This is a genomic window from Pseudomonas sp. 8209, assembly GCF_028682105.1.
GTDB classification, from domain to species: Bacteria; Pseudomonadota; Gammaproteobacteria; order Pseudomonadales; family Pseudomonadaceae; genus Aquipseudomonas; species Aquipseudomonas palmensis.
In genome coordinates this window covers 168,527-398,357 of the sequence record NZ_JANIAH010000003.1, presented here as the reverse complement: position 1 = coordinate 398,357, position 229,831 = coordinate 168,527, and the positions used below count along the sequence as shown (strand labels likewise).

At 65.0% G+C, this 229,831-nt stretch carries 202 protein-coding genes, 4 tRNA genes, 5 pseudogenes and 2 riboswitches (2 of these 213 cut by a window edge); of the genes and pseudogenes, 97 read left to right on the top strand and 114 right to left on the bottom strand.

The window, feature by feature from the left end:
• The 5 genes from NP552_RS08570 to rnr all read right to left on the bottom strand — a co-directional run.
• Positions 1-196, bottom strand: partial view of a hypothetical protein gene (locus NP552_RS08570; protein WP_043863523.1) — the start only. The gene continues 695 nt to the left of window position 1, outside the view; 196 of the gene's 891 nt are visible here — the first part of the coding sequence; its start codon is at positions 194-196; the stop codon falls past the left edge of the window.
• A gap of 36 nt (positions 197-232) precedes the next feature.
• On the bottom strand, positions 233-463 hold the full coding sequence (gene rpsR / locus NP552_RS08565) for a 30S ribosomal protein S18 (RefSeq protein WP_003171373.1): 231 nt from the start codon (positions 461-463) through the stop codon (positions 233-235).
• Positions 464-491: 28 nt separating this feature from the next.
• Positions 492-917, bottom strand: coding sequence for a 30S ribosomal protein S6 (gene rpsF, locus NP552_RS08560; protein ID WP_043863524.1), 426 nt, complete (start codon positions 915-917; stop codon positions 492-494).
• Between the two features lie 264 nt (positions 918-1,181).
• Positions 1,182-1,934, bottom strand: a complete 753-nt coding sequence (rlmB, locus tag NP552_RS08555) for a 23S rRNA (guanosine(2251)-2'-O)-methyltransferase RlmB (RefSeq protein WP_043863525.1) — start codon at positions 1,932-1,934, stop codon at positions 1,182-1,184.
• Positions 1,931-4,570, bottom strand: a complete 2,640-nt coding sequence (gene rnr / locus NP552_RS08550; protein ID WP_054916173.1) for a ribonuclease R — start codon at positions 4,568-4,570, stop codon at positions 1,931-1,933. The genes rlmB and rnr overlap by 4 nt, the downstream gene beginning before the upstream one ends.
• A gap of 264 nt (positions 4,571-4,834) precedes the next feature.
• Between rnr and NP552_RS08545 the strand changes: the two genes are divergently transcribed.
• The 4 genes from NP552_RS08545 to NP552_RS08530 all read left to right on the top strand — a co-directional run bounded on the left by NP552_RS08545 (position 4,835) and on the right by NP552_RS08530 (position 7,892).
• A tRNA-Leu gene (locus NP552_RS08545) sits at positions 4,835-4,921 on the top strand.
• A gap of 83 nt (positions 4,922-5,004) precedes the next feature.
• Positions 5,005-5,091 (top strand) — tRNA-Leu (locus NP552_RS08540).
• A gap of 222 nt (positions 5,092-5,313) precedes the next feature.
• The gene (locus NP552_RS08535) at positions 5,314-6,327 is read left to right on the top strand and encodes an extracellular solute-binding protein (protein ID WP_043863527.1); all 1,014 of its coding nucleotides are present in this window, start codon (positions 5,314-5,316) and stop codon (positions 6,325-6,327) included.
• Positions 6,327-7,892, top strand: a complete 1,566-nt coding sequence (locus tag NP552_RS08530; RefSeq protein ID WP_043863528.1) for an ABC transporter permease — start codon at positions 6,327-6,329, stop codon at positions 7,890-7,892. Before NP552_RS08535 ends, NP552_RS08530 begins: the two co-directional genes overlap by 1 nt.
• An 87-nt stretch (positions 7,893-7,979) precedes the next feature.
• Here the strand turns inward: NP552_RS08530 and NP552_RS08525 are convergent, their stop codons facing one another.
• The 12 genes from NP552_RS08525 to NP552_RS08470 form a co-directional block, all read right to left on the bottom strand.
• The gene (locus tag NP552_RS08525) at positions 7,980-9,914 is read right to left on the bottom strand and encodes a methyl-accepting chemotaxis protein (protein WP_274096634.1); all 1,935 of its coding nucleotides are present in this window, start codon (positions 9,912-9,914) and stop codon (positions 7,980-7,982) included.
• A gap of 199 nt (positions 9,915-10,113) precedes the next feature.
• Positions 10,114-11,403: an adenylosuccinate synthase gene (locus tag NP552_RS08520; RefSeq protein ID WP_043863530.1), complete on the bottom strand. Its 1,290-nt coding sequence runs from the start codon at positions 11,401-11,403 to the stop codon at positions 10,114-10,116.
• Positions 11,404-11,457: 54 nt separating this feature from the next.
• Positions 11,458-12,645 (bottom strand): ATP phosphoribosyltransferase regulatory subunit, encoded by a 1,188-nt coding sequence (locus NP552_RS08515; protein WP_043863531.1) that lies wholly within the window; start codon positions 12,643-12,645, stop codon positions 11,458-11,460.
• A gap of 278 nt (positions 12,646-12,923) precedes the next feature.
• Complete coding sequence (gene hflC, locus NP552_RS08510; protein ID WP_043863532.1) at positions 12,924-13,793, bottom strand: protease modulator HflC; 870 nt, start codon at positions 13,791-13,793, stop codon at positions 12,924-12,926.
• Positions 13,793-14,959, bottom strand: coding sequence for an FtsH protease activity modulator HflK (hflK, locus tag NP552_RS08505; protein ID WP_043863533.1), 1,167 nt, complete (start codon positions 14,957-14,959; stop codon positions 13,793-13,795). Before hflK ends, hflC begins: the two co-directional genes overlap by 1 nt.
• Before the next feature lie 66 nt (positions 14,960-15,025).
• The gene (hflX, locus tag NP552_RS08500; RefSeq protein ID WP_043863534.1) at positions 15,026-16,357 is read right to left on the bottom strand and encodes a ribosome rescue GTPase HflX; all 1,332 of its coding nucleotides are present in this window, start codon (positions 16,355-16,357) and stop codon (positions 15,026-15,028) included.
• Positions 16,358-16,369: 12 nt separating this feature from the next.
• The gene (gene hfq / locus NP552_RS08495) at positions 16,370-16,630 is read right to left on the bottom strand and encodes an RNA chaperone Hfq (RefSeq protein WP_043863535.1); all 261 of its coding nucleotides are present in this window, start codon (positions 16,628-16,630) and stop codon (positions 16,370-16,372) included.
• Positions 16,631-16,725: 95 nt separating this feature from the next.
• A complete protein-coding gene (gene miaA, locus NP552_RS08490; RefSeq protein WP_043863536.1) occupies positions 16,726-17,700 on the bottom strand; it encodes a tRNA (adenosine(37)-N6)-dimethylallyltransferase MiaA in 975 nt (324 codons plus the stop codon).
• 1 nt (position 17,701) lies between these two features.
• Positions 17,702-19,609 carry a DNA mismatch repair endonuclease MutL gene (gene mutL / locus NP552_RS08485; protein WP_043863537.1) on the bottom strand — a complete coding sequence of 636 codons (1,908 nt, stop codon included), beginning with the start codon at positions 19,607-19,609 and terminating at the stop codon, positions 17,702-17,704.
• Positions 19,606-21,030, bottom strand: coding sequence for an N-acetylmuramoyl-L-alanine amidase (locus NP552_RS08480; protein ID WP_274096633.1), 1,425 nt, complete (start codon positions 21,028-21,030; stop codon positions 19,606-19,608). Before NP552_RS08480 ends, mutL begins: the two co-directional genes overlap by 4 nt.
• A 3-nt stretch (positions 21,031-21,033) precedes the next feature.
• A complete protein-coding gene (gene tsaE, locus NP552_RS08475) occupies positions 21,034-21,504 on the bottom strand; it encodes a tRNA (adenosine(37)-N6)-threonylcarbamoyltransferase complex ATPase subunit type 1 TsaE (RefSeq protein ID WP_058541593.1) in 471 nt (156 codons plus the stop codon).
• Entirely contained in the window at positions 21,492-22,352 is an 861-nt protein-coding gene (locus tag NP552_RS08470) for an NAD(P)H-hydrate dehydratase (RefSeq protein WP_274096632.1), read from the bottom strand. Before NP552_RS08470 ends, tsaE begins: the two co-directional genes overlap by 13 nt.
• A gap of 64 nt (positions 22,353-22,416) precedes the next feature.
• On the opposite strand from NP552_RS08470, the gene queG reads away from it, so the two are divergent.
• Complete coding sequence (gene queG / locus NP552_RS08465) at positions 22,417-23,484, top strand: tRNA epoxyqueuosine(34) reductase QueG (RefSeq protein ID WP_043863541.1); 1,068 nt, start codon at positions 22,417-22,419, stop codon at positions 23,482-23,484.
• 87 nt (positions 23,485-23,571) lie between these two features.
• Here the strand turns inward: queG and NP552_RS08460 are convergent, their stop codons facing one another.
• Both NP552_RS08460 and orn read right to left on the bottom strand, forming a co-directional pair.
• On the bottom strand, positions 23,572-24,186 hold the full coding sequence (locus NP552_RS08460; protein ID WP_173925102.1) for a trimeric intracellular cation channel family protein: 615 nt from the start codon (positions 24,184-24,186) through the stop codon (positions 23,572-23,574).
• Between the two features lie 90 nt (positions 24,187-24,276).
• Positions 24,277-24,819: an oligoribonuclease gene (gene orn, locus NP552_RS08455; protein WP_043863543.1), complete on the bottom strand. Its 543-nt coding sequence runs from the start codon at positions 24,817-24,819 to the stop codon at positions 24,277-24,279.
• Between the two features lie 100 nt (positions 24,820-24,919).
• Here orn and rsgA point away from each other — a divergent pair, with 100 nt between their 5' ends.
• On the top strand, positions 24,920-25,951 hold the full coding sequence (gene rsgA / locus NP552_RS08450; protein WP_043863544.1) for a small ribosomal subunit biogenesis GTPase RsgA: 1,032 nt from the start codon (positions 24,920-24,922) through the stop codon (positions 25,949-25,951).
• Positions 25,952-25,954: 3 nt separating this feature from the next.
• Here the strand turns inward: rsgA and NP552_RS08445 are convergent, their stop codons facing one another.
• On the bottom strand, positions 25,955-26,242 hold the full coding sequence (locus tag NP552_RS08445) for a DUF3077 domain-containing protein (protein ID WP_043863545.1): 288 nt from the start codon (positions 26,240-26,242) through the stop codon (positions 25,955-25,957).
• Positions 26,243-26,923: 681 nt separating this feature from the next.
• Here NP552_RS08445 and NP552_RS08440 point away from each other — a divergent pair.
• Positions 26,924-27,403 carry a molecular chaperone Tir gene (locus NP552_RS08440; protein WP_274096631.1) on the top strand — a complete coding sequence of 160 codons (480 nt, stop codon included), beginning with the start codon at positions 26,924-26,926 and terminating at the stop codon, positions 27,401-27,403.
• Between the two features lie 67 nt (positions 27,404-27,470).
• On the opposite strand, the gene motB is transcribed toward NP552_RS08440, so the two are convergent.
• Both motB and motA read right to left on the bottom strand, forming a co-directional pair.
• Positions 27,471-28,487 carry a flagellar motor protein MotB gene (gene motB / locus NP552_RS08435; RefSeq protein ID WP_043863547.1) on the bottom strand — a complete coding sequence of 339 codons (1,017 nt, stop codon included), beginning with the start codon at positions 28,485-28,487 and terminating at the stop codon, positions 27,471-27,473.
• A 3-nt stretch (positions 28,488-28,490) separates the two neighbouring features.
• Positions 28,491-29,342, bottom strand: coding sequence for a flagellar motor stator protein MotA (gene motA / locus NP552_RS08430; RefSeq protein ID WP_043863548.1), 852 nt, complete (start codon positions 29,340-29,342; stop codon positions 28,491-28,493).
• 148 nt (positions 29,343-29,490) lie between these two features.
• Between motA and NP552_RS08425 the strand changes: the two genes are divergently transcribed.
• From NP552_RS08425 to asd, 3 genes are read left to right on the top strand one after another with little or no spacing between them, the layout of a single operon-like run.
• A complete protein-coding gene (locus NP552_RS08425; RefSeq protein WP_054916178.1) occupies positions 29,491-31,011 on the top strand; it encodes an HDOD domain-containing protein in 1,521 nt (506 codons plus the stop codon).
• Between the two features lie 46 nt (positions 31,012-31,057).
• Positions 31,058-31,864: a rhodanese-like domain-containing protein gene (locus tag NP552_RS08420; RefSeq protein ID WP_043863550.1), complete on the top strand. Its 807-nt coding sequence runs from the start codon at positions 31,058-31,060 to the stop codon at positions 31,862-31,864.
• A gap of 9 nt (positions 31,865-31,873) precedes the next feature.
• Positions 31,874-32,740 carry an archaetidylserine decarboxylase gene (gene asd / locus NP552_RS08415; RefSeq protein ID WP_274096630.1) on the top strand — a complete coding sequence of 289 codons (867 nt, stop codon included), beginning with the start codon at positions 31,874-31,876 and terminating at the stop codon, positions 32,738-32,740.
• 153 nt (positions 32,741-32,893) lie between these two features.
• Here the strand turns inward: asd and serB are convergent, their stop codons facing one another.
• Entirely contained in the window at positions 32,894-34,108 is a 1,215-nt protein-coding gene (serB, locus tag NP552_RS08410) for a phosphoserine phosphatase SerB (RefSeq protein ID WP_043863552.1), read from the bottom strand.
• Positions 34,109-34,243: 135 nt separating this feature from the next.
• On the opposite strand from serB, the gene NP552_RS08405 reads away from it, so the two are divergent.
• Complete coding sequence (locus NP552_RS08405; RefSeq protein WP_043863553.1) at positions 34,244-35,737, top strand: HAMP domain-containing protein; 1,494 nt, start codon at positions 34,244-34,246, stop codon at positions 35,735-35,737.
• Between the two features lie 69 nt (positions 35,738-35,806).
• Here the strand turns inward: NP552_RS08405 and NP552_RS08400 are convergent, their stop codons facing one another.
• From NP552_RS08400 to NP552_RS08360, 9 genes are all read right to left on the bottom strand, one after another.
• Positions 35,807-36,517, bottom strand: a complete 711-nt coding sequence (locus NP552_RS08400) for a PqiC family protein (RefSeq protein WP_043863554.1) — start codon at positions 36,515-36,517, stop codon at positions 35,807-35,809.
• A 172-nt stretch (positions 36,518-36,689) separates the two neighbouring features.
• Positions 36,690-38,954: a DNA topoisomerase IV subunit A gene (parC, locus tag NP552_RS08395; RefSeq protein ID WP_054915737.1), complete on the bottom strand. Its 2,265-nt coding sequence runs from the start codon at positions 38,952-38,954 to the stop codon at positions 36,690-36,692.
• Positions 38,955-38,964: 10 nt separating this feature from the next.
• Positions 38,965-39,483: a retropepsin-like aspartic protease family protein gene (locus tag NP552_RS08390; protein ID WP_078479871.1), complete on the bottom strand. Its 519-nt coding sequence runs from the start codon at positions 39,481-39,483 to the stop codon at positions 38,965-38,967.
• Positions 39,480-40,466 (bottom strand): esterase-like activity of phytase family protein, encoded by a 987-nt coding sequence (locus NP552_RS08385; protein ID WP_213606809.1) that lies wholly within the window; start codon positions 40,464-40,466, stop codon positions 39,480-39,482. Before NP552_RS08385 ends, NP552_RS08390 begins: the two co-directional genes overlap by 4 nt.
• Positions 40,463-42,367 (bottom strand): DNA topoisomerase IV subunit B, encoded by a 1,905-nt coding sequence (gene parE, locus NP552_RS08380; RefSeq protein WP_043863558.1) that lies wholly within the window; start codon positions 42,365-42,367, stop codon positions 40,463-40,465. The genes NP552_RS08385 and parE overlap by 4 nt, the downstream gene beginning before the upstream one ends.
• A gap of 36 nt (positions 42,368-42,403) precedes the next feature.
• Positions 42,404-43,012, bottom strand: a complete 609-nt coding sequence (locus tag NP552_RS08375) for a YqiA/YcfP family alpha/beta fold hydrolase (RefSeq protein ID WP_043863559.1) — start codon at positions 43,010-43,012, stop codon at positions 42,404-42,406.
• A gap of 147 nt (positions 43,013-43,159) precedes the next feature.
• The gene (gene cpdA / locus NP552_RS08370) at positions 43,160-43,975 is read right to left on the bottom strand and encodes a 3',5'-cyclic-AMP phosphodiesterase (protein WP_274096629.1); all 816 of its coding nucleotides are present in this window, start codon (positions 43,973-43,975) and stop codon (positions 43,160-43,162) included.
• A gap of 85 nt (positions 43,976-44,060) precedes the next feature.
• The gene (locus tag NP552_RS08365; RefSeq protein WP_043863561.1) at positions 44,061-44,513 is read right to left on the bottom strand and encodes a DUF1249 domain-containing protein; all 453 of its coding nucleotides are present in this window, start codon (positions 44,511-44,513) and stop codon (positions 44,061-44,063) included.
• Positions 44,504-45,121, bottom strand: a complete 618-nt coding sequence (locus NP552_RS08360; RefSeq protein ID WP_043863562.1) for an NUDIX domain-containing protein — start codon at positions 45,119-45,121, stop codon at positions 44,504-44,506. Before NP552_RS08360 ends, NP552_RS08365 begins: the two co-directional genes overlap by 10 nt.
• A gap of 182 nt (positions 45,122-45,303) precedes the next feature.
• Here NP552_RS08360 and NP552_RS08355 point away from each other — a divergent pair, with 182 nt between their 5' ends.
• Complete coding sequence (locus tag NP552_RS08355) at positions 45,304-46,050, top strand: RsiV family protein (protein ID WP_043863563.1); 747 nt, start codon at positions 45,304-45,306, stop codon at positions 46,048-46,050.
• Here NP552_RS08355 and cytX read toward each other — a convergent pair.
• Positions 46,019-47,302 (bottom strand): putative hydroxymethylpyrimidine transporter CytX, encoded by a 1,284-nt coding sequence (gene cytX, locus NP552_RS08350; protein WP_274096628.1) that lies wholly within the window; start codon positions 47,300-47,302, stop codon positions 46,019-46,021. The two genes, NP552_RS08355 and cytX, sit on opposite strands and share 32 nt — an antisense overlap.
• A 118-nt stretch (positions 47,303-47,420) precedes the next feature.
• Positions 47,421-49,301, bottom strand: a complete 1,881-nt coding sequence (gene thiC, locus NP552_RS08345) for a phosphomethylpyrimidine synthase ThiC (protein ID WP_054915742.1) — start codon at positions 49,299-49,301, stop codon at positions 47,421-47,423.
• 146 nt (positions 49,302-49,447) lie between these two features.
• A riboswitch (TPP riboswitch) is annotated at positions 49,448-49,553 on the bottom strand.
• A gap of 142 nt (positions 49,554-49,695) precedes the next feature.
• Here thiC and NP552_RS08340 point away from each other — a divergent pair.
• Positions 49,696-51,126, top strand: a complete 1,431-nt coding sequence (locus NP552_RS08340; protein ID WP_043863566.1) for a TolC family outer membrane protein — start codon at positions 49,696-49,698, stop codon at positions 51,124-51,126.
• Between the two features lie 78 nt (positions 51,127-51,204).
• On the opposite strand, the gene waaA is transcribed toward NP552_RS08340, so the two are convergent.
• Both waaA and NP552_RS08330 read right to left on the bottom strand, forming a co-directional pair.
• Positions 51,205-52,479 carry a lipid IV(A) 3-deoxy-D-manno-octulosonic acid transferase gene (gene waaA / locus NP552_RS08335; RefSeq protein WP_100632907.1) on the bottom strand — a complete coding sequence of 425 codons (1,275 nt, stop codon included), beginning with the start codon at positions 52,477-52,479 and terminating at the stop codon, positions 51,205-51,207.
• Positions 52,480-52,493: 14 nt separating this feature from the next.
• Positions 52,494-53,384, bottom strand: a complete 891-nt coding sequence (locus NP552_RS08330; RefSeq protein WP_043863568.1) for a LysR family transcriptional regulator — start codon at positions 53,382-53,384, stop codon at positions 52,494-52,496.
• Positions 53,385-53,469: 85 nt separating this feature from the next.
• Between NP552_RS08330 and NP552_RS08325 the strand changes: the two genes are divergently transcribed.
• The 4 genes from NP552_RS08325 (at position 53,470) to NP552_RS08310 (ending at position 56,849) form a co-directional block, all read left to right on the top strand.
• On the top strand, positions 53,470-53,802 hold the full coding sequence (locus NP552_RS08325) for a DMT family transporter (RefSeq protein WP_043863569.1): 333 nt from the start codon (positions 53,470-53,472) through the stop codon (positions 53,800-53,802).
• A 68-nt stretch (positions 53,803-53,870) separates the two neighbouring features.
• A complete protein-coding gene (locus NP552_RS08320) occupies positions 53,871-55,046 on the top strand; it encodes an NAD(P)/FAD-dependent oxidoreductase (protein ID WP_043863570.1) in 1,176 nt (391 codons plus the stop codon).
• Complete coding sequence (locus tag NP552_RS08315; protein ID WP_043863571.1) at positions 55,043-55,855, top strand: aldo/keto reductase; 813 nt, start codon at positions 55,043-55,045, stop codon at positions 55,853-55,855. The genes NP552_RS08320 and NP552_RS08315 overlap by 4 nt, the downstream gene beginning before the upstream one ends.
• Before the next feature lie 40 nt (positions 55,856-55,895).
• Positions 55,896-56,849: a hypothetical protein gene (locus NP552_RS08310; RefSeq protein ID WP_043863572.1), complete on the top strand. Its 954-nt coding sequence runs from the start codon at positions 55,896-55,898 to the stop codon at positions 56,847-56,849.
• 36 nt (positions 56,850-56,885) lie between these two features.
• Here the strand turns inward: NP552_RS08310 and hldE are convergent, their stop codons facing one another.
• Complete coding sequence (gene hldE, locus NP552_RS08305; RefSeq protein WP_043863573.1) at positions 56,886-58,307, bottom strand: bifunctional D-glycero-beta-D-manno-heptose-7-phosphate kinase/D-glycero-beta-D-manno-heptose 1-phosphate adenylyltransferase HldE; 1,422 nt, start codon at positions 58,305-58,307, stop codon at positions 56,886-56,888.
• A 122-nt stretch (positions 58,308-58,429) separates the two neighbouring features.
• On the bottom strand, positions 58,430-60,232 hold the full coding sequence (gene msbA / locus NP552_RS08300; RefSeq protein ID WP_043863574.1) for a lipid A export permease/ATP-binding protein MsbA: 1,803 nt from the start codon (positions 60,230-60,232) through the stop codon (positions 58,430-58,432).
• Between the two features lie 115 nt (positions 60,233-60,347).
• On the opposite strand from msbA, the gene NP552_RS08295 reads away from it, so the two are divergent.
• Positions 60,348-60,986 carry a phosphotransferase gene (locus NP552_RS08295; protein ID WP_043863575.1) on the top strand — a complete coding sequence of 213 codons (639 nt, stop codon included), beginning with the start codon at positions 60,348-60,350 and terminating at the stop codon, positions 60,984-60,986.
• A gap of 33 nt (positions 60,987-61,019) precedes the next feature.
• Here the strand turns inward: NP552_RS08295 and NP552_RS08290 are convergent, their stop codons facing one another.
• The 9 genes from NP552_RS08290 to putP form a co-directional block, all read right to left on the bottom strand.
• Positions 61,020-62,186, bottom strand: coding sequence for a hypothetical protein (locus NP552_RS08290; RefSeq protein ID WP_054915746.1), 1,167 nt, complete (start codon positions 62,184-62,186; stop codon positions 61,020-61,022).
• Entirely contained in the window at positions 62,176-62,943 is a 768-nt protein-coding gene (locus NP552_RS08285; RefSeq protein ID WP_043863577.1) for a glycosyltransferase family 2 protein, read from the bottom strand. Before NP552_RS08285 ends, NP552_RS08290 begins: the two co-directional genes overlap by 11 nt.
• Positions 62,944-62,976: 33 nt before the next feature.
• Positions 62,977-63,933, bottom strand: a complete 957-nt coding sequence (locus tag NP552_RS08280; RefSeq protein ID WP_043863578.1) for a glycosyltransferase family protein — start codon at positions 63,931-63,933, stop codon at positions 62,977-62,979.
• Entirely contained in the window at positions 63,930-65,351 is a 1,422-nt protein-coding gene (locus NP552_RS08275; RefSeq protein WP_274096658.1) for a PIG-L deacetylase family protein, read from the bottom strand. The genes NP552_RS08280 and NP552_RS08275 overlap by 4 nt, the downstream gene beginning before the upstream one ends.
• Positions 65,348-66,244, bottom strand: coding sequence for an antimicrobial resistance protein Mig-14 (locus NP552_RS08270; RefSeq protein WP_100632913.1), 897 nt, complete (start codon positions 66,242-66,244; stop codon positions 65,348-65,350). The genes NP552_RS08275 and NP552_RS08270 overlap by 4 nt, the downstream gene beginning before the upstream one ends.
• Complete coding sequence (locus NP552_RS08265; RefSeq protein WP_054915750.1) at positions 66,244-67,374, bottom strand: glycosyltransferase; 1,131 nt, start codon at positions 67,372-67,374, stop codon at positions 66,244-66,246. The genes NP552_RS08270 and NP552_RS08265 overlap by 1 nt, the downstream gene beginning before the upstream one ends.
• Complete coding sequence (locus NP552_RS08260) at positions 67,358-69,115, bottom strand: carbamoyltransferase family protein (RefSeq protein WP_043863582.1); 1,758 nt, start codon at positions 69,113-69,115, stop codon at positions 67,358-67,360. The genes NP552_RS08265 and NP552_RS08260 overlap by 17 nt, the downstream gene beginning before the upstream one ends.
• A gap of 211 nt (positions 69,116-69,326) precedes the next feature.
• Positions 69,327-70,163: a 23S rRNA (adenine(2030)-N(6))-methyltransferase RlmJ gene (locus NP552_RS08255; protein WP_196933006.1), complete on the bottom strand. Its 837-nt coding sequence runs from the start codon at positions 70,161-70,163 to the stop codon at positions 69,327-69,329.
• Positions 70,164-70,291: 128 nt separating this feature from the next.
• Positions 70,292-71,776: a sodium/proline symporter PutP gene (gene putP / locus NP552_RS08250; protein WP_043863584.1), complete on the bottom strand. Its 1,485-nt coding sequence runs from the start codon at positions 71,774-71,776 to the stop codon at positions 70,292-70,294.
• A gap of 351 nt (positions 71,777-72,127) precedes the next feature.
• Here putP and putA point away from each other — a divergent pair, with 351 nt between their 5' ends.
• From putA to yccS, 8 genes are all read left to right on the top strand, one after another.
• Complete coding sequence (gene putA, locus NP552_RS08245) at positions 72,128-76,081, top strand: trifunctional transcriptional regulator/proline dehydrogenase/L-glutamate gamma-semialdehyde dehydrogenase (protein ID WP_054915752.1); 3,954 nt, start codon at positions 72,128-72,130, stop codon at positions 76,079-76,081.
• A 203-nt stretch (positions 76,082-76,284) separates the two neighbouring features.
• Positions 76,285-78,087: an acyl-CoA dehydrogenase gene (locus NP552_RS08240; RefSeq protein WP_229589727.1), complete on the top strand. Its 1,803-nt coding sequence runs from the start codon at positions 76,285-76,287 to the stop codon at positions 78,085-78,087.
• 31 nt (positions 78,088-78,118) lie between these two features.
• Positions 78,119-79,561 (top strand): TldD/PmbA family protein, encoded by a 1,443-nt coding sequence (locus tag NP552_RS08235; protein ID WP_196933008.1) that lies wholly within the window; start codon positions 78,119-78,121, stop codon positions 79,559-79,561.
• A complete protein-coding gene (locus NP552_RS08230; RefSeq protein WP_104573006.1) occupies positions 79,561-80,892 on the top strand; it encodes a TldD/PmbA family protein in 1,332 nt (443 codons plus the stop codon). The genes NP552_RS08235 and NP552_RS08230 overlap by 1 nt, the downstream gene beginning before the upstream one ends.
• A 110-nt stretch (positions 80,893-81,002) precedes the next feature.
• Positions 81,003-82,430 (top strand): multidrug transporter subunit MdtD, encoded by a 1,428-nt coding sequence (gene mdtD / locus NP552_RS08225; protein WP_043863589.1) that lies wholly within the window; start codon positions 81,003-81,005, stop codon positions 82,428-82,430.
• A gap of 105 nt (positions 82,431-82,535) precedes the next feature.
• A complete protein-coding gene (dbpA, locus tag NP552_RS08220; RefSeq protein ID WP_274096657.1) occupies positions 82,536-83,873 on the top strand; it encodes an ATP-dependent RNA helicase DbpA in 1,338 nt (445 codons plus the stop codon).
• Between the two features lie 111 nt (positions 83,874-83,984).
• Complete coding sequence (locus NP552_RS08215) at positions 83,985-85,166, top strand: NAD(P)/FAD-dependent oxidoreductase (protein WP_043863590.1); 1,182 nt, start codon at positions 83,985-83,987, stop codon at positions 85,164-85,166.
• Positions 85,167-85,287: 121 nt separating this feature from the next.
• Positions 85,288-87,468 carry a YccS family putative transporter gene (yccS, locus tag NP552_RS08210; RefSeq protein WP_104573209.1) on the top strand — a complete coding sequence of 727 codons (2,181 nt, stop codon included), beginning with the start codon at positions 85,288-85,290 and terminating at the stop codon, positions 87,466-87,468.
• On the opposite strand, the pseudogene NP552_RS08205 reads toward yccS, so the two are convergent.
• Positions 87,469-88,204: pseudogene (locus tag NP552_RS08205) on the bottom strand (substrate-binding periplasmic protein).
• A gap of 242 nt (positions 88,205-88,446) precedes the next feature.
• On the opposite strand from NP552_RS08205, the gene NP552_RS08200 reads away from it, so the two are divergent.
• Entirely contained in the window at positions 88,447-88,899 is a 453-nt protein-coding gene (locus NP552_RS08200) for a GNAT family N-acetyltransferase (protein WP_274096627.1), read from the top strand.
• Positions 88,900-88,967: 68 nt separating this feature from the next.
• Here NP552_RS08200 and NP552_RS08195 read toward each other — a convergent pair whose 3' ends face one another.
• The 9 genes and pseudogenes from NP552_RS08195 to tkt form a co-directional block, all read right to left on the bottom strand.
• Positions 88,968-89,264, bottom strand: a complete 297-nt coding sequence (locus tag NP552_RS08195; protein ID WP_043863593.1) for a winged helix-turn-helix domain-containing protein — start codon at positions 89,262-89,264, stop codon at positions 88,968-88,970.
• Positions 89,265-89,281: 17 nt separating this feature from the next.
• On the bottom strand, positions 89,282-89,782 hold the full coding sequence (locus NP552_RS08190) for a YgjP-like metallopeptidase domain-containing protein (RefSeq protein ID WP_043863594.1): 501 nt from the start codon (positions 89,780-89,782) through the stop codon (positions 89,282-89,284).
• Positions 89,783-89,843: 61 nt separating this feature from the next.
• Positions 89,844-91,952 (bottom strand): annotated as a pseudogene (locus tag NP552_RS08185) (putative bifunctional diguanylate cyclase/phosphodiesterase); the annotation flags it as partial.
• A 263-nt stretch (positions 91,953-92,215) separates the two neighbouring features.
• Positions 92,216-93,280 (bottom strand): class II fructose-bisphosphate aldolase, encoded by a 1,065-nt coding sequence (fba, locus tag NP552_RS08180; RefSeq protein ID WP_043863595.1) that lies wholly within the window; start codon positions 93,278-93,280, stop codon positions 92,216-92,218.
• A 100-nt stretch (positions 93,281-93,380) separates the two neighbouring features.
• On the bottom strand, positions 93,381-93,707 hold the full coding sequence (locus NP552_RS08175) for an MliC family protein (RefSeq protein WP_043863596.1): 327 nt from the start codon (positions 93,705-93,707) through the stop codon (positions 93,381-93,383).
• A gap of 51 nt (positions 93,708-93,758) precedes the next feature.
• On the bottom strand, positions 93,759-93,977 hold the full coding sequence (locus NP552_RS08170; protein WP_043863597.1) for a hypothetical protein: 219 nt from the start codon (positions 93,975-93,977) through the stop codon (positions 93,759-93,761).
• Between the two features lie 32 nt (positions 93,978-94,009).
• The gene (locus NP552_RS08165) at positions 94,010-95,173 is read right to left on the bottom strand and encodes a phosphoglycerate kinase (protein WP_274096626.1); all 1,164 of its coding nucleotides are present in this window, start codon (positions 95,171-95,173) and stop codon (positions 94,010-94,012) included.
• A gap of 12 nt (positions 95,174-95,185) precedes the next feature.
• Positions 95,186-96,253: an erythrose-4-phosphate dehydrogenase gene (epd, locus tag NP552_RS08160; RefSeq protein WP_043863599.1), complete on the bottom strand. Its 1,068-nt coding sequence runs from the start codon at positions 96,251-96,253 to the stop codon at positions 95,186-95,188.
• A gap of 150 nt (positions 96,254-96,403) precedes the next feature.
• Positions 96,404-98,401 carry a transketolase gene (tkt, locus tag NP552_RS08155; RefSeq protein WP_274096625.1) on the bottom strand — a complete coding sequence of 666 codons (1,998 nt, stop codon included), beginning with the start codon at positions 98,399-98,401 and terminating at the stop codon, positions 96,404-96,406.
• Between the two features lie 257 nt (positions 98,402-98,658).
• Here tkt and NP552_RS08150 point away from each other — a divergent pair, with 257 nt between their 5' ends.
• The 4 genes from NP552_RS08150 to NP552_RS08135 all read left to right on the top strand — a co-directional run bounded on the left by NP552_RS08150 (position 98,659) and on the right by NP552_RS08135 (position 103,084).
• The gene (locus NP552_RS08150; RefSeq protein ID WP_043863601.1) at positions 98,659-99,654 is read left to right on the top strand and encodes an ArsR/SmtB family transcription factor; all 996 of its coding nucleotides are present in this window, start codon (positions 98,659-98,661) and stop codon (positions 99,652-99,654) included.
• Between the two features lie 19 nt (positions 99,655-99,673).
• Positions 99,674-100,864 carry a methionine adenosyltransferase gene (gene metK / locus NP552_RS08145; protein ID WP_043863602.1) on the top strand — a complete coding sequence of 397 codons (1,191 nt, stop codon included), beginning with the start codon at positions 99,674-99,676 and terminating at the stop codon, positions 100,862-100,864.
• A gap of 112 nt (positions 100,865-100,976) precedes the next feature.
• Positions 100,977-102,629 carry an NAD-dependent DNA ligase LigB gene (ligB, locus tag NP552_RS08140; protein WP_274096624.1) on the top strand — a complete coding sequence of 551 codons (1,653 nt, stop codon included), beginning with the start codon at positions 100,977-100,979 and terminating at the stop codon, positions 102,627-102,629.
• A 59-nt stretch (positions 102,630-102,688) separates the two neighbouring features.
• Positions 102,689-103,084 (top strand): DUF1090 domain-containing protein, encoded by a 396-nt coding sequence (locus tag NP552_RS08135; protein WP_043863604.1) that lies wholly within the window; start codon positions 102,689-102,691, stop codon positions 103,082-103,084.
• A 98-nt stretch (positions 103,085-103,182) separates the two neighbouring features.
• On the opposite strand, the gene NP552_RS08130 is transcribed toward NP552_RS08135, so the two are convergent.
• Entirely contained in the window at positions 103,183-103,626 is a 444-nt protein-coding gene (locus NP552_RS08130; protein ID WP_173925103.1) for a c-type cytochrome, read from the bottom strand.
• 131 nt (positions 103,627-103,757) lie between these two features.
• On the opposite strand from NP552_RS08130, the gene mltA reads away from it, so the two are divergent.
• Positions 103,758-104,915 carry a murein transglycosylase A gene (gene mltA / locus NP552_RS08125; RefSeq protein WP_054915759.1) on the top strand — a complete coding sequence of 386 codons (1,158 nt, stop codon included), beginning with the start codon at positions 103,758-103,760 and terminating at the stop codon, positions 104,913-104,915.
• A gap of 1 nt (position 104,916) precedes the next feature.
• On the opposite strand, the gene NP552_RS08120 is transcribed toward mltA, so the two are convergent.
• Positions 104,917-105,303: an MAPEG family protein gene (locus tag NP552_RS08120; protein ID WP_054915760.1), complete on the bottom strand. Its 387-nt coding sequence runs from the start codon at positions 105,301-105,303 to the stop codon at positions 104,917-104,919.
• 23 nt (positions 105,304-105,326) lie between these two features.
• Positions 105,327-106,160, bottom strand: coding sequence for a DMT family transporter (locus NP552_RS08115; RefSeq protein WP_043863608.1), 834 nt, complete (start codon positions 106,158-106,160; stop codon positions 105,327-105,329).
• 170 nt (positions 106,161-106,330) lie between these two features.
• On the opposite strand from NP552_RS08115, the gene NP552_RS08110 reads away from it, so the two are divergent.
• The gene (locus NP552_RS08110; protein WP_043863609.1) at positions 106,331-107,566 is read left to right on the top strand and encodes a cation:proton antiporter; all 1,236 of its coding nucleotides are present in this window, start codon (positions 106,331-106,333) and stop codon (positions 107,564-107,566) included.
• On the opposite strand, the gene NP552_RS08105 is transcribed toward NP552_RS08110, so the two are convergent.
• Positions 107,550-108,431, bottom strand: a complete 882-nt coding sequence (locus NP552_RS08105) for a LysR family transcriptional regulator (protein WP_043863610.1) — start codon at positions 108,429-108,431, stop codon at positions 107,550-107,552. The two genes, NP552_RS08110 and NP552_RS08105, sit on opposite strands and share 17 nt — an antisense overlap.
• A 92-nt stretch (positions 108,432-108,523) precedes the next feature.
• Between NP552_RS08105 and NP552_RS08100 the strand changes: the two genes are divergently transcribed.
• Both NP552_RS08100 and NP552_RS08095 read left to right on the top strand, forming a co-directional pair.
• A complete protein-coding gene (locus tag NP552_RS08100) occupies positions 108,524-108,937 on the top strand; it encodes a VOC family protein (RefSeq protein WP_043863611.1) in 414 nt (137 codons plus the stop codon).
• Between the two features lie 45 nt (positions 108,938-108,982).
• Complete coding sequence (locus NP552_RS08095; protein WP_235593722.1) at positions 108,983-110,278, top strand: cation:dicarboxylate symporter family transporter; 1,296 nt, start codon at positions 108,983-108,985, stop codon at positions 110,276-110,278.
• 18 nt (positions 110,279-110,296) lie between these two features.
• On the opposite strand, the gene NP552_RS08090 is transcribed toward NP552_RS08095, so the two are convergent.
• Complete coding sequence (locus NP552_RS08090) at positions 110,297-110,695, bottom strand: acyl-CoA thioesterase (RefSeq protein ID WP_043863612.1); 399 nt, start codon at positions 110,693-110,695, stop codon at positions 110,297-110,299.
• A 183-nt stretch (positions 110,696-110,878) separates the two neighbouring features.
• A riboswitch (S-adenosyl-L-homocysteine riboswitch) is annotated at positions 110,879-110,984 on the top strand.
• Between the two features lie 21 nt (positions 110,985-111,005).
• On the opposite strand from NP552_RS08090, the gene ahcY reads away from it, so the two are divergent.
• The 4 genes from ahcY to NP552_RS08070 all read left to right on the top strand — a co-directional run bounded on the left by ahcY (position 111,006) and on the right by NP552_RS08070 (position 116,396).
• Positions 111,006-112,415 carry an adenosylhomocysteinase gene (ahcY, locus tag NP552_RS08085; RefSeq protein WP_054915763.1) on the top strand — a complete coding sequence of 470 codons (1,410 nt, stop codon included), beginning with the start codon at positions 111,006-111,008 and terminating at the stop codon, positions 112,413-112,415.
• Positions 112,416-112,511: 96 nt separating this feature from the next.
• Positions 112,512-113,357 (top strand): methylenetetrahydrofolate reductase [NAD(P)H], encoded by an 846-nt coding sequence (metF, locus tag NP552_RS08080; protein WP_043863614.1) that lies wholly within the window; start codon positions 112,512-112,514, stop codon positions 113,355-113,357.
• A 138-nt stretch (positions 113,358-113,495) separates the two neighbouring features.
• Positions 113,496-114,281: a substrate-binding periplasmic protein gene (locus tag NP552_RS08075; RefSeq protein ID WP_043863615.1), complete on the top strand. Its 786-nt coding sequence runs from the start codon at positions 113,496-113,498 to the stop codon at positions 114,279-114,281.
• 222 nt (positions 114,282-114,503) lie between these two features.
• Positions 114,504-116,396 (top strand): DEAD/DEAH box helicase, encoded by a 1,893-nt coding sequence (locus NP552_RS08070; protein ID WP_043863616.1) that lies wholly within the window; start codon positions 114,504-114,506, stop codon positions 116,394-116,396.
• Between the two features lie 65 nt (positions 116,397-116,461).
• On the opposite strand, the gene NP552_RS08065 is transcribed toward NP552_RS08070, so the two are convergent.
• The 3 genes from NP552_RS08065 to NP552_RS08055 form a co-directional block, all read right to left on the bottom strand.
• Complete coding sequence (locus tag NP552_RS08065) at positions 116,462-117,040, bottom strand: YceI family protein (protein WP_043863617.1); 579 nt, start codon at positions 117,038-117,040, stop codon at positions 116,462-116,464.
• Between the two features lie 32 nt (positions 117,041-117,072).
• Positions 117,073-117,624 carry a cytochrome b gene (locus tag NP552_RS08060; protein WP_043863618.1) on the bottom strand — a complete coding sequence of 184 codons (552 nt, stop codon included), beginning with the start codon at positions 117,622-117,624 and terminating at the stop codon, positions 117,073-117,075.
• A gap of 245 nt (positions 117,625-117,869) precedes the next feature.
• The gene (locus tag NP552_RS08055; protein WP_274096623.1) at positions 117,870-119,609 is read right to left on the bottom strand and encodes a flavin monoamine oxidase family protein; all 1,740 of its coding nucleotides are present in this window, start codon (positions 119,607-119,609) and stop codon (positions 117,870-117,872) included.
• A 190-nt stretch (positions 119,610-119,799) separates the two neighbouring features.
• Between NP552_RS08055 and NP552_RS08050 the strand changes: the two genes are divergently transcribed.
• Both NP552_RS08050 and NP552_RS08045 read left to right on the top strand, forming a co-directional pair.
• Positions 119,800-121,206, top strand: a complete 1,407-nt coding sequence (locus NP552_RS08050; protein ID WP_058541630.1) for an adenosylmethionine--8-amino-7-oxononanoate transaminase — start codon at positions 119,800-119,802, stop codon at positions 121,204-121,206.
• Positions 121,207-121,313: 107 nt separating this feature from the next.
• Positions 121,314-122,033, top strand: a complete 720-nt coding sequence (locus NP552_RS08045) for a 16S rRNA (uracil(1498)-N(3))-methyltransferase (protein ID WP_274096622.1) — start codon at positions 121,314-121,316, stop codon at positions 122,031-122,033.
• Positions 122,034-122,102: 69 nt separating this feature from the next.
• On the opposite strand, the gene trhA is transcribed toward NP552_RS08045, so the two are convergent.
• The 7 genes from trhA to pilG form a co-directional block, all read right to left on the bottom strand.
• A complete protein-coding gene (gene trhA, locus NP552_RS08040) occupies positions 122,103-122,720 on the bottom strand; it encodes a PAQR family membrane homeostasis protein TrhA (protein WP_043862136.1) in 618 nt (205 codons plus the stop codon).
• Between the two features lie 77 nt (positions 122,721-122,797).
• Positions 122,798-123,262 carry a chemotaxis protein CheW gene (locus tag NP552_RS08035; protein WP_043862137.1) on the bottom strand — a complete coding sequence of 155 codons (465 nt, stop codon included), beginning with the start codon at positions 123,260-123,262 and terminating at the stop codon, positions 122,798-122,800.
• The gene (locus NP552_RS08030) at positions 123,255-128,591 is read right to left on the bottom strand and encodes an Hpt domain-containing protein (RefSeq protein ID WP_443201031.1); all 5,337 of its coding nucleotides are present in this window, start codon (positions 128,589-128,591) and stop codon (positions 123,255-123,257) included. The genes NP552_RS08035 and NP552_RS08030 overlap by 8 nt, the downstream gene beginning before the upstream one ends.
• A 17-nt stretch (positions 128,592-128,608) precedes the next feature.
• Complete coding sequence (locus NP552_RS08025; RefSeq protein WP_043862138.1) at positions 128,609-130,657, bottom strand: methyl-accepting chemotaxis protein; 2,049 nt, start codon at positions 130,655-130,657, stop codon at positions 128,609-128,611.
• 15 nt (positions 130,658-130,672) lie between these two features.
• Complete coding sequence (locus NP552_RS08020) at positions 130,673-131,227, bottom strand: chemotaxis protein CheW (protein ID WP_078479846.1); 555 nt, start codon at positions 131,225-131,227, stop codon at positions 130,673-130,675.
• The gene (pilH, locus tag NP552_RS08015; protein WP_043862140.1) at positions 131,224-131,589 is read right to left on the bottom strand and encodes a twitching motility response regulator PilH; all 366 of its coding nucleotides are present in this window, start codon (positions 131,587-131,589) and stop codon (positions 131,224-131,226) included. The genes NP552_RS08020 and pilH overlap by 4 nt, the downstream gene beginning before the upstream one ends.
• Positions 131,590-131,637: 48 nt before the next feature.
• Positions 131,638-132,048: a twitching motility response regulator PilG gene (pilG, locus tag NP552_RS08010; RefSeq protein WP_043862141.1), complete on the bottom strand. Its 411-nt coding sequence runs from the start codon at positions 132,046-132,048 to the stop codon at positions 131,638-131,640.
• A 210-nt stretch (positions 132,049-132,258) separates the two neighbouring features.
• Between pilG and gshB the strand changes: the two genes are divergently transcribed.
• From gshB to NP552_RS07940, 14 genes are all read left to right on the top strand, one after another.
• The gene (gshB, locus tag NP552_RS08005) at positions 132,259-133,212 is read left to right on the top strand and encodes a glutathione synthase (protein WP_043862142.1); all 954 of its coding nucleotides are present in this window, start codon (positions 132,259-132,261) and stop codon (positions 133,210-133,212) included.
• Between the two features lie 99 nt (positions 133,213-133,311).
• On the top strand, positions 133,312-134,217 hold the full coding sequence (locus tag NP552_RS08000) for an energy transducer TonB (protein WP_058541632.1): 906 nt from the start codon (positions 133,312-133,314) through the stop codon (positions 134,215-134,217).
• A gap of 781 nt (positions 134,218-134,998) precedes the next feature.
• A complete protein-coding gene (locus tag NP552_RS07995) occupies positions 134,999-135,568 on the top strand; it encodes a YqgE/AlgH family protein (protein WP_043862144.1) in 570 nt (189 codons plus the stop codon).
• Positions 135,568-136,002 carry a Holliday junction resolvase RuvX gene (gene ruvX / locus NP552_RS07990; RefSeq protein ID WP_043862145.1) on the top strand — a complete coding sequence of 145 codons (435 nt, stop codon included), beginning with the start codon at positions 135,568-135,570 and terminating at the stop codon, positions 136,000-136,002. The genes NP552_RS07995 and ruvX overlap by 1 nt, the downstream gene beginning before the upstream one ends.
• Positions 136,003-136,061: 59 nt before the next feature.
• Positions 136,062-136,580, top strand: coding sequence for a bifunctional pyr operon transcriptional regulator/uracil phosphoribosyltransferase PyrR (pyrR, locus tag NP552_RS07985; protein ID WP_054915766.1), 519 nt, complete (start codon positions 136,062-136,064; stop codon positions 136,578-136,580).
• Positions 136,581-136,592: 12 nt separating this feature from the next.
• Positions 136,593-137,597, top strand: coding sequence for an aspartate carbamoyltransferase catalytic subunit (locus NP552_RS07980; RefSeq protein ID WP_043862147.1), 1,005 nt, complete (start codon positions 136,593-136,595; stop codon positions 137,595-137,597).
• A complete protein-coding gene (locus NP552_RS07975; protein WP_043862148.1) occupies positions 137,594-138,865 on the top strand; it encodes a dihydroorotase in 1,272 nt (423 codons plus the stop codon). The genes NP552_RS07980 and NP552_RS07975 overlap by 4 nt, the downstream gene beginning before the upstream one ends.
• A gap of 144 nt (positions 138,866-139,009) precedes the next feature.
• On the top strand, positions 139,010-139,540 hold the full coding sequence (hslV, locus tag NP552_RS07970; protein WP_028945572.1) for an ATP-dependent protease subunit HslV: 531 nt from the start codon (positions 139,010-139,012) through the stop codon (positions 139,538-139,540).
• 77 nt (positions 139,541-139,617) lie between these two features.
• Positions 139,618-140,955 carry an ATP-dependent protease ATPase subunit HslU gene (gene hslU, locus NP552_RS07965; RefSeq protein ID WP_054915767.1) on the top strand — a complete coding sequence of 446 codons (1,338 nt, stop codon included), beginning with the start codon at positions 139,618-139,620 and terminating at the stop codon, positions 140,953-140,955.
• 94 nt (positions 140,956-141,049) lie between these two features.
• Positions 141,050-141,427, top strand: coding sequence for a gamma-butyrobetaine hydroxylase-like domain-containing protein (locus NP552_RS07960; RefSeq protein WP_043862150.1), 378 nt, complete (start codon positions 141,050-141,052; stop codon positions 141,425-141,427).
• A 350-nt stretch (positions 141,428-141,777) separates the two neighbouring features.
• Positions 141,778-143,457 carry a class II poly(R)-hydroxyalkanoic acid synthase gene (gene phaC / locus NP552_RS07955; protein ID WP_043862151.1) on the top strand — a complete coding sequence of 560 codons (1,680 nt, stop codon included), beginning with the start codon at positions 141,778-141,780 and terminating at the stop codon, positions 143,455-143,457.
• Positions 143,458-143,514: 57 nt separating this feature from the next.
• Entirely contained in the window at positions 143,515-144,366 is an 852-nt protein-coding gene (gene phaZ / locus NP552_RS07950) for a poly(3-hydroxyalkanoate) depolymerase (RefSeq protein ID WP_043862152.1), read from the top strand.
• A 118-nt stretch (positions 144,367-144,484) separates the two neighbouring features.
• Entirely contained in the window at positions 144,485-146,167 is a 1,683-nt protein-coding gene (gene phaC, locus NP552_RS07945; protein WP_078479839.1) for a class II poly(R)-hydroxyalkanoic acid synthase, read from the top strand.
• Positions 146,168-146,180: 13 nt separating this feature from the next.
• Positions 146,181-146,795 carry a TetR/AcrR family transcriptional regulator gene (locus NP552_RS07940; protein WP_274096621.1) on the top strand — a complete coding sequence of 205 codons (615 nt, stop codon included), beginning with the start codon at positions 146,181-146,183 and terminating at the stop codon, positions 146,793-146,795.
• Positions 146,796-146,937: 142 nt separating this feature from the next.
• Here the strand turns inward: NP552_RS07940 and NP552_RS07935 are convergent, their stop codons facing one another.
• The 3 genes from NP552_RS07935 to NP552_RS07925 all read right to left on the bottom strand — a co-directional run bounded on the left by NP552_RS07935 (position 146,938) and on the right by NP552_RS07925 (position 148,632).
• On the bottom strand, positions 146,938-147,723 hold the full coding sequence (locus NP552_RS07935; protein ID WP_210013900.1) for a phasin family protein: 786 nt from the start codon (positions 147,721-147,723) through the stop codon (positions 146,938-146,940).
• A 10-nt stretch (positions 147,724-147,733) separates the two neighbouring features.
• Positions 147,734-148,156: a phasin family protein gene (locus tag NP552_RS07930; protein WP_043862156.1), complete on the bottom strand. Its 423-nt coding sequence runs from the start codon at positions 148,154-148,156 to the stop codon at positions 147,734-147,736.
• A 200-nt stretch (positions 148,157-148,356) separates the two neighbouring features.
• Complete coding sequence (locus tag NP552_RS07925; protein ID WP_043862157.1) at positions 148,357-148,632, bottom strand: polyhydroxyalkanoic acid system family protein; 276 nt, start codon at positions 148,630-148,632, stop codon at positions 148,357-148,359.
• A 125-nt stretch (positions 148,633-148,757) separates the two neighbouring features.
• Here NP552_RS07925 and ubiE point away from each other — a divergent pair, with 125 nt between their 5' ends.
• The 13 genes and pseudogenes from ubiE to NP552_RS07865 all read left to right on the top strand — a co-directional run bounded on the left by ubiE (position 148,758) and on the right by NP552_RS07865 (position 160,974).
• A complete protein-coding gene (gene ubiE, locus NP552_RS07920; protein WP_043862158.1) occupies positions 148,758-149,528 on the top strand; it encodes a bifunctional demethylmenaquinone methyltransferase/2-methoxy-6-polyprenyl-1,4-benzoquinol methylase UbiE in 771 nt (256 codons plus the stop codon).
• Positions 149,528-150,151, top strand: coding sequence for a ubiquinone biosynthesis accessory factor UbiJ (locus NP552_RS07915; protein ID WP_123753317.1), 624 nt, complete (start codon positions 149,528-149,530; stop codon positions 150,149-150,151). Before ubiE ends, NP552_RS07915 begins: the two co-directional genes overlap by 1 nt.
• Positions 150,148-151,752, top strand: coding sequence for a ubiquinone biosynthesis regulatory protein kinase UbiB (gene ubiB / locus NP552_RS07910; protein WP_043862160.1), 1,605 nt, complete (start codon positions 150,148-150,150; stop codon positions 151,750-151,752). Before NP552_RS07915 ends, ubiB begins: the two co-directional genes overlap by 4 nt.
• A gap of 72 nt (positions 151,753-151,824) precedes the next feature.
• A complete protein-coding gene (hisI, locus tag NP552_RS07905; RefSeq protein WP_043862161.1) occupies positions 151,825-152,217 on the top strand; it encodes a phosphoribosyl-AMP cyclohydrolase in 393 nt (130 codons plus the stop codon).
• Between the two features lies 1 nt (position 152,218).
• Complete coding sequence (locus NP552_RS07900; RefSeq protein WP_043862162.1) at positions 152,219-152,554, top strand: phosphoribosyl-ATP diphosphatase; 336 nt, start codon at positions 152,219-152,221, stop codon at positions 152,552-152,554.
• Positions 152,555-152,577: 23 nt separating this feature from the next.
• On the top strand, positions 152,578-152,847 hold the full coding sequence (locus NP552_RS07895; protein WP_043862163.1) for a twin-arginine translocase TatA/TatE family subunit: 270 nt from the start codon (positions 152,578-152,580) through the stop codon (positions 152,845-152,847).
• Positions 152,848-152,851: 4 nt separating this feature from the next.
• Entirely contained in the window at positions 152,852-153,268 is a 417-nt protein-coding gene (tatB, locus tag NP552_RS07890; RefSeq protein WP_043862164.1) for a Sec-independent protein translocase protein TatB, read from the top strand.
• Complete coding sequence (tatC, locus tag NP552_RS07885) at positions 153,265-154,050, top strand: twin-arginine translocase subunit TatC (protein WP_043862165.1); 786 nt, start codon at positions 153,265-153,267, stop codon at positions 154,048-154,050. Before tatB ends, tatC begins: the two co-directional genes overlap by 4 nt.
• Positions 154,047-154,754: a 16S rRNA (uracil(1498)-N(3))-methyltransferase gene (locus NP552_RS07880; protein ID WP_043862166.1), complete on the top strand. Its 708-nt coding sequence runs from the start codon at positions 154,047-154,049 to the stop codon at positions 154,752-154,754. The genes tatC and NP552_RS07880 overlap by 4 nt, the downstream gene beginning before the upstream one ends.
• Before the next feature lie 139 nt (positions 154,755-154,893).
• Positions 154,894-155,955 (top strand): annotated as a pseudogene (locus NP552_RS26045) (methyl-accepting chemotaxis protein); the annotation flags it as partial.
• Positions 155,938-156,810 (top strand): methyl-accepting chemotaxis protein, encoded by an 873-nt coding sequence (locus NP552_RS26040; protein ID WP_411269358.1) that lies wholly within the window; start codon positions 155,938-155,940, stop codon positions 156,808-156,810. The pseudogene NP552_RS26045 and the gene NP552_RS26040, both read left to right, overlap by 18 nt.
• Before the next feature lie 176 nt (positions 156,811-156,986).
• The gene (locus tag NP552_RS07870; RefSeq protein ID WP_274096619.1) at positions 156,987-158,903 is read left to right on the top strand and encodes a methyl-accepting chemotaxis protein; all 1,917 of its coding nucleotides are present in this window, start codon (positions 156,987-156,989) and stop codon (positions 158,901-158,903) included.
• Positions 158,904-159,042: 139 nt separating this feature from the next.
• Positions 159,043-160,974: a methyl-accepting chemotaxis protein gene (locus tag NP552_RS07865; protein ID WP_274096618.1), complete on the top strand. Its 1,932-nt coding sequence runs from the start codon at positions 159,043-159,045 to the stop codon at positions 160,972-160,974.
• A gap of 85 nt (positions 160,975-161,059) precedes the next feature.
• On the opposite strand, the gene NP552_RS07860 is transcribed toward NP552_RS07865, so the two are convergent.
• From NP552_RS07860 to hutC, 14 genes are all read right to left on the bottom strand, one after another.
• A complete protein-coding gene (locus NP552_RS07860) occupies positions 161,060-161,794 on the bottom strand; it encodes an amino acid ABC transporter ATP-binding protein (RefSeq protein WP_043862229.1) in 735 nt (244 codons plus the stop codon).
• Complete coding sequence (locus tag NP552_RS07855; protein ID WP_043862170.1) at positions 161,787-162,749, bottom strand: amino acid ABC transporter permease; 963 nt, start codon at positions 162,747-162,749, stop codon at positions 161,787-161,789. The genes NP552_RS07860 and NP552_RS07855 overlap by 8 nt, the downstream gene beginning before the upstream one ends.
• Positions 162,750-162,825: 76 nt before the next feature.
• Entirely contained in the window at positions 162,826-163,626 is an 801-nt protein-coding gene (locus NP552_RS07850) for a transporter substrate-binding domain-containing protein (RefSeq protein WP_043862230.1), read from the bottom strand.
• 175 nt (positions 163,627-163,801) lie between these two features.
• Positions 163,802-166,375, bottom strand: a complete 2,574-nt coding sequence (gene mdoH / locus NP552_RS07845) for a glucans biosynthesis glucosyltransferase MdoH (protein WP_043862171.1) — start codon at positions 166,373-166,375, stop codon at positions 163,802-163,804.
• The gene (locus NP552_RS07840) at positions 166,368-168,083 is read right to left on the bottom strand and encodes a glucan biosynthesis protein G (RefSeq protein ID WP_078479895.1); all 1,716 of its coding nucleotides are present in this window, start codon (positions 168,081-168,083) and stop codon (positions 166,368-166,370) included. Before NP552_RS07840 ends, mdoH begins: the two co-directional genes overlap by 8 nt.
• Before the next feature lie 262 nt (positions 168,084-168,345).
• On the bottom strand, positions 168,346-168,783 hold the full coding sequence (dtd, locus tag NP552_RS07835; RefSeq protein WP_088514678.1) for a D-aminoacyl-tRNA deacylase: 438 nt from the start codon (positions 168,781-168,783) through the stop codon (positions 168,346-168,348).
• Entirely contained in the window at positions 168,780-169,751 is a 972-nt protein-coding gene (gene pip / locus NP552_RS07830; protein ID WP_058541644.1) for a prolyl aminopeptidase, read from the bottom strand. Before pip ends, dtd begins: the two co-directional genes overlap by 4 nt.
• 171 nt (positions 169,752-169,922) lie before the next feature.
• Positions 169,923-170,726: an N-formylglutamate deformylase gene (hutG, locus tag NP552_RS07825; RefSeq protein ID WP_274096617.1), complete on the bottom strand. Its 804-nt coding sequence runs from the start codon at positions 170,724-170,726 to the stop codon at positions 169,923-169,925.
• A complete protein-coding gene (hutI, locus tag NP552_RS07820) occupies positions 170,711-171,943 on the bottom strand; it encodes an imidazolonepropionase (RefSeq protein ID WP_058541645.1) in 1,233 nt (410 codons plus the stop codon). The genes hutG and hutI overlap by 16 nt, the downstream gene beginning before the upstream one ends.
• A 15-nt stretch (positions 171,944-171,958) precedes the next feature.
• The gene (locus NP552_RS07815) at positions 171,959-173,353 is read right to left on the bottom strand and encodes an amino acid permease (protein WP_274096616.1); all 1,395 of its coding nucleotides are present in this window, start codon (positions 173,351-173,353) and stop codon (positions 171,959-171,961) included.
• Positions 173,354-173,446: 93 nt separating this feature from the next.
• Positions 173,447-174,979 (bottom strand): histidine ammonia-lyase, encoded by a 1,533-nt coding sequence (gene hutH, locus NP552_RS07810; protein ID WP_116052516.1) that lies wholly within the window; start codon positions 174,977-174,979, stop codon positions 173,447-173,449.
• A gap of 64 nt (positions 174,980-175,043) precedes the next feature.
• Positions 175,044-176,720: a urocanate hydratase gene (gene hutU / locus NP552_RS07805; RefSeq protein WP_043862179.1), complete on the bottom strand. Its 1,677-nt coding sequence runs from the start codon at positions 176,718-176,720 to the stop codon at positions 175,044-175,046.
• A 188-nt stretch (positions 176,721-176,908) separates the two neighbouring features.
• On the bottom strand, positions 176,909-177,481 hold the full coding sequence (locus NP552_RS07800; protein ID WP_116052515.1) for a HutD/Ves family protein: 573 nt from the start codon (positions 177,479-177,481) through the stop codon (positions 176,909-176,911).
• The gene (gene hutC, locus NP552_RS07795) at positions 177,478-178,188 is read right to left on the bottom strand and encodes a histidine utilization repressor (RefSeq protein WP_162484873.1); all 711 of its coding nucleotides are present in this window, start codon (positions 178,186-178,188) and stop codon (positions 177,478-177,480) included. Before hutC ends, NP552_RS07800 begins: the two co-directional genes overlap by 4 nt.
• 143 nt (positions 178,189-178,331) lie before the next feature.
• Here hutC and NP552_RS07790 point away from each other — a divergent pair, with 143 nt between their 5' ends.
• Entirely contained in the window at positions 178,332-179,696 is a 1,365-nt protein-coding gene (locus NP552_RS07790) for a formimidoylglutamate deiminase (protein WP_274096615.1), read from the top strand.
• 93 nt (positions 179,697-179,789) lie between these two features.
• On the opposite strand, the gene NP552_RS07785 is transcribed toward NP552_RS07790, so the two are convergent.
• Both NP552_RS07785 and bamE read right to left on the bottom strand, forming a co-directional pair.
• Entirely contained in the window at positions 179,790-180,365 is a 576-nt protein-coding gene (locus NP552_RS07785; RefSeq protein ID WP_043862183.1) for a lipocalin family protein, read from the bottom strand.
• Positions 180,362-180,616, bottom strand: coding sequence for an outer membrane protein assembly factor BamE domain-containing protein (gene bamE, locus NP552_RS07780; RefSeq protein WP_043862184.1), 255 nt, complete (start codon positions 180,614-180,616; stop codon positions 180,362-180,364). Before bamE ends, NP552_RS07785 begins: the two co-directional genes overlap by 4 nt.
• A gap of 229 nt (positions 180,617-180,845) precedes the next feature.
• Here bamE and NP552_RS26035 point away from each other — a divergent pair.
• Both NP552_RS26035 and NP552_RS26030 read left to right on the top strand, forming a co-directional pair.
• Positions 180,846-181,880, top strand: a pseudogene (locus NP552_RS26035) (HAMP domain-containing protein); the annotation flags it as partial.
• Entirely contained in the window at positions 181,878-182,738 is an 861-nt protein-coding gene (locus tag NP552_RS26030; protein WP_443201033.1) for a methyl-accepting chemotaxis protein, read from the top strand. The pseudogene NP552_RS26035 and the gene NP552_RS26030, both read left to right, overlap by 3 nt.
• 86 nt (positions 182,739-182,824) lie before the next feature.
• On the opposite strand, the gene NP552_RS07770 is transcribed toward NP552_RS26030, so the two are convergent.
• The 3 genes from NP552_RS07770 to NP552_RS07760 form a co-directional block, all read right to left on the bottom strand.
• On the bottom strand, positions 182,825-183,421 hold the full coding sequence (locus NP552_RS07770) for a DUF924 family protein (protein WP_043862186.1): 597 nt from the start codon (positions 183,419-183,421) through the stop codon (positions 182,825-182,827).
• Positions 183,422-183,424: 3 nt separating this feature from the next.
• Positions 183,425-184,435, bottom strand: coding sequence for a class 1 fructose-bisphosphatase (locus NP552_RS07765; RefSeq protein ID WP_043862187.1), 1,011 nt, complete (start codon positions 184,433-184,435; stop codon positions 183,425-183,427).
• Between the two features lie 141 nt (positions 184,436-184,576).
• A complete protein-coding gene (locus tag NP552_RS07760) occupies positions 184,577-187,027 on the bottom strand; it encodes a glycogen/starch/alpha-glucan phosphorylase (RefSeq protein WP_058541651.1) in 2,451 nt (816 codons plus the stop codon).
• Between the two features lie 200 nt (positions 187,028-187,227).
• On the opposite strand from NP552_RS07760, the gene NP552_RS07755 reads away from it, so the two are divergent.
• Positions 187,228-187,632 carry a YkgJ family cysteine cluster protein gene (locus NP552_RS07755; RefSeq protein ID WP_043862189.1) on the top strand — a complete coding sequence of 135 codons (405 nt, stop codon included), beginning with the start codon at positions 187,228-187,230 and terminating at the stop codon, positions 187,630-187,632.
• A gap of 157 nt (positions 187,633-187,789) precedes the next feature.
• Here the strand turns inward: NP552_RS07755 and typA are convergent, their stop codons facing one another.
• Both typA and thiI read right to left on the bottom strand, forming a co-directional pair.
• Positions 187,790-189,610, bottom strand: a complete 1,821-nt coding sequence (typA, locus tag NP552_RS07750; protein ID WP_210013908.1) for a translational GTPase TypA — start codon at positions 189,608-189,610, stop codon at positions 187,790-187,792.
• A gap of 128 nt (positions 189,611-189,738) precedes the next feature.
• Positions 189,739-191,193: a tRNA uracil 4-sulfurtransferase ThiI gene (gene thiI / locus NP552_RS07745; protein ID WP_043862191.1), complete on the bottom strand. Its 1,455-nt coding sequence runs from the start codon at positions 191,191-191,193 to the stop codon at positions 189,739-189,741.
• 331 nt (positions 191,194-191,524) lie between these two features.
• On the opposite strand from thiI, the gene glnA reads away from it, so the two are divergent.
• The 3 genes from glnA (at position 191,525) to ntrC (ending at position 195,834) form a co-directional block, all read left to right on the top strand.
• Complete coding sequence (glnA, locus tag NP552_RS07740; RefSeq protein WP_274096613.1) at positions 191,525-192,931, top strand: glutamate--ammonia ligase; 1,407 nt, start codon at positions 191,525-191,527, stop codon at positions 192,929-192,931.
• 384 nt (positions 192,932-193,315) lie between these two features.
• A complete protein-coding gene (gene glnL, locus NP552_RS07735; protein WP_043862193.1) occupies positions 193,316-194,401 on the top strand; it encodes a nitrogen regulation protein NR(II) in 1,086 nt (361 codons plus the stop codon).
• Positions 194,398-195,834 (top strand): nitrogen regulation protein NR(I), encoded by a 1,437-nt coding sequence (ntrC, locus tag NP552_RS07730; protein WP_043862194.1) that lies wholly within the window; start codon positions 194,398-194,400, stop codon positions 195,832-195,834. Before glnL ends, ntrC begins: the two co-directional genes overlap by 4 nt.
• Positions 195,835-196,105: 271 nt before the next feature.
• On the opposite strand, the gene NP552_RS07725 is transcribed toward ntrC, so the two are convergent.
• Positions 196,106-196,543, bottom strand: coding sequence for a hypothetical protein (locus NP552_RS07725; RefSeq protein ID WP_058541653.1), 438 nt, complete (start codon positions 196,541-196,543; stop codon positions 196,106-196,108).
• Between NP552_RS07725 and NP552_RS07720 the strand changes: the two genes are divergently transcribed.
• Positions 196,542-196,997, top strand: coding sequence for a tRNA (cytidine(34)-2'-O)-methyltransferase (locus NP552_RS07720; protein WP_043862196.1), 456 nt, complete (start codon positions 196,542-196,544; stop codon positions 196,995-196,997). The genes NP552_RS07725 and NP552_RS07720 overlap by 2 nt on opposite strands.
• 49 nt (positions 196,998-197,046) lie before the next feature.
• Here NP552_RS07720 and secB read toward each other — a convergent pair whose 3' ends face one another.
• Genes secB through NP552_RS07705 form a run of 3 tightly spaced genes read right to left on the bottom strand, consistent with a single transcriptional unit; the run spans position 197,047 to position 198,242 of the window.
• Complete coding sequence (gene secB / locus NP552_RS07715; RefSeq protein ID WP_043862197.1) at positions 197,047-197,535, bottom strand: protein-export chaperone SecB; 489 nt, start codon at positions 197,533-197,535, stop codon at positions 197,047-197,049.
• Between the two features lie 34 nt (positions 197,536-197,569).
• The gene (gene grxC / locus NP552_RS07710; protein ID WP_043862198.1) at positions 197,570-197,824 is read right to left on the bottom strand and encodes a glutaredoxin 3; all 255 of its coding nucleotides are present in this window, start codon (positions 197,822-197,824) and stop codon (positions 197,570-197,572) included.
• A gap of 1 nt (position 197,825) precedes the next feature.
• Positions 197,826-198,242 carry a rhodanese-like domain-containing protein gene (locus NP552_RS07705; RefSeq protein WP_043862199.1) on the bottom strand — a complete coding sequence of 139 codons (417 nt, stop codon included), beginning with the start codon at positions 198,240-198,242 and terminating at the stop codon, positions 197,826-197,828.
• 214 nt (positions 198,243-198,456) lie between these two features.
• Between NP552_RS07705 and gpmI the strand changes: the two genes are divergently transcribed.
• The 4 genes from gpmI (at position 198,457) to NP552_RS07685 (ending at position 203,638) form a co-directional block, all read left to right on the top strand.
• A complete protein-coding gene (gpmI, locus tag NP552_RS07700; RefSeq protein ID WP_043862200.1) occupies positions 198,457-199,992 on the top strand; it encodes a 2,3-bisphosphoglycerate-independent phosphoglycerate mutase in 1,536 nt (511 codons plus the stop codon).
• A 177-nt stretch (positions 199,993-200,169) separates the two neighbouring features.
• Positions 200,170-201,456, top strand: a complete 1,287-nt coding sequence (locus tag NP552_RS07695) for a murein hydrolase activator EnvC family protein (RefSeq protein ID WP_043862201.1) — start codon at positions 200,170-200,172, stop codon at positions 201,454-201,456.
• 89 nt (positions 201,457-201,545) lie between these two features.
• Entirely contained in the window at positions 201,546-202,865 is a 1,320-nt protein-coding gene (locus tag NP552_RS07690; RefSeq protein WP_043862202.1) for a S41 family peptidase, read from the top strand.
• Positions 202,865-203,638, top strand: a complete 774-nt coding sequence (locus NP552_RS07685) for a divergent polysaccharide deacetylase family protein (RefSeq protein ID WP_236177264.1) — start codon at positions 202,865-202,867, stop codon at positions 203,636-203,638. The genes NP552_RS07690 and NP552_RS07685 overlap by 1 nt, the downstream gene beginning before the upstream one ends.
• 5 nt (positions 203,639-203,643) lie before the next feature.
• On the opposite strand, the gene NP552_RS07680 is transcribed toward NP552_RS07685, so the two are convergent.
• The 8 genes from NP552_RS07680 to NP552_RS07645 form a co-directional block, all read right to left on the bottom strand.
• Positions 203,644-208,284 carry a hypothetical protein gene (locus tag NP552_RS07680; protein ID WP_274096612.1) on the bottom strand — a complete coding sequence of 1,547 codons (4,641 nt, stop codon included), beginning with the start codon at positions 208,282-208,284 and terminating at the stop codon, positions 203,644-203,646.
• A gap of 95 nt (positions 208,285-208,379) precedes the next feature.
• The gene (locus tag NP552_RS07675; protein ID WP_054915786.1) at positions 208,380-209,120 is read right to left on the bottom strand and encodes a substrate-binding periplasmic protein; all 741 of its coding nucleotides are present in this window, start codon (positions 209,118-209,120) and stop codon (positions 208,380-208,382) included.
• Positions 209,121-209,244: 124 nt separating this feature from the next.
• Positions 209,245-210,015, bottom strand: coding sequence for an imidazole glycerol phosphate synthase subunit HisF (gene hisF, locus NP552_RS07670; RefSeq protein WP_043862206.1), 771 nt, complete (start codon positions 210,013-210,015; stop codon positions 209,245-209,247).
• A gap of 10 nt (positions 210,016-210,025) precedes the next feature.
• Entirely contained in the window at positions 210,026-210,763 is a 738-nt protein-coding gene (gene hisA, locus NP552_RS07665) for a 1-(5-phosphoribosyl)-5-[(5-phosphoribosylamino)methylideneamino]imidazole-4-carboxamide isomerase (RefSeq protein WP_043862207.1), read from the bottom strand.
• A 41-nt stretch (positions 210,764-210,804) separates the two neighbouring features.
• Positions 210,805-211,065, bottom strand: coding sequence for a DUF2164 domain-containing protein (locus NP552_RS07660; protein ID WP_043862208.1), 261 nt, complete (start codon positions 211,063-211,065; stop codon positions 210,805-210,807).
• Entirely contained in the window at positions 211,065-211,703 is a 639-nt protein-coding gene (gene hisH, locus NP552_RS07655; protein WP_043862209.1) for an imidazole glycerol phosphate synthase subunit HisH, read from the bottom strand. The genes NP552_RS07660 and hisH overlap by 1 nt, the downstream gene beginning before the upstream one ends.
• Positions 211,703-212,296, bottom strand: a complete 594-nt coding sequence (gene hisB / locus NP552_RS07650) for an imidazoleglycerol-phosphate dehydratase HisB (RefSeq protein ID WP_043862210.1) — start codon at positions 212,294-212,296, stop codon at positions 211,703-211,705. Before hisB ends, hisH begins: the two co-directional genes overlap by 1 nt.
• Before the next feature lie 185 nt (positions 212,297-212,481).
• On the bottom strand, positions 212,482-214,140 hold the full coding sequence (locus NP552_RS07645; protein WP_274096611.1) for an OFA family MFS transporter: 1,659 nt from the start codon (positions 214,138-214,140) through the stop codon (positions 212,482-212,484).
• A 326-nt stretch (positions 214,141-214,466) separates the two neighbouring features.
• Here NP552_RS07645 and NP552_RS07640 point away from each other — a divergent pair, with 326 nt between their 5' ends.
• From NP552_RS07640 to NP552_RS07590, 11 genes are all read left to right on the top strand, one after another.
• Positions 214,467-216,701, top strand: a complete 2,235-nt coding sequence (locus tag NP552_RS07640; RefSeq protein WP_054915789.1) for an AsmA family protein — start codon at positions 214,467-214,469, stop codon at positions 216,699-216,701.
• Positions 216,698-217,765, top strand: a complete 1,068-nt coding sequence (mutY, locus tag NP552_RS07635) for an A/G-specific adenine glycosylase (protein ID WP_274096610.1) — start codon at positions 216,698-216,700, stop codon at positions 217,763-217,765. The genes NP552_RS07640 and mutY overlap by 4 nt, the downstream gene beginning before the upstream one ends.
• Positions 217,762-218,034, top strand: a complete 273-nt coding sequence (locus NP552_RS07630) for an oxidative damage protection protein (protein ID WP_043862214.1) — start codon at positions 217,762-217,764, stop codon at positions 218,032-218,034. Before mutY ends, NP552_RS07630 begins: the two co-directional genes overlap by 4 nt.
• Positions 218,035-218,125: 91 nt before the next feature.
• Positions 218,126-218,201, top strand: a tRNA-Phe gene (locus NP552_RS07625).
• A gap of 116 nt (positions 218,202-218,317) precedes the next feature.
• Positions 218,318-218,728, top strand: a complete 411-nt coding sequence (locus tag NP552_RS07620) for a hypothetical protein (protein ID WP_054915790.1) — start codon at positions 218,318-218,320, stop codon at positions 218,726-218,728.
• 99 nt (positions 218,729-218,827) lie between these two features.
• Entirely contained in the window at positions 218,828-219,262 is a 435-nt protein-coding gene (locus NP552_RS07615) for a hypothetical protein (protein WP_043862216.1), read from the top strand.
• 313 nt (positions 219,263-219,575) lie between these two features.
• Positions 219,576-220,349: an ABC transporter ATP-binding protein gene (locus NP552_RS07610; RefSeq protein ID WP_054915791.1), complete on the top strand. Its 774-nt coding sequence runs from the start codon at positions 219,576-219,578 to the stop codon at positions 220,347-220,349.
• A gap of 13 nt (positions 220,350-220,362) precedes the next feature.
• Complete coding sequence (locus tag NP552_RS07605; protein ID WP_043862218.1) at positions 220,363-221,124, top strand: ABC transporter substrate-binding protein; 762 nt, start codon at positions 220,363-220,365, stop codon at positions 221,122-221,124.
• A gap of 55 nt (positions 221,125-221,179) precedes the next feature.
• A complete protein-coding gene (locus NP552_RS07600; protein WP_043862219.1) occupies positions 221,180-221,875 on the top strand; it encodes an ABC transporter permease in 696 nt (231 codons plus the stop codon).
• On the top strand, positions 221,872-222,561 hold the full coding sequence (locus NP552_RS07595) for an ABC transporter permease (RefSeq protein WP_043862220.1): 690 nt from the start codon (positions 221,872-221,874) through the stop codon (positions 222,559-222,561). The genes NP552_RS07600 and NP552_RS07595 overlap by 4 nt, the downstream gene beginning before the upstream one ends.
• The gene (locus NP552_RS07590) at positions 222,542-223,750 is read left to right on the top strand and encodes a methyltransferase (protein WP_274096609.1); all 1,209 of its coding nucleotides are present in this window, start codon (positions 222,542-222,544) and stop codon (positions 223,748-223,750) included. Before NP552_RS07595 ends, NP552_RS07590 begins: the two co-directional genes overlap by 20 nt.
• Before the next feature lie 227 nt (positions 223,751-223,977).
• On the opposite strand, the gene mdtI is transcribed toward NP552_RS07590, so the two are convergent.
• Together mdtI and NP552_RS07580 are read right to left on the bottom strand one after the other, a co-directional pair.
• Entirely contained in the window at positions 223,978-224,307 is a 330-nt protein-coding gene (mdtI, locus tag NP552_RS07585; RefSeq protein ID WP_043862222.1) for a multidrug/spermidine efflux SMR transporter subunit MdtI, read from the bottom strand.
• Positions 224,301-224,660: a multidrug/spermidine efflux SMR transporter subunit MdtJ gene (locus tag NP552_RS07580; RefSeq protein ID WP_043862223.1), complete on the bottom strand. Its 360-nt coding sequence runs from the start codon at positions 224,658-224,660 to the stop codon at positions 224,301-224,303. The genes mdtI and NP552_RS07580 overlap by 7 nt, the downstream gene beginning before the upstream one ends.
• 520 nt (positions 224,661-225,180) lie before the next feature.
• Here NP552_RS07580 and NP552_RS07575 point away from each other — a divergent pair.
• The 5 genes from NP552_RS07575 to NP552_RS07555 all read left to right on the top strand — a co-directional run bounded on the left by NP552_RS07575 (position 225,181) and on the right by NP552_RS07555 (position 226,846).
• A complete protein-coding gene (locus NP552_RS07575; RefSeq protein ID WP_043862224.1) occupies positions 225,181-225,759 on the top strand; it encodes a hypothetical protein in 579 nt (192 codons plus the stop codon).
• Positions 225,760-225,768: 9 nt separating this feature from the next.
• Complete coding sequence (locus NP552_RS07570) at positions 225,769-225,975, top strand: helix-turn-helix domain-containing protein (protein ID WP_043862225.1); 207 nt, start codon at positions 225,769-225,771, stop codon at positions 225,973-225,975.
• Positions 225,976-225,992: 17 nt separating this feature from the next.
• A complete protein-coding gene (locus tag NP552_RS07565; protein ID WP_043862226.1) occupies positions 225,993-226,373 on the top strand; it encodes a hypothetical protein in 381 nt (126 codons plus the stop codon).
• Positions 226,374-226,411: 38 nt separating this feature from the next.
• Positions 226,412-226,675 carry a hypothetical protein gene (locus NP552_RS07560; protein ID WP_258660821.1) on the top strand — a complete coding sequence of 88 codons (264 nt, stop codon included), beginning with the start codon at positions 226,412-226,414 and terminating at the stop codon, positions 226,673-226,675.
• Positions 226,676-226,770: 95 nt separating this feature from the next.
• Positions 226,771-226,846: transfer RNA gene (locus NP552_RS07555), tRNA-Thr, on the top strand.
• A gap of 105 nt (positions 226,847-226,951) precedes the next feature.
• Here NP552_RS07555 and NP552_RS07550 read toward each other — a convergent pair.
• Entirely contained in the window at positions 226,952-227,377 is a 426-nt protein-coding gene (locus tag NP552_RS07550) for a type II toxin-antitoxin system HicB family antitoxin (RefSeq protein WP_196932869.1), read from the bottom strand.
• A 29-nt stretch (positions 227,378-227,406) separates the two neighbouring features.
• Positions 227,407-227,589: a type II toxin-antitoxin system HicA family toxin gene (locus tag NP552_RS07545; protein WP_196932870.1), complete on the bottom strand. Its 183-nt coding sequence runs from the start codon at positions 227,587-227,589 to the stop codon at positions 227,407-227,409.
• Positions 227,590-227,691: 102 nt separating this feature from the next.
• Between NP552_RS07545 and NP552_RS07540 the strand changes: the two are divergent.
• Positions 227,692-228,312: pseudogene (locus NP552_RS07540) on the top strand (hypothetical protein); the annotation flags it as partial.
• Here the strand turns inward: NP552_RS07540 and NP552_RS07535 are convergent.
• Both NP552_RS07535 and NP552_RS07530 read right to left on the bottom strand, forming a co-directional pair.
• Positions 228,291-228,995 carry a hypothetical protein gene (locus tag NP552_RS07535; protein WP_196932871.1) on the bottom strand — a complete coding sequence of 235 codons (705 nt, stop codon included), beginning with the start codon at positions 228,993-228,995 and terminating at the stop codon, positions 228,291-228,293. The pseudogene NP552_RS07540 and the gene NP552_RS07535 sit on opposite strands and share 22 nt — an antisense overlap.
• A 22-nt stretch (positions 228,996-229,017) precedes the next feature.
• A protein-coding gene (locus NP552_RS07530; RefSeq protein ID WP_196932872.1) for a hypothetical protein crosses the window boundary here: on the bottom strand, positions 229,018-229,831 show its 3' portion. The gene runs 773 nt beyond the window's last position; the window shows 814 of its 1,587 coding nt (coding positions 774-1,587); the start codon falls outside the window, past its right edge; it ends in the stop codon at positions 229,018-229,020.

Here is a 229,831-nt window from a genome sequence, read left to right as displayed (position 1 = left end):
CGAAGAACCACCAGACCAGCGCGGGCAGCAATGCCCAGGCGAGGATCCCGGAGGCGTCCTTGAAACCGCGCCGCAGGAACACCAGGCTCCCGGCGGCGGCACTCAACCAGAACAACAGCGGCAATGCCGCACAACCGACCACTACCAGAGTGGCCTGCACGCGACCGCGCATGATGAAATCAGCTAACGCTCGCATGCACTTTATCCCTTGCTACCTGTCGACGACCCGGTCTCAGCGGCCGTGGCTGTCGGTGTAGGCCAGCAGGGCCAGGAAGCGGGCGCGCTTGATAGCGGTAGCCAGCTGACGCTGATAACGAGCTTTGGTACCGGTGATACGGCTTGGAACGATCTTGCCGGTTTCGGATACATAAGCTTTCAGGGTGTTGAGATCTTTGTAATCGATCTCTTTCACTTCTTCAGCAGTGAAGCGGCAGAATTTACGACGACGGAAGAAACGTGCCATGTAATAGGCTCCTCAAAAGGTCCGTGGATTACTCGTCAGCGTTATCGCTGTTGTCGCTGTTGTCGCTGTCATCGCCTTCGGCGTTGTCAGCGTGCTCAGGACGGTCGCGACGCTCACGGCGCTCACTGCGGTTTTCTTCAGCCTTGAGCATCTCGGACTGGCCGGTAACGGCTTCGTCGCGACGGATGACCAGGTTACGGATCACGGCATCGTTGTAGCGGAAGTTGTCTTCCAGCTCGGCCAGGGCCTTGCCGGTGCACTCAACGTTCAGCATCACGTAGTGAGCCTTGTGAACATTGTTGATTGCGTAGGCCAGTTGACGACGGCCCCAGTCTTCCAGACGGTGGATCTTGCCGCCGTCTTCTTCGATCAGCTTGGTGTAACGCTCAACCATGCCGCCGACTTGCTCGCTCTGGTCAGGGTGGACCAGAAAGATGATTTCGTAATGACGCATGAATGCTCCTTACGGGTTGTAGTCTGCCACCAGGGTGGTCAGACAAGGAGTGAATGACACTGTTTGTCTTGCCTTGTGCGGTGGGCGCATGCGCGCCTGCCAGCGGGGCAAGGGGCGCAATTGTAGAGAAGCGCCGGGGCGCACGCAAGGCAATTGGTGATTATTTGAACAGCCTTGAAAGCATCGCGGGCCAGGCCCGCCCCCACACAGGCCACCGAAAGCCCTGTGGGAGCGGGCTTGACCCGCGAAAGTGGCAACGCCTTATCAGGCCTTGCGCTTGGCCTGACGCTGACGCACCGCCTCGAACAGGCACACGCCCGTGGCCACCGACACGTTCAGGCTGCTGACGCTGCCGGCCATCGGCAGCTTCACCAGAAAATCGCAGTGCTCGCGGGTCAGGCGGCGCATGCCCTTGCCCTCGGCGCCCATGATCAGGATGGTCGGGCCGGTCAGGTCCTGCTGATACAGTTCCTGTTCGGCCTCCCCCGCCGTGCCCACCACCCACAGGCCGCGCTGCTGGAGCTTCTCCAGAGTACGCGCCAGGTTGGTCACGGCCACCAGCGGAATCACCTCGGCAGCGCCACACGCCACCTTGCGTACCGCCGGGGTCAGGGTCGCCGACTTGTCCTTGGGCACCACCACCGCCAGCGCACCGGCCGCATCGGCGGTGCGCAGGCAGGCGCCCAGGTTGTGCGGGTCGGTCACACCGTCCAGCACCAGAATCAGCGGCGCGCCTTCGGTGCGGTCCAGCAGCTCTTCGAGCATCGCCTCGCCCCACACCTGGCTCGGGCTGACCTCGGCGACCACGCCCTGGTGCACGCCCTCGACCCAGGCGTCCATCTCGCGGCGTTCAGCCTGGCCGACCGTCACTCGGTTCTGTGCGGCCAGCTCCAGCAGGGCCTGCACCCGCGGTTCACTGCGGCTGTCGGCCAGCCAGATCTGCTTGACCCGCTTGGGGTGGTGGCGCAACAGGGCCTCCACCGCATGCACACCGTAGATCTTTTCCAGCTGACTCATGACTTGCCCTTGGGTTTACGTGAAGCGGAACCGGCTTTTGGCGGCCCCTTGCGGTGCTTGCTCGGTTTCTCCGAAGACGTCTTCGAGCCCTTGGCCGCAGGCTTGCCCACGGCGTTCTTGGCATCGGACAGCAACGCCTTCTTCATTTCCCGGCTCTTGCGCACTTCGGCGTTCTTGGCTGCGGCATCGGCCGGGAAATAGGCTTCGGAGGTTTCGTTCTTGCGGCTGCGGCGCGGCGGCTCGGCCGGCGCCGCTTCGACCTTGGCGGCCTTGGCCGGCGCGCTGTAGGGCTTGGCGGCACCATTGGACTTGGCCGAGGCAGCGCCCGTCTTGCCCTTGGCGGCAGGCTCGGCACCACGCTGCTTGCGACCGATCGGCGCATTCAGGGTGTTTTCGGCCATCTCGAAATCGATCTTGCGCTGTTCGAGGTCCACGCGCATCACGCGCACTTCGACCGTGTCGCCCAGGCGGAAGCTGCGACCGGTGCGCTCGCCCGCCAGGCGGTGGTGTACCGGGTCGAAGTGGTAGTAGTCACCCGGCAAGGCACTGACGTGCACCATGCCTTCGACGTAGATGTCGGTCAGTTCGATGAACAGGCCGAAACCGGTCACCGCGGTGATCACACCCGGGAAGCTTTCGCCCACGCGATCCTTCATGTACTCGCACTTGAGCCAGTTGGTCACGTCGCGGGTGGCTTCGTCGGCGCGTCGCTCGCTCATCGAGCACTGCTCGCCCAGCTGCTCCAGGGCCGCCTCGTCGTACGGGTAGATGCGCGCCTTGGGAATGCTCATCGCGCCGGCCCGCTTGACGTGCGGGGTTTCCTGGCGCGAACGGATCACGCTGCGGATGGCACGGTGGGTCAGCAGGTCGGGGTAACGCCGGATCGGCGAGGTGAAGTGGGTGTACGCCTCGTAGTTCAGGCCGAAGTGGCCGTTGTTGTCGGCGCTGTACACCGCCTGGCTCAGCGAGCGCAGCATCACGGTCTGGATCAGGTGGAAGTCAGGGCGACCGGCGATCTGCGACAGCAGCGCCTGGTAGTCCTTGGGCGACGGACCATCCTTGCCCTTGTGCAGCGAAAGCCCCAGCTCGCCGAGGAAGGCGCGCAATTTTTCCAGGCGCTCCGGCGGCGGACCGTCGTGCACGCGGTACAACGCAGGGATCTCGTGCTTCTTGAGGAACTCGGCCGTCGCCACGTTGGCCGCGAGCATGCATTCTTCGATCAACTTGTGCGCATCGTTGCGCACGGTCGGGCGAATTTCCGCGATCTTGCGCTCGGCACCGAAGATGATGCGGGTTTCCTGGGTTTCGAAGTCGATCGCGCCACGGGTGTGACGGGCCGCCAGCAACACCTTGTACAGCGCATACAGCTGCTTGAGGTCCGGCACCACGTGGCTGTACTGCTCGCGCAGCGCCTTGCCTTCACGGGTACGGGCATGTTCGAGCATGCTGCTGACCTTGTTGTAGGTCAGGCGCGCGTGGGAGTGGATGACCGCTTCGTAGAACTGGTAATCGACCATCTGGCCGGACTTGTTGATGGTCATTTCACAGACCATCGCCAGCCGGTCGACGTTCGGGTTCAGCGAGCACAGGCCGTTGGAAAGTTCCTCGGGCAGCATCGGGATCACCCGCTCGGGGAAGTACACCGAGTTGCCGCGCACCTGGGCTTCGTTGTCCAGGGCAGAGCCCAGGCGCACGTAGCTGGACACGTCGGCAATCGCCACGAACAGGCGCCAGCCACCGGAGAACAGGCGCAGCTTGCCCAGGCTTTCGCAGTACACGGCATCGTCGAAGTCCCGTGCGTCTTCGCCGTCGATGGTGACGAACGGCAGGTGACGCAGGTCGATGCGGTGTTCCTTGTCCTTCTCTTCGACTTCAGGCTTGAGCTTGCGCGCTTCCTTGATGACCGCCTCGGGCCATACATGGGGAATGTCGTAGCTGCGCAGCGCCACGTCGATTTCCATGCCCGGCGCCATGTAGTTGCCGATCACTTCGACGATATCGCCCTGCGGCTGGAAGCGCTGGGTCGGCCAGTGGGTGATCTTCACCTCGACGAACTGGCCGACCTTGGCGCCGGCATTGCGGCCCGGGGTTACCAGCACTTCCTGCTGGACCTTGGGGTTGTCGGGGGTCACGAAGCCCACCCCGCCTTCCTCGAAGTAGCGCCCCACGATGCTTTCGTGGGCACGGGAGATCACTTCGACCACCACGCCTTCACGCCGGCCGCGCCGGTCAAGCCCGGACACGCGCGCCAGCGCTCGGTCGCCATCGAACACCAGGCGCATCTGCGCCGGGCTCAGGAACAGGTCGTCGCTGCCATCGTCGGGGACGAGAAAACCGAAACCGTCGCGGTGGCCCGAGATGCGACCCAGGATCAGGTCCAGCTTGTCTACCGGGGCATAGGTGCCGCGCCGGGTGTAGATCAGCTGGCCGTCGCGCTCCATGGCGCGCAGGCGGCGACGCAAGGCCTCGATCTGGTCCTCGGTCTGCAGGCCGAACTCTTCCACCAGTTGCTCGCGGGCGGCGGGAGAGCCGCGCTCGTCAAGGCGCTGGAGGATCAGCTCACGGCTAGGAATGGGGTTTTCGTATTTTTCCGCTTCACGAGCGGCCTCGGGATCGAGGGTCTGCCAATCGGCCATTAGTAGGGGTTCACCTTGTCTATATAGGGTTAGTTTGGCATAGCCGTATTGAAACCGGAAATCCGAGGCTTTGACAGCCCCGTCAGGGCCCTTGAGTGATGCCAAAACAGCCCAAGGAACAACGACTTGAAATTTTTGAGATTTTTTCTGAACGGGGCTTTACAGCCTTCGAGGGCATCCGTATAGTGCGCACCACAACGACGGACAGCGTCGTTATAGTTGAGAAGCGGCGCGATGTGAAGCATCATGAAGCCTCGACGATATGCCCAGATGGTGAAATTGGTAGACACGCCAGCTTCAGGTGCTGGTGACCTTACGGTCGTGGAAGTTCGAGTCTTCTTCTGGGCACCAATTTTCAAGTTTCAGATTAGCTTGCCTGTCTGGAATTTACGCAACACACGCTACACCGTTTCATGTTTCAATGCTTCAACTTTGCCCAGATGGTGAAATTGGTAGACACGCCAGCTTCAGGTGCTGGTGACCTTACGGTCGTGGAAGTTCGAGTCTTCTTCTGGGCACCATATTCTAGAGAAACCCGCGAAAGCGGGTTTTTTTATGCCTGCGATTCGAGCTCACCCCACTGCCGCCCATTCGGACGCTGCGTTGCCACCCCGCCCCGCCCAACAAATCAAGTGAGTTAACCGATAGTCAGCTCATGAATTTTTCCTCACGGGCGTACTTGAGAAACTATATCGTTTATCATTGTTTCAAGATTTGTAGCCCGCAAGCGAGGAACCACCCGCATGACGATCCGCATCAACCCGATTTTGCGCGGCCTGGCCGTTTCCGTGTTCAGCCTGGTGCTCGCAGCACCCGCCGCCATGGCCGCCGACCCTGTGACGCTGACCCTGTACAACGGCCAGCACAAGGAAATCGGCGAAGCCATCGCCAAGGCCTACGAGGCCAAGACCGGCATTCACATCAATATCCGCAAGGGCAGCAGCAACCAGCTGGCCAGCCAGATCGAGGAAGAAGGCGCACGCTCCCCGGCCGACGTCATCTATACCGAAGAATCGCCGCCGCTGAACAACCTGGGCGAGAAGGGCCTGCTGGCCAAGATCGACGATTCGACCCTGCAAGTGCTGCCCAAGGAATACGTGGCCAGCAACGGCACCTGGATGGGCGTGACCGCACGCACCCGCGTGGTGGCCTTCAACCCCAAGGTGATCGACGAAAAAGACCTGCCCCAATCGGTGATGGACTTCGCCGACCCCGAGTGGGACGGCAAGGTCGGCTTCGTGCCCACCAGCGGCGCGTTCCAGGAACAGGCCGTGGCCATCCTCAAGCTGCACGGGCGTGAAGCGGCCGAAGAATGGCTGACCGGCCTCAAGGCCTTCGGCAAGACCTACACCAACAACATGGTTGCCCTCAAGGCCGTGGAAAACGGCGAAGTGGCTGCCGTACTGGTGAACAACTACTACTGGTACGCCCTCAAGAAAGAGCGCGGCCAACTGGACTCCAAGCTCTACTACCTGGCCGACGGCGACGTCGGTGGCCTGGTGACCATCTCCAGCGCCGCGGCGGTCAAGGCCAGCAAGCACCCCAAGGAAGCCCAGGCCCTGCTCGCCTGGATGGCCAGCGAAGAAGGCCAGCGCGTGATCACCCAGACCACCGCCGAGTATCCGCTGCACAAGGGCATGGTCTCGGACCAGGGCCTGAAGCCGTTCGAAGACCTGCGCCCGCCGAAGATCACCCCGGCCGACCTGGGCAATGCCGAGGAAGCCCTGGAACTTGAGCGCGAGGTCGGCCTGCTCTGATGGAAGCCGTGCTGCCTGCGCCGTCTGTGGCGCGTTATGTTCCGCGCCGCAAGCGCCCCTCGATCTGGGTGGTGCTGCCGGTGCTGCTGCTGGTGGGCCTGAGCCTGCTGCCGTTGCTGTACGTGGGCCTCAAGGCCTGGCAGGCCGGCTGGCGCGAGGCGTTGTACCTGCTGTGGCGGCCCTTCGTCTGGGGCCTGATGAAGAACACCCTGCTGCTGATGGCCGGGGTGACCGTGGCCTGCGCCGTGGTCGGCCTGGCCCTGGCCTGGCTGCTGGAGCGCAGCGACCTGCGCGGGCGGCGCTTGTGGGGCGTGATCCTGTGCCTGCCGTTTGCCGTGCCGGCGTTCGTCAGCGGCTTCACCTGGGTCTCGCTGAGCCCGCGCTTCGAGGGGCTGGGCGGGGCGATCCTGGTGATGGCGCTGTCCAAGTATCCACTGGTGTTCCTGCCGGTGGCCGCGACCCTGCGCAACCTCGACACCTCGCTTGAAGAATCGGCCCGCACCCTGGGCTACAACCGCTGGGGTGTGTTCCGCCGGGTCACCCTGCCGCTGCTGTGGCCGTCGATCCTGGGCGGCAGCCTGCTGATTGCCTTGCACATGCTGGTGGAATTCGGCGCGCTGTCGATCCTGGGCCTGCAGACCTTCACCACCGCGATCTACCAGCAGTTCGAGCTGGAGTTCAGCAACGCCAATGCGGCGATGCTCTCGGCGGTGCTGCTGTTCATGTGCCTGTTGCTGCTGTGGTTCGAGCTGCGGGTACGCGGCAAGGCGCGGCACGTGCGCATCGGCCAGGGCGTGGCACGCCGCGCCAAGCCGATCCGCCTGGGTGGCTGGAGCGTACTGGGGCAGTTGAGCTGCCTGCTGCTGGCAGTGCTGGGCAGCGGCATCCCGCTGGGCATGCTGGGCTACTGGCTGAGCGTGGGATCGTCGGCGGCCTTCCCGGTGGCCGACATCAGCCGGGCGCTGTTCTCGTCGCTGTCGCTGGCACTGGGTGGCGCGGGGGTGAGCCTGCTGCTGGCGTTACCGGTGAGCTTTCTGGTGGTGCGCTACAAGGGCCGCCTGGCGATCTGGGCCGAGCGCCTGCCCTACTTGCTGCACGCGCTGCCGGGGCTGGTGATTGCGCTGACCCTGGTGTATTTCGCCCTGCACTATGTGCCGGCGCTGTACCAGACCACCGGCCTGCTGTTGCTGGCCTATGCGCTGCTGTTCTTGCCGCTGGCGCAGGCGCCGGTGCGTACCGCGCTGACCAAGGCCGCACCACAGCTGGAAGAGGCGGCGCGCACCCTGGGCGCGACGCCGTTCAAGGCGTTCTGCAAGGTGACCCTGCCGATCATCTTCCCGGCCCTGGCGGCAGCGTTCGCGCTGGTGTTCCTGGATGCGATGAAGGAGCTGACCGCCACCCTGCTGCTCAGCCCCACCGGCATGACCACGCTGGCGACCGAAGTGTGGGCACATACCGCCAACGTCGAATTCGCGGCGGCGGCGCCCTATGCGGCGCTGTTGATTGTGGTGTCGGGGTTGCCGGTGTACCTGCTGACGACGCGGATGTACCTGAACCGCGCCTGAAAGGCATCGCGGGTCAAGCCCGCTCCCACAAGGATCGATGAGGCCCTTGTGGGAGCGGGCTTGACCCGCGATACAAACGACACTATCTCAGGCCCTGAACTGCCCCAGGCTGGCCTTCAACTGCGCCGCCAGGTCATCCAGCACCTTGCTGCTGGCCGTGGTCTGCATCACCACCTGCGCTGCACGCTCGGCCTGGGCATGAATCGTCTCGACCCGCCCACGCACCGCCTGCGCCCCCTGCGCCTGCTGCTCGGCCGCCCGGGTGGCCAGGCCGATCGCCGCATGCACCTGCTCCACCGACACCTGCACCGACTGCTGCAGGCGCGCGTTGTCCTTGAGCACGGTCAAGCCTTCGCTGGCCTGACGCCCGGCCTGGCTGATGGCTGCCACCGCCTCCCGCGCGCCCTGCTGCAAGGCACCGATGTGCGCCTGGATATCGCCGGTCGAGCTCTGGGTCTTGCTCGCCAGCGCCCGCACTTCGTCGGCCACCACGGCAAACCCGCGCCCGGTCTCGCCAGCCCGCGCCGCCTCGATGGCGGCATTGAGCGCCAGCAGGTTGGTCTGCTCGGCAATCCCGTGGATCACCTCCAGCACCACCTCGATCTGCTGGCTCTGCTCGGCCAGCCGCTCGATCACCTTGGAGCCCGCCCCCACCTGCCCGGCCAACGCTTCGATCAGCTTGGCCACCTGGGCCGAGGTACGGCTGTTCTCGTCGGTGGCCTGGCGAATGTCCACCACCTGCTGCAACGCTGCCTGCATGGCCTGGCTTTCGGCCTGGGCCTCATCGGCCATGCTCGACAGGGCACGCAGGCTCTCGGCCACTTCATCGCGCTGCGAAGCGGCCGCCGCATCGGCGCCCGCGTTGTTCTGCGCCATGGTGCCGATCTCGACCCCGGTGCGCTGCGCCACCTCGCCCGCTTCGCGCACGATGGGCTGCAGCTTGTCGACGAACTGGTTGACCGCTGCAGCCATGTCGCCGATCTCGTCTCGGCTGTCGATCGGCACGCGCTTGGTCAGGTCGCCGTCGCCGGCCGCCAGGTCGTTGAGCGCGGCAATCAGCAGGCGCAGCTTGCTCAGCACGCGCCGGCCGAGTACAACGGCCACCACCAGCAATACGCCGAAGCCCACCGCCACCAGCCCCAGGCCGATGTTCCAGCGCAGGGTCGCCGCTGCTTGCTGCACGGTCTGCGAGGTGTTGGCCTGCATCGCCGCGGCACTGGCCTGGGCCGCCTGCAGGCGGGCGCTCAGGGCCTTGTTGCTGTCGGCCGCAGCGCCCACCAGGCTGTCGCCGACCAACTGGTCGCCGCTGGCGATCAGCGCCGAGAAGCGCGCGTCCAGCGCCTTGAGCTCGTTGTCGACCGACGCCGTGGAGACGCCCATCACCACCTTGCCGATCTCGGTGCCGTTGGGGTTGATCGAGGCTTCGATCATGTACACCGCCGGGTCGTTGCGCGCCGCATCCAGCACCTTGTCGAGCGCCCGTTCGCCCTGGCCCTTTTCCATCAGGGCCTGGTTGATCAGGTTCTGCCGGTTCAGGTAGCGGGTCAGGTGCTGGCCCTGGGCATCGTCGTAGACCACGAAGAGCACGTTGGCATTGCGCTGGGCGCGCCGGGAAAACTCCGACAGTGCCGGTATGTCGTCATCCCAGATGGCCCGTGGCGCAACCGATGCCAGCAGTTCGGCCATGTGATTGGCCGACTCCTTGAGGCTTTTTTCGAGGGTGACGCGCAGTTGCGCCTGCTCCTCCTGAAGGCGTGCGGATAGCCCGGCGGACAAACGCTGGCGGGTACTGGCCGAAAGGCTGTCCAGGCCCGAGCTGAGCTCACGCCCGGCCTGTTCCAGTTCACCCGACAGTTTCTGGCTGTCTGCACCCAGGCGATTACCCAGATCGGCCTCCAGCGCAGTCACCGTGCTCCGCGTCAGCGCGACCGCAACCAGCACCTGCACCAAAAGAGCGATACCCAACGCAACAAAGACAGGCCGCAACAGGCGGCTTCGTAACAATGAGAGAACGGCCGACACACAAGAACCCTCCGTATCGCGGGGCCATTATAGTGATGGCACCTTATAGGACGATTCTTACAGCAAAGGCCGTGCCGGGCAGCAGGCATACCGGTCAAATTCATAGTCAGGGCTGACCTTTATGACCCTTTCACCAAATGGCCAAAAAAAACGCCGCTGACCCGAAGGGACAGCGGCGTTCTTTACTGCCTACAGCGAATCAGGCAAACGGATGGCGCAGCACGATGGTCTCGTTGCGGTCCGGGCCGGTGGAGACGATGTCGATCGGCGCACCGATCAGCTCTTCCACACGCTTGATGTAGGCACGGGCGTTGGCCGGCAGTTCTTCCAGGGTCTTGGCGCCCACGGTCGACTCGCTCCAGCCCGGCACTTCTTCGTACACAGGCTGCAGGCCCACGTAGCTGTCGGCGTCGGTAGGGGCAACGTCCTTGCCCGCTGCGTCCTTGTAGCCGACGCAGATGTTGATGGTTTCCAGGCCATCGAGCACGTCCAGCTTGGTCAGGCAGATGCCCGAGATGCTGTTCACGTCGATGGCGCGACGCAGGATGACGGCGTCGAACCAGCCGCAACGACGGGCACGGCCGGTGGTTGCGCCAAATTCGTGGCCCTGCTTGGCCAGGTGCGCACCAACGTCGTCAAACAGCTCGGTCGGGAACGGGCCCGAACCCACGCGGGTGGTGTAGGCCTTGGTGATGCCCAGGATGTAGTCCAGGAACATCGGACCAACGCCCGAACCGGTCGCAACGCCACCGGCGGTGGTGTTGGAGCTGGTCACGTAGGGGTAGGTACCGTGGTCGATGTCCAGCAGCGAACCCTGGGCACCTTCGAACATGATGTCCTTGCCGGCGCGACGCAGGTCGTGCAGCTCGGCAGTCACGTCCAGCATCAGCGGCTTGAGCAGTTCGGCGTATTCCTTGCACTCGGCCAGGGTCTTTTCGAACTCGATGGCCGGCTCCTTGTAGTAACCCACCAGCATGAAGTTGTGGTAGTCCACCAGCTCGCGCAGCTTGTCTTCGAAGCGTGGCATGTTGAGCAGGTCGCCCACACGCAGGCCACGACGCGCAACCTTGTCTTCGTAGGCCGGGCCGATGCCGCGACCGGTGGTGCCGATCTTCAGCTCGCCACGGGCCTTTTCGCGGGCCTGGTCCAGGGCCACGTGGAAGGACAGGATCAGCGGGCAGGACGGGCTGATGCGCAGGCGCTCGCGCACCGGTACGCCCTTCTCTTCCAGCTTGGTGATCTCGCGCAGCAGGGCGTCGGGAGCAACCACCACACCGTTGCCGATCAGGCACTGCACGCCTTCGCGCAGCACGCCCGAAGGGATCAGGTGCAGCACGGTCTTCTCACCGTCGATCACCAGGGTGTGGCCGGCGTTGTGGCCACCCTGGTAGCGCACTACGGCGGCAGCATGTTCGGTCAGCAGATCGACGATCTTGCCTTTGCCCTCATCACCCCACTGGGTGCCCAGGACTACGACATTCTTACCCATAACACTTGTCCTCATTCGCGCAAACTTGGCGCCGGCTCGTGCCGGCGTGGAATCTCAAATGGCCAGCGGCAGAACCTGCCAAAGCCCGTTTTGCTGAATCAATTGCCGATCGCAATCCGCCTCGACGGCGGCGGTCAGCGGCTGCCCAGGCAAGGCCTGAACCACCCGCTGGCCCTCACTGCGCAATTGGCAGACCAACTGCCAAAGTGCTGCATCGCTGCTGTCGGGCATCCAGATCCCGCCAGACGGCAACACCACCTCGGCTCGCCCCAGTGTGACCAGGGTCTTCAAATCCGTGGAGAAACCGGTAGCCGGACGTGCCCGGCCAAAGTCCGCTCCGATGTCGTCATAGCGACCGCCCTGGGCGATCGACTGGCCGACGCCTGGCACGAAGGCGGCAAACACCACACCGGTGTGGTAGTGGTAGCCGCGCAACTCGCCCAGGTCGAAATACAGCGGCAGCTCGGGGTAACGCGTGGCGAGGCGCTCGGCGATCGCCATCAGGTCATCCAGCGCCGCCAGCACTGCGGCCGGGGCACGGCCCAGGCGCACACGTGCCTGCTCGAGCACTTCGCGCCCACCGCACAGCTCGGTCAGCGAACGCAGCATGCCGGCCAGGTCAGCCGGCAGCGTGGCGGTCAGCTCGATCACTTCGTCGATGGCCTTGCGCTGCAGGGCGTCGAACAACTGCTGCTCGACCGCGCCCGACAGGCCGGCCGCCCGGGCCAGGCCGCGGTAGATACCGACATGCCCGAGGTCCATGTGCACATCCGGCACGTCGGCCAGTTGCAGCATGGCCAGCATCAGGCTGATGACCTCGACGTCGCTGACCGGGCTGGCATCGCCGTACAGCTCGGCGCCCAGCTGAATCGGGCTGCGCGAGGTCGACAGGGCACGTGGCAAGGCGTGCAGCACGCTGCCGGCATAGCACAGGCGGCTCGGCCCTTCACGGCGCAGGGTGTGCGCGTCGATGCGCGCCACCTGTGGCGTGATGTCGGCCCGAAAGCCCATCTGCCGCCCGGATTGCGGGTCGATGACCTTGAAGGTGCGCAGATCCAGGTCCTGGCCGGCACCGGTGAGCAGCGATTCCAGGTACTCGATATGCGGGGTCACGACAAACTCGTAACCCCAGCTCTGGAACAGGTCCAACACCTGACGACGCGCGATCTCGATACGCGCCGCCTCAGGTGGCAGTACTTCTTCGATGCCATCTGGCAGCAGCCAGCGGTCTACCGTTGCCATTACGCCATTTCCCCTATGGTCCGGGCGGCCTGCCCGCGGGCGAGCCTTGAGTGAAGCAGCTATCGGCACACAATGACGGGCAGCGCTGATTCCAGCGAAACCGCAGTACCGATACCCTCGTAAAACCTGAAGTGCGCCACAAGCCCGGGCCCGATAAAGGCCAATCGATCTTGCAGACGCAAAAAAGCCGGGAATTTCCCGGCTGCCGCATCATACACCCGTTTTCTCGCGGGAGGCACCCCGCCCGACGTTTTAGCCGCCGGGCGGGGTGTGCATGCTTACGGTTTGGTCTTGCCCATGAAGCGGAAGAACTCGCTGCTCGGGTCCAGCACCAGCACGTCGCTCTTGTCGGCGAAGCTCTCGCGGTAGGCCTTCAGGCTGCGATAGAACGCGTAGAACTCCTGGTCCTGGCCATAGGCCTTGGCGTAGATGGCTGCTGCCTGGGCATCACCATCACCACGGGTTTCTTCCGACTCGCGATAGGCTTCGGCCAGCAACACGCGGCGTTGACGATCGGCGTCGGCACGGATGCCTTCGGCCAGCTCGTTACCCTTGGCGCGGTGCTCGCGAGCTTCACGCTCACGCTCGGTGCTCATGCGTTCGAACACGCTGCGGTTCACTTCCTTGGGCAGGTCGATGGCCTTGACGCGAACGTCGACCACTTCGATGCCCAGCTCCTTGCTGGCCATGCGGTTCAGCGAAGCGGTGATGTCAGCCATCAGCGCGTCACGTTCACCGGATACCACCTCATGCAGGGTGCGCTTGCCGAACTGGTCGCGCAGGCCGCTTTCCAGACGGCGCGACAGACGTTCGTCGGCGATCTGCTTGAGGCCCGAAGTCGCGGTGTAGAAACGCTCGGCGTCCTGCACGCGCCACTTGGCGTAGGCATCGACCATCACCGCTTTCTTCTCCAGGGTCAGGAACCGCTGGGTCGGTGCGTCAAGGGTCATCAGCCGCGCGTCGAACTTGCGCACCTGGTTGACGTAGGGAACCTTCACATGCAGGCCAGGCTGCACATCGGCCTGTACCACACGGCCGAATTGCAGCAGCACGGCGCGTTCGGTCTGGGCCACGATGTAGAAGCTGTTCCAGGCGACGATCGCCAGCACCACGGCGACGATCACGGCGATCAGGGATTTATTGCTCATCAGCGGCTCTCCCTGGAGCGCGTCTCGCGCTGTTGCTGTTGCAGGTCTGCGGCGGCACGGTTGGCGGCGTCATTGGCCGACGGCGTGACGCTGGTGACCGGGGTGCTGCCACTGCGGCGGCTGTCGATCATCTTGTCCAGCGGCAGGTAGAGCAGGTTGCTCTGACCGTCCTTGCCGGATACCAGGACCTTGCTGGTGTTGCTATACACTTCCTGCATGGTGTCCAGGTACAGACGCTGACGGGTCACCTCTGGAGCCTTGCGGTACTCGGCCACCAGCTTGGTGAAGCGGTCGGCCTCACCCTTGGCACGCGAGACCACTTCATCGCGGTAGCCGTTGGCATCCTCGATGATGCGCTGTGCCTGACCACGGGCTTCCGGCACCACGCCGTTGGCGTAGGACTCGGCCTGGTTGCGCGCACGCTGCTCGTCTTCACGGGCACGGATCACGTCGTCGAAGGCTTCCTGCACTTCACGCGGGGCTGCCGCGCTCTGCACGTTGACCTGGGTCACGGTGATGCCGGTGCGATAGGTGTCGAGGAAGCGTTGCAGACGCTCCTTGATTTCCACGGCCATCTGCTCACGACCTTCGGTCAGCACCTTGTCCATCGAGGTGGAACCCACCACGTGGCGCAGGGCACTGTCGGTCGCGTGCTGCAGGCTGACTTCAGGCTGATCGACGTTCAGCACGAAATCCTGCAGGTTGGTGATCTTGTACTGCACGGTCAGCGGCACTTCGACGATGTTCTCGTCTTCGGTCAGCATCTGGCCCTGCTTGGTATAAGCACGCTCGCGGGTGACGTTCTCCATGTACTTGCGATCGATCGGCGGGAAGTAGATGTTCAGGCCCGGCCCTACGGTTTCGTAGTATTTGCCGAAGCGCAGCACCACGGCCTGCTCCTGTTCGTCCACCACGTACACGGCGCTGTACAGCCATATGGCCGCCAGTACGGCCAGGCCGATACCCAGCAGACCGAAACCGGCACCCTTGCCGGAGCCGCTGTCGCCGCCCCGTTTCTTGCCACTGCCGAACATGCCGTTCAGGCTATCCTGCAGCTTGCGGAAGGCCTCGTCGAGATCCGGTGGTCCCTTCTTGTCGCCGCCACCACGGCGCCCACCCCAAGGATCCTGATTGTTCGAGTTGCCACCCGGCTCATTCCAAGCCATAGCGCTCTCCATCTGATAAAGCAAAGACGCGCCCACGGCGCGCCGTCCAATGCTACAGAATGCCTGTCACGGCTGCCCGACCGCGAGGTCGGGCTTGTATTGCAAAGTGTGTTGCTCGATGAACTCCAGCGGTTTCATCCCCTCGCGGCTTACCAGGCGATTGAACTCGACCCGGGACAAGCGTACCGCCAGCAGGGTGTTGCCGTCTTCGTCATGGTCTTCGCTCTGCACCGCCCCCAGGTCGAAGAACAGCGCGCGCAACCGCGCGAAACGCTGTTCCAGGCGCAGGGTACCGATGAACAGGTCATCCCCCAGCAGTTCTGCAATCGCCTGCCCCACCAGCTCCAGGCCACGACCGTCACGGGCCGATACCCATACCCGCTGCGGCTTGCCGTCGGCATCGCGCTGGATCTGCGGCTCGACCCCTTCGAGCAGGTCGAGTTTGTTATACACCTCGAGGATCGGCAAGCCTTCGGCACCGATCTCGCCGAGCACCGCCATGACCTGCTCGATCTGCTCCATGCGCTCCGGCTCATGGGCGTCGATCACGTGCAGCAGCAGGTCGGAGTTGCTCGACTCTTCGAGCGTAGCCCGAAATGCCTCGACCAGCTTGTGCGGCAGGTGACGGATGAAGCCCACGGTGTCGGCCAGCACCACCGGCCCGACGTCATCCAGCTCGAGCCGACGCAGGGTCGGGTCGAGGGTGGCGAACAGCTGGTCGGCCGCATACACCTCGGACTGGGTCAGCGCATTGAACAGGGTGGACTTGCCGGCGTTGGTGTACCCCACCAGCGACACCGAGGGGATATCCGCGCGCTTGCGCCCGCGCCGTGCCTGCTCGCGCTGGCTGCGCACCTTCTCCAGGCGGCCCTTGATCTGGCGCAGGCGTATGCGCAGCAGGCGCCGGTCGGTTTCGAGCTGGGTTTCACCCGGCCCGCGCAGACCAATACCGCCCTTCTGCCGCTCGAGGTGAGTCCAACCGCGCACCAGGCGCGTGCTCATGTGCTCGAGCTGGGCCAGTTCGACCTGCAGCTTGCCTTCGTGGGTACGTGCCCGCTGGGCGAAGATGTCGAGAATCAGACCCGTGCGGTCAAGCACGCGACACTCGAAGACACGTTCGAGGTTACGTTCCTGACTGGGCGTGAGGGTGTGATTGAAAATGACCAAATCGGCCTGTTCGGCTTTGACCAGGTCGCGAAATTCCTCGACCTTGCCGCTGCCAATCAGGAACTTGGCGGTAGGCTGGTGTCGCGCCACATTGGCGAACGCGACAATATCGGCACCGGCCGACAGGGCCAGCTCGCGGAACTCCTGCGGGTCTTCGCGCGCCTCAGGGCTCTGACCTTCCAAGTGAACGAGGATTGCCCGTTCACCACCACCGTGGCGCTCAAAGAACAAAGCAGACTCCTATCAGGCGTTACCTGGCTCAGCGTCGCCCTGTTCGGCGTCGGCTGCGCTTGGCAGACGAATCGGACGAACCGGCACCACTGTCGAGATCGCGTGCTTGTAGACCATCTGGCTGACGGTGTTCTTCAGCAGAATCACGAACTGGTCGAACGACTCGATCGTGCCCTGCAGCTTGATGCCGTTGACCAGATAGATCGAAACGCCGACCTTCTCTTTTCTCAAAGTATTCAAGTAAGGGTCTTGTAGCGAATGCCCTTTTGACATATGCCGCACTCCTGTAAGGATCAATAGTAAAAAATCAAAGAAATATGATGGCTCAGGCCGCCCCACCCCCAAGAGTAGACGGCAATTGCAGGGACTCAGCCCAATATGGAGACCGATCCCAGGTATTTCAAGGTGCGTGGCAGATTGTCGCAAGCCAGGCTGTCCAACCAGTGCAGATCGGCCCAACTGCGTAACCAGGTAAACTGCCGCTTCGCCAATTGGCGAGTGGCAATGATGCCGCGCTCCTGCATTTCAGCTGCACTCAACTTGCCATCAAGGTGATCCCAGACCTGGCGATAACCGACTGCCCGTATAGACGGCAGCCCTGCATGCAAGTCACTTCTGGCACGCAGTGATCGGACCTCGTCGACGAAGCCCTGTTCCAGCATTTGCCCAAATCGTAGCGCAATTCGCTCGTGCAGCACCTTTCGATCCTGCGGGGCGATTGCCAGGCTGGCGACAGTATAGGGCAATTGTTCCTGGCCCGAAGCGCCTGCGACGCTACTTTGCGCCGATTGACGCTCGCGATGTGACGTCATCGTCATGCCGCTGACCCGGTACACCTCCAGCGCCCGTACCAACCGCTGCGGATCGTTGGGGTGAATGCGCGCCGCCGATTCGGGGTCGACCGCCGCCAGCTGGGCGTGCAAGGCCTGCCAGCCCAGCTGTGCAGCCTCGGCTTCAAGCTCGGCACGCACCTGCGCATCGGCCGCAGGCATATCGGCCAGGCCTTCGAGCAGCGCCTTGAAATACAGCATGGTGCCGCCCACCAGCAGCGGGATATTGCCGCGCGCGGTGATCTCGGCCATGGCCTGCAGCGCATCGCGGCGAAAATCGGCTGCCGAATAGCTCTGGGCCGGGTCGAGGATGTCGATCAGCCGGTGCGGGTGCTCGGCCAGCAACGCCTTGGACGGCTTGGCGGTGCCGATGTCCATGCCGCGGTAGACCAGCGCCGAATCGACACTGATCAGCTCGCACGGCAGCACCTTGGTCAGCTCGATGGCAAGGTCGGTCTTGCCGGCGGCGGTGGGGCCCATCAGGAAGATGGCCGGGGGATTGCGAACTGCCATATCAGCGACCGCGCAGGAACAGTTTGTCCAGATCGTCCAGGCCCATCTGGGTCCAGGTCGGTCGGCCATGGTTGCATTGACCGCTGCGCTCGGTGTTTTCCATGTCGCGCAGCAGGCCGTTCATTTCCGGCAGGGCCAGGCGCCGGTTGGCGCGAATCGCGCCATGACAGGCCATGGTGCCGAGCAGCTCGTTCAGGTGTGCCTGGATACGGTCGCTGGTGCCGTATTCCATCAGGTCGGCCAGCACGTCCTGCACCAGGCGATTGGCCTCGGCCTGCTTGAGCAACGCAGGGATCTGCCGGATCGCCAGGCTTTCCGGGCCCAGGCGCTGCAGTTCGAAGCCCAGGCGCTGGAACCACGCCGCGTGTTCTTCGGCGCAATCGGCCTCGCGCTGGCTCAGGGCCAGAGACTCGGGCACCAGCAGCGGCTGGCCGCTCAGGCCCTCGCTGGCCATGGCCACCTTGAGCCGCTCGTACATGATCCGCTCGTGGGCCGCATGCATGTCCACCAGCACCAGGCCCTGGGCGTTCTCGGCAAGAATATAGATGCCCTTGAGCTGCGCCAGCGCATAGCCCAGCGGCGGAATATCGCCCTGGCCCTGAGGCAGGTTGGCCGGCTCGCTGCCGGGCAGCGGGGCGAAGAATTCGCGATACACCCCCTGGGCCTCGGCCGCGGGCAATGCCTGGGCCGGACGCGGGGTGTACTGGTACTGGTAGCCGGCGCCCGAGCCACTGCCCGCGGCGCTACCCGCCGTGTTCAGCATCGGCTGCGCCGGGGGCTGTTCGAGCAGATTGGCGGCCAGGCGCATCTCGCCCTGGGGGCCGAACTCGCCGGCCTGCAGGCCACTGGGGCGCTCCACCTCGGGGGCAGCGGCTGCACCCGGCTGGTGATCCTGCGGGCGCACATCGGCCAGCGCCCGGTGCAGGGTGCCGTACAGGAAGTCGTGCACCATGCGCCCGTCACGAAAGCGCACCTCGTGCTTGGTGGGGTGCACGTTCACGTCCACGCCGGTGGGGTCGACCTCCAGAAACAGCACGAAGGTCGGGTGCCGGCCATTGAACAGCACGTCGCGGTAGGCCTGGCGCACCGCGTGGGCGACCAGCTTGTCGCGCACGGCACGGCCGTTGACGAAGAAGTATTGCAGGTCGGCCTGGCTGCGCGAGAAGGTCGGCAGGCCGACCCAACCCCACAGATGCAGGCCGTTGCGCTCCACCTCGATCGGCAGCGCCTGCTCCAGAAAGCCCGGGCCGCAGATCGAGGCCACGCGCCGTGCGCGGGCCGTGTCGTCATGGGCTTCATGCAGGCTGAGGACGCTCTTGCCGTTGTGGCGCAAATGAAAGGCCACGTCGAAGCGCGCCAGCGCCAGGCGCCGGATGACTTCCTGCAGATGGTCGAATTCGGTTTTTTCGGTCTTGAGGAACTTGCGCCGGGCCGGGGTATTGAAGAACAGGTCGCGCACCTCGACCGAGGTACCCACCGGATGCGCTGCCGGCTGCACCCGCGGGGACATGTCGCGGCCTTCGGTTTCAACCTGCCAGGCCTGGTCGGCGTCGCGGGTGCGCGAGGTCAGGGTCAGGCGCGCGACCGAGCTGATCGACGCCAGTGCCTCGCCGCGAAAGCCCAGGCTCATTACCCGCTCGAGGTCTTCCAGGTCGCGGATCTTGCTGGTGGCGTGCCGCGCCAGGGACAACGGCAGGTCGTCGGCAGCGATACCGCTGCCATCATCGCGCACCCGCAGCAGCTTGACCCCGCCCTGCTCCACCTCGACGTCGATGCGCCGGGCACCGGAGTCGAGGCTGTTTTCCAGCAGCTCCTTGATCACCGAGGCCGGGCGTTCGACCACCTCGCCTGCGGCGATCTGGTTGGCAAGCCGCGGGCTGAGCAGCTCGATGCGAGCGCCGCTGCTCATGGCTGGCCAGCCAGCGTGGTGGCCGGTACGTCGAGGTTCTGGCCAACCTTCAGCTCATCGGTTTTCAGACCGTTGGTGCTGCGCAGGCTGGCCACGCTGACCTGGTAGCGCACGGCGATCATGGCCAGGGTCTCGCCCGGACGCACGGTGTGCTCGCGCGGGCCCTGGGCGATCTTGCCGCTGTCACGCAGGAAGGCGATGTAGGTGCCCGGCGGCGGGTTCTGCTGGAAGAACTGGCGCACGCCACTGTGGATCGAGCGCGCCAGGGCCTGCTGATGGCTGGCAGTGGCCAGCTTGGAGGCCTCGTTGGCGTTGGAGATGAACCCGGTTTCCACCAGGATCGACGGGATGTCCGGCGACTTGAGCACCATGAACCCGGCCTGTTCCACGCGGCGCTTGTGCAGCGGGGTGACCCGGCCGATATTGCCCAGCACCTTCTGCCCCACGTTGAGGCTGGAGCTGAGCGAGGCGGTCATCGACAGGTCGAGCAGCACGCCCGCAAGCATGCGGTCCTTGTCGTCGAGGCTGACGTTGCCGGCACCCCCGATCAGGTCGGAGCGGTTTTCGCTGTCGGCCAGCCAGCGCGCCGTCTCGGACGTGGCGCCACGGTCGGACAGGGCGAACACCGAGGCACCGAAGGCCGCCTTGGACGGCGCGGCGTCGGCGTGGATCGAGATGAACAGGTCGGCGCCCTTCTTGCGCGCAATCTCGGTACGCTTGCGCAGCGGGATGAAGTAGTCGCCGGTACGCGTCAGCTCGGCGCGAAAGCCCTTCTCGCTGTTGATCTGGCGCTGCAGTTCCTTGGCGATGGCCAGCACGATGTCTTTCTCATGCTGGCCGCGCGAGCCGGACGCACCCGGGTCTTCGCCGCCGTGACCGGCGTCGATGGCGATCACGATGTCACGCTTGCCGCTGGGCACCGGGGTCAGCTTGATCGCCGGCTGCGTCGGGGTCACCGGCACGGCCGGCGTGGTGGCCACCGACGGGGTCGGGGTGTGTGGCGTGGCGTCGGATTCCTGATCGAACAGGTCGACCACCAGACGGTTGCCGTACTGGGCGTTGGGCGCCAGGGTGAAGCTCTTGGGCGTCACCGACTTTTTCAGGTCGATGACCACGCGAAGGTCGGTAGGGGTGCGCTGCGCCGAGCGCACGCTGGTGATCGGGGTATTGGAGGTGGACACGTTCAAAGGCGCACCCAGGGTTGCGCCATTGATGTCGATCACCAGGCGATCCGGGGCCGTCAGGGTGAACACACTGTGCTGCACCGGGCCGGACAGGTCGAACACCAGGCGTGTGTTGTCCGGCGCACGCCATAAACGGACACTCTTTACTTGCGTGATCGCGAAGGCATCGACGGTTACTGCCGCCAGCAGCAGTCCTACAACGCCAAACAGTGCGCGAAAGCGCATACCTATCCCCATTTTCTAATTGATATCCAAGGCCAGAGCGGCACACCAGGCTTCACCGCGAGAGCCCTGCGGCAACAGGTTCAGCGAACGCCCGTCCGCCTGGGGGCTTATGGTAATGGTCAGGTCGGGCTTTGGCAAAATGCCCGCCCCCTTCTGGGGCCACTCGAACAGGCACAGGGCGTCGTCTTCGAAGTAGTCGCGAATGCCCATGAACTCCAGCTCCTCCGGATCGACCAGGCGATACAGGTCGAAATGGAAGGCACGAATGTCGCCAATCTCGTAGGGCTCAACCACGGTGAAGGTAGGACTTTTCACCGCGCCGGTGTGTCCCAGACCACGGATGATGCCCCGTGACAGGGTGGTCTTGCCGGCCCCCAGGTCACCCTCGAGGAAAATCACGCCGTGACCCTTGGTCACCTGGGCGATACGGGCACCGAACTCACACATGGCCGCTTCGTCGGCCATAAACAGGGTTACACCTGACACGCTGAATGCTCCTCCAGAACTTGACGAATGACCGGTATCAGGTCGCTGGCCGCCAGCCCGCGACCTTGTACGCCCAAGCGCTCGCCGGCACAGGCGTGCAGCCACACCCCCAGGCAGGCGGCGTCCCAGGCCGGCATGCCCTGGGCCAGCAGCGCACCCAGCACGCCGCTGAGCACATCGCCCAGGCCGGCACCGGCCATGGCCGGGTGACCGCGCTGGCACAGTGCCAATTGCCCGGCCGGGTCGGCCACCAGCGTGCCGGCGCCTTTAAGCACACACACCGCCGCGTACTTGCGCGCCAGCTTGAGCGCCGCCCAGGAGCGATCGGCCTGCACCGCTTCGGTGGAAATCCCCAGCAGGCGCGCCGCCTCCCCCGGATGCGGGGTAATGATGCTGCCCGCCGCCAGCGGCAAGGGTGCTTGCGCCAGCAGGTTCAGCGCATCGGCATCCCACACCTGGGCGTGCCTGGCCGGCACCACCGCCGAGAGCAGGCTGCGCCCCCAGGCGGCCTGCCCCAGTCCGGGTCCGACCACCAGTACGGTGGCGCGTTCAATCGGCGCCATCAACTGGTTGGCCGAATACACGCCCAGGCTCATCACCTCGGGCAGGCGGGCCAGCGCGGCGGGCAGTTGCTCGCTGCGGGTGGCCAGTGACACCAGGCCGGCGCCGCAGCGCAGCGCCGCCTCGGCACTGAGCAGCACCGCACCGCCCGTGCCACGGTCGCCACCGACCACCAGCACATGGCCGAAGTCGCCCTTGTGTGCGGCATTCGAGCGCGGCGCGAGGCTCGCCAGGGTGACGCTGGTGAGCACCAATGGCTGATTTGCAGGGTGTTTGGTCTGAGGCATGCGTCGTTCGGCTCCGATGTCTGGCAGAATTATACGCACCTGAGTCATCGTTGCCCTATTTCGCATGTCTGCTTCCCCCCTCGATCTACCCGCCCTCGCCCAATCGATCAAGGATTGGGGCCGTGAACTGGGCTTTGCGCACGTCGGCATTGCCGGTGTGGAGCTGGGCGAACACGAAAAACACCTGGAACGCTGGCTGGCCGAGGGCTATCACGGCGAGATGGAGTACATGGGCGCCCATGGCAGCAAACGCTCGCACCCCGACGAGCTGGTGCCGGGCACCTTGCGCGTGGTGTCGCTGCGCATGGACTACCTGCCGGGCGACACGCAGATGGCGCAGATGCTCGCCCAGCCCGAAAAGGCCTACATCTCGCGCTATGCGCTGGGGCGCGACTACCACAAGCTGGTCCGCAAGCGCGTACAGCACCTGGCCGAGCGCATCCAGAAAGACATCGGGCCGTTCGGCTTCCGCGCCTTCGTCGACAGCGCGCCGGTGCTGGAAAAGGCCATCGCCGAACAGGCCGGGCTGGGCTGGATCGGCAAGAACACCTTGTTGCTCAACCGCAAGGCGGGCAGCTACTTCTTCCTCAGCGAACTGTTCGTCGACCTGCCGCTACCGGTGGACGAGGCGCAGGCCACCGAGCATTGCGGACGTTGCAGTGCATGCCTGGACATCTGCCCCACCCAGGCCTTCGTGGGGCCGTATGTGCTGGATGCGCGGCGCTGCATTTCGTACCTGACCATCGAACTGAAGAGCGCGATCCCCGAAGAGCTGCGGCCGCTGATCGGCAACCGGGTGTTCGGCTGTGACGATTGCCAGATCGTGTGCCCGTGGAACCGCTTTGCCCGGCCCACCGGCGAAGCGGATTTCAAGCCGCGCCACGGGCTGGACAATGCCGGGCTGGCGGAGCTGTTCATGTGGGATGAAGAGACGTTTCTGGCCAGCACCGAAGGCTCGCCGCTGCGCCGGGCGGGGTATGAGCGCTGGTTGCGCAACCTGGCGGTGGGGCTGGGCAATGCGCCCTCGACCATCCCGGTGCTGGAGGCGCTCCAGGCGCGGCGGGAGTATCCGTCGGAGCTGGTGAGGGAGCATGTGGAGTGGGCGCTGCGTCAGCATCAGGCACGCCTCTAGGCAGGCGGTGCGGCCTTCGCCGGCAAGGCCGGCTCCTACACAGGCCGGTACCGTCTGTAGGAGCCAGCCTTGCTGGCGAACAGGCCCTCAATGCTCGTCGTTGTACTGGAACTTCGGCATTTCCCAGCGAAACCGTATCGCCAGCAGCCTGAGCAGCAACCCGCCAAACAGCGTCAGCAGAATCGCCTGCTCCCCCGGCACCTTGAAGTACACGCACCCCAGGTAGAACCACGCCGCCAGAAACGACACGCTGGCATACAGCTCACGCCGGAAGATCAGCGGAATGTCGTTGCAGAAGATATCCCGCAGGATGCCGCCAAACACGCCGGTGATCACCCCGCTGATCGACGCCACCAGCATGCCCTGGCCCATTTCCAGCGCGGTCATGCAGCCAATCAGGGTGAACGCCACCAGCCCCAGCGCATCGAGCACCAGAAACAGCGAACGCAGGTGGCGCATCAGCGGCGCGATAAAAATGGTGATCAAGGCCGCCACGCTGGTCAGCACCAGGTACTCCGGGTGCTTCACCCAGGTCAGCGGGTAGTGGCCCAGCAGCACGTCGCGCACCGAGCCTCCGCCCAGGGCCGTGACGCAGGCGATCAGCACCACGCCGAACCAGTCCATGCCGCGCCGCCCGGCCGACAGCGCCCCGGTCATGGCTTCGGCGGTAATGGCGATCAAATAGAGCATCAACAGCATGATGGCGCAGGTCCGTGCAAAGAGGCGCGCAGTCTACCCAGTTGCCCCAGGCACCAAAAGGGGGCGCGCCAACGATTGTTGGCGCAGTGCGGGTCAGAACTTGATGAAGTGCTCGCGGTAGTGGCGCAGCTCGGCGATGGATTCGCGAATATCGTCCAGCGCCAGGTGCGTGCCACCCTTCTTGAAGCTGTCGCGCACCTCGGGAGCCCAGCGTGCGGCCAGCTCCTTGAGGGTGGACACGTCCAGGTTGCGGTAGTGGAAGAAATTCTCCAGCTCGCGCATGTGGCGGTACAGGAAGCGACGGTCCTGGCAGATGCTGTTGCCGCAGATCGGCGACTTGCCCTTGGGCACCCACTGCTCCAGGAAGCGGATCGTCTCGGCCTCGGCCTCGGCCATGCTCACCTTGCTCTCGCGCACGCGCTGGGTCAGGCCGGAGTTGCCGTGGGTACGGGTGTTCCACTCGTCCATGCGCGCCAGCACCTCGTCACTGTGGTGGATGGCGATCACCGGGCCTTCGGCCAGGGTGTTCAGGTCACTGTCGGTGACGATGGTGGCCATCTCGATGATGACGTCGCTGTCCGGATCCAGGCCGGTCATTTCCAGATCGATCCAGATCAGGTTCTGTGGGTTCTGCATGATTCTGCTCCTCGGTAGGCGCGCAGTTTAGCCTAGTGGAGCGTGCTAGACTCGACGCCGTTGCACCCTCACATGCTTTGCTTGACGAAACGAGACCTACATGGCCAAACGCCAGCTCAATCGCCGCCAGAACTGGCGCATCGAAAAAATCCAGGGTGAGCGCGCCGCCCGCGCTGCCAAACGCGAACAGCACACGCTGGACACCCTCGAAGGCGGCGACCTGGGGCCTGAACAACTGGGCCTGGTGATTGCACACTTCGGCGTGCAGGTGGAAGTCGAAGCACAGGACGGCGACGTGGCCGGCCAGGTGTTCCGTTGCCACCTGCGTGCCAACCTCCCGGCGCTGGTCACTGGTGACAAGGTGGTATGGCGCGCCGGCAACCAGGGTATCGGCGTGATCGTGGCGCAGATGCCGCGCAGCACCGAGCTGTGCCGCCCCGACAGCCGTGGCCAGCTCAAGCCGGTGGCGGCCAACGTCGACCTGATCGTGATCGTGTTCGCCCCGGCCCCCGAGCCGCATGCCAACCTGATCGACCGTTACCTGGTGGCCGCCGAGCATGCCGGTATCCGCCCGCTGCTGCTGCTGAACAAGGCCGACCTGATCGACGAGCAGAACGCCCCGGCGCTGAATGCGCTGCTGGCGGTGTACCGTCAGCTGGGCTACCCGCTGCTGGAAGTGTCGGCGCACCATGGCGACGGCATGCAGCAGCTGCAGACCTTGCTCGATGGGCACATCAGCGTGTTCGTCGGCCAGTCCGGTGTGGGCAAGTCGTCGCTGGTCAACAGCCTGCTGCCCGATGTCGACACCCGCGTGGGCGAGCTGTCGGAGTGGTCGGGCCAGGGCCAGCACACCACCACCACCGCGCGGCTGTACCACTTCCCGGGTGGCGGTGAGCTGATCGACTCGCCGGGCATTCGCGAGTTCGGCCTGGGGCACGTGAGCCGGGCGGACGTAGAGGCCGGCTTCATCGAGTTCAACGACCTGATCGGCACCTGCCGCTTCCGCGACTGCAAGCACGACCGCGAGCCGGGCTGTGCGCTGCTCAAGGCGCTGGAAGACGGGCGCGTGCAGCAGCAGCGCATGAACAGCTATCGCTCGATCATTGCCAGCCTGCCGCAGGACAGCTACTGACGGTCATGGCGCAGGCGTTTGTTCGATGAACATCGCATGCGCCACATCCTCGACCAGGGCCTTGGACATGCCGCTCAGGTAATGTGCCGCCCAGACAAGCGTGCCATCCGGCTCGATGCCGGCTTGCAAGGTGAGCTTGTAGGCGCAACTGAGCAGCAGGGCTGATTGTTCCAGGGCGAAGTCGGCGTTGTGGCCGGCTTGCACGCGAAACAGGCGCTCGGCGGTGGGGCCGCCTTCGCCTTCGCCGAAAGTGCCGACGCCTAGTGTCTTGAAGACTGAGCTGTTTTCCATCTGTTATCTCCCGACGACTTTCTTAATTGGCTCTACGGGCGTCTTCGCCGGCAAGGCCGGCTCCTACAGGTACTGCGAGCCTTTGTAGGAGCCGGCCTTGCCGGCGAACGAGCGCGCAGCGCTCGCGATCAGTGCACGAGAGGATGTCTTCGAGGGGCAGATTGGCGTATTGGGGTGGATCGGGGACGATTTTCAACATGACCAACTCCAGTATCAGTGGAGCTACCACGCTTTGCTGTCAAACAAATAGGTGGCAGCTGTACGCGGGTTGACAGACCGAGGATACCGGAACTCGGCGCACACGAAGTGCCCCACGCACAGCCGCCATAAAGCGATGCACATGTGGTCCGAAATCAGTAACGGCCTGTCAAAACCGGTCGTTGAACACCAACGACGCAACGCAGACTAGAGCGCTACCGTGACCACCGCAATGGCGGGAAAGCGGCAAAAGTATGATTGGGAAGGGGCCTACAGGGAATAGGGAAATTCCGAAGGTTCGCCTTACGCGGACACCTGTAGGAGCCGGCCTTGCCGGCGAAGGCGTCAGTTGTTGCAACACATTTGTAGGCCTTTTCACCCAGGCATGTAGTCCACCTCCTGATTCAATCCCACGCCTTGCACCACGCGTCGTAATCATCAAAGGTATCCCGCACCAGATTTGCGCCCACCAGGGACCTCCGGATGCCAGTCTCACTCCTCTACTGCCGCAACGACCTGGCCGCCGCCATGGCCATCGGCGAGCACCTGCGCCTCGAGGGCCTCGCCACCTGCCTGGAGGCCATCGACCCCCAGGCCGACGATGCCTGCACCCTCACCACCCTCATCAGCCGCAGCCTGCACGGCTGCACCCACCTGATCGTGCTGGTGTCGGGCAACACCTGCGGCGCCTGGTGGGTGCCCTTCGCCCTGGGCGCCGCAGCGCTGGCCGACCGACGGGTCGCCACGTTCCAGCTGGGCGAGCCGGCCAGCCCCACCTACCTGGGCGAACTGCCGGCCATGGCGCAAGCCACCGACCTGGACCTGTTCGTCAGCGCGTACCGCCTGGAACACACCCTTGGCCGTGCCCTCAACCTGCCCACGCAGGCCGCACCTGGCGACAATCGCTGCAATGCCCAGCACTTCCAGGCCGAGCTCAAGGCCAGCATCGGTCGCGGCTACTGAAATGCCGAACCCCACACAGCACAACGCCCGCACGGATCACTCCATGCGGGCGTTGTCGGCTGCCGGCTCACTGCGGCTTGTTGGGCTCGTCCATCTTCAACACGCCATCCTCGAAGATGTTCAGCTTCTCGCGCAGTTCACGCGGCTGCATCGGCTCGGGCTCGGGCGTCGGTGCCGCAGCGCCCGGCGCAGGTGCCGCGCCCGGCTGGGCTGCGTCCGGCGGCGTCGGCGAGGTCTGTTCGCCCTCGATGGTGCGCTGGGCCTTCTTGGTCAGCACGATGATGTCGATACGACGGTTCACCGGGTTGAGCGGGTTCTCGCGGTCGAACAGCGACGACGATGCATACCCCACCACCCGCGCCACCTGGGCATCCGGATAGCCACCGGCCACCAGCGCCCGACGCGCCGCGTTGGCACGGTTGGCCGACAGCTCCCAGTTGCCGTAATCACCGGTGCCGGCGTAGGGCTTGGCATCGGTGTGGCCGCTGATGCTGATCTTGTTCGGCACCGCCTTGATGGTGTCGGCCATGGCCAGCAGGATGTCCTCGAAGTACGGCTGCAGGCGCGCACTGCCCAGGTCGAACATCGGCCGGTTCTCGGCGTCCATGATCTGGATGCGCAGGCCGTCCTGGGTGATCTCGAACAGGATCTGGTCCTTGAACTTCTGCAGTTGCGGGTTCTCTTCGACCTTGTTCTGCAGCTCCTGCAGCACCAGGTTCAAGCGGTCTTTCTCGACCTGCTCGGCCATGCTCTCGACCGCGTCCTTGTCCAGCTGGATGCTGGTGTCAGGCGTCGGCTCGGACTGCACTTCAGGGTTGATGGTCTTTTCCGGGGCCAGCTCCGGCGAGCCGCCCAGGTCGATGATGTACGGGGTGCCACTCTCGGAGAACCCGATGGGGTCCTTGAAGTAGCCGGCAATCGCGATCTTCTGCTCGGGCGTGGCGGTGGACAGCAGCCACAGCACAAGGAAGAACGCCATCATCGCCGTGGCGAAGTCGGCGAACGCGATTTTCCAGGCGCCGCCGTGATGGCCGCCGCCGAAGCGCTTTACGCGCTTGATGATGATCGGCTGATTGTTTTCCATGGATCAGCGACCGCGAACTGCTTGTTCCAGCTCGGCAAAGCTTGGACGGTGCTTGGGGAACAGCACCTTGCGACCGAACTCCACCGCCAGCGATGGCGGCATGCCGGAGGCCGACGCCACCAGTGCGGCCTTGATCGCCTCGTACACGTTGACCTCTTCCTTGGCGTCGTGGGCCAGGGAGGTGGCCAGCGGGCCGAAGAAGCCGTAGGCCGCCAGAATACCGAAGAAGGTACCCACCAGCGCCGCACCCACGTGCAGGCCGATGGACTTCTGGTCGCCCTCGCCCAGCGAGGCCATGGTCACCACGATACCCAGTACCGCCGCCACGATACCGAAGCCGGGCATGCCGTCGGCGATGCCGGTCACGGCATGGGACGGGTGGTCGAGCTCTTCCTTCATGCTCAGCAGTTCCATGTCGAACAGGCCTTCGAGCTCGTGCGGGGCCATGTTGCCGGTGGACATGATGCGCAGGTAGTCGCAGATGTACGCGGTCATGCGCTCATCCTTGAGTACCGCCGGGTACTTGGCGAAGATCGGGCTGGCCGCGGCGTCTTCGATATCGCCCTCGATCGCCATCATGCCTTCGCGCCGGCTCTTGTTGAGGATCTCGTAGATCAGGCCCAGCACTTCTATATAGAAGGTGTGCGAGAAGCGCGAGCCGAACATGCTCAGCGACTTCTTGATCACGTGCATGGTCATGTAGCCGGGGTTGGCCTGCAGGAACGCACCAAAGGCGGCACCGCCGATGATCAGCACCTCGAAAGGCTGAATCAGGGCCGCGATCTTGCCGTGAGAAAGAACGTATCCGCCAAGCACGCTCGCGAATACGACAATGATGCCGATAATTTTAGCCATAGATTGGAAGCACTTACTGTCGTGGTCAGGGTCGGGGGCGGAAGTTCGTAAAACTCTTCTTCTACTTATCGGCAGTTCTGCGCCAGACTATAGCCAGTCAAGGCGAAAAGCCAGTTCGGCCACCTCCCAGCATGCCTAGTGAACTCACGTGCCAACTCAAATTCCAAAGACCCTAGACGCCTGGATCAAACTGCTCGACAGCGTGCAACTGCCGGTGCCGCTGGACAGTCACGAGCGGGTAAAAGCCGCCATCGGCGACAGCCGCCGCTCGCTGCGTGACATCGCCGATCTGATGCAGGACAGCCCCGCGCTGGTGCTCAGCGTGATGCGCGAAGCCAACCGGCATACCCACGCCAGCATGGCCGAGCCGGCCGAAAGCCTGGAAATCGCCCTCAACCGGCTTGGCCTCAAGCGCGCCGAAGAACTGCTGCTGCGCCTGCCCACCGCGCCGCCGGCGCAGATCCCCAAGGCCCTGCGCCACCTGCAGATGATCAGCCTGCATGCCAGCCAGCAGGCCAGCGGCCTGTTCGCCAGCCAACTGGCGCGGCTGTGGCAGGAGATCCACTGGGGCAGCCTGCTGTTCCTCTCGCCGTTGTGGACCCTGGCCCTGGCGCACCCCAAGCTGATCGAGGAATGGGAAGTGCGCGTGGTGCACCGCGGCGAGCCGGCCCTGCGCGTGGAGCGCGAACTGTTCGGTGTGCCCCTGCTGGCGCTGTGCCGCGCCCTGGCCGACTACTGGCGCTTGCCCAACTGGGTCACCCAGGGCTATCACGTGCTCAGCGAAGAACGCCGCCTGCTGGTCAAGGTCATGCACATCGCCCGCCTGCACGACAACCCGCTGCGCCAGCAACAGCTGCTGGACGCCGACCCGGCCCTGCGCCGCTGGCTCAACCAGCCGGCCAATACCGTGCTGCTGGCCAACGGCCTGGCCCTGGCGGCGCAGCACGCCTGGGACTGCCCGCACAGCCAGCGCTGGCAACGCCTGACCAGCCTGTACCTGCAGGTGCCGCTGAGCGACGTGCAGCAACAGGTGCACCAGCAGGCCGCCAACAGTGCGCGCCTGCACGCCGACGACGACCTCTACCACCCCGCCGAATCGCTGATCTGGCCGACCGGCTCGCACTACGTGCACCGCCGCCTGCGGCCTGCCGACGTGCCCTCGACCGAATCGCTGGGGGCCTGGCGCAAGTACTGCGCCGACCTGCTGGTGGAGCCCAGTGCATTCACCAACGCCATGCACCTGACCACCTACGCCCGCGATGCCCTGGTGGCCTGCGGCATGCAGCGGGTGATGATGCTGATGGCCGACAAGGGCATGACCCACCTGCGCGTGCACCAGATCGCCGGGCTGCCCGCCGAGGCCGGCGGCCTGGTGGTGCCGCTCGCCCAGAGCAAGCTGCTGCAACGCCTGCTGACCCAGTCGGCACAACTGCGCCTGACCCCTGACAACTATGCCCAGTTCGGTGCCCTGCTGCCCGGCACCCTGCGCGTGCTGTTCCGTGGCCAGCACCTGCTGCTGCGCTCGCTGTCGAGCAACGGCAAGGTGGTGATGGTGGTGCTGGCCGACCAGGGCGGCGGCCCGTTCTCGGAGATCAGCGTGCAGGCGTTCGGCAAGACCGCCCAGTGCATCGAGCGCGCCCTCACCGCCTTCAGCAACCGCAGCACCTGACCCATGCGCTACAATCGCCCACTCTGTTCCGATCTGGAGACTCTGGATGACTGACTTTTCCGGCTTGCCCCTGGTGATTGAACCCGCCGACCTGCAAGCCCGCCTGGATGCGCCGGGGCTGATCCTGGTCGACCTGACCAGCACGAAACGCTATGGCAGCGGGCACATTCCCGGTGCGCGCTTCGTCGACCCCAAGCGCACCCAGCTGGGCCAGCCACCGGCGCCCGGGCTGCTGCCGAGCCAAGGCGACCTGGAAAAGCTGTTCGGCGAGCTGGGGCACAACCCGGACGCCGTGTATGTGGTGTATGACGACGAAGGCGGCGGCTGGGCCGGGCGCTTCATCTGGTTGCTGGATGTGATCGGCCATACCCGCTACCACTACCTCGACGGTGGCGCGCTGGGCTGGACCGGCGAGCTCTCGACCGATGTGCCCGCGCCCGCTGCCGGCAGCGTCAGCCTGACCCTGCACGAAGCCCCCACCGCCACCCGCGAATACCTGCAAAGCCGCCTGGGCGCTGCCGACCTGGCGGTCTGGGATGCGCGCAGCCCGCAGGAATACCGGGGTGAGAAAGTGCTGGCCGCCAAGGGCGGACACGTCCCGGGCGCGGTCAACTTCGAGTGGACGGCCGGCATGGACCAGAACGATCACCTGCGCATCCGCAAGGACATGCCCCAGATCCTCGAGCAGCTGGGCATCACCCGCGACAAGGAAGTGATCACCCACTGCCAGACCCACCACCGCTCCGGCTTCACCTATCTTGTGGCCAAACACCTGGGCTACCCACGGGTCAAGGCCTATGCCGGCTCATGGGGCGAATGGGGCAACCACCCCGACACGCCTGTAGAAGTTTAAGGAAATTCAATGAAATCCCGCTTGTTCATCATCAGCCAGTACCTGCTGCCCCACCACCTGCTGTCGCGCCTGGCCGGCTGCGTGGCCGAATGCCGCGTGAAATGGTTCAAGAATGCCTTCACCGCCTGGTTCGCCAAGCGCTACCAGGTCGACATGTCCCAGGCCCAGGTCGAAGACCTGACCGCCTACGAGCACTTCAACGCATTCTTCACCCGCGCGCTCAAGCCGGATGCCCGCCCGCTGGACCAGACCCCGGGGGCGATCCTGTGCCCGGCCGACGGCGCTGTCAGCCAGCTGGGCCCGATCGAGCATGGCCGCATCTTCCAGGCCAAGGGCCACAGCTTCAGCGCCCTTGAGCTGCTGGGCGGCGACCCGGCCAATGCCGCGCCGTTCATGGGTGGCGAATTCGCCACCATCTACCTGTCGCCCAAGGACTACCACCGCGTGCACATGCCGCTGGCCGGTACCCTGCGCGAGATGATCTACGTGCCGGGCCGGCTGTTCTCGGTCAACCAGACCACCGCCGAAAACGTGCCGGAGCTGTTTGCGCGCAACGAGCGCGTGGTGTGCCTGTTCGATACCGAGCGCGGGCCGATGGCCGTGGTGCTGGTGGGCGCGATGATCGTGGCGTCGGTCGAGACGGTATGGGCCGGGCTGGTCACGCCGCCCAAGCGCGAGCTGAAGACCTTCCGCTACGACGAGGCAGCGCGTGCACCGATCTACCTGGAAAAAGGCGCCGAGCTGGGCCGCTTCAAGCTGGGTTCGACGGCTGTCGTGCTGTTCGGGCCAGAGCAGGTGAAGTGGGCCGAATCGCTGGGTGCGGGGTCGGTGGTGAACATGGGCCAATGCCTGGGGTTGCCGGCGCAGCACGCCTGACCCAACAAAAAGCCCGCAGCGATGCGGGCTTTTTTGTGCCTGGCTGTCGGGCCTCATCGCGGGTCAAGCCCGCTCCCACAGGGGCTGCACGGCCTTCTGGAGCGATGGCAAACCTGTGGGAGCGGGCTTGACCCGCGCAGCGGCCCCGCTTTCTCAGTCGCGACCGTCGCGATCCCTGAAGCCCAGCAGATACAGCACCCCATCCAGCCCCAGCGTCGAGATCGCCTGCTTGGCCGACTGCTTGACCAGCGGCTTGGCCCGGAACGCCACGCCCAGGCCGGCAATCGCCAGCATCGGCAGGTCGTTCGCACCGTCGCCCACGGCAATCGTCTGCTCCATCTGCAAGCCTTCCTTGCGTGCAAGCTCGGTCAACAGGTCAGCCTTGCGCTGCGCGTCGACAATCGGCTCCACGGCCACGCCGGTCACCTTGCCGTCCACCACTTCCAGCTCGTTGGCGAACACATAGTCGATACCCAGCTTGGCCTGCAGCTGCTTGGCAAAGTAGGTGAAGCCACCCGACAGGATCGCGGTCTTGTAGCCCAGGCGCTTGAGCTCGGCGAACAGCACCTCGGCGCCCTCGGTCAGGCGCAGCGAAGCACCGATCTCGTCCAGCACGTTGACGTCCAGGCCCTTGAGCAGCGCCAGGCGCTCCTTGAAGCTGGCACGAAAATCCAGCTCGCCACGCATGGCACGCTCGGTGATTTCCGACACCTGCTCGCCCACGCCTGCCGCCTTGGCCAGCTCGTCGATGACCTCGGCCTCGATCAGGGTGGAGTCCATGTCGAACACCGCCAGGCGACGGTTGCGGCGGAACAGCGAGTCCTGCTGGAAGGCGATGTCGACGTTCAGCTCCTGCGCCACGCTGAGGAACTCGGCACGCAGGGCCTGCGGGTCGGCCGGCTCGCCACGCACGGAGAACTCGATGCAGCCCTTGCCCTGGTCGGCCGGGGTGTCCAACGCGATACGACCCGACAGACGGTCGATATGGTCGATGTTCAACCCGTACTGGGCGGTGATGGAGCTCACCCGCTGCAACTGCTCGGCAGTGACCTTGCGCGTCAGCAGGGTCACGATATGGCGGGCCTTGCCCTGGCCGTCGACCCACTGCTGGTAGTCCTGCTCGGAAACCGGGGTGAAGCGCACCTGCTGGTCCAGCTTGTACCCGGTGAAGAGGATGTCCTTGAGCACGGCGCTGGCCTGCTCGGTGCTGGGGATTTCCACCAGGATGCCGAACGACAGCGTGTCGTGGATGACCGCCTGGCCGATGTCGAGGATGTTCACCCCGCCCTGGGCGAGCACGCCGGTAATGGCCGCGGTGAGACCCGGACGGTCCTCGCCGGTGATGTTAATCAGAACGATTTCGCGCAAAACGGGCTCCGACACAGTGACAAAACGCGCATTCTACCCACTTTCGCAGACCATCGGGCGCAGTCGATACTTTGCCGGCCCATGCCCTGTCGCTATACTGCGCAGCACCTTCTCCGACATAAAGAGCCGCACTCTGTGAACCGGCCCACGCCAGTTAAAACCGACAATTTCTTCCTGCTGATCTTCCGTGCCCTGCGCCAGCGCCGTGTGCCGTTGGCCTTGCGGATCGCCTGCCACAACGTGTTTCTGGTAGCGCTGGCGCTGGTCATCTACGCCGGGGTCATGGGCCTGCAGTTCAAGCAGGCCATGCACGAGCAGGCCGACGCCCTGGGTCAGAGCCTGACCACGCAGACCGCCACGTCTGCCACCGAACTGCTGGTGTCCAACGACATCCTCAGCCTCAACGTGCTGCTCGGCAACCTGGTGAAGAACCCGCTGGTGGCCCATGCCGCCATCTACAGCGTCGACAACCGGATCCTCGCCGAAGCCGGCCAGCGCCCGAAAAACGGCCTGCTGGGCGAGGTCGAGGGCCTGTATCAGACCAAGATCACCTTCCAGGACGTGACGGCCGGGCAACTGCGCATCAGCCTGGACATGAGCCAGTTCCAGCAGCCGCTGACCATCAGCCTGCAGAGCATGGGCATTCTGGCGGCGATCCTGCTGGCCCTGGCCCTGGCCTTGAGCCTGCGCCTGGGGCGCTTCATTTCGACGCCGCTGCTGCAACTGCGGGTGTGGCTGCGCGACCTGGATGCCTACACCCCGGCCACCGACCGCCAGGACGAGATCGGCGACCTGGCGCGCCAGCTGCATTCGCGCTTTGCCCCGCCACCGCCGGAGCCTGAAGCAGAGCCCGAGGAAGAAGACGACTACGACGAACATGAAGCGCAGCCGGCCTTGCAGGTGCGCAACCTGCGCGAGCCGGCGCTGGAGCCCAAGCCGGCGCTGCCCAGGCCAGTAGCGCATGATGAAGACGACGACGAGGCGTTTGCCGACCTGCGCGACGACAGCGATGCCGCGCCGCAGGCTGTAGTACCCGCTGCGCCACGCGAGCCGCAGGCCAGTGCGGTGCTGGCGGTGCAACTGGGCTCGCAGGAGCAACTGCGCCGCCTGCCTCGGGCACGTCTGACCGAACTGCTGGACCGCTACCGCGACTGCCTCGACCAGGCCGCGTCGCTGTATGAAAGCGAAGTGCACACACTCAACGATGGCAGCACGCTGCTGTTGTTCCACAGCTCGGAAAGCGGCGAGGACTACCTGACCAACGCCATCTGCTGTGGCGAACTGCTGCGCGCCCTGGGGCATGCGTTGCAGGTGGAAGTGGCCGACAGCGGGATTACCCTGCAATTGCAGCTGGGCCTGGCGCTGGGTGAAGACCTGCACGGCCTGAGCCAGATCGACCTGCTGCTGACCGACAAGGCCCAGGATGCCCTGGCGTTGTCGCAACACAGCCGCAACCTGCTGCTGGTGGAGCGCAAGGTCAGTGATGATGCGCTGATTCGCCAGCGTGCCCGCATCCGCCCGATTGCCAGCCCTGAAGGGGCATGCTGTGTGGAGCGCCTGATGGAGCCGTATCCGTCGATGCTGGAGCGCCAGCTGGCACGCATGCACGAGCGCCAGATCAAGACCTGAGGCCCCGTAGGAGCCGGTTTCAACCGGCCACAAAAAAGCCCGCATCGCTGCGGGCTTTTTTGTGGCCGGTTAAAACCGGAACACTTCCATCTCGGTACGAATCGGTGTCGCCATCGGAATCTTCGGTTTCTCCGGTTCCTTGCGCACCTGCTGTACCGGCGTGGCCTTCTTCGGCTGTTCCTGCACGATCGGCGGCTGATTGGCCAACGGCTTCAACGCCACGCTCAACTGCTCGGCCAGACGCTGCAGCAGTTGCCCCTGCGCCTGTACCTGCGCCGCCGAGCTGCCTTCATGGGGCTGCTCGAAATGCACGATGCGGTTGTCACGCACCTGGCCACGACGATCAAGCAAGCGCCACTGGGCATCGAGGATCGCCGGCTGGCCAACGCCCGAGTCCAGGCGCGTGATCGACAGCAGCACCTGCACATCCGGGTTGAACCCGGTACTGGCCGGTGCCAGCACCACACGCTGGCTGTCCAGGCGCCAGGCCAGCTGGCGCACCAGCAACTGGTCGATGTCGGCCGACAGGCTGCCCGCCCAGCGACCATCGGTCGCTGCCGTCAGGCTGCCGTCACGCTGGCGTTGCAGCAGGGTTTCGCGTTGCAGGTAGTCGGCCACCGAGACCGGCCCCAGCACCACGGCCATGCCGTTGCTCTGGCCAGGTTGCCCCGGCTCGCCACTGTCGAGCTGATACAGCGCTACCGGCTGGTGCATGCTGCACCCGGCCAAGCCCAGCACGCCACTGAGCAGTAGAACAAATGGAAGGCGCAGAAAAGTCATCATCCCATCCAGGCGGCCGCCACACGGCTTGCCGCAGTGATACTCATGAATACGTCGGGCACACAGCTACGCTGGCACCACAAGGGGCCTATCATCCGCGAAAGTTCCGTGCGACTCCAGTGTTTAAGCCGCAAACGGTCACTAAAATACCCGTTTGCGGCCACCAGGTCGCTTATTCGACGTTTTCCACCAGCAGCGCATCGACCCGCTGGAAGCCGCGCGGCAGCTTGTTGCCACGCCGCCCACGCTCGCCCTTGTAGTGCTCCAGGTCATCGCCCTTGAGCGACAGGGTACGCTTGCCGGCCTGCAATACAAGGGTCGAACCCTCGGGAATCACTGCCAGGTCGGTGACAAATTCTTCACGACTGGCCACGCGGTCGCCCGGAATGCCGATGATCTTGTTGCCCTTGCCCTTGCCCAGCTGTGGCAGGTCGCTGATTTTGAACACCAGCAGGCGCCCTTCGGTGGTCACCGCCGCCAGCCAGTCCTGCTCGCGGTTGCCCACCGGGCGCGGCAGGATCACCTTGGCGTTGTTCGGCAGGCTCAACAGGGCCTTGCCGGCCTTGTTCTTGGCCTGCAGGTCTTCGCCCTTGACCACGAAGCCGTAGCCGGCATCGGAGGCAATCACGTACAGGCCGTCATCCTCGGGCATCAGCACGCACTCGAACGAAGCACCGGGCGGCGGGGTCAGGCGACCGGTCAGCGGCTCACCCTGGCCCCGTGCCGACGGCAGGGTATGCGCCGGCACCGAGTAGCTGCGGCCGGTGGAGTCGATGAACACCGCGTACTGGTTCGAGCGCCCCGCAGCTGCGGTCTTGAAGCCGTCGCCGGCCTTGTACGAGAGCCCGGTGGCATCGATGTCGTGGCCCTTGGCCGAACGTACCCAGCCCTTCTCGGACAGCACCACCGTGACCTTTTCGTTGGGCAGCAGGTCGTGCTCGGTCATCGCACGGGCTTCGGCGCGCTCGACGATCGGCGAGCGACGGTCGTCGCCATAAGTTTCGGCGTCCTGCAGCAGTTCGGTGCGCACCAGTTTCTTGAGCTTGGCTTCGCTGCCCAGCAGCGCCAGCAGCTTGGCCTGTTCCTTGAGCAGTTCGTCCTGCTCGTTGCGCAGCTTCATCTCTTCCAGACGGGCCAACTGGCGCAGGCGCGTGTCGAGAATGTAGTCGGCCTGGATCTCGCTCAATGCAAAGCGCTCGATCAACCTGGCCCGTGGGTGCTCCTCGGTACGGATGATGTGGATCACTTCATCCAGGTTGAGGTAGGCGATCAGCAAGCCGTCCAACAGGTGCAGGCGACGCTCCACCTTGTCCAGGCGGAACTGCAGGCGACGGCGCACGGTCTGCACACGGAACTGCAGCCACTCGACCAGCAGCGTGCGCAGGTTCTTCAACTGCGGCTTGCCGTCCAGGCCGATGATGTTGATGTTGACCCGGTAGCTGGACTCAAGGTCGGTACTGGCGAACAGGTGCTGCATCAGCGCTTCGTGGTCGACGCGGCTGTGCACCGGGATGATCACGATGCGGCACGGGTTCTCGTGGTCCGATTCGTCACGCAGGTCGGCCACCTGCGGCGCCTTGGACGGCTTGGCCTGCATCATCGCGGCGATCTGTTCCAGCACCTTGGCGCCCGACACCTGGTGCGGCAGCGCGGTGACCACGATGTCGCCGTCCTCGATGTGGTACACGGCGCGCATGCGCACCGAGCCACGGCCGGTTTCGTAGATTTTCAGCAGGTCGGCGCGCGGGGTGATGATCTCTGCTTCGGTCGGGTAGTCCGGGCCCTGGATGTGCTCGCACAGCTGTTCGACCGTGGCCTTGGGCTCGTCGAGCAGGCGCACGCAGGCTGTGGCCACTTCGCGCAGGTTGTGCGGCGGCACGTCGGTGGCCATGCCCACGGCGATACCGGTGGTGCCATTGAGCAGGATGTTCGGCAAACGTGCCGGCAACACCAGGGGCTCGTCGAGGGTACCGTCGAAGTTCGGGCCCCAGTCCGCAGTGCCCTGGCCCAGCTCGCTGAGCAGCACCTCGGAATAGCGCGACAGGCGCGCTTCGGTGTAGCGCATGGCCGCGAAGGATTTGGGATCGTCCGGCGCCCCCCAGTTGCCCTGGCCGTCGACCAGGGTGTAGCGATAGCTGAAGGGCTGCGCCATCAGCACCATGGCTTCATAGCAGGCCGAATCGCCATGCGGGTGGAACTTGCCGAGCACGTCACCGACGGTACGCGCCGATTTCTTGTGCTTGGAATCGGCGTCCAGGCCCAGTTCGCTCATGGCGTAGACGATGCGTCGCTGCACCGGCTTCAAACCGTCGCCGATATGCGGCAGCGCACGGTCCATGATCACGTACATGGAGTAGTTGAGGTAGGCCTGTTCGGTGAAGTCAGCCAGTGACCGGCGCTCTACGCCATCGAGGCTGAGATCAAGGGAGTCGCTCATGCGGGCCTCATCATTTCAAGGTCTGGCGCAGCAGCAAGGTGCCGCCGCGCTGGGTAAATTCGAGTTGTTTCAGGGCACTCATGCCCAGCAGTACCTGCTCGCCGTCCAGCCCCGGCACCACCAGGGCGCGTACGTCGCGCAGCAGAATATCGCCCAGTTGCAGGCTGTCGAGGCGGGTGCGATAGCCCTCGGTACGACCATTGGCGGTACTCAGGGTCACGGGCGCACCACGCTCCAGGCTGAACTGCCGGGCCAGGCTCTCGGGGATCGCCACGTCGGTGGCGCCAGTATCCAGCAGAAAATGCACGGCCTGGCCGTTGATCAGACCGTCGGCCACAAAATGCCCCTGGCCATTGCCCAGCAGCCGCACCTCGACATAGCCATCGCCGTGCTGCGAGCTGATCTGGCTGTTGGGGTTAGCCTGGCGCTGTTCCCAGTCGCCGAAAAAGCGCGTGGCCAGGAACAGGCCGGCCGCCCACGCCAGCACCAGCATCACCCGGCCGGCACGCTTGCCCGGTGCCTGGCTCACGGTTTGGCGCTCCAGCCGCCATGGGGCGCTGCAAAGCGCCACACGATCGGGCGGTTTTCACCATCGGCGCGGCGACCGCCGTTGTTGTCCAGGCCTATCCAGGCGCCTTTGGCATCGATCACCAGGGCCTCGGCCAGGCCGAACGGCTGCGAGTACTGCCGCGATTCGATCAGGGCATCGGCAGCGAACGACCAGCAGCGCTCCACGCTTCCAGTGTCGGCATCACGCCGGCAGATACGGTAGGCGTTGCGCTCCAGGGTGAACAGCTTGCCTTCGAACAGCGCCAGGTCGGCAAAATCCCGGGGCCGCTCGCGGGCGTTGGGCATCTGCGCAGGCTGCATCTCGGTGCCGGCCTCGCTGAGCAGCACGCAGCCATCACCGCAGTGCCAGGTGGTCTGCTGGCGATTGATCGAAATCAGCCCGCGGCGCTCGCGCTCGGCGGCCAGCCACAGGCGATCGCCGGCCGGGTTCACGGCGATGCCTTCGAACAATGCATTGAAGTGCAGCAGCATGCCGCTGGCGCGCGCCTGGCGGACCATGCTCGGGTCGATCTTCAGCCAGCTGGGGTCGCCTGCGACTGGTACCTTGAGCACCGCCACATGGGTTTCGCTGACCAGGTAGTGATTGCCTGCGGCATCGCAACTGATGCCTTCGAAATCCAGCTCGCCGCCGCGCACGTAGGACATTGCCCAGTTGCTCGAGCGCAGGCCCCAGGGCAGGCCGCTGTCCGGCACCGGCGGCACCTCCAGGCGAATACCTTCGGCCTGCCACACCGTCTGGGTGGTGTCCAGGCGGTACAGCAGGTCGTCGTCGCGGTCCGAGACGGTCCAGAGCTCGCCGTTGCACAGGGCCAGCCCCGACAGGTTGCCGCCACGCATGCCCTCTACCGGATGCTCGCTCTGCATCGCCAGCTCCGGCCAGGTTTCGGCCAGCGCCGGCACGCCCAGCAGTGACAACAGCGCTGCCAGGCACCGAGCGATCAAGCCAGTACCTCGGCCAGGTTGCCTTTGGACTCCAGCCAGCTCTTGCGGTCGCCCGCACGTTTCTTGGCCAGCAGCATGTCCATGATCTCGCGGGTGCCTTCGAGGTCTTCCAGGGTCAACTGCACCAGGCGCCGGGTGTTCGGGTCCATGGTGGTTTCACGCAGCTGCGGCGGGTTCATCTCGCCCAGGCCCTTGAATCGGGTGACCTGCGGCTTGCCGCGCTTCTTCTCGGCCACCAGGCGGTCGAGGATGCCGTCGCGTTCGGCCTCGTCCAGGGCGTAGTAGATCTCCTTGCCCAGGTCGATGCGGTACAGCGGCGGCATCGCCACGTACACGTGGCCGGCCTCCACCAGCGGGCGGAAGTGCTGCACGAACAGGGCGCAGAGCAAGGTGGCGATGTGCAGGCCGTCGGAGTCGGCGTCGGCCAGGATGCAGATCTTGCCGTAGCGCAGCTGGCTCATGTCGGTGGCACCGGGGTCGACGCCGATGGCCACCGCGATGTTGTGCACTTCCTGACTGGCCAGCACTTCGCCGCCGTCGACTTCCCAGGTGTTGAGGATCTTGCCGCGCAGCGGCAGGATGGCCTGGAACTCCTTGTCGCGCGCCTGCTTGGCCGAACCACCGGCCGAGTCACCCTCGACCAGGAACAGCTCGGCGCGCATCGGGTCCTGCCCGGCGCAGTCGGCCAGCTTGCCCGGCAGTGCCGGGCCCTGGGTCACGCGCTTGCGCTCGACCTTCTTGCTGGCCTTGAGCCGGCGCCCGGCGTTGTTGATCGCCAGTTCCGCCAGTTGCATGCCCACTTCGGGGTGGGCATTGAGCCACAGGCTGAAGGCATCCTTGACCACGCCGGAAACGAATGCGGCGGCCTCGCGAGACGACAGGCGCTCCTTGGTCTGGCCGGAGAACTGCGGCTCCTGCATCTTCATCGAGAGCACGAAGCTGATGCGCTCCCACACGTCCTCGGGGGCCAGCTTGACCCCGCGCGGCAGCAGGTTGCGGAACTCGCAGAACTCGCGCATGGCATCGAGCAGGCCCTGGCGCAGGCCGTTGACGTGGGTGCCGCCCTGGGCGGTGGGGATCAGGTTGACGTAGCTTTCCTGCACGCTGTCGCCGCCTTCGGGCAGCCACAGCAAGGCCCAGTCCACGGCCTCCTTGTTGCCCGCCAGGCTGCCGCAGAACGGCGCGTCGGGCAGGCGCAGGAACTCGCTTACCGAGTCTTCGAGGTACGAGCGCAGGCCGTCCTCGTAATGCCACTCGACCTTCTCGCCGGTGCCTTTGTCCTCGAAGCTGACCAGCAGCCCCGGGCACAGTACAGCCTTGGCCTTGAGCACATGCTTGAGGCGGCTGATGGAAAACTTGGGCGAGTCGAAATACTTGGGATCGGGCGCGAAGTACACGCTGGTACCGGTGTTGCGCTTGCCGACGGTACCGATCACTTCGAGCTCGGTGGCCTTGAAGCCGTCGGCGAAGGTCATCTGGTACTCGTTGCCGTCGCGCTTGACCCGTACCCGTACCTGGTTGGACAGGGCGTTGACCACCGAAATGCCCACCCCGTGCAGGCCGCCGGAGAACTGGTAGTTCTTGTTGGAAAACTTGCCGCCGGCGTGCAGCTTGGTGAGGATCAGCTCGACGCCCGACACGCCCTCTTCGGGGTGGATGTCCACGGGCATGCCGCGACCGTCGTCGGACACTTCCAGCGAATGGTCTGCATGCAGGATGACCTGCACGGTGCGAGCGTGGCCGGCCAGCGCTTCGTCGACGCTGTTGTCGATGACTTCCTGGGCCAGGTGATTGGGCCGGCTGGTGTCGGTGTACATGCCCGGGCGCTTGCGCACCGGGTCAAGGCCGGAGAGGACTTCGATGGCGTCTGCGTTATAGGCGCTAGCGCTGGGATTGGCCATGGGTTCTCGTCGTCAGTCGTAGGTGAAAATAATCAGTCAAAGTACAGAAAAATCGAATGCCTGGTACACCTGCGGTGCAATGCCGGCAAAGCTCAGCATGGCCGGCAGGTGCTGCGCGAAGCCCTGGAAGCTGTGGTCGCCACCGGCCTCGATGCGTAGCGCACAGGCCCGATAGAAGGCCTGGGCACGGCGGTAGTCCAGGGTTTCATCGCCCGTCTGCAGCCATACCTGAAAGCGCTCGGGGTCGCTCGGTGCGGGCACTTCCAGCTCGGCCAGGGCCTGCACGTGGTCCAGTGTCAGCTCCCAGGTTTCCCCGGTGTAGAAATTCTGCTGCGGGCCCAGGTAGCCGTCGAACAGCTGGTGCGGATTGACGGCCGGGTTGATCAGCAGGGCCTTGAGCCCGTGGCGCTGGGCCAGGTGGGTGGCATAGTAGCCCCCGAGCGAGCTGCCGACCAGCAATGGCGAACCCAGCTCGGCGATGGCACGTTCAAGCTGCGCCACGGCCTGGCGCGGATGGTTGTCCAGCAGGGGCACGCGCAGCTGCCCGGCCAGCCCCAGCTGCTGCATCACACTGCTCAGCTGGCTGGCCTTGGTCGAACTGGGCGCACTGTTGAACCCGTGGATATAAAGAATCGAACCCGACATGATCGCCCCCGATGCCCATGCAACGCCCGTCGCAACGAGCACAAAAGACGCGCAGTTTAGCCTGTTCGAGAAGCCTTGAGCGGCAACTTTCAAACATCAGGTTACAACCGGGCGGTGATATTCGCGTTCACTTGCAGCTTGCAGCGCTCAGTACCCACTGCTGCCGTAATCGACGGTGAAGGCAAAGTCGGTCACGCGCGAGACCCCGGTCTCGAGCCTGCCGTCGTCATGCAGGCGCAGCCAGCGATACCCCGGGGCCTGGTCGCCCACCTTGAAGTCTTCACTGCCCGGCTCGAACTGAATGCAGGTGGACGGCGAGGCGAGCAGACGCACACCGTCACGCAGCTGGTCCCACTCCTGGTGGATATGCCCCCAGAGCAGCGCGCGCACCTGTGGATAACCCTTGAGCAGGTCGAACAGCACATCGGCGTTGCGCAGCCCGATGGGCGCCATCCAGGCGCAATCGATGGAAACCGGCTGGTGATGGAAGCAGATCAGGCAATGGCGCTGCGGTGCGGCCTCCAGGGCCTGCCTGAGCAGTTGCAGCTGATCGTCTGCCAGCAGCCCCGGCACCGAGCCGCACACGGCCGAGTTGAGCATGATCACCCGCCAGGCGCCGGCATCCACTACCGGCTCGAGCAGCGCGCTGCCGCGTGCCACCTGCGCCATGGGGAACGGCTCGTCGTGATTGCCGGCCAGCCAGCGGGCCGGGGCCGGGATCCTGCCGCTGAGGGCCAGAAACTGCAGATAGGATTCGACGCTGCCATCCTGCGACAGGTCGCCGGTGGCCAGCACCAGGTCGACCACCGGCTGTTCGTCGAGTACCCGCTCGACCACCCGGCGCAGGCTGTCGCGGGTGTTCATGCCCAGCAGCGTGCCTTCGGCTTCGGCGAACAGATGACTGTCGGAGAGCTGCACCAGCAGCACCGAGGTGTCACGGGAAGGGATGATCGAGTGCGGCAAGGCCGTCTCCTTGGGCGGATTCTGCACGATTATGGTGGGAATGCAGGCAACGGCAAACCCCGCGCCCACGACACCGGTCACATTTTCAGCGAACCGCTTCCAGTTCGTGGCCGCAGGCCAGGCAATGGCTCAGCCACTCGCCCAGGAACAGGTTGAGCTGGGCCTTTTCGTCCGGCTGGTGCATGGCCGCATTGGGGTACGGGTAGACACTGCGAAAGCGCCGCGCATGCTCGGCACTGACCACCTCGGCCATGCGCGCGTCGTGGTACACCTGCACCTCCAGCTGCGGCACCGGCAGCCACGGCAGGCTGTGCTCCTGGCGCACGCGCAGGGTGGTGGTGTAAGGGCAGGCCAGCACCACGTCGAGCACCAGCACGCCGAGCATCTGGTCACCCTGGGTCATGCCGATGCGGCGCGAGCTCTGGGTGGTGCGCATGTCGGGCAACAGGCGCATCAGGCGCGCATAGTTGGCCTCGCAGGCAGCCTGCAAGCCGACCAGATCGACCCGGTAGCGCTCGCGCAACAGATTCACGACCACAGCCCCCTGACTTCATCACGGTTCAACGCCAGCCATTGCAGGGCAATGATGCTCGCGGCATTGGCAATGCGCCCATCGCGCACGGCCTGCAACGCATCCTCGAACGCCCAGGCCTTCACGCGAATGTCTTCGCCCTCTTCTTCCAGCCCGTGCAGGCCGCCTGCGCCGTCGCTGTGGCAACGCCCCAGGTACAGGTGCACGAATTCATCGCTGCCGCCGGGCGACGGAAAGTACTTGGTCATCGGCCACAGCGCACTGAATGTCAGCCCAGCTTCCTCCTGCGCCTCGCGGTGCGCAACCTCCTCGGGCTGTTCGTCCTTGTCGATCAGACCGGCGACCAGTTCCACCAGCCAGGGGTTGTCGACCTTGCCCATGGCGCCGACGCGAAACTGCTCGATCAGCACCACTTCGTCACGCTGCGGATCATAGGGCAGCACGCACACTGCGTCGTGGCGCACGAACAGCTCACGGCTGATCTCGCGGCCCATGCCGCCGGCAAACAGCTCGTGGCGCAGGTGCAGCCGGTCGAGCCGGTAAAAGCCCTTGAAGCAGTTTTCGCGCCGCACGATCTGTACGTCGGTCGGCATGGCCTTTGGCTTGTCTGTCATGGATACCTCGTTACCCCATTACCACGTCGCGCCATCCTAACCTGCACACTGCGCGGTTTCACCCCTTTAAAACAATCGTGCGGGCTGCGAGGATAGGCGCAGCCTTTCTTGTCAGCTTAGTGGCGAACCGACGGCATTGCCGACGGTCCAAGCCCGATTACCGTTGCACTACAAGGATCATCATGTCACTTGCGAAATTAGCCTGCGTGACCGCCCTGGCCTTGACTCTGGGCGCCTGCCAGAGCCTGTTCCAGCCCAACATGCGCGTGCCGCTCGAGGTCAAGCGCGACAGGTGGGAGCACATCAAGCCGGGCTGCACCGCAGCCGACTGCCCGCTGGTGAACATCGACACGGTGCACTTCCCCACCAACCCCAAGCTCGATGCGATCGTCGAGCGCAGCCTGCTCAAGCTCACCAGCGATGGCGAGGGCGCACCGTTGCCGGCCTCGCTCAAGTCCTACGAGGACAGCTACCTGCAATCGGCCCAGAGCCGCAACAGCAGCTACCTGCAGGCCAAGGTACGCGAGCAGCATGACGGCTTGGTGATCATCGAGTTGTCCAGCTACCTGGACACCGGCGGCGCGCACGGCATGCCGGGGCGCGGCTTCATCAACTATTCGCGCCAGCAGGACAAGGTGCTGACCCTGCAGGACATGCTGGTGCCGGGCCAGGAGGCAACCTTCTGGAAGACCGTCGAAGAGGCCCACAAGGGCTGGCTGATCAGCACCGGCATGGACAAAGACGCCGAGTTCGTGAAGAACTGGCCATTCCAGAAGTCACCGCACGTCGCCCTGACCTACGGCGCGGTGGTGGTGAAGTACGAGGTGTATGCCATCGCCCCGTACTCCATGGGCCACATCGAGCTCAAGATCCCCTACCCGCGCCTGAACGGCGTGATCAGGCCCGAGCTGTTTCCCGGCCGCGGTTGAAGCCCAGCAACAGATGCAGCGCCCCTGCCAGCAGCAAGGCTGGCAGGGTGGCGCCAACGTCTGCGGCGTAATGCGCCAGCACATGGTAGGTCGCCACGCCACAGGCCCACGCCACCAGCGCCCCGTAGTGCAGGCCGTCGACCACACTGGGCAGGCGACGCCGGCGCAGCACGTAGTGGTCGCTCAGCACCACACCGAACAGCGGCGCGAACACCGAGCCGATCAGCAGCAGGAAGTTCTCGTACTGGCCCAGCGGCGCGAAGCAGGCGATCAGGGTGCACACCACGCCGATCACCAGTGCCAGGTGCTCGACCTTCACGCCTGACAGCAGGCTGCTGGACACCGCCGCCGAGTGGATGTCGGCAAAGGCCTTTTCCGACTCGTCGAGCAGCACCAGCAACAGCGGGATGCCAAAGCCTGCGCCGGCCAGCGCCAGCAGCAGGGTGCTGGCTTCGCCATCGGTGGCGAAGGCCAGGATGTAGGCCACGCCCAGGCTCATCATCCACAGGTTGCCGATGAAGTAGCCCAGTGCGGTACCCACGAACACCTGCCCCGAATGCCTGCCGAAGCGCGAGTAGTCGGCAATCAGCGGCAGCCACGACAGCGGCATGGCGATGGCGATGTCAAAGCCCACCCCCAGCGACATCGAGCCGTCCCCGGCGCGCGCCCACAGGGCAGCCAGGTCGGCCTTGGCGAACAGGCTCCAGGTCAGCCACAGGCAGGCGCCCAGCAGCAGCCAGATGCCCCATTTGCGCAAAATGCGGCGCACGAAGGTCAGCGGGCCGGCCACCGCCAGCGCGGTGGCCAGGGCGCCGAAGCACAGTGCCCACAGCAGCGGGCTGACCCACAGGCTATCGGCGCCGAAGGCCCGCGCACCGAGCAGACTGGCGGCGTCGCGCATCACGATGATTTCGAACGCGCCCCAGCCAACCAGTTGCAGCAGGTTGAGAATGGCCGGCAGCGCCACGCCGTGGCGGCCCAGGCTCAGGCGCAGGGTGCCCATGGCCGACAGGCCGGTGTCGCTGCCGATGACGCCGGCGGCGGCCAGCAGCAGAACGCCGACCAGCGTGCCGAGGGTGATGGCCAGCAACGCGCCGGGCAGGCCCAGGCCGGGGCCGAGCAAGGCGCCGGTCTGCAGCACCATCAGGCCGATGCCGAGGGAGAACCACAGGGAGAACAGGTCACGCGCGCCGAAGACGCGCTGGCTGTCGGGAATGGGGGAATCGGGGGAGTAGTGGCTGGGTGTGCTCACGATCAGGGCTCGGCAGGAGAGTGGGGGTTGGATTGCAGGACGCTTTCGCCGGCAAGGCCGGCTCCTACAGGGTTTCGTGTCGCCTGTAGGAGCCGGCCTTGCCGGCGAAGGGATCGCCTCAGACCTTCTGGTACAACTGGCTGCCTTCCTGGCGGAACCGCTCGGCCTGCTCGCGCATGCCCTCTTCTACCGCCACCTCGACCGGCTGGTTGGCGGCGTATTCACGCACTTCCTGGGTGATCTTCATCGAGCAGAACTTCGGCCCGCACATCGAGCAGAAGTGCGCGACCTTGGCCGAATCCTTGGGCAGGGTCTCGTCGTGGAACGAGCGTGCGGTGTCCGGGTCCAGGCCCAGGTTGAACTGGTCTTCCCAGCGAAACTCGAACCGCGCCTTGCTCAAGGCGTTGTCGCGGATCTGCGCGCCCGGGTGTCCCTTGGCCAGGTCCGCCGCGTGCGCGGCGATCTTGTAGGTGATGATGCCGGTCTTGACGTCGTCCTTGTTCGGCAGCCCCAGGTGCTCCTTGGGCGTCACGTAGCAGAGCATCGCGCAACCGAACCAGCCGATCATCGCCGCACCGATGCCCGAGGTGATGTGGTCGTACCCCGGCGCGATGTCGGTGGTCAGCGGGCCCAGGGTGTAGAACGGCGCCTCGTCGCAGCACTCGAGCTGCTTGTCCATGTTCTCCTTGATCAACTGCATCGGCACGTGGCCGGGGCCTTCGATCATGCACTGCACGTCATGCTTCCAGGCGATCTTGGTCAGCTCGCCCAGGGTCTCCAGCTCGCCGAACTGCGCCGCATCGTTGGCGTCGGCGATCGAGCCCGGACGCAGGCCGTCGCCCAGCGAGAAGCTGACGTCGTAGGCCTTCATGATTTCGCAGATTTCGTCGAAATGGGTGTAGAGGAAGTTTTCCTTGTGATGCGCCAGGCACCACTTGGCCATGATCGAGCCGCCGCGGCTGACGATGCCGGTCACGCGCTTGGCGGTCAGCGGCACGTAGCGCAGCAGCACGCCGGCATGGATGGTGAAGTAGTCCACGCCCTGCTCCGCCTGTTCGATCAGGGTGTCGCGAAACAGCTCCCAGGTCAGGTCCTCGGCCACGCCGTTGACCTTCTCCAGTGCCTGGTAGATCGGCACCGTACCGATCGGCACTGGCGAGTTGCGGATGATCCACTCGCGGGTTTCATGGATGTGCTTGCCGGTGGACAGGTCCATTACCGTGTCCGAGCCCCAGCGGATGCCCCAGGTCAGCTTGGCCACTTCTTCCTCGATGGAGGAGCCCAGCGCGCTGTTGCCGATGTTGCCGTTGACCTTCACCAGGAAATTGCGGCCGATGATCATCGGCTCCAGCTCCACATGGTTGATGTTGGCCGGAATGATCGCGCGGCCGCGAGCGACTTCTTCGCGTACGAATTCGGCGGTGATCTCCTTGGGGATGCTTGCGCCGAAGCTGTGCCCGGCGTGCTGCTGGTCGAGCAGGCCGGCGGCGCGGGCCTCCTGCAGCTTCATGTTCTCGCGGATGGCCACGTACTCCATCTCGGCGGTGATGATGCCCTGGCGCGCGTAGTGCATCTGGCTGACGTTGGCGCCGGCCTTGGCCCGGCGCGGGTTGCGCACGTGGGCAAAGCGCAGCTTGGTCAGTTCCACGTCGTTCAGGCGCATCTGGCCGAAACTGGAGGACAGCCCGGCCAGGCGCTCGGTGTCGCCGCGCGCGTCGATCCAGGCCGAGCGCACATCGCCCAGGCCCTTGCGCACGTCGATCTGCACGGTGGGGTCGGTGTAGGGGCCGGAGGTGTCGTACACCAGCACCGGCGCGTTGGCTTCGCCGCCGAAATCGGTGGGGGTGTCGTCCAGGCTGATTTCGCGCATCGGCACCTGGATATCGGGGCGCGAGCCCTGCACGTAGATCTTGCGCGAACGGGTGAACGGCTGCACGGACTGCTCGTCGACCTTGGCCGATTCACTCAGGTGCGCGGGGTATTTTTGTTTTTGGCTCATCACAGGCTCTCCAGACGGGTTGGCAGTCGGAGTGAACCTGAAAGGCACGGGCGCACCAGGGCTGGTGCTGTGCCGAAAACGGAAGATGCCACACCAGCCAAAAAGCTGAAATGACAATCCCGCAGCCGACACAAGAGGGCTCGCGGGAGACGAGCAATCTTGTTCCCTACGCAGGCGCTAACCTGATCAGGTTCAACGGGATCCGGAATTATCCGATCTCAGCCTCAACGCAAGGCACCCCGACAAGAACGCGCCCAGCATAGACCGGTGCGACGCGAAACGCCAACAGTCCAAGCACAAGCATGATAAAAGGCGCAAATAGCGGATTGTTGCAAAATGCCTGCGCAACTACACTCATCGGTTCAGAAATACTCAACCGTTCAAGGACTGCCCTATGCTGCGCAAACTTTCACTGGCCCTCGCCGTGTCGTGTGCTACCAACGGAATGGCCTGGGCAGCAGAACCGCCCCTGTCGGTACGCACCGATCTGGTCAGCGTGTATCAGGAAGCGGTGAACAACAACGCCGACCTGGCCGCTGCCCGCGCCGACTACGGCGCCCGCAAGGAAGTGGTGCCCCAGGCCCGTGCCGGCCTGCTGCCCAACCTCTCGGCCGGCGCCGAGATGATGAACAGCCGTACGAAGATCGACCACCCCTCGATCACCGCCAACCGCAGCGGCAACTCCTGGCAGGCCACCCTGGCCCAGCCGATCTTCCGCGCCGACCGCTGGTTCCAGTTGCAGGCAGCCGAAGCGGTGAACGAACAGGCGGCGCTGGAGCTGTCGGCCACCGAACAGAACCTGATTCTGCAAAGTGCCGAGAACTACTTCGCCGTGCTGCGCGCCCAGGACACCCTGGCTTCGACCAAGGCCGAAGAAGCAGCGTTCAAGCGCCAGCTCGACCAGAGCAACGAGCGCTTCGATGTAGGCCTGTCGGACAAGACCGACGTGCTGCAGTCCCAGGCCAGCTACGACACCGCACGCGCCAACCGCATCGTCGCGCAGCGCCAGGTGGACGACGCCTTCGAGGCACTGGTGACCCTGACCAACCGCGACTACAACTCGGTGCAGGGCATCGTGCACACCCTGCCGGTGCAGGTACCCACGCCCAATGACGCCAAGGCCTGGGTAGAAACCGCCGCAAAGCAGAACCTGAACCTGCAGGCCACCAACTACGCGGTCAACGCGGCCGAGGAAACCCTGCGCCAGCGCAAGGCCGGGCACGCGCCGACGGTGGACGCGGTGGCGCGCTACCAGAAGGGTGACAACGACAGCCTGGGCTTCAGCAACCCCAACCTGACGGGCCAGAACTACCGCGGCGACGTGGAGCAGACCAGCATCGGCCTGCAGCTGAACATCCCGATCTACAGTGGCGGGCTGACCAGCTCGCAGGTGCGCGAGGCGTACCAGCGCCTGAGCCAGAGCGAACAGCAGCGCGAGAGCCTGCGTCGCCAGGTGGTGGAAAACACCCGCAACCTGCACCGCGCGGTGAACACCGACGTGGAGCAGGTGCAGGCGCGCAAGCAGTCGATCATTTCCAACCAGAGTGCGCTGGAAGCGACCGAAATCGGTTACCAGGTGGGTACGCGCAACATCGTCGACGTGCTGGATGCACAGCGCCAGCTGTACACCTCGGTGCGCGACTACAACAACACCCGGTATGACTACATCCTCGACAACCTGCGCCTGAAGCAGGCCGCCGGGACCTTGAGCCCGCAAGACCTGAATGACCTGGGTCGCTACCTCAAGCCCGACTACAACCCGGACAAGGACTTCCTGCCGCCGGACCTGGCCAAGGCGGCGCAAGCCAATTTCGAAAGGCCCTGAAACAGCTTCGCCGGCAAGGCCGGCTCCTACAGGTGTTGCGCACCCCGTGTAGGAGCCGACCTTGCCGGCGAACAGGCCTCACGCCTTGAGCAGATTCCCCAGCCCATCCAGCAGGCGCTTCAACGCCCCCTGATTGGCCCGCATCACCCCGACCCCCGCCTCGCCCATCTTCAGTGCATCGCTGGGCAGCTCGATCAGGCGCCGCACCTCGGCCGCCAGCCCCTGGGCATCATCCACTTCGCACAACGCCCCCGCCTCGCGCAGCATTGCCGCGATCTCGAGAAAGTTGAACAGATGCGGCCCACTCAGCACTGGCCTGGCCAGTGCAGCCGGCTCCAGCAGATTGTGCCCGCCGTTGGGCACCAGGCTGCCGCCGACGAACGCGATGTCCGCCAGCGCATACAGAAACAGTAGCTCGCCCATGGTATCGCCCAGCAGTACCTGGCAATCCGCCGTCACCGGCGCACCGCCAGAGCGGCGCACCGTGGAAAACTGCGCTGCGCACAACCCATGCACCGCGTTGAAGCGCTCCGGATGGCGCGGTACCAGCATCAGCAGCGCGTCCGAATGGTGCGCCAGCAACTGCCGATGCGCTGCCAGGATCACCTCGTCCTCGCCCTCATGGGTGCTTGCGGCAATCCACACCGGCCGTTGCAGCGCCTGCCACTCTTCACGCAGCGCCCTGGCGCGCACCGGCAGCTGCGCATCGATGGTCAGGTCGAACTTGATCGAGCCGGTCACCTGCACGCACTCGGGCCGCGCACCGAGCTGGCGAAAACGCTCGGCCTCGGTTTCGGTCTGCACCGCGATCAGGCTCATCTCGGCCAGCATCGGCCGGGTCAGCCCGGCAAAACGCGCATAGCCCTTGGCCGAACGCGCCGACAACCGCGCATTGGCCAGCGCCACCGGTATGCCACGTCGGGCGCACTGGTGGATATGGTTGGGCCACAGCTCGGTCTCCATGATCACCGCCAGTTGCGGGCGAGCACGCTCCAGAAACCGCGCCGCCGCCCACGGCAGGTCGTACGGCAGGTAGCAGTGCTGGATGCGTGGCTCGTTTGCGAACAGCGCCTGGATGCGCTCGGAACCGGTGGGCGTCATGCAGGTGATGGTGATCGGCAACTGTGGATAACGTTGCAGCAGGGCACGCACCATCGGCGCGGCGGCGATGCTCTCGCCCACCGACACCGCATGCACCCAGATGCCCCCCGGCTGCAGGGGCGGCAGCTTCAGGCCGAAGCGCTCGGCGATGCGCCGGGCATAGGCCGGCGCCTTGCGCGAGCGCAGGTACAGGCGCAGCGCGACCAGCGGCAGGCCCAGGTGAAACAGCAGGGTATATAGGGTTCTGTTCATGGCGCCGAAGTGTACTAGCCAATGGCGCACAAATGCACTGCGAAGCGCTCGGCCAGCCAGCGCGCGGCCGGCCCCAGCGGCTCGTCGCGGCGCCACGCCAACTCCACCACCAGCGCCGGCGGGCGCCACTCGCTGGCAAGCTCCACCATCTGCTGCTGGTAGGCCGGGTACTGCACCACATGGCGCGGCAGCCAGGCCCAGCCCAGCCCGCGCATGAGCATCTCGGCCATCACGTAGAAGCTGTCGGCGCGCCAGATCTGTGGGCTGATCGGTTCGCCGCCAGGGTAGCCGCTCTGCTGGGGCGTGATCAGCAACTGACGGTGCTGCGCCAGCTGCTGGCGATTGACGCTGGCCAGTTGCGCCAGCGGGTGATGCACCGCGCACACGGTGACCATCTCCACGCTGCCCAGCGCCTGGCGCTCCAGCGCTGCAGGCATGTGCTCGTGGTGAAACATCAGGCCCAGGTCGGCACGGCGCTCCAGCAGCTTGCGCGCCACATCGCCCTGGGCCCCGCTGGCCACCTGGATTTCCAGCAGCGGGTACTGCACGGCCAGCTCGTCGAGGCTGTCGAGCACCGGCTGGAAGGGCATGGCCTCGTCCTGCGCCAGGCGCAGTTGCGCCTCCTGCCCGCGCATCAGCGCCTGCGCCCGGCCGTCCAGGCGCTCGCACTGGCGCAGCAGCTCGCGTGCCTCCTCGAGCAACGCCTGGCCGGCATCGGTCAGGCGCGGCTGACGCCCGCTGCTACGCTCGAACAGCGTGACCCCAAGGTCGGCCTCGAACAACGCGATGGCGTTGCTGACCGCCGACTGGGCCTTGCGCTGCTCACGCGCCACCGCCGAGAACGAGCGCAGTTCGGCGACCCGCACGAAGGTGCGCAGCTGTTCGAGGTTCCATTGACCGTGCATGCCAGCCTATCTCCAGAATAGATAGGTAATGACTTTACCCCATTGCGCCATCCTCTAGAATGCGCGACCAGAACAGAGGACTACCATGAACGCCTATACCTACCTGGCCATCGCCATCTGCGCCGAAGTCATTGCCACCGCCTCGATGAAGGCGGTCAAGGGCCTGAGTACGCCGCTGCCCCTGCTTCTGATGGTGTGCGGCTACATCGTGGCGTTCTGGATGCTGACCCTGGTGGTTCGCAGCATTCCGGTAGGCATTGCCTACGCCATCTGGTCGGGCCTGGGCATCGTGCTGATCAGCATCGCGGCGCTGGTGATCTACGGGCAGAAACTGGATGTGCCGGCCATGCTCGGCATGGCCATGATCGTCGGCGGCGTGGTGGTGATCCAGGTGTTCTCCAAAACCACCGGGCATTGATGAGCGACAGGGTACGAAACCTCACAGGCTGTATACTGCGCTCCTGTCTTTGCTTGTGAGGTGCGTGCATGTCATCCGTTATTTCCACCGACGTGCTGATCGTCGGCGCAGGGGTCGCAGGCCTCTGGCTCAATGCCCGCCTGCGCCGCCTGGGCTACTCGACGGTGCTGGTGGAACGCGCCAGCCTCGGTGGCGAGCAGACCCTCAAGTCCCAGGGGATCATCCACGGCGGTGCCAAGTACGCCCTGCACGGTGCGCTCACCGGCGCCTCCGAGGCCATTGCCGACATGCCGCGGCGCTGGCGCGAGGCCCTAGCCGGCAACGGCGAACTGGACCTGAGCGGCGTGCGCCTGCTGTCCGAGGCGCACTACCTGTGGTCGCCCGGCACCCTGGCCGGCAACCTCACCAGCTTCTTCGCCAGCAAGGCGGTACGCGGCCGGGTCGACCAGGTCAAGGGCGACCAGTTGCCCCCTGCCCTGCAGGACCGTGCCTTCAAGGGCAAGGTGTACCGCCTGGCCGAACTGGTGGTGGACGTGCCGAGCCTGCTCGCGCGCCTGGCAGAGCTGGCCGGCGACAGCCTGCTGGCCGGTGAACACATCGAACCACTGCATGAAGGTGACGAACTGGTCGGCTTGCGTGTCGATGGCCGCGATATCCGCGCCCAGCGCGTGGTGCTCAGCGCCGGTGCCGGCAATGCCGGGCTGCTGCAAAGCCTGGGCCTGAGCCAGCCGGCCATGCAGCGCCGACCGCTGCACATGGTCATGGCCAAGGGCCCGAGCCTCAAGCCCCTGTACGCCCACTGCCTGGGCGGCGGGCCCAAGCCGCGCATCACCGTGACCACCCACCCGGCCGCCGACGGCCAGTGGGTGTGGTACCTGGGCGGCGACCTGGCCGAAGCCGAGGGCGTTGCCCGCGAACCCGAAGCGCAGATCGCTGCCGCCCGCAAGGAGGTCGCGGGGCTGCTGCCCTGGGTCGACCTCAGCCAGGTGCAGTGGGCCACCGTGCGTGTCGACCGCGCCGAACCCGCGCAATCGGGCCTGGTGCGCCCCGACAACGCCTTCCTCGCCGACCAGCAGCGCCTGCTGGTGGGCTGGCCGACCAAGCTGGCCCTGGCACCGGACTTCGCTGACCGCGTGCTGAACAGCCTGGAACGTGACGGTATCAAGCCAGGCAATCTGCCTGCCCTGCCGCCCCTGCCAAAACCGCCCCTGGCACAACCGGTATGGGAGCAACTGCTGCCATGAGCCTGCCGACCCTGCACCCCTATCACCGCCCGCTGGGCAGCACCGGCCTGAGCGTTTCCCCGCTGGGGCTGGGCACGGTCAAGCTGGGCCGCGACCAGGGCGTCAAATACCCCAACGGCTTCACCATCCCCGACGACGACGAGGCCCGCCTGCTGCTGCGCCAGGCCCGTGAGCTGGGCATCAACCTGATCGACACCGCACCGGCCTATGGCCGCAGCGAAGAGCGGCTGGGCCCATTGCTGCGCGGCCAGCGCCACGACTGGGTGATCGTCAGCAAGGTCGGCGAAGAGTTCGACGACGGCCACTCGCACTTCGACTTCAGCGCCGCCCACACGCGCCGCTCGGTGGAACGCAGCCTCCAACGCCTTGAAACAGATTGTATCGATCTTGTACTGGTGCATTCCGACGGCAACGATCTGCGCATTCTGCAGCAGGAAGCGGTGTACGAAACCCTGGCCCGACTCAAGCAGGAAGGCAAGATTCGCGGCTTCGGGCTGTCCGGCAAAACCGTCGAAGGGGGGCTGCAGGCCCTGCAAACAGGCGATTGCGCGATGGTTACCTACAACCTCGACGAGCAGGGCGAACGCCCGGTGCTGGACTATGCTGCCGAACACGGCAAGGCCATCCTGGTGAAAAAGGCCCTGGCCAGCGGTCATGCCTGCCTGGCCCCGGGCGTCGACCCGGTCCGGGCCAGCTTCGAGCTGCTGTTTGCCCACCCCGGGGTGAGCAGTGCTATTGTCGGCACCATCAATCCCGTGCACCTGGCCCACAACGTGGGCGTGGTCGCCAAGATCCTGAGCCAGCGCTGAGCCGCCGTCGCGGCCGACCCCAACGCAAGAAGGAGCCGAGATGCCGCGCACGCTGATCCGCAAGAACCCCAGCAACTTCAAGACCCTGCCCCTGCATGTGGAAGCCGGCCCCGAGGGCCTGAGCTACCAGAGCATCGGCATGCCGCTGAACTTTGCCCAGACCCTGCAGCGGCGCAAGGCAATCCAGGTGGCCGACCCCGAGCGTTTCGCCGTGGAGCTGGCCAACCTGGGCGTTTCGGTGCGCCTCACCCTGCAGTGGCAGAACCGCGACTACTGGGTACTGGTGCGCCAGCGCCGCCAGGACCGCGGTGATGTGGTGCTCAAGCTGATCTCCGGTTACGTGCCCGCTCAGGAGCTGAACCTGCCCTTGCACACGGCCGTGCAGGAAGTGGCCGAGGAATGCCTGCTGGAGACCCCGGAAGGCTGGCTTGGCGGGCGTTTCAACGACACCTGGTTGCCGGCGCCGTACGCCGACGCGCTGCATTACCGTGAAGCGATGCCCTTCGTGCTGACCCCTCACTCGGGGGCCGCGCGACCGGTGCGCTGTGGCAACCAGCCGCTGATCGAGCGACCGCGAGCCTATGTCCACCTGCCCACGGCGTCACTGCAACTGATTTATGACCTGCGCCTGCAAGTGCCCAGGGAAGCCAAATCATTGAGCCTGTTCCATGTGGACGAGCGCCTTGAGGGCGACCAACTGGTGGCACGCCTCAACCGCAGCCGGCCAGACTTGTACCTGATGCCGCTGGAAGACGGACAGCCGCAGGCCGAGCTGTACACCCTGAAGAAGGACCGATTGGTGCCGGCGAGTACACGTGGTATCTACCTGGCCGAAAGCTTTGCCCGCCAGGATGGCTGGCTGGTGCGTGAAGAGCGGATTCGCTGGAAGGACTGGCTGAGGCAGCAGGGGCTGGTGGCGCCCAGGCCGGACTCGAAACTTAAAAGGCTGACGGGCAAGGCCCGCCAGCTGTTGGGGCTGGCTTTGCAGAAGTAGGACGTTTTTGCAGGCCCTAATCGCGGGTCAAACCACTCAGTTCTTGCGGATTTTCTCCACGATCGCCGTGGTCGAGCTGTTTTCCACCAGCCCCAGCACCTTCACCGTACCGCCATAGGCCTTGACGATATCGGCGCCCACCACCTGATCGATGCCGTAGTCGCCACCCTTGACCAGCACGTCGGGCTTGACCTCGGCAAGCAGGTTTTCCGGGGTGCCTTCGGAGAAGCTGATGACCCAGTCCACTGCCCCCAGCCCCGCCAGCACCGCCATGCGCCGGTCGACACTGTTGATCGGCCGACCCGGCCCCTTCAGGCGACTGACCGAAGCATCGTCATTGACCGCCACGATCAACCTGTCGCCCTGCGCACGCGCCTGCTCCAGGTAGGTCACGTGCCCGGCATGCAGAATGTCGAAGCAGCCATTGGTGAACACGATCTTCTCGTTGTGCGCCCGCGCATCGTCGATGGCCAGCAGCAACTGCTCAAGGCTCAGCACCCCGCGCTCGGAGCCTTCTTCGCGCTGGATGGCGCGGCGCAGTTCCGGCGCGCTGATGGCCGCCGTACCCAGCTTGCCGACCACGATGCCGGCGGCCAGGTTGGCCAGACCGACCGCATGGGGCAGCTCCTCACCGGCGGCGATCGCCGCCGCCAGGGTGGAGATCACGGTATCGCCGGCACCGGTCACATCGAACACTTCACGCGCCCGTGCCGGAAGGTGCATGGCCGGATGGCCCGGGCGCAGCAAGGTCATGCCGTGCTCGCCTCGGGTCACCAGCAAGGCGCCCAGTTCCAGCTCGCGCATCAGCTCGCCGCCCTTGCTGACCAGTTCGGTCTCGTCGGCGCAATGCCCGACGATGGCCTCGAACTCGCCCAGATTCGGCGTGATGACGCTGGCGCCGCGGTAGATCGAGAAATCCTTGCCCTTGGGGTCGGCCAGCACCGGAATGCCCTTGGCTCGCGCGGCCTGAATCAGGCTCTGGTGGTTCTTCAATGCGCCTTTGCCGTAGTCGGACAGCACCAGCACCTTCACCCCTTCGAGCAGGGCGTCGACTTCGGCGCCCAGCGACAGCGGGTCGGTGGCAAAGGGTTCTTCGAAATCGATGCGCAGCAATTGCTGGTGACGGCTCATGACCCGCAGCTTGACGATGGTCGGCTGATGGGCGATGCGCTGGAAGATCGAACGAACCCCCGCTGCCTGCAGGCTGTTGGCCAGACTGTCGGCGGCCTCGTCCTGGCCGGTGACGCCCACCAGCGAGGCCGGCGCACCCAGCGCGGCAATGTTCAGCGCAACGTTGGCCGCACCACCCGGACGGTCCTCGATCTGCTCGACCTTGACCACCGGTACCGGGGCTTCAGGTGAAATGCGAGAGGTACCGCCATGCCAGTAGCGGTCGAGCATGACATCCCCGACCACCAGTACCGGAGCTTGATCGAAACGCGGCATGGACAACTTCATGGGCAACCCATATAGACAAAATGAACAGGGGCGGGATATTAGCACAGCCCTGGCACCGGCCTGTTCGGCGCCGGTAACCTGCTGTGACAACCAGGGCGCAGAACGCGCCCTGGCAGGGTGACTCAGGTGATGTCGGCCTTGGCCGGCTCATCCAGGCCCATGGCGTGCAGGCGCGCGTAATAGCCGTTTTCGGCCAGCAACTGGCCATGCGTGCCACGCTCGACGATGCGCCCCTGATCCATCACCAGGATCAGGTCGGCCTTCTCGATGGTCGACAGGCGGTGCGCGATCACCAGGGTGGTACGGCCTTTCATCACCTGGTCCAGGGCGGCCTGGATGTGCCGCTCCGACTCGGTGTCGAGGGCCGAGGTGGCCTCGTCCAGAATCAGCAGCGGTGCATTCTTGAGCAGGGCCCTGGCGATCGCCAGACGCTGGCGCTGGCCGCCGGACAGCAGCACGCCGTTCTCGCCGACCTCGGTGTCCAGCCCTTGAGGCAACTGATCGATGAACTCCTTGGCATACGCGTCGGCTGCCGCAGCCTCGATCTGCTCGCGCGGCGCACCAGCCAGGTCACCGTAGGCGATGTTGTTGGCCACGGTGTCGTTGAACAGGGTCACATGCTGGGTCACCTGGGCAATGTGCCGACGCAGGTTACGCAGGCGGTACTGCTCCACCTCCACGCCATCGAGCAGGATCTCGCCCTCGGCATGCGGATAGAAACGCGGTATCAGGCTGGCCAGGGTCGACTTGCCGCTGCCCGAACGCCCAACCAGCGCCACCATCTGACCCGGCTCGGCGGTGAAGCTGATGTCATCGAGCACGCGGCGCTCGCTACCCGGGTAGGTGAAGCTCAGGTGGCGGACATCCAGGCGCCCGGTAACCCGGTCGCGCTCGACGGTACCGTGGTCGACTTCCGGCTCCACATCCAGCTGCTCGAAGATGCTCTCGGCCCCCGACACACCCTTCTGGATGGTCGAGCTGACTTCCGACAGCTGGCGGATCGGCTTGGGCAGCAGACCGGCCGCGGTGATGTAGGCCACCAGGTCGCCGGCGGTGGAGTCGCCGCGCAGGTACAGCACCAGGAACATCAGCACGGCCATGGCCGAGTAGATCACCAATTGCAGCATCGGTGTGTATACCGCGCTGGTCTTGGTCATGCGCAGCTGCTTCTCGGTGTTGCTCTGGCTGGCGTTGTTGAAGCGCTGCTCTTCGTAGTTCTCGCCCCCGAAGCTGCGCACCACGCGATAGCCCTGGATGGTTTCGGACGCGACATGCGTCACGTCACCCATGGCCACCTGGATCTTCTTGCTCTGCTTGCGGAATTTCTTGCTCGAACTGCTGACCATGAAGGCGATCAGCGGCAGAATCGCCAGCATCACGATGGTCAGCTTCCAGTTCATCCACAGTAGATAGCCGAACAGGAACACCACGGTCAGGCCTTCGCGGATCACCACCTTGATTGCATCGGTGGCGGCGCCGGTGACCATGGTCACATTGAAGGTGATGCGCGAAATCAGGTGTCCGGAGTTGTGGCTGTCGAAATAGCGGTTGGGCAGTACCAGCAGCTTGTTGAACAACTCGACCCGCAGGTCGTGCACCAGACCCAGGGAAACCTTGGCCAGGAAATAGTTGCCCAGAAACGAGCCCAGGCCCTGCCACGCGGCGATCAGCACGATCAGCAGCGGCACAGCCTGCAACAATTGGAGGTCGCGCAAGTAAGGCACGGTGGGGAACAGCACCGCTTCGGGGTTGCTCAGGCCATCGACGAAATACTTGAGGATGCCTGCCAGCATGGGCTGGGTCGAGGCGAATATCACGAAGCCGAGGATACTCACCAGGAACATGCCCACGTAGGGCTTCACGTAACCGAGCAGTCGAAAATAGATTTTCAAGCTCGAAGGCGCGGACGATTCAGGGGCGGTCATGAGAATCCGTCGTATCAAAAAGAAGCGGGATTGTATCACAAGCGGTTTTCGCCACTCGGTGCTGGGGTAATATAGCCGGCCAAACAAGCCTCAGGCCCCAGACACCGGAGTATCGATGCAAGCCCTTGAACATGCCCGTTACCTTGCCCTGCGCGAAGGCGCCCAAGTCCTGGAGGCTGACGGTACGGGAGACAAGGTGCTGCGTCTGGGCGACGGCTCGATGCTGAAGCTGTTCCGCCGCAAGCGCCTGATCACGTCCGCGGCGTGGTACCCCTACGCCAAGCGTTTTGCCGATAACTGCCGCACCCTGGCCGAACGTGGCATCCCCTGCCCGCGTGTGCGCCAGGTGTATCGAATAGCCGAAATCGCCCGGGATGCCGTGCATTACGACCCCCTGCCGGGGCAAACCCTGCGCCAGTTGCTCGAGGACCCGCTCAGTGATGACCGACGGCGCGCGCAATTGGGTGCATTCATCGCGCAACTGCACGAGAAAGGCGTCTACTTCCGTTCTGCGCACCTGGGCAACGTGGTGCTCACACCGGAAGGCGAACTGGGCCTGATCGATATTGCCGACCTGCGCATCTACCGCCAGGCGCTGACCAAGCGTCTACGCCTGCGCAACTTCAAGCACATGCTGCGCTACCCGCAGGACCGGGCCTGGTTGCTGGACAACGGTGGCGATGCCTTCAGCAGCGCCTACCTTGCCCACCAGCACACCTGCAGCGCCGCCGAACTGAGCGCCGCACTGGCCTGAAACAAATCGACCACCCGAAGGTGGTCGACTGGATCACAGACGCACGCGCCTCGGACGCTGCGCCACGCGCCCCAGCACCAGCGCCGCAGGCAGCAGCACGAGTGGCCAGAGTTCGTCAGGGTTGCCTATCAGCTTGCTGCCGTCGAAGTTGAGCATAACCAGCGCGCACGCCAGGTACATGCCCCATGGATCCCGGTTGCGCCAGGCCTGCCACAGGGTCGCGCCCATCACCGCCAGCAGCAACACCAGCGAGACACCGCCGGTATACAGCCCCATCGCCACGAAGACGTTGTGCGGGTGCTGGATAGGCAGGCCGTCCTGAAGGGTCTTGGCGGTCTTGAAGTCGACCCCGCACCCTAGCGCCCAACCACAATTGCGCCATTCCCCGACCATGATATGGAACAGTTCGACACGGTACGAATCGCCACGCTCGAACAGCGACAGGAACCAATGCTGCTCATGCACCAGCCACAAGACCAGAAGCATGGCTGCAGCGGCCGCCGACACGCAGATCAAACCAATCCTGGGGAACCGCAGGATGCCGTACAGCGCCCAGACGCCCAGCAGAAAGGCAGCGCCAACCAGCGCGGTACGTGTTTGCAACACAAACGCCACCGCAAACAGCGACAGCGCCACTGCAGCAATCGCCTCGATCCAGCGCCGCTCCCTGACCCATGCAGGCAGGGCCAGCGCCAAGGCGCAGAGCAACCAGATGCTGGCATAGATAATGTTCTCCATGCGCGAAGGCAACAAGCGTACACGCTCGCCAAAGGGGAAGATGCCTGTGGCGTAGGCATAGGTAGCGTAGCCAAAGATGTAGGCGAAAATGATCCAGAACTGCGCGCGGGTGAACGCGGACGAGCGGAAAAATTGCGGACTCGTCAGCCCGGCAACCACAAACACAAACACGCAGACATACAGGATGTGCTTGTAGAACTGCCCATTGCCGGCAATGGCGGCAGGCACGAGGAACCACAGCATGAACGCCAGCCAGGCCCAGGTCAGGCCGTGCTGAAACAGCCCGACGCCCCGTTCCTTGAGCAGAAACACCAACCCGGGCAAAGCAATAAACGCGTAGAAGATGTTGTTCGTCCACTTGGACGAGTCCATCAGGATGAAGCTGAGCAGAAACAGAATGATGGCCGCGCCAAAGTAGCGACGGCTGTTGCTGTTTTCCAAATGGACCTCACTAAATAACATTCAACATCCAGCCTATTACCATTCCAACTACCAGCGCTCCAATCAGCTTGAAGCGATCCCTTTGTTTACGGCGCAACTTGTTCTGTTTCTCCTGGGGCAACTCGACATGTCCGCCGAAACCCGTGTGCAGCACGGCATCATTTTCCAGTATCAATGCATAGCGGTTTTCGCTGGCATACAGACGCGAAAGGCTCTTTTCACCGCTGTGCCCGGCATACGGCGCGTGCTGCTGATAGTCGGCCAGGCGGCGCAACCCGGGGTTAAAGGAAAAACCCTGCCAATCCGGCTTGTGCGAGCCCAACTGGTAGAACGCGATGCCCTGAAGCACCTGGCGCTCGTTGAGGAATACGTAAGGGCTGTGCACCTGCAGGTCGTGGTTGAAGCTGCGCAACCACACCTGCAAGGCCTGCGGGTCGGCCTCCAGCAGCACCTGGGAGTCTTCGATGAAGCCTGGGCGATAGAAGTCCCAGTCGTCCTCGCAATGGAACACCCAGCGTGTCTTGATCTGCGCGTAGGCAGCATCGATCGAGCGCAACTGGCCCAGCTTGGGGTTGTTGACAATGCAGGTGGTGTGCTCGCGCCAGTGCACAGGGACGCAATCGCGTACTGCCTCGTCACCGGAGTCTTCGGTGATGAAAACTTCCCGGATGGGCGCCGTATTGAATCGGTCGAAGCTTTCCAGCGTGCGCTTGAGTAGATCGAACCGGCCGCAACTGGTCACCATCAGGGTGATTTCGCTGCTTTCGCTGAAGAGCATGTTGCTTCCTCGATAAGTGACAGATGAACGGCCTTAACGGCCTACCGCGTTGCGCAGCCGTGCCCACCAGCCAGGCTGGGCATGCGCACGCAGCGGCGCACGCATGGTCTCGACAATGGTCTTGCCCAAGGCGTGAAACGTATAACGCGTCTCGGCCAACTGCTGCCCGCGACGGGAGATCTCGTCGGCCAGCTCGGGCTGCTCACGCAGCTGTTTCAATTTGGCTCGCAGCTCTGCCAAGTCGCGATACAGCACGATGTTGTGCATATCGACAAAACCCAGAGCCTGGTTTTCCTCGTCGCCCTGGTCATAGGCAAACAAGACGCAGCCACAGGCCATCGCTTCGAAATTCTTGATCATGTACTCGCCCATGCCGACATCGGCACTGACGAAAAAGCGGATGCGGCTGAGGGTCTGGCTGTACTCCTCACCCGATTTGGTGCGCGTGACGACAAGGTTCTCGACACTCGCGAGCGAGTCGAGCATTGCCTTGCGCCCGGAGTAGGCCACGCTGCGAAGGCTGCCGACGAAGGCCAGTTCGATGTCGCGCTCGCGCCCTTCATTGCGCAGCAGCGCCTGATCGTAGCCTTTGGGCACGAACACCGCGTCGAAGCCCTCGTCACGCAGGCGCCGGCTTACCACCGCCCCCGAGGTGATCACCCGCGCCCAAGGTATCTGCTGGTAGTGCTTGCTGAACTTGCCCGTGTACTTGCACGGGATGTAGTTCTGATAAGCGTCGTGCTCGAGAATGACCAGATTGGGCACGGTGCGGATAAAGCCGACCTGACGTATCTCTTTCTTGAAGCGCAGGAAAAACACGATCCGGTCGTACTGTTCGACATTGACGTGCTGCTTGAAATAAGCGCGCAGATTGTCCTGCTCGGCGTCGGTCAGCCAACGGATATCACAGTCGCAGGCTGCACCTACGCCTTCATACAAGCGATCCAGAATGGCCCGTTGCTCTTTCTGAACCAGAAATAGGACTTTCACTGTTGCTCTCTCTTGTCGGTTTCGGCACCGACCCAGAACAGCTCGTGCCGGCGCACGGCCTTGCGGAAAAACTCGTTTTCACCAGTGGTCGGCCAACGCCGCCCTGCCAGGACGCGCTGCAAAAAGCGGCGCAGGCGACGCTTGAAGGGGGTTCCGGGCTGCAGGTCGTGCATCATGCCCAAAGACATAGCCTTGTGCCATTGCTTTTCCTCGCTCAACGCCAGCACCCAGGGGCGCATCGCCACCTGCCCCTGGAAGTGGGGCGGCAGCGCCACTCCGCTGCCCGCATCCCCCATTGGCCAACGGTCGTTGTCATGCAGGTGATTGGCGTAGTGCAGCAGCGTCCGCGGCTGATGGTGCGTCAGCGCAAGGGCCTCTAGCACTGCGTTGCGGGCGCACACATGATCGGGGTGGGGATCGAGCAACGGCTCAGGCAGCACGATGGTCTGCGGGCGAATACGCTCGATCAGTTCACACAGGTCCTGCACCAGGTTGCGCCAGGAGGGGACGCCATCGACGTCGCTGGCCAGGCCGACACGGTTGAAACGCCGGAACAGGCGCGTGTCGAGCATGTCCGCCTCGCGCGACCCCTGCGCCATCAGTGGCTCAGCCTGCATGGCCGCCAGTTGCATGCAGAAATAGCCAAGCTGCACGCAGCGCTCGGCCGGTACACCGGCCCACAGCGGCACGGCGATGCTGTCCCAGCTGCGCAACTGGCCTTTGAGGCGAGCTGCGGCGACTGCATCCAGGCCCATGGCCCGGTAGTGTTCGGTTTCGATTTCACCGGCCGTGAGTGTGACGATCCAGCTTTCCCGGGCCTGGGCATAAGCGCCGAAGGCTGCCAGCTCGGCATCATCGGCATGCGGGGCGATCACCAGCAACGGCCCGGCGAGGTAATCCGGATGTCGGCACACCAACAGCTCGACCTGTTCATCCAGCCGACAGTACTGGCCGCGCAGACGTAGTCGCCCCTCCACAAGGGCGGTGTGCTGCCCGGTCAGGTTCAGGTAACGCACCCCCTTCACACCGCGCTCGAACACCTGTGTATCGGATGTGCCGCCTTCGATCCTCACCGCCGGGTCAAACAGCCGCCCGAACAGCGAAGCGCGCAGACAGACCTTGAGCAGCAGCGTGTCACCCTCCTCGAGGCTGCACCCGGCCGGCACACCCAATCGACCTTGCGTCAGGCGCAGGGGGTAGGATTGGTCGCTGTCGATGAGATAGTCGTAATCACTGGCCGGCGCATAGAACAGATGGTCGCTGAACCAGGCCTCGTGAGCGGACCAGGCCAGTACGCCGAGCACCAGCGGCAGCCACCAGGCGAGCCAGGCACTGGCCAGCAGAATGACCAGCAAAATGACCAGCGTCATGCGCTTGCGCTGCCGATGGCGCCTGAGCAACTGCTGCTTGCGGCTCACACCTGAAACACCGGCACGGGGTTGCACCATCGGTCCTTGTACTCGCGATCGGCGCGGCCGAAGGAGAACCGCAGCGGCTTGTTCAGCGCACGCGCGGCTTCCCAGGCGCTCTGGGTGTTGAGAAAGCTCAGCACGCTGCCCGGGCTGAACGCACGCGTCTCGGGGTCGACGCCGCCGTTGACGTACTCGACGCTGACCCACTCGGGAGCCTCGACGCGGTACACCAGCTGGATCGCGATCGGCTTGTCTTCCAGAAACAGCACCGAGCCGATCAGCAACGCGCGCAGGCGTTCGACCATCTCGGCCATGCGCTCGGCACCGGTGGCCGCAAAGCCCCAGCGGCGCTGGAACAGGTCGCAATACATCGACGCGATCTCGGTACTGGTGAACTCGGTGATGGCCCGCACCTGCCCGCCCGCTTCTTCCAGCAAGCGCAGTTCGCGGCGCTGGTTGTAGCGAAACTTCTTCGACAGTTCTTCGGGCTGGCGTGCCATGGCCAGGGCTTCGGGCTGCGCCTTGAGGCCGCTGAAACGGCCCTGGTTGAGCTCGGACAGGTAGCGCCCGGCATGGCGCAGCGGCGCCTGTGCATCGGCAGCGGCCGGCAGAATCAGCTCGGCATTGCCCAGGTCGAACAGGCCCTTCTTGCCCCGGCGCTTGAGCACGTCCTTGGACAGTGCCAGGTAGCGGTCCCAGGTGGGGATGGCCGCCTTCAGTTGGTCGCCCTGGTACCAGCCCAGGTAACGCACCGGAATATCGGCCATCTCGGCCAGTTGCGCGAGCACCAGCGGGTGGGTCGCCACACTGCCGCCAAAGCGCTGCCAGGCGTCGGCGTAGGCCGGCGCATCGATCACGCGCCAGCCGCGCTCACGCCAGCCTTGTACATAATTGAGCATCAGGCCTGCCCCGTCAGTTCGACAACCTGGGGAAGGTGCCAGAAAGTCTCGCGCACGGCCGTGTCGGAGAAGCGTTCGCGCAGGCGCTCGAGCATGCGCTCGGCACAGGCCTGGCGTTGCGCCTGGTCCAGCTCGGCCAGGTGTTGCAGGCCTTGCGCCAGACGCTCGGCATCCCCGAGCGGGAACAGGATGCCGACACCTTCGACCACTTCCTTGGCGCCACCGCAGGCGGTGGCCAGCAACGGCACGCCGGCCACCATCGCTTCGAGCAGCACCATGCCGAAAGGCTCGTGGTCCGAGCTCAGGGCAAACACGTCGAAGGCACTGAAATAGCGCCGTGCATCCGGTACCTGGCCGAGAAAGTCCACCTGTGCGGCAATCCCCAGCGCCTCGGCCTGCGCCTTGAGCGCGTGCTCCAGGCGGCCGGTGCCCAGCACTGCCAGGCGGGCGCCTGCCGGCAGTGCCGGCAGCGCCTGGGCAAACCCGCGCAGCAAGGTGGCCTGGTCCTTGTCCGGGTGCAGGCGGCCGACGTTGCCGACGATCCATGCCTTCGCATCCAGGCCCAGGGCCTGGCGCGCCTGCGCGGCGGGCACCAGGCTGGCCTGCAGGGCGTCGATGTCGATGCGGTTGTACAGCGTCTGGATACGCTCGGCCGGCCACTTGGGCAGGCACTGGCGCATGTCGTCGCGCACCGCGTCCGACACCCCGAGCAGGCTCAGGCGTTTGCTGAACAGGTTGGCGAACAGCTGGCGGGTACGCCGCTGGTAGTCGCCAAAGGCGTGGTGCACGCCGATCACCGGCAGGCGGGTGGCCAGCAGGGCGATGTAGATCGGCTTGAAGCGGTGGGCGATGCAGAAGCTGAATCGGCGCGACGCGGCAATGCGGCGCAGTTCGCGAATCGCGCCCAGCTTCAAGCCACGAATGGCCTTGGAGCTGAACTCGAGAAACAGCACTTCATCGCTCGCACAGCCCGCCGCCACCTGCGGATCGGCGGCGCCGGTGAGAAACACCGTGGTGACGCGGTAGCCCTTGCCCGCGAACAGGCTGGCGTACTGACGGGCGCAATCGAGAAACGGCCCGTCATAGCCGTGGCAAAACTGCAGGACGTGCCGTTCAGCCAACGCTGTCATAAGCTTTCGCGCCGTCCTTGACCACCAGGATGTCTTCCATGATCAGGTACTGCAGGTCCGAGCCGAAGAACATGTTCAGGGCATCGGTCGGCGAGCAGATCATCGGTTCGCCACGACGGTTGAGCGAGGTATTGAGCGACACGCCGTTGCCGGTCAGGGTCTCCAGCGCCTTCATCATGTCGTAGTAGCGCGGGTTGTACTCGCGCTTGAGCACCTGGGCCCGCGAGGTGCCATCTTCGTGGACCACTTCCGGCACGCGGGTCTTCCACTCTTCAGCCACTTCGAAGGTGAAGGTCATGAACGGGGCCGGGTGATCGATCTTGATCATCTGCGGCGCCACGGTGTCGAGCATCGACGGGCAGAAAGGCCTCCAGCGCTCGCGGAACTTGATCTGGTGGTTGATGCGGTCGGCCACGCCCGGCACGCTCGGGCAGCCGATGATCGAACGTCCGCCCAAGGCCCGCGGGCCGAACTCCATGCGGCCCTGGAACCAGGCCACCGGGTTGCCGTCGACCATGATCCGGGCGATCTGCTCGGGCATGTTGTCCAGCTTGCGCCAGGTCGGCTTGTGTTCGTGACGGGCGCAGGCGGCGATCACGTCCTCGTTGCTGTACGCCGGGCCGAGGTAGACGTGTTCCATCTTCTCGACCGGTACGCCACGGGCGTGGGACACATAGGCGGCAGCACCGACTGCGGTGCCGGCGTCGCCCGAGGCGGGCTGCACGAACAGCTCCTTCACGTCGGGACGGGCGATGATCTTCTGGTTCAGCTTGACGTTCAGCGCGCAGCCGCCGGCAAAGGCCAGCTTGCCGGTTTCCTTGAGCACGTCACCCAGGTAGTAGTCGATCATCTGCAGCGCGAGCTTCTCGAACAGCGCCTGCATGCTGGCCGCATAGTGGATGTACGGCTCGTCGGCGATGTCGCCTTCGCGCTTGGGGCCCAGCCACTCGATCAGCTTGGGCGAGAAGTAGAAACCCTTGCCCTTCTCTTTATAGCGGCGCAGGCCGATGACGTTGGCGTAGTCGGTGTTGATCTCCAGCTCGCCGTTTTCGAAGCTGGCCAGGCGCGAGAAGTCATACTTGCTGGCGTCGCCATACGGCGCCATGCCCATGACCTTGAACTCGCCGTCGAGCATTTCGAAGCCCAGGAACTCGGTGATCGCGCCGTACAGGCCGCCGAGGGAGTCCGGGTCGAAGAATTCCTTGATCTTGTGGATCTTGCCGTTTTCGCCGTAGCCGAAGAACGTGGTGGCGTACTCGCCCTTGCCGTCGATGCCCAGGATCGCGGTCTTTTCCTTGAAACCCGAGCAGTGGTAGGCGCTGGAGGCGTGGGCCAGGTGGTGCTCGACCGGTTCGATCTTGATCTTTTTCGGATCGAAGCCCAGTTGTTCCAGGCACCAGACGATCTTGTTGCGGTAGCGCTTGTAGCGACGGTTGCCCATCAGCAGCGCGTCGAGGGCGCGATCCGGGGCGTACCAGTAACGCTTGGCGTAGTGCCAGCGGGCCTTGCCGAACAGGCTGATGGGGGCGAACGGAATCGCTACCACATCGACATCGGACGGCTTGATGCCGGCCTGTTCGAGGCAGAACTTCGCCGATTCGTAGGGCATGCGGTTCTTTGCATGTTTGTCGCGCACGAAGCGCTCTTCTTCAGCGGCGGCAATCAGCTTGCCGTCGATGTACAGGGCCGCGGAAGGATCATGGCTAAGGGCGCCGGACAGGCCAAGAATCGTCAATGCCAAGGGTCTAGCCTCTTCAAATCTGTAGATGTGCGCCCCGGCCTCATGGGCGGGTGGCAGCGAAAGGGCGGGATTATAGCGTAAAGCGTGGGGGTGCATGTAGGAGGCGCAGCGTTGTGTTGGCAGTTGCGCCCTCTTCGCCGGCAAGGCCGGCTCCTACGGGGTCGCGCGCACCTGTAGGAGCCGGCCTTGCCGGCGAAGAGGCCCGGGCACCCTACTCGGCAATCAGCCAGTCCATGCGCCAGCTGCCCTGGGTCTGCCCCAGCACCTGGGCCAGCCACGGCAGCAGTGCGCGCAGCTCTTCTTCCAGGCCCCATGGCGGGTTGGCGATCGCCAGGCCAGAGCCGTTCAAGCCCTGCGGGCTGTCCTGCGGGTGCACGTACAGCTCCACCCGCAGCAGCTTCGGCGCACCGGTGCTGGTCAGGTCCTGATAGAAACGCACCAGCTGGCGCTGGTCCTTGATCGGGTACCAGATGGCCGCGACCGTCTGGCGCATGCGGCCAATCGTCTCCTTCATCGCCACCGTGCAGCGCTTGAGCTCGTCGGCCTGCTCGAAGGGCGGGTCGATCAGCATCACCGCGCGCTTCTCCTGCACCGGCAGCAAGGCCCTCGGCACATGCCAGCCCTCGCCCAGGTGCACCGCCACGCGTGGGTCCTTCTTCATGTTTTCCTTGAGCAGGCGCCCGTCTTCGGGGTGCTTCTCGTTGAGCAGCACGCGGTCCTGCTGGCGTGCCAGGCGCCGTGCCAGCTCGGGCGACCCCGGGTAGTAGCGCAGCTCGCCGTCGGGGTTCATCTTTCGCAGGATGCGCAGGTAATCGGCCGTCACCTCGGGCAGGTCGTCGCGCCCCCAGAGCCGGCCGATGCCTTCCACCCACTCGCCGGTGCGGGTCGCCTGGTCGCCCTGCAGGTCATACAGGCCAAGGCCGGCGTGGGTGTCGAGGTAGGCGAACGGCTGCTCCTTGCGCGACATCAGCGCAATCAGCCGGGTCAATACGAGGTGTTTGAACACGTCGGCGTGGTTGCCGGCGTGAAAGGCGTGACGATAGTTCATGGCAACTCCTGCAAGGCCCGGAAGTTTACCCTGTCAGGCCCGCGCCGTCAGGTGACAGCCGCCAGAATGACAACGGCCCGACCTCCAGAAGGGGCCGGGCCGTTGCCGGACAGCATGATGCAGCCGTGTTACTTGTCGGCGTGGAACGCCGCTTCAGCGGTTTCGAAACGCTTGACCATCGCAGCCGACGGGCTGCCCGCCTTGCTCACGAAGTAGATCGCCAGCGATGCGAACAGGAAGCCCGGGATGATTTCGTAAAGGCCCATGGTGTCGAACTGCTTCCACAGGATCACGGTCACCGCGCCCACCACGATACCGGCCAGTGCGCCGTTGCGGGTCATGCCCTTCCACAGTACCGAAATCAGCACCACCGGGCCGAAGGCGGCACCGAAGCCGGCCCAGGCGTAGGCCACCAGGCCCAGCACGCGGTTGTCCGGGTTGGCGGCCAGCGCGATGGCGATCAGCGCAACCGCCAGCACCATCAGGCGACCGACCCATACCAGCTCGACCTGCGAGGCGTTCTTGCGCAGGAAGGTCTTGTAGAAGTCTTCGGTCAGGGCGCTGGAGCACACCAGCAGCTGGCAGCTCAGGGTACTCATCACTGCTGCCAGGATGGCCGACAGCAGCACACCGGCAATCCACGGGTTGAACAGGATCTTGGCCAGTTCGATGAACACGCGCTCGTGGTTCTCGGTGACCGGGCCGGCCACTTCAGGGTGCGCCGAGAAGTAGGCGATGCCGAAGAAGCCCACGGCCACGGTACCGGCCAGGCACAGGATCATCCAGGTCATGGAGATGCGACGGGCATTGGCGATCGATTTCACCGAGTCTGCCGCCATGAAGCGCGCCAGGATGTGCGGCTGGCCGAAGTAGCCCAGGCCCCAGCCCATCAGCGAGATGATGCCGATGAAGGTCGCGCCCTTGAACATGTCGAAGTTACCCGCGCCCTGGGCTTCGATGGCCAGGAAGGTGGTGTCGAAGCCGCCGGTGGCGATCAGCACGATCACCGGGGTCAGGATCAGCGCGAAGATCATCAGCGTGGCCTGCACGGTATCGGTCCAGCTCACCGCCAGGAAGCCACCGACGAAGGTGTAGGCGATGGTGGCAGCAGCACCGGCCCACAGCGCCGTTTCATACGACATGCCGAAGGTGCTTTCGAACAGGCGGGCACCGGCCACGATGCCGGAGGCGCAATAGATGGTGAAGAACACCAGGATCACGATTGCCGAAATGATGCGCAGCAGGCCGCTGTGGTCTTCGAAACGGCTGGCGAAATAGTCCGGCAGGGTCAGCGCGTCGCCGTTGTGCTCGGTCTGCACGCGCAGGCGGCCGGCCACGAACAGCCAGTTCAGGTAGGCACCGACGGTCAGGCCGATGGCGATCCAGGCTTCGGAAAGGCCCGACATGTAGATGGCGCCCGGCAAGCCCATCAGCAACCAACCGCTCATGTCCGAGGCACCGGCCGAGAGCGCGGTCACCACGCTGCCGAGGCTGCGGCCACCGAGGATGTAATCGGAAAGGTTGTTGGTGGAGCGATAGGCCATGAAGCCGATCAGCACCATTGCCGCGATATAGATCACGAACGTGATCGTGATTGGATTGCTAAAACTCATTGTTGCGCCCTGGCGTTTGTTTTTATGTAGTGACAGCCGCTAACGGTTGCACCCAGGCGGCGAATCCTATGCAACAACGCAAACAAGGTGCAACCAGTTTCTTCAGTCAAGTTGCACCTGGTCGGATATTTCGCATAACAACGTGTTTTTGCTCCATTTGGGAGCAAAAACCGCCGTTTACATAAGCAAATGCACCTTGAACAGCCATTTATGCTGTGGGGTTTTAGCCACCGGACGAGTTGCACTCCTCAACGCGATTATTTGGGTTGCACTAGGTTGCACCCACCAAGGCGCCCGGCTAATCTTGGCGCCAGCTTAGCCACGGCCCAGTGGCAATAATGAGGATAAGAAATGGCGACGACCACCCTTGGGGTCAAACTCGACGACCCTACCCGCGAGCGACTGAAAACGGCTGCGCAGTCCATCGACCGCACCCCGCACTGGTTGATCAAGCAGGCGATCTTCAACTACCTGGAGAAGCTCGAGGGTGGCGCCACCCTGACCGAACTCAGCGGTCAGCCCGGCAATCAGGGCGACGACGCCGGCGATGTGCAGGCCGACCACTCGCACCAGTGCTTCCTCGAGTTCGCCGAAAGCATCCTGCCGCAGTCGGTGCTGCGCGCCTCGATCACCGCCGCCTACCGTCGTCCGGAACCGGAAGTGGTGCCGATGCTGCTGGAGCAGGCACGCCTGCCCGCGCCCATGGCCGAGGCCACCCACAAGCTGGCCGCCGGCATTGCCGAAAAGCTGCGCAACCAGAAGAGCGCCAGCGGCCGCGCCGGCATCGTCCAGGGCCTGCTGCAGGAGTTCTCGCTGTCGTCCCAGGAAGGCGTGGCGCTGATGTGCCTGGCCGAAGCCCTGCTGCGCATCCCCGACAAGGGCACCCGCGATGCGCTGATCCGCGACAAGATCAGCACCGGCAACTGGCAGCCGCACCTGGGCAACAGCCCGTCGCTGTTCGTCAACGCCGCCACCTGGGGCCTGCTGCTGACCGGCAAGCTGGTGTCCACGCACAACGAATCCGGCCTCACCTCCTCGCTCAGCCGCATCATCGGCAAGAGCGGCGAGCCGATGATCCGCAAGGGCGTCGACATGGCCATGCGCCTGATGGGCGAGCAGTTCGTCACCGGCGAGACCATTGCCGAAGCCCTGGCCAATGCCAGCAAGTTCGAAGCCAAGGGTTTCCGCTACTCCTACGACATGCTTGGTGAAGCCGCGCTCACCGAGCACGACGCGCAGAAATACCTGGCCTCCTACGAGCAGGCCATCCACGCCATCGGCAAGGCCTCCCATGGCCGCGGCATCTATGAAGGCCCGGGCATCTCGATCAAGCTCTCGGCCCTGCACCCGCGCTACAGCCGCGCCCAATACGAGCGCGTGATGGACGAGCTGTACCCGCGCCTGCTGTCGCTGACCCTGCTGGCCAAGCAGTACGACATCGGCCTGAACATCGACGCCGAAGAGGCCGACCGCCTGGAGCTGTCGCTGGACCTGCTCGAGCGCCTGTGCTTCGAGCCGCAGTTGAGCGGCTGGAACGGCATCGGCTTCGTGATCCAGGCCTACCAGAAGCGCTGCCCTTACGTGATCGACTACGTCATCGACCTGGCACGCCGCAGCCGTCACCGCCTGATGATCCGCCTGGTAAAGGGCGCGTACTGGGACAGCGAGATCAAGCGCGCCCAGGTCGAAGGCCTGGAAGGCTACCCGGTGTACACCCGCAAGGTGTACACCGACGTCTCCTACATCGCCTGCGCCCGCAAGCTGCTGTCGGTGCCCGAAGCCATCTACCCGCAGTTCGCCACCCACAACGCCCACACCCTGTCGGCCATCTACCATATCGCCGGGCAGAACTACTACCCAGGCCAGTACGAGTTCCAGTGCCTGCACGGCATGGGCGAGCCGCTGTACGAACAGGTGGTGGGCAAGGTGGCCGACGGCAAGCTGAACCGTCCGTGCCGCGTGTACGCCCCGGTCGGCACCCACGAAACGCTGCTGGCCTACCTGGTGCGTCGCCTGCTGGAAAACGGCGCCAACACCTCGTTCGTCAACCGCATCGCCGACCAGTCGATCTCGATCCAGGAACTGGTGGCCGACCCGGTCGCGACCATCGAGCGCATGGCCACCCAGGAAGGCGGCTTCGGCCTGCCGCACCCGCGCATCCCGTTGCCGCGTGACCTGTACGGTGCCGAGCGCGCCAACTCCAGCGGCATCGACATGGCCAACGAACACCGCCTGGCCTCGCTGTCGTGCGCCCTGCTGGCCACCGCGCACAACGACTGGAAGGCCGAGCCGATGCTCGGTTGCGCGTCCAGCGACGAAGCTGCCGCACCGGTGCTGAACCCGTCCGACCACCGTGACGTGGTCGGCCACGTGCAGGAAGCCACCGTCGAGGACGCCGACAACGCCATCCAGTGCGCACTCAACGCCGCACCGATCTGGCAGGCCACCCCGCCGGCCGAGCGTGCCGCGATCCTGGAACGTGCCGCCGACCTGATGGAAGGCGAGATCCAGCCGCTGATGGGCCTGCTGGCCCGCGAAGCCGGCAAGACCTACGCCAACGCCATCGCCGAGGTGCGCGAAGCGGTCGACTTCCTGCGCTACTACGCGGTGCAGGCACGCAACGACTTCAGCAACGACGCCCACCGCCCGCTGGGCCCGGTGGTGTGCATCAGCCCGTGGAACTTCCCGCTGGCGATCTTCAGTGGCCAGGTGGCTGCAGCGCTCGCTGCCGGCAACCCGGTACTGGCCAAGCCTGCCGAGCAGACCCCGCTGGTGGCCGCCCAGGCCGTGCGCCTGCTGCTCGAGGCCGGCATCCCGCAAGGCGTGGTGCAACTGCTGCCGGGCCGTGGCGAGACCGTCGGTGCGCGCCTGGTAGGCGATGACCGGGTCAAAGGCGTGATGTTCACCGGTTCCACCGAAGTGGCGCGCCTGCTGCAACGCAACATTGCCGGCCGCCTGGACAGCCAGGGCCGTCCGATCCCGCTGATCGCCGAAACCGGTGGCCAGAACGCGATGATTGTCGACTCCTCGGCGCTGACCGAGCAGGTGGTCATCGACGTGGTCTCCTCGGCCTTCGACAGCGCCGGCCAGCGTTGCTCGGCCCTGCGCGTGCTGTGCCTGCAGGAAGACTCGGCCGACCGCGTGATCGAGATGCTCAAGGGCGCCATGGCCGAAAGCCGCCTGGGCAACCCGGAGCGCCTGAGCGTGGACATCGGCCCGGTGATCGACGCCGAGGCCAAGGCTGGCATCGAAAAACACATCCAGGGCATGCGCGACAAGGGTCGCAACGTGTATCAGGTGGCCATTGCCGACGGTGAAGAGATCAAGCGCGGCACCTTCGTGATGCCGACCCTGATCGAGCTGGAAAGCTTCGATGAACTGCAGCGTGAGATCTTCGGCCCCGTCCTGCACGTGGTGCGCTACAACCGCAAGCACCTCGACCAGCTGATCGAGCAGATCAATGCATCCGGCTACGGCCTGACCCTGGGCGTGCACACCCGCATCGACGAGACCATCGCCAAGGTGATCGACAACGTCCATGCCGGCAACGTCTACGTCAACCGCAACATCGTCGGCGCCGTGGTCGGCGTGCAGCCGTTCGGTGGTGAAGGCCTGTCGGGTACCGGCCCCAAGGCCGGTGGCCCGCTGTACCTGTACCGTTTGCTGTCCACGCGCCCGGCCGATGCCATCGAGCAGTCGTTCCAGCGCAGCGACGCCGGTACTGCCCCGGACGTGCGTCTGCGCGAGCAGTTGCTCAAGCCGCTGCAATCGCTCAAGGCGTGGGCCGGCAGCAACCAGCAGGCCGAACTGGCGCAGCTGTGCGAGCAGTTCGCGCAGCAGTCGCAGAGCGGCGTCACCCGCCTGCTCAACGGCCCGACCGGCGAGCGCAACAGCTACACCATCCTGCCGCGCGAGCACGTGCTGTGCCTGGCCGAGTCGGAGGCTGATCTGCTGACTCAACTGGCAGCGGTACTGGCGGTGGGCAGCTCGGCAGTGTTCGTCGACGGCGAGCCGGGCAAGGCCTTGCGTGGGCGCTTGCCGAAGGATGTGCAGGCGCGCATCAAGCTGGTGAGCGACTGGGCCAAGGACGAGGTGGTGTTCGACGCGGTGCTGCATCACGGCCATTCGGACCAGCTGCGCGCAGTGTGCGAGCAGGTGGCCAAGCGTGCCGGTGCGATCGTGGGTGTGCAGGGCTTGTCGTCGGGTGAAACCGCGATTGCGCTGGAGCGCCTGGTGATCGAGCGTGCGTTGAGCGTGAACACCGCTGCGGCGGGCGGCAATGCCAGCCTGATGACCATCGGCTAACCACCGAGGCGTTACCAATCGCGGGTCAGGCCCGCCCCCACAGGATCGATGCAGATTCTTGTGGGGGCCGGCCTGGCCCGCGATTTTTTTGCGGACACACACCTGACAACGGTTCTGACCCCTCATCACCCCCACCTATTAACCTGTCCACTTCCCGCCCGCATGCCTAGACTCGGCCCCATCCCCACCAAGGTATGGCCGCCATGTCCGACACCCTGCTCAGCGCCCGCAACCTGGCCTTCGAACTCTACGAAGTGCTCGACGCCGAGGCCCTCACCCAACGCCCACGCTTCGCCGAGCACAGCCGCGAAACCTTCGACGCCGCGCTGCACACCGCTCGCACCCTGGCCGAAAAATACTTCGCCCCGCACAACCGCAAGGGCGACGAGCACGAGCCACGCTTCGAGAACGGCCAGGCCATCCTGATCCCCGAGGTCAAACCTGCCGTCGACGCCTTCCTCGACGCCGGATTTCTCAACGCCAACCGCGACTTCGAGGCCGGCGGCATGCAGTTGCCCACCCTGCTCTCGCAAGCCTGCTTCGCCCACTTTCAGGCCGCCAACGCCGGCACCACCGCCTACCCGTTCCTGACCATGGGCGCCGCCAACCTGATCGAGAACTTCGGCACCGACGAGCAAAAGCGCCTGTTCCTGCAACCGATGATCGAGGGCCGCTTCTTCGGCACCATGGCCCTCACCGAACCCCACGCCGGCAGCTCGCTGGCCGATATCCGCACCCGCGCCGAACCCGCAGCCGACGGCAGCTTCCGCCTCAAGGGCAACAAGATCTTCATCTCCGGGGGCGATCACACGCTGTCCGAGAACATCGTGCACCTGGTGCTGGCCAAACTCCCCGACGCACCACCCGGGGTAAAGGGCATTTCGCTGTTCATCGTGCCCAAGTTCCTGGTCAACCCGGACGCCAGCCTGGGCCAGCGCAACGATGTGGTGCTGGCCGGCCTGTTCCACAAGATGGGCTGGCGCGGCACCACCTCCACCGCACTCAACTTCGGCGACAACGGCCAGTGCGTCGGCTACCTGATCGGCCAGCCGCACCAGGGCCTGGCCTGCATGTTCCAGATGATGAACGAGGCGCGCATCGGCGTGGGCATGGGCGCGGTGATGCTCGGCTACGCCGGCTACCTGTACTCGCTGGACTACGCCCGCCAGCGCCCGCAAGGCCGCCTGCCCGACAACAAGAACCCCTCCACCGCCGCCGTGCCGATCATCCAGCACAGCGATGTGAAACGCATGCTGCTGACCCAGAAGGCCTACGTCGAAGGTGCCTTCGACCTGGGCCTGTACGCCGCCCGGCTGTTCGACGACAGCCATACCGCCGCCACCGAAGACGAGCGCCAGCAGGCCCAGCAACTGCTCGACCTGCTGACCCCGATCGTCAAGTCGTGGCCGTCCGAATTCTGCCTCAAGGCCAATGAGCTGGCGATCCAGATCCTCGGTGGCCACGGCTACACCCGCGATTACCCGGTAGAGCAGTACTACCGCGACAACCGCCTGAACCCGATCCACGAAGGCACCCACGGCATCCAGTCACTCGACCTGCTCGGGCGCAAGCTGGCCCAGCACGGTGGCGCCGGCCTCAAGCAACTGGTACGCCTGATCGCCGGCACTTGCGCCCAGGCCCAGGCCTACACCCGCCTGGACCCGTTGCGCGAACCGCTGGAACAACTGCTCAGCCGCCTGCAGCACGTGACCCTGGGCCTGCTTGGCGAGTTGTCCACAGGCCAGGTCAACAGCGCCCTGGCCAACTCGGCGCTGTACCTCAAGGCCTTCGGTCACTGCGTGATCGGCTGGCGCTGGCTGGAGCAGGCGCTTCGCGCCGAACAGGGCCTGGCCCGCGGCAACCCGGCCGATACCGGGTTCTATCGGGGCAAGTTGCAGGCCGCACGGTTTTTCCTCACCTGGGAAGTACCGGCCTGCCATAATGACCTCGCATTGCTCGAGGCCCGCGACGACACCTGCCCGGGCATGCACGAGGAGTGGTTCTGAGGGGGAACCACCGTCACCCGGAGGTTCGCGCATGTTCGATTTCACCGCGCCGCTGCGCCAGCGTTTCGCTGGCCTGAACAGCGGCGCCGAGTTTTTCTCCCTGCGCTATGTGCAGGAAGCCCACCAGCACCTGTCGGTGCGCAAGAACATCGCCGAACCACCCAGTCTGACCCGCGACCAGGGCGCGATGCTCACCGTGCGCGTCAACGGCGTGGAGGCCTACGCGGCCACCGCCGACCTGTCCCAGGCCGGCCTGCAACGCGCCCTCGACCAGGCCGAGGCGCTGGCCCGCCAGATCGCGCGCCACGCCCTGCTCGACCTGCGCGAGCAACCGGTGTCCAGCGCCCGCGCCGACTACTGCTCGCCCAACCTCAACAGCACCTTCCCGGCCCTGGCCGACTGCTATGAACTGCTGGCCCGCGAATCGGCCAGCGTGCCGGGCGATTCGCGCCTGGTGAACTGGCAGGCCAGCCTGGGCCTGAGCACGGTCGAGCAGATCTACCTCAACAGTGCCGGCGCCGAACTGCGCCAGGCGCAACGCTTCGTGTTCCCCGGCATGAGCGTCACCGCCTTCGACGGCAGCGACAGCCAGAGCCGCAGCCTGGGCCGCGAGAACTTCGGCCAGCAGGGCGGCGTGGATGTGATCGAGCGCTGCGGCCTGCTCGGTGCCGGGGCCCAGGTGGCCGACCAGGCCCTGCAACTGCTGCTGGCGCCCAACACCCCGAGCGGGGTACGCGACCTGCTGCTGATGCCCGACCAGATGATGCTGCAGATCCACGAGTCCATCGGCCACCCGCTGGAGATGGACCGCATCCTGGGCGACGAGCGCAACTACGCCGGCACCAGCTTCATCAAGGCCCAGGACTTCGGCCACCTGCAGTACGGCTCGGCACTGCTCAACGTGACCTTCGACCCGGCCATCCCCGAAGAGCTGGCCAGCTACGCGCACGATGACGACGGCACCCCGGCCCACAAGCAGTTCCTGATTCGCGAGGGTGTACTGGTGCGCCCGCTGGGCGGTGCGCTGTCGCAGTTCCGCTCGGGCCTGGACGGCGTGGCCAACAGCCGCGCCTGCGGCTGGAACCGCGCACCGATCGACCGCATGGCCAACCTCAACATCGAGCCGGGCGACAAATCCCTGGCGCAACTGATCGGCGGCATCGAGCACGGCATCCTGATGCGCACCAACCGCTCGTGGTCCATCGACGATGCGCGCAACAAGTTCCAGTTCGGCTGCGAATGGGGCCAGTTGATCGAGCACGGCGAACTCAAGGGCGTGGTCAAGAACCCCAACTACCGCGGTATTTCCGCCGGTTTCTGGCGCAACCTCAGCGCCGTGGGCGACGCCAGTACCTTCCAGGTGCTCGGCACGCCCAACTGCGGCAAGGGCGAACCCAACCAGGTGGTGCGCGTGGGCCATGCCTCGCCGGCCTGCGTGTTCAGCCAGATCGACGTATTCGGAGGAGACGCCTGATGGCCGCCAGCCCTTTGCACAACTTCCAGGACCTGGTCGCATGGCTGCGCGACAACGTGCGCGCCCCCGAACAGTTCACCCTGAGCTACAGCGCCGAGCAGTCGCAATTCATCCGATTCAACCATGCCAGGGTGCGCCAGGCCGGCGACGTGCAACAGGCCGGTGCGAGCCTGAAGCTGATTGCCGACGGTCGCCAGGCCGACCTGCACCTGACCCTCAGCGGCGAGCCGGCGCTGGACCGCGAGCGCCTGCACCAGGCACTGGCCGAGCTGCGCCAGATCCTGCCGCTGATCCCTGCCGACCCGTACCTGTTGCTCAACGACAGTGCCTGGCACAGCCATCAGGTACAGGACGGCCCGCTGCCGGATACCGCACGGGTGCTCGAGCAGATCGAACACGGCGCCGGCGCGCTGGACCTGGTGGGCATCTATGCCGCCGGGCCGATCAGTCGCGGCTTTGCCAGTTCGTTCGGCGCCTCTGGCTGGCATCAGGCCAACAGCTTCAATTTCGACTTCAGCCTGTTCCACGCCAACGGCCAGGCGGTGAAGGCCAACTACGCCGGGCAGGTGTGGGACAACGCCGCGTTCGCCCGGCGCCTGGCCCAGGCCCGCGAGCAGCTGGAGTACCTGGGTCGTCCACTCAAGACCCTCGCCCCCGGCCAGTACCGCGCCTACCTGGCACCGGCAGCGATGGACGAAATCATGGGCATGCTGTGCTGGGGCGGTTTTTCGGCGCAGGCCATCGCCAGCAAGGACAGCCCGCTGCAACGCCTGTATGCCGGCGATGCGGCATTGAGCCCGCTGGTGAACATCACCGAACAGGTCAGCGGCTCGCTGAGCCCGGCGTTCTCCGGCGAAGGCTACCCACGCAGCGACGTGCAGCTGGTGGACGCAGGGCGGGCGCGCGAACAGCTGACCAATGCGCGCAGCGCCGCCGAGTTCGAGCAGGTCGCCAATGGCGCCGAGGCCCACGAGTGGCCGAGCGCCTTGAGCCTGGCCGCCGGCGAGCTGGCGCTGGATGAGGTGCTCGCCAGGCTGGGTACGGGCCTGTACATCAGCAACCTGTGGTACCTGAACTACTCCGACCTGCCGGCGGCGCGCATGACCGGGCTGACGCGCTTTGCGACATTCTGGGTCGAGGACGGTCAGATCCAGGCGCCGGTCAGCACCATGCGCTTCGACGACAGCGTGTACAGCCTGCTCGGCTCGCAGCTGGAGGCGCTCACGACCGAGCGCGAGCTGATCCTGTCGACCAGCACCTACGGACAGCGCCAGACCAGTTCGAGCCATTTGCCGGGGGCGCTGGTCAAACGCCTGACGCTGACATTGTGATGCCGCCATCGCGGGTCAAGCCCGCTCCCACAGGGATCACCGCCGCCCCTGTGGGAGCTGCGGTTCGACGCTTCGACTTGCCCGCGAAGGGGCCCTCAAGGACATAGAGCATGCCCAACCGCACCCCGCTGGACCCCGTCACCGCCCGCTGGATTCCCTGGGTGGTGGCCATCGCCTTCTTCATGCAGTCGCTGGACGGCACCATTCTCAACACCGCGCTGCCGGCCATGGCCCGCGACCTGGCGGAAAACCCGCTGCGCATGCAGTCGGTGATCATCGCCTACATGCTCACCGTGGCCCTGCTGATCCCGGCCTCGGGCTGGATCGCCGACCGCTTCGGCACCAAGCGCATCTTCTTCAGCGCGATCCTGCTGTTCAGCATCGGCTCGCTGCTGTGTGCACTGTCCAACAGCCTCGGCATGCTGGTCGGTGCCCGCGTGATCCAGGGCCTGGGCGGCGCGCTGATGCTGCCGGTGGGGCGCCTGGTGGTGCTGCGCGCCTACCCGCGCACCGAACTGGTGCGCATCATGAGCTTCATCACCATCCCCGGCCTGCTCGGCCCGCTGCTGGGCCCGACCATGGGCGGCTGGCTGGTGGAGTACCTGAGCTGGCACTGGATCTTCCTGCTCAACCTGCCGGTCGGCGCGCTGGGCTGCTACGCGGTGTGGAAGTTCATCCCCGACCTGCGCGGCTCCGAGCGCACACGCTTCGACGGCGTGGGCTTTGTGCTGTTCGGCGCCGCGATGGTACTGATCACCATCGCCATGGAGGGCCTGGGCGAGCTGCACCTGCCGCACCTGCGCGTGATGCTGCTGCTGTTCGCCGGCATGGCGTGCCTGGCCGCCTACTGGCTGCGCGCCGGCAGCATCGACAACCCGCTGTTCTCGCCCCGGCTGTTTCGCACCCGTACCTTCTCGGTGGGCATCCTCGGCAACCTGTTCGCCCGCCTGGGCAGCGGCGCACTGCCGTTTCTGGTGCCGTTGCTGCTGCAGGTGGCGCTGGGCTATTCGCCGTCCCAGGCCGGCATGAGCATGATCCCGCTGGCCGCCTCGGCGATGGTCGCCAAGTCCATCGCCCGGCCGCTGATCGAGCGCCTGGGCTACCGCACCATCCTCACCGGCAACACCCTGCTGCTGGGCGTGCTGCTGTGCAGCCTGGGGCTGGTCAACGAACACACCCCGTATGCCCTGCTGCTGGTGCAACTGGGGCTGCTGGGGGCGGTGAACTCGCTGCAGTTCACGGCGATGAACACCGTGACCCTGATCGACCTGGACGACGCCAGCGCCAGCAGCGGCAACAGCCTGCTGTCGGTGGTGGCGCAGCTCTCGCTGAGCCTGGGTGTGGCCTGCGCCGGCGCACTGCTGGGCGGCTTTACCGGCGCCGGCAGCGGCGATGGGGTGGAGACCACGCTGGGCGCGTTCCAGCTGACCTTCCTGACCATCGGCCTGATGTCGATGCTGGCGGCGGCGATCTTCATGCAGCTGTCCAGGGCGGACGGAAGGCGTGCCCGTCGTCCGGAACCGGAGATCGAGGCTTAGGGCTAATGGCCACGAGGCTGGTACACTGCGCGACATTTTGTTTTGCAGGCCCGCCTCGTGACCACCATTGCCACCGAATTCGCCACCTTGCCGCTGTCCGCCGCCATGCTGGCCAACCTGGACGCCCTCGGCTACGCCCAGATGACCCCGATCCAGGCCCAGAGCCTGCCGGTGATCCTCAAGGGCATGGACCTGATCGCCCAGGCCAAGACCGGCAGCGGCAAGACCGCCGCGTTCGGCATCGGCCTGCTCAACCCGATCAACCCGCGCTACTTCGGCTGCCAGGCCCTGGTGCTGTGCCCCACCCGCGAGCTGGCCGACCAGGTGGCCAAGGAGCTGCGCCGTCTGGCCCGCTCCGAAGACAACATCAAGATCCTGACCCTGTGCGGCGGCGTGTCCCTGGGCCCGCAGATCGCCTCGCTGGAACACGGCGCGCACATCATCGTGGGCACCCCGGGCCGCGTGCAGCAGCACCTGCGCAAGGGCACCCTGGTGCTCGACGGGCTCAACACCCTGGTGCTCGACGAAGCCGACCGCATGCTCGACATGGGCTTCTACGACGCCATCGCCGACATCCTCGGGCAAACCCCGGAGCGTCGCCAGACCCTGCTGTTCTCGGCCACCTACCCGGCCGGCATCAAGCAGCTGTCGGCCGCATTCATGCGCAACCCGCAGCAGGTCAAGGCCGAGTCGCTGCATGCCGACACGCAGATCGAGCAGCGCTTCTACGAGATCTCGCCCGAGCAGCGCATGGACGCGGTGACTACCCTGCTGGCGCACTTTCGTCCGCAGTCGTGCGTGGCGTTCTGCTTCACCAAGCAGCAGTGCCAGGAAGTGGTCGATCACCTCAAGGACAAGGGTATCGCCGCCGAGTCGCTGCATGGCGACCTGGAGCAGCGCGACCGTGACCAGGTGCTGACCCTGTTCGCCAACCGCAGCACCTCGGTGCTGGTGGCCACCGACGTGGCCGCGCGCGGGCTGGATATCGACGCGCTGGACATGGTCATCAACGTGGAGCTGGCGCGGGACTCGGAAATTCACGTGCACCGCGTGGGCCGTACCGGGCGTGCCGGCGAGAAGGGCCTGGCGGCGAGCCTGGTGGCCCCGTCCGAAGCGCACCGCGCCCAGGCCATCGAGCAGCTGCAGAAGGCGCCCCTGCGCTGGGAGCAGATCGACAGCCTCAAGCCCCAGGCCGGCGGCCCGCTGGTGCCGACCATGAGCACGCTGTGCATCGGTGCCGGGCGCAAGGACAAGCTGCGGCCGGGCGACATCCTGGGTGCGCTGACCGGTGATGCCGGCATCCCGGGCACCCAGGTGGGCAAGATCGCGATCTTCGATTTCCAGGCCTTCGTGGCGGTGGAACGCGGCGTGGCCAAGCAGGCGCTGCAGCGGCTCAACAGCGGCAAGATCAAGGGGCGCTCGCTGCGGGTTCGCATCGTCTGAGGTCTTCGTCGCCCTTCAGGGCCCCTTCGCCGGCAAGGCCGGCTCCTACGGGGTTGTGTAGGAGCCGGCCTTGCCGGCGAATGCGTCACCACCATTCTTGAGGATTTTGCAGTGCGTTCCACCGAAGTGATCATCATCGGCGCTGGCGCCGCCGGCCTGATGTGCGCCATCCACGCCGCCAACCGCGGCCGCCAGGTGCTGCTGCTGGACCATGCCAACAAGCCCGGCAAGAAGATCCTGATGTCCGGTGGCGGGCGCTGCAACTTCACCAACCTGTACACCGAGCCGGCCAACTTCCTCTCGCACAACCCGCACTTCTGCAAGTCGGCCCTGGCCCGATACACCCAGTGGGACTTCATCGAGATGGTCGGCAAGCACGCCGTGCCCTATCACGAGAAAAAACTCGGCCAGCTGTTCTGCGACAACAAGTCCAGCGACATCCTCGACATGCTGCTCAGCGAGCTCCAGAGCGCCGGCGCCGAGCTGCGCATGGACACGCGCATCGAGCAGATCGAAAAGCTCGAGCACGGCTACCTGCTCGAAACCAGCATGGGCACGCTGCAATGCCAGTCGCTGGTGATCGCCACCGGCGGCCTGTCGATCCCGACCCTGGGCGCCACCGGTTTCGGCTACCAGGTGGCCCGCCAGTTCGGCCACACCCTGCTGCCGACCCGCGCCGGGCTGGTGCCCTTCACCATCACCGAGCCGCAGCTCAAGGCCATGTGCACCGAGCTGTCGGGCACCTCGGTGGACTGCGTGGCCAGCTGCAACGGCACCAGCTTTCGCGAGAACCTGCTGTTCACCCACCGCGGCCTCAGCGGCCCGGCGATCCTGCAGGTGTCGTCGTTCTGGCACAGCGGCGACAGCGTCGAGATCAACCTGCTGCCCGAGCATGACGCCCTCGCCTGGCTGCAACAGCAACAGGCCGAACGCCCCAACAGCGAACTCAAGACCCTGCTTGGCGAGGTCTTCACCAAGAAGATGGCCAACCTGCTGGCCGAGCACTGGTTCGTGTCCCGGCCGATGAAGCAGTACACCCCGGCCGAACTGGCCGAGGTCGCCGACAAACTGGCGGCCTGGCAGGTGGTGCCGGCCGGCACCGAGGGCTACCGCACCGCCGAAGTCACCCTGGGCGGGGTCGACACCCGCGAAGTGTCGTCCAAGACCCTGGAGTCGCTGAAAAGCCCCGGCCTGTATTTCGTGGGCGAAGTGCTGGACGTCAGCGGGCACCTGGGCGGGTTCAATTTCCAGTGGGCCTGGGCATCGGCCTACGCGGCCGCGCAGTTCGTCTAACCTTCGCGTTAGAATCGCGCATCACGGAACAAATTTTGCTGGTACGTGACCACGGTGACAGTTCGCTGCCACCGTGACCGGCTCAATTTCGATCATCGCCAAGCAGGCCTGCCGCCCTATCATGTCATCGTCTTCCTTGCGTCACTCGCTGCGTCGTTTGTGGGCCCTGGACAAGTTCAGCTACAGCATCCGGGTATTGATCGCGCTGACCGGCAGCATGGCGCTGTGCTGGTACCAGGACGAGATGGGGCTGCTGATCCCGCTGTTCCTGGGCATCATCGCCAGCGCCCTGGCCGAGACCGACGACAGCTGGCAGGGCCGGCTCAACGCCCTGGCCGTGACCCTGGTGTGCTTCACCGTCGCTGCGCTGTCGGTGGAGCTGCTGTTCCCCTACCCGATCCTCTTCGGCTGCGCCCTGGCGCTGGCGGCGTTCGCGCTGACCATGCTCGGCGCGCTGGGCGAGCGCTACGGCGCCATCGCCTCGGCCACACTGATCCTGTCGGTGTACACCATGATCGGCGTGGACCAGCGCGGCGGCCAGGTCACCGACTTCTGGCACGAGCCCTTGCTGCTGGTGGCAGGCGCCGCCTGGTACGGATTGCTGTCGGTGCTGTGGCAGGCGCTGTTCTCCAACCAGCCGGTGCAGCAGAGCCTGGCGCGGCTGTTTCGCGAACTGGGCCGCTACCTCAAGCTCAAGGCCACCCTGTTCGAGCCCATCCGCCAGCTGGACGTGGAGGCCCGCCGCCTGGAACTGGCCCAGCAGAACGGCAAGGTGGTGGCCGCCCTCAACGCCGCCAAGGAAATCATCCTGCACCGCGTGGGCAATGGCCGCCCCGGCTCCAAGGTGAGCCGCTACCTGAAGCTGTACTTTCTGGCCCAGGACATCCACGAGCGCGCCAGTTCCTCGCACTACCCCTACAACGCTCTCACCGAGGCGTTCTTCCACAGCGACGTGCTGTTTCGCTGCCAGCGTTTGCTGCGCCAGCAGGGCAAGGCGTGCGTGCAGTTGTCCGAGTCGATCCAGCTGCGCCAGCCGTTCGTCTACGACACCAGCTTCGCCGCCGCACTGGAAGACCTGCACGCCTCGCTCGAGCACCTGCGCATCCAGAGCAACCCGGCCTGGCGTGGCCTGCTGCGCTCGCTGCGGGCGCTGGCGGCGAACCTGGCAACCCTCGACCGCCTGCTCGGCGATGCCAGCAACCCCGACAACCTGGCCGACAACAGCGACTCGAGCCTGCTCGACCGTTCGCCGCGCAGCCTCAAGGATGTGTGGAGCCGCCTGCGCCAGCACCTCACGCCGACCTCGCTGATCTTTCGCCACGCCCTGCGCCTGCCGCTGGCGCTGTCGGTCGGCTACGGCATGGTGCACCTGATCCACCCCACCCAGGGCTACTGGATCATCCTCACCACGTTGTTCGTGTGCCAGCCCAGCTATGGCGCCACCCGGCGCAAGCTGGTGCAGCGGATCATCGGCACCGCCATCGGCCTGACCGTGGGCTGGGCGCTGTTCGACCTGTTCCCCAGCGCGATCATCCAGTCGCTGTTCGCGGTGGCCGCCGGGGTGGTGTTCTTCGTCAACCGCACCACCCGCTACACCCTGGCCACGGCGGCGATCACGCTGATGGTGCTGTTCTGCTTCAACCAGATCGGCGACGGCTACGGTCTGTTCCTGCCGCGCCTGTTCGACACCCTGGTGGGCAGCCTGATCGCGATCCTGGCGGTGTTCCTGTTCCTGCCCGACTGGCAGGGCCGTCGGTTGAACAAGGTGCTGGCCAACACCCTGAGCTGCAACAGCACCTACCTGCGCCAGATCATGCAGCAGTACGCCCAGGGCAAGAGCGACGACCTGGCCTACCGCCTGGCCCGGCGCAACGCGCACAACGCCGACGCGGCGCTGTCGACCACGCTGGCCAACATGCTCATGGAGCCGGGGCATTTTCGCAAAGAGGCCGACGTGGGCTTTCGCTTCCTGGTGCTCTCGCACACCCTGCTCAGCTACCTCTCCGGGCTGGGTGCACACCGTGACAGCGCACTGGCACCCGAGGCCCACGAGCAGTTGATCGACGGCGCGGGTGCCAGCCTGGCCGCCAGCCTCGACGAAATCGCCACTGGCCTTGCCAGCAAGACCCCGGTGGCGATCCACAGCGACGCCGAGGAAGCCCTGGCGGCGAGCCTTGAGCAGATGCCCGAGGAAATGGACGAGAACCAGCGCCTGGTGCAGACCCAGCTGGCACTGATCTGCCGCCAGTTGGGCCCGCTGCGCACACTGGCCGCGCACCTGATCAAGGACACCCCGGCCTGACTACAGGCCGTAGTCCTTGAGCAACCGGGCATAGCTGCCATCGGCCTTCATGGCGGCGATGGCCTTGTCGAATCCGGCCACGATCTGGGCATGCTGCGGATGCCTGAGGCTGACCAGGATGTGCAGGCTGTTCTCGCTCACAGGCTTGCCGAAGAACTGCACGCGGTTGCGCACGTTCGCGCTTTCACGCTGCAGGTAGTAGCGCGCCACGTATTCGTCCTCAAGCGTCAGGCGCACCCGCCCGGCAGCCAGCATGCCCACCGCCACCGAAAAGTCGCGCACCGGCACCTTCTGCAGACGCCCGTCATTGTCGAATTCGGCCGCATAGGCATAGTCGCGCACCACCGCGATGGCGTGCGGGTAGAGATCGCTCAGGGTATCGAAACGCAGCACGTCGCCCTTGCGCTTGAGCAGCCGCACGCGGTTGCTCAGGTAGCCTTGGGAGAAGGCCCCGATGCGGGTACGCGCATCGCTCTGCCAGGCGTTGATCAGCACATCGTAGCGGCCCTCGCCGATGCCCAGCAGCGCGCGCCCACGGCGCCTGCTCGAACTCGCTGGCAAACCCGGCACGCTCCAGGGCGGTGGTGACAAGGGCGGTGGCCAGCCCGCCCCTGGGTAGGCGGGCGTCGGTGAAGGGGGGCCAGGCATCGGCCACCAGCCGCAGTTTTTCGGCCTGGGCCGACTGGGCACAGAGCAGCAATCCAAGCAAACCCAAGGCTCGAAGCAGTGGCCGCATGCTCAAATCCCTTAGCGGATCGGGTCCGCGTTCTTGTTGAGTGGCATGAGATTTCTGTTGGCGCAAAGCTAGGCTGCACGGCCAGATTACACAAAGATTCCGGTATCGGGCAGTGCCGGGTGATAGCTAATTGCCTCTATTTTTGCCGATTCCGCGCCGACTTGATCCATGGCAATTCGCGACCTTCGCCCTGAGGTGCTCGGCGTGGTTATGATCGGGGCATTACACAGGAGAGAAACGCGATGAGCATCGACTGGATCTGCAAGCATCACACCGACCTTGGCAAGCAACAGCTGTACGCGCTGCTGACGCTGCGCATCGAGGTGTTCGTGGTGGAGCAGAAATGCCCGTACCTGGAAACCGATGGCCAGGACCTGGAGGGCGACACCTGCCACCTGATGGCCTGGCGCGATGGCGAGCTGGTGGCGTACCTGCGCCTGCTGAACCCCGAGTCACAGGGCGGCGACGTGGTGATCGGGCGGGTGGTGATTGCGCCGTCGGCGCGGGGCGAGGGGCTGGGGCATGCACTGATGGTGCAGGGGCTGGCGCAGGCCGAGAAGCACTGGCCAGGGGTGCCGGTGTACCTGTCCGCACAGGCGCACCTGCAGGCCTACTATGCGCGGCACGGGTTCGAGGTGGCCGGGGAGGCGTATCTGGAGGATGGCATCCCGCACATCGGCATGCGCCGGGGCTAGACGCTTCGCCGGCAAGGCCGGCTCCTACAGGGGTTGGTGCAGGGGCCGGGCTTGCCGGCGGAGGGGCTTCAGGGGTAGCCCAGCACCTGGCGGATACTGCGCAGATGCTGGGTGATCCACTGCTTGTCGATCGCGCCCCAGTCACGTATCCGGTAATGCCCGGCATGGTTGCGCGCACCTTCCTGCTGCTCGAACTCGCACACGATGTCCAGGTCGGCCAGCGCCGCGATGGTGTCCTGCGCCGTTCGCCGCGGCATGCCGGTGGCCTCCATCAGCGCCGGCACGCTGCTGGCGGTACGGCTGTCGATCAGCCACGCCACGTACAGGCGACGATAGAAACTGGTCTTGGTCTTGCTCACTTCCATTGGCAATTCCCTTTCGCTCACTGGGCGCCGGACAGGTCGCGCCAGGTCAGGTAGATGCGCAGGTCGAACTCCAGTTGATGGTAGCCCGGCTGCATGTATTCGCAGAGTTGGTAGAACGCCTTGTTGTGGTCGCTCTCCTTGAGGTGCGCCAGTTCGTGCACCACGATCATCTTCAGAAACTGCGGCGCCGCGTCCTTGAACAGCGAGGCGATGCGAATTTCCTTCTTGGCCTTGAGCTTGCCGCCCTGCACGCGCGATACCGCAGTGTGCAGGCCCAGCGCACGGTGGGTGAGATCGAGGCGATTGTCGAACAGCACCTTGTCCAGGTTCGGCGCATTGCGCAGGTGCTCCTGCTTCAGGGCCTGGGCATAGGCATACAGCGCCTTGTCGCTCTGTACCGCATGGCGCTCGGGGTAGCGTTGGCGCAGGTAGTCACCCAGACGGTTCTGGGCAATCATCTGGCGCACCTGGTCTTGCAGGGCAGGCGGATAGGCTTGCAGGTACTTGAGTACGGTCATGGGCACGGGGCATTGCAGGCAAAGGCGTCAGTGTACTCAATTCCCCGGCCGCCTCGTTGCGCCAGTCGAAAAAAGCCGGGAAATCACCGGCGCGCTGCGCCGTCAGGGGCCGTGCCACCAGGAAGCCCTGGGCATAGGCGCAACCGTTTGCCTGCAGCCACTGCGCCTGCTCCCGCGTCTCGACGCCCTCGGCCACCACACACACGCCATAGTCGCGGCACAGGCCGATGACACTGCGGACCAGCGCCGCGTCCGCCGCCGAACCGGGCAGGCGCGCCACCAGGTGCCGGTCGAGCTTGAGCGTGTCGATGGGCAGGTCGCGCAGCAGGCGCAGCGAGCACTCTCCGGCGCCGAAATCGTCCAGCGCCACTCGCACGCCCAGCTCGCGCAGCCTGCGCAACTGACGCAGCGCGATGTCGAGGTTGGCGGCCAGCGAGGTTTCCGCCACCTCCACCTCAAGCTGGGCCGGGCGCAGGCCATGGCTGGCGATCACCCGCCCCAGCTCCTCGACCAGGTTGGGCATGGCGAACTGCACGCGGCTGAGGCTGATGCTCAGCACCAGGTCCGGCTCGAACCGCGCCTCCCAGGCGCGCCGCTGCGCCGCACCCTGGGTGTAGATCCAGCTGGCCAGCCGCGAGACCAGCCTGGCCTCCTCCAGCAACGGCAGGAACAACCCCGGCGGCACATCGCCGACACTGGGGTGCTGCCAGCGCAACAACGCCTCGAACCCGCGCAGGCGACCATCGGCAAACGCCACCTGCGGCTGATACACCAGGCTGAAGTCGTGCCGCTCGATCGCATCGCGCACACTGTCTTCGAGCATCAGGCGCGAGCGAGCACGACCGTTGAGCTCCTGGTCGTAGTAGCGGTACTGCTGGCGGCCGGCCTGCTTGGCGGCATACATGGCCGCGTCCGCCGCACGCAGCAGGCCGTCCAGGTGCGGCCCGCAATCGGAGTAGGTGGCGATGCCGATGCTCACGCCAAGCGTCACCTCCAGGCCGTCGATCTGCTGGCAGATGGACATGCGCTCGATCAGCTTTTCGGCAAAGCGCGCCGCCTGCTCCGGGTATTCCAGGGTATCGAGCAAGGCCGTGAACTCGTCGCCGCCCATGCGCCCGAGGATCGCGTAGGCGCCCAGGCATTCCTTGAGCTGTTCGCCCACCCAGTGCAGCACGCGGTCGCCGGCCGCATGGCCGAGCGAGTCGTTGATCCGTTTGAAACCGTCAAGGTCCATGTACATCAGGGCCTGGGCCTTGTCGGAATGCTCGCTGCGCAGCAGCGCAGCTTCGGCGGCCTGGCAGAACCCGCGGCGGTTGAGCAGCCCGGTCAGCGGGTCGGTCACGGCCTGGAACTCCAGCTGCTGGTGCAGGTTGCGCACCACCGACATATCCAGCACCGTCACCACCATCGCCCGCTGCTCGCCGGGCAGCGCCGCGCACGACAACGCCACCGGCAGCGGCAACCCGGAGGCGGTGAGCAGCACGGCGTCGTGCAGGCGGTAGATATCGCGCTCCTGGTAGGCCTGGTAGAACGCCGAGTCGCGCCACCGGGTTGGCACGGGCGACTGCACGAAGCCCAGCAGGTCTGCGCCCTGCAATTGCTCCACCGGGGCCTGGAGCAGGCGCGAGATGGCCGGGTTGGCAAAGCGGATGCGACCGTCCTCGGCCACCACGAGGATGCCTTCGGCGGCGTTGTCCAGCACCGAGGCGTTGAATGCGCGCTCGGCCTCCAGGTCGCGGCTCAGGCGCTGCAAGGCACGCCGGTTGCGCTGCTGGTCGAGCAGGGCCTGGACCTTGGGCTTGAGAATGTGCGGGTCGAATGGCTTGAACAGGTAGTCCACCGCGCCACTGGCATAGCCCTTGAGCACGGCCGCCTGGGACTGTTCGTTGGCGGTCAGGAAGATGATCGGAGTCAGGCAGGTGCGCTGGCTGCCGCGCATCAGGCGCGCGACTTCGAAGCCGTCCATACCGGGCATCTGCACATCCAGCAGCACCAGGTCCACCTCATGCTCGAGCAGCGTGCTCAGGGCTTCGGTACCGGAGCTTGCGGTCAGCACACGCCAGTCCTCACGCGCAAGCAAGGCTTGCAGGCTGATCAGGTTTTCCGGGTAGTCATCGACGATCAGTAAAACCGAACCGCTGTCGTGAGTGTGAGGGTGCGCGCAATCCATGCTGCTTCTCTTGTGTAACGACGCCAGATTCCGGATGGAACTTGAGGCTTTACTCTAGACCTGGCTGAAACAAATCTGAAGTCAGCACATTGGCATCATCGGTATAAACAAAGTGTTGCCCGACTAACGGTCTGTCGCGTTGGGCCAGATCCGGTGTCCGTGGCGGCCCCGCAGCCGAAACCCCCCGGTTCCGGCCGGTGAAGCAGGCCGCACGGGCACAAAAAACCCGCATCGCTGCGGGTTTTTCGTACAACCAACCAGGCTTAGTTGACCTTGGCGGCCAGCTCGCCCTTGGCATAGCGCTGGAACATCGCTTCGAGGGAGATCGGCTTGATCTTCGAGGCGTTGCCGGCGGTGCCGAAGGCTTCGTAGCGGGCGATGCACACGTCGCGCATGGCCTTGACGGTTTCACCGAAGAACTTGCGCGGGTCGAACTCGCTCGGGTTGGTGGCCATCAGGCGGCGCATGGCACCGGTGGACGCCAGGCGCAGGTCGGTGTCGATGTTGACCTTGCGCACGCCGTACTTGATGCCTTCGACGATTTCTTCAACCGGTACGCCGTAGGTTTCCTTGATGTCGCCACCGTACTGGTTGATGATCGCCAGCCACTCCTGCGGCACCGAAGACGAACCGTGCATCACCAGGTGAGTGTTGGGGATGCGCTTGTGGATCTCCTTGATGCGGTCGATCGCCAGCACGTCGCCGGTAGGCGGCTTGGTGAACTTGTAGGCGCCGTGGCTGGTGCCGATGGCAATGGCCAGGGCATCGACCTGGGTACGCTTGACGAAATCGGCAGCTTCTTCAGGGTCGGTCAGCATCTGGCTGTGATCCAGCACGCCTTCGGCGCCGATGCCGTCTTCTTCACCGGCCATGCCGGTTTCCAGCGAACCCAGGCAGCCCAGCTCGCCCTCTACCGAAACGCCGCAGGCGTGGGCCATGGCCACGGTCTGCTGGGTGACACGCACGTTGTAGTCGTAGTCGGTCGGGGTCTTGCCGTCTTCGCCCAGCGAGCCGTCCATCATCACCGAGCTGAAGCCCAGCTGGATCGAACGCTGGCACACGTCAGGGCTGGTGCCGTGGTCCTGGTGCATGCACACCGGGATGTGCGGGAATTCTTCGATCGCCGCCAGGATCAGGTGGCGCAGGAACGGCGCACCGGCGTATTTGCGGGCACCGGCCGAGGCCTGGACAATCACCGGGGAGTCGGTCTTGTCGGCGGCTTCCATGATGGCGCGCATTTGCTCGAGGTTGTTGACGTTGAAAGCCGGAACGCCGTAGCCGAACTCGGCGGCGTGGTCCAGCATCTGGCGCATGCTAATGAGTGCCATTGTGTATCTCTCTCCCGACAAGCGTCGTTTTTCGTGCAAGCCTGCCGCAGCGGCGGTTGCTATTCAAGTAGTGTGGGCCGACAGCGGTCGGCCCGGCCAGTCACGGTGCCTTGCAGCCCCGCCCTATCAAATCGTTGGTCGCTACCCAGTACACCAGGCCTTCATCGCCCTTGGTGTGCAGGGCCAGCACGCCATCGCTGTACAGCGCACCCGATGCACCGGGCTCCGGCTTGAGCCGGTAGACCTGATCGCCGCCACCAAGGCGTACATCCACCTCTTCCTGGCTGGCATCGGCAAACCGCCACAGCACCTCGGCCTGACTGTCACAGACCCAGCGGGTCCAGTTGTCGGTCGGGGCCGGGGTTGGCTTGAGGCTTGCGCAACCTGCCATCAGAACCAGGGCCATCAGGGCTACAACGCTTTTCATCGAATATCCTCTAGAAGACCACGAACCGGCCAACAGGTTGCCTCGAACCGATCAAGGGCAACCCGGGGCCTGGCGCTGGTGTTCCTCGTCATACTTCTCCAGCCCGTCCGGGCCGAGCCTCTTGTTGATCACCGGCACGGTCTCTGCCTGCCACTGCGACTGGTAGCAACCGCCCTTCGGCTTGCCGGGGGCATCCGCCGCAGGCTCCGGGCTGCCAGCGCAGGCGCTGAGCAGACCGGCCAGGATAAACACAGGCAACCGCTTGACCATCAGGCCACACTCCCTTTGCCAGGCTGAGCGAGTCAGGCCTTGGCCCGTTGTTCCAGCACGTCCACCGCCGGCAGCACCTTGCCCTCGACGAACTCGAGGAATGCACCGCCACCGGTAGAAATGTAGGAGATCTGGCTGGCCACGCCATATTTGTCGATGGCCGCCAGGGTGTCGCCACCGCCGGCAATCGAGAACGCGGCGCTGTCGGCGATGGCCTTGGCCAGGGTCCTGGTGCCGTTGCCGAACTGGTCGAACTCGAACACGCCCACCGGGCCGTTCCACAGGATGGTCTTGGACGACTTCAGCAGCTCGGCGAACTGTTCGGCGGTCTGCGGGCCGATGTCCAGGATCATGTCGTCCTCGGCCACCTCGCCCACCAGCTTGACGGTAGCCGTGGCGCTTTCGGCAAATTCCTTGGCCACCACAACGTCCACCGGCAGCGGCACGTTGACCTTGGCCGCGATGGCCTTGGCGGTGTCGATCAGGTCGGCTTCGTACAGCGACTTGCCCACCGGGTGGCCGGCAGCGGCCAGGAAAGTGTTGGCAATGCCGCCACCGACGATCAGCAGGTCGCACACCTGGCTCAGGCTGTTGAGCACGTCCAGCTTGGTCGATACCTTGGAACCGGCGACGATGGCGGCCATCGGCTTGGCCGGGGCCTTCAGCGCCTTGCCCAGTGCATCCAGCTCGGCGGCCAGCAGCGGACCGGCAGCGGCGACCTTGGCGAACCTGGCCACGCCGTGGGTCGAGCCCTCGGCACGGTGGGCGGTACCGAAGGCGTCCATCACGAACACGTCGCACAGGGCGGCGTATTGCTGGGCCAGTTCGTCGGCGTTCTTTTTCTCGCCCTTGTTGAAGCGCACGTTCTCGAACAGCACGATGTCGCCGGCCTTCACGTCCACGCCGCCCAGGTAGTCGGCCACCAGCGGCACCTCACGGCCCAGCGCCTTGCTCAGGTAGTCGGCCACCGGCTTGAGGCTGTTCTCGGCCGAGAACTCGCCTTCGGTCGGGCGCCCCAGGTGCGAGCAGACCATCACGGCCGCGCCCTTCTCCAGGGCCAGCTTGATGGTCGGCAGCGAGGCCAGGATGCGCGCGTCGCTGCTGACCACACCGTCCTTCACAGGCACGTTGAGGTCTTCGCGGATCAGTACGCGCTTACCTTGCAGATCGAGGTCGGTCATCTTCAAAACGGTCATGAATGCAGTCCTTCAGGGCTGTTTGCGAGTGGTGCTGGTTGAGTCCACGACGCGCAGAAAATGTTCGGCGACGTCGAGCATGCGGTTGGCGAACCCCCATTCGTTGTCGAACCAGGCCAGCAGGTTCACCAGGCGGGGGCCGCAAACGCGGGTCTGGCTGGCATCGACGATGGCCGAATGTGGGTCATGGTTGAAATCACAGCTGGCGTGGGGCAGTTCGGTGTAGGCCAGCAACCCCTTGAGCGGGCCACTCAGGGCCGCTTCACGCAGCACCTGGTTGACTTCGGCCGCGGTGGTATCGCGGGCGGTCTGCAGGGTGATGTCCAGGCACGACACGTTCACCGTCGGCACGCGTACCGCTTTGGCCTGGATTCGCCCGGCAAGTTCCGGCAGCAGGCGTTCGATACCCCGCGCGAGCCCGGTAGACACCGGAATCACCGACTGGAACGCCGAACGGGTGCGGCGCAGGTCTTCGTGGTGGTAGGCATCGATCACCGGCTGGTCGTTCATTGCCGAGTGGATGGTGGTGATCTGCACGTACTCGATGCCGAAGGCCTGGTCGAGCACACGCAGCAGCGGCACGCCGCAGTTGGTGGTGCAGGAGGCGTTGGATACCAGCCGTTCGCCGCCTTCAAGGCAATCCTGGTTGATGCCGTAGACAACGGTGGCGTCGACATCCGCCTCGCTGGCCATCGGCTGGGAAAACAGCACCCGTGGTGCGCCGGCGTCGAGGAAACGCTGGCCGTCGGCGCGGGTGTTGTAGGCCCCGGAGCATTCGAGCACCAGGTCGACGTCGAGCGCGGCCCAGTCGATGCCTTCGGGGGTGGCGCTGCGCAGTACTTTGACGCAGTCGCCATTGATATGCAGACAATCGCCATCGACCCTGACCTCACCGGGAAAGCGCCCGTGGGTGGAGTCGAAGCGTGTCAGGTATTCGAGGCTGGCCTGATCGGCCAGGTCATTCAGTGCAACGATCTCGAAGCCCGCGCTGGCCCCCCGCTCAAAGAGTGCGCGCAGGACGCAACGACCGATGCGGCCGTAGCCGTTGAGTGCAACTTTGTAGGGACGCGGTTGGGGCATGGGATGCTCACGGAACAGAATGTTATCTGCAACCTGCAGGAACCGAGTCGCGGCAATCGCGGGTCAAGCCCGCTCCCACAAGGACACTCGTGATCCCTGTGGGAGCGGGCTTGACCCGCGATGGGTTCAACGCCGCTCCAACTGGTTTTATCAGTCTTCCAGCAGCTCTTCAGCCGTACCCAGGATGTTATCCAGGGTGAAGCCGAACTCTTCGAACAGTGCCGAAGCCGGCGCCGATTCACCGTAGGTGGTCATGCCGATGACGCGGCCTTCCAGGCCCACGTACTTGTACCAGAAGTCGGCGTGGGCAGCTTCGATGGCAATCCGCGCGCCCACCTGCAGTGGCAGAACCGACTGCTTGTAGCTGGCGTCCTGGGCATCGAACACGCTGGTGCATGGCATCGATACCACGCGCACCTTGCGGCCCTGCTCGGTCAGCTTGTCGAACGCCTGCACCGCCAGGCCCACTTCGGAACCGGTGGCGATCAGGATCAGCTCAGGCTCGCCTGCGCAGTCCTTGAGCACGTAGCCACCACGGCTGATGTCGGCGATCTGGCCGGCGTCGCGGGTTTGGTGCTGCAGGTTCTGACGCGAGAAGATCAGCGCCGAAGGGCCGTCCTTGCGCTCCAGGGCGTGCTTCCAGCTCACGGCCGATTCGACCGCGTCGGCCGGACGCCAGGTGTCCAGGTTCGGCGTGGTGCGCAGGCTGGTCAGCTGCTCGATCGGCTGGTGAGTCGGGCCGTCTTCGCCCAGGCCGATGGAGTCGTGGGTGTAGACGTGGATCACGCGTTGCTTCATCAGGGCCGACATGCGCACGGCATTGCGGGCGTATTCCATGAACATCAGGAAGGTCGCGCCGTAAGGCACCAGGCCGCCGTGCAGGGCAACGCCGTTCATGATGGCGGTCATGCCGAACTCGCGCACGCCGTAGTACATGTAGTTGCCGCTGGCATCTTCGGCGCTGACGCCCTTGCAACCTTTCCACAGGGTCAGGTTGGAGCCGGCGAGGTCCGCCGAGCCACCGAGGAACTCCGGCAGCAGCGGGCCGAAGGCGTTCAGGGTGTTCTGGCTGGCCTTGCGGCTGGCGATGCTTTCGCCCTTGGCGTCCACTTCGGCGATGTAGGCGGCAGCCTTCTCGGCGAAGTCGGCCGGCAGTTCGCCGCTCAGGCGACGCTTGAGTTCGCTGGCCAGTTCAGGGAAGGCTGCAGCGTAGGCAGCAAAGCGCTGGTCCCAGGCGGCTTCGGCGGCGGCGCCGGCCTGCTTGGCATCCCACTCGGCATAGATGTCGGCCGGGATTTCGAAGGGGCCGTGGTTCCAGTTCAGGGCCTGGCGGGTCAGGGCGATTTCGGCATCGCCCAGTGGCGCGCCGTGGCAGTCTTCCTTGCCGCCCTTGTTCGGCGAACCGAAGCCGATGGTGGTCTTGCAGCAGATCAGGGTCGGCTGCGCGCTCTTGCGCGCGGTCTCGATGGCGGTCTTGATCTCTTCAGGGTCGTGACCGTCGACATTGCGGATCACCTGCCAGTGGTAGGCTTCGAAACGCTTCGGCGTGTCGTCGGTGAACCAGCCTTCGACTTCGCCGTCGATGGAGATGCCGTTGTCGTCGTAGAAGGCGATCAGCTTGCCCAGACCCAGGGTACCGGCCAGTGCAGCAACTTCGTGGGAAATGCCTTCCATCATGCAGCCATCACCCAGGAACACATAGGTGTGGTGGTCGACGACGTCGTGGCCTGGACGGTTGAACTGGGCGCTCAGCACTTTTTCGGCCAGGGCAAAGCCCACGGCGTTGGCCAGACCCTGGCCCAGCGGGCCGGTGGTGGTCTCGACGCCTGGGGTGTAGCCGAATTCCGGGTGGCCCGGGGTGCGGCTGTGCAGTTGACGGAACGCCTTGAGGTCGTCGATCGACAGGTCGTAGCCGGTCAGGTGCAGCAGCGAGTAGATCAGCATCGAGCCGTGGCCGTTGGACAGCACGAAGCGGTCACGGTCGGCGAAGTGCGGGTTGCTCGGGTTGTGCTTCAAGAAGTCACGCCAAAGAACCTCGGCGATATCCGCCATGCCCATCGGGGCACCGGGATGGCCGCTGTTGGCTTTTTGCACGGCATCCATGCTGAGGGCACGAATGGCGTTGGCACGCTCACGACGGCTGGGCATCGCTTGTCTCCTGGGGGGCTTGAATATTAACGAACGGAAAAAGGCGGCCATTTTCGCCCAGGCACGTGCCCGGGGGCAATCACGGATGGTCGATGAGGGACGTTTTTAGTGCGATTGAGCGACTAATCCCGTGTTGCGCCGACAAAACGGCAGAAATTGTCGCCCGCCATGCCGGGCCGGGCCCGCCCATCGAGCAATATCAAAACTTTTTGATATAGAACTTGCGAGGCCGCTGCACGCTGACTAGACTGCCGCCCATGAACCTTCACGCCCCCTCCATCGACCCCGAGCAAAGCGACGCGCTGGCTGCCCTGTGCAAGGCCGGCGGCGACCCGCTGCGGCTGAACGTGCTGCGCGCGCTGGCCAGCGATTCGTTCGGGGTGCTGGAGCTGGCGCAGATCTTCGCCATCGGCCAGTCGGGCATGAGCCACCATCTCAAGGTACTGGCCCAGGCCGACCTGGTGGCCACCCGGCGCGAAGGCAACGCGATCTTCTATCGCCGCGCACTGCCCGACAGCCAGCGCCTGGGCGGCAAGCTGCACGGGGCGCTGCTGGAAGAGGTCGACGCGCTGGAACTGCCGGCCGAGGTGCAGGCGCGCATCGGCCAGGTGCAGGTGCGCCGGGCCGCCACCAGCCAGGACTTCTTCCTGCGTGTGGAAGAGAAATTCCGCGCCCAGCAGGACCTGATCGCCGGCCTGGCGCAGTACCGCGAAAGCCTGCTGGCGCTGCTCGACAAGCTCAGCTTCGACCCGCTGGCCAGCGCCCTGGAGGTCGGCCCCGGCGATGGCGAGTTTCTGCCCGAACTGGCGCGGCGCTTCACCCACGTCACCGCCCTGGACAACAGCCCGACCATGCTCGAGCTGGCGCGCCAGGTGTGCCAGCGCGAGCGCCTGGCTAACGTAACCCTGCTGTTGGCCGATGCCCTGCATGCAACGGATGTACAGGCCGACTGCGTGGTGCTGAACATGGTGCTGCACCATTTCAGCGAGCCTGCCCAGGCCCTCGGGCACCTGGCCAAGCGTGTCAGACCAGGCGGAAGCCTGTTGGTAACAGAACTGTGCAGCCACGACCAGAGCTGGGCGCGCCAGGCGTGCGGCGATCTCTGGCTGGGCTTTGAACAGGATGATTTGGCCCGTTGGGCCAGCGCCGCGGGGCTGGTTCCCGAGGACAGCCTCTATGTGGGCTTACGTAATGGTTTCCAGATTCAGGTTCGCCACTTTCAGCGACCACCTGGCGACACTCACCATCGGTAAATTTTAGGAACCCGTCGAGATGAGCGAATACTCCCTTTTCACCTCCGAGTCCGTGTCTGAAGGGCATCCGGATAAAATCGCCGACCAGATTTCGGATGCGGTGCTCGACGCCATCATCGCCGAAGACAAGTTCGCCCGCGTGGCGTGCGAGACCCTGGTGAAAACCGGTGTGGCCATCATCGCCGGCGAAGTGACCACTTCGGCCTGGGTCGACCTCGAAGACATCGTGCGCAACGTGATCGTCGACATCGGCTACAACAGCTCCGACGTCGGTTTCGACGGCGCCACCTGCGCGGTGATGAACATCATCGGCAAGCAGTCGGTAGACATCGCCCAGGGCGTTGACCGCAGCAAGCCTGAAGACCAAGGCGCGGGCGACCAGGGCCTGATGTTCGGCTACGCCAGCAACGAAACCCCGGAGCTGATGCCAGCCCCGATCAGCTTCTCGCACCAGCTGGTGCAGCGTCAGGCCGAAGCGCGCAAGTCCGGCCTGCTGCCGTGGCTGCGCCCGGACGCCAAGTCCCAGGTTACCTGCCGCTACGAAGGCGGCAAGGTGGTGGGCATCGACGCCATCGTGCTGTCCACCCAGCACAACCCGGACGTGTCCTACGCCGACCTGCGCGAAGGCGTGATGGAGCTGATCGTCAAGCACGTGCTGCCGGCCGAGCTGCTGCACAAGGACACCCAGTTCCACATCAACCCCACCGGCAACTTCATCATCGGTGGCCCGGTGGGCGACTGCGGCCTGACCGGCCGCAAGATCATCGTCGACACCTACGGCGGCATGGCCCGTCACGGGGGGGGCGCTTTCTCCGGCAAGGACCCGTCCAAGGTTGACCGTTCGGCCGCCTACGCCGGTCGCTACGTGGCCAAGAACATCGTTGCCGCTGGCCTGGCCGAGCGCTGCGAAATCCAGGTGTCGTACGCCATCGGCGTGGCCCAGCCGACCTCGATCTCGCTGAACACCTTCGGCACCGGCAAGGTTGCCGACGAGAAGATCATCCAGATCGTGCGCGAGTGTTTCGACCTGCGTCCGTATGCGATCACCACCATGCTCGACCTGCTGCACCCGATGTACCAGGAAACCGCGGCCTACGGTCACTTCGGCCGCACCCCGCAGGTCAAGACCGTGGGCGACGACACCTTCACAACGTTCACCTGGGAACGCACCGACCGTGTCGACGCGCTGCGCGCGGCCGCCGGGCTGTAAGCAACACCCGGTACAAGCAACACCCGGTAAACAAGAGCCCCTGCCAGGCGACTGGCAGGGGCTTTTTCTTGCCTAGGCTTGAAGTTCCACCCGCCGAGCAAGGACGCTCGCCATGCCCTTCAAGCTGTTGTCCGGCCTGCTGTTCGCCAGCACGCTCGCCTGTACCCCAACCACCGCCCTCGCCCGGCCCTGCCCCGACTGGCCACCGGCAGTGGCGCAAAGCGAACTCAAGCAGCTGGGCGAGCGCCTGGCCGACTGGGACGATCATTACCATCGCCTGGGCGTCGCGTTGATCAGCGACGAGCTCTACGACCAGAGCCGGGCGCGCCTGCAACACTTGCAAGCCTGCTTCCCCGGCACCGGTGCACCCCCGGCAGACCCGCTCGGAACCGCCACCGGCCCGTTGCGCCACCCCATCCCCCACACCGGCCTGAACAAGTTGCCCGACGAAGCCGCCGTGCGCGCCTGGATGCACGGCAAGCAGGACCTCTGGGTACAACCCAAGGTGGATGGCGTGGCCGCCACGCTGGTCTATGCAAAGGGCCGGCTGGTGCGCCTGATCAGCCGCGGCGACGGCGCCTACGGGCATGACTGGAGCCGCCACCTGCCGGCACTGGGCGCCCTCCCCCACACGTTGCCCGAACCTCTGGACCTGATACTGCAAGGCGAGCTGTTCTGGCGCCTGGACGGGCATGTGCAGGCCGCAGCGGGCAGCCGGAATGCCCGCGGCAACGTCGCCGGGTTGCTGGCGCGCAAGCAGCTCACCCCCGCGCAGGGCGCGGTGGTCGAGCTGTTCGCCTGGGCCTGGCCGCAGGGCCCCCTGGACCAGCGCGAGCGCCTGGCACGCCTGAGCGCCCTGGGCTTTGCCTACAGCGAGGCGTTCAGCCAGCCGGTGCAGACCTTCGACCAGGCCGCCCACTGGCGCCAGCACTGGTACCGCACGCCACTGCCATTCGCCAGCGACGGTGTGGTGCTGCGCCAGGGCCGGCGTCCGCCCGGCGAGCGCTGGCAGGCCCGGGCGCCGTACTGGATAGCGGCATGGAAATACCCCTTCGCCCAGGTACTGGCCGAGGTGCGACGCGTGCAGTTCAACGTGGGGCGCACCGGTCGCATCACCCCGGTGCTGCAACTGGCACCGGTGCAGCTGGATGACCGCACGGTGCGCCAGGTCAGCGTGGGCTCGCTAAGACGCTGGCAGCAACTGGACATTCGCCCGGGCGATCAGGTGGCGATCAGCCTGGCAGGCCTGACCATTCCCCGTCTGGACGGCGTGGTGCACCGCGCCCTCGAACGGCGCGAGATGGAGGTACCGGCGGCCGATGCGTTTCATCCGTTGAGCTGCTGGGAGCTGAGCGCCGAGTGTCGTCAGCAGTTCCTGGCCAGGTTGCAATGGCTGGGCGGCAAGCAGGGCCTGGCACTCCCAGGTGCCGGGCCGGCCAGCTGGGAGCGCCTGGTCGACGCCGGCCAGTTGCGCACACTGGCCGATGTGCTGGAACTGCCCGCCGAACATCCGTTGTACCCCGCCCTCGAACAGGCCCGTCAGCGACCCTTTGCCACCTGGGCGCGGGCCCTGGGTATGCCGGCCCCGCGTGCGTTGGCAGCGGGGGACACGTGGGCCGCGCTGGCTGCCCGCGATGCGGCGCAGTGGCAGGCCGAGCCTGGCGTGGGTGCCCACCGTGCCGGCCAGTTGCTGGCCTTTTTCGCTCACCCGCAGGTGCAGGCCCTGGCGGCGCGGTTACGTGAACATACAATCGAGGGTTTCTAAATTTGTCGGATCAGGGCAGCATCATGGGTTTCTGCCAAGCCCGCGACCACGGAGCCACTATGAAACTGCTTTCCCCGCTTGCCCTGTTCGCCGCCTGCTCGTTGCTCGCCACTTCGCTGATGGCTGCCGAGGAACAACCCGGCCTGACCGGCTGCGCTGCCAAGAAGCAGGCGATCAGCGAACAGATCGAACAGGCCCGCGCCCACGGCAACAGCGCCCAGCAGGCCGGCCTCGAGAAGGCCCTGAGCGAAGTGACCGAGCACTGCACCGATGCCGGCCTGAAGAAACAGCGTGAACAGAAGGTGCTGGATGCCCGTCATGAAGTGACGCAGCGCACCAAGGACCTGGACAAGGCCATGAAGAAAGGCGACGCCGACAAGATCAACAAGCGCAAGGACAAACTGGCCGAGTCGAAGAAGGAACTGCAACAGGCACTGGATGAGCTGGAGAAGTAGTCCGCGTTGAACCCTTCGCCGGCAAGGCCGGCTCCTACGTACAGCGCGCCACCTGTAGGAGCCGGCCCTGCGGCGAAAAGGCCGGCCAGCTCACCCCATCAATGATTGCGAAACTCGGTATGACAGGCCTTGCACGCCGCTTCCACCTTGCCCATCGGGGCCGCGACCGCCGCAGGCTCCAATGGCTGAGTACGGGTCTGGGCGACCAGCTCGCCGGTCACCTGCTCCATCTGCCGCGCCAGCTCCTGGAAGCGCGCCTGCTTTTGCCACACATCGGGCGTGGCGCTGCTGTCCTCCTCGCGCACCTGCGGGAAATGCTGCCACGGCTGGTGCGACAACGCGTCGAGCTTCACCGCACCATCGGCAAATTTCTGCCCGTCGAACGCCAGCCGGCCACGCAGCATGCCGCCGAGGTCTTCGCTGGTCTTGAGCATCTGCTTGAAAATCGCCTTGCGCTGGCCCAATGGCGAGTTGGGGTCGACACCGCCACAGGCGCTCAGGGCCAGGCAGGCCACCAGGATCACAGTCATTCGCTTGAACATCATGCTTGGCTCGGCACACGGAAAAAGGCGGCCAGTATCCCCGCCTTGCCGGCAAACACCAATACCCCTACCAAAAACAAGGGTTGCCTGGCCGCCCTGAACGCCAGGCACACCGTAGAGGACTACCCCGCATGAAAACCGCCCTGAGCCGCCTTGGCCTGACCGCCGCGTTGCTGGCCCTGCTGGTCGGCTGCAACGGCAGCGCCCCGGATAAATCCGCACCGCACCCGCTCGCCACCTACAGCCCCGCCACCTGGAAAGACCTGCCCAAGGTCTCCGACAGCGACCTGCTGGCCGGCTTCAATGCCTGGCGCAGCGCGTGCGAGCGCCTCAAGAACGATCCGGTCTGGGCCACCCCCTGCGCTGCTGCGGTGCAGGTGCCCGACGACGCCACCCAGGTGCGTGGCTTCTTGCAGACGCAACTCGAGGTGTACGGCCTGCGCTCGGCCGAAAACAACGCCAACGGCCTGATCACCGGCTACTACGAACCGGTGTACCCCGGCAGCATGACCCGTACCGCCACGGCCAACGTGCCGGTGTATGGCATCCCCGATGACCTGGTGGTGGTGGCGCTCGACAGTATCTACCCCGAACTCAAGGGCAAGCGCCTGCGCGGTCGCCTGGACGGGCGCGTGCTCAAGCCCTACGACACCGCCGGGGTGATCCAGCAGCAAGGCGTCAAGGCGCCGGTGCTGGCCTGGCTGACCGACCCGATGGACCTGCAGTTTCTGCAGATCCAGGGCTCCGGGCGCATCCAGCTCGAAAGTGGGCAGCAGCTGCGCGTGGGCTATGCCGACCAGAACGGCCACCCGTATCGCCCGGTGGGCCGCTGGCTGGTCGAGCAGGGCCAGCTCAAGAAGGAAGACGTGACCATGGGCAGCATCCACGCCTGGGCCCAGGCCAACCCGAGCCGCGTGCCCGAGCTGCTGGCCAGCAACCCCAGCTACGTGTTCTTCAGCACCCGCCCGGACAGCAACGAAGGCCCGCGCGGTTCGCTGAACGTGCCGCTGACCGCCGGCTACAGCGTGGCCATCGACCGCAAGGTGATCCCGCTGGGCAGCCTGCTGTGGCTGTCAACCACCCGCCCGGACGGCGCGCCGGTGGTACGCCCGGTGGCCGCGCAGGACACCGGCGGGGCCATCACCGGCGAAGTGCGCGCCGATCTGTTCTGGGGTACCGGCAGCGAGGCCGGCGCTCTGGCCGGGGACATGAAGCAGCAGGGTCAGATCTGGCTGCTGTGGCCCAAGGGCGCGGCACTGCCGGTGGTGCCGCAGGTGGAAGGCAAGTAGCTCAGGCCGAGACCACGAAGAAGCTGACGATCAGGCCAATGCCCGCGAACCACACCACCGAGCGCAGCGCGGCCCAGTCGGCCAGGTAGCAGATGATGTAGAGCAGGCGGCTGGTGATGTAGAGCACCGCCAGCACGTCCTGGGTGACCTGCTCGGCATTGCCGACGATGTCGGCGATCACCACCGCCGCGACGAACGCCGGAATCGACTCGAAACTGTTGAGCTGCGCCGCATGGGCGCGGCGCGGCAGGCCTTCGAGCTTGTCCAGAAAACCGCGCGGGTCATGGTTCTGTCGCAGGCTGAAGCGACCACTGCCGAACTTGGCGATGCTGGTGCACACGAACGGCAGCAGCAACGCGATCAATACACACCAGAAGGCGACGGTCATGGCAGGGGTCCTTGTTGTTGGGGTCAGAGTTTCATGATCAGCATGCCGATCAGTACCAGTGCACAAGCTAAGAGCCTCGGCCCGCCGAAAGGTTCTTTGAGGTAGCGCATGCCCATCAGCACCACCAGGATCACGCTCACCTCGCGCAGCGCCGCAGCCTCGGCCACCGAGCCCAGTTGCATGGCCCACAGTACCAGCGCATAGCTGGACAGCACGCACAACCCCACGGCCAGGCCCAGCTTCCACTGGCTGCGCCAGAACTGCGCAAACGGCGCGCGCCGGGCCACCGTCGCCAGCAACGGGAACGGCCAGGCGCTGATCAGCGTCAGCCACACCAGGTAGTCCAGCGGCTGCGACCACAGCCGGATCGCGCTGCCGTCGAGCCAGGTGTAGCAGCCGATGCACAGGCCGATCAGCGCCACCACCGGCAGCATCGACCAGGGCAGACGTTCGCCGCCACCGCCCTGCCACAGCAGGCAGGCCATGCCGCACGGGATCAGCAGAATGCCGAAGATCTGCTGGGTGCTCAGCGTCTCGCCGGCAAAGGTCAGGGTCAGCGCCAGCACCACCAGCGGCGACAACCCGCGCATCAGGGGGTAGACCAGGCCCAGGTCGCCGACCCGGTAGGCCTTGATCAGCAGGTAGCGGTACAACAGCTCGAACGCCGCCGAGGCCAGCATCCACGGCCAGATCTCGGGCGGCGGTACCTGCACGAACGCCACCATCGCCAGGGCGAACAGCAGCGCCACCACGTCCATGCTGGCAATCACCAGCAGACGCTCGCCGCTGAACTTGATCAGGGTGTTCCAGGTGGCATGCAGCAGGGCGGCGATCAGCACCAGCGAAGTGGCGAGCACGGTTGAGTTCCTGGGTAGTGCACGGCTGCGCAGTTTCAACCAGGCGCAACAAAACAGCCAGCCTGCGGTCAACGTTGATCGAAAAAGTGTGTCCTGAACCTCGCGCCGGCGCATCCAAGCCCTGCCCGAGCCATTCGGGCACTGACTTGGAAGCCATTACAGGACCTAGGATGCTTGAGCTAGTTGCCGCGTTTATTTGCCTCACCACCCTCCTCACCTATGTGAACTACCGCTTTATCGGCCTGCCGCCGACCATTGGCGTGATGGTCACTGCACTGCTGTTTTCCCTGATACTCCAGGGCCTGAGCGTCATCGGCTACCCGGGCCTGGAAGAACGGGTGCAGGGCCTGATGAGCCAGATCGACTTCAACGACCTGCTGATGCACTGGATGCTGGCGTTCCTGCTGTTCGCCGGGGCGCTGCACGTGAACCTGGCCGACCTGCGCGACTACCGCTGGCCGATCGGCCTCCTGGCCACCGTCGGCGTGCTGATCGCCACCGTGGTGATCGGCTACCTGGCGCACTGGATCTTCGCCCTGTTCGGCTGGCACGTGAACCTGCTGTACTGCCTGCTGTTCGGCGCACTGATCTCGCCCACCGACCCGATCGCGGTGCTCGGCGCCCTGCGTACCGCCAATGCGTCCAAGCCGCTGAAGACCACCATCGTCGGCGAGTCGCTGTTCAACGACGGCACCGCGGTCGTGGTGTTCACCGTGCTGCTGGGCATCGCACAACTGGGCGAGACCCCGAGCGTGAGCGACACCGCGATCCTGTTCGCCCGCGAGGCCATCGGCGGCGCGCTGTTCGGCGCGGTGATCGGCTACGTCACCTACCGCATGATCAAGAGCATCGAGCAGTACCAGGTGGAAGTCATGCTGACCCTGGCGCTGGTGATCGGCGGCTCGGCCGCAGCCTACGAACTGCACGTCTCGGCGCCCATCGCGATGGTGGTAGCGGGCCTGATCATCGGCAACCTGGGTCGCAACCTGGCTATGAACGACATGACCCGGCGCTACATGGACGGCTTCTGGGAACTGATCGACGACATGCTCAACGCGCTGCTGTTCGCGCTGATCGGCCTGGAGCTGTTGCTGCTGCCGTTCTCGTGGATGCACCTGGCTGCGGCCGGGGTGCTGGCAGTGGCGATCCTGCTGTCGCGCCTGCTGACCGTGGCACCGGCGATCGTCATGCTGCGCCGCTGGAGAACGGTGCCGCGCGGCACCATCCGCGTGCTCACCTGGGGCGGCCTGCGCGGCGGTGTGTCCGTGGCCCTGGCGCTGTCGCTGCCATCGGGTCCCGAACGTGACCTGCTGCTGAGCATCACCTACATCGTGGTGCTGTCGTCGATCCTGCTGCAGGGCCTGAGCATCGGTCGCGTGGTGCGCGGGGTTACCGAGCAGCCTTGACCGGCGAGGGGCTGCCCAGCAGCCCCAGCAGATGCCGCATCGCCACTGGCCGGCGCGGCGTCGAGCCGTGCAGCACCACCAGTGCCCGCGCGTGGCGCGGGTCATCGCCCAGCGGCCAGGCACAGATGCCCTCATGGGGCATGCCGGCCCATTGCGGCACCAACGATACCCCCATGCCCTGGGCCACCAGCATCACGATGGTTTCCAGCGCATCCAGCTCGCACAGCAACTGCGGCGTGATCAATTGCTCATCCAGGTAGCGCTGGGCGATCTGCCCGCCCCACGACTGTGCGTCATAGCGAATGAACGGGTGCTCGCGCAGCAACGTATCGGGGGTCAGCGCGGCCTGTGCAGCCGGCGCGATCAGAATCAGCGGCTCGACCTTGAGCACCTGCAGCGCCAGTGCCTTGGGCAGCGTGAAGGGCGGGCGCACCAGAATCGCGGCATCCAGTTCGCCGCCGAGCACCTTCTCGTACAGGCTGCGCGAATCACCCGGGGTGATCTGCAGCTTGAGCCCCGGCGCCGATCGCGCCAGACGCTCGATCAGCCCCGGCAATACCCCGGTCAACGCCGTCGACACCGCGCCCACCCTGACGTCCCCCGTCAATCCGTCCTGGCTCAGGTCGTGCTGCAGTTCACGCGCCTGCTCGATGATCGCCTGGATTCTGGGCAACAGCAGCAGGCACTGGTCCGAGGGGCGGATGGCATGCGCAGTACGCAGCAGCAAGGTGCAGCCCAGTGTGCGTTCCAGCGCCTGCACGCGCTGGCTGATCGCCGCTGCCGTGCGGTTCTCGCGACGCGCGGCCGCGGCAATTGAGCCGGTTTCCACCACTGCCACCAGGCTTTTCAGAAAGCGCACATCCATAAGTTTTTCTTTCGCTCAGAGCAAGGCAAAGCCGTTTTACCCCGTCACACGGCCTACTTACCCTCAACGCTCAACCACACGGGGGATACGCCATGAACAGACCCTTTCACGCTGCATACCACGTTTGCGACCTGGAACAGGCGCGTATTTTTTATCGAGATGTTCTGGGCTGCACCGAAGGGCGCAGCACCGCGACCTGGGTCGACTTCGACTTCTTCGGCAACCAGCTCTCGTTGCACCTGGGCACGCCGTTCGCCACCACCCGTACCGGGCAGGTTGGCGAGCACAAGGTACTGATGCCGCATATCGGCGTGGTACTGCCTCTGGACGAGTGGATGACCCTGGCCGTGCGCCTCACCCGGCGTGGCCTGGCATTCGAGATCCCGCCGGTGGTGCGCTTTGTGGGCGAGCCGGGCGAACAACGCACGATGTTCTTCCTCGACCCCAGCGGCAATCCGATCGAGGTCAAGGGCTTCAAGGATTTCGCCGGCCTGTTCGCGCAGTAACGCACCCTTCGCACTCCCCACAACCACAACAACAAGGGGCACCCCATGGGCATTCGCACACCTTCCAGCCTGGTCACGCGCATCATGATCGGCCTGGTCGCCGGCGTGATCGTCGGCATCCTTCTCAACCAGTTCCCCGAGCATAAGGCCTGGTTCATCGACAACCTGCTGCAGCCGGCCGGCGACCTGTTCATCAAGCTGATGAAGATGATCGTGGTACCGCTGGTGTTCGCCTGCATGACCGTCGGCATCGCCGGCGCCGGCAGCACGCGCGCCCTGGGCCGGGTCGGGATGAAGACGTTCGTGTACTTCTTCACCATCACCAGCATCGCGATCCTGTTCGGGCTGGTGGTCGGCAACGTGTTCCAGCCCGGCGCCGGCGCGGACTTCAGCAGCACGCTGCAGGCACCGGTCACCACGCTGGCATCCAGCACCGAAACGCAGAACCTGGGGCGCACCCTGGTGGCCATCGTGCCGGACAACATCGTGCTGGCCATGGCCGAGGGCAAGCTGCTGTCGGTGCTGTTCTTCGCCATCCTGTTCGGCTGCGCCCTGTCGATGCTGCCCCAGCAGCAGAAGGCACCGTTGATCAGCGTGATGCAGGGCGTATCGGACACCATGTTCAAGGTCACCCACCTGGTGATGCACTACTCACCCATCGGCATCTTCGGGCTGATCGGCGTCACCGTTGCCAGCTTCGGCCTGAGCGCACTGCTGCCACTGGCCAAGCTGATCGGCATTACCTACGTCGCGGTGCTGCTGTTTGCGCTGTGCGTGCTGGGGGCGGTGGCCAGGCTGGCGGGGGTTCGGTTCTTCCACCTGTTGCGCGAGATACGCAGCGAGTTGCTGCTGGCCTACAGCAGCGCCGCCTCGGCCACGGTGATGCCGCAACTGATCGAGAAGATGGAGCGCTACGGCGCGCCACGCCCGATCACCAGCATGGTCATTCCGTTGGGGTATTCATTCAACCTCGATGGTGCGTCGCTGTTCGCAGCGCTTGGCACGCTGTTCATCGCCCAGGCCTATGGCATCGACCTGGGCCTGGCTGACCAGGCGATGCTGGTGCTGATCATGGTACTGACCTCCAAGGGTGCGGCGGGGGTGCCGGGCTTCATGTTCATCATCCTCACCGCCACGCTGACCGCGGCAGGGCTGCCGGTCGAGGGCGTGGCGATCATCGCCGGGGTGTATCGGCTGATGGACATGCCGGTCACTGCACTCAACGTGCTGGGTAACGCACTGGCGCCACTGGTGATCGCACGCTGGGAGGGCCAGCTCAAGGCACCTGGCCAAACCGCCCCCGCCAGCCCCGCTGCCCCCGACTTGAAGCTTGAAGCTTGAACTGTGCAGCTACCGCCGTCATTCCACCGAGGTATCGAACTGATCCTTGATGAACTTGATCTCGGTACGCCCATGGGGTGCCGGCAAGCCGTCCTCACCCAGGTTGACGAAGACCATCTTGTCGACGGTGAGGATGCTCTTGCGGGTGATCTTGTTGCGCACTTCGCATTTGAGGGTGATGGAGGTGCGGCCGAATTCGGTGGCGGTGATGCCCAGCTCGATGATGTCGCCCTGGCGCGAGGCGCTGACGAAGTTGATCTCCGAGATGTACTTGGTCACCACACGCTGGTTGCCCAGTTGCACGATCGCGTAGATCGCCGCCTCTTCGTCGATCCAGCGCAGCAGGCTGCCACCGAACAGGGTGCCGTTGGGGTTGAGGTCTTCGGGTTTTACCCATTTGCGGGTGTGAAAGTTCATGCGTACTCCTGACCGTCTTGCCAATCGATGCCGGCAATGATGGCAGAGCCTGCCGGCGGCCTCCATTGAACATCGACTATCGTCTCGATTAATTGACAGAAAGCCTTGGGCCGATGCGCGGGCGCAGCTATAATCGCCAACGCTTCACAGACGGTCATCACCACTCGATGCCGTTCCCGCCACCTGTCCGAGGGGCGCTGCAGCAGGTTCTCCTGTCAGGCTCGGATGGGGCGTTGCCTGGACGGGGTTCCCCGCACGGGCACTAAACGCACAACGGCGCCCATTCGCACACTACGAATGGAGGCTCTTGATGAGCGCTGTAAACACGCCTGCAGATTTTACCGACTACAAAGTCGCCGACATGTCCCTGGCTGCCTGGGGCCGCCGCGAAACCATCATCGCCGAGTCCGAAATGCCGGCCCTGATGGGTCTGCGCCGCAAGTACGCCGCTGAACAGCCGCTCAAGGGTGCAAAAATCCTCGGCTGCATCCACATGACCATCCAGACCGCCGTGCTGATCGAGACCCTGGTCGCGCTGGGCGCCGAAGTGCGCTGGTCGTCGTGCAACATCTTCTCCACCCAGGATCAGGCCGCTGCCTCCATTGCCGCCGCCGGCATCCCGGTATTCGCCTGGAAGGGCGAGACCGAGCAGGAATACGAGTGGTGCCTGGAGCAGACCATCCTCAAGGATGGCGCGCCATGGGATGCCAACATGATCCTCGACGACGGCGGCGACCTCACCGAGCTGCTGCACAAGAAGTACCCGCAGGTACTGGACCGCGTTCACGGCGTGACCGAAGAGACCACCACCGGTGTGCACCGTCTGCTCGACATGCTGGCCAAGGGCGAGCTGAAGATCCCGGCGATCAACGTCAACGACTCGGTCACCAAGAGCAAGAACGACAACAAGTACGGCTGCCGTCACAGCCTCAACGACGCCATCAAGCGCGGCACCGACCACCTGCTGTCGGGCAAGCAGGCGCTGGTGATCGGCTACGGTGACGTGGGCAAGGGTTCGGCCCAGTCGCTGCGTCAGGAAGGCATGATCGTCAAGGTCTCGGAAGTCGACCCGATCTGCGCCATGCAAGCCTGCATGGACGGCTTCGAGCTGGTTTCGCCGTTCATCGACGGTATCAACAACGGCACCGAAGCCAGCGTCGACAAGGCCCTGCTGGGCAAGATCGACCTGATCGTGACCACCACCGGTAACGTCAACGTGTGCGATGCCAACATGCTCAAGGCCCTGAAAAAGCGCGCCGTGGTATGCAACATCGGTCACTTCGACAACGAAATCGACACCGCCTTCATGCGCAAGAACTGGGCATGGGAAGAGGTCAAGCCACAGGTTCACAAGATCCACCGTACCGGCCCTGGCGATTTCGACGCGCAGAACGACGACTACCTGATCCTGCTGGCCGAAGGCCGCCTGGTGAACCTGGGCAACGCCACTGGCCACCCGAGCCGCATCATGGACGGTTCGTTCGCCAACCAGGTACTGGCACAGATCTTCCTGTTCGGCCAGAAGTACGCCGACCTGTCGCCGGCCCAGAAAGCCGAGCGCCTGACCGTTGAAGTACTGCCGAAAAAACTCGACGAAGAAGTGGCCCTGGAAATGGTCCGCGGTTTCGGCGGCGTGGTAACCCAACTGACCAAACAGCAGGCCGACTACATCGGCGTGACTGTTGAAGGCCCGTTCAAACCAGACGCCTACCGCTACTGATGGGCCAAAGCCGGTGACGCTGCCACAGCGTCACCGGCTTTTTTCTGTGGCCAGCCTCACGGCTGGCCAGCACGATCGGTTTACCAGGATTTCGCCATGTCTCAGGAACGCCGTTACAGCTTCGAGTTCTTCCCGACCAAGACCGACGCTGGACATGAAAAACTGCTCGCCACGGCTCGCACCCTGGCCAGCTACAACCCGGACTTCTTCTCCTGCACCTATGGTGCCGGTGGCTCGACCCGCGACCGCACGCTCAACACCGTGCTGCAGCTGGAAAGCGAAGTGAAGGTACCGGCCGCGCCGCACCTGTCGTGCGTGGGCGACAGCAAGGACGACCTGCGCAGCCTGCTGGCCCAGTACAAGGCCGCCGGCATCAAGCGTATCGTGGCCCTGCGCGGCGACCTGCCGTCGGGCATGGGCATGGCCAGTGGCGAGCTGCGCTACGCCAACGAGCTGGTCGAATTCATTCGCCAGGAAAGCGGTGATCACTTTCACATCGAAGTGGCCGCCTACCCGGAAATGCACCCCCAGGCCCGTCACTTCGAAGACGACCTGATCAATTTCGTGCGCAAGGCCAAGGCCGGCGCCGACAGTGCCATCACCCAGTACTTCTTCAACGCCGACTGCTACTTCCACTTCGTCGAGCGCGTGCAGAAGCTGGGCGTGGACATCCCGGTGGTGCCCGGCATCATGCCGATCACCAACTACAGCAAGCTGGCGCGCTTCTCCGATGCGTGCGGCGCCGAGATCCCGCGCTGGGTCCGCAAGCAGCTGGAAGCCTATGGCGACGATGTGCAAAGCATCCAGGCCTTCGGCGAACAGGTCATCACCGAAATGTGCGAAAAACTGCTGCAAGGCGGCGCACCGGGGCTGCACTTCTATACCCTGAACCAGGCCGAACCCAGCCTGGCAGTGTGGAACAACCTCAAGCTGCCACGCTGACTGCTGCACCGACGACAAGGGCTCTGGCACACGCCAAGGCCCTTTTTTGTCGACGCCCGCCTCCAGGCCTTCGCACCTGGCTGAACTGCTGGCCGAGCCAGGCTGGCCATTCTCGAGCAGCCATCGTACTCTCCAGCCATGCCCGATCTTTACCGACTGTTCGCCGCCCTGTTCCTCGCCTGCCTGAGTACCCTGGCTCATGGCGAGAGGCTGCGCATCGTCACCGACCCCTGGCCGCCCTATGTGTACCAGGAAAACGGAGAGGCCAAGGGTATCGACTACGAGGTCACCGCCGAGGTGTTCAAGCGCCTGGGCATCGAGGTGCAATGGCAGTTCCTGCCATGGAAGCGCTGCCTGGCGATGGTCGAACAGGGGCTGGCCGATGGCGTGCTCGACATCTTCAAGACCGAGCAGCGCGACGCCCAGCTGTTCTACCCCAGCGAACCGCTGTCGCACGTAGAGTTCGTGCTGTTCCAGGCCAACGCCCGGCCCCACGCCATCAGGCACCTGGAAGACCTCAAGGGGCTGACCGTGGGCACCGCGCCCGGCTATACCTACGGCCCGGCGTTTGCCGATTCACCCGACTTCAAGCGCGAGCCGGCACCTACCCTGGAAGCCAACCTGGGCAAGCTGCAACTGGGGCGCATCGACCTGCTGGTCACCGATCGCCGGGTTGGCCGGCATGTGATCAAGAGCCTGGGCCTGGAGCAACAGGTCAGTGAACTGGGGCTGGTGATCGACCGCCAGCCCCAGTTCCTGGCAGTACGCCGCAATGCCGGCATGGACCTGCTGGCGCAACGCTTCGCCGCCGAGCTGCGCCGCTTCAAGCAGGAGCCGGCCTATGCCGAGCTGAACGCACGCTACGCAGGCGCCGAGGTGAATATTCCGCAAACCGTTGAGCAGCAGGAACGCAGCACGCACTGATTGCTCTGTTATACTCCGCCAACCCCGCCAGGCTTACGCCCGGACGCTCGGCCTTGCAAAAGGCATCCCGATCGGCAGGACAGCGCGCCCAGAGCCCGCCCGCCGCCCCCCGGATGCGCATTGAAGGCCCAGCAGGACCGGACGCGATAGCATCACCTGATGCCCGTCGCGCCAGGCACGAACTTCCCATAGGGCTTAGCCCCCACTAGAACAGGATTACTCATGTCCTTTGCTTCCCTCGGTCTCTCCGAGGCTCTAGTCCGCGCTATCGAGGCAGCGGGCTATACCCAGCCTACGCCGGTGCAACAGCGGGCCATTCCCGCCGTGTTGCAAGGTCGCGACCTGATGGTCGCGGCGCAGACAGGTACTGGTAAAACCGGTGGCTTTGCACTGCCGATTCTCGAACGCCTGTTTCCAGGTGGCCACCCCGACAAGTCCCAGCGCCATGGCCCACGCCAGCCGCGGGTACTGGTGCTGACCCCCACCCGCGAACTCGCCGCCCAGGTCCACGACAGCTTCAAGATCTACGCCCGCGACCTCAAGTTCGTCAGCGCCTGCATCTTCGGCGGTGTCGGCATGAACCCGCAGGTGCAGGCCATGTCCCGCGGCGTCGACGTGCTGGTGGCCTGCCCCGGCCGTCTGCTGGACCTCGCCGGCCAGGGCAGCGTCGACCTGAGCCACGTTGAGATCCTGGTGCTCGACGAAGCCGACCGCATGCTCGACATGGGCTTCATCCATGACGTGAAGAAGGTCCTCGCACGCTTGCCTGCCAAGCGCCAGAACCTGCTGTTCTCGGCGACCTTCTCAAAAGACATCACCAACCTGGCCGACAAGCTGCTGCACAACCCCGAGCGCATCGAGGTCACGCCGCCCAATACCACGGTCGAGCGTATCGAGCAGCGTGTGTACCGTCTGCCCGCCAGCCACAAGCGTGCCCTGCTGGCCCACCTGATCACCCAGGGTGCCTGGGAGCAGGTGCTGGTCTTCACACGTACCAAGCACGGCGCCAACCGCCTGGCCGAGTACCTCGAGAAGCACGGCCTGACTGCCGCGGCGATTCACGGCAACAAGAGCCAGAATGCGCGCACCAAGGCCCTGGCCGACTTCAAGGCCGGCACCGTGCGCATCATGGTCGCCACCGACATCGCCGCCCGCGGCCTGGACATCGACCAGTTGCCCCACGTGGTCAACTTCGAGCTGCCCAACGTCGAGGAAGACTACGTGCACCGTATCGGCCGTACCGGCCGTGCGGGCCGTTCCGGCGAGGCCATCTCGCTGGTGGCGCCGGACGAAGAGAAGCTGCTCAAGAGCATCGAGCGCGTCACCCGCCAGAAAATCCAGGACGGCGACCTGATGGGCTTCGATGCCTCGACGGTCGAAGCCGAAAAACCCGAAGCCCGTGAACGTCCGCAGATGAACCCGCGCGGTGGCCGTGGCCAGCGTGCCGACGGCAGCAATGCCGGCGGGCGCAAGGACAAGGGCAAGGACAAAGGCCAGGAAAAGGATAAGCCCGCAGGCGACAGAGCCACTGAGAAGGCCGCCGGCGGGCGCCAAGAGCGCAAGCCCCGTGACAACAGCAAAACCCGCCAGGCACCCTCGGGTCAGGCAGCAGTAGTTCCGAAAATCCCGGCCGACCGTGACCCTGAAGCCTTCCTGGACGACGAAGTGGACAACTTCGGCAACCGTGCCGACTACGTCAGCCCGTACCAGAACAAGGGCGGCCAGGGCCGCAACCGTCGCCCGGGCGCACCGGCAGCCGCCGGTACCGGCACCGGCGCACCCCGCGGTGGCCAGCCACGCAGCAACACCGGTGGTGGTGCACGTAGCGGTGGCGCCGGCAGCAATGGCGAGAAGCGCGGTGGTGCACGCAGCGGTGGCGGTGGTCGCGATGGCCAGGCGCGCCGCGACGGCAGCAACAACCGCAACCGTCGCCCGGCCCGTGACGATCAGTCGTCGCAGGAACCGGCAGTGCGCAACCCGCGTGACGGCCAGTCGCAGCCCAAGATCGTGCACAAGGAATCCAAGATCGACCGGTTCCCGACCGCCGAACAGCTCGAGCAGCTGCCAAGCCGCCCACGTGGCGAGAAGCCTGCGCTGCTGACGCGCAACCGCTGATCCCGCCACTGCGCACACAAAAACGCCGCCCCTAGGGGCGGCGTTCTTGTTTACAGGCCAGGCAATTACTTCTGCTTGACGCCTTCCAGCGAGATGTCCAGCTGGGCGGTCTGTGCCACGTCGCCAGGCAGCTTGATGCCGAAGTCTTTCAGATCCAGCGTGGTGGTGGCGTTGAAACCGGCGCGCTCGCCGCCCCATGGGTCCTTGCCTTCACCGTTGAAGGTGGCCTTGAAGGTCACTGGCTTGGTCACGCCGTGGAAGGTCAGGTCGCCGGTCACGTCGGCAGTCTTGTCGCCAGTGGGCTTGACGGCGGTGGAGACGAACTTGGCGTCGGCGAATTTCGAAACGTCCAGGAAGTCCTTGCTGGCGATGTGCTTGTCACGCTCGGCGTGGTTGGACCACAGGCTGGCGGTCTTCACGTCTACCGAGATCTTGCTGTCCTGCGGCTTGGCGGAATCCCAGCTGAAGGTACCGTCCCAGTCCTTGAAGGTGCCGTGGATGAAGCTGTAGCCCAGGTGGCTGACTTTCCAGTCGATGAAGGCGTGCTGGCCTTCCTTGTCGATCTTGTAGTCGGCAGCCATGGCCTGGCCAGCGGTGAACAGGGCGGTACCGAGCGCCAGAGCGGCAAAAGTCTTTTTCAACATTACTTCTATTCCTTTGGAGTTGAGGTTGAACATCAAGCTTTGCGGCCCAGCATGCGGGTGAGGGTCGCGTCACGGTCGATAAAGTGGTGCTTGAGGGCGGCCAGGCCATGCAGGCCGGCGAAGATCACCAACCCCCAGGCCAGGTAGAAGTGGATTTCCCCGGCGACATCCGCCTGGTTGGGCAGGTCGCTGACCAGTGCCGGCACCTCGAACAGGCCGAACACCGGGATGCCCACGCCGTCTGCGGTGGAGATCAGGTAGCCGGTGATCATCACCCCGAACAGGCCCACGTACAGCAGGCCGTGGCCGGCCTTGGCGGCGAAGCGGGTTAGCGGGCCATGGTTGGCCGGGGCCGGTGGTGGCGGGCTGATGAAGCGCCACAGCACGCGACCGAGCATGATCGCCAGCAGGGTCAGGCCGATACTCTTGTGCAGGTCGGGTGCCGTTTTGCGCCACGCACTGTAGTAGTCCAGGCCGACCATCCAAAGCCCCAGGCCGAACAGGCCGAAGACCGCCAGGGCCACGCCCCAGTGCAGGACGATACTGACCACGCCATAGCGAGAAGGAGAATTACGCAGTTGCATTGCCGTGTTTCCCTGTAAGAACTGTGCCCAAGACTAACCGGTTATCTATCGAATTAAAGCGGAAAATTTCGCTTTGAACGATCGAGAAACATGATCTTTAGTGTGAGACGAACAGGTTAAGGAAACATTAACTCGGCAGGAAGGAATTCTGGTGCTGCTGGACGCGCATCGCGGGTCAAGCCCGCCCCCACAGGGTCTTCGGCGATCCTGTGGGAGCGGGCTTGACCCGCGATGCGGTCACTGCATTACTGCGTCTTGGCTTGGGTAGCCGCCGCCGGCTTCTTCGCCACCGGCTTGGCCGCAGGCTTTTTGACCGGCTGGGCCTTGGCCGCAGGCTTCTTGGCTGGCGCAGCTTTCGCCGGGGCCTTCTTGGCTACTGGCGCAGCCGCAGCGGGCGTTGGCGCCGGCGCAGGTGCAGCGGCTGGGGCTGGGGCTGGGGCTGGCGCAGGAGCTGGCGCCGCATCAACCGGCTTGGCCGGCGCTTTGTCTACCGGCTTGTCACCGCCACCGAACAACCGCGAGAAGAAGCCAGGCTTGCTGTCCTTGGCCGCCACCGCTGCCGCTGCGGCCCCAGCCGCCACCGGCGCCAGCTTGGCCGGGTCGAACGACTTGCCATTGGACATGTCCACCACCTGGCCCGCCGCGCGCTGGCCGCTGCGCAGAGCGCCTTCCAGGGTGCCGGGGTACAGCGCATCGGTGTGTTCGCCGGCAAACGCCACGCGCTGCACCGGACGCTCCCACAGGCGCCAGAACTTGCTGATCTGCCCCGGCCCGTAGGCGAGGTACGCACCGCCCGTGCCGGCATCGGTGCTGTAGCGACGCACTTCATAACCGGTGAACGCGCCACGCGCCTGCGGGTAGAACGCATGCAGGCGAATCAGCACCTGGTCGACCATCTGCTTGTCGCCGAACGCCTGCAGCAGGCGCGCGTTGTCACCGGACAGGTTGATCACCACGTTGGCGCCACCCTTGAGCGCCGGTTCGATCCACAGCATGCCCAGGCCGGTGTTGCTGTAGATTTCGCCCGACATGCGCGCACGGCTTTCCCAGACCGGGGTCTTGAACTTGAGCAGCAGCTGGTCGCGCCAGCCGTAGTTGGTGCCCTTGAGCGCCGCCAGGTGCTGGTTGTCCAGGCCCGGGGTCATCTGGATCTTGGCCAGGGCGCGCAACGGTACCGCCAGCACCACGTAGTCGGCGCTGTAGCCCACCGCGCCGACCTTGACCGTGACGCCGTCCTTGTCCTGGATGATCGCGCTGACCGGTGCGCTGGTCTTGATGGTCTTCAGTTGCTTGACGAAAGCCTGCGCCAGCACCGGGCTGCCGCCGGGCAGACGGGCGGCGCGCAGGTCGCGATCGCTCACATCGCGGTACACGCGGGTCTGCTGCGCGAAATACAGCAACGACAGGCGCGAAGGCTCGTCATAGCGGGTACGAATCTGCTGGTTGACCAACTGGCGCGCGGTCGGTGGCAGTTGCAGCTTGTCCAGCCAGCCGGAAACGTTGAGCTGGTCGAGGGCGAACAGGGTGCTGTTGGCCGCCGGGTTTTCAGGGTCGCTGATCGAGCGCGCCAAGTCGTCGAGGGTCTTCTCGTAGCGCTTGAGTGCCTCGGCGGTGGCCGGCTGCTTGGTGGCCAGGTCTGCGGCGCTGAAGTACTCGCCATCGATCAGGTAGCTCGGTACACGCACGAACTCCGGCGCCGGCAGGGTGGCCAGCTTGAAGGTGTCGAGGTAGCGGTTGAGGGTCGGCTGGGCCTTGCTGTTGCCGATCCACTCGCTGGTGGCCAGGCCCGAACGCCCGCCCATGCCCGGCTTGGCTTCCAGCAGGGTCACCTGCCAGCCCTTGTTTTGCAGTTCGTAGGCGGCGGTGAGGCCTGCCAGGCCGCCACCGACCACGATGGCCGTCGGCTGCTTGGCAGCCGCGAGGGCGCCCGCGCTGAACAGCCCTATCATTACCAGCGCGCAGGCGCGCAGCCAACCAGCAGACATTCGGCGAACTCCGGATCAAAGGCGGAAAATGCGGGGTGAACCCCCCGGGAAAAACGTCGGTGAAGGATACGTCAGGCCGCCCGGGCCTGCCACTAATGCCCGCACCGTTTGCGCCTTATGGGTTGTCCTGCCCCGGCGCTTTGCATAGGCTTGCGCGGTTACCCGAACCCGCGTCGCCAGGAGAGAGCCCATGGGCCTGAATCAACAGTGGATGGAACGTGACCTCAAGGTCCTGTGGCATCCCTGCACCCAGATGAAAGACCACGAGCACCTGCCGCTGATCCCGATCAAGCGTGGCGAAGGCGTATGGCTCGAAGACTTCGAAGGCAAGCGCTACCTCGACGCGGTGAGTTCCTGGTGGGTCAACGTGTTCGGCCACGCCAACCCGAAGATCAACCAGCGCATCAAGGACCAGGTCGACCAGCTCGAACACGTGATCCTCGCAGGCTTCAGCCACCAGCCGGTGATCGAGCTGTCCGAGCGCCTGGTCAAGCTCACCCCCGAGGGCCTGAACCGCTGCTTCTACGCCGACAATGGCTCCTCGTGCATCGAAGTGGCGCTGAAGATGAGCTTCCATTACTGGCTCAACAAGGGCCAGCCGGACAAGAAGCGCTTCGTCACCCTCAGCAACAGCTACCACGGCGAGACCATCGCGGCGATGTCGGTGGGCGACGTGCCGCTGTTCACCGAGACCTACAAGGCACTGCTGCTCGACACCCTCAAGGTGCCCAGCCCCGACTGCTACCTGCGCCCCGAGGGCGTGAGCTGGGAAGACCATTCGCGCACGATGTTCGCCGCCATGGAACAGACCCTGGCCGAGCACCACCAGAGCATCGCCGCCGTGATCGTCGAACCGCTGATCCAGGGCGCCGGCGGCATGCGCATGTACCACCCGGTGTACCTCAGGCTGCTGCGCGAGGCGTGCGACCGCTACGGCGTGCACCTGATCCACGACGAGATCGCCGTAGGCTTCGGGCGCACCGGCACGATGTTCGCCTGCGAGCAGGCCGGCATCCGCCCCGACTTCCTGTGCCTGTCCAAGGCCCTCACCGGCGGCTACCTGCCGCTGGCCGCGTGCCTGACCACCGACGAGGTGTACAGCGCGTTCTACGACGATTACCCGACCCTGCGCGCGTTCCTGCACTCGCACAGCTATACCGGCAACCCGCTGGCCTGTGCTGCGGCGCTGGCGACCCTGGACATCTTCGAGCAGGACAACGTGATCGAGGCCAACAAGGCCCTGGCCACACGCATGGCCACGGCCACCGCGCACCTGGTCGACCACCCGCATGTGGCCGAAGTGCGCCAGACCGGCATGGCCCTGGCCATCGAGATGGTGCAGGACAAGGCCAGCAAGACCGCCTACCCGTGGCAGGAGCGGCGCGGCCTGAAGGTGTTCGAGCATGCCCTGACCCGTGGTGCGCTGCTGCGCCCGCTGGGCAGCGTGGTGTACTTCCTGCCGCCGTACGTGATCACCCCCGAACAGATCGACTTCCTGGCCGAGGTGGCCAGCGAGGGCATCGATATCGCCACGCGCAGCAGCGTGAGCGTGGCGGTGCCGGCCGATTTCCATCCTGATTTCCGCGATCCGGGCTAAACAGCATCGCGGGTCCCAGCTCCAACAGGGATCACCTGTAACCCTGCAGGAGCAGGCTTTACCCGCGATGGCGCCCGAACTGCCTCCATCTTATTCAGAGCAGAACCATGAGACTGTCCCGCTTCTTCATCGACGCCCCCCTGAGCCTGGGCGAGCACTACCTGCCCGAGGCCCAGGCCCACTACATCGGCCGCGTGCTGCGCATGGCGCCGGGCGATGCGGTGCAACTGTTCGACGGCAGCGGCCAGGAATACCTGGGCGAACTGCTCGAGGTCGGCAAGAAGAGCGTGCGCGTCACGCTCGCCCAGGCCCTCCCCGGCCAGGCCGAATCCCCCCTGCACGTGCACCTGGGCCAGGGCCTGTCCCGTGGCGAGCGCATGGACTGGGCGATCCAGAAGGCCACCGAACTGGGCGCCAGCGTGATCACCCCGATCGTCAGCGAACGCTGCGAGGTGCGTCTGAAGGACGAACGTGCCGACAAGCGCCTGGCCCACTGGCGCCAGGTGGCGATCAGTGCCTGCGAACAATGCGGGCGCTCGACAGTGCCGACGATCCATTCGCCGGTGCTGCTGGCAGACTGGCTCAAGGCGCGAGACGAAGCGCTGAAACTGGTGCTGCACCCGGTGGCCGAACCCTTGACCAGCCATGCCAGGCCCGCGAGCCTGGCGTTTCTGATCGGGCCGGAGGGCGGCTTGTCGGAGGTAGAAGTGGAGCAGGCCAAGGCGGCGGGGTTCCATGCCGCGCGCCTGGGCCCGCGGGTGCTGCGTACCGAAACCGCGCCAGTGGTGGCGCTGGCAGTGGCGCAGCAGCTGTGGGGCGACTTCTAGACCGCGTCGCGGCGTTCGCCGGCAAGGCCGGCTCCTACTGCAGGAGCCGGCCTTGCCGGCGAAGGGGCCCTAAAGCACGTAGAAAAATATCGCGATAAAGTGCAGCAGGCTGCCGGCAATCACGAACAGGTGCCAGATGCCATGCCAATGGCGGAAGCGGCTGTCATAGGCAAAGAAGATGATGCCGATGGTGTACAGCGCGCCCCCCGCCGCCAGCCAGGCGAACCCCGCCGTACCCAGGCTGGCCAGCAGCGGTTTGACCGCCACCAGCACGATCCAGCCCATCAGTGCGTAGATCACGATGGACAGCACGCGCGCCTCGGAGCGCGGCTTGATCTCCTGCAGCATGCCGATAACCGCCAGCCCCCACACCACCCCGAACAGGCTCCAGCCCCACGGACCGCGCAGGCTCACCAGGCAGAACGGGGTATAGCTGCCGGCAATCAGCAGGTAGATCGACAGGTGATCGAGCTTGCGCATGATCACCTTCGCCCGCCCGCGCACGCTGTGATAAAGGGTCGAAGTGCTGTACAGCAGCATCAGCGTGAAGCCGTAGATGGCCAGGCTGACGATCTTCCAGGGGTCGCCCTGCATCCCGGCCACCACCAGCAGCCAGATCGCGCCGATGCAGGCCAGAACCGCGCCCACCAGGTGGGTCCAGGCATTGAAACGTTCACCGTGGTACATGCATTGATGCCCTCCGTAGAATGATTCGCTCCCCTACCCTACACAAGCCCGGCATCAAGTGCATTACGCGGTTGGTACTAGGCCCCGGCCGTCTGCAACAGCTGTTCCAGCCCGGGCAGGTCCGGTACCCGCGCCACCTGCTCGCCCACCTGCACCGCCGCCAGCTCCAGCGGCGCCAGGGGCACATCGACGTAGTTGAGCTGGCTGTCGAGCTTGCACGTGCGCGGTATGCCCTGCACCAGCAGGGCGAAGAAACGCCGCGGCGTATCGCCCAGGGCATTGAGCACCACGATGCGCGCGCGCTCGCCAACCTGGGTCTGGCCACCGCAGGCCGCCTCGAAGCTCAGCAGCGGCAGGCGCTGGCTGCGCCAGTCGATCCAGCCCAGCAACCAGGCCGGCTGATGCGGCAAGGGCGTGCACGGCTGGTAGCCGATCAGCTCGGCCACCGCCACGTTGGGCAGCACCAGGCTGCGGTCGCTCAACGGCAGCAACAGCCCGGTGAGGGTGTTGCGCCGATTGTTGCGAGGGGTCTGTTCAAGCATGCGGGGTACTCCAGCGGGCAATGCTCTGCAGCAGCACCGACTCCTGGTAGGGCTTGCCCAGGTAGTCGTTGACGCCAATGGCCATGGCCCGGTCGCGGTGCTTCTGGCCGGTGCGCGAGGTGATCATGATGATCGGCAGGTCCTTCAGGTGCGGGTCCTGGCGCACCTGGGTGGCCACCTCGAAGCCGTCCATGCGTGGCATCTCGATGTCCAGCAGCAGGATGTCGGGACGGTGTTCGGCCAGCACACTCATGGCATCGACCCCATCCTTGGCCGTCAGCACGTTCATGCCATGGCGCTCCAGCAGGCGCCCGGTCACCTTGCGCACCGTGACCGAATCGTCCACCACCAGCACCAGCAACGGACGTGCGGCGGCATTGCCAGGGTGCTCCAGGCGCAGGCGTGCGGCGCCCTGGGCCACCTTGGACAACTGCAGGTGCAGCGCACGCAGTTGCGCCAGCAGGTCGAGAATCAGTACCACGCGGCCATCGCCCAGCAGGGTCGCCCCGGCCAGCCCGTGCACTGCGGCAAACTGCGGGCCAAGGCTCTTGACCACGATTTCACGGCTGGCCGCCAGGCTGTCCACCTGCACGGCGAACTGCTGGTCGTGGGCCTGCACCAGCAGTACCGGCAGCGGCAGGCTCTGCCCCAGCAGGCGCGGCTGCACCTCGCCCTGCAGCAGTTCGCCGAGGTAGCGCAGTTCATAGCGGTGGCCGGCGTAGCGGTAGCACGGCGGGTCCAGCTGGTAGCAGGCCTCGAGCTCGGCCGGCGGTACACGGACCACGCCCTCGATGGTGTTCAGCGGCACCGCGTACTGTTCTTCGCCGTAGTTCACCATCAGTGCGCGATTGACCGACACGGTGAACGGCAGGCGAATCAGAAAACGCGCACCCTTGCCCGGCACCGAGTTGATCACCATCGAGCCGCCCAGTTGCTTGACCTCTTCGTGCACCACGTCCATGCCCAGGCCACGCCCGGAAATCTGGGTGATCTTCTCGGCAGTGGAGAACCCGGGCCGCAGGATGAACTGCATCACCTCGTGGTCGCTCAGTTCGGTGGCAGGGTCCAGCAGGCCGCGCTTGATCGCCTTTTGCCGCACCGCCTCCAGCGGCACGCCGGCGCCATCGTCGGTCATTTCGATGACGATATCGGCGCCTTCGTGCAGCAGGTTGAGGGCGATGGTGCCCTGCTCCGGCTTACCCGCCGCCAGGCGCGCCGCACGGTTTTCCATGCCGTGGTCGACGGCGTTGCGCAGCATGTGTTCCAGCGGCGCCACCATGCGTTCGAGCACGCTGCGGTCCAGCTCGCCCTCGGCATTGCCCACCACCAGCTCGACCTGCTTGCCCAGCTCGCTGGCAACCTGGCGCACCACCCGCTGCAGGCGCGGCACCAGGCGCTCGAACGGCACCATGCGGGTGCGCGTCAGGCCTTCCTGCAACTCGCTGTTCACCCGCGCCTGCTGTTGCAGCAGGCTGTAGGCGTCATGGGCACGCACGGCCAGGGTTTCCTTCAGGTCCAGCAGATCGGAGGCCGACTCGAACAGGGCCCGCGACAGCTGCTGCAACTGTGAATGACGGTCCATTTCCAACGGGTCGAAGTCGTCATAGCCCAGCGCCTCGCCTTCGCTCTGCTGGCGGCTGAGGATGCGCCCCTGGGTCTCGGTATCGAGCCGGCGCAGCTGGTCGCGCATGCGCTCGAGCGTGGTTTCCATCTCGCCCAGGGCCACCTGTGCATCGTTCACCTGCTGTTCGATGCGCCCGCGAATGATCGAGTTCTCGCCCGCCAGGTTGCCCAGGTCGTCGAGCAGCTCGGCCGTCACCTTGACCATGTCGGCCGGGGCACGCTCCGGGCTCGGCGCCGCCACTTCCACCGGGGCCACCTCGGCGCCGGGCGTTGCGGCGGCGGTGTCGCTCAGGGCAGCACTGCTGAAATTGCGGATGTAGTCGATCAGCGCCGTGGCGGCGTGCAGCGGCTGGTGCAGGCGCACCGCATCGAGCATGTGCGCCAGGCGGTCATGGCAGTTCTGCAGCAGGCTGAACAGCGCCGGGCTGGGTTGCAACTGCCCGGCCGCCAGGTGTTCATAGAGGAATTCGAGTTCATGGGCCAGGTCGCCGATGGGCGCGATCTCGACCATGCGCGCACCGCCCTTGAGGGTGTGCAGGTCGCGCAGCAGGTTCTCCACCTCCACCCCGTTGCGCGGGTCGGCCTGCCAGCGCAGCAGCGCGGCACCGGCACTTTCGGCGATGTCGAAGCCTTCCTCGAGAAAGATCTCCAGCAGTTCCTTGTCGCCCTCGTGACGCTGGGGCTCCGCCGGCTTGCCTTGGGGCTCGGGCGCCGGTGCGGTGTGACGGAACTCGCGCAGGGCTGCCAGCTGTTCCACCACCAGCTCCGTTGCCTGTCCCTGCTGCACCTGCTCGAGCAGACGCCCGAGCAACGCATGGCTTTCACGCAGCAGGCCCGGCAACAGGTTGCCGGGCTGGTAACGGCGATCGACCAGGCCTTCGTAGAGCAACTCCAGCTCCTGGGCCAGCACCTCGACCGCCCCCACCTGCGCCAGCTGTGCGCCACCCTTGAGGGTCTGCAGGTCGCGCTGCAGCGACGACAGCGCCGAGCCGTTGTCGGGGTCGCCGGCCCAGCGCGCCAGGGCCTGGTCGGCCCCTTCGAGGATGTCGCGGGCCTCTTCCAGAAACAGCTCGACCACCTCGCTGTCGTGCGCCTGGCGTTGCAGCGCGCGGGTGGCATCGCCCAGTTCGGCGATCTGTCCGGGCTGCTCGCCCTGGCTGCGCACCAGGCCCATGGCATCCGGCGCCAGGCCTTGCTCGAGCAGCTCGCGCAATGCGTGCAGGCGTTGCGGTTGCGGGTCCACTTCCTGGCCGGCGGCAATCTGGTCGAGCATGTCGATCAGGGCTTCATGGGCCCGTTGCGCCTCGCCGAAGAAGCGCTCGCTGACCGCCAGGCTGCTCTCCTCCACCGCGCCGTACAGGTCCAGCAGCGCCTCGCACAGTTCGTCCACCTGCCACAGGTCGGCCAGGTGCGCGCTCTGCCCCAGGGTGGTCAGTTCATCCAGCAGCGCAGTCAGCTCCTGGCGCTCGCCGGGGTGCTCCTGCCAGCGTTGCAACAGGGTTTCGGCGTCCAGCAGGATGTCCATGCCCTGGGCCAGGAAGCTGGCGATCAGTTGCGGGTCGCGCTTGACCCGCAGGCCCTGGCTCGGCGCATCGCGCAGTGCCTGCAGGCGCGCAGCAACCACCTGGTCGATCTGTTCGATGAGGGTCCGGGCACCGCCGATGGGTGCCAGCGGGGTGCTGTCGAGCTGTGCCAGACCGCGGCGCAGCAGCGGTTCGGCCATCTGCAGCAGGTACAGCTCGTCAAGGTCCAGGCCCAGCTGGTGGGCCTTGAATTCGCGGGCCAGCAGGTCCAGTGCGCTGGCCAGCTCGGCGATCGGCACCACCCCGGCCATCGCGGCGCTGCCCTTGAGGGTATGCAGCGCCCGTTGCAGGCTGTCGCTGACTGGCACCGGCAACTGCGCCTCGGCGGCCTGCAGAAACTCGTCGACACTGGCCAGGTGGGTCTGCGCCTCGTTGCGGAAGATCTCCAGCAGGCGCGGGTCGAAGGCCGGCTCCGGGGCTGTGACGCCCAGCGGGTCGTTCATCGCCAGCGCATGCAGGCGCGTGGCCAGGCGCTCGACCTCGGCATGGGGCAGAGCCTGGGCCTGGGCGAATTCGTCCAGCAACGGCGTCAGCAGCGCAATGCTCTGCTCGAGCCCGGCCAGCACATCGCCGCTGGCTTCGACGCGGCCTTCGAGCATGCGGTTGAGCAGGTGCTCGGCGGCCCAGGCAAGCTCGGCCAGCACCTGGGCGCGCACCATGCGGCCGCTGCCCTTGAGGGTGTGGAAGGCGCGGCGCATTTCCACCAGCGCGTCACGTGCCGCCGGGTTGCCCCGCCATATCGCCCAGTGCTGTTGCAACTGCTGCAGCACCTCCTCGGCTTCCTCCAGGAACACCTCGCGCAGCTCGTCGTCCAGCGGTGCCTCGTGCATCTCGGGCGCAGGCGCGGGTGCCGACGGGGCCGGCGGCAGGCTCGGGAACCCCAGTGCGGCCAGGGCCAGCTGGGTGCGCTCGAGCCATTCGTCCAGGTCGGCCTGGGGGTCGATGGCGCGCCATTGCAGGTACAGCTCCAGGCTGCACAGGGCATCGGCCAGGTGATCCAGCGCGGCGTTGTCCGGCAGCCGCTCGGCGTACAGCAGGTGGGTCTCGAGGTAATCATGGCAGCGCCGTACCAGCGCCGCCGCCCGGGGCAGCATGAGCATCGCCAGCGCCCCGCGGATCTGCGTGAACAGCCCCGGTAGCGGTTGCAGGCGCAGGCGATCCCAGCCGGCCTCCAGGCAATCGGCGATCAGGTCCTTGGCCTGCAGCAGCACGCCGTGGGCCTCGTCCAGCACCAGTCGGCGAATGTCGTCCAGGTCGGTGCCGGGTACGCTGGCCTGGCTGACCGACTCGATCGAGCCCACCATGCCGCCCAGGGTCGCCTCGACATACAGCAGCGCCCCGGCAACATCCATCAGCAGCGCATCCTCGGGCACCCGCTGGCCCTGGGCCAGGGCCTGAAGCACCGCCACCTGGTCGATGATCACCCGGCGCGGCTGGCCGAAGCCGAGCACCGCCAGGGTATCGGCGATCTGGCGCAACGGCGCCAGCAGCGGGGCCAGCGCCTCGACCTGCTGGCGGTCGCTGCGCACGAACAGGTCCAGTTGCTCCTTGATGCGCACCAGGTCTTCGCGCACTGCCAGCACCACCGAACGCATCGCATCGCGCCCCGGCACCGCCTCGAGCGGGTCACGCAGCGCGCCGAGGCTCAGGTCCAGCCCCGCAGCGGGCTCGGCGACGGTCTGCTCGCCCGGCAGGCTGGCCTGGGCCAGCGCCGGCGCGCCACGCGCGGCACGCAACGGGTTGAGCAGTGGCAACACCAGCAACGGCAGCTCGTGCCGGGCGCCGCGCAGGCGTTGCAGGTACTGCGGCAACTGCTCCAGCGCCCTGAACAACGCGCCCAGCGCGTCACCGCGAGAGGCCACGCGGCCTTCGCCCAAGGCCTGGGCCAGCTGCTGCATTTCACGGGTCAGCAAGGCCGCACCTTCCAGCTCGAGCATCTGCAGGCAGCCGCGCACCTGGCGCAGCGGCGCGTCGAAACGCTCCAGCACCTGGCTGTCGCCAGCGTCGCCGGCAAACTGCTCCAACGCCTGGCGGGCCTGGGCCAGGCAGTCGTCGATGGGGCCCTTGACCCAGGCCAGGGCCACCTTGTCGTGGCGCTCGGCGATACGCACTTTAGTAGCCATAAAGTCCCACGCGCCGGTCAGCGCGGCTCCGTGGTTGGCGGCAAGGTGAAACCCGACACCGAACGGCGCATCTCGCTGGCCATGCGCGCCAGGTTGCCGATGCTCTCGGCGGTGGCGGTCGAGCCGGACGAGGTCTGCGAGGTGATCTGCTGGATCACCGCCATGGTGTGGGAGATCTGCCCGGCCGACGAGGTCTGCAACTGCGCGGCATCGGAAATGCTGTGGATCAGTTCGGCCAGGGTCTGCGATACACCCTCGATCTCGGCCAGCGCCACCCCGGCATCCTGCGCCAGACGCGCCCCGCGCACCACTTCGGCGGTGGTCTGCTCCATGGAGATGACCGCCTCGTTGGTGTCGGCCTGGATCGCGCGCACCAGCGCCTCGATCTGGCGCGTGGCCGAGGATGAGCGCTCGGCCAGGCGCTGCACCTCGTCGGCCACCACCGCAAAGCCGCGCCCGGCCTCGCCGGCCATCGACGCCTGGATCGCCGCGTTGAGGGCGAGGATGTTGGTCTGGTCGGCAATGTCGTCGATCAGGCTGACGATGTCGCCGATTTCCTGGGACGACTCGCCCAGGCGCTTGATGCGCTTGGCAGTGTCCTGGATCTGCTCGCGGATGTTGTCCATGCCGTTGATGGTGTTGTGCACCACCTCGTTGCCCTTGTTGGCAATGGCCACCGAGCGCTCGGCCACCTTGGCCGACTCGTAGGCGTGCCCCGACACCCGGTCGATCGACTCGGCCATGTCGCCCACCGCAATCGACGCATCGGTGATCTGCTGGGCCTGGTGCTCGGAGGCCTTGGCCAGCAGGTGTGCGGTGGTCTGGGTCTCCTGCACCGCGCTGGCGACTTCCTCGGCGCTGAGGTTGATGGTCGCCACCAGGTCGCGCAACTGGTCGATGGAATAGTTGATGGAGTCGGCGATGGCCCCGGTGAAGTCCTCGGTGACCGAGGCGGTGACGGTCAGGTTGCCGTCGGCCAGTTCCTGGATCTCGTTGAGCAGGCGCATGATCGCCTGCTGGTTGCGTTCGTTGGTTTCGGCGGTTTCGCTGAGCTGGCGATTGGTTTCGCGCACCATCACCAGCCCGATCAGGATGATCGAGGCCAGCGCCAGCAGGCCCAGCACGTAGCCGCCGACGGTATCCAGGGTGCGCCCGGAGGCCAGGTTCTCGAAGCCGTTGGCCAGGTGCGAGGCTTCGTCGAGCAATGTCTGCGACAGGCTGAAGATGCTGCCGGCCGCTTCGCGCACGCGAAACAGCTCGGGCGAGGTTTCAAGAATCTCGTCGACGGAGCCTGCGACAAACTGGAACAGCTCGGCGATCTCGGCCAGGCGCGCACGGGCATCCGGGTCCTGGACGCGGGTGACCTGGATCGAGGGCGCGCCGCCGAGCATGCCGTCGAGCACCTGGCCGAAGCGGCTGGCATCGCGGCCGAAGGCATCGGCGGCCTGCACCGCGGTGTCGTCGCCGGCCAGCACGGTGTTGACCGAGCCCAGGATGCGCTCGGCCAGCAGCGACTGGCGCTGGGCCACTGCCACCTGGCTGGCGGGGGCGCCACTTTGCAGCAGGATCTCCACCACCTTTTCGTACTCGACCTGCAACTGCGGCACGGTCTCGGCCAGGGTCGCGGCCACCTGGTGCAGCGACAGCACGGTCTGCTCGCTGGCCAGGATCGCGTCGGTGCTCTTGCGCAGGCTCTCCCAGTCGCGTTGCACCGCATCCATCTCGCCGCGTACCGCCACCGGGGCCGACGGCAGGCCGGTGGCCGGGTCGCCTTTTTTCAGGTAACCCCAGCGCTGTTCGAAATCGTTGCGCGCATCGTTGAGCAGCTTGAACGCCACGGCCTTGCCGGCAGCGGCCTCGGTGGCGTTCTTGGCGATACGCTGGGACAGCACGCGCAGCTCGCCGGCATGGCCGATGTACTGCTTGTCGTAGTTGGCCTGGGTATTGAGGTAGGCGAAGTTGGCGAACAGCAGAATGATCGACAGGATCAGCACGATGAAGAGTGCGGCGATCTGCGCGCTGCTGCGCGAGCCTTGTACCGAGGGGCGGGTCTTGAACTTGGTCACAGGTCTGGCATCCCTTTACAACGCCACATCGAGAAAGCCTGGCGCCTGGGCCAGGGCGAAGGGGCTGAAAATGCCCCAGCAGTGCTCGCGCTGAAAGTGCCCCTGCACGAAGGGGGCCGCAGCCGGCAGCAGCGGCGCCGGCGGCGACAGCTCCAGGCCGTGCAGGGCAAAGTGCTGCAGGCCCACCACTTCGTCCACCAGCAGCCCGGCGAACAGCTCCTCGTGGTCCAGCACCAGCACCCGCCGCTGCTTGCGCACCACCGACAGGCCCAGGCCGAGAAAACCGCACAGGTCCATCACCGGCAACAGCCGCCCGCGCAGGTTGGCCACCCCCGCCACCCATGGCTTGACCCCGGGAATGCGGCTGAGCCGGGGTTCCTGCAGCACCTCGGCGACCTCGCCCATGGGCGCCACGAACCAGTGTTCGGCCATGCGAAAGCCGATGCCGCTCCAGGTCTGCAGGCGGGTTTCCTGCAATGGCAGGTCGGCCGCCAGCAGGCGACAGCGCCGGTCGATTTCGAGCAACAGCTCGAAGGCGGTCAGCGATTCGCCCATGCGCCGCGTGGTCAAGCCTTGAGAACTTTGTTCAGGACCTGGATCAGGGTGTCTTCGTCCACCGGCTTGGTCAGGTAGTCGCTGGCGCCCTGGCGCTGGCCCCAGACCTTGTCGGTTTCCTGGTCCTTGGTGGTGACGATGATCACCGGGATGCCCTTGGTGACGTCGTCCTTGCTCAACTGACGGGTCGCCTGGAAGCCGTTCATGCCGGGCATCACGATGTCCATCAGCACCGCGTCGGGCTTTTCCTGGCGGGCCAGGGCCACGCCATCGGCGCCGTTCTCGGCCTTGAGCACCTGGTGCCCGTGCTTTTCGAGCATTCCGGTCAGTTTGTACATTTCGGTCGGCGAATCGTCGACGATCAGAACTCGGGCCATGCTGTTCCCCAATAAAGGCATGACGCCGCGGCCAGGAGGGCGGCGGCGTCAGGGTGCGGGTTGTTCTTCTGCGGCGAAACCCGGCACATGGGCGCGGATCGCATCCAGCAGTTCTTCCTTGCTGAAAGGTTTGGTCAGAAATTGATCAGAGCCCACCTGGCGGCTGAGCGCCTTGTCGAACAGGCCGTCGCGCGACGACAGCATGATCACCGGGATGTCCTTGAACGCGCTGTTCTGCTTGATCAGCAGGCAGGTCTGGTAGCCATCGAGGCGCGGCATCAGCACATCGACGAAGATGATCCCCGGGGTGTGGTCGACGATCTTGCCCAGGGCGTCGAAACCGTCGACTGCGGTGACGACTTCGCAACCGGCTTCGCCCAGCAGCTTTTCGGCAGTGCTGCGAATCGTCTTGGAGTCATCGATCACCATCACCTTCAACGCCGTGTCGGGCTGTACCATAATTGCTCTACCATCGCCTGGAAGGGCCTTGCAGGCCACGTGCCAGGCCTTTTTAGCACACTCTGGGGGTGCATTCCATCGAGCCTCGCCGCGCCCTGCGCCGATGCCTGCCGGCTGACGTTTCCCCTTGACCGCCAGCCCGCCGGGCGCCACCCTGACGCACTTCAATTCGAGCCACTGCGGCAGCACGCCGCCGGGAGGAAATACCCCATGAGCGTTCGCCTCGGGATTGTCATGGACCCCATCGCGCAGATCTCCTACAAGAAGGACAGCTCGCTGGCCATGTTGCTGGCCGCCCAGGCCCGTGGCTGGTCGCTGTTCTACATGGAGCAGCACGACCTGTACCAGAGCGAAGGCGTGGCCCGTGCCCGCATGCGCCCGCTCAAGGTGTTCGCCGACCCCGAGCACTGGTTCGAGCTGGAGGCCGAGACCGACGCCGCGCTGAGCGAGCTGGACGTGATCCTGATGCGCAAGGACCCGCCCTTCGACATGGAGTTCGTCTACAGCACCTACCTGCTGGAGCAGGCCGAGGCCGCCGGGGTGCTGGTGGTCAACCGTCCGCAGAGCCTGCGCGACTGCAACGAGAAGCTGTTCGCCACGCTGTTCCCGCAGTGCACGCCGCCAACCCTGGTGAGCCGGCGCCCGGACATCATCCGCGAATTCGCCGCCAAGCACGGCGACGTGATCCTCAAGCCGCTGGACGGCATGGGCGGCACCTCGATCTTCCGCCACCGCGTGGGCGACCCCAACCTGTCGGTGATCCTCGAGACCCTGACCGCCCTGGGCACCCAGCAGATCATGGCCCAGGCCTACCTGCCGGCGATCAAGGACGGCGACAAGCGCATCCTGATGATCGACGGCGAGCCGGTGCCGTACTGCCTGGCGCGCATCCCGGCCAGCGGCGAAACCCGCGGCAACCTGGCCGCCGGCGGTCGTGGCGAGGCCCGCGAGCTGACCGAGCGCGACCGTTGGATCGCCGCCCAGGTGGGCCCGACCCTGCGCGAGAAGGGCCTGTTGTTCGTCGGCCTGGACGTGATCGGCGAGCACCTGACCGAAATCAACGTGACCAGCCCCACCTGCATCCGCGAAATCGACAACGCCTACGGCACGCAGATCGGCGCGCAGTTGATGGACGCCATTGATCGCAAGCTCAAGGCACGCTGACCGCCGACAAGTGGCGGGCCCGCGTTGTGGGGTATCATGCCGGTCCATTCTCGACTGGCACCCCGCTGCGCCGGCCCTGCCCCGGCTGCTGGATAATCGATGACGCTTCCTGCCGACCTTCCTGCCGATTTTGCCCCGCCCCGTGTCCGCGCGGCGGACCGGCTGGGCTTTACCCTGTTCCTGGCGGCGCTGCTGCACCTGGCGCTGATCCTGGGCCTGGGGTTTACCTTCGCCAAGCCTGAAGAAATCCGCCGCACCATGGAAATCACCCTGGCCACCTTCAAGAGCGAGGCACCGCCGAAGAAGGCCGATTACCTGGCGCAGGACAACCAGCAGGGCAGCGGCACGCTGGACAAGAAGGCAGTGCCCAAGACCACCGAGATCGCCCCGTTCCAGGACAGCAAGATCAACAAGGTGACGCCGCCCCCGGCTTCGAAGCCCGAAGTGGCGCCCCAGCCGGCCCCGCCCAAGGCAGTGGTGGCCACCACAAGGCCCAAGCCGCAGAAGGTCGAGACCCGCCCCAAGGAACAGCAGCCCAAGGTGCAACCCAAGGCGGCCACGCCGACGTTCGACAGCGCCGACCTGTCCAGCCAGATCGCCAGCCTCGAGGCGGAGCTGGCCAACGAACAGCAGCTGTACGCCAAGCGCCCGCGCATCCACCGCCTGAGCGCGGCCTCGACCATGCGCGACAAGGGCGCCTGGTACAAGGATGAATGGCGCAAGAAGGTCGAGCGCATCGGCAACCTCAACTACCCGGACGAGGCCCGCCGCCAGCAGATCTACGGCAGTTTGCGCCTGTTGGTGTCGATCAACCATGACGGTTCGCTGTACGAGGTGCTGGTGCTCGAATCTTCCGGGCAGCCGCTGCTGGACCAGGCGGCGCAGCGCATCGTGCGGCTGGCGGCGCCGTTTGCGCCGTTCACCGGGGACCTGTCGGATATCGATCGGCTGGAAATTGTTCGAACGTGGCGCTTCGCCCGTGGGGATCGGTTGTCGAGCAACTGATCGCCGAAGGTGTACTCGCCTGACGTCGTCAAGCGGCTCAAATAACACCTGTAAGTACGAGTGTTCGTAATCAAAACTACCGAAGCTGGCCAACAAAAAATGTTGTCGCGAAATTGAAGCAGGACCAGCACTTACAATAACTGCGAGGCATGCCTCAACTGCTAGACAGTGAGAAGAGTTTCAACTCGCCATGTCAGATCATTAACCTTCGAGTGGGTTGTTGACGGCAGTAGACCAGTTCAGGTTGTTGCCTACTGTGCCATCGTCTTCAAGATGCCTAACCGTAAATTGGTAGCCATGGTGAGGGTTTGGGCCAGGTGGCTTGAAGGTAATTGTGAAACACCCATTCTCGTACGTCTTACCCTCGCCGCAGTATTCTCCGGTCCCACTGACACAGACCAGATAAGCGCGGTCGGGGTCACCGCGTCCTGTAAGCGTTACCTCACTAGTAAAGAAATTTCCGATTGCTTCGTTGATAGACATCCGAGTGATCATTGCACTTCTCCTTTAGATAAGCCAAATGCTCGGTTTGCGGTGAGACTATGAGTTGATCCAAACCACCTGTCACCTGACACAGTTACCAGTTGTAGGTCGCCGCGAAAAAAATGTACCCGCTTCAAAAAGCAGCGCAGTGCCGCGACATCAGCAACCGCAGGGTCACATAACTAGCGCCTCACACAGCAGCCCGTGCCGATTAGCACCGCCAAGAAACAGGCATAATCGGCCCGCAGACTCGACACGCACCTTGTCAGCGTGGCCGCTCGCCGCCACACTAACCCCCATGAAAAACCTCAGCCCGAGTTACCTCAAGCATCAGTTCCTGATTGCCATGCCGCACATGGCCGACCCGAACTTTGCCCACACCCTGACCTACATCGTCGAGCACAATGCCAACGGTGCCATGGGGCTGGTGGTCAATCGCCCGCAGGAGCTGAACCTGGCCGATATCCTCGAGCAGCTGCGCCCGGACACCGAACCGCCGGCACGCTGCATCCACGTGCCTATCCATATCGGCGGCCCGGTACAGACCGACCGCGGTTTTGTGCTGCACACCAACGACAAGACCTTCCAGGCCACCGTCCAGCTCGACGGGCTGGCCCTGTCGACCTCGCAGGACGTGCTGTTCGCCATCGCCGACGGCGTGGGCCCGGCGCAGAGCCTGATCACCCTGGGCTACGCCGGCTGGGAAGCCGGGCAGCTGGAAGCGGAACTGGCCGACAACGCCTGGCTCAACTGCCCGTTCGACCCCGAGATCATCTTCGGCATGGCCTGCGAGCAACGCCTCGAAGCCGCCGCAGCCAGCCTGGGCATCAACCTCAGCCTGCTCACCAGCCAGGCGGGGCACGCCTGATGGCGGCGCTCAAACTGCTGCTGGGCTTCGACTACGGCACCAAGCAGATCGGCGTCGCCGTCGGCCAGGTGATCACCGGCCAGGCCCGCGAGCTGTGCACCCTGAAGGCGCAGAACGGCGCACCCGACTGGGCCCAGGTGGAAAAACTGTTCAAGGAATGGCAACCCGACGCGGTAGTCGTCGGCCTGCCGCTGAACATGGACGGCACGCCCAGCGAAATGAGCGCGCGCGCCGAGAAGTTCGCCCGACGCCTGAACGGCCGCTTCAACGTACCGGCCTACACCCACGACGAGCGCCTGACCACCTTCGAGGCCAAGGGCGAACGCATGGCCCGTGGCGGCCAACGCGGCAGCTACCGCGACAACCCGGTGGACGCGATTGCCGCCGCCCTGCTGCTGCAAGGCTGGCTCGACGCCCACGCCGAACAGGCCTGAACCCGACCATCGGTTACACGCCGGGCCAGCTCTCTGCCCCGGCCTCTTGAGGAGCAAGCATGAGCCTACCCAACCCCGCCGAACTGATCCGGCAGATGGCCGTTGACCTTCGCGCCCACCTGCAACGCCGCGCCATCGCCGAACCGCGCTTCATCGGCATCCGCACCGGCGGCGTATGGGTGGCCCAGGCGCTGCTGGCCGAGCTGGGCAGCGATTCGCCGCTGGGCACCCTCGACGTGTCGTTCTACCGCGACGACTTCAGCCAGAACGGCCTGCACCCGCAGGTGCGCCCGTCCGAGCTGCCGTTCGAGATCGAAGGCCAGCACCTGGTACTGGTGGACGACGTGCTGATGAGCGGGCGCACCATCCGCGCCGCCCTCAACGAACTGTTCGACTATGGCCGCCCGGCCAGCGTGACCCTGGTGTGTCTGCTGGACCTGGATGCCGGCGAACTGCCGATCCGGCCAAACGTGGTGGGCGCCACCCTGTCGCTGCAAGCCCATGAACGGGTAAAATTGTCCGGCCCCGCGCCGCTCGAACTCGAGCGCCAGGACCTCGCTTCCGCTTCCGCCCTTTAAGAGTCCCCCGCGATGACGCCAATCGACGCCAAGCGCCCGCTGCAGCTCAATGACCAGGGCCAGCTGCGCCACTTCCTCTCGCTCGACGGTTTGCCCCGCGAACTGCTGACCGAAATTCTCGACACGGCCGACTCGTTTCTCGAAGTCGGCGCGCGTGCGGTCAAGAAAGTCCCGCTGCTGCGCGGCAAGACCGTGTGCAACGTGTTCTTCGAGAACTCCACGCGTACCCGCACCACCTTCGAACTGGCCGCCCAGCGGCTGTCGGCCGACGTGATCACGCTGAACGTGTCGACCTCCTCCACCAGCAAGGGCGAGACCCTGTTCGACACCCTGCGCAACCTTGAAGCCATGGCCGCCGACATGTTCGTGGTGCGCCACGCCGACTCGGGCGCCGCGCACTTCATCGCCGAGCACGTGTGCCCGGAGGTGGCGATCATCAACGGTGGCGACGGGCGCCACGCGCACCCCACCCAGGGCATGCTCGACATGCTGACCATTCGTCGCCACAAGGGCGGCTTCGAGAACCTCTCGGTGGCCATCGTCGGCGACATCCTGCACTCGCGGGTGGCGCGCTCGAACATGCTCGCGCTGAAAACCCTGGGTTGCCCGGACATCCGCGTGATCGGCCCCAAGACCCTGCTGCCGATCGGCATCGAGCAGTACGGCGTGAAGGTCTACACCGACCTGGAGCAAGGCCTGAAGGACGTCGACGTGGTGATCATGCTGCGCCTGCAGCGTGAGCGCATGACCGGCGGCCTGCTGCCCAGCGAGGGCGAGTTCTACCGCCTGTTCGGCCTGACCACCGCACGCCTGGCCGGGGCCAAGCCCGATGCCATCGTGATGCACCCCGGGCCGATCAACCGTGGCGTGGAAATCGAGTCGGCCGTGGCCGACGGCGCCCACTCGGTGATCCTCAACCAGGTCACCTACGGCATCGCCGTGCGCATGGCGGTGCTGTCCATGGCCATGAGCGGGCAGACCGCGCAACGTCAATTCGAGCAGGAGAACGCCCAGTGAGCCTGAGTATCCTCGGCGCCCGTGTCATCGACCCAACCAGCGGCCTGGACCAGGTCGGCGACCTGCACATCGACGCCGGCAAGATCGTCGCCATCGGCGCTGCCCCGGCCGGCTTCAAGCCCGCCCGTACCCTGGACGCCACCGGCCTGGTGGCCGCGCCCGGCCTGGTCGACCTGAGCGTTGCCCTGCGCGAGCCCGGCTACAGCCGCAAGGGCAGCATCGCCAGCGAAACCCGCGCCGCCGCCGCCGGTGGCGTGACCAGCCTGTGCTGCCCGCCGCAGACCCGGCCGGTGCTCGACACCTCGGCAGTCACCGAGCTGATCCTGGACCGCGCCCGTGAAGCCGGGCACAGCAAGGTGTACCCGATCGGCGCCTTGAGCAAGGGCCTGGAAGGCGAGCAACTGGCCGAGCTGATCGCCCTGCGCGATGCCGGCTGCGTGGCCTTCGGCAACGGCCTGAACAGCTTCACCAACACCCGCACCCTGGCCCGCGCGCTGGACTACGCGGCCACCTTCGACCTGACGGTGATCTTCCATTCCCAGGACCGCGACCTGGCCCAGGGCGGCCTCGCCCACGAGGGCGCGATGGCCAGTTTCCTCGGCCTGCCGGGCATTCCGGAAACCGCCGAGACCGTGGCCCTGGCCCGCGACCTGCTGCTGGTGGAACAGACCGGCGTGCGTGCGCACTTCAGCCAGCTGACCAGCGCCCGGGGCGCCAAGCTGATCGAACAGGCCCAGGCCCGCGGCCTGCCGGTGACGGCGGATGTGGCGCTATACCAGTTGATCCTCACCGACGAGGCGCTGCGCGACTTCTCCAGCCTGTACCACGTGCAACCGCCGCTGCGCACCCGCGCCGACCGCGACGGCCTGCGTGATGCGGTCAAGCGGGGCGTGATCCAGGCGATTTCCAGCCATCACCAGCCGCATGAGCGCGACGCCAAGCTGGCGCCGTTCGGTGCCACCGAACCAGGCATCAGCAGCGTCGAGTTGCTGCTGCCGCTGGCGATGACACTGGTCGAGGACGGCCTGCTCGACCTGGCAACCTTGTTGCAGCGTTTGTCTGCAGGCCCTGCGGCGGCCCTGCGCCTGCCGGCCGGGCAGTTGCAGGTGGGTGCGGCGGCAGACCTGGTGCTGTTCGACCCGCAGGCCTCGACCGTGGCTGGCGAACAATGGCGCTCCAAGGGCGAAAACTGCCCGTTCATCGGGCACTGCCTGCCGGGTGCGGTGCGTTACACCCTGGTTGACGGGCACATCAGCCACGAAGCCTGAGTCAAACCCTTCGCCGGCAAGGCCGGCTCCTACCGGTAGGAGCCGGCCTTGCCGGCGAAGGGGCCGCAAAGGTTGAAATCTTTCCCCCCACCCCCATATGAGTCTGCATCAGGCATTTTCGCCTCGCTGCGTGGAGACTCTCCCTTGACCACCATCGTTTCAGTTCGTCGCCACGGCAAAGTCGTCATGGGCGGCGACGGCCAGGTTTCCCTCGGCAATACCGTGATGAAAGGCAACGCCAAGAAGGTTCGTCGCCTGTACCACGGCCAGGTCATCGCCGGCTTCGCCGGTGCCACCGCCGACGCCTTCACCCTGTTCGAGCGCTTCGAAGGCCAGCTCGAAAAACACCAGGGCCACCTCATTCGCGCCGCCGTCGAGCTGGCCAAGGAATGGCGTACCGACCGCTCGCTGAGCCGTCTGGAAGCCATGCTGGCTGTGGCCAACAAGGACGCCTCCTTGATCATCACCGGCAACGGTGACGTCGTCGAACCCGAAGACGGCCTGATCGCCATGGGCTCCGGCGGCGCCTACGCCCAGGCCGCCGCCCGCGCCCTGCTGCAGAAAACCGACCTGTCGGCTCGCGAAATCGCCGAGACCGCACTGAACATCGCCGGCGACATCTGCGTGTTCACCAACCACAACCTGACCATCGAGGAGCAGGACCTGGCCGAGTAATTCAGCTGTTCTGGCGCCCGACCCCGACGGTCGGGCTTTTCCACGCTGAACACTTGCCCACAGGACCATCGACCATTATGTCCATGACCCCCCGCGAAATCGTCCACGAACTCAACCGCCACATCATCGGCCAGGACGATGCCAAGCGCGCCGTCGCCATCGCCCTGCGCAACCGCTGGCGCCGCATGCAGCTGCCCGAAGAGCTGCGCGTGGAAGTCACCCCCAAGAACATCCTGATGATCGGCCCCACCGGCGTGGGCAAGACCGAAATCGCCCGTCGCCTGGCCAAGCTGGCCAACGCGCCGTTCATCAAGGTCGAAGCCACCAAGTTCACCGAAGTGGGCTATGTGGGCCGTGACGTCGAATCGATCATCCGCGACCTGGCCGACGCCGCGATCAAGCTGCTGCGCGAGCAGGAGATCGTGCGCGTGCGCCACCGTGCCGAAGACGCCGCCGAAGAGCGCATCCTCGATGCGCTGCTGCCACCGGCCCGCACCGGCTTCAACGAAGACCCGGTCAACAGCAGCGATTCCAACACCCGCCAGCTGTTCCGCAAGCGCCTGCGTGAAGGCCAGCTTGACGACAAGGAAATCGAGATCGAGGTGGCCGAAGCGGTCGGCGTCGACATTTCCGCGCCGCCGGGCATGGAAGAGATGACCAACCAGCTGCAGAACCTGTTCGCCAACATGGGCAAGGGCAAGAAGAAGAGCCGCAAGCTCAAGGTCAAGGAAGCGCTCAAGCTGGTGCGCGACGAGGAAGCCGGGCGCCTGGTCAACGAGGAAGAACTCAAGGCCAAGGCCCTCGAGGCGGTCGAGCAGCACGGTATCGTGTTCATCGACGAGATCGACAAGGTAGCCAAGCGCGGCAACGTCGGTGGCGCCGATGTGTCCCGTGAAGGCGTGCAGCGCGACCTGCTGCCGCTGATCGAAGGTTGCACGGTCAATACCAAGCTGGGCATGGTCAAGACCGACCACATCCTGTTCATCGCCTCCGGTGCGTTCCACCTGAGCAAGCCGAGCGACCTGGTGCCCGAGCTGCAGGGTCGTCTGCCGATCCGTGTCGAACTCAAGGCCCTGAGCCCGGAAGACTTCGAGCGCATCCTCAGCGAACCGCATGCCTCGCTCACCGAGCAGTACCGCGAGCTGCTCAAGACCGAGGGGCTGAACATCGAGTTCGCTGCCGACGGCATCAAGCGCCTGGCCGAGATTGCCTGGCAGGTCAACGAGAAGACCGAGAACATCGGTGCCCGTCGCCTGCACACACTGCTCGAGCGCCTGCTCGAAGAGGTGTCGTTCAGCGCCGGCGACCTGGCCAGCGCCCACAGCGAAGCGCCGATCCGCATCGACGCCGAGTACGTCAACAGCCACCTGGGCGAATTGGCACAGAACGAAGATCTGTCGCGCTACATTCTGTAGCTCAGCGGCAAGCGGCGAGCTGCAGGCCGGAGGTGCTGGACGCCTTCTCCTGCAGCTTGTAGCTTGCAGCTTGAAGCCCAAGAGCCTTATAGCCATGCCCCGTCTGCCTACCGCCATCAATCTGCACAAAGCCTCCAAGACCCTGAGCCTGACCTACGGGCCCGACGAGGTGTATCACCTGCCCGCCGAATTTCTGCGCGTGCACTCCCCTTCCGCCGAGGTCCAGGGCCACGGCAATCCGATCTTACAATTTGGCAAGCTCGGCGTCGGCCTGAGCCAGCTCGAGCCCGCCGGGCAGTACGCGCTCAAGCTCACCTTCGACGACGGCCACGACAGCGGCCTGTTCACCTGGGAATACCTCGAACAGCTGTGCCTGCGCCAGGACCAGCTGTGGGCCGAGTACCTCGACGAACTGGCCAAGGCTGGCAAATCCCGCGACCCTTCCGAGTCGATCGTCAAGCTGATGCTCTAGCCCGGCACTCCGGCGTTTTAGAGCGCATTTTCTAATTCTATTTGCTTGAATGCCCGTGCGCCGGCCAGCGATTGGCCGGCTTGCGCATTCCATGAAAGTCGGGTAACCAATGGATATGGCAAGTACCCTGCATGGGCGGGTTGATGCAGGGTCTGGCCGGTATGCCGAGGTCGCGAGCGAAAGCAGGTTGTCTTCACACGCATAAACCCGCAGGGCTCATCACCGTCGCGCATCCGGTCGCAGGACCGCAGTTCGTTATCACTGGTCACCCGAGCAGTAGTACCGGGCATTCGTCTGTGCAACGCCCACAGCCCAGCCGGTACTCGTCTCAGGACAACGGAGCGTCGTAGATGAGTAACAAGAACAACGATGACCTGCAGCGCCAAGCCTCTGAAAACACCCTGGGCCTGAGCCCCATCATTGGCCTGCGCCGAAAGGATTTGCTGTCTTCGGCCCGGATGGTGCTGCGTCAGGCCATCAAGCAACCGCTGCACAGTGCCAAGCACGTCGCGCATTTCGGCCTGCAGCTCAAGGACGTGATCTTCGGCAAGTCCGGCCTGCAGCCGGAGGGCGACGACCGCCGCTTCAGCGACCCGGCCTGGAGCCAGAACCCGCTGTACCGCCGCTACCTGCAGACCTACCTGGCCTGGCGCAAGGAACTGCACGACTGGATCGGCAACAGCAACCTGTCGGAGCAGGACATCAGTCGCGCGCACTTCGTCATCAACCTGATGACCGAGGCCATGGCCCCCACCAACAGCGCGGCCAACCCGGCAGCGGTCAAGCGTTTCTTCGAAACCGGTGGCAAGAGCCTGCTCGACGGCCTGTCGCACCTGGCCAAGGACATGGTGCACAACGGCGGCATGCCCAGCCAGGTCAACATGGACGCCTTCGAGGTGGGCAAGAACCTGGCCACCACCGAGGGCGCCGTGGTATTTCGCAACGACGTGCTGGAGCTGATCCAGTACCGCCCGATCACCGAGCAGGTGCACGAAAAGCCGCTGCTGGTGGTACCGCCGCAGATCAACAAGTTCTACGTCTTCGACCTCAGCCCGGAAAAGAGCCTGGCGCGCTTCTGCCTGCGCTCCACGGTGCAGACCTTCATCGTGAGCTGGCGCAACCCCAACAAGTCCCAGCGCGAGTGGGGCCTGTCGACCTACATCGATGCGCTCAAGGAGGCCGTCGACGTGGTGCTGGCTATCACCGGCAGCAAGGACCTGAACATGCTCGGTGCCTGCTCCGGCGGCATCACCTGCACCGCGCTGGTGGGCCACTACGCGGCACTGGGCGAGAAGAAGGTCAATGCCCTGACCCTGCTGGTGAGCGTGCTCGACACCACCCTCGACACCCAGGTGGCGCTGTTCGTCGACGAGCAGACCCTGGAGTCGGCCAAGCGCCATTCCTACCAGGCCGGTGTGCTCGAAGGCCGCGACATGGCCAAGGTGTTCGCCTGGATGCGCCCCAACGACCTGATCTGGAACTACTGGGTCAACAACTACCTGCTCGGCAACGAGCCGCCGGTGTTCGACATCCTGTTCTGGAACAACGACACCACGCGCCTGCCCGCCGCCTTCCACGGCGACCTGATCGAAATGTTCAAGAACAACCCGCTGGTGCGCCCCGGTGCACTGGAAGTGTGCGGCACGCCGATCGACCTGAGCCAGGTCACCACCGACATCTTCAGCGTGGCCGGCACCAACGATCACATCACCCCATGGAAGTCCTGCTACAAGTCGGCGCAGCTGTTCGGCGGCAAGGTCGAGTTCCTGCTGTCCAACAGCGGGCATATCCAGAGCATCCTCAACCCGCCGGGCAACCCCAAGTCGCGCTACATGACCAGCAGCGAGATGCCGGCCCAGGCCGACGACTGGCAGGAGAACTCCACCAAGCACACCGATTCCTGGTGGCTGTACTGGCAGGCGTGGCTGGCCGAGCGCTCCGGCGCACTCAAGCCGGCACCCGCCAAGCTGGGCAACAAGGCCTATCCGAGCGCCGAAGCGTCGCCCGGCACCTACGTCCACGAACGCTGAAAACACCCGGCGCCGCCGCAGGCAAGGCGGCGCTGCTACTCACGACAGGGCTCGCGCATGCCGCAACCGTACCTCTTCAGAACCGTCGAGCTCGATGGCCAGTCCATCCGCACGGCCGTTCGCCCCGGCAAGCCGCACCTCACGCCGCTGCTGATCTTCAACGGTATCGGCGCCAACCTGGAGCTGGTGTTCCCGTTCATCGATGCGCTGGACCCGGACCTTGAAGTGATCGCCTTCGACGTGCCCGGCGTGGGCGGTTCGTCGACACCGCGCCGGCCCTACCGCTTTCCCGGGCTGGCCAAGCTGACGGCGCGCATGCTCGACTACCTCGACTACGGGCAGGTCAATGCCATCGGCGTGTCGTGGGGCGGAGCGCTGGCCCAGCAGTTCGCCCACGATTACCCCGAGCGCTGCAAGAAGCTGGTGCTGGCGGCCACCGCCGCCGGTGCGGTGATGGTGCCGGGCAAGCCACGGGTGCTGTGGCTGATGGCCAGCCCCAGGCGCTACATACAGCCGTCCCACGTGATCCGCATCGCCCCGGAAATCTACGGCGGGGCCTTTCGCCGCGACCCGAACCTGGCCGCGTCGCATGCGGCCAAGGTGCGTTCCTCGGGCAAGCTGGGCTATTACTGGCAGCTGTTCGCCGGCATGGGCTGGACCAGCATTCACTGGCTGCACAAGATCCAGCAGCCGACCCTGGTGCTGGCCGGCGACGACGACCCGCTGATCCCGCTGATCAATATGCGCCTGCTGGCCTGGCGAATTCCCAATGCCCAGCTACACATAATCGACGACGGTCACTTGTTCCTGATCACCCGGGCCGAAGCCGTTGCCCCGATCATCATGAAATTCCTGCAGCAGGAGCGCCAACGCGCCGTCATGCATCCACGGCCCGCCCCGAGCGCTTGAGCACCTCTATCGCTTGCACCCCCGGCAGGAGCGCCGGGGCATGTCAGCGCCAGTTCGGGTTGGTGTCGCTCTTGCATTGAAACATTGGTTGATGGCCTGACGACGGAGTGTTGCCTGGATGAAAGACAAGCCCGCGAAGCCCGGGGTACCGACCCCCGCTGCCTATCTCAACGTGCGCAGCGCCATCAGTGGCCTGCGCGGTCGCGACCTGCTGTCGACGGTGCACCAGCTGGGGCGCCACGGCCTGCGCCACCCGCTGCACACTGCGCGCCACCTGCTGGCGCTGGGTGGCCAGCTGGGGCGCGTGATGCTGGGCGATACCCCCTACCAGCCCTCGCCACGCGACACCCGCTTCAACGACCCGGCCTGGCAGCTCAACCCGCTGTACCGACGCGGCCTGCAGGCCTACCTGGCCTGGCAGCAGCAGACCTGCCAGTGGATCGACGAGAGCCAGCTGGACGACGATGACCGCGCCCGCGCGCACTTCGTGTTCTCGCTGCTCAACGATGCAATGTCGCCCAGCAACACCCTGCTCAACCCGGCGGCGGTCAAGGAGCTGCTGAACTCCGGCGGGCTGAGCCTGGTGCGCGGCTTGAACCACCTGCTCGACGACCTGCGCCACAACGACGGCCTGCCACGCCAGGTCAACCCGGACGCCTTCGAGGTGGGCAGGAACCTGGCCAGCACCGCCGGCGCGGTGGTGTTTCGCAACGAGCTGCTGGAGCTGATCCAGTACCGCCCGATGAGTGAAAAACAGTACGCCCGGCCCCTGCTGGTGGTGCCGCCGCAGATCAACAAGTTCTACATCTTCGACCTCAGCCCGACCAACAGCTTTGTGCAGTACGCCCTCAAGAACGGCCTGCAGACCTTCATGATCAGCTGGCGCAACCCCGACGCCCGGCATCGCGAATGGGGCCTGTCGAGCTACGTGGCGGCGGTCGAGGAAGCCATGAACGTGTGCCGCTCGATCACCGGCAGCCGCGACGTCAACCTGCTCGGCGCCTGTGCCGGCGGGTTGACCATCGCGGCCCTGCAGGGCCACCTGCAGGCCAAGCGCCAGATGCGCCGGGTGCACAGCGCCACCTACCTGGTCAGCCTGCTCGACAGCCAGTTCGACAGCCCCGCCAGCCTGTTCGCCGACGAGCAGACCCTGGAGGCGGCCAAGCGCCGCTCCTACCAGCAGGGCGTGCTGGAGGGCCGCGAGATGGCACGGGTGTTCGCCTGGATGCGCCCCAACGACCTGATCTGGAACTACTTCGTCAACAACTACCTGCTGGGCAAGGCGCCCCCGGCATTCGACATCCTGTACTGGAACAACGACAACAGCCGCCTGCCGGCCGCGCTGCACGGCGATCTGCTGGACTTCTTCAAATTCAACCCGCTGACGCACGCCGACGGCCTCGAGGTATGCGGCACGCCGATCGACCTGCACAAGGTCACGGTGGACAGCTTCCACGTGGCCGGCAGCAACGACCACATCACCCCGTGGGACGCGGTGTACCGCTCGGCCCTGCTGCTGGGCGGCGAGCGGCGCTTCGTGCTGGCCAACAGCGGGCATGTGCAGAGCATCCTCAACCCACCGGGCCACCCCAAGGCGCATTTTGTCGAGAACCCCAGGCTGAGCAGCGACCCGCGGGCCTGGTACCACGATGCGCAGAAGGTCGAGGGCAGCTGGTGGCCGCAGTGGCTCGACTGGATACAGGCGCGCTCCGGTGCGCAGCGCGAAACCCGCCTGTCGCTGGGCAGCGCCAATTACCCTCCCATGGACCCCGCACCCGGCACCTACGTGCTGGTGCGCTGAGCAAGAAGAACGGATGAAGACCCGCGACCGTATCCTGGAGTGCGCCCTGCACCTGTTCAATCGTCAGGGCGAGCCGAATGTCTCGACGCTGGAAATCGCCAACGAGATGGGCATCAGCCCGGGCAACCTGTACTACCACTTCCACGGCAAGGAGCCGCTGGTGCTGGGCCTGTTCGAGCGTTTCGAGGAGGAGCTGACGCCCCTGCTCGACCCGCCCCTGGAGGTGCGCCTGGATGCCGAGGACTACTGGCTGTTCCTGCACCTGATCGTGGAGCGCATGGCGCAGTACCGCTTTCTGTTCCAGGACCTGTCCAACCTTATCGGGCGCCTGCCCAAGCTGGCGCGGGGCATGCGCACCCTGCTCAATGCGCTCAAGCGCACGCTGGCGGCATTGCTGGCGAGCCTCAAGGCGCATGGGCAGGTGACCAGCGATACCCGCGCACTGGGGCAACTGGTGGAGCAGATCAGCATGACCTTGCTGTTCTCGCTGGACTACCAGCGGATTCTGGCGCGCGAGGGCGAGGTCGGGATCGTGGTGTACCAGGTGATGATGCTGGTGGCGCCGCACCTGGAGGTGGAGTCACGCCTGGCGGCGGAGCAGTTGGCCTTGAGGTACCTGGAAGGCTGAAGAGCTTCGCCGGCAAGGCCGGCTCCTACAGACGGCGCGCTACCTGTAGGAGCCGGCCTTGCCGGCGATGAGGCCAGCACAGGCACTGCACATAAAAACGCCCGGCACACAGGCCGGGCGTTTTCTGTACAGCTACCTCGAGTCAGGCCTGGCTGGCCGGGCTCGAAGGTGCTGGTGCTGCCGACGCGGCTGGCGCCGCAGTGGCCGCCGGGCTTGGCGCCGGTGCCGCACTGGCACTTGGCGCTGCCGGTTTGGCCGCTGCGGGCTTGGCTGCAGCAGGCTTGGCCGGGGCTTTCTTCACCGCTGGCTTTTTCGCTGCTGCCGGCTTGGCGGCAGGTTTTGCGGCAGGTTTGGCCGCCGCTTTCGCTGCAGGCTTGGCGGCTGCGGTTTTCGCCGCGGCCGGCTTGGCTGCTGGCTTGGCCGCTGCTGGTTTGGCCGCCGCAGTTTTGGCCACAGGCTTGGCCGCCGCTTTCGGTGCTGCCTTGGCCAGTGGCTTGGCCGGCGCCTTGGCCGAGACCGACTTGACCGAGGCACCGGTCAGTTTCTCGATCTGCTTGGTCAGGGTGTCGACCTGCTGGTGCAGTGCCTTGACCTCATTGCGGCTGGGCACGCCCAGGCGCGAGATGGCACTGTTCAGGCGCTTGTCGAAAGCCTCTTCGAGTTCGCTCCACTTGCCCAGTGCGCGGTCTTTCACGTCGCCTACGCGCGAGGTCGCAGACTTGGCACTGGCCTTGGCCGAGTTGACGCTGCCCTTGGCCTGCTTTTCAGCTTTCTCACCGTCCTTGACCAGGGTTTCGAAAAGCTTGCTGCCGTCCTGATCGATCTTGGAGTAGATACCCAAACCAGCCAGCCAGATCTTGCGGGAATACTTTTCGATCCCCCCGACCCAGGAGCTGCTCTCTTTCTCAGTTGTCTTTTTGCCAGCCATCCCGCTCTCCTTATTGTTTGCGTGCGACACGATCGAGCAACAGCGTCAGCTCTTCGAGCTTGGCAGAAAGTGCCTCCACGTCATGTTTAGACGGAATGCCGATGCGATTCAAGGCGCTGGCGACCCGTGTGTCGAAAGCCTTTTCGATTTTATCCAGCTGAACTTCGACCTTGCCCTTCACGCTGCCCAGTTCCTGCCTGGCGGACTGGATCTCGCTGTTGGCGGCATCGAGTTCGTGGTCGAGGCGTTTCTTGCCTTTTTTCTCCACGGTTTCGCCGGCCTTGACCAGCTCCTTCAGGTACTCGGCGCCCTCCTGCCCGACCCGGGTGTAGGCCCCCAGGCCTGCCAGCCAGATCTTGCGCGCGTAGCCGCGCACCTCGCCCAAGGCCTTGCCCGGGGCGTCGTCGATTTTCTTCAGGGTCACTTTGGCCATGCTCTGCACCTCACGCTTGAACGGAAATGGAGTTACGCCCGTGAAAGTTGGGCTTGGGCACAAAGGTAGGGGGAAAAATTAGAATCCTCACCCTAAGGGCAGGATTTGCTGTGCAGCGAAGGCCCCTGTCGCGGGTCAAGCCCGCGCCCACAGGGCCTGCAGTGAACCTGCGGGAGCCGGCTTGACCCGCGACAGCGGTTTCAGGCCAGGGCCTTGTCCAGGGCCCGCTCGATCTCGGCCTTGATCGTGCCGCCCATCATCGACAGCATCATCCCGAGCTTCAACTCCACCCGGATGCTGTCGTCGCCGATATCGATGCTGCCATTGGCACCGCTGCGCCTGACCTCTACCCGGTCACCGTTCCACTGCGCCTTGAGGTCGTACTCGCGGGTCAGCTTGTCCACCAGGGCTTCGGCCTTTTCCCGGGCCGCTGCGCGCCCCAGGCTGTGTTTGCGTTCGACGCTGATCTGGGTCATTCAATCAATCCTGGCTAGAAGGGCATACTCCCATTATGCCCCTGCCTCCGCCTGCGACACACCCCGCCAAGACAAATGCAGCCGCACGCCCTAGAATGGCCAGTAATTTTTTCCGGTGAAGCGATATGAACGACCAGCGCAAAGGCGAACACGCCGAACCCACCACCCACTTCGGCTACAAGGATGTCCCCGAAAGCCAGAAGGCCGAGAAAGTCGCCGAAGTCTTTCACTCGGTGGCCGCCAAGTACGACCTGATGAACGATGTGCTCTCCGGCGGCATGCACCGCCTGTGGAAGCGCTTCACCATCGAGCTGTCGGGCGTGCGCCCTGGCAACCGCGTGCTCGACATCGCCGGCGGCACCGGCGACCTGGCGCGCAAGTTCTCGCAACTGGTCGGCCCCACCGGTCAGGTGGTACTGGCCGACATCAACGCCTCGATGCTCAAGGTCGGTCGTGACCGCCTGCTCGACAAGGGCGTGGCCGGCAACATCGAGTTCGTCCAGGCCGACGCCGAGAAGCTGCCCTTCCCCGACAACCATTTCGACTGCGTGACCATTGCCTTCGGCCTGCGCAACGTGACCCACAAGGACGACGCGATCCGCTCGATGCTGCGCGTGCTCAAGCCGGGCGGCCGCCTGCTGGTGCTGGAGTTCTCCAAGCCGACCAACAAGCTGATGTCCAAGGTCTACGATGCCTACTCGTTCGCCTTCATGCCGCTGGCCGGCAAGCTGATCACCAACGACGCGGACAGCTACCGCTACCTCGCCGAATCGATCCGCATGCACCCCGACCAGGAAACCCTCAAGGCCATGATGGTCGACGCCGGTTTCGACCGCGTCACCTACCACAACATGACCAGCGGTATCGTGGCCCTGCACCGCGGTATCAAGCCCTGATGTTGCTGGCCGGGCTGCTCGCCAGCGTCGAACACGGTCTCAACCGTGTGTTGCGCATGGACAGCACTGCGCTGCCGCGCCTGGCTGCGCTCGAGGGCAAGATCATTGCCATCGACTGCCGCCAGCCGGCGCTGCAGTTGTACATCCTGCCCGGCGATGAAGGCCTGATGCTCGCCAGCCACTGGGAAACCGAGGCCGACTGCACCCTGCGTGCGCCGGCCAGCAGCCTGCTGCAACTGGCCCTGAGCCAGGACAAGCCGGCGGTGCTGCACAGCCCGCAGGTGGAACTCGAAGGCGACAGCGCGGTGCTGCTCGACCTGGTCGGCGTGCTGCAGGACCTGGAGCTGGACTGGGAGTACGAACTCTCGCGCTGGCTCGGCCCGGTCGCCACCCAGATGATCGGCGGCCACCTGCGCAGCCGCGCGCGCTGGACCCGCCAGGGCCTGGCCAGCCTCAACCAGAACCTTGGCGAATACCTGGCCGAAGAGGCCCGCACCCTGGTCGGCCAGCGCGAGGCCGAAGCGCGCTTCGCCGAGCTCGATGCCCTGAAAATCGATGTAGAACGCCTCGAGGCACGCATTGCGCGCCTTGCCCGATCCCTTGAATCCAGCGATAACGCATGAAGCTGCTTGCCGTCCGCCGTCTGTTGCGCATCCAGCGCGTCGTGATCCGCTACCGTCTCGATGACCTGCTGTTCGACCTGCCCCTGCCCTGGTGGCTGATGACCCTGCGTTTCGCCATGCCCTGGCGCTGGCTGCCGCGCAAGCCGTCGCCCCTGAGCCGTGGCGCGCGCCTGCGCCTGGCGCTGCAGGACCTGGGCCCGATCTTCATCAAGTTCGGCCAGTTGCTCTCCACCCGCCGTGACCTGCTGCCCGCCGACATCGCCGACGAGCTGATGCTGTTGCAGGACCGCGTGCCGCCCTTCGACCCGCAAAAGGCCGTGGCGCTGATCGAATCGCAGCTCGGCGCCAAGGTGGGCGAGATCTTCAGCCGCTTCGACGTCGAACCGCTGGCCTCGGCCTCGGTGGCCCAGGTGCACGCGGCGCGCCTCAAGAGCGGCGAGGAGGTGGTGGTCAAGGTGGTGCGCCCAGGCCTCAAGCCGATCATCGCGCAGGACCTGGCCTGGCTGTTCCTGATCGCCCGCGGCGCCGAGCGGGTGTCGGCCGATGCCCGCCTGCTGCACCCGGTCGAGGTGGTCAACGATTACGAGAAGACCATCTACGACGAGCTCGACCTGCTGCGCGAGGCGGCCAACGCCAGCCAGCTGCGACGCAACTTCGAAGGCTCGGAGATGATGTACGTGCCCCAGGTGTACTGGGACCTGTGCCGGCCCAAGGTGCTGGTGATGGAGCGCATCTATGGCGTGCAGGTCACTGACCTTGCCACCCTGGCCGACCAGCGCACCGACATGAAGCTGCTGGCCGAGCGCGGCGTCGAGATCTTCTTCACCCAGGTGTTTCGCGACAGCTTCTTCCACGCCGACATGCACCCGGGCAACATCTTCGTCAGCACCGTCAAGCCGTGGAGCCCGCAGTACATCGCGATCGACTGCGGCATCGTGGGCAGCCTCACCCCCGAGGACCAGGACTACCTGGCACGCAACCTGTTCGCCTTCTTCAAGCGTGACTACCGTCGCGTGGCCCAGTTGCACATCGACTCGGGCTGGGTACCGGCGCAGACCAAGCTCAACGAATTCGAGGCGGCGATCCGCACCGTGTGCGAGCCGATCTTCGAAAAACCGTTAAAGGATATTTCCTTCGGCCAGGTGCTGATGCGCCTGTTCCAGACCGCGCGACGCTTCAACATGGAAGTGCAGCCGCAACTGGTGCTGCTGCAGAAGACCCTGCTCAACATCGAGGGCCTGGGCCGTCAGCTGTACCCTGACCTGGACCTGTGGAGCACCGCCCAGCCGTTTCTGGAGCGCTGGATGCGCGAGCGGGTCAGCCCGAAAAACGTGCTGCAGAACCTGCACAGCCAGGTCGAGCAACTGCCGCACCTGGCCGGCATGACCCGCGACCTGCTCGAACGCATGTCGCAACCGCACCTGAACGACCCGCCGCCACCCTGGCAGCAGCGCGATCGCTGGGCCCTGCGCCTGCTCGGTGCCGGCCTGCTGGCGGGCGGCGCAACCCTCGCCGCAGGTGCCGTGAGCCTCAGCGCCCCGGCAGCCTGGCCGGCCTGGCTGATGCTGGCCGGGGGCCTTTACCTGATCGTGCGCCGATAGCCAGCCTGCTGCGTGGCTGGCACACTAGCAGGTGGCATCGGTGCGGGACCGTGGCCTATTTTGGAGTCGAACATGAAAGACTGGCTGGACGAGATCAACTGGAACAGCGATGGCCTGGTACCGGCGATCGCCCAGGACCACAAGACCGGGCGCGTGCTGATGATGGCCTGGATGAACCGCGAGGCCCTGAGCCTGACTGCCGCCGAGCAGCGCGCCATCTACTGGTCGCGTTCGCGTGGCAAACTGTGGCGCAAGGGCGAAGAGTCCGGCCACGTGCAGAAGCTGCATGAAATGCGCCTGGACTGCGACGCCGACGTGATCATCCTGATGGTCGAGCAACTGGGCCACATCGCCTGCCATACCGGCCGTGAAAGCTGCTTCTACCGCGTGTACGAGAACGGCGCGTGGAAGACCGTCGACCCGGTACTCAAAGACCCGCATGCCATCTACAGCGCAGGACACTGACATGAGCGACACCCTGATCCGCCTGGCCGAAGTGCTCGAATCGCGCAAGGGCGCGGCCCCCGACACCTCGTACGTGGCCAGCCTGTACCACAAGGGCCTGAACAAGATCCTGGAAAAGGTCGGCGAGGAATCGGTCGAGACCATCATCGCCGCCAAGGACGCCGCCGTCAGTGGCGAATGCAGCGATGTCATCTACGAGACCGCCGACCTGTGGTTCCATAGCATGGTCATGCTCGCCGCCCTGGGCCAGCACCCGCAGGCCGTGCTGGACGAACTGGACCGCCGCTTCGGCCTGTCCGGGCACGACGAGAAGGCCGCCCGCCAGCCGTCGGCCTAACGAATTCAATCGAGGATTGCACCATGGGTATTTTTGACTGGAAACACTGGATCGTCCTGCTGGTGGTGGTTGTACTGGTGTTCGGTACCAAGAAACTGAAGAACCTGGGCAGCGACCTGGGCGAATCGATCAAGGGCTTCAAGAAGGCCATGAACGAAGAGGAAGACAAGCCGGAGCAGCCCACCGTACAGCCTGCCCAGCCAACCCCGCCGCCCGCCGCTGCACCGCTGAACCAGCCGCAGACCTTCGATGGCCAGGCGCACAAGGTCGAAGAGCCGACCAGGAAAGAGTGAACACATGTTCGGGATCAGCTTCAGTGAGTTGTTGCTTGTCGGCCTGGTGGCCCTGCTGGTGCTCGGCCCCGAGCGCCTGCCGGGCGCTGCACGTACCGCCGGGCTGTGGATCGGCCGACTGAAACGCAGCTTCAACGCGATCAAGAACGAGGTGGAGCGCGAGATCGGTGCCGACGATATCCGGCGCCAGCTGCACAACGAGCACATCCTCTCCATGGAGCAGGAAGCCCGGCGCATCCTCAACCCGCAATCGGTACAGCCCGATCCGGCGCACACCCCCGGCGCGGAGCCAGCCGCCACCGCCACCGAGGCTGCGCCGGCGCCTGCACCAGAACCTGTGACTGCACCGACACCTGCACCTGCACCTGCCGTCGAAGCAGCACCGCCCACCGAACCGACACAGCCGCCGCGAGCCCCATGAGCGAAATCCCGGAAAACGACCAGCCGATGCCGCTGGTCTCGCACCTTACCGAGCTGCGCACGCGCCTGTTGCGCTGCGTCGCGGTCATCTTCGTGATCTTCGCCGGCCTGTTCGCCTTCGCCCAGCAGATCTACACCCTGGTCTCGGCACCGTTGCGCGCCCACCTGCCGGCCAACGCCACGATGATCGCCACCGACGTGGCCTCGCCGTTCCTCACGCCATTCAAGCTGACCATGATCGTCTCGCTGTTCCTGGCGATCCCGGTGATCCTGCACCAGATCTGGGGGTTCATCGCCCCCGGCCTGTACCGCCATGAAAAACGCATCGCAGTGCCGTTGCTGGTGTCGAGCATCTTCCTGTTCTATGCCGGCATGGCCTTCGCGTACTTCCTGGTATTCCCGCTGATCTTCGGTTTCTTCGCCAGCGCCACGCCCGAAGGCGTGTCGATGATGACCGACATCGCCAGCTACCTCGACTTCGTCATGACCCTGTTCTTCGCCTTCGGCGTGGCCTTCGAGATCCCGGTGGCGGTGATCCTGCTGGTGTGGATCGGCGTGGTCGACGTGAAGTACCTGAAGAAGATCCGCCCCTACGTCATCATCGGCTGCTTCGTGGTCGGCATGGTGCTGACCCCGCCGGACATCTTCTCGCAGACCCTGCTGGCCGTGCCGATGTGGTTGCTGTTCGAAGTCGGCGTGCTGTTCGGCGGGCTGATCCGCAAGCGCAGTGCCCCGGTGCAGGCCGACGAGCCTGACGACCAGCCGCCAGCCACCCAGCCGTGAACCTGCTGCTGCTCGAGGAGGCCGACTTCGTCGCGGCCGACCGTGTGGTGCTGGGCGACCGGCGCTTTACCCACATGCAGGAGATCCACCGCGTGGCGGTGGGCGACACCCTGCGCGTGGGACGCCTGGGGGGGCTGATGGGGCAGGCCGTGGTGCTGCGCCTGGAGGGCCATGAAGCCGAACTGTCGGTCGAGTTCACCCAGCCGCCGCCGGCCAAGCTGCCGCTGACCCTGGTGCTGGCCCTGCCGCGCCCGAAGATGCTGCGCCGGGTGTTCCAGACCGTGGCCACCATGGGCGTGGGCAAGCTCATCCTGGTCAACAGTTACCGGGTCGAGAAGAGCTTCTGGCAAACCCCCTTCCTGGAGCCTGCGGCGATACGCGAGCAACTGGTGCTGGGCCTGGAGCAGGCGCGCGACACCGTGCTGCCCGAGGTGGTGATCGAGAAGCGCTTCAAGCCCTTCGTCGAAGATCGCCTGCCAGCGATTGCCGAGGGTACACTGGGCCTGGTCGGCCACCCTGGCAACCACCCGCCCTGCCCGCGCGCATTGACCGAGCCGGTGACCCTGGCGATCGGCCCGGAAGGTGGCTGGATCCCGTATGAGGTCGAGCTGCTGGGCAAGGCCGGGCTGAACCCGGTACAGCTGGGCGAGCGCATCCTGCGCGTGGAGACGGCGGTCACCGCCCTGCTGGCGCGGTTGTTCTAGCACCGCGTCCGCTGCTGTGCGTAGGACCCGGCCTTGACGGCGACGCCTTTCACACACACCTTCAGTTTTGTGACCCCAGGCCGATGCATTGGCCACAGACCACGCATCCGCCCCCGCCTGACCGCAATGGAGTCACCCCATGTACCGTTGGTTCGCCCACCATCTGGGCAATTTTAGCGTCACGCTCAAACTCGGCATCGGCTTCGGCACCGTGTTGCTGCTGACCCTGCTGATCGCACTCACCGGCTGGCAGGGGCTCAACGGTGTCACCCAGCGCGGCGACACCCTGGGCGAGATTTCCAGGATTCACCAGATCACCCAGGACCTGCGCATCGCCCGCCAGACCTATGAGCACAAACGCGATGCCGCCAGCGCCGACGCGGTAGAGAACGCCCTGGTAGAGCTGGATCGCCAGCTCAAGAACGTGGAACAGCACATACCGCCCAGCGAAAACGGCGACCGCCTGCAACGCCAGAACGAGGCGGTTGCCCAGTACCAGCGCGCCTTCGCCGACCTCAAGCAGGCGGCCCAGGCCCGCGAGGCCAGCCGTGCGACCATGAGCAGCAGCGCGGAAAAGACCGCCGCATCGCTGGATCAGGTAGAGCGCGGGCTGCTGCACGGCGGCGATATCCAGACCTTCAACAGCGCCGTGCAGGCCAAGGCGCTGATGCTGCAGGCCCGCTTCCACGTGCGTGGCTACATCTTCAGCGGGCAGGCCGAACTGCAGCAGACCGCCCTGCAGGCCATCGACCAGGCCCTGAGCGTCATCCGCAGCCTGCCGGCCAAGGTGCCGGCCGAGCATGCCGATGCCCTGGCCGCCGCCACCCAGGCGCTGGCCACCTACCGCAACGCGGTGGAGCAGTTCAGCCAGTCCCAGGCCGCCAATGACGCGGCCCTGCAGCACATGGCCGAACAGGGCACGCTGCTGATCGACCTGAGCCAGCAGATGAGCCGCAGCCTCACACAACTGCGCGACGACGAATCGCAGCACGCCCAGTCGATGCTGGCCCTGGCCACGGCGCTGGCGCTGTTCTTCGGCATCCTCGCCTCGTGGGCCATCACCCGCCAGATCGTCGTGCCCCTGCGCCACACCCTCGGCGCCGTGGACCGCATCGCCAGCGGCGACCTGCGCCACGACCTGCGCGTGGAGCGCAGCGACGAACTCGGCCAGTTGCAGCACAGCATGCAGCGCATGACCGTGAACCTGCGCCAGCTGATCGGCGGTATCGGCGATGGTGTCACCCAGATCGCCAGCGCCGCCGAGCAGCTCTCGGCCGTCACCGAGCAGACCAGCGCCGGGGTCAACAATCAAAAGGTCGAGACCGACCAGGTGGCCACGGCCATGAACGAGATGGCCGCCACCGTACAGGAAGTGGCGCGCAACGCCGAAGAGGCCTCGGAGGCGGCGCAGATGGCCGACCAGCAGGCCCGCGAAGGCGACCGCGTGGTGGGCGAGGCCATCGACCAGATCGAGCGCCTGGCCGCCGAGGTGGAACACTCCAGCGAAGCCATGGGTCAGCTCAAGGCCGAAAGCGCCAAGATCGGCAGCGTGCTCGACGTGATCAAGTCGGTGGCCCAGCAGACCAACCTGCTGGCCCTCAACGCCGCCATCGAGGCCGCTCGTGCCGGTGAGGCCGGGCGCGGTTTCGCGGTGGTTGCCGATGAAGTGCGCAGCCTGGCCCAGCGCACACAGCAATCGACCGAAGAGATCGAGGAGCTGATCGCCGGCCTGCAGAACGGCACCCAGCAGGTCGCCACGGTGATGGACAACAGCCGCAGCCTGACCGGCAGCAGCGTCGAGCTGACCCGCCGCGCCGGCACCTCGCTGGAAACCATTACCCGCACCGTGTCCTCGATCCAGGCCATGAACCAGCAGATCGCCGCCGCTGCCGAGCAGCAGAGCGCAGTGGCCGAAGAGATCAACCGCAGCGTGATGACGGTGCGCGATGTGTCCGACCAGACCAGCGCCGCCAGCGAAGAGACCGCCGCCTCCAGCGTCGAGCTGGCGCGCCTGGGCACCCACCTGCAGACCCTGGTCGCCCGCTTCAGCCTGTAACCCCCCGCCCTGCCGGCAGCGGCGCTGATCGCTGCCGGTGTCCGGCCCCCTGTGGCCGTCGAACAAATAGCGAAAAGTCCTACAGCGTTTGCAGGTCCAGACCTTGGCGCTCCAGCCGATGCGTTCGCATTGGCGCACCCACGGGTGCGTCTGAACCTCGTACCTGGAGAGCCACCATGCTTGTGACGATGAATCGGATGCTGGGCAACCTGAGCATTCAACTGAAACTGGCCCTGGGCTTTGCCCTGGTTCTGTTGCTGACGCTGGGCATCGCCCTGATCGGCTGGACTACCCTGGAAGACCTTGCCGACCGCAGTGACAAGCTCACCGACATCGGGGCGGTGAACAAGGAGATCCAGGATGTGCGCAACCAGCGGCTGGTCTACGAGCGCAACCTTGAGCCTGCCGTCGGCCAGCAGATGGACAAGGAGCTGGACGACGTGGCCGAGCGCCTGGCCTACCTGCAGCGGCGCCTCAACGTGCCGGCCAACCTTGCCCGGGTACAACGCCAGGAAAACACCCTCGACCAGTACCGGCGCACCTTCGCCGAGCTGCAGACCACGGTGCAGGCGCGCCAGCAGGCACGCGACGCCATGGGCAGCAGCGCCGAACGCGCGGTGGCGCTGCTGGCGCCTGTCGGGCAGGCCCTGCGCGAGCGTGCCGACTTCAGCGCCTACGCCAGCCTGGTGACGGTGGACCAGCAGATCCAGCAGGCCCGCTTTCACCTGCGCGGCTACACCTACAGCGGCCGCGCCGAATTCGAGGCACCGGCACTGGCCGCCATCGACCAGGCGGCCAGCCAGCTTGACGCACTGCCCGACAGGCTACCGAGCACCTATCGCGACACCTTGCGTGCCGCCGCGGGGGCACTGGCCGACTACCGCGCCGCCGTGCTCGACTTCAGCGCGGCGCGCAGCGCCAGCGACTCGGCCCTGCAGCACCTGGCACAGCTGGGCGACAGCCTGCTGGCGGTGAGCGACGAGCTGACCCAGTCGCAGACCGAGCTGGTCGACCAGCAGGCCCTGCAGGCACGCTACAACCTGGGCCTGGCGATCGCCATTGCGCTGCTGCTGGGCATCGCGGCCGCGTGGGTGATCACCCGCCAGATCACCACGCCCCTGCAGCAGACCCTGCGCCTGGTCGAACGGGTGGCCGGCGGCGACCTGAGCCAGACCCTGGTGGCCGAGCGACGCGACGAGCTGGGCGAGCTGCAGCGTGCGATGCAGCGCATGACCGTGAGCCTGCGCGAGCTGGTCGGTGGCATCGGCGAGGGCGTGACCCAGATCGCCAGCGCCGCCGAGCAGCTCTCGGCCGTGACCGAGCAGACCAGCAGCGGGGTCAGCACGCAGAAGGTCGAAACCGACCAGGTGGCCACTGCCATGCATGAAATGGCCGCTACCGTGCAGGATGTGGCGCGCAATGCCGAGCAGGCCAGCGAGGCCGCCACCCTGGCCGACCAGCAGGCCGGCGAAGGCGATCGGGTGGTCAGCGAGGCCATCGACGAGATCGAGCGCCTGGCGGCGGCGGTCGACCACTCCGGCGAAGCCATGGCCCAGCTCAAGGCCGAAAGCGACAAGATCGGCAGCGTGCTCGACGTGATCAAGTCGGTAGCCCAGCAGACCAACCTGCTGGCGCTCAACGCGGCCATCGAGGCCGCCCGCGCCGGCGAGGCCGGGCGCGGCTTCGCCGTGGTCGCCGACGAGGTACGCGGCCTGGCCCGACGCACCCAGCAATCCACCGAAGAGATCGAAGGCCTGATCGCCGGCCTGCACCGCGGCACCTCCGAGGTCGCCGGGATTCTGGACAACAGCCGCGAGCTGACCCTGAGCAGCGTCGAGCTGACCCGGCGCGCCGGCACCTCGCTGGCCACCATCAGCACCACGGTGTCGTCGATCCAGGCAATGAACCAGCAGATTGCGGCCGCGGCGGAACAGCAAAGTGCAGTGGCCGAGGAAATCAACCGCAGCGTGATCAATGTGCGCGACGTGTCCGACCAGACCAGCGCCGCCAGCGAAGAGACCGCGGCCTCCAGCATCGAGCTGGCACGCCTGGGGGTTCAATTGCAGGCGCTGGTCGGGCGCTTCCAGCTCTAGGTGGAATTTTCCGCCTGCAAGATGGGAATTTTCCTACAGCATTTGCAGGTCCAGCTTGGCCTCCAGTGGCCGATGAGCACAGGTAGCTGCGCCCGACCCTATCCAGGCGCTACATCCCTCATTTCACTGGAGAACCGTCATGTTCGCACCTTTGTACCGGATGCTTGGCAACCTGAGCGTCAGGCTCAAGCTGGCCCTGGGATTTGCCAGCGTCCTGCTGCTGACGCTGGCGACCACCCTGGGCGGCTGGCATGCACTGAACGAATCCATCGACAGCTCGCAGCGCCTCACCCAGATTGCCGCGATCAACGACCTGAGCAAGGACCTGCGTGCCGAGCGCATCACCTACCGGGTGCTGGCGGACGACGAGAGCAGGCGCAGGATCAGCGCGACCCTGACCGAACTGGAGCGCCTGCTGCAGAGCATGCTGGGGCAGTTCGACGATGCGGCCGACCGCCAGGTGATCACGGCCAATCAGCAGGTGGTCGGCCAGTTCGTGCGCGACTTCGACACCTTGCAGCAGGCCGTCGGCACGCGCCATACGCACGAAACCGCCCTGCGTGAACAGGAGCAGCGCCTGCTCGACGGCATCGACACGCTGGAGCAGAAGACCCTGCTGGGCGAGCGCCAGGGCAGCGAACGGCAGGCCTCGGAGCAGCGCCTGTTCGCAACGCTTGCACGACACATCGAGACCGCCGGCCAGCAAAGCCGCGCCCCGGCCTATACCTTCAGCCCGCTGAGTGCCTTCGAGCAGGTGGGTGCCAGCGCGCTCGGCGCCGCCCAGGCCAGCCTGGCCGATCTGAGGCGCAACCTGCCGCCCAGCGACCTGCAGGCCACTACCGCCGCGCTCGCCAGCTATGTGCAGTTGCTGGACCGCTACCGCCAGGCCGCCATTGCGGTAGAGCAGCTTCAGGGCGGGCTGGAGACCATGGGCAACCAGCTGCGCGATGCCAGTCGCGTACTGACCCGACACCAGATCCAGCTGCGCGACGAAGAAGCCCTCGAGGCACGCAGCATGCTCAGCGTCATCGCCTTGCTGGCGCTGGTACTCGGCAGCCTGGCCGCGTGGCTGATCACGCGCCAGATCACCGAACCGCTCAGACGCACCCTGCAAGCGGCGCAATGCATCGCCAAGGGCGACCTGCGCAGCGACCTGCGGGTATCACGCCAGGATGAGCTGGGGCAGTTGCAGAACAGCATGCAGCAGATGGCCCTGAGCCTGCGCGAGCTGATCGGTGGCATCGGCCAGGGCACCGGCCAGTTGACCGCTGCGGTGGGCGAGCTATCGAGTGTCGCCGAGCGCACCCAGCTGATGACCGGCAACCAGAAGGACGAGACCGACCAGGTGGCCACCGCGATGAACGAGATGGCCGCCACGGTACTGGAGGTGGCGCGCAACGCCGAGTTCGCCTCGGCGGCAGCCACTGCCGCAGACAGCCAGGCGCGCGAAGGCAACCAGGTGGTCAACGACGCCATCGGGCAGATCGAGCAGTTGGCCAGCCAGGTGGAGGAGTCGATCCTGGCCATGCAGCAGCTGGCGCAGGAGAGCGAGCGTATCGGCAGCATCCTGGATGTGATCAAGTCGGTTTCGTCGCAGACCAACCTGCTGGCGCTCAATGCCGCCATCGAGGCAGCGCGGGCGGGCGAGGCCGGGCGTGGTTTTGCGGTGGTGGCCGATGAAGTGCGCGGCCTGGCCCAGCGTACCCAGCAGTCCACCGAGGAGATCGAGGAGCTGATCGGCAACCTGCACAGTGGTACGGCGCAGGTGGTGCACCTGCTCGACAGCAGCCGCGACCTGAGCCGCGACAGCGTCGAACTGAGCCGGCGGGCGGGCGCGGCGCTGGGGCAGATCACCGAGACAGTGTCGAGCATCCAGGGCATGAACCAGCAGATCGCCACGGCCAGTGAAGAGCAGAGCTCGGTGGCCGAGGAGATCAACCGCAATGTGATGACGGTGAGGGATATTGCCGATCAGACGACCACGGCGAGCCAGCAGACTGCGGCGTCGAGCGTGGAGCTGGCGCGACTGGGGGGGCAGTTGCAGACGTTGGTCGGGCGGTTCAGCCTGTAACGGCCTCTTCGCCAGCAAGGCTGGCTCCTGCAGGTGCGGCGAAACCCTGCAGGAGCCAGCCTTGCTGGCGAAGGCCACGCTGCGGTTACAGCACCTGGCGCAGGAACGCCTGGGCTCGTGGGTCCTTCGGCGCAGTGAAGAACGCCTCCGGTGGCGAATCTTCCAGCAACTTGCCATGGTCGAAGAACAGCACGCGGTCCGCCACTTCCCGGGCAAAGCCCATTTCGTGGGTCACACAGACCATGGTCATGCCTTCCAGGGCCAGGGTCTTCATCACGTCCAGCACCTCGCCAACCATCTCCGGGTCCAGCGCCGAGGTCGGCTCGTCGAACAGCATCACCTTCGGCTCCATCGCCAGCGCACGGGCAATCGCCACGCGCTGCTGCTGGCCACCAGACAGGCGCGAGGGAAACTCGTTGGCCTTCTGCGCAATGCCCACCTTCTCCAGCAACGCACGCGCCTTGGCCTCACGCTCGGCCTTGCCACGCTTGCGCACCACCTTCTGCGCCAGGCACAGGTTCTCCAGCACGGTCATGTGCGGGAACAGGTTGAAGTGCTGGAACACCATGCCGACTTCACGCCGATAGGCATTCACGTCGGTCTTCGGGTCGGCCAGTTGCAGGCCGTCGATGGCCACGGTGCCCTCGTCGAAGGTTTCCAGGCCGTTGAGGCAGCGCAGGAAGGTCGATTTGCCCGAGCCCGACGGGCCCAGCACCACCAGCACTTCGCCCTTGGCCACGTCGGTACTGACGTGATCCACCGCACGCACCACCTGCCCACGGGTGTCGAAGACTTTTACCAGGTCACGGACTTCAATCACTTTGCGCAAGCCTCCGCTCGAGCCGGCTGGCGAAATGCGACAGCGGCAGGTTGATCAGCAGGTAGAGCCCGGCGACGCAGAACCAGATCTCGAACGTGGAGAACGAGGTGGTGATCGCCTCGCGGCCACTCTTGGTCAGTTCGGTGATGGCGATCACCGACACCAGCGAGGTGTCCTTGACCAGGCTGATGAACTGCCCGGCCAGCGGCGGCAGCACGCGCTTGAACGCCTGCGGCAATACCACGTGGCGCATCGACTGGCCGGCGCTCAGGCCCAGCGAACGGGCCGCCTCGCCCTGGCCGCGGGCAATCGACTGCACCCCGGCGCGCACGATCTCGGCGACATAGGCGCCGGTGAACAGCGCCAGTGCCGCCACCCCGGCAAACTCGCGGGACAGGTTGAGCACGGTGCCGATGAAGAAGTAGAAGATGAAGATCTGCACCAGCAGCGGCGTGCCGCGCACCAGCTCCACATACACCGTCGACAGGTCGCGCAGGGTCGGGTTGCTGGACAGCCGGCACAGGCCGGCGAACAGGCCGATCACCAACCCCAGCACCCCCGCCGCCACCGAGATCCACAAGGTGGTGAACAGGCCCCAGGCCAGCGGCCCGGCGGCCCACTGGTGAGTCACGCCGATCAGGTCGCCCTCGGCCACGTCGTCGCCACGGTCCATCTGCAGGCTGGCCTGCTCGACGTTCAGCACCTGTTCGGCGCCGCTCTCGTCACGCAAGGTGACGCGGGCCATGTCGCCCTTGCGCTCGATCGCCTCGATCACGCCGTTTTCGGCGGCGCGCTGGGCAACTTCGGCCTGATAGGCAAAGTACTGCGGCACACGGTTCCAGCGCCACTCGTAGGAGATCACCGAGGTTGCGTAATACAGGCTCAGCGCCAGGCCGATCAGGACCAGCGCCGTCAGCCCATGCCAGGGCCACTGGGCTTTCTTGTGTTTGATCACGGGGGTACTTCCGTAAAAGCGAACGCGCAGGGCCAGCCTGCGCGTCGGGTTTCGAACCGGGCGTGGGGCCGCGGCCTTATTCCATGTCCTTCAGCCAGGCGGTGTCCTTGAACCACTTGTCGTGGATTCGATCGTAGGTGCCGTCGTGCTTGATCTGGTGCAGGAAGTTGTTGATGAAGTTCAGGCTGTCGTAGTCGCCCTTCTTCAGGCCGAAGGCCAGCGGTTCGAAGGTGAACGGCTCGTCGAGGAACAGCAGCTTGCCGGCGCCGGCCTTGTTCACTGCCACCACGTTGTACGGGGCGTCGTAGACGAAGGCGTCGGCCTTGCCGTTGACCACGTCCATCACCGCTTCCTGCTCGTTGTCGTAGCCGTGGTACTTGGCCTTGCCGATCAGCTTCTTGGCGACCATTTCACCGGTGGTGCCGAGCTTGGAGGTCAGGCGGTACTTCTCGTTGTTCAGGTCCTTGTAGGTCTTGATCTCGCCGGCCAGCTCCTTGCGGATCAGCAGGGTCTGACCGACCACGATGAAGGGTTCGCTGAAGTTGAGCTTGAGGTTGCGCTCCTGGGTCAGGGTCATGCCGCTGCCGATCATGTCGAACTTGTCGGTCATCAGGGCCGGGATGATGCCGTCGTAGGCGGTGGAGACGGTTTCCAGCTTGACGCCCATGGACTTGGCCATGGCCTTGAGGATATCGACTTCGAAGCCGATGATCTCGCCACGCTTGTTGGTCATCTGGAACGGCATGTAGGTAGGGTCCATGCCTACGCGCAAGGTGCCGCGCTTGACCGCGTCATCGATGGCGCCGGCTGCCTGTGCAGCGTTCACCGTCATCAGTGCCGCGACGCCGATCATCAGCATCGACAGATACTTTTTCATCATCACCAGATCCCCCAGCAGGAAAACTTCGAGTTTTATTATCGGGGGGGATGCTAACGCATGGGGGGCGTTGTTGGTATCAGAAAAAGGAGTGAAACATCGCCGGCAAAGCCGGCTCCTACAACGGCACGGATGACCTGTAGGAGCCAGCGTTGCTGGCGAAGGGGCCCGCAGATCAGGCCCCGGCGAGTGCGGCCTGCCCCTCGTGCTGCGGGTGCAGCGGCAACAGCGGCGAGTGCGGGTCGTTGGCAATCGACTCACGCCACACATCCAGCCAGGCGCGGTTGTCTTCGGCCCACACGCGGCTGTGCAGCCGTGCCAGGGCGACCGGGTCGCTGAGCAGCGCCAGGCGCGTGGCGCCATCCAGCGCGGCCGGGCCGACTTCCAGGGCCTTGGCGATGCGCTCGGCGCGGTTGCGCTCGACCACCTCCGCCACGCCATGGCGCGCGGTCGCCAGGGCACAGGCCAGGGCGTTCTGTTGCGGGTCGACCACGGCCCGCACAAACCCGTCCTTCAGCGCATGCCAGCGGTTTTCGTGGGTGTACTGGTCGGTGGCCAGCAGCTCCTGCGGCGTGGCGTATTCCTCAGGGATCAGGAACAGCTTCTCGTCCTTGGCGCGCAGGCCCAGGTTGGTGCGGCTGGAAATCACCGACACCGGGATCGACAGCATCAGCGAGCCCACGATCGGCACCAGCCACCACAGAAAGCTTGGGTTCAGCCACGCCACCAGCAGCGCCCAGGCCACGCCCAGCAGGGTCTGCGGGCCATGCCGGCGCACCGCTTCGCTCCACGGGGTGGAGTCGTCGTCACGCTGTGGCGAGTTCCAGGTCGCGGCCCAGCCCAGGAACGCGGCCAGCACGAAGCGGGTGTGGAAGATCATGCGTACCGGCGCCAGCAGCATGGAGAACAGCATCTCCAGCAGCATCGACAGGGTGACCTTGATGCGCCCGCCGAACTCCTTGGCGCCCTTGGCCCAGATCAGGATGATGCTCAGCAGCTTGGGCAGGAACAGCAGCACGATGGTGGTGGAGAACAGCGCGATGGCTTTTTCCGGGTGCCACTGCGGCCACAGCGGGTAGAGCTGACGCGGTTCGAGGAAGTACTGCGGCTCCATCAGGGTGTTGGTCGCCAGCAGCGCGGTCGACAGCACCAGGAAGAAGAACCACAGCGGCGCCGACAGGTACGACATCACCCCGGTGAGGAACACCGCACGGTGCACCGGGTGCATGCCCTTGACCAGGAACAGGCGGAAGTTCATCAGGTTGCCGTGGCACCAGCGCCGATCGCGCTTGAGCTCGTCGAGCAGGTTGGGCGGCAACTCTTCATAGCTGCCCGGCAGGTCATAGGCGATCCACACGCCCCAGCCGGCACGGCGCATCAGTGCGGCTTCGACGAAGTCGTGGGACAGGATCGCACCAGCGAAGGCGCCCTTGCCCGGCAACGGCGCCAGGGCGCAGTGCTCGATGAAGGGTTTCATGCGGATGATCGCGTTGTGGCCCCAGTAGTGCGATTCGCCCAGCTGCCAGAAGTGCAGGCCGGCGGTGAACAGCGGGCCGTACACCCGGGTGGCGAACTGCTGCATGCGCGCATACAGGGTATCCATGCCCGACGCCTTGGGCGCGGTCTGGATGATCCCGGCGTCGGGGTTGGCTTCCATCAGCCGCACCAGGCTGGTGAGGCATTCGCCGCTCATCACGCTGTCGGCGTCGAGTACCACCATGTAGCGGTAGTCCGCGCCCCAGCGACGGCAGAAGTCGTCGAGGTTGCCGCTCTTGCGTTTGACCCGGCGACGACGGCGACGGTAGAAGATGCGCCCGAAGCCCTTGGCCTCACGGCATACGTCCAGCCAGGCCTGCTGTTCGGCCACGGCGATGTCGGTGTCGTTGGTGTCGCTGAGCACGAAGAAGTCGAAGCGGTCCAGGTTGCCCGTGGCCGCCACCGACTCGAAGGTCGCACGTAGGCCGGCGAACACCCGGGCCACGTCTTCGTTGCAGATCGGCATCACCAGTGCGGTGCGCGCCCCGGCCTCGATCGGCTCGTTGCCGGCGCTGCTGCCCGAAATCCGGTACTTGTCACGCCCGGTGAGCAGTTCCAGAAAGCCCATCAGCGCGGTCCAGAAACCGGCCGACACCCAGCAGAACAGAATGCCGAACAGGATCAGGATGCTGGTCTGCAGCGCATACGGCCACACCTGGGTGACGGTCTGCATGAACGACTGGTGCATGATTTCGTCGAGGTCGACGAACGACCAGCCCTGGTACGGCAGGATGCCCTTCATGTACCAGCCGGCGACCACGGTCTGGCCGAGCATCAACGCCAGCAGGATGTAGCGGCGCATCGAACCCACCCAGCGCCAGCGCGCCTTGGGCAGCTCGCGCTGTTCAGGCGCCGGCGCGTTGGTACGTCCGGTGACCCGGCGCCAGGCGCGCACCAGGATGTTGGTGCGCCATGGCTCGGGGATCACCCGGGTGCGGTGGATCGGCGGGGTGGCCTTCAGGCACACCCGGCCACTGGCGTCGAGGGCGAGCATCTCGGCCTCTTCCAGTTCCGCGGCGCTGTCCAGGGTCAGGCGGCTGCCCACCGAGCCCTGTACCGAACCGTTTTCACCCACCGGCGGCTGCGCCGACAGGCGTCGGTGCAGCTCGCTGAACGAATTGCAGCTGGCCAGTTCGGCGCGCTGCTCGTCGCTCAGGGGCAGATGGGCCAGGTACTCGCCAAGCGATTCCGGCCTTTGTGAAGAGTTACTCATCGGCAGGCAACTGATAGCTCCAGGTCTCGGTCAACACCTGTTCGGTGGTGGCCGGTGTCCCGGTGGTGGTCGCCGCATCGGCGGCTGGCGGCTGGGCAGGTTTTTCCTGCTTGGCGTGCTTGGCAGCGGCCTTGTCCTGCTTGGCAGGCTTGGCCGGCTTGGGCTGTTCGACCGGCACGTCGCGCAGCAGCGCGGCGCGCATTTCGGTGGCCTTGCTCGGGTCTTTGACCTTCAGGCGCAGGGTCAGGCGCCAGCCCTTGATCTCGGGGTTGTAGCGCAGGTTGTTCTCGACCACTTCGGCGTTGTCGTCGGTGGTCACCTGGCTGCGCACGTTGGCATCTTCCGGCAGGGCGGCCAGCACCGGGCCCTCGAAGTCGACCAGGAACGCGATGCTGCCATCGGGCTGGCGGATCAGGTTGGACTGCTTGACGTCACCGGTGGAGCGCAGGGTCTGCTTGACCCAGCCCAGGTTCGGCGAGTGGAACTCGGACTCGTCGATGGTCCAGTGCAGGCGGTAGTTGAACTCGGATGCCACACCGGGCTCAGGCAGTTTTTCCGGGCTCCAGAAGGCCACGATGTTGTCGTTGGTCTCGTCGGCGGTCGGGATCTCGACCAGGTCGACGGTGCCCTTGCCCCAGTCGCCGCTCGGCTCGATCCAGGCGCTCGGGCGCTTCTGGTAGTTGTCGTCGAGGTCTTCGAACTGGCTGAACTCGCGCTGGCGCTGCAGCAGGCCGAACCCACGCGGGTTCTCGACGCTGAAGTTGCTCACGGCCAGGTGCTTGGGGTTGTTGAGCGGGCGCCACAGCCATTCGCCGTTGGCCGCATGGATCGACAGGCCTTCGGAGTCGTGCAGCGCAGGGCGGTAGTTGGGCACCTTGGACGGCTGGTTGCCGCCGAACAGGAACATGCTGGTCAGCGGGGCGATGCCCAGGCGGCTGACGTGGTCACGCAGGTACACCCTGGACTTGACGTCGACGATGGTGTCGGTGCCCGGGCGCAGGGTCAGCTTGTAGGCGCCGGTGGAGCGCGGCGAATCGAGCAGCGCGTAGATCACCAGGTGCTTGTCGGTCGGCTTGGGCTTCTCGACCCAGAACTCGGTGAAGCGCGGGAACTCCTCGCCCGACGGCAGCGCGGTGTCGATGGCCAGGCCACGGGCCGACAGGCCATACACATGGCCCTTGCCGACCACGCGGAAATAGCTGGCGCCAAGCAGGGTCATGATTTCATCCTGCTTGTCGGCCTTGTTGATCGGGTACAGCACGCGAAAGCCGGCGTAGCCGAGCTTGTCGGTGGCCTTGGGGTCGAACTGCACGTCGCCGAAGTCGAAGCGGCTCGGGTCGTACTTGATCTCCTGCACCTTGTTGGCGGTGACTTCGTTGATGCGTACCGGCGTGTCGAAGTGCATGCCCTGGTGGTAGAACGACAGCTTGAACGGGGTCTTGTCCTGGGCCCACTCGGCCTTGTCCTGCAGGAAGCGGATCTTCTGGTAGTCGCCGTACTTCATGTCACGGAACACGGCCGGCAGGTTGCTCTTGGGTGCTTCGTACTTCTGCCCGGCCAGGTCTTTGGCCTTGGCTGCCACGTCGTCGAGGTTGAACGCCCAGAGCTGGCCCGCGCTGAGCAGGCAGACCAGTGCAGAGGCTGCCACGAAGGCCTTGCGCAGCCGATTGGCGGAAGTTCTTGGTGCATTACAGGGACTTACAATCACGAGCAACCCTCGCCGAAAACAGATCAAAGAACCAACGGCCAGCGACGTATGCCGGGTTGGCGAGCACTGTTCGGACTCCGAAAGGGCACAATGATTCCCCAAACGGTTCCGGACGATGCTCAAGTCAGAGTAAAACGGGCCTGCGAACGCAGGCCCACATTTCGCGCGATTATCCAGCAGGCCGCGTTACAACGCATCAGGGCCAAGCAACTATTTATGCTGAAAAGCCGCTGTTTTCATGCAAGCAGCGGCCTTTTCACCTTCATATTTGTAGCATAAATGTCACAGGGCCATCATTGACCAGGTGAACCTGCATGTCCGCACCGAAACGCCCGCTCGCCACTGTGGGGTGCTTGAGCCTCGCCTGGGCCAGCAGGTAGTCGAACAGTTCGGCACCGAGTGCCGGTGGCGCGGCGGTGGAAAAGCTCGGGCGCAGGCCGCTCTGGGTGTCGGCAGCCAGGGTGAACTGCGATACCAGCAGCAGGCCGCCGTCGATGTCCTTGAGCGACAGGTTCATCTTGCCCTGGGGGTCGCTGAACACCCGGTAGTTGAGCAGCTTGTGCAGCAGCTTGTCGGCGTGGGCCGGGGTGTCGCCGGGCTCGACGGCGACCAGCACCAGCAGGCCCTGGTCGATGGACCCGACGATCTCGCCGTCGACCTCTACCCGCGCGCCACGTGCGCGTTGCAGCAGGCCCTTCACGCTTCTTCCAGCGGCAGGTCGAGCAGGCGCCGGGCCATCTGGTCGGCGGCGCGCACCAGGGCATCGGTGATGCCGGGCTCGGAGGCGGCGTGGCCGGCGTCGCGAATCACTTTCAGCTCGCTGTTGGGCCAGGCCTGGTGCAGCGCCCAGGCGTTGTCCAGCGGGCAGATCACGTCATAGCGACCGTGCACGATCACCGCCGGCAGGTGGGCGATACGCGGCATGTCGCGGATCAGCTGGTCGGGCTCCAGGAACGCGTTGTTCATGAAGTAGTGGCATTCGATGCGGGCAATCGACAGGGCGCGTTGCGGCTCGGAGAAGCGGTCGACCACCAGCGGGTTGGGACGCAGCGTCGCGGTGCGGCCCTCCCAGGTGGACCAGGCCTTGGCCGCATGCATCTGGGCGATCTGGTCGTTGCCGGTAAGGCGCTTGTGGAAGGCCTTGACCAGGTCGTCGCGCTCGTCGGCGGGGATCGGCGCGATGTAATCCTGCCAGTAGTCGGGGAACAGTCGGCTGGCACCTGCCTGGTAGAACCATTCGATTTCCTGCGGGCGGCACAGGAAGATGCCGCGCAGGATCAGCCCGTGCACGCGCTCGGGGTGGGTCTGGGCGTAGGCCAGGGCCAGGGTCGAGCCCCAGGAACCGCCGAACAGCACCCATTTTTCGATGTTCAGGTGCTCGCGGATACGCTCGATGTCTTCGATCAGGGCCTGGGTGGTGTTGTTTTCCAGGCTCGCGTGCGGGGTGGAGCGACCGCAGCCGCGCTGGTCGAAGGTGACGATGCGGTACAGGTTGGGGTCGAAATAGCAGCGGCTTTGCGCATCGCAGCCGGCGCCCGGGCCGCCATGAATGAACAGCACGGGCAGACCTTCCGGGGAACCGCTTTCATCGACGTACAGTACATGCGGTGCTTCCACGGCCAGATCGTGCCGGGCGTAGGGTTTGATCTGCGGGTACAAGGTCTGCATTACGCACTCCGTGTGGGGAAATAGGCTGCCGTTGGGCATCATAAACCCGAAATGCGCTTTGAGCATGTACCTGTGTTCGGCTTTCGGGCCCCTTCGCCGGCAAGGCCGGCTCCTACCGGTTCGCAACCGTCTGCAGGAGCCGGCCTTGCCGGCGAAGGCAGCGCCGCGGTCCTATGCCGGGTAACGCTCGCGCCCCCACCCCAGCATCGCCACCAGCATCTGCTCCAGCACCCGCTGGGTCGGCTGCGCCAGATCGTCGCGGTAGGTGAACGGCGCCACCTCCTCCATGTAGTTGCACTGCGCCAGTTCCATCTGCACCGCATGCACGTTGTTGGCCGGGGCGCCATAGTGACGGGTGATGTGCCCGCCCTTGAAGCGCCCGTTGAGCACATGGCTGTAGCCCTGCGCGCCGGCCGCCACCGCCCTGACCCGCTCGGCCAGCGCCGCGTCGCAGCTCGCGCCATTGAAGGTGCCGATGTTGAAGTCCGGCAACGTGCCGTCGAACAGGTGAGGGATCACCGAGCGGATCGAGTGTGCATCCCACAGCAACGCGTAGCCGAACTGCTCGCGCAGGCGCGCCAGCTCGCCGGTGAGGGTGTCGTGATACGGCCGCCAGATGGCCTCCAGGTAGCCCGCCCGCTCGGCCGCACTCGGCTCCAGCCCCGCCTTGAACAGCGACTGCCCTTCGAACAGCGTGGCCGGGAACAGCCCGGTGGTGGCGCCGGCATACAGTGGCTGGTCATCCTCGGGCCGGTTCAGGTCGATGACGAAGCGCGAATACTCGCCCACCACCACGCTGGCGCCCAGCTCACGGGCAAAGGCGTACAGGCGGGGAATGTGCCAGTCGGTGTCCGGCAGGCCCCTGGCCTCGTCCACCAGCCCGGCCTCGACCGCCGGGGTCAGCCTGAGCCCGGCATGGGGAATGCTGACCAGCAGCGGCAGCGTACCCTGGTGAAAACTCACGACCTTGTCCATGCAGCCTCCCCTTTATCGGTCAGTTCAACGCCGTGGCGCACCACCCGCTTGTGCAGGTCGCCGCCCAGCCAGTAGGCCAGGTCTGCCGGCCGTTCGATGTCCCAGGCCACGAAGTCGGCCACCTTGCCGACCTCCAGCGAGCCATGGCTGTCGCCCAGCCCCAACGCCGTGGCGGCATGCACGGTGACACCGGCCAGGGCTTCTTCGGGGGTCATGCGAAACAGGGTGCAGGCCATGTTCAGCATCAGGCGCAGCGACAAGGCCGGTGAGGTGCCGGGGTTGAGGTCGCTGGCAATCGCGATCTTCACGCCGTGCCTGCGCAGCGCGTCCATCGGCGGCAGCTGGGTTTCGCGCAAGAAGTAGAACGCCCCCGGCAGCAGCACCGCCACCGTACCGGCCTGGGCCATGGCGATGGCATCGGCCTCGTCCATGAACTCCAGGTGATCGGCCGACAGTGCCTGGTAGCGCGCCGCCAGGCTCGAACCGTGCAGCGACGACAGCTGCTCGGCATGCAGCTTGACCGGCAGGCCCAGCTCGCGGGCCTTGAGAAACACCCGCTCGACCTGCGCCGGCGAAAACGCCAGGTATTCGCAGAACGCATCCACCGCGTCCACCAGCCCTTCGCCAGCCAGCGCCGGAAGCATCTGCTCGCAGATGTGAGTGATGTAGTCGTCGGCGCGCTCGGCGTACTCGGGCGGCAAGGCATGCGCCGCCAGGCAGGTGCTGCGCACGGTCAGCGGCAGCGTTTCGCCGAGCCGGCGCGCCACCTTGAGCATCTTGCGCTCGTTGTCCAGGTCCAGGCCGTAGCCGGACTTGATCTCCAGGGTGGTCACACCATCGCGCATCAGGGCCTGCACCCGGCGCAGGGCGCTGGCATACAGCTCGTCTTCGCTGGCGGCGCGGGTGGCGCGCACGGTGCTGGCGATGCCACCCCCCTGGGCGGCGATCTCGGCGTAGCTCACGCCTTGCAGGCGCTGTTCGAACTCGCCGCTGCGGTTGCCGCCGAACACCGCGTGGGTGTGGCAGTCGATCAGCCCGGGGGTGACCCAGGCGCCGCCCAGGTCGACCGTGCTGTCAGGCACAGGGCCTGCCAGCGCCTGGCGCGGGCCGATCCATTCGATGCGCCCGGCGCAGGTGACAATGGCCGCGTCCTCGATGATCGAGTAGGCGCCGTGCGCCATGCTTGCCACATGGCAGTGCTGCCAGAGGGTTTTCATGCACAGTCTCCGTAACTATTGAGGCGTCGACACCGGCTGCGTGGCCGTGCCACGCGGCTTGCACCACAGCCAGTAGGCGACCACCAGGAACACCACCCACACCACGCCGACGATCAACGCCGCCTGGGTGTCGGGGAAGTAGCCCAGCACACCGAACACGAACAGCATGAAGGCGATGGCTGCGGCCGGCCCATACGGCCAGAACGGTACCGGGAACTTCAGTTGCGCGACCTCTTCGCGGCTCATGCTGCGGCGCATGGCCACCTGGGTCACCAGGATCATCAGCCACACCCATACCGTAGCAAAGGTGGCAATGGAGGCGATCAGCAGGAACACGTTTTCCGGAATCAGGTAGTTGAGCACCACGCCACCGAGCAGCGCAGCGCCCATCACCAGCACGGTCATCCACGGCACGCCGTGGCGCGAGATCTTCGAGAAGCCTTTGGGCGCGTGGCCCTGCTCGGCCAGGCCGTACATCATGCGCCCGGCACCGAAGATATCGCTGTTGATGGCCGACACCGCCGCCGAGATCACCACGATGTTGAGCACCGTGGCCGCCGAACCAATCCCCAGGTTGCTGAAGATCTGCACGAACGGGCTGCCCTGGCTGCCGATCTGCGGCCAGGGGTACAGGCACATCAGCACGAACAGGGTGAGCACATAGAACAGCAGGATGCGCAGCGGCACGGCGTTGATCGCCTTGGGGATCACGCGCTGCGGGTCCTTGGCTTCACCGGCGGTGATACCGATGATCTCGATGCCGCCGAAGGCGAACATCACCACCGCGAACGAGGCGATCAGGCCGCCGACACCGTTGGGCATGAAACCGCCGTGATCGAACAGGTTGCCGATGCCCACCGTGTTGCCCGCCTCGGCATTGGCCAGGCCGAAGGCCATGATGCCGAAACCGGCCAGGATCATCGCCACGATCGCGCCTACCTTGAGCAGCGACAGCCAGAACTCCATCTCGCCGAACACCTTGACGTTGCACAGGTTGAGCCCGCCGATCAGGAACACGATGCCCAGCACCCACACCCAGCGCGCCACATCGGGAAACCAGAAGCCCATGTAGATGCCGAAGGCCGTGACGTCGGCCAGGCACACGATGATCATTTCAAAGGCGTAGGTCCAGCCCAGCACGAAGCCGGCCATGGGCCCCAGGTAGGTGCTGGCGTATTTTCCGAACGAGCCGGACACCGGGTTGTGCACGGCCATTTCACCCAGTGCACGCATCACCATGAACACCGCCGCGCCGCCGATCAGGTAGGCCAGCAACACCGCCGGGCCGGCCATCTGGATGGCCGCGGCCGAACCGTAGAACAGCCCGGTGCCGATGGCCGAGCCCAGTGCCATGAATCGAATGTGCCGGGCCGTAAGCCCGCGCTTGAGACCTTGTGCTTGAGATTGCATTTCGCGTTCCTGTTTTTTTTGTAGGCGAAAAGCAGCGCGAACCCGCCAGGGTTCGCGCGGCAGACGGCTGGCCTGCACGGCCAGCCGGTGGCGTCAGAGGCTGGGCAGCACCTTGGCCGGCAGCAGGCCGGTCAGCGTGCCCGCGGCCAGCAGGGCGATGGCCGCCTCGATGTCGGGGGCGAAGAAACGGTCCTTGTCGTAGTGCGCGACCTGGCCGCGCAGGGCCTGGCGCGCCTGCTCCAGCTTGGGCGAGGTCTTGAGGCCGGTGCGCAGGTCCAGGCCCTGGCAGGCGGCCAGCCATTCCACGGCCAGCACACCGCGGGTGTTCTCGGCCATTTCCCACAGGCGCTTGCCGGCGGCCGGGGCCATCGACACGTGGTCTTCCTGGTTGGCCGAGGTGGGAATGCTGTCGACGCTGTGCGGGTGCGCCAGCGCCTTGTTCTCGCTGGCCAGCGCGGCGGCGGTGACCTGGGCGATCATGAAGCCGGAGTTGACCCCGCCATTGGCCACCAGGAACGGCGGCAACTGCGACATGTGCTTGTCCATCATCAGCGAGATGCGCCGCTCGCTCAGCGAACCGATTTCGGCGATGGCCAGGGCCATGTTGTCGGCGGCCATGGCCACCGGCTCGGCGTGGAAGTTGCCACCGGAGATCACGTCACCCTCCTTGGCGAATACCAGCGGGTTGTCGGACACCGCGTTGGCCTCCACCACCAGTACCTCGGCGGCCTGGCGCAACTGGGTCAGGCAGGCGCCCATCACCTGTGGCTGGCAACGCAGGGAGTACGGGTCCTGCACCTTGCCGCAGTTCTGGTGCGAGGCCGACACTTCGCTGCCGTCGCCCAGCAGGTCGCGGTAGCAGGCGGCCGAGTCGATCTGGCCACGCTGGCCGCGGGCCTGATGAATGCGGTCATCGAAGGGCGAGCGCGAGCCCAGCACCGCTTCGACGGTGAGGCTGCCGCAAGCAACGGCGGCAGCGAACAGGTCTTCGCCTTCGAACAGCCCGCGCAGCGCATAGGCGGTGGACGCCTGGGTGCCGTTGAGCAGGGCCAGGCCCTCCTTGGCAGCCAGGGTCAGCGGCTCGAGGCCGGCTACCGCCAGCGCTTCGGTGGCCGGTAGCCATTGGCCCTTGTGGCGGGCCTTGCCTTCGCCCAGCAGCACCAGCGACATGTGCGCCAGCGGTGCGAGGTCGCCGGAGGCGCCCACCGAGCCCTTGAGCGGAATGTGCGGGTAGACCTCGGCGTTGATCAGGGCGATCAGCGCGTCGATCACCTTGCGCCGGATGCCGGAAAAACCACGGCTCAGGCTGTTGACCTTGAGCACCATGATCAGGCGCACCAGGGCGTCGCCCAGCGGCGCGCCGACGCCGGCGGCGTGGGACAGCACCAGCGAGCGCTGCAGGTTCTCCAGGTCGTGGCTGGCGATGCGGGTCGAGGCCAGCAGGCCGAAACCGGTGTTGATGCCGTAGGCGGTGCGGTCCTCGGCAAGGATCTGCTCGACGCAGGCCACGCTGTCTTCGATCTGCTGGTCGGCGCTGGCGTCCAGTTGCAGGGTCAGCGGTTGCTGGTAGATCGCACGCAGCTGAGCCAAGGTCAGGGTGCCAGGCTTCAGGGTCAGTTGGGTCACGTTATTGCTCCGTCTCGAAAGGCGTTCACGCCCGTCATGAATTCAGTATCGACCAGGGCGCCGCTCAGCGCGTGATCATCGGCAGGTTCAGGCCCTGCTCTTTCGCGCAGTCGATGGCGATCTGATAACCGGCATCGGCATGGCGCATCACGCCGGTGGCCGGGTCGTTGTGCAGGACGCGGGCAATACGCTCGGCGGCTTCGTCGGTGCCGTCGCACACGATGACCATGCCCGAGTGCTGCGAGAAGCCCATGCCCACCCCGCCGCCGTGGTGCAGCGAGACCCAGGTCGCGCCGCTGGCGGTGTTGAGCAGGGCATTGAGCAGCGGCCAGTCGGACACGGCGTCGGAGCCGTCCTGCATGGCTTCGGTTTCACGGTTGGGGCTGGAGACGGAGCCGGAGTCCAGGTGGTCGCGGCCGATCACGATCGGTGCCGACAGCTCGCCGCTGCGCACCATTTCGTTGAACGCCAGGCCCAGCTTGGCGCGCAGGCCCAGGCCGACCCAGCAGATACGTGCCGGCAGGCCCTGGAAGCTGATGCGCTCGCGGGCCATGTCCAGCCAGTTGTGCAGGTGCGCGTCGTCGGGGATCAGTTCCTTGACCTTGGCGTCGGTCTTGTAGATGTCCTGGGCGTCGCCCGACAGCGCGGCCCAGCGGAACGGGCCCACGCCGCGGCAGAACAGCGGGCGGATATAGGCAGGTACGAAGCCGGGGAAGTCGAAGGCGTTGGTCACACCCTCTTCCTTGGCCATCTGACGAATGTTGTTGCCGTAGTCGAAGGTCGGGATGCCCTGCTTCTGGAAGTCGAGCATGGCCTGCACGTGCACGGCCATCGACTGCCTGGCAGCCTTGACCACCGCCGCCGGTTCGGTCTGCGCGCGGTCGCGGTACTGCTCCCAGGTCCAGCCGGCCGGCAGGTAGCCATTGAGCGGGTCGTGGGCGCTGGTCTGGTCGGTGACCATGTCGGGGCGCACGCCGCGCTTGACCAGCTCGGGCAGGATTTCGGCGGCATTGCCCAGCAGGGCGATGGAGATGGCCTTGCCTTCGCCCGTGTATCTGGCGATGCGCGCCAGGGCGTCGTCCAGGTCGGTGGCCTGTTCATCCACGTAGCGGCTGCTCAGGCGGAAGTCGATGCGGCTCTGCTGGCATTCGATGTTCAGCGAGCAGGCGCCGGCCAGGGTCGCGGCCAGTGGCTGCGCGCCGCCCATGCCGCCCAGGCCCGCGGTGAGCACCCACTTGCCCTTGAGGCTGCCGTTGTAGTGCTGGCGGCCGGCTTCGACGAAGGTTTCGTAGGTGCCCTGCACGATGCCCTGGCTGCCGATGTAGATCCAGCTGCCGGCGGTCATCTGGCCGTACATGGCCAGGCCCTTGGCATCGAGTTCGTTGAAATGTTCCCAGTTGGCCCAGTGCGGCACCAGGTTGGAGTTGGCGATCAGTACGCGCGGGGCGTTGCTGTGGGTCTTGAACACGCCGACCGGCTTGCCGGATTGCACCAGCAGGGTCTCGTCGTCATTCAGGTGGGTGAGGCTCTCGACGATCTTGTCGTAGCACTCCCAGTTGCGCGCGGCGCGGCCGATGCCGCCGTACACCACCAGCTCCTTGGGGTTCTCGGCAACTTGCGGGTCGAGGTTGTTCATCAGCATGCGCAACGGCGCTTCGGTCAGCCAGCTCTTGGCAGTGAGCTGGGTGCCGCGCGGGGCGCGAATTTCGACGTCACGGAATTTATTGTGCTTGTTCGTCACGTAAGGGCTCCTCGAGCGAAAGGCGAATTCGGGATGGCACTGCCATGGATGCAATACAAACATATATTTACTTGTATGTACAAGTACAGGCAACCAAAAAACAGTGTCGTCCGCTTCGCCGGCAAGGCCGGCTCCCACACGCAAAAAAAGAATGGAACCTGCAGGAGCCAGCCTTGCTGGCGAAGCCCTTAACGTTCGGTCAGCTCGATCAGGCAGATCTGCCCACTGACCTCGAACTCCAGCAACCCGTGATTGCCGTCCAGCCGCAGGCAGTCATAGCGACCCAGCCACTGCTCGGCATGCCCTGCGACCTTGACCCGCACCCGCTCGTGCGCCGCGAACACCAGCAGCGTCTGGGCCGAGCTGTACACCCGGCTTTCACCCGGCAGCCACTGCAGCCGCGCGGCAAACCGCTGCGGCGCGTAGATCAGGTTGAAGTCGCGAATCGGTCCGCCCAGCAGGTTGCAGCTCACTGCACTTTCGCCGCTGAAGGCAAAGGCATCGAACGCCAGCAGCTCGCGGCTGGCCTGGCCATCCACCATCAGGCGCATGCCATCGCCCTGCAGCACGCTGATCACGCGCTGATACCCGGCAAAGCTGGAGAACCCGCCCGACTCGGCGATGTCGGCAATCGACAGGCGCCAGCCAAAGCCCTCCAGGCCGGCCCCGCCATCGCGGGTGATCTCTTCGGTACTGCCGCCGCCGTTCTTCCACGGCATGCGCGGGTAGTCGGCGGCACGTAACAGGGTCAACGAACTCATTTGCTGAAGCGTCCTTCCAGGCGGTGACGGGAACCGGGGTGAATCAGGCGCGCCGCCGTGACCGGCTGGCGACCCGACCAGGTGCGCCGGCGGATCAGCAGGCACGGCTCGCCCGGCTCGATCTGCAGCAGGCGGCATTCCTCGGGTTCGGCCAGGATCGCCTCGACCACGTGCTCGCCTTCGGTCAGCGGCGCCACCTGGGACAGGTAGGCGTAGGGGGTCTGGCGGGTGAAGTCCTGCTTGAGGTAGTCCGGGGCGACCTGGGCGTTGACGAAGCGGTCCTCGATCTGCACCGGGATGCCGTTTTCGTAGTGCACGATCAGCGAATGGAACACCCGCTGCCCTTCGCGCATGTCCAGCGCCAGCGCCCGCTCCGAGCCTGCCGCCTCTTCGGTCAGGGTGATCACCTTGCAGCTGTGCTGGTGGCCGCGCGCGGCGATCTCGTCGGCGATGTTGTTGACCTCGAACAGCGCCGAGCGGCTCTTGGGCTCGGCGACGAAGGTGCCGACGCCCTGCATGCGCACCAGCAGGCCTTCGGCGGTCAGCTCGCGCAAGGCGCGGTTGATGGTCATGCGGCTGAAGCCCAGCTCGGTGACCAGTTCGCTCTCGGACGGTACGCGGTGATGCGGCGGCCAGCTGCCGTTCTGGATCTGCTGGGCGATCATCTGCTTCACCCGCGCATACAGCGGCGCCGGGCCCTCGCCCATGTGGGCAACCAACGCGGAGACAGGAGGTGTCGACACGGCAAAAATCCTTGGTGATGAGTATGACCGGTAGAGTGCCGCAGTTTACCGGGCAGGCAAACGTCTGTATATGTATATACAAATAACCAGAAAAGGGTGGCGTACCGATGTCCGTGTTCTTTGCCGAACGTGCTTTGTTGCCTACAGGCTGGGCAGAAAACGTGCGAATCGAGACAGGCCCCGACGGCCTGTTGAATAGCGTACAGCCAGGCGCCTCGGCAGATGGCGCCGAGCGCCTGGCCGGGCCGTTGCTGCCGGGCATGCCGAACCTGCACTCGCACGCCTTCCAGCGCGCCATGGCCGGCCTGGCGGAAGTGGCCGGCAACCCCAACGACAGCTTCTGGACCTGGCGCGAGCTGATGTACCGACTGGTGGGCCGGATCAGCCCCGAGCAACTGGGCATCATTGCGCGCCAGCTGTACATCGAGATGCTCAAGGCCGGCTACACCTCGGTGGCCGAATTCCATTACGTGCACCATGACGCCCAGGGCAAGGCCTATGCCGACCCGGCCGAACTGTCGCTGCGCATCAGCCAGGCCGCCGCCGACACCGGCATCGGCCTGACCCTGCTGCCGGTGCTGTACAGCCACTCGGGCTTCGGCGGGCAGGCGCCCAATGACGGGCAACGTCGCTTCATCAACGGCACCGAGCAGTACCTGCACCTGCACACGCAACTGGCGCCGCTGCTCGCCCAGCAACCGGCGCAGCGCCTGGGGCTGTGCTTTCACTCCCTGCGCGCGGTCACCCCGCAGCAGATCGCCCAGGTCATGGCTGCCGGTGACAAGGCCTGCCCGGTGCATATCCACATTGCCGAACAGCAGAAGGAAGTCGACGACTGCCTGGCCTGGAGTGGCCGCCGGCCGTTGCAGTGGCTGTATGAAAACGTCGATGTCGACCAGCGCTGGTGCCTGGTGCATGCCACCCACGCCGAGCCCGACGAAGTCAGCGCCATGGCGCGCAGCAAGGCGGTGGCCGGCCTGTGCCTGACCACCGAGGCCAACCTGGGCGACGGCATCTTCCCTGCGGTCGACTACCTGGCCCAGGGCGGGCGCATGGGCATCGGCTCGGACAGCCATGTGTCGCTGAGCGTGGTGGAGGAATTGCGCTGGCTCGAGTATGGCCAACGCCTGCGCGACCAGCGGCGCAACCGGTTGCATGGGGCCGATCAGCCGATGGTGGGGCGCACCCTGTTCGATGCGGCCCTGGCCGGTGGTGCGCAGGCGCTGGGGCAGCCGGTTGGCGAACTGGCGGTGGGCAGGCGGGCCGACTGGATTGTGCTGGATGGGGCCGATCCGTATATCGCCACGGCGAGCGGGGACGGGGTTCTCAATCGCTGGCTGTTTGCCGGCGGCGACCGGCAGGTGCGCGATGTGATGGTCAATGGCAAGTGGGTGGTGCAACAGGGGCGGCATGCGGGTGAAGAACAGAGTGCGCGGGCGTTTGCCGGGGTGCTTCGCGAAGTGCTGGGCTGAGCCAGAACCACGCCGTGATTATCGCGGGTCAAGCCCGCTCCCACAGGGTTTATGCTGATCCTGTGGGAGCGGGCTTGGCCCGCGAAGAGGCCCTCACTGACTGTGCGCGATGTCCCTGTCCGAAACCCGCCAGATCAGCCGCGTGGTGTCATACCCCTGCTGACGCGCCCGCGCCAGCAGGCTCTCGCGCTCCAGCGCCGGAATCGTCGGCGTGCGCGACAGTATCCACAGGTACTTGCGGTCCGGGTTGCCCACCAGTGCCGTCTGGTAGTCCTTGTCCACGTACAGCACCCAGTAATCGCCCTTCGTCACCCCCGGCAGCAACCGCGAGAACCAGTTGTCGAACTCCACCCACAGCTTGTCGGTCTTGCCCTGCACCTGTGGCGTCGCCGTACCACTGGCCTCCTCCCACTCGCCCTCGAGCGTGATGCAGCGGTTGAGCACGCCCACCGTGCCGTCCGGCTTGAGGTTGTAATGCGCTTCGCTCTGCGCGCAATTGCGCTGGAAGAACATCGGCAACCGCGCCAGCTCGAACCACTTGCCCTGGTAACGCTTGAGGTCGACGCTGTCGACGGTCTTGGGCGGCAACGGCCCGTCGTCGCGCGAATGCGCACAACCGGTCAGCAGCAGGCCGGCGCACAGGCTCAACAGCAGGGGCAGGCGTTTCATTTGAGACCCTGCCCCGAGTACATCAGCACCTTGTCGGCGGCGTACTGCACGCTGATGAAGGCTTTCTGGTCGCCCCAGGTACAACTGGTCATGCCCAGCGCGCCGGAACACTCGGTGGGGCTGCCCAGCAGTCGCTCGACCTCGGCCTTGGGCATGCCGGCCTGGAGCTTGGAATAGTTTTCCTGGTTGATCTTGCTGCATGCGGCCAGCAACACGCACAACGACAACAAGGCGAGGGAACGCAACGACATGGGGTCACTCCTGAACATGAGGGTGCAAGCACGGGGCCTGACTCGAGCTTAGAAGCAAAAACCCCTATCCGGTTCCCGGCAACCCCAATTACCTGCACGGTTATCGTTGCCATTTGTCGACTAGTCGCACATCCGCCTCATTTTTTGCCCGGCGCGGACGACACAGGAGGGCGCTGCGACGTTTCGCCGCGCCCTCCCCGTTGACCGCCTTGTGCAGACAGACCTCGCAATGACCAAAAACCTGAAGTTCAGCCACAAGATCCTGCTGGCCGCCGCCCTTGTGGTCGCGGTGGCGTTTACCTGTTTCATCCTGTTCAACGATTACCGCCAGCGCCAGTCGCTGCGCAGCAACACCGAGGCCACGATGCAGGAGCTCGGCAGCCTTACCACCAGCAACATCCAGACCTGGCTGCAGAGCCGCATCCAGCTGCAGCATTCGTTTGCCCAGCAGGTGGCCGTGGATGGCCCCGGCAAGCCGAGCCTGGACCGGCTGATGGCGTTGCCGGTGTATGCCAGCAACTTCACCCTGACCTACTTCGGCGGCCAGGACGGCAGCATGCAATCGGTGCCCACGGGCAACCGCGCCGCCGACTACGACCCGCGGGTACGCGGCTGGTACAAGGGCGCCAGCGAGGCCGGGCGCAGCATCGTTACCGAACCCTACGTCTCGGCCTCCTCGGGCAAGCTGGTGATCACCATTGCCACCCCGGTGCAGCAGGCTGGCCGCCTGATCGGTGTCAGCGGTGCCGACACCGACCTGGACACCATCAGCAGCATCATCAACTCGCTGAACTTCGACGGCCACGGCCTGGCGTTCATCGTCAATGCCGAGGGCAAGATCCTGATCCACCCGGACAGCTCGCTGACCCTCAAGCGCCTGGCCGATGCCTACCCGCAGGGCACGCCGCAGCCGGGTAGCGGCCTCAAGGAAGTCGAGCAGGACGGGCGCCGGCAGTTCATCAGCTTCACCCGCGTCAACGGCGTGCCTTCGGCCGACTGGTACGTAGCGATGGTGGTCGACCAGGACTACGCCTTTGCCATGCTCGGCGAGTTTCGTACCTCGGCCATCGTGGCCACGGCCATCGCCGTGTTGATCATTATCGCCTTGCTCGGCGTGCTGATCCGCGTCCTGATGGAGCCGCTGCATGTAATGGGCCGCGCCATGCACGATATCGCCGAAGGCGAAGGCGACCTGACCCGGCGCCTGCGCATTCATGCCCATGACGAGTTCGGCGCGCTGGGCTCCTCGTTCAACCGCTTCGTGGAACGTATCCACAACTCGATCAGCGAAGTGTCCTCGGCCACCGGTCGGGTCAATGAAGTGGCCCTGCGCGTGGTCAGCGCCTCGAACGCGTCGATCCACAATGCCGACCAGCAGTCGGGCCGCACCAGCAGCGTGGCGGCAGCGATCAACCAGCTGGGCGCCGCCGCCCATGAGATCGCCCACAACGCCGCCCTTGCCTCACAGCACTCCAGCGAAGCACGCAACCTGGCCGAGGACGGCCAGCAGGTGGTCGACCAGACCATTGCGGTGATGAACCAGCTGTCGAGCAAGATCAGCGACGCCAGCACCCATATCGAGACGCTCAACGCCAACACGGTGAACATCGGCCAGATTCTCGAGGTGATCAGCGGCATTTCCCAGCAGACCAACCTGCTGGCACTGAACGCGGCCATCGAGGCGGCACGTGCCGGCGAGGCCGGTCGCGGGTTTGCGGTGGTGGCCGACGAGGTGCGCAACCTGGCCCACCGTACCCAGGACTCGGCGCAACAGGTGCAGAAGATCATCGAGCAGTTGCAGGCCGGCGCACAGGTGGCGGTGGGCACCATGACCGAGAGTCAGCGCCAGAGCGAGCACAGCGTGGGCATTGCCAACCAGGCCGGCGAGCGCCTGGGCAGCGTGACCGTGCGCATTGGCGAAATCGACGGGATGAACCAGTCGGTGGCCACCGCCACCGAAGAGCAGACGGCCGTGGTGGAATCGATCAATCTCGACATCACCGAGATCAATACGCTGAATCAGGAAGGGGTGGAGAATTTGCAGGCGACGCTGCGGGCCTGCAATGACCTGCAGAGCCAAGTGGACAGGTTGAAGCAGCTGGTGGGCAGCTTCAGGATCTAGGGTGAAACAATCGCGGGTCAAGCCCGCTCCCACAAGGACAGCGATAGTCCTAGTGGGAGCGGGCTTGACCCGCGATTGGGTTCAGCTCAGAACCGCGAGCCCGGCTCCAGCAGAAAGTCCATCTCTTCATCGGTGCTCGGGCGCCCCAGTACCAGGTTGCGGTGCGGGAAGCGGCCAAACCGCGCAATCACCCGCTGGTGCTGCTCGGCATAGTCCAGGAAACCTTCGAACAGGCGCCGGTCACTGTCCGGCTGCGCATCCAGCAGCAACTGATAGCGCTCGATGCTGATGTTCTGCCAGTCAAGCACCTCGGCATGCTCCAGCACCAGCAGGATGAACACCCGCTGGATCGGCAGCAGCTGGTAGTCCCAGGCCTTGTCCAGGCCCTGCATCACCAGCACCTGCGCACGCCGGTCGCCATCGAAGGCGTGCTGCGTGTCGCGGTGGATCATGCGGGGCAGCTGGTCCAGCAGCAGCACCAGGCCCAGCCAGCCCTGGGGGCTTGCCAGCCATTCGTCCAGCTCGCCGGCCAGCGCCTGCGCGGCCAGCTCGCCGAAGCGCTCGCGCGCCTCGTCGTCGTGGTGCTTGCCGAACCACAGCGTACTCTTCTCGTCAGCCACGGCCTGGGGGCTGGTGCCCCAGCCGAACCACCACTCCAGCAACGGCTGCCAAGGTGCGAGCATGATTTACTCCTGGTGATAACCGGTGACGCGCTCGACTTCCTGCTTCGAACCCAGGAACACCGCCACACGCTGGTGCAGGCTCTCGGGCTGGATGTCGAGGATGCGCTGGCGACCGTCGGTGGAAGCACCGCCGGCCTGTTCGATGATGAACGACATCGGGTTGGCTTCGTACATCAGGCGCAGCTTGCCCGGCTTGGATGGCTCGCGCGCATCGCGCGGGTACATGAACAGGCCGCCACGGGTCAGGATGCGGTGCACGTCGGCAACCATCGAGGCGATCCAGCGCATGTTGTAGTTCTTTTTCAGCGGGCCGGTCTCGCCAGCCAGCAGTTCGCCCACATAGCGGGTCACCGGGGCTTCCCAATGGCGCTGGTTGGACATGTTGATGGCGAACTCGGCGGTGGTTTCCGGCACCTGGATGTTCTCGTGGGTCAGCACGAAACTGCCCAGCTCGCGGTCCAGGGTGAAACCCTTGACGCCGTTGCCCAGGGTCAGGATCAGCATGGTCTGCGGGCCGTAGATCGCGTAACCGGCGGCCACCTGCTTGGTGCCCGGCTGCAGGAAGGCCTGTTCGTTGAGGCTTTCGTTCTGGCTCAGGTACTCGTTGGGGCAGCGCAGTACCGAGAAGATGGTGCCGACCGAGACGTTGACGTCGATGTTCGACGAACCGTCCAGCGGGTCGAATACCAGCAGGTAGGCACCCTTGGGGTACTTGCCCGGGATCTGGTAGGCATTGTCCATCTCTTCGGACGCCATGCCGGCCAGGTGGCCGCCCCACTCGTTGGCTTCGAGCAGGATGTCGTTGGAAATCACGTCCAGTTTCTTCTGGACTTCGCCCTGCACGTTTTCAGTGCCCATGCTGCCCAGCACGCCGCCCAGGGCGCCCTTGGACACGTTGTGGCTGATTTCCTTGCACGCACGCGCCACCACTTCGATAAGGAAGCGCAGATCGGCAGGGGTGCTGTTGCTGCGGGTCTGCTCAATCAGATAGCGACTCAGGGTAACGCGGGACATGTAAGGCTCCGGAGGATGGGGTAGAAAAAACCCACGCAGTTTACAGGGAGAGTGAAGCGCTAGCGAGCAATAGGACATGCTCGCCCGATCAGACGACACATCGGCCCGAAGGTTCACGCCCCCGGGCCCGATGCCAGGCGCCTACTCCAGCGCGTTCCAGATCTCCCCGGCGTATTCGCGAATGGTGCGGTCCGACGAGAACCAGCCCATGCGCGCGGTATTGAGCACGGCCGAGCGCCACCACTGCTGGGGGTCGTGCCACAGCTCCTCGACGCGGCGCTGGGCCTCCCAGTAGGCATCGAAGTCGGCGCACACCAGGAAGCGGTCATACGGCACCAGTGAATCGATCAGCCCCACGTAGCGCGCCGGGTCGTCCGGCGAGAACACCCCGCCGCGGATCGCCTGGAGCACGTCGTTGAGCCGGTACGAGGCGCCGATGGCGGAGCTGGCACCGAAATCGCCGCTGCGCTTGCGCGCCTCCACCTGCTGGGAGGTCAGGCCGAAGATGAACATGTGCTCGGCCCCCACCTGCTCGCACATCTCGACGTTGGCGCCGTCCAGGGTGCCGATGGTCAGCGCGCCATTGAGGCCGAACTTCATGTTGCTGGTGCCCGAGGCCTCGTAGCCGGCGGTGGAGATCTGCTCGGACAGGTCCGCCGCCGGGATGATGCTCTCGGCCAGGCTCACGTTGTAGTTGGGCAGGAACACCACCTTGAGCAGCCCGCGCACGGTCGGGTCGTTGTTGACCACCCTGGCGATGTCGTTGGCCAGCTTGATGATCAGTTTGGCCTGGTGATAGCTGGCGGCGGCCTTGCCGGCAAAGATCTTCACCCGCGGCGCCCAGTGCGTGCCCGGCTCGGCGCGGATCGCCTGGTACAGCGCCACGGTATGCAGCAGGTTGAGCAACTGGCGCTTGTATTCGTGGATGCGCTTGACCTGCACATCGAACATCGCCTCGGGGTCGACCGTGATGCCCAGGCGCTCCTGGATCAGGTTGGCCAGGGCCTTCTTGCTGTGCAGGCGCTGCTGGGCGAAGGCCTTGCGAAACGCCGGCTTGTCGGCGAACGGTTCGAGGCGCCGCAGGTGCTTCTCGGGGTCGTCCAGCACCTCGGGCCCCAGCGCCTCCACCAGCATGCGGGTGAGCGGCGGGTTGGCCTGGTACAGCCAGCGGCGGAAGGTGATGCCGTTGGTCTTGTTGTTGATCCGCTCGGGGTAGAGCTTGTGCAGTTCGGCGAACACGGTGCTGCGCATCAGCTTGGTGTGCAGCCCCGACACGCCGTTGACGCTGTGCGACCCGAGGAACGCCAGGTTGCCCATGCGCACCCGCCGGCCGTTGTCCTCCTCGATCAGCGACACCGCGCGCAGCACGTCGAAGTCATGGATGCCCTTGGCCCGCAGCGCGTCGATATGAAAGGCGTTGATCAGGTAGATGATCTGCATGTGGCGCGGCAGCATGCGCTCCATCAGCCCCACCGACCAGGTCTCCAGCGCCTCGGGCAGCAGTGTGTGGTTGGTGTAGGCCAGGGTGTCGACGGTGAGCTGCCAGGCGGTGTCCCACGGCAGTTCGTGCTGGTCCACCAGCAGGCGCATCAGCTCGGCCACGGCAATCGAGGGGTGGGTGTCGTTGAGCTGGATGGCGGCCTTTTCGTGCAGGTTGAGCAGCGTGGGGTTCATGTTCAGGTGGCGGCGCAGCAGGTCCTGCAGCGAGGCCGAGACGAAGAAGTACTCCTGGCGCAGGCGCAGCTCCTGGCCGGCCTCGGTGCTGTCGGCCGGGTACAGTACCCGCGAGATGCTCTCGGCACGGGCCACTTCGGCTACCGCGCCCAGGTGGTCGCCGGCATTGAAACGCTCCAGGTGCAGCTCTTCCAGGGCCCGTGCGCGCCACAGGCGCAGGGTATTGACGCTGGCACCACGCCAGCCCACCACGGGCGTGTCGTAGGCCACCGCACGCACCGTTTCGGCCGGCCACCACACCTGGCGCGGCTGGCCGGATTCGTCGTGCCGGGTCTCGACGCTGCCGCCGAAACTGATCGGGTAGATCACCTCGGCACGCTCGAACTCCCAGGGGTTGCCGAAATCCAGCCAGTTTTCGGTCTGCTCCTGCTGCCAGCCGTCGACCACGGCCTGGCGAAACAGCCCGTGCTCATAGCGGATACCGTAGCCGTGGGCGGCGATGCCCAGGGTCGACATGCTCTCCATGAAGCACGCCGCCAGGCGCCCGAGGCCTCCGTTGCCCAGCGCCGCATCGGGTTCGAGCAGGCGGATGCGCTCCAGGTCCACGTCCAGCCCGGTCATTGCTTCACGGGCGATGTCCAGCAGGCCGAGGTTGCTCAGGCTGTCGTACAGCAGGCGGCCGATGAGAAATTCGAGGGAGAGGTAATAGACGCGCTTCTGGCTCTTGCGGTAGATCTGCCGCGTGTGGTCCATCCAGTGGTCGACCATGTGGTCGCGGGCGGCCAGGGCAATGGCCTCGAACCAGTCGTGGTCGAAGGCGTGCTCGGGGTCCTTGCCGACGGCATAGGTCAGTTTTTCCAGTACAGCGGTGCGAAAGGCAGCCACCTGTGCGTCACGTGCGAGTGGTTCCTGAGACATACGACGTCCTCGGGCAAGTTGACGAATGCGGATGGGGATTTCTCAGCCTAGACGGTTCGACCGGGCGCGGTAGCGCGGGTTCGTTTGTTTCTGTGCAAAAGCGGTACCGGGTTGGCACGAACCCGGCAAATGGTTGTTCACATTTTGACCAACTCCGGTATGATCGCGCGCCCACCCGACCATCTGAAAAACCGAACCTGATGAAACCGACCCTGATTGCCGCCGCCGAACTCGACCGCCTGGATACCTGGCAGAGGTATTCCAGCCACATGTGCGGGGGCTGCATGTCCAGTTGCTGCACCCTGCCGGTGGAGGTCAAGCTCACGGATCTGATCCGCATTGGCGTGGTGGACGAATTCGAACGGGGCGAGCCGCCCAAGAACATCGCCAAGCGCCTGCAGAAGGATGGGATCGTCGAGCGCTTCAACCAGAAGTCCGGGATCTTCACCTTGCAGCGCATGAGCAACGACGATTGCCTGTACCTGGACCGCAAGACGCGGTTCTGCACCATTTACGACAAGCGCCCCGACACCTGCCGCAACCACCCAAGGATTGGCCCGCGGCCGGGGTACTGCGCGTACAAGCCAAAGCCCGTGGCCCGCTGAAAAGCATCGCGGGTCAAGCCCGCTCCCACAAGGTTGTGCATTTACCTGTGGGAGCGGGCTTGACCCGCGATTCGGCCAGCGCAAGTTTCAGGCCTTGCACAAACAAAAACGCCCCCGGCCTTTCGACCGGGGGCGTTTTCATTCAGCCTGAGCTAACTCAGTTCTTGGCTTTCTTGGCAGCGCGGGTACGCTCGCCTTCGTCCAGGATCTTCTTACGCAGACGGATCGACTTGGGCGTGACTTCGCACAGCTCGTCGTCCTGGATGAATTCCAGGGCCTGTTCCAGGGTGAAGCGAACAGGTGGCACCAGAGCGATGGTTTCGTCTTTGCCCGAAGCACGCATGTTGTCGAGCTTCTTGCCCTTGGTAGGGTTGACGCCCAGGTCGTTGTCACGGCTGTTCAGACCGACGATCTGACCGTTGTAGATCTCCTGGCCGTGCTCGACGAACAGCTTGCCGCGCGCCTGCAGGGTTTCCAGCGAGTAGGTCAGCGCCTTGCCGGTCTCTACCGATACCAGTACGCCGTTCTGACGGCCGGACATGTGGCCGGACTTCATTGGCGCGTAGCGATCGAAGATCGAGGTCAGGATGCCTGCACCGTTGGTCAGGGTCAGGAACTGGTTGCGGAAACCGATCAGACCACGGGCTGGAATGTTGTATTCCAGACGTACACGGCCCTTGCCATCCGGCACCATGTTGGTCAGGTCGCCTTTACGCAGGCCCATTTCTTCCATGACCTTGCCCTGCGAATCTTCAGGGATGTCGATGGTGACGTTCTCGAACGGCTCGTGCTTGGCACCGTCGACTTCGCGGATGATCACTTCCGGACGACCAACACCCATTTCGAAGCCTTCGCGACGCATGGTTTCGATCAGTACCGACAGGTGCAGCTCACCACGGCCCGATACCTTGAACTTGTCGGCCGAGTCGCCTTCTTCAACGCGCAGTGCAACGTTGTACAGCAGCTCCTTGTCCAGACGCTCCTTGATGTTGCGGCTGGTGACGAACTTGCCTTCCTTACCGCAGAACGGCGAGTCGTTGACCTGGAAGGTCATCGAAACGGTCGGCTCGTCGACGGTCAGCGGCTTCATCGCCTCGACTGCGTCCGGGGAGCACAGGGTGTCGGAGATGAACAGCTCGTCGAAACCGCTGATGCAGACGATGTCGCCAGCCTGGGCTTCTTCGACGTCGACGCGGTGCAGGCCGTGGTGACCCATCAGCTTGAGGATACGACCGTTGCGGCGCTTGCCGTCAACGTCGATGGCCACAACCGGGGTGTTCGGCTTGACGCGACCACGGGCGATGCGGCCAACACCGATCACGCCCAGGAAGCTGTTGTAGTCCAGTGCCGAGATCTGCATCTGGAACGGACCGTCGCGGTCGACGCTTGGCGCTGGCACGTTGTCGACGATCGACTGGTACAGCGGGGTCATGTCTTCGGCCATTTCGGTGTGGTCCAGACCGGCAATGCCGTTCAGGGCCGAGGCGTAGACGACCTTGAAGTCCAGCTGTTCGTCGGTGGCACCCAGGTTGTCGAACAGGTCGAAGATCTGGTCCAGAACCCAGTCAGGACGCGCGCCCGGACGGTCGACCTTGTTGATCACCACGATCGGACGCAGGCCGGCTTCGAAAGCCTTCTTGGTCACGAAACGGGTTTGCGGCATAGGGCCGTCCTGGGCGTCAACCAGCAGCAGCACGGAGTCGACCATCGACATCACACGCTCTACTTCACCACCGAAGTCGGCGTGGCCCGGGGTGTCCACGATGTTGATGTGGTAGCCGTTCCAGTTGATGGCGGTGTTTTTCGCCAGAATGGTAATGCCGCGCTCTTTTTCCTGGTCGTTGGAGTCCATCACGCGCTCGTCGTTGAGCTCGTTGCGCTCCAGGGTGCCGGACTGACGCAGCAGTTTGTCTACCAGGGTGGTCTTGCCATGGTCAACGTGGGCGATGATGGCGATGTTGCGTAGATTTTCGATCACTTGTGTATCTCGATCAGAGGATTCGGGTTGCCGCCCAGTCTAGGCGGCGAATGTGAATGAACGGCGCTCAACGGGCTCGTCGGTCGGGAGGGCGATGGCGGATACTGCCGCCATACAACCCCGGCATCTTATGTCGGACGATAAACGCGCACATTGGCATGCCCCTCACTCAGTAGATGGTGGGCATGCAGGCGACTCATCACTCCCTTGTCGCAATACAGCAAGTACTGGCGCGTGGGGTCCAGCTCCTTGAAGCGACTGTTGAGGGCGTAGAACGGCAAGGCCTTGACCTCGATGCCGTCCAGTTCCAGAGGCTGGTCTTCCTGGGCGTCGGGGTGACGAATGTCGATCACCACCTGCCCGGCCAGTGCCTGGCTGACTTCTTCGATCTGGATATCCTGGCCCAGTTCATCGATCACGTGGTCGATGGACACCAGGCGGGCGCGTTCCAGGGCGCGCTCGAGCACGGCCATGTCGAACTGCTTCTCTTCATGGTCGACGCGGTGACGCTTGGCACAGGTGGTCGGGTTCACCGAGATCACGCCGCAGTACTCGGGCATGTGCTTGGCGAACTCGGCGGTGCCGATTTCATTGGCCTGGTCGATGATGTCCTGCTTGTGGCTGGCCAGCAGCGGGCGCAGCACCAGCTTCTCGGTGGCCGAGTCGATCACCGCCAGGTTGGGCAATGTCTGGCTGGACACCTGGGAAATCGCCTCGCCGGTGACCAGCGCGTCGATCTGCAGGCGGTCGGCGATGTTGGTGGCGGCGCGCAGCATCATGCGCTTGAGGGTCACGCCCATGTAGCTGTTGTCGACCTTGCCGAGGATCTCGCCCACCACCTCTTCGAACGGCACGCTGACGAACAGCACGCGCTGGCTGCTGCCGTACTTCTTCCACAGGTAGTGCGCGACTTCCATCACGCCCAGCTCGTGGGCACGGCCGCCCAGGTTGAAGAAGCAGAAGTGGGTCATCAGGCCGCGGCGCATCATCTGGTAGGCCGCCACGGTGGAGTCGAAGCCGCCGGACATCAGCACCAGGGTCTGCTCCAGCGCGCCCAGCGGGTAGCCGCCGATGCCCTTGTGCTGGTTGTGGATCACGTACAGGCGCTTGTCGCGGATCTCGATGCGCACTTCCACTTCGGGGTTGCGCAGGTCGATGCCGGCGGCGCCGCACTGCTGGCGCAGCTGGCTGCCGACATAGCGGTCGACGTCCATCGAGCTGAAATCATGGTGGCCGCCGCGCTTGCAGCGCACGGCAAAGTGCTTGCCGGCCAGCAGGTGGCCGAAATGCGTCTTGCACTTGGCGACGATATCGTCGAAGTCGCCCAGCGGGTACTCATCGACCTGGAGGAAATGCGCGATGCCCGGCATGCAGCTCAGGCGCTCGGTCATTTCGCGCAGCACTTTCTCGTCGTCCAGGCGGGTGACCACCTCCAGATTGTCCCAGACACCATCGACCGCGAGCGCAGGATCCAGGTCCTTGAGCACGGTGCGGATGTTGCGGCCCAGTTGACGGATGAAGCGCTTTCGAACCGGGCGGCTCTTGATGGTGATCTCTGGAAAGACTTTGACGATTAGTTTCATGAAAACAGCGCGCGCGTGGCCAGCCGAAAAAGAAGGGGCGCGGATTATAGCGGAATTCGCTCAAGCTTTGAGCAACTTTTGTACAGAAGGTTTCACGCGCACCATTTTGGGTCACTCAAACGAAAAAACGCCTCCTAAGAGTGCAGGAAAAACCCCTGAAGCGCCGTTGGCACCCGTAAACGCGTGAGAATGGGGCGAAAAACCCAACTCGGGGCACTGGCATGCAATTTGCTCCCTTGTGAGGCAGGTTGCCTTGGCCGACTATTCGCGCCCGGCATCACCCAAATTACAAGGGCTGCACAGGCACGCTCTACCCCACCCGGAGGACACCATGTCGAAGTCGGTTCAACTCATCAAAGATCATGACGTTAAATGGATTGATCTGCGCTTCACTGACACCAAGGGCACCCAGCACCACGTCACCATGCCAGCCCGTGACGCGCTGGAAGACGACTTCTTCGAAGCCGGCAAGATGTTCGACGGTTCCTCCATCGCTGGCTGGAAAGGCATCGAAGCCTCCGACATGATCCTGATGCCGGACGACTCCACCGCCGTGCTCGACCCGTTCACCGAAGAGCCGACCCTGATCCTGGTCTGCGACATCATCGAACCGTCGACCATGCAAGGCTACGACCGCGACCCGCGCGCCATCGCCAAGCAGGCCGAAGAGTTCCTGCGCTCCACCGGCATCGGCGACACCGTCTTCGCAGGCCCTGAGCCTGAGTTCTTCATCTTCGACGAAGTGAAGTTCAAGTCCGACATTTCGGGCTCGATGTTCAAGATCTACTCCGAGCAGGGCTCGTGGATGTCCGACCAGGACGTGGAAGGTGGCAACAAGGGCCACCGTCCAGGCGTCAAGGGCGGCTACTTCCCGGTTCCGCCGTTCGACCACGACCACGAGATCCGTACTGCCATGTGCAACGCACTGGAAGAAATGGGCCAGGTCGTCGAAGTGCACCACCACGAAGTGGCGACTGCCGGTCAGAACGAAATCGGCGTCAAGTTCAACACCCTGGTGAAAAAAGCTGACGAAGTTCAGACCCTGAAATACGTCGTGCACAACGTTGCCGACGCCTATGGCCGCACCGCTACCTTCATGCCAAAACCGCTGTACGGCGACAACGGCTCGGGCATGCACGTGCACATGTCGATCTGGAAAGACGGCAAGAACACCTTCGCCGGCGAAGGCTATGCCGGCCTGTCCGATACCGCCCTGTACTTCATCGGCGGCATCATCAAGCACGGCAAGGCCCTGAACGGCTTCACCAACCCGTCGACCAACTCCTACAAGCGTCTGGTCCCGGGCTTCGAAGCCCCGGTCATGCTGGCCTACTCGGCACGCAACCGTTCTGCCTCGATCCGCATTCCTTACGTGTCGAGCCCCAAGGCCCGCCGTATCGAAGCGCGCTTCCCGGACCCGGCGGCCAACCCGTACCTGGCCTTCGCTGCGCTGCTGATGGCCGGCCTGGACGGCATCCAGAACAAGATCCACCCAGGCGATGCCGCCGACAAGAACCTGTACGACCTGCCGCCTGAAGAGGCCAAAGAGATCCCGCAGGTCTGTGGCAGCCTGAAGGAAGCCCTGGAAGAGCTGGACAAGGGCCGTGCGTTCCTGACCAAGGGCGGCGTGTTCTCCGACGATTTCATCGATGCCTACATCGCCCTGAAAAGCGAAGAAGAAATCAAGGTGCGCACCTTCGTACACCCACTGGAATACGAGCTGTACTACAGCTGCTAAGCCAGTGACGCTCGCTCACGCGGCGTAACGAGAGAGGCCTCCCATTCGGGAGGCCTTTTTTTTGCGCTGACTTCATCTCGGGTCAGGCCCGCTGCCACAAACCAGTGGGAGCGGGCTTGACCCGCGATGAAGTCAGCAGTGCTCTACAATGGTGCACAAGGCAGCGCTACCCCTGCACCAACAGCCCATTTTGGTTCAAAAACAGCCTGCAACCTGTTAACCCAGTCATTTTTTGCGCAGCCAAGGCCCGGTTTCAGGGAATTGCGCTTCTTTTCGGAGCCTTGGTTTGGTTCTTGCATTTTCCTGGCATCAGCCGATTACCAGCGCGCGCCACCCTGGCCCCGATCAGGGCGGTACTGTGCCAAAAGAGGTCAACGACGCCCCATGACCATCAGCGATGCACTGCACCGACTGCTACTGGACAACCTGACCACTGCCACCATTCTGCTCAATGCCGAATTGCGCCTGGAGTACATGAACCCGGCAGCGGAAATGCTCCTGGCCATCAGCGGCCAGCGCAGCCACGGGCAGTTCATCAGCGAGCTGTTCACCGAATCGACCGAAGCGCTCAACTCACTGCGCCAGGCCGTGGAGCACGCGCACCCGTTCACCAAGCGCGAAGCCATGCTCACCGCGCTCACCGGCCAGACCCTGACCGTCGACTACGCCGTCACCCCGATCCTCAACCACGGCCGCACCCTGCTGCTGCTCGAAGTGCACCCGCGCGACCGCCTGCTGCGCATCACCAAGGAAGAGGCGCAGCTGTCCAAGCAGGAAACCACCAAGATGCTGGTGCGCGGCATGGCCCACGAAATCAAGAACCCGCTGGGCGGCATCCGTGGCGCCGCGCAGCTGCTGGCCCGCGAACTGCCCGACAACGGCCTCAAGGACTACACCAACGTCATCATCGAAGAGGCCGACCGCCTGCGTAACCTGGTCGACCGCATGCTCGGCTCCAACAAACTGCCGTCGCTGGCCATGACCAACATCCACGAAGTGCTCGAGCGCGTGTGCAGCCTGGTGGAGGCCGAAAGCCAGGGCGGCATCACCCTGGTGCGCGACTACGACCCGAGCCTGCCCGACGTGCTGGTGGACCGCGAGCAGATGATCCAGGCCGTACTCAACATCGTGCGCAACGCCATGCAGGCCATCAGCGGGCAGAACGAGCTGCGCCTGGGCCGCATCACCCTGCGCAGCCGCGCCATGCGCCAGTTCACCATCGGCCACACCCGCCACCGCCTGGTGGCGCGCATCGAAATCATCGACAACGGCCCGGGCATACCCGCGGAACTGCAGGACACCCTCTTCTATCCCATGGTCAGCGGTCGCCCGGACGGTACCGGGCTGGGCCTGGCCATCACCCAGAACATCATCAGCCAGCACCAGGGCCTGATCGAATGTGACAGCCACCCTGGCCACACCACCTTCTCGATCTTCCTGCCGCTGGAACAAGGAGCCACTTCTTCATGAGCCGAAGCGAAACCGTCTGGATCGTCGACGACGACCGCTCCATCCGTTGGGTCCTGGAAAAAGCCCTGCAACAGGAAGGCATGACCACCCAGAGCTTCGACAGTGCCGATGGGGTCATGAGCCGCCTGGCCCGCCAGCAGCCGGACGTGATCATCTCCGACATTCGCATGCCCGGTGCCAGCGGCCTGGACCTGCTGGCGCAGATCCGCGAGCAGCATCCGCGTCTGCCGGTGATCATCATGACCGCGCACTCGGACCTGGACAGCGCCGTGGCCTCGTACCAGGGCGGCGCGTTCGAGTACCTGCCCAAGCCATTCGACGTGGACGAGGCAGTGTCGCTGGTCAAGCGCGCCAACCAGCACGCCCAGGAACAGCAGGGCATGGCCGAGCCCCAGGCGCTGACCCGCACCCCGGAAATCATCGGCGAAGCGCCGGCCATGCAGGAGGTGTTTCGCGCCATCGGCCGGCTCAGCCATTCCAACATCACCGTGCTGATCAACGGCGAATCGGGCACCGGCAAGGAGTTGGTGGCCCACGCCCTGCACCGTCACAGCCCACGCGCCGCCTCGCCGTTCATCGCGCTGAACATGGCGGCGATCCCCAAGGACCTGATGGAGTCCGAGCTGTTCGGCCATGAAAAGGGCGCGTTCACCGGCGCGGCCAACCTGCGCCGCGGGCGTTTCGAGCAGGCCGACGGCGGCACGCTGTTTCTCGACGAGATCGGCGACATGCCGGCCGACACCCAGACCCGCCTGCTGCGCGTGCTGGCCGATGGCGAGTTCTACCGGGTGGGCGGGCATGTGCCGGTGAAGGTGGACGTGCGCATCATTGCCGCCACCCACCAGAACCTGGAAACCCTGGTGCAGGCCGGCAAGTTCCGTGAAGACCTGTTCCACCGCCTGAACGTGATCCGCATCCACATCCCGCGCCTGGCCGACCGCCGCGAAGACATCCCGACCCTGGCCCGGCACTTTCTGGGGCGTGCGGCGCAGGAGCTGTCGGTGGAGCCCAAGCTGCTCAAGCCGGAGACCGAGGAGTTCATGCGCAACCTGCCGTGGCCGGGCAACGTGCGCCAGCTGGAGAACACCTGCCGCTGGATCACGGTGATGGCCTCGGGGCGCGAGGTGCATATCGGCGACTTGCCGCCGGAGCTGCTGAACCTGCCGCAGGACGCGGCGCCGGTGACCAACTGGGAGCAGGCGCTGCGCCAGTGGGCCGACCAGGCGCTGAGCCGTGGCCAGTCGAACCTGCTGGACAGCGCAGTGCCGAGTTTCGAGCGGATCATGATCGAGACGGCGCTCAAGCACACCGCCGGGCGGCGGCGCGATGCAGCGGTGCTGCTGGGCTGGGGGCGCAACACCCTGACGCGCAAGATCAAGGAACTGGGCATGAAGGTCGACGGCGGGGACGACGAGGGCGACGACGAGGCCTGACTCAGGGGCCTCTTCGCCGGCAAGGCCGGCTCCTACAAACGCCGCCGTACCTGTAGGAGCCGGCCTTGCCGGCAAAGGGCTTGCCCCATTGCTGCACCATGCCTGCCCCCGCTGCACCGCCTGAAGGCAAAAACACCCCTCACAACCGCATCAAACCCTGCAAAACCCCTGGTTCCATTGCCCCAGGCCAACTTGGCACACCCCCTGCATATATCTAAGCACAACCCAGTTTTGGGGACCTTGGTACAGGCAGGCCGGGGAATCCCCTCTTTTATTCGTGCAGTTTCACCTGCACCCTCCAGCGGCCCTGCACCGGCTCGCCGGCCCAGTCGCCGCGCAGCGGCCGGGCCGCCACCAGGCTCAGCAACAGGCCCTGGTCGCTGTTCTGCAGGCGCCAGCTCACGGGCTTGCCCGCTAACTGCAACTGACCCTTCTGGCTCCGCCCACTGGCCTGGAACACCAACGCCAGCGTGCCCTCGACCTCCTCGCCATGCAGTTGCGGCTCTTCGTTGAACCACAGGTTCAGGCCATCGGCCACCACCTCCACCCGCTCCAGTACCCGTGGTTCAGGCGCGGTGAGGCGGCCGATCATCAGGCCCACCAGCATGCCGAACAGGGCCATGGAGAACAGCACCCGCGGCCACAGTTTCGAACGCGGGTCCGGTTCGGGGGTAGAATGCTCGTCATCTTTATGCTCGGAGCCGTGCATGTTTCACGTCATCCTTTTTCAACCGGAAATTCCACCGAATACCGGCAACATTATACGGCTGTGCGCCAACAGCGGCTGCCAGCTGCACCTGATCGACCCGATCGGCTTCGAACTGGACGACAAGCGCCTGCGCCGTGCGGGCCTGGATTACCACGAGTACGCCACCCTCAAGCGCCACAGCGACCTGCCCAGCTGCCTCGAGAGCCTGGGCAACCCGCGCCTGTTCGCCTTCACCACCAAGGGCTCGCGGCCGTTTCACGACGTGGCCTTCGCCCCCGGCGACGCCTTTCTGTTCGGCCCTGAAAGCCGTGGCCTGCCGCCCGAGGTGCTCGACCCGCTGGGCAGCGACCAGCGCCTGCGCCTGCCCATGCGCGAAGGCTGCCGCAGCCTGAACCTGTCCAACACCGTGGCCGTGGCGGTGTACGAAGCCTGGCGCCAGCAAGGTTTTGCCTGAGGCATGAAAAAAGCGCCCCGAAGGGCGCTTTCAACGTACCGCAGTCAGCTTACTGCAGCGAAGGCGCTTCGCCTGCTTCCTGCATGCGCTGCATCTCTTGCGCGTACAGGGCATCGAAGTTCACCGGCGACAGCATCAGGGCCGGGAACGAACCACGGGTCACCAGGTTGTCCAGCGCTTCACGCGCATACGGGAACAGGATGTTCGGGCAGAACGCGCCCAGGGTGTGGCTCATCGAAGCCGGGTCGAGGTTCTTGATCAGGAAGATACCCGCCTGCTGAACTTCGGCGATGAAGGCAACCTCTTCACCGTTCTTGACCGTGACCGACAGGGTCAGCACGACCTCGTGGAAATCGCCTTCCAGGCCTTTCTGCTTGGTGTTCAGGTCCAGCGCGACGCTCGGTTCCCACTGCTGGCGGAAGATCGCCGGGCTTTTCGGCGCTTCGAACGACAGGTCACGCACATAGATGCGCTGCAGGGAGAATTGCGGGGAGCTTTCGTCGGCTGCCGCAGCGCCGTTGTTCTGTTCTTCAGTCATGACAGATCCTTCTTTGCAGGGTCTTGTAGGGAATTCAGGCCTTGAGCAGCGCGTCGAGCTTGCCGGCGCGCTCAAGGGCAAACAGGTCGTCGCAACCGCCGACGTGGGTGCTGCCGATCCAGATCTGCGGCACCGAGGTGCGGCCGGCCTTCTGGCTCATCTCTGCGCGCAGCTGGGGCTTGCCATCGACCTTGATCTCTTCGAAGGCCACACCTTTGCTGGACAGCAGCTGCTTGGCACGCGAGCAGTAAGGGCAGTAGTCGCTGGAGTAGACGATGACGTTGCTCATGTCACTTCACCAGCGGCAGGTTGTCGGCCTTCCAGCTCGACACGCCGCCCGACAGCTTGGCGGCGTTGAAGCCGGCCTTGAGCAGGTCGCGGCACACGGCGCCGGCATGCTGGCCCAGGTTGTCGACCACGATCAGGGTCTTGGTCGCCTTGTGCTTTTCCAGCTCGCCGATACGCGCGGCGAACTTGTCCTGCGGGATGTTCAGCGCGCCGACGATGTGCCCGGCGGAGAACTCCTTGCTGGCACGGATATCGATGACCAGGCCCTTGTCGGCGTTGACCAGCGCGGTCAGTTCGCCGTTGCTCAGGCTGCGGCCGCCCTTGCGCGCTTCGGTGACGATCAGCAGGACCAGCAGAACGACGAAGATACCAACCAGCAGATAGTGAGATGTCGCGAATTCGATCAGGTGAGCAACCATCAGAGGGTTCCGGGCCGTTAAAAATGATGGGCAGTATACACAGCACCCAAGGCCGGCCAAAGCCCACCGGCACTGGTTGTCGACAGTAATTCTCATTGCCGGGCTGCTACCCGTCGGGCGGCAATGGCGGGCGCGCAAGGTTAATTCGTCACTGCTGACCAATTTGCCCTAAAATGCGTGTCTTTATCACCTGACAAAAGCGCGAGTGGGATAGATGACTAGCACGCCAAAACCCTTGGTCCTGATCATCCTGGATGGTTTCGGTCACAGCGAAAGCCACGAATACAACGCCATCTATTCGGCCACCACGCCGGTTTACGACCGCCTGCGCGCCACCCAGCCGCACGGCCTGATCTCGGGCTCGGGCATGGACGTGGGCCTGCCCGACGGGCAGATGGGCAACTCCGAAGTCGGCCACATGAACCTGGGTGCCGGGCGCGTGGTGTACCAGGATTTCACCCGCGTGACCAAGGCCATCAAGGATGGCGAGTTCTTCCAGAACCCGGTGCTGTGCGACGCCGTGGACAAGGCTGCCGGTGCCGGCAAGGCCGTGCACATCCTCGGCCTGCTGTCCGACGGTGGCGTGCACAGCCACCAGGACCACCTGGTGGCCATGGCCGAACTGGCCGCGCAACGTGGCGCCGAGAAGATCTACCTGCACGCCTTCCTCGACGGCCGCGACACCCCGCCCAAGAGCGCACAGTCTTCCATCGAACTGCTCGACGCCACCTTCGCCCGCCTGGGCAAGGGCCGCATCGCCAGCCTCATCGGCCGTTACTTCGCGATGGACCGCGACAACCGCTGGGACCGCGTCAGCGCCGCCTACAACCTGATCGTCGACAGCACCGCCGAATTCAGCGCCAGCACCGCCACCGCCGGCCTTGAAGCCGCCTATGCACGCGGCGAGAGCGACGAGTTCGTCAAGGCCACCCGCGTGGGCGAGGCCGTCAGGGTCGAGGACGGCGACGCGGTGATCTTCATGAACTTTCGCGCCGACCGCGCCCGCGAGCTGTCGCGGGTATTCGTCGAGCCGGACTTCAACGAGTTCCCGCGCGCACGCCTGCCCAAGCTGGCCGCCTATATCGGCCTGACCCAGTACTCGGCCAAGATCGCCGCCCCGGCGGCGTTCGCCCCAGGCAGCCTGAACAACGTACTGGGCGAGTACCTGGCCAAGAAGGGCAAGACCCAGCTGCGCATCGCCGAAACCGAAAAGTACGCCCACGTCACCTTCTTCTTCTCCGGCGGGCGCGAAGAACCGTTCGAAGGCGAAGAGCGCATCCTGATCCCGTCACCGAAGGTCGCCACCTACGACCTACAGCCGGAAATGAGCGCGCCGGAGGTCACCGACCGCATCGTCGAGGCCATCGAACAGCAGCGCTATGACGTGATCGTGGTCAACTACGCCAACGGCGACATGGTCGGCCACAGCGGCGTGTTCGACGCTGCGGTCAAGGCCGTGGAGGCCCTGGACCTGTGCGTGGGCCGCATCGTCGAGGCCCTCGACAAGGTGGGTGGCGAAGCGCTGATCACCGCCGACCACGGCAACGTCGAGCAGATGGAAGACGCGTGCACCGGCCAGGCCCACACCGCCCACACCACCGAGCCGGTGCCGTTCATCTATGTCGGCAAGCGCAACCTCAAGGTGCGTGAAGGCGGCGTGCTGGCGGACGTGGCGCCGACCATGCTCAAGCTGCTGGGCCTGGAAAAACCGGCCGAAATGACCGGTACTTCGATTCTCGTAGACGTCTGAACTGCACGCCCCACGCTGCACGGTTCAAGCTGCAGGAGCCAGCGCCACGTGCGCTGCGCCTCTTGCGGCGTGCAGCTTGAAACAGGCAGCTGAATCGCATCCCGCTTGAAGGTCGTTTTTTTTGATCGCCATGGCGGGCATACTAGGCCAGTCTCCATCCTGGGTTCCGCCTACTCCATGCTTCGCGCACTTATCCTCATAGCCCTGACCTGCCTGTTCGGCCCGGCATTCGCCGACGAGCGCGCGCAAACCCAGCAGCAACTGGACGCCACGCGCCAGGACATTGCCGAGCTGAAAAAGCTGCTTGGCCAGTTGCAGCAGGAAAAGTCCGGCGTGCAGAAAGACCTGCGCGGCACCGAAACCGAAATCGGCAAGCTGCAAAAGCAGGTGGAGGCCCTGCAGCAGGAACTAAAAAAGACTGAAGGCGAGCTGGAGCGCCTCGACAAAGAGAAAAAAAAACTCCAGAGCGCCCGCGTTGAACAGCAACGCCTGATCGCCATCCAGGCCCGTTCGGCCTACCAGAACGGTCGTGAGGAATACCTCAAGCTGCTGCTCAACCAGCAGAACCCCGAGAAGTTCGCGCGCACCCTCACCTATTACGACTACCTGAGCCAGGCCCGCCTGGAGCAGCTGCGCAGCTTCAACGAGACCCTGCGCCAGCTGGCCAATGTGGAAAAGGACATCGCCCTGCAGCAGGCCCAGTTGCTGGCCCAGCAAGGCACCCTCGAAACCCAGCGCCAGGACCTGGAAAAGGTCCGCGCCGAGCGCCAGCAGGTGCTGGCCAAGCTCAACAGCGACGTCAAGGCACGCGACCAGAAGCTGGCCGCCCGCGAACAGGACCAGGCCGACCTCGCCCAGGTGCTCAAGACCATCGAGCAGACCCTGGCACGCCAGGCGCGCGAAGCCGAAGAGGCGCGTCAGCGCGCCCTGCTGGCCGCCCAGGAAGCCGAGAAGCAGCGCCAGCGCGAAGCCCTGGCCGCCAACCAGGACGCCACCCCGAAAAAGCCCAGGGCAGTGCCCGGGCCGCTGGTTTCCAGCGACGGCGCCACCTTCGGCGGCGCTTTTTCTGCAGCACGGGGCAAACTTCCATGGCCGGTCAATGGTCGATTGCTGGCACGTTTTGGTGAAACCCGCGGCGACGACTCGCGAGCCAAGTGGGACGGGGTGATGATCAGCGCCTCCGCCGGCAGCCAGGTACATGCGGTGCATGGCGGGCGCGTGGTGTTCGCCGACTGGTTGCGCGGCGCCGGACTTCTGGTCATTCTCGACCATGGCAACGGCTACCTGAGCCTGTACGGGCACAACCAGAGCCTGCTCAAGAATGCCGGCGACGTGGTCAAGTCGGGCGAGGCGATCTCCACCGTCGGCAACAGCGGCGGCCAGGACACCGCCGCCCTGTACTTCGCGATTCGCCAGCAAGGCCGCCCGAGCGACCCGACACAATGGTGCCGTGCCCAGGGATAGGGGCACATCGTTCATTTCACGCTAGCCCCGCCAACCGGTGCCAGCGACGCTCCCCCGGGGGCAAAACCAGGATCAGGAGTTCGTTCGACATGCTGCATACGCCTCGCCTTACCTCGCTGGCCCTGACCATTGCCCTGGTCATCGGCGCGCCACTGGCCCACGCGGCCGAGCCTGCCAAGCCAGCCACGGTGGCACCGACCACGGTCACTGCCCAGGCGCCGCTGCCGCTGGAAGAGCTGCGCACCTTCGCCGAGGTGATGGACCGCATCAAGGCCGCCTATGTCGAGCCGGTGGACGACAAGACCCTGCTCGAAAACGCCATCAAGGGCATGCTCAGCAACCTCGACCCGCACTCCGCCTACCTGGGCCCGGAAGACTTCCAGGAGCTGCAGGAGAGCACCAGCGGCGAGTTCGGCGGCCTGGGCATCGAAGTGGGCATGGAGGACGGCTTCGTCAAGGTGGTATCGCCCATCGACGACACCCCGGCCTCGCGTGCCGGCATCGAGGCGGGCGACCTGATCGTCAAGATCGACGGCCAGCCGACCCGCGGCCAGACCATGACCGAGGCGGTCGACAAGATGCGCGGCAAGATCGGCCAGAAGATCACCCTGACCCTGGTGCGCGACGGCGGCACGCCGTTCGACGTGACCCTGGCCCGCGCGGTCATCCAGGTCAAGAGCGTCAAGTCGCAGCTGCTCGAGGACGGCTACGGCTATATCCGCATCACCCAGTTCCAGGTCAAGACCGGCGAAGAGGTAGGCAAGGCCCTGGCCAAGCTGCGCAAGGACAACGGCAAGAAACTGCGCGGCCTGGTGCTGGACCTGCGCAACAACCCCGGTGGCGTGCTGCAGGCCGCCGTCGAAGTGGCCGACCACTTCCTGACCAAGGGCCTGATCGTGTACACCAAGGGCCGCATCGCCAACTCCGAACTGCGCTTCTCGGCCGACCCGGCCGATGCCAGCGAAGGCGTGCCGCTGGTGGTGCTGATCAACGGCGGCAGCGCCTCGGCCTCCGAGATTGTCGCCGGCGCCCTGCAGGACCAGAAGCGCGGCGTGCTGATGGGCACCGACAGTTTCGGCAAGGGCTCGGTGCAGACCGTGCTGCCGCTGAACAACGACCGCGCCCTGAAGATTACCACCGCGCTGTACTACACCCCCAACGGCCGCTCGATCCAGGCCCAGGGCATCGTGCCGGACATCGAGGTGCGCCGCGCCAAGATCACCAGCGAGCAGGACAACGACAACTTCAAGGAAGCCGACCTGCAAGGTCACCTGGGCAACGGCAACGGCGGCGCCGACCGGCCTTCGGGCAAGGCCGCGAGCAAGAAGGACCGTCCGCAGGACGACGACTTCCAGCTCAGCCAGGCGCTGAACCTGCTCAAGGGCCTGAGCATCACCAGCGGCAAGTGATGCGCTATCTGCTGTTCGCCCTGCTCTGCCTGGCCGGTACCGCACACGCGGCACCGGCCAAGGCCTACCTCACGCTGATCATCGACGACCTGGGGCAGAGCCCTGCGCGAGATGCGCGTACCCTGGCCCTGCCCGGCCCGGTCACCCTCGCGATCATGCCCGATACCCCGCACGCCACCGCGTTCGCCCGCCAGGCGCACAAGGCCGGCAAGACGGTGATCCTGCACATGCCCATGGACCCGGCCACCGGCCCCTACGCCTGGCACCCGGATACCCCGCTGCCGGAGCTGGAACAACGCCTGGGCGCAGCCCTGGCCAAGGTGCCCTATGCCAGCGGCATCAACAACCACATGGGCAGCCGCATGACTGCACAGCCGCTGCCCATGGCCTGGCTGATGGCCGAGTTGCAGCGCCGCCATCTGTTCTTTGTCGACAGCCGCACCAGCGCCGCCACGGTCGCTGCGGCCAAGGCACAGGAACAGGGGCTGGCAAGCCTGTCGCGGGATGTGTTCCTGGATGACGTGCGCACCCCCGAGGCGATTGCCGGACAACTGCGCATCGCCGTGGAGCTGGCGCGCCGGCAGGGCTCGGCCGTGCTGATCGGCCACCCCTACCCGCAAACCCTGGAGGTGCTCGAACGCGAGCTGCCTCGCCTGAAGGCGCAGGGCATCGAGTGGGTCGAGATCCACCAGATGATTGCCCTGCGCAGCAACCAGGCGATGGCGGCCCACGGTGCCGGCGGGCGCTATCGCGCCAGCGCCGGCGGCCAGTAAGGCGCCTACGCCAGGGGGCGTAGCGGAAACCAGCCCTTGATGAAGGCCGGGGTGAGGTCGGCGCGCCAGATCACGCCCATCTTGCCGGTGGTTTTCGCCTCTTCGAGCAGGTCGGCATAGCCTTTGGTGCGTTGCGCCTCCAGTTTGATGTGGCCCTTGCTGAACGCTGCCGTGGGCGTGTCCAGGGCAGGATAGTGCAGGTGCACGTACCATTTGTCGCCGCCCGCCACACGCACTTCGTACTCGTCGATGAAGTCGCCGGCCGCCAGGGCCTTGCGCGGCGCCTTGAATTCGATGTGCAGTTGCTTGCGCTCCCACAGATACAGCAGGTTGCGCGCGGTGGGCTTCTGCGCCTTGCACATGCTCAGGCGCAGGGCATCGGCTGCGTCCCTGAGCCCCTGGGCCTCCTGGCGCAGCTGGGCAACGGTGGCCTGCTCGGTATCGGGCAGGCCGCTGTGGCGCTCGAAGTCATCCGCCACGCGGATCAGCCGATCGGCCAGGATGGTCAGCGGGAACACGATATCCCCCGGTTGATGCCCGCTGCCGGACAACCCCTGCTGCTTGGCCTTGAGCGGGGCGACCTGATCGAGCACCTGGCGCGCCTCGCTGCGCAGGGCCTTGCGCGGCTTGAGGCCGACCGGCGTGGCGGGCAGTACGGTCTTGATCGGGTTCCAGTCATCGCCGCCGTGCTCGCGGTAGGACGCCACGATGCGGTGGTTGGCATCCTCGATATCCACGATCGGCACCGGCTCGCCGGGCGATGGCGCCCGTACCCGCCCCACCACCACCCGGCGGGTACGCGTGACGATCACCTTGCGCTTGCGCGTCGGCCGGGGCGTCGTGCTGGTGGCCGGCACCGTGACCAGGCTGTCCAGTTCTGCCCTGGCGCTGGCATCGAGCTCGTCGAGGGTCTGCACGAACGCCGCCAGATAGTCCTTGCCGGGCACCGGCGCGAACAGGTCGCCCACATACTGGGCAACCGCCTTGGCCCGCGAGTAGCAGTGCGAGGCCTCGCGCAGCACCTGGATGCGCTCCTGGGGCGTGAACTCCTGGGCATCGATGCCCAGCTGCTCATGCGAAAGCACCCCGGCGACGATGTCCGGGTCCAGCAGCAAGTCCTTGTAGAACGGGCGCTGGGTGGCGTCCGCGATACGCGTGTCCAGGCTCATGTAGCCGAGGATTTCCAGGTAGGCCGTGCGGATGCGCTGGGCGCTGAACACCTTGAGCTCTTCACGCTTGGCCTCGCCATAGCGGATGATCTCGTCGGCCGTGGCCTTGACCGCCGGCTCGCGGCGAACCTCCTCGACCAGGGCGCTGCAGGCCTCGGCCTGCTCCAGGGCCAGCAGGTGGAACGTCTCGTTCTGCGTGTTGGCCTCCAGCAACGCGGAAAACGGCTGTGCGGTATCACCCAGGGTGACCTGGAACGCATTCTCGATCCAGGCATCGTGCAACGAGATCTTGAACTGCTTGCTGTGGTACTGGGCCTGCAACTGCAGGCGCGCCTGGAAGTTCATCCTGAAGTTCAGGTTCAGCGCCTTGCTGTAGTCGGCCGCAGTGATATGGCCGTAGAAATCCGCCAGTTTCAGGGTTTCGCGGGCTTCGAGGGTGGTGCGCAGCAGGTCCTTGGCCACCTCGATGAAGGCGTCCTGCTCGACCTTGAGTGCCTGCTCGGCCACTTGCGCACGCGTGCGTGCCTGCTTCATCGCTACCAGCCGGGTCGCCGTGCGATCGAGCTGGTACTCGCGCTGGGCCTTGAACATCGGGTCGAGCAAGGCGTTGAGCTCGTTGACCTTGGGGGTCATGGCCACAATGCGCCTGAGGCAATCCTGCTGCGCCGACTCCAGCGTGGTGTTGAGCTGCTGAAGCTGCAGCCTGTTCTGCGCCTTCTTCTCCTGCAGGCTCATGCGCTTTTTCGGCCCGCCCCCGCGCAGCCCCAGGCGCAGGTCCAGTTGCCAGCTGCCTTCGCTGCTACGCCGCAGCCACGGGCCACGGCGGCTGCTGTCGAGGGGGTCGACGATGCAGAAGCGCCCCTCGACCTCCAGCACGCGGTACCAGCGGTCATCGAGTTTTACATGCGCGTGCCCGTCGATCAGCGCCAGGCCGCGGCGCTCCCCCGTCTTGATCAGGCCGGTCGGCTCCTGGCCGGGCGTGACCTGCATCGGGCGCAGGAACGCACGCAGCTCGGGCGTCGCTTCGTTGCGCATGCCGCTCCAGGAGAAGTCCATGGCTGTCGGCAACGCACCGGCACTGCGCAGTTGCGGAACCAGGGGCTGCTGCACCGGTACCAGCACGCCGGTCACTGGCAGCTCGCCGCGCACCGGCAACGTTTGCTGCAGCATCGAGGGCTGCACCTTGATCGGCGTCGCGCGCGCCATGCCGACCTCCCCGGCCCCGTGCATGAACACCGTGCTCAGGTTGAACAGCAGGTCGACCACGGCCTGGGCGCGCGTGGTGTCATCCCCCTCGCGCAGCGCCTTGAAGTCGCTGTCCAGGCTGCTGACCAGTTGCACCAGCCATCCGGCGACAGCTGTCGGCCCACGCAGGTAGGGCAGCGCGATATTGAACAGCAGCCAGCCCGCCTCCTTGAAGCGCAGCCAGCGATCTTCGGCGTTGGATACCGATTGCCGGTCACCCAGGGTGATCAGCGCATCCACCGTACTGGTGTAGAAATGCGCCAGCAGGTCACCGGTCAGCGCAGCGCCGCCAAGACGCGGCACGTTCGCCCCCGGCACAGCCACCGGTTCATCCACCGTGATCCCCAGGTGAGGGTTGGCAAAGCCGCCATTGGCATAGATGCGCCGGGCGTCCCGTCCCATCCAGTTCAGCACGCTGGCTTGCAGCTCGGGCTCCTCGAGGGCCTTGAACAATGCAGCCTCGCTGGCAAATTCGCGCAGCAGGGGCTCGAACAGCGGCCGGTACAGCACCCGCTCGGGCCTGCCGGGCAGGGCGAACACGAACATGTTGTCGACCACGTCGGGGCTGGCCCCTTCGCCACTGAGGAAGGTCAGCGGGCGCACCTCGACCCGGTCGGTCTGGTCGGTGCTCATGGCGTAGTCCACGCAGCGCAGGCCCTGGCGGGTGAAGCCCTGCTCGCCCCTGATCCGGTATTCCAGCGCCAGCAATGGCAGTTGTGCGCGCAGCGTGTCGGCGAACAGCTGCCGACGCTCGTCGGCCTGGCGTGCATCGGTGCGCATGGCCTGTTCGATCACTGCCAGGTAGTTGGCCCCGACATCCACGGCGGTGATGAGTGTCATCACATACTCGGCGCTCAGCCATGCGGCGATCTCGTCGCCATCGGCATGGGCAATGCTCATCGGGCCCTTGGGCAGGCCGGACAGGTTTTCCAGCGCGGCATCCACCAGCAGCAGCCTGACCGTCTCGACGAAGCCGAAGCCACCCTGGCCATAGGGCACCTGGAAGGTCAGCACCAGCTTGTAGGGGTCGTAGGTCGGCCCGCCCGGTTGATCTGCCGCCATGCGCTCGCCCAGCGCCTTGGCGGCATAGTCGCGCAGGGTCGGGATACCGTGGTCATAGGCCTTGCCGGCATTGCGCTGGTGCGCCAGCGCCATGCTCAGCCATTGCATGCGGTAGTCCAGGTAATCGGCCCCCGAAGCCTGCTTGAGCCATGCCGGCAGCTGGCCAAGCACCTGGGTGTCGGCAGGCGTCGGCACGAATGCCCGGTTGCCGGCCAGGCGCGCAGCCACATCGGACACCGTGGCAAACAACCCCTCGAGCTCGGTCACCGACTGCCCGCCCAGGCGCAGCGCCTGCACGTCGCGCAGTTGCTGATCGAGCAACGCCTCGGCCTGGACCCTGAACGGATTGCCTTCGACCTCCAGCAACTGCCACTGCAGCCCGACCAGCCGATAGGCGCCTTCGAGTTCGTCGGTCAACGCCTCGCCGAACGCCTTCAGCGAGGCGTGGGCGCTGACCTGACCTGCGGGCGTACAGCGCAGCACCTGCTCGCCGCGGACCAACACCAGATCGCTGAGCAGCATCTGCGTGCTGGTCAGGCTGGCGTCGAGCTGCAGTTGCACCAGGTACACCCGTACGGCCTGCTCGCCCTGGGCCTGACGCAGCGACCAGCGTGGCCATTGCAGCACCTGGCCCAGCATCCCGGCCCAGGCCTGTTTGCCGCCGGCGTGTGGCACCAGGGCCTGGGCCAGGGTTCTGGCCAGCCAGCTCAGGCGCGGAACGCCTTCACTGCCCCTGGCCTGCCAGTAGTTCATCAGGGCCCGCTGGAACTCGGCCACGATGCCGTCGGCAAACACCTTGATCATTTCGCGCAGGGCGTCCGCATCAAGTGCATGGCCCTGCAGCTTGAGTTTCACCGCATCGGCCTGGCCCAGAAAACCGGACAAGCCCCCCGCATGCATCTGCAACGGCTCCCAGGTGCACAGGTTGTCCAGTGCAGCGTCCACCAGCGGGCGTACCTGATAGAACTGCGCGCTGCTGTCGGGCACGTACAAACGCAGCGCCTCCACATCGGCGGACAGCCCGGGGAAGTACTCGCGCAGCAAACGCTCCAGCAGCGTGACGCTGGCGCTGCGCAGGGTCGGGCGGCTGGCGAACTGCTCGGCCACCATGGCGGCGAGGGCATTGTCGGGTTCGGGCGTGGGCAGGTCTTGCAGGATATGCAGTGGCATCTAACACCTTCCATGAGTGATCGGGCTGTGCAATTCACAGCGACGATCCATCACAGCAGCCCGGTGCATGGCCGCGGCACTACATAGTTAGGCGCTTACAGGTAGCGGGCGAAGGTGGCGTCGACGAAGCCTTCGTCGCGCAACTGGTCCAGGCTGTGCTGGAGCTTTTCCACCACCGCATCGGGTACCTGGCGGTTGAGTGCCAGGTACAGCTGGGCGCCGTTGAAGCGCAGCACGGTCTTGAGCTGGGTGATGCCGATCTGGCGGGCCAGGTAGCGACCGGCGGGGTCGCCGGTGGCCCACAGGTCGATCTGGCCTTCGAGCAGCTTGCGGGCGTTGTCCTGGTCGCGCAGCACGGTGATCGGCTTGAGCCCCTTGCTGCTCAGGTGCTGGGCGATGGCATCGCCTTTATAGGCACCGATCCGGTAGCCGCGCGCGTCGCCGAGGTGTTCGAGAGTGATGGGGCTGTCGGGGCGGGCCAGCAGAATCCAGTCGTCAGGGCCCAGCGGCCCGACCCACTTGAAGAGCTTTTCGCGGTCGGGTTGGCGGGCCATCACGAACACACCGTGATTGGGGCTGTTCAGGGCCTGCTGGTACACGCGTTCCCACGGGAAGCGCAGGGTCATGCTGTAGGGGATGGCGGCGCGCTTGAACATCTCGCGAACCAGGTCGGCGGCGATGCCCTGGATCTTGTCTTCGCGGGCGAAGTTCTTGCCGTCGCTGGCCATGTTGTAGGGCGGGAAGTTTTCGGTGAGCAGCACCATCGGGTCCGCGGCGCGGACGGTGGCAGCGAGGGAGAAGAGGCTGACGAGCACGACGAGCAAGCGTGTGAACATAGGATGGACCCGATTCCCTGGCGATGTGCCTGCATTACCTTAACAGCAAATGCTTCGCCGGCAAGGCCGGCTCCTACAGGTTCGCTGCAGTGTAGGAGCCGGCCTTGCCGGCGAATGCGGCCGCTCAGCGCACGCAGATGCCGCGCTGCGCCATGTAGGCCTTGGCTTCAGGCACCGTGTACTCGCCGAAGTGGAAGATGCTGGCCGCCAGCACTGCGCTGGCATGCCCTTCCAGGATGCCGTCGGCCAGGTGCTGCAGGTTGCCCACACCACCGGAGGCGATCACCGGAATGCCCAGCGCGTCGCTGATGGCGCGGGTCACGCCCAGGTCGAAGCCGCTCTTCATGCCGTCCTGGTCCATGCTGGTGAGCAGGATCTCGCCCGCGCCCAGGCCTTCCATCTTCTTCGCCCACTCCACCGCATCCAGCCCGGTAGGCTTGCGCCCGCCGTGGGTGAAGATCTCCCAGCGCGGGGTTTCGCCCGGGCCGGAGACCTTCTTGGCATCGATGGCAACCACGATGCACTGCGAGCCGAAATGCTGCGCGGCCTCGCCCACGAACTCGGGGTTGAACACCGCTGCGGTGTTGATCGAGACCTTGTCGGCACCGGCGTTGAGCAGGTTGCGGATATCCTGCACAGTGCGCACGCCGCCGCCCACGGTCAGCGGAATGAACACCTGGCTGGCCATGCGCTCGACGGTATGCAACGTGGTGTCGCGGCCATCGACGCTGGCAGTGATGTCGAGGAAGGTGATCTCGTCGGCACCCTGCTCATCGTAGCGACGGGCGATTTCCACCGGGTCGCCGGCATCACGGATGTTCTCGAACTTGACGCCCTTGACCACTCGACCGTTGTCGACGTCCAGGCAAGGGATGATGCGTTTGGCCAGCGCCATGCCGTTCTCCTCAGCCTTTGTAGCTGTCGCAGAAGGCTTGCGCCTCGGCCACATCCAGCGTGCCTTCGTAGATCGCACGGCCGGTGATGGCGCCGATGATCCCCGGTGCCCTGGCGTCGAGCAGGGCCTTGATGTCACCCAGGTTGTGGATGCCACCGGAGGCGATCACCGGGATCTTGGTGGCGGCAGCCAAAGCGGCGGTGAACGGCACGTTGCAGCCTTGCATCATGCCGTCCTTGGCGATGTCGGTGTAGACGATCGCCGAGACGCCATCGGCCTCGAAACGCTTGGCCAGGTCGATGACTTGCACCGAGCTGACCTCGGCCCAGCCGTCGGTGGCCACGAAGCCGTCCTTGGCGTCCAGGCCCACGATCACCTTGCCGGGGAACGCACGGCAGGCTTCGGCCACGAACTCGGGTTGCTTGACCGCCTTGGTGCCGATGATCACGTAGCTGACGCCGGCCTTGACGTAATGCTCGATGGTTTCCAGCGAGCGGATGCCGCCGCCGATCTGGATCGGCAGGTTCGGGTAGCGCTTGGCAATGGCAGTCACCACCTCGCCGTTGACCGGCTGGCCTTCGAAGGCACCGTTCAGGTCGACCAGGTGCAGGCGGCGGCAGCCACCGTCGACCCATTTGGCGGCCATGCTCACCGGGTCATCGGAAAATACCGTGGAATCTTCCATGCGGCCTTGGCGCAAACGTACGCAAGCACCGTCCTTGAGATCGATAGCGGGAATAATCAGCATCTGGGGAACCTGTCTATTCGGTAAACAGTGAGCTCGGGAAGTCAGTTCTTCTCGAGCGACCACAAGTCGCTTTCAATGCTTTCGAACCTCTCTTTGAGGTGCGCCTGCACATCGAAAATCGCCCTGTTGTAGTAATGCGGTGCAATCTCCTGGCTGAACAGCTCCAGCACTTCAGCCACCTCGAACGAACCCAGCTCAAGCTCGAAGCGGTCTTCGAGAAAACGCTTGAGCTTGGCCAGCGCCTCGCGCTCTTCTTCAGGCGCGAGGGTGAGGATCGGCCGCTTGGCGCGGGACTTGCCCATTACCGGCGACCATCCCAGCCGGCGAAGTTCTGCAGCAGCTGCAGGCCATGGGTATGGCTCTTCTCCGGGTGGAACTGCACGGCAAAGCGCGAGCCGTCGGCCAGCGCGGCGGCAAAGTCGACGCCATAGTGACCACTGCCCGCCACCTGCGCCGCGTTGGCGGCGGTGATGTAGTAGCTGTGCACGAAGTAGAAGCGCGCACGGTCGGGGATGTCGTGCCACAGCGGGTGGTCGATGGCCTGGGATACTTCGTTCCAGCCCATGTGCGGCACCTTAAGGTGCTCGCCGTCCTCGTGCAGGCCCTTGCCGAAGAAGCGCACATTGCCCGGGAACAGGCCGATGCAATCGACGCCGTCGTTCTCTTCGCTGTGGTCGAGCAGGGCCTGCATGCCCACGCAGATGCCGAGGAAGGGGCGGTCCTGGCTGACTTCACGCACCAGGCTGTCGAAGCCCAGGCGGCGAATCTCGGCCATGCAGTCGCGGATCGCGCCCACACCCGGGAACACCACGCGGTCGGCCTCGCGGATCACCGCAGCATCGCTGGTGATCAGCACCTTGCCGGCGCCCACGTGCTCCAGGGCCTTGGCCACCGAGTGCAGGTTGCCCATGCCGTAGTCGATAACGGCTACCGTCTGCATTACAGGCAGCCCTTGGTCGACGGCATCTGGCCGGCCATGCGTTCGTCCAGCTCGATGGCCATGCGCAGTGCGCGGCCGAAGGCCTTGAACACGGTCTCGATCTGGTGGTGGGTGTTGTGCCCGCGCAGGTTGTCGATGTGCAGCGAGACGTTGGCGTGGTTGACGAAGCCCTGGAAGAATTCCTGGAACAGGTCGACGTCGAAACCGCCCACGGTGGCGCGGGTGAAGGGCACGTGCATCTCCAGGCCCGGGCGGCCGGAGAAGTCGATGACCACGCGCGACAGCGCCTCGTCCAGCGGCACGTAGGCATGGCCGTAGCGGCGGATGCCCTTCTTGTCGCCGATGGCCTGGTTGAATGCCTGGCCCAGGGTGATACCGACGTCTTCGACGGTATGGTGATCGTCGATGTGCAGGTCGCCCTTGCACTCGATGTCCAGATCGATCAGCCCATGTCGGGCGATCTGGTCGAGCATGTGTTCGAGGAAAGGCACACCGATATCGAATCGGGCCTTGCCGCTGCCATCCAGGTTAATCGAGGCCTTGATCTGGGTTTCCAGAGTATTGCGCTCGACGCTAGCCGTACGTTCGACCATCACCAGCTCCGCAAAATCATTGGGCGAAAAAGGTGTCCATTATAGGCCTAGATACGCGTGGCTTGGAACGAAGAAGACAGTTGGCGGGGAATTTGCGTCAGCAGTACCGGCCTCATCGCGGGTCAAGCCCGCTCCCACACGGTCAGCAGAGATCCTTGTAGGAGCGGGCTTGACCCGCGATGCCTTTAATGGAACAGCACCGCAGTCTTCTGCAGGGTCACCCACACCCCCCACGCCAGCGGAATGCCCACCACCAGCCACGCGGCAATCACTAGCGGCCGGCTGCCCGGCGCGGCCTTCCACTCCAGCACGGTGCTGCCATTGGCGCCCTTGTCGTGCCCCAGCGCCTGTTCGGCCGCCAGTTGCGCATCGGTCATGAAGTACTTGTCGGCCACCGGCCGCACCAGCGCGTTGCACAAAAAGCCCAGCGCCAGCAGCCCGGCCAGGATGTACAGGGTCATGTCATACGCCGCCGCCCGCTCCACGCCCATCTCCAGCTGATATTCGCGCAGGTAGGTGATCAGCACCGGGCCCAGCACCCCGGCTGCCGCCCAGGCGGTCAGCAGGCGACCGTGAATGGCGCCCACCATCTGCGTGCCGAACAGATCGGCCAGGTACGCCGGCACCGTGGCGAAGCCGCCACCGTACATCGACAGGATGATGCAGAACGCCGCCACGAACAGCGCGATGTTGCCCAGGTGGCCCATGTTCGGGATCAGCGCATACAGCGCCACGCCTAGGGCGAAGAAGGCAAAATAGGTGTTCTTGCGCCCGATGTAGTCGGAGAACGAGGCCCAGAAGAAACGCCCGCCGATGTTGAACAGGCTCAGCAACCCGGTGAAGCCCGCGGCAATGGCGGCAATCTGTGCCAGTTGCGTGGCATCCAGCTGGCTGAAGCTCAGGTCGTTGCCCAGTAGCTTGCCGGCGAACACTTCCTGCAGCAGCGGCGAGGCCATGCCCAGAATGCCGATGCCGGCCGACACGTTAAGGCACAGCACCAGCCAGATCAGCGCGAACTGCGGCGTCTTCCACGCCACGCTGACGTGCACGTGGCGGTGGGTGATCATCGCGTTGCCGGCCTTTTTCTGCGGCGCGCTCCAGCCTTCGGGCTTCCAGCCGGTGGGCGGCACGCGGTAGGCCAGGGCGCCGCCGAGCATGAACACGAAGTAGATCAGCGCCATCACCACGAAGCTCTGCCACACGCCCACCCCGTCAGGGCCGGCGAAGTGGCTCATCAGCGCCGCCGCCAGTGGCGCGCCGACCATGGCGCCACCGCCAAAGCCCATGATCGCCATGCCGGTGGCCATGCCGCGCTTGTCCGGGAACCACTTGATCAGCGTCGATACCGGCGAAATGTAGCCCAGCCCCAGGCCGATACCGCCGATCACGCCACTGCCCAGCCACATCAGCCACAGCTGGTGGGTGTACACCCCCAGCGCCGACATCAGCAGGCCACCGCACCAGCACAGGGTCGAGACCACCCCGGCCTTGCGCGGCCCGGCATGCTCCAGCCAGCCGCCCCAGATGGCCGCCGAACAACCGAGGAACACGAAGAACAGCGTGTAGATCCAGCTCAGCATCGAGATCGGCCAGTCGCACTCGGCGGTGAACAGGCGCCCCACGAAGCTCATCTCCGGCGCACACGCCACCGGCGCACTGATACCGATGGCCTGCGACAGCGGCAGCCAGAACACCGAAAAGCCATAGGCCATGCCGATGCACAGGTGAATGGCCAGGGCCGCCGGTGGCACCAGCCAGCGGTTGAAACCGGCCCTGGCGACAATGCGTTCCTTGGACAGGAAGCCGGGCGTACTGGCGATGCCGCCCACCGTAGTGCTGCTCATTGTTGTTCCCCTCGTGATATGGATGCTCCACCGACCAGGCCTGCTGCCTGCGACTTTGGCTGCCAGGGGCAGCACGTCGTTTATCTGGCAACCGGCCCTTTGACGCGACAATCGGCCGCAACGGGACCGTGGAGGCGCGAGAGAGTACCATTCGCCGCACTCGCTGAAATTAGGCTGATACTGTGGTTTTTGCGAAAACTGATACCCCCGTGTCAGGAACTGCCCCGCCGGTTGCTGTCCAAACCCGGGTCGCGCCGCGCCCGCGCGCCCTGCACGGGGCTATACTCTGCGGCTGAATTTTACAATCGGACTACAAGGACTCGCCCATGAAAGCGTTCGGCAAAATCCTGGGGCTGGTGATACTCGGGTTGTTGCTGATCATTGTGGCGCTGGGCTTTGCCCTGACCCACCTCTTCGATCCCAACGACTACAAAGACGAGATCCGCCAGCTGGCACGCGACAAGGCCCACGTCGAGCTGACGCTCAACGGCGACATCGGCTGGAGCCTGTTCCCGTGGCTGGGGCTGGAACTGCACGAGGCGAGCATCGCCACGCTCAACAATCCCAAGGTGCCATTCGCCGACCTGCAGATGCTCGGCCTGTCGGTGCGTGTACTGCCGCTGCTGCGCCGTGAAGTGCAGATGAGCGACGTGCGCGTCGAGGGCCTTAACCTGACCCTGGCCCGCGACGAGCACGGCCACGGCAACTGGGAAGACATCGGCAAGCCGCTGCCGGCCGCCACCCCAGCTGCACCGGCCGAAGGCAGCGCCGGCACACCGGCCCCAGGCGAGGCCCCGGCCAAGCCGGCCGCCGCCGAGCGCCCGGTCAAGCTGGACATCGACAGCCTCACCGTGAACAACGCCAAGGTGCAGTACAGCGATGCGCAAAGCGGCCAGAGTTTCAGCGCCGAGAGCATCCAGCTGAGCACCGGCGCGGTTCACGAAGGGGTCAACATTCCGCTGACCATGACCGCCTTCTTCAGCGCTGGCCAGCCGGCCCTGCGCGCCCGCACCGAGCTCAAGGGCGAGCTGCGCTTCGACCGTGCGCTCAAGCGCTATCAGTTCGAAGACATGAAGCTCAGTGGCGAAGCCTCCGGCGAGCCGCTGCAGGGCAAGACCATGACCTTCGCCGCCCAGGGCCAGTTGCTGGTGGACATGGCCGCGAACGTCGCCGAATGGAACGGCCTGAAGCTGTCGGCCAACCAGCTGCGCGCCCTGGGCGAGCTGAACGTGCGTGACCTGAACAGCACGCCCAAGCTCACCGGCGGCCTGTCCATCGCCCAGCTCGACCTGCGCACGTTCCTCGACAGCGTCGGCGTGGCAGTGCCACCGATGGCCGATGCCGCCACCCTGGGCAAGTTCGAGCTGGTCAGCCGCCTGGAAGGCAGCCCCACCCGCCTGGCTCTGGAAGACCTGGCAGTGAAGCTCGACGACAGCACCTTCACCGGCCGCCTGGCGGTGGATGACTTCGCCAAGCAAGCCCTGCGCGTGCAGCTAAAAGCCGACACGTTCAATGCCGACCGCTACCTGCCGGCCAAGAGCGAGGCCGCCACCGGCGCCAAGGCCGCGCGCCAGGCCGAGGTGCAGCAGAATGAAGCCGGTGCGCTGGCCGGAGCCGGCACCACACCGCTGCCGGACGCACCCACCAAGACCGCCTGGAGCACCGACAAGCTGCTGCCGGTGGACCGCCTGCGCGTACTCGACCTGCAGGCAGACCTGAGCTTCGGCGTGCTCACCCTTGAACAGCTGCCTATCCAGAACGCCGTGCTCAAGGCCCGTGGCCAGGGTGGCCTGATCACCCTGGACACCCTGCAGGGCGGCCTCTACAACGGCGACTTCGCTACCAAGGGCACCCTCGACGTGCGCCCTGCGGTACCGCAGATCGGCCTGAGTACCCAGGTCAACCGCGTACCGGTGGAGCACTTCATCAAGAGCCAGACCGACACCCCGCCGGTCAAGGGCCTGCTGACCCTGAGCAGCAACCTGACCGGCAGCGGCAACAGCCAGAAGGCGCTGATCGACACCCTCAATGGCAACGCCAGCTTCGTCATCAACAACGGTGTGCTGGTCAATGCCAACCTCGAGCAGCAGCTGTGCCAGGGCATCGCCACCCTCAACCGCAAGGCCCTGAGCGGCGAACCACGCGGCAAGGACACCCCGTTCCAGGAACTCAAGGGCAGCCTGGTGCTGCGCAACGGCGTGGCCAGCAACCCGGACCTGAAGGTGCGCATCCCGGGCCTGACCGTCAACGGCCACGGCGACCTCGACCTGCGCGTGCTGGGCATGGACTACCGCGTGGGCGTGATCGTCGAGGGCGACAAGCGCGACATGCCCGACCCGGCCTGCCAGGTCAACGAGCGCTACGTGGGGCTGGAGTTCCCGCTGCGCTGCCGTGGCCCGCTGGAGCTGGGTGCCAAGGCCTGCCGCGTGGACAAGGATGGCCTGGGCAAGCTGGCCGGCAAGGCGCTGGGCAACAAGCTGCAGGAAAAGCTCAACGAAAAGCTGGGTGACAAGGTCAGTCCCGAACTCAAAGACGCACTCAAGGGCCTGTTCAAACGATGAATCCCGAGCAGTTTTCCAGCGCCGTGCTGGAATGGTACGACCGTAACGGCCGCCACGACCTGCCCTGGCAACAGGGCATCACCCCGTACCGGGTGTGGGTGTCGGAGATCATGCTGCAACAGACCCAGGTGAGCACCGTGCTCAACTACTTCGGGCGCTTCATGCAAGCCCTGCCCAGCGTCGAGGCCCTGGCCGCGGCGCCGGAGGACGAGGTGCTGCACCTGTGGACCGGGCTGGGCTACTACACCCGCGCGCGCAACCTGCAGAAGACCGCGAAGATCGTGGTGGAGCAGTACGCCGGCCAATTCCCGCGCGATGTCGAGAAGCTCACCGAGCTGCCCGGCATCGGCCTGTCCACTGCCGGGGCAATCGCCAGCATCAGCATGGGCCTGCGTGCGCCGATCCTGGACGGCAACGTCAAGCGCGTGCTGGCCCGCTACACCGCGCAGGAAGGCTACCCGGGCGAGCCCAAGGTGGCCAAGGCGCTGTGGGCCAACGCCGAGCGCTTTACCCCCCACAGCCGGGTCAACCACTACACCCAGGCGATGATGGACCTGGGCGCCACCCTGTGCACGCGCAGCAAGCCCAGTTGCCTGCTGTGCCCGCTGGAGCGCGGCTGCGAGGCGCACATGCTCGGCCAGGAGATCCGCTACCCGATCCCCAAGCCGCGCAAGACCCTGCCCCAGCGCAGCACACTGATGCCGCTGCTGGCCAACAACGAGGGCGCCATCCTGCTGTACCGGCGCCCGTCCAGCGGCCTGTGGGGCGGTTTGTGGAGCCTGCCGGAGCTGGACAGCCTCGACGACCTGCAACACCTGGCCGAGCAGCACGGGGTGAACCTGGGCGAGCCCGTGGCGCTGGACAGCCTGATCCACACCTTCAGCCACTTCCAGCTGGCGATCCAACCCTGGCTGGTGCCGGTGGCCCCCCAGGGTGACCACGTGGCCGAGGCCGACTGGCTCTGGTATAACCTCGCCACCCCGCCGCGCCTGGGCCTTGCTGCCCCGGTCAAGAAACTGCTCAAACGCGCGGCCCACGTATTGAATGCAGGAGAGTCGTCATGACCCGCACCGTAATGTGCCGCAAGTACAAAGAAGAGCTGCCTGGCCTGGAGCGCCCGCCGTATCCCGGCGCCAAGGGCCAGGACATTTTCGAGCATATCTCGCAGAAGGCCTGGGCCGACTGGCAGAAGGAACAGACCATGCTGATCAACGAGAAGCGCCTGAACATGATGAACGCCGAGGACCGCAAGTACCTCCAGGGCGAGATGGACAAGTTCTTCTCCGGCGAAGAATACGAGAAGGCCGAAGGCTACGTGCCGCCTGCCGAATAACCCCGGAAATTCGTAAGCGACGGAATTAATTTAATAAATTTTCAAAAAGTCGTTGACGCAAATCCGAAAAACGCTTTTAATGCGCCCCGTTGCCCAGATAGCTCAGTCGGTAGAGCAGGGGATTGAAAATCCCCGTGTCGGCGGTTCGATTCCGTCTCTGGGCACCACTAATACCGAAAAGCCCCAAGCGAAGTGATTCCTTGGGGTTTTTTATTGCCTGCGATTTGGTGCTCCCCAGGTCGTCACCTTCGCCGGCCAGGCCGGCGCCTACCAGGGTTCATGGATGAAAAGGCTTGTGATGACGGCGCTTGCGCTGGTGTGCCTGAACGGTTGCGTCGGCTTCAAGTCCGCCTCGCCCCAGACCCGCGTCGAAAAGACCGACACCTACCGCCAGCTGCTCGGCCGTGATATCACCCCGCACATCACCCGCACCGAACGTTCCGAAGCCACCCGGGAATGGTGCGGCATCAGCCTGTGGCTGGTGGTGCTGCCCGTGCCGCTGAAGCTGCCGGTGTGCTCGACCTACACCGAAGCCGCGTTCGGCCACGACAGGTTCGGCGACGAGCGCGTGCTGATGTACACCACCCACAGCGTCGACAAGAACCCCTACCTCAATGCCTGCGGCCCGTTCATGTTCCTGGCGCCGATCATGCACGGCTATGAAGGCAATGCGCTGTGCGGGCGGCTGCCCTAGCGGCACGCCCCTGCTGCACGCGGCGACACAGGCTTGGGTTTGCCGAGGGAGTGAGGTTCAATAGCGCCACGCATCACCTTCTTTCAAGGATTACCCGCAATGGCTTCCAGCAGCAAACAGCAAAAACGCGCCAAGCGCGCCGCCAGCAAGGCCCGCGAGAACCGCATGGTACGCAGCGGCCAGGCGGTCAAGAGCAGCGGCGAGAGCGCCAGCGCCAGCGTCGAGCAAGTGTTCACCAAGGCCATGGAATCGGGCAGCTACACCGCGCTGTTCGAAAAGATGAAACAGGCACAGGACACCGGCCTGGCCTCGATGATTGCCGTGTTCCTGGTCGACCCGCTGCTGGCCCTGGTGCTCAAGGGGCACAAGGAAGAACACTCCACCGACTACATCTGCAAGGTGTTCTGCGCCTACCGCCACTGGCTGGACGGCACCGAAGAGGCCCAAGCGATGCAGTGGCTGGAGAGCGACGAGTTCCAGGACGCCTATGTGCAGGCCTCGGAGATCGTCTCCAAGCAGAAGAAATTCGGTTGAGCAACGACCCGGGCTGCGCCGCAGCCCAGGGCCGGCAAAACCCCCGGATGCTGTGCAACCGGTCAAAAACGGCTTTCCAGCATCGGCCAAAACTGGCACCATCGCGCCTTTTTTCATCACGGCTACGGCCCGTGGAAATGGGGTGCGCGGTCATCCGCGCGACAGTCCGCTGCATCGATGCGACACCCACCTGCCCACAGGCCCTTCGCCCCACCCGCCGTTGTTGGCTGTCGTTCGAGCGCTATGCTAGCGTTGCGCCTCGCCAGGAAGGCCGACAACAGCAGGCACGCACCAGAACTCAAGAGGACCGCACATGGCCCAGGCCACGCCCGCGCTGGAAATCCGCAACCTGCACAAGCGCTACGGCGCGCAGGAGATTCTCAAGGGCATTTCGCTGACCGCCCGCGACGGCGACGTGATTTCGATCCTGGGATCGTCCGGTTCCGGCAAGTCCACCTTGCTGCGCTGCATCAACCTGCTGGAAAACCCCCACGAAGGCCAGATCCTGGTCGCCGGTGAAGAGCTCAGGCTCAAGGCCGGCAAGAACGGCGAACTGGTCGCCGCCGACAACAGGCAGATCAACCGCCTGCGCAGCGAGATCGGCTTCGTGTTCCAGAACTTCAACCTGTGGCCGCACATGAGCGTGCTCGACAACATCATCGAGGCGCCGCGCCGGGTGCTCGGCCAGAGCAAGGCCGAGGCCATCGAGCACGCCGAGGCGCTGCTGGACAAGGTCGGCATCCACAACAAGCGCCACAGCTACCCGGCCGAACTCTCCGGCGGCCAGCAGCAGCGTGCCGCCATTGCGCGCACCCTGGCGATGAAGCCCAAGGTCATTCTGTTCGACGAGCCCACCTCGGCGCTGGACCCGGAAATGGTCCAGGAAGTGCTCAACGTGATCCGCGCGCTGGCCGAAGAAGGCCGTACCATGCTACTGGTTACCCATGAAATGAGCTTCGCCCGGCAGGTGTCCAGTGAAGTCATCTTCCTGCACCAGGGCCTGGTGGAAGAGCAAGGATCGCCGCAGCAGGTTTTCGAAAACCCGAACTCGGCGCGTTGTAAACAATTCATGTCCAGCAACCGCTAACGGAGCAACACGCATGCAGAACTACAAGAAATTCCTCCTGGCCGCTGCCGCCACCCTGGTGTTCTCGGCCAACGCCATGGCCGCCGAAAAGCTGAAAATGGGCATCGAAGCGGCCTACCCGCCCTTCAACAACAAGGATGCCAGCGGCCAGGTCGTAGGCTTCGACAAGGACATCGGCGACGCCCTGTGCGCCAAGATGAAGGTCGAATGCGAAGTGGTCACCTCCGACTGGGACGGCATCATCCCGGCCCTGAACGCCAAGAAGTTCGACTTCCTGATCTCGTCGCTGTCGATCACCGACGAGCGCAAGCAGGCCGTTGACTTCACCGACCCGTACTATTCCAACAAGCAGCAGTTCATCGCCCCGAAAAACGTCGACTTCAAGACCGACCGCGCCTCGCTCAAGGGCAAGACCATCGGCACCCAGCGCGCCACCCAGGCCGCAACCTGGCTGGACGACAACGGCGGCATGGACGGCGACTTCAAGGTCAACCTGTACGACGGCCAGGAAAACGCCTACCTGGACCTGACCTCCGGCCGCCTGGACGCCATCCTGGCCGACAAGTACGCCAACTACGACTGGCTCAAGTCCGATGCCGGCAAGAACTACGAGTTCAAGGGCGACCCGGTCAACGAGAGCGACAAGGTCGGCATTGCCGTGCGCAAGGGTGACACCCAGCTGCGCGACAGGCTGAACGCCGCCCTCAAGGAAATCGTTGCCGACGGCACCTACAAGAAGATCAACGACAAGTACTTCCCTTTCAGCATCTATTGATTCGCCCGACCGGCACCGCCCCTGCGGCGGTGCCCGTCCCTGAACAAGCCTGCCCATGAATATTGATCTCTACGGATTCGGTCCGGCCCTGGCGGCTGGCACCCTGATGACCGTGCAACTGGCGCTGTCGGCCCTGTGCCTGGGGCTGGTGCTGGGGTTGCTCGGCGCCCTGGCCAAGACCTCGCCGTACAAGCCGCTGCAGTGGCTTGGCGGTTTCTACTCGACCCTGGTGCGCGGCGTGCCCGAGCTGCTGTGGGTGTTGCTGATCTACTTCGGCACCGTCAGCCTGATGAGCAAGCTGGGCGACCTCCTGAATATTCCCGGCCTTGAGCTGAGCGCCTTTGCTGCCGGCGTGATCGCTCTGGGCCTGTGCTTCGGTGCCTATGCCACCGAAGTGTTCCGTGGCGCGATCCTGGCCATCCCCAAAGGCCACCGCGAAGCGGGCCTGGCCCTGGGCCTGTCCAAGGCGCGGATCTTCTCGCGGCTGATCCTGCCGCAGATGTGGCGCATCGCCCTGCCCGGCCTGGGCAACCTGTTCATGATCCTGATGAAGGACACCGCGCTGGTGTCGGTGATCGGCCTTGAAGAGATCATGCGCCACTCGCAGGTGGCCGTGACCGTCACCAAGCAGCCGTTCACCTTCTACATGGTGGCGGCAATCATCTACCTGGGCCTGACCATCCTTGCGATGATCGGCATGCACTTCCTGGAAAAACGCGCCGCACGCGGCTTCGCGAGGGCCAACCAATGAACTGGGAAGTGATCATCAAGTGGCTGCCACGCCTGGCCCAGGGCGCAACCCTGACCCTGGAGCTGGTGGCCATCGCGGTCATCGCCGGGCTGATCCTGGCCATCCCGCTGGGCATCGCCCGCTCCTCGCGCCACTGGTACGTGCGCGCGCTGCCGTATGGCTACATCTTCTTCTTCCGTGGCACGCCGCTGCTGGTGCAGCTGTTTCTGGTGTACTACGGCATGGCGCAGTTCGAGATCGTGCGCAACAGCGCCCTGTGGCCGTACCTGCGCGATCCGTTCTGGTGCACCGTACTGACCATGACCCTGCACACTGCCGCCTACATCGCCGAGATCCTGCGGGGCGCGCTGCAGGCCATCCCGCGCGGGGAGATCGAGGCGGCGCGGGCGCTGGGCATGTCCCGGGCCAAGGCGCTGTTCTACATCATGCTGCCGCGCGCGGCGCGCATCGGCCTGCCGGCCTACAGCAACGAAGTGATCCTGATGCTCAAGGCCAGCGCCCTGGCCAGTACCGTGACCCTGCTGGAACTGACCGGCATGGCACGCACGATCATCGCGCGCACCTACCTGCCGGTGGAGATCTTCTTTGCCGCCGGCCTGTTCTACCTGCTGATCTCGTTCCTGCTGGTGCAGGGCTTCAAGGTGCTCGAGCGCTGGTTGCGGGTCGATGCCTGCCAGGGCCGCTGAGGTACTGCAGGGCGAGCCACTGCATAGCCGCTTCCAGGCCCTTAACAGCTTTTTGCTGGAGCACCAGGGCCTGTGGCGGCCGCGGCCGTTTACCCAGCTGCACCTGCCGTGGGAGCGCGAGCACCCCGCCCTGAGCCACTGGCTGCGCCAGCGGCCGCTGAGCGAGGCCGATACCCCGCCTGAACACGCCCCCGCACCTTATCCACAGCTGGCCGCCCAGTGCCAGGCGCTGTCGGCGGTGGGCGGGTTATCCACCATCGAGCTGGCCCCTGCCAACCCGCGCCTGAACGTGGACGTGCCAGGGCGCAAATGGCAGCAGATCGAGGCCTTTGCCGGGCGCCTTGATTTTGCCCGCCAGCCCACGCACTGGCTGGACTGGTGTGCGGGCAAGGGGCATCTGGGCCGGCGCCTGCTGGGCCCGGCGCAGCAACTGACCTGCCTGGAATACGACCCGGCGCTGGTGTTGGCCGGCGAACAGCTCAGCCAGCACCACCGCTTGCCTGCGGAGCATCGCCTGCAGGACGTGATGGCCGCCGATGCTGCCACCCAACTGGGCAGCCAGCACACCGCCGTTGCGCTGCATGCCTGCGGCGACCTGCACGTGCGCCTGATGCAACTGGCCAGCGCTGGCGGCTGCCGTCAGCTGGCGATTGCGCCGTGCTGCTACAACCGTATCAGCGCAGCGCACTACCAAGCGTTATCCACAGCCGCTCAAGCTTCGACGTTGAGCCTGTCGGTCGACGACCTGGGCCTGCCGCTGAGCGAAACCGTCACCGCCGGCAACCGCGTGCGCCGCCAGCGTGACGCGTCGATGGCGCGGCGCCTGGGCTTCGACCTGCTGCAACGCGAGGTTCGCGGCTGCGACAGCTACCTGCCCACCCCTTCGCTGCCCAGCCACTGGCTGCACAAGCCCTTCGCCCAGTACTGCCAGGACCTGGCCGAACTCAAGGGGCTGCAGGTAACGGGTGCGCCCGACTGGGCGGCACTGGAACAGGCTGGCTGGGCGCGACTGGCCCGGGTGCGCAACCTTGAACAGGTGCGCAACCTGTTCCGCCGCCCGCTGGAGCTATGGCTGGTGTTGGATCGCGCACTGTACCTGGGCGAACAGGGCTTCGAGGTGCGCGTTGGCAGCTTCTGCCCCTACCCTCTCACGCCTCGGAATCTGATGCTTCTGGCCGAACGCAGCTGACGCGCAAACCTGTGGATAAGTCTGTGCGCAACATTTTGATGAATCGCTGAAAAAGCCGCCCGACAAGGGCTGGCGACAGCTGGTCATTTTTTGTTCACCTTCTAAACCTGAGCAAAAACAGCCATTTGCGCAAAGACGAACGGGCTGGCCACTGGCGATGCACTACGCGCCGAGTTGGCATGCAGCTTGTGCATAAGCATTTTCGCGAATGGCTCTAAGGGCTGCGATCAGGCCAGTTTCAGCAGGCCCATGCCGCCCAGCAGAAGCAGCAGGCCAAGCCAGCCGCGGCCGGCCAGGCGCTGGCCGAACAGGGCCCAGCCCATGGCCACGGTGGCAAGAATGCCGAAGCCGCCCCAGATGGCGTAGGCCATCGACAGGGGGATGTCCTTGACCGCCTGGGCCAGCGCCGTGAAGGCAGCCAGCACGCAGACGATCGACGCCGCCGCGACCCAGCGCTTGCGCAGGCCATCGGAGTACTTGAGCAGCAGGTTGGCGAGCACCTCGAGCACGATGGCCAGTGCCAGCCAGGCAAAGGGGATCACTTGCAGGCTCAGCATGGCAGGGCCTCCCCGGTGGTTTCACGGCGGGCGCTGCGGGTACCGGACTTGATCAGCAGGATACCCGCGATCATCACGCCCAGGCCCAGGGCCTTGAGCAGGCCGATGCTTTCACCCAGCCAGGTGACGCTGACCACGGTGATCAGCACGATGCCGATGCCTTCCCACAGGGCGTAGGCCACACCCAGCGGCACGCGCTTCACGGCGAGCGCGAGGAAGCCGTAGGACAGGCCGATCATGGCGTACATGAGGGCGTGACCGAGAATCGGCGAATGATCGGCGGCGAATTTCATCGACGTGGTGCCGATCACTTCGGCCACGATGGCGATGAACAGATAGATCCAGGAACGCATGGTGCCCTCCCATGGGCATTACGAAAAACGCGAGGGGCTGACGGGGGCGTCAGCGAAAAAGCCGGGGTTTGGGAGGGTGGCGCTAGAGGTCGCCGGTCCAGTGACGTTCACGGGAAACCAGGCGGGAGGTGAGGAGCGGCAACGCTTGAGTGTTCAACATAATGCACAACAAATTAGCTGAGGGCATTGTGGAAGTCAAATCGATAGAGAATGACTAATGAATTTTGCTGCGGATTATTCGTTATTTGGTGAAAGCCCCTGAAAGCTGGCTGCAAGGCCCGTAAATTATAATTCCCAAATCCGGCGTAGCCTGTAAGGCCCAATCGCGGGTCAAGCCCGCTCCCACAAGGTTGGCGGCGATCCCTGTGGGAGCGGGCTTGACCCGCGAAGGCTGCAACGCTGACCCCGCCCCCCTGCGAGTCAAATCGCCACACCACCTCATCCCACACCAATTAATTATTGTACTGCGATAATTTTTGCTCAATAATCCGCCCCGTTCAAACCAGACCAAGGAAAAACCATGAACAGCAAAACAGTGGCCTACGCACGCTCGCGTCTGCGTGCAATCGGTGCCTTTGCGGCGTTGCTGGCGTGGGGGACGGCGCTGGCCGAATTTGGCTGCAATGCCTGGTTCTGGCTTTTCGACCGGCACGACGTGCTGGCCGCCTACCTGCAAAGCTTCGCCGACCAGATGCCCCTGCTGGTGGCGCCGGGCTTCCAGCCCAGCGTCCTGGCCCAGGCACTGGTCATCACCCTGGACATGATCCCGGCCAGCCTGTCGGTATTGGCCCTGTACCTCACCGGCCTGTTCTTCATCCGCCTGTCGCGCGGGCAGACGTGGACGGCCTCCAACATCAAGCTGCTGTGGTGGGTGGGCCTGCTGTGCATCGGCCTGCCGTTGCTGTGGCCGGTGATCGCCACCTTGCAGGGCCTGGCCTTCTGCATCGACCTGCCGCCAGGCGAAAGGAGCTTCAGCGTGGGGATCGGTGTATCATCCGCGGCGGTTTACGAGATCATGAAGGGCATATTGCTGTGTGCCTTCTCCCTCCTCATGCGTGACGCCAAGACCATCAGCGATGAACACAACTGTTATGTCTAGCCTAGCCCCATGCCGATAATCATCAGGCTCGACGTCGTGATGGCCCGGAACAAGATCCGTTCCAAGGACCTGGCCGAGATTATTGGCATTACCGAAGCTAACTTATCGTTGCTGAAGAACGGCAAGATCAAGGGTTTCAAGATCGAGACCCTGGAGAAGCTGTGTCGCGCGCTGAAGTGCCAGCCGGGAGACCTGCTGGAATTCAGCGAGGACTGAACAAGGAACACCCTCTCGTGAGCATCACCTTTCACTGGCGCGCAGCGCTGCTGCTGGCCGCCGGCCTGCTGGGCGGCTGTGGGCCGAGCTACACCTATCGCTATTCGCCACCGCCGAGCCAGCACGGCATGCAGTGCATCAGCGCGTGCTCGCAGCAGCGCAACTACTGCGGGCAACTGGCACGCATGCAGGACAACGCCAACCAGGCCCTGTACCAGTCCGAGATGCGCAGTTACCAGTACTGCCAGCAGGGCAAGAGCAAGAAGGATGCGCGGCGCAGTTGCTACTACCCGAGCTACCCCTACAGCGCGGGGCTGTCGAGTGATTGCGGGCGCGAGTACGACCAGTGCTACCAGGGTTGTGGCGGCACGATTCACCGAATATTGAACAAGGACTGACGGCTTGCGGGCCGCATGATGCAATCGGGAAAACACATATGACCATGAACACCTTCAACACCATCGCCCTGGTGGCCTTTGCCCTGCTGCTGGGTGGCTGTGCCGGCGGGCACGCCAGCCGCGGCGACAGCCTTGCGGGCTGGGACATGCCGCAGATGCAGGTGCTGGGCGACAACGGCCTGCCGGCGCAGCCGCATCGCTACGTGAAATGCAGCAAGCGTGGCTGCCATGAACAGAAGCCGATGCTGTTCGATCCGGCCAAGGCCGAACCAACGGCCGAAAGCCTGCATCGCGGGTGGTAGTAGAAGGGCTGCAGGCCACGTGAACCGTGGCCTTGCGCAAGATTGAGCGGAAGTGGTTTACAGAACCAAACCGATCGCTATAATAGCGCCCCTATGCCGGTATAGCTCAGTTGGTAGAGCAACTGACTTGTAATCAGTAGGTCCCGGGTTCGACTCCTGGTGCCGGCACCATCACAAGGTTGCAGAGACAGTTTTCAGTGTTTCTGAAACCCCCGAAAAACCCGCCTTTTGGCGGGTTTTTTCGTTTTTGGCGCACTGAGCGTGCAGCGGCCCTTCCTACGAAGCTGCAACCACCGACAGTTCGATACGCTGGCCAAGCACTTGCAGTGCATGCTCGACCTGTTCGATCTTGGAGCGGTGCAGTAAATCTACCAACCGATCTACTTGGGGACGATTCACCCCCAGCCGGCGCGCTAACTCGGTCTTGGTCACCTTCTGCTTGATCATGGTATTCCACAGTGCAGCCTTGGCCGCAGTCAAAGCAGGTAGCCGCACCACAGGCTGGCCAGGTGCAGCTGGAGACGGCAGCGGTATGGCAATGCGCTGATCCACGTAAAAGGAAAGCGCCGACTCCAGAGCATCTACCGCGTCGAAAAGGGCTTCCTCAACCGTATCACCGGCGCTGGACATTTCAGGGACGTCGGCGCAGCTCACCCATGGGCCGCCGTCTTCCTCGTGCACGGTTACTGGATAGTCATACATGGCCTTTGGGCCTCCCATAGGGCTCGACTTCAATCACCGAGGCCCAGGTCTTTGATGATTTTTCTTCTCAGACCTTCGCTGATTTCTTTAGCGCCATGGTCTGGAAATATGGTTTGTCGGTTGCCGAGGTAAACCTTGAAATGGCTTCCCTTCGCAGGCACGAACGTAACGCCATATGCTCGCAACCATCGTCGAAACTCGCTGTACTTCATGTGCAGTCCCACCATCTCGACACCGCCACACTGCAACAGTTATGTTGCGTAAGCAACAAAAATGTTGCTTCTCCGAACGGCCGAAATGGCGATGGTAGCTTAGGCGTTGGTCTGCCTACCCTGCTTAAGGGTGACCAGATATGGCGGCGCGAACGGCGGCAACGGGCTCCGCAAAGCTGACAGCAAGATCCAGGACAAGGCGATTGAGCGCGATGTAGAGGCCCAGGACAACACCGAGACCTTCCAGAGCCACACTAGGACCGTCGACGACCATTCGACCGAGTCAGTGGGTGGGATCAAGAAGATCGAGGCCCTGGGCGCGCTCAAGCTGCTCTCAGGCGGATCCGCAAGCCTGGCGGCCGTGGATGATCTGCACCAGGCGACCGGGCGGGATCTGAACCTGTGGTGGGACAGAAGCTCAACGCCACGGTGGGCGGCGATATGCAGGAGCAGATCCAGGGCCTGCGCAGTAGCGTTGCCTTTGTCAGCCAGCGACTGTTGGCACCCAAGACCTGGGTTGGGTCAGATGCAGTCAACGTCCTGCAGGTGCTCTGTGATCTATTGGACCTAGTGGAAGTGATGAATGAACAGCTTGCTAGCCACGTCCATGGCCCCACGCCGTTGCCCAGTAACGCTGGCGTTTTTAGTTCGGTAGGTAATGACGCCCGGCTCCTGGGAAACAAGCTGAAATCAGTGACTATTTATTTGATCTTTCTTTCGTAAGAAGTAATCTTGCCGTCCATAGATTTTAGCTCTTTACTCAAGCCGCACAGCACTTTTGCCATGCTTTCGCCAAGTTCTGCGGTAAAGTGTTTCATAACATCGGCATGAACTCCCATGCCGGTTTTTACTGCTTGCCATTGTACCCAGGCCTCTAGAAACTCCACATACTGATTTGCCTGCTCGACAGTCATTTCCGCACCTGCCAAATTTGAATTGGCCATTACTGCATCAAGCTTCTGCACTCCCGCCTGCTTGGCTGCCTCCGCATACTTATTATTATCTTCTACCATGGCGACAACCCCTTTCATGCGCATGTACATTTGAATTACTAGCTCAGAGAGCTCAGGTGATAGTTCTGTGAGGCACTGCGGCATTGAGTCATAGATAATAAAGGGGTTTTGTCCTATGGCCCATACCGCCACATACGCTTCACCTTCCGGTAGTTCCATAAGATCTTTTGCATATTCATTGCTGTAAATGTTCCAGGCGGATTTCAACTCCACAGTAATCAGCGCTATAGAATTTCGGGCGACCTTCAAACTCTCGAGTTGAGCTGTGCTTTTTTCCAGGGCATGGGCTCTGTATGTTGCATTCCTAGTGAACCATCCTCCGATAAGTGCGCCAAGCAATGCTGTTATAAATGAATTATCTAGCACTATCTTTATTATATTTTGCAATTCCATTCTGTTCGGTCTTCTGCGCTGGTTAGAGTGTGTCTGAACTGGCCATCTTAGCTATCGGGTGAATATAATTTTCGGTGAGATCGATTATCATACACTCACTCTCATATTTACTCGCGGCCTTCTCTATTTCCTTGAGGCAGAATCTGGCGCCGGATCCAGAGTTGATGAAGTTTGTTTTGTATATGCACCGCTTCCAATACGCCTTCAAGTCGTATGCATTATCTCCTGTGGTTTTTAGATCGCCTCCGAAAACATATAGACTTATAAACATCACTCCTCCGAAAGAAATCATCAAAGGCACTATGCATTCAGCGGTCACGATTTTTTCTGTGACTGAGTTCATGGAGAAGCTGATATTTGCGTTCATGTCCTCATCAGATCCCGACAAGAAATCCTCAAAGTGGACGATGTTTTTACCCTTAGCCGATAGTTCCGCAGGAGACGAGAGAATGTCGTCGTAATTCTCGTAGTGATTTTGGATGCTCAGCGCGGATCTCAATACTGTACATGCCCATCGCTGATCCCCATCGAATCCTTCTCCGTCGAATGTACCCCTTACTTCATTTTTATCTACCATTAGTACTATATCTACGGAGTTCGGTTTTGTGAGCATTTCCGTGAAGCTGAATTGTTTGTAAAGATCTCTGATGCTAGCAGGGTCAGTATCATTCTTGTGGAACCAGATCTTACATTTGTTTGTCGCTATTGAAATGTCTATAGTGAAGCGCTGCGATACTAGTCGAACCATTCTGAATTGCTTAGGAACCCACTCGCCTAAGCCGCCACGATACACGTCCAGATCGAAAGCTACAGTTTTACCGTTATCTCTGTTGATG

Coding starts and splice junctions, on each gene's coding strand:
- rpsR (WP_003171373.1), bottom strand. CDS start 463: ATGGCACGTTTCTTCCGTCGTCGTAAATTCTGCCGCTTCACTGCTGAA.
- rpsF (WP_043863524.1), bottom strand. CDS start 917: ATGCGTCATTACGAAATCATCTTTCTGGTCCACCCTGACCAGAGCGAG.
- rlmB (WP_043863525.1), bottom strand. CDS start 1,934: ATGAGTCAGCTGGAAAAGATCTACGGTGTGCATGCGGTGGAGGCCCTG.
- rnr (WP_054916173.1), bottom strand. CDS start 4,570: ATGGCCGATTGGCAGACCCTCGATCCCGAGGCCGCTCGTGAAGCGGAA.
- NP552_RS08535 (WP_043863527.1), top strand. CDS start 5,314: ATGACGATCCGCATCAACCCGATTTTGCGCGGCCTGGCCGTTTCCGTG.
- NP552_RS08530 (WP_043863528.1), top strand. CDS start 6,327: ATGGAAGCCGTGCTGCCTGCGCCGTCTGTGGCGCGTTATGTTCCGCGC.
- NP552_RS08520 (WP_043863530.1), bottom strand. CDS start 11,403: ATGGGTAAGAATGTCGTAGTCCTGGGCACCCAGTGGGGTGATGAGGGC.
- NP552_RS08515 (WP_043863531.1), bottom strand. CDS start 12,645: ATGGCAACGGTAGACCGCTGGCTGCTGCCAGATGGCATCGAAGAAGTA.
- hflC (WP_043863532.1), bottom strand. CDS start 13,793: ATGAGCAATAAATCCCTGATCGCCGTGATCGTCGCCGTGGTGCTGGCG.
- hflK (WP_043863533.1), bottom strand. CDS start 14,959: ATGGCTTGGAATGAGCCGGGTGGCAACTCGAACAATCAGGATCCTTGG.
- hfq (WP_043863535.1), bottom strand. CDS start 16,630: ATGTCAAAAGGGCATTCGCTACAAGACCCTTACTTGAATACTTTGAGA.
- miaA (WP_043863536.1), bottom strand. CDS start 17,700: ATGGCAGTTCGCAATCCCCCGGCCATCTTCCTGATGGGCCCCACCGCC.
- mutL (WP_043863537.1), bottom strand. CDS start 19,609: ATGAGCAGCGGCGCTCGCATCGAGCTGCTCAGCCCGCGGCTTGCCAAC.
- NP552_RS08480 (WP_274096633.1), bottom strand. CDS start 21,030: ATGGGGATAGGTATGCGCTTTCGCGCACTGTTTGGCGTTGTAGGACTG.
- NP552_RS08470 (WP_274096632.1), bottom strand. CDS start 22,352: ATGCCTCAGACCAAACACCCTGCAAATCAGCCATTGGTGCTCACCAGC.
- queG (WP_043863541.1), top strand. CDS start 22,417: ATGTCTGCTTCCCCCCTCGATCTACCCGCCCTCGCCCAATCGATCAAG.
- orn (WP_043863543.1), bottom strand. CDS start 24,819: ATGCAGAACCCACAGAACCTGATCTGGATCGATCTGGAAATGACCGGC.
- rsgA (WP_043863544.1), top strand. CDS start 24,920: ATGGCCAAACGCCAGCTCAATCGCCGCCAGAACTGGCGCATCGAAAAA.
- NP552_RS08445 (WP_043863545.1), bottom strand. CDS start 26,242: ATGGAAAACAGCTCAGTCTTCAAGACACTAGGCGTCGGCACTTTCGGC.
- NP552_RS08440 (WP_274096631.1), top strand. CDS start 26,924: ATGCCAGTCTCACTCCTCTACTGCCGCAACGACCTGGCCGCCGCCATG.
- motB (WP_043863547.1), bottom strand. CDS start 28,487: ATGGAAAACAATCAGCCGATCATCATCAAGCGCGTAAAGCGCTTCGGC.
- motA (WP_043863548.1), bottom strand. CDS start 29,342: ATGGCTAAAATTATCGGCATCATTGTCGTATTCGCGAGCGTGCTTGGC.
- NP552_RS08420 (WP_043863550.1), top strand. CDS start 31,058: ATGACTGACTTTTCCGGCTTGCCCCTGGTGATTGAACCCGCCGACCTG.
- asd (WP_274096630.1), top strand. CDS start 31,874: ATGAAATCCCGCTTGTTCATCATCAGCCAGTACCTGCTGCCCCACCAC.
- NP552_RS08400 (WP_043863554.1), bottom strand. CDS start 36,517: ATGACTTTTCTGCGCCTTCCATTTGTTCTACTGCTCAGTGGCGTGCTG.
- parC (WP_054915737.1), bottom strand. CDS start 38,954: ATGAGCGACTCCCTTGATCTCAGCCTCGATGGCGTAGAGCGCCGGTCA.
- parE (WP_043863558.1), bottom strand. CDS start 42,367: ATGGCCAATCCCAGCGCTAGCGCCTATAACGCAGACGCCATCGAAGTC.
- NP552_RS08375 (WP_043863559.1), bottom strand. CDS start 43,012: ATGTCGGGTTCGATTCTTTATATCCACGGGTTCAACAGTGCGCCCAGT.
- NP552_RS08360 (WP_043863562.1), bottom strand. CDS start 45,121: ATGACAGACAAGCCAAAGGCCATGCCGACCGACGTACAGATCGTGCGG.
- NP552_RS08355 (WP_043863563.1), top strand. CDS start 45,304: ATGTCACTTGCGAAATTAGCCTGCGTGACCGCCCTGGCCTTGACTCTG.
- thiC (WP_054915742.1), bottom strand. CDS start 49,301: ATGAGCCAAAAACAAAAATACCCCGCGCACCTGAGTGAATCGGCCAAG.
- NP552_RS08340 (WP_043863566.1), top strand. CDS start 49,696: ATGCTGCGCAAACTTTCACTGGCCCTCGCCGTGTCGTGTGCTACCAAC.
- waaA (WP_100632907.1), bottom strand. CDS start 52,479: ATGAACAGAACCCTATATACCCTGCTGTTTCACCTGGGCCTGCCGCTG.
- NP552_RS08330 (WP_043863568.1), bottom strand. CDS start 53,384: ATGCACGGTCAATGGAACCTCGAACAGCTGCGCACCTTCGTGCGGGTC.
- NP552_RS08325 (WP_043863569.1), top strand. CDS start 53,470: ATGAACGCCTATACCTACCTGGCCATCGCCATCTGCGCCGAAGTCATT.
- NP552_RS08320 (WP_043863570.1), top strand. CDS start 53,871: ATGTCATCCGTTATTTCCACCGACGTGCTGATCGTCGGCGCAGGGGTC.
- NP552_RS08315 (WP_043863571.1), top strand. CDS start 55,043: ATGAGCCTGCCGACCCTGCACCCCTATCACCGCCCGCTGGGCAGCACC.
- NP552_RS08310 (WP_043863572.1), top strand. CDS start 55,896: ATGCCGCGCACGCTGATCCGCAAGAACCCCAGCAACTTCAAGACCCTG.
- hldE (WP_043863573.1), bottom strand. CDS start 58,307: ATGAAGTTGTCCATGCCGCGTTTCGATCAAGCTCCGGTACTGGTGGTC.
- msbA (WP_043863574.1), bottom strand. CDS start 60,232: ATGACCGCCCCTGAATCGTCCGCGCCTTCGAGCTTGAAAATCTATTTT.
- NP552_RS08295 (WP_043863575.1), top strand. CDS start 60,348: ATGCAAGCCCTTGAACATGCCCGTTACCTTGCCCTGCGCGAAGGCGCC.
- NP552_RS08290 (WP_054915746.1), bottom strand. CDS start 62,186: ATGTTATTTAGTGAGGTCCATTTGGAAAACAGCAACAGCCGTCGCTAC.
- NP552_RS08285 (WP_043863577.1), bottom strand. CDS start 62,943: ATGCTCTTCAGCGAAAGCAGCGAAATCACCCTGATGGTGACCAGTTGC.
- NP552_RS08270 (WP_100632913.1), bottom strand. CDS start 66,244: ATGCTCAATTATGTACAAGGCTGGCGTGAGCGCGGCTGGCGCGTGATC.
- NP552_RS08265 (WP_054915750.1), bottom strand. CDS start 67,374: ATGACAGCGTTGGCTGAACGGCACGTCCTGCAGTTTTGCCACGGCTAT.
- NP552_RS08255 (WP_196933006.1), bottom strand. CDS start 70,163: ATGAACTATCGTCACGCCTTTCACGCCGGCAACCACGCCGACGTGTTC.
- putP (WP_043863584.1), bottom strand. CDS start 71,776: ATGAGTTTTAGCAATCCAATCACGATCACGTTCGTGATCTATATCGCG.
- putA (WP_054915752.1), top strand. CDS start 72,128: ATGGCGACGACCACCCTTGGGGTCAAACTCGACGACCCTACCCGCGAG.
- NP552_RS08240 (WP_229589727.1), top strand. CDS start 76,285: ATGTCCGACACCCTGCTCAGCGCCCGCAACCTGGCCTTCGAACTCTAC.
- NP552_RS08235 (WP_196933008.1), top strand. CDS start 78,119: ATGTTCGATTTCACCGCGCCGCTGCGCCAGCGTTTCGCTGGCCTGAAC.
- NP552_RS08230 (WP_104573006.1), top strand. CDS start 79,561: ATGGCCGCCAGCCCTTTGCACAACTTCCAGGACCTGGTCGCATGGCTG.
- mdtD (WP_043863589.1), top strand. CDS start 81,003: ATGCCCAACCGCACCCCGCTGGACCCCGTCACCGCCCGCTGGATTCCC.
- dbpA (WP_274096657.1), top strand. CDS start 82,536: ATGCTGGCCAACCTGGACGCCCTCGGCTACGCCCAGATGACCCCGATC.
- yccS (WP_104573209.1), top strand. CDS start 85,288: ATGTCATCGTCTTCCTTGCGTCACTCGCTGCGTCGTTTGTGGGCCCTG.
- NP552_RS08200 (WP_274096627.1), top strand. CDS start 88,447: ATGAGCATCGACTGGATCTGCAAGCATCACACCGACCTTGGCAAGCAA.
- NP552_RS08195 (WP_043863593.1), bottom strand. CDS start 89,264: ATGGAAGTGAGCAAGACCAAGACCAGTTTCTATCGTCGCCTGTACGTG.
- NP552_RS08190 (WP_043863594.1), bottom strand. CDS start 89,782: ATGACCGTACTCAAGTACCTGCAAGCCTATCCGCCTGCCCTGCAAGAC.
- fba (WP_043863595.1), bottom strand. CDS start 93,280: ATGGCACTCATTAGCATGCGCCAGATGCTGGACCACGCCGCCGAGTTC.
- NP552_RS08175 (WP_043863596.1), bottom strand. CDS start 93,707: ATGAAAAGCGTTGTAGCCCTGATGGCCCTGGTTCTGATGGCAGGTTGC.
- NP552_RS08170 (WP_043863597.1), bottom strand. CDS start 93,977: ATGGTCAAGCGGTTGCCTGTGTTTATCCTGGCCGGTCTGCTCAGCGCC.
- NP552_RS08165 (WP_274096626.1), bottom strand. CDS start 95,173: ATGACCGTTTTGAAGATGACCGACCTCGATCTGCAAGGTAAGCGCGTA.
- epd (WP_043863599.1), bottom strand. CDS start 96,253: ATGCCCCAACCGCGTCCCTACAAAGTTGCACTCAACGGCTACGGCCGC.
- tkt (WP_274096625.1), bottom strand. CDS start 98,401: ATGCCCAGCCGTCGTGAGCGTGCCAACGCCATTCGTGCCCTCAGCATG.
- NP552_RS08150 (WP_043863601.1), top strand. CDS start 98,659: ATGAACCTTCACGCCCCCTCCATCGACCCCGAGCAAAGCGACGCGCTG.
- metK (WP_043863602.1), top strand. CDS start 99,674: ATGAGCGAATACTCCCTTTTCACCTCCGAGTCCGTGTCTGAAGGGCAT.
- ligB (WP_274096624.1), top strand. CDS start 100,977: ATGCCCTTCAAGCTGTTGTCCGGCCTGCTGTTCGCCAGCACGCTCGCC.
- NP552_RS08135 (WP_043863604.1), top strand. CDS start 102,689: ATGAAACTGCTTTCCCCGCTTGCCCTGTTCGCCGCCTGCTCGTTGCTC.
- NP552_RS08130 (WP_173925103.1), bottom strand. CDS start 103,626: ATGTTCAAGCGAATGACTGTGATCCTGGTGGCCTGCCTGGCCCTGAGC.
- mltA (WP_054915759.1), top strand. CDS start 103,758: ATGAAAACCGCCCTGAGCCGCCTTGGCCTGACCGCCGCGTTGCTGGCC.
- NP552_RS08120 (WP_054915760.1), bottom strand. CDS start 105,303: ATGACCGTCGCCTTCTGGTGTGTATTGATCGCGTTGCTGCTGCCGTTC.
- NP552_RS08110 (WP_043863609.1), top strand. CDS start 106,331: ATGCTTGAGCTAGTTGCCGCGTTTATTTGCCTCACCACCCTCCTCACC.
- NP552_RS08105 (WP_043863610.1), bottom strand. CDS start 108,431: ATGGATGTGCGCTTTCTGAAAAGCCTGGTGGCAGTGGTGGAAACCGGC.
- NP552_RS08100 (WP_043863611.1), top strand. CDS start 108,524: ATGAACAGACCCTTTCACGCTGCATACCACGTTTGCGACCTGGAACAG.
- NP552_RS08095 (WP_235593722.1), top strand. CDS start 108,983: ATGGGCATTCGCACACCTTCCAGCCTGGTCACGCGCATCATGATCGGC.
- NP552_RS08090 (WP_043863612.1), bottom strand. CDS start 110,695: ATGAACTTTCACACCCGCAAATGGGTAAAACCCGAAGACCTCAACCCC.
- ahcY (WP_054915763.1), top strand. CDS start 111,006: ATGAGCGCTGTAAACACGCCTGCAGATTTTACCGACTACAAAGTCGCC.
- metF (WP_043863614.1), top strand. CDS start 112,512: ATGTCTCAGGAACGCCGTTACAGCTTCGAGTTCTTCCCGACCAAGACC.
- NP552_RS08075 (WP_043863615.1), top strand. CDS start 113,496: ATGCCCGATCTTTACCGACTGTTCGCCGCCCTGTTCCTCGCCTGCCTG.
- NP552_RS08070 (WP_043863616.1), top strand. CDS start 114,504: ATGTCCTTTGCTTCCCTCGGTCTCTCCGAGGCTCTAGTCCGCGCTATC.
- NP552_RS08065 (WP_043863617.1), bottom strand. CDS start 117,040: ATGTTGAAAAAGACTTTTGCCGCTCTGGCGCTCGGTACCGCCCTGTTC.
- NP552_RS08060 (WP_043863618.1), bottom strand. CDS start 117,624: ATGCAACTGCGTAATTCTCCTTCTCGCTATGGCGTGGTCAGTATCGTC.
- NP552_RS08055 (WP_274096623.1), bottom strand. CDS start 119,609: ATGTCTGCTGGTTGGCTGCGCGCCTGCGCGCTGGTAATGATAGGGCTG.
- NP552_RS08050 (WP_058541630.1), top strand. CDS start 119,800: ATGGGCCTGAATCAACAGTGGATGGAACGTGACCTCAAGGTCCTGTGG.
- NP552_RS08045 (WP_274096622.1), top strand. CDS start 121,314: ATGAGACTGTCCCGCTTCTTCATCGACGCCCCCCTGAGCCTGGGCGAG.
- trhA (WP_043862136.1), bottom strand. CDS start 122,720: ATGTACCACGGTGAACGTTTCAATGCCTGGACCCACCTGGTGGGCGCG.
- NP552_RS08035 (WP_043862137.1), bottom strand. CDS start 123,262: ATGCTTGAACAGACCCCTCGCAACAATCGGCGCAACACCCTCACCGGG.
- NP552_RS08030 (WP_443201031.1), bottom strand. CDS start 128,591: ATGGCTACTAAAGTGCGTATCGCCGAGCGCCACGACAAGGTGGCCCTG.
- pilH (WP_043862140.1), bottom strand. CDS start 131,589: ATGGCCCGAGTTCTGATCGTCGACGATTCGCCGACCGAAATGTACAAA.
- pilG (WP_043862141.1), bottom strand. CDS start 132,048: ATGGTACAGCCCGACACGGCGTTGAAGGTGATGGTGATCGATGACTCC.
- gshB (WP_043862142.1), top strand. CDS start 132,259: ATGAGCGTTCGCCTCGGGATTGTCATGGACCCCATCGCGCAGATCTCC.
- NP552_RS08000 (WP_058541632.1), top strand. CDS start 133,312: ATGACGCTTCCTGCCGACCTTCCTGCCGATTTTGCCCCGCCCCGTGTC.
- NP552_RS07995 (WP_043862144.1), top strand. CDS start 134,999: ATGAAAAACCTCAGCCCGAGTTACCTCAAGCATCAGTTCCTGATTGCC.
- ruvX (WP_043862145.1), top strand. CDS start 135,568: ATGGCGGCGCTCAAACTGCTGCTGGGCTTCGACTACGGCACCAAGCAG.
- pyrR (WP_054915766.1), top strand. CDS start 136,062: ATGAGCCTACCCAACCCCGCCGAACTGATCCGGCAGATGGCCGTTGAC.
- NP552_RS07980 (WP_043862147.1), top strand. CDS start 136,593: ATGACGCCAATCGACGCCAAGCGCCCGCTGCAGCTCAATGACCAGGGC.
- hslU (WP_054915767.1), top strand. CDS start 139,618: ATGTCCATGACCCCCCGCGAAATCGTCCACGAACTCAACCGCCACATC.
- NP552_RS07960 (WP_043862150.1), top strand. CDS start 141,050: ATGCCCCGTCTGCCTACCGCCATCAATCTGCACAAAGCCTCCAAGACC.
- phaC (WP_043862151.1), top strand. CDS start 141,778: ATGAGTAACAAGAACAACGATGACCTGCAGCGCCAAGCCTCTGAAAAC.
- phaZ (WP_043862152.1), top strand. CDS start 143,515: ATGCCGCAACCGTACCTCTTCAGAACCGTCGAGCTCGATGGCCAGTCC.
- phaC (WP_078479839.1), top strand. CDS start 144,485: ATGAAAGACAAGCCCGCGAAGCCCGGGGTACCGACCCCCGCTGCCTAT.
- NP552_RS07940 (WP_274096621.1), top strand. CDS start 146,181: ATGAAGACCCGCGACCGTATCCTGGAGTGCGCCCTGCACCTGTTCAAT.
- NP552_RS07935 (WP_210013900.1), bottom strand. CDS start 147,723: ATGGCTGGCAAAAAGACAACTGAGAAAGAGAGCAGCTCCTGGGTCGGG.
- NP552_RS07930 (WP_043862156.1), bottom strand. CDS start 148,156: ATGGCCAAAGTGACCCTGAAGAAAATCGACGACGCCCCGGGCAAGGCC.
- NP552_RS07925 (WP_043862157.1), bottom strand. CDS start 148,632: ATGACCCAGATCAGCGTCGAACGCAAACACAGCCTGGGGCGCGCAGCG.
- ubiE (WP_043862158.1), top strand. CDS start 148,758: ATGAACGACCAGCGCAAAGGCGAACACGCCGAACCCACCACCCACTTC.
- NP552_RS07915 (WP_123753317.1), top strand. CDS start 149,528: ATGTTGCTGGCCGGGCTGCTCGCCAGCGTCGAACACGGTCTCAACCGT.
- ubiB (WP_043862160.1), top strand. CDS start 150,148: ATGAAGCTGCTTGCCGTCCGCCGTCTGTTGCGCATCCAGCGCGTCGTG.
- hisI (WP_043862161.1), top strand. CDS start 151,825: ATGAAAGACTGGCTGGACGAGATCAACTGGAACAGCGATGGCCTGGTA.
- NP552_RS07900 (WP_043862162.1), top strand. CDS start 152,219: ATGAGCGACACCCTGATCCGCCTGGCCGAAGTGCTCGAATCGCGCAAG.
- NP552_RS07895 (WP_043862163.1), top strand. CDS start 152,578: ATGGGTATTTTTGACTGGAAACACTGGATCGTCCTGCTGGTGGTGGTT.
- tatB (WP_043862164.1), top strand. CDS start 152,852: ATGTTCGGGATCAGCTTCAGTGAGTTGTTGCTTGTCGGCCTGGTGGCC.
- tatC (WP_043862165.1), top strand. CDS start 153,265: ATGAGCGAAATCCCGGAAAACGACCAGCCGATGCCGCTGGTCTCGCAC.
- NP552_RS26040 (WP_411269358.1), top strand. CDS start 155,938: ATGCAGCGCATGACCGTGAACCTGCGCCAGCTGATCGGCGGTATCGGC.
- NP552_RS07870 (WP_274096619.1), top strand. CDS start 156,987: ATGCTTGTGACGATGAATCGGATGCTGGGCAACCTGAGCATTCAACTG.
- NP552_RS07865 (WP_274096618.1), top strand. CDS start 159,043: ATGTTCGCACCTTTGTACCGGATGCTTGGCAACCTGAGCGTCAGGCTC.
- NP552_RS07850 (WP_043862230.1), bottom strand. CDS start 163,626: ATGAAAAAGTATCTGTCGATGCTGATGATCGGCGTCGCGGCACTGATG.
- mdoH (WP_043862171.1), bottom strand. CDS start 166,375: ATGAGTAACTCTTCACAAAGGCCGGAATCGCTTGGCGAGTACCTGGCC.
- pip (WP_058541644.1), bottom strand. CDS start 169,751: ATGCAGACCTTGTACCCGCAGATCAAACCCTACGCCCGGCACGATCTG.
- hutG (WP_274096617.1), bottom strand. CDS start 170,726: ATGGACAAGGTCGTGAGTTTTCACCAGGGTACGCTGCCGCTGCTGGTC.
- hutI (WP_058541645.1), bottom strand. CDS start 171,943: ATGAAAACCCTCTGGCAGCACTGCCATGTGGCAAGCATGGCGCACGGC.
- NP552_RS07815 (WP_274096616.1), bottom strand. CDS start 173,353: ATGCAATCTCAAGCACAAGGTCTCAAGCGCGGGCTTACGGCCCGGCAC.
- NP552_RS07800 (WP_116052515.1), bottom strand. CDS start 177,481: ATGAGTTCGTTGACCCTGTTACGTGCCGCCGACTACCCGCGCATGCCG.
- hutC (WP_162484873.1), bottom strand. CDS start 178,188: ATGGGCGAGGGCCCGGCGCCGCTGTATGCGCGGGTGAAGCAGATGATC.
- NP552_RS07790 (WP_274096615.1), top strand. CDS start 178,332: ATGTCCGTGTTCTTTGCCGAACGTGCTTTGTTGCCTACAGGCTGGGCA.
- NP552_RS07785 (WP_043862183.1), bottom strand. CDS start 180,365: ATGAAACGCCTGCCCCTGCTGTTGAGCCTGTGCGCCGGCCTGCTGCTG.
- bamE (WP_043862184.1), bottom strand. CDS start 180,616: ATGTCGTTGCGTTCCCTCGCCTTGTTGTCGTTGTGCGTGTTGCTGGCC.
- NP552_RS07770 (WP_043862186.1), bottom strand. CDS start 183,421: ATGCTCGCACCTTGGCAGCCGTTGCTGGAGTGGTGGTTCGGCTGGGGC.
- NP552_RS07765 (WP_043862187.1), bottom strand. CDS start 184,435: ATGTCCCGCGTTACCCTGAGTCGCTATCTGATTGAGCAGACCCGCAGC.
- NP552_RS07760 (WP_058541651.1), bottom strand. CDS start 187,027: ATGTCTCAGGAACCACTCGCACGTGACGCACAGGTGGCTGCCTTTCGC.
- NP552_RS07755 (WP_043862189.1), top strand. CDS start 187,228: ATGAAACCGACCCTGATTGCCGCCGCCGAACTCGACCGCCTGGATACC.
- thiI (WP_043862191.1), bottom strand. CDS start 191,193: ATGAAACTAATCGTCAAAGTCTTTCCAGAGATCACCATCAAGAGCCGC.
- glnA (WP_274096613.1), top strand. CDS start 191,525: ATGTCGAAGTCGGTTCAACTCATCAAAGATCATGACGTTAAATGGATT.
- glnL (WP_043862193.1), top strand. CDS start 193,316: ATGACCATCAGCGATGCACTGCACCGACTGCTACTGGACAACCTGACC.
- ntrC (WP_043862194.1), top strand. CDS start 194,398: ATGAGCCGAAGCGAAACCGTCTGGATCGTCGACGACGACCGCTCCATC.
- NP552_RS07720 (WP_043862196.1), top strand. CDS start 196,542: ATGTTTCACGTCATCCTTTTTCAACCGGAAATTCCACCGAATACCGGC.
- NP552_RS07725 (WP_058541653.1), bottom strand. CDS start 196,543: ATGCACGGCTCCGAGCATAAAGATGACGAGCATTCTACCCCCGAACCG.
- secB (WP_043862197.1), bottom strand. CDS start 197,535: ATGACTGAAGAACAGAACAACGGCGCTGCGGCAGCCGACGAAAGCTCC.
- grxC (WP_043862198.1), bottom strand. CDS start 197,824: ATGAGCAACGTCATCGTCTACTCCAGCGACTACTGCCCTTACTGCTCG.
- NP552_RS07705 (WP_043862199.1), bottom strand. CDS start 198,242: ATGGTTGCTCACCTGATCGAATTCGCGACATCTCACTATCTGCTGGTT.
- gpmI (WP_043862200.1), top strand. CDS start 198,457: ATGACTAGCACGCCAAAACCCTTGGTCCTGATCATCCTGGATGGTTTC.
- NP552_RS07695 (WP_043862201.1), top strand. CDS start 200,170: ATGCTTCGCGCACTTATCCTCATAGCCCTGACCTGCCTGTTCGGCCCG.
- NP552_RS07690 (WP_043862202.1), top strand. CDS start 201,546: ATGCTGCATACGCCTCGCCTTACCTCGCTGGCCCTGACCATTGCCCTG.
- NP552_RS07685 (WP_236177264.1), top strand. CDS start 202,865: ATGCGCTATCTGCTGTTCGCCCTGCTCTGCCTGGCCGGTACCGCACAC.
- NP552_RS07680 (WP_274096612.1), bottom strand. CDS start 208,284: ATGCCACTGCATATCCTGCAAGACCTGCCCACGCCCGAACCCGACAAT.
- NP552_RS07675 (WP_054915786.1), bottom strand. CDS start 209,120: ATGTTCACACGCTTGCTCGTCGTGCTCGTCAGCCTCTTCTCCCTCGCT.
- hisF (WP_043862206.1), bottom strand. CDS start 210,015: ATGGCGCTGGCCAAACGCATCATCCCTTGCCTGGACGTCGACAACGGT.
- hisA (WP_043862207.1), bottom strand. CDS start 210,763: ATGCTGATTATTCCCGCTATCGATCTCAAGGACGGTGCTTGCGTACGT.
- NP552_RS07660 (WP_043862208.1), bottom strand. CDS start 211,065: ATGGGCAAGTCCCGCGCCAAGCGGCCGATCCTCACCCTCGCGCCTGAA.
- hisH (WP_043862209.1), bottom strand. CDS start 211,703: ATGCAGACGGTAGCCGTTATCGACTACGGCATGGGCAACCTGCACTCG.
- hisB (WP_043862210.1), bottom strand. CDS start 212,296: ATGGTCGAACGTACGGCTAGCGTCGAGCGCAATACTCTGGAAACCCAG.
- NP552_RS07645 (WP_274096611.1), bottom strand. CDS start 214,140: ATGAGCAGCACTACGGTGGGCGGCATCGCCAGTACGCCCGGCTTCCTG.
- NP552_RS07640 (WP_054915789.1), top strand. CDS start 214,467: ATGAAAGCGTTCGGCAAAATCCTGGGGCTGGTGATACTCGGGTTGTTG.
- mutY (WP_274096610.1), top strand. CDS start 216,698: ATGAATCCCGAGCAGTTTTCCAGCGCCGTGCTGGAATGGTACGACCGT.
- NP552_RS07630 (WP_043862214.1), top strand. CDS start 217,762: ATGACCCGCACCGTAATGTGCCGCAAGTACAAAGAAGAGCTGCCTGGC.
- NP552_RS07620 (WP_054915790.1), top strand. CDS start 218,318: ATGAAAAGGCTTGTGATGACGGCGCTTGCGCTGGTGTGCCTGAACGGT.
- NP552_RS07615 (WP_043862216.1), top strand. CDS start 218,828: ATGGCTTCCAGCAGCAAACAGCAAAAACGCGCCAAGCGCGCCGCCAGC.
- NP552_RS07610 (WP_054915791.1), top strand. CDS start 219,576: ATGGCCCAGGCCACGCCCGCGCTGGAAATCCGCAACCTGCACAAGCGC.
- NP552_RS07605 (WP_043862218.1), top strand. CDS start 220,363: ATGCAGAACTACAAGAAATTCCTCCTGGCCGCTGCCGCCACCCTGGTG.
- NP552_RS07600 (WP_043862219.1), top strand. CDS start 221,180: ATGAATATTGATCTCTACGGATTCGGTCCGGCCCTGGCGGCTGGCACC.
- NP552_RS07595 (WP_043862220.1), top strand. CDS start 221,872: ATGAACTGGGAAGTGATCATCAAGTGGCTGCCACGCCTGGCCCAGGGC.
- NP552_RS07590 (WP_274096609.1), top strand. CDS start 222,542: ATGCCTGCCAGGGCCGCTGAGGTACTGCAGGGCGAGCCACTGCATAGC.
- mdtI (WP_043862222.1), bottom strand. CDS start 224,307: ATGCTGAGCCTGCAAGTGATCCCCTTTGCCTGGCTGGCACTGGCCATC.
- NP552_RS07580 (WP_043862223.1), bottom strand. CDS start 224,660: ATGCGTTCCTGGATCTATCTGTTCATCGCCATCGTGGCCGAAGTGATC.
- NP552_RS07575 (WP_043862224.1), top strand. CDS start 225,181: ATGAACAGCAAAACAGTGGCCTACGCACGCTCGCGTCTGCGTGCAATC.
- NP552_RS07570 (WP_043862225.1), top strand. CDS start 225,769: ATGCCGATAATCATCAGGCTCGACGTCGTGATGGCCCGGAACAAGATC.
- NP552_RS07560 (WP_258660821.1), top strand. CDS start 226,412: ATGACCATGAACACCTTCAACACCATCGCCCTGGTGGCCTTTGCCCTG.
- NP552_RS07550 (WP_196932869.1), bottom strand. CDS start 227,377: ATGTATGACTATCCAGTAACCGTGCACGAGGAAGACGGCGGCCCATGG.
- NP552_RS07545 (WP_196932870.1), bottom strand. CDS start 227,589: ATGAAGTACAGCGAGTTTCGACGATGGTTGCGAGCATATGGCGTTACG.
- NP552_RS07535 (WP_196932871.1), bottom strand. CDS start 228,995: ATGGAATTGCAAAATATAATAAAGATAGTGCTAGATAATTCATTTATA.